Origin of the sequence: Streptomyces auratus, assembly GCF_050433025.1 — a bacterium.
Lineage (GTDB): Bacteria > Actinomycetota > Actinomycetes > Streptomycetales > Streptomycetaceae > Streptomyces > Streptomyces sioyaensis.
In genome coordinates this window covers 792,151-1,022,087 of sequence record NZ_JBNGCB010000003.1, presented here as the reverse complement: position 1 = coordinate 1,022,087, position 229,937 = coordinate 792,151, and the positions used below count along the sequence as shown (strand labels likewise).

Annotated in this window: 199 protein-coding genes, 2 tRNA genes and 3 pseudogenes (2 of these 204 only partly in view); 84 read left to right on the top strand and 120 right to left on the bottom strand. The window is 71.8% G+C overall.

Annotated elements, in window-relative coordinates; genetic code table 11:
- Positions 1-1,458, bottom strand: the 5' portion of a protein-coding gene (locus BKA18_RS24180) for a catalase (protein ID WP_366045590.1). The gene continues 6 nt to the left of window position 1, outside the view; only the first 1,458 of its 1,464 coding nucleotides appear in the window; it begins with the start codon at positions 1,456-1,458; its stop codon lies off the left edge, out of view.
- A gap of 161 nt (positions 1,459-1,619) precedes the next feature.
- Between BKA18_RS24180 and BKA18_RS24175 the strand changes: the two genes are divergently transcribed.
- Entirely contained in the window at positions 1,620-2,039 is a 420-nt protein-coding gene (locus BKA18_RS24175; RefSeq protein ID WP_093485087.1) for a Fur family transcriptional regulator, read from the top strand.
- A gap of 309 nt (positions 2,040-2,348) precedes the next feature.
- Here the strand turns inward: BKA18_RS24175 and BKA18_RS24170 are convergent.
- From BKA18_RS24170 to BKA18_RS24155, 4 genes are all read right to left on the bottom strand, one after another.
- Positions 2,349-2,422, bottom strand: a tRNA-Met gene (locus BKA18_RS24170).
- A 165-nt stretch (positions 2,423-2,587) separates the two neighbouring features.
- Positions 2,588-4,438, bottom strand: coding sequence for a tetratricopeptide repeat protein (locus BKA18_RS24165; RefSeq protein WP_366045591.1), 1,851 nt, complete (start codon positions 4,436-4,438; stop codon positions 2,588-2,590).
- A 208-nt stretch (positions 4,439-4,646) separates the two neighbouring features.
- Positions 4,647-4,720: transfer RNA gene (locus BKA18_RS24160), tRNA-Met, on the bottom strand.
- A gap of 108 nt (positions 4,721-4,828) precedes the next feature.
- Positions 4,829-7,636: a UPF0182 family membrane protein gene (locus tag BKA18_RS24155; protein ID WP_429638586.1), complete on the bottom strand. Its 2,808-nt coding sequence runs from the start codon at positions 7,634-7,636 to the stop codon at positions 4,829-4,831.
- Between the two features lie 214 nt (positions 7,637-7,850).
- Between BKA18_RS24155 and BKA18_RS24150 the strand changes: the two genes are divergently transcribed.
- Positions 7,851-8,405 carry a PPA1309 family protein gene (locus tag BKA18_RS24150; protein WP_366045592.1) on the top strand — a complete coding sequence of 185 codons (555 nt, stop codon included), beginning with the start codon at positions 7,851-7,853 and terminating at the stop codon, positions 8,403-8,405.
- A gap of 42 nt (positions 8,406-8,447) precedes the next feature.
- Here BKA18_RS24150 and BKA18_RS24145 read toward each other — a convergent pair whose 3' ends face one another.
- The 4 genes from BKA18_RS24145 to BKA18_RS24130 form a co-directional block, all read right to left on the bottom strand.
- Positions 8,448-9,548 carry a YlbL family protein gene (locus tag BKA18_RS24145; RefSeq protein ID WP_366045593.1) on the bottom strand — a complete coding sequence of 367 codons (1,101 nt, stop codon included), beginning with the start codon at positions 9,546-9,548 and terminating at the stop codon, positions 8,448-8,450.
- 121 nt (positions 9,549-9,669) lie between these two features.
- Positions 9,670-9,852 (bottom strand): hypothetical protein, encoded by a 183-nt coding sequence (locus tag BKA18_RS24140; protein ID WP_006603228.1) that lies wholly within the window; start codon positions 9,850-9,852, stop codon positions 9,670-9,672.
- A gap of 249 nt (positions 9,853-10,101) precedes the next feature.
- A complete protein-coding gene (locus BKA18_RS24135) occupies positions 10,102-10,581 on the bottom strand; it encodes a molybdenum cofactor biosynthesis protein MoaE (RefSeq protein ID WP_366045594.1) in 480 nt (159 codons plus the stop codon).
- A gap of 104 nt (positions 10,582-10,685) precedes the next feature.
- Complete coding sequence (locus BKA18_RS24130) at positions 10,686-11,837, bottom strand: SDR family oxidoreductase (protein ID WP_366045595.1); 1,152 nt, start codon at positions 11,835-11,837, stop codon at positions 10,686-10,688.
- Between the two features lie 192 nt (positions 11,838-12,029).
- Between BKA18_RS24130 and BKA18_RS24125 the strand changes: the two genes are divergently transcribed.
- Together BKA18_RS24125 and BKA18_RS24120 are read left to right on the top strand one after the other, a co-directional pair.
- A complete protein-coding gene (locus BKA18_RS24125) occupies positions 12,030-13,493 on the top strand; it encodes a zinc-dependent metalloprotease (RefSeq protein ID WP_366045596.1) in 1,464 nt (487 codons plus the stop codon).
- On the top strand, positions 13,490-14,020 hold the full coding sequence (locus BKA18_RS24120) for an NUDIX hydrolase (RefSeq protein WP_093485081.1): 531 nt from the start codon (positions 13,490-13,492) through the stop codon (positions 14,018-14,020). The genes BKA18_RS24125 and BKA18_RS24120 overlap by 4 nt, the downstream gene beginning before the upstream one ends.
- Positions 14,021-14,176: 156 nt before the next feature.
- On the opposite strand, the gene BKA18_RS24115 is transcribed toward BKA18_RS24120, so the two are convergent.
- From BKA18_RS24115 to BKA18_RS24100, 4 genes are all read right to left on the bottom strand, one after another.
- Positions 14,177-14,935, bottom strand: a complete 759-nt coding sequence (locus BKA18_RS24115) for an AIM24 family protein (protein WP_006603233.1) — start codon at positions 14,933-14,935, stop codon at positions 14,177-14,179.
- A 20-nt stretch (positions 14,936-14,955) separates the two neighbouring features.
- Complete coding sequence (locus tag BKA18_RS24110) at positions 14,956-15,639, bottom strand: AIM24 family protein (RefSeq protein WP_366045597.1); 684 nt, start codon at positions 15,637-15,639, stop codon at positions 14,956-14,958.
- A gap of 15 nt (positions 15,640-15,654) precedes the next feature.
- Complete coding sequence (locus BKA18_RS24105; protein ID WP_366045598.1) at positions 15,655-17,367, bottom strand: TerD family protein; 1,713 nt, start codon at positions 17,365-17,367, stop codon at positions 15,655-15,657.
- A 112-nt stretch (positions 17,368-17,479) separates the two neighbouring features.
- The gene (locus tag BKA18_RS24100) at positions 17,480-18,106 is read right to left on the bottom strand and encodes a M48 metallopeptidase family protein (RefSeq protein ID WP_429638583.1); all 627 of its coding nucleotides are present in this window, start codon (positions 18,104-18,106) and stop codon (positions 17,480-17,482) included.
- A 178-nt stretch (positions 18,107-18,284) separates the two neighbouring features.
- Here BKA18_RS24100 and BKA18_RS24095 point away from each other — a divergent pair, with 178 nt between their 5' ends.
- Positions 18,285-19,412 carry a ThiF family adenylyltransferase gene (locus BKA18_RS24095; RefSeq protein WP_366045599.1) on the top strand — a complete coding sequence of 376 codons (1,128 nt, stop codon included), beginning with the start codon at positions 18,285-18,287 and terminating at the stop codon, positions 19,410-19,412.
- Positions 19,413-19,468: 56 nt separating this feature from the next.
- Positions 19,469-20,929 carry an ABC1 kinase family protein gene (locus tag BKA18_RS24090; RefSeq protein ID WP_366045600.1) on the top strand — a complete coding sequence of 487 codons (1,461 nt, stop codon included), beginning with the start codon at positions 19,469-19,471 and terminating at the stop codon, positions 20,927-20,929.
- Positions 20,930-21,055: 126 nt separating this feature from the next.
- On the opposite strand, the gene BKA18_RS24085 is transcribed toward BKA18_RS24090, so the two are convergent.
- From BKA18_RS24085 to BKA18_RS24065, 5 genes are all read right to left on the bottom strand, one after another.
- Positions 21,056-21,253 (bottom strand): hypothetical protein, encoded by a 198-nt coding sequence (locus BKA18_RS24085; protein ID WP_006603239.1) that lies wholly within the window; start codon positions 21,251-21,253, stop codon positions 21,056-21,058.
- Positions 21,254-21,363: 110 nt separating this feature from the next.
- Entirely contained in the window at positions 21,364-21,681 is a 318-nt protein-coding gene (locus BKA18_RS24080; protein WP_358919343.1) for a hypothetical protein, read from the bottom strand.
- Positions 21,678-22,031, bottom strand: coding sequence for a WhiB family transcriptional regulator (locus BKA18_RS24075; protein WP_006603241.1), 354 nt, complete (start codon positions 22,029-22,031; stop codon positions 21,678-21,680). The genes BKA18_RS24080 and BKA18_RS24075 overlap by 4 nt, the downstream gene beginning before the upstream one ends.
- A 118-nt stretch (positions 22,032-22,149) precedes the next feature.
- Positions 22,150-22,473, bottom strand: a complete 324-nt coding sequence (locus BKA18_RS24070) for a hypothetical protein (RefSeq protein WP_366045601.1) — start codon at positions 22,471-22,473, stop codon at positions 22,150-22,152.
- A 144-nt stretch (positions 22,474-22,617) separates the two neighbouring features.
- On the bottom strand, positions 22,618-24,846 hold the full coding sequence (locus BKA18_RS24065; RefSeq protein WP_366045602.1) for an ATP-dependent DNA helicase UvrD2: 2,229 nt from the start codon (positions 24,844-24,846) through the stop codon (positions 22,618-22,620).
- A 456-nt stretch (positions 24,847-25,302) separates the two neighbouring features.
- Here BKA18_RS24065 and BKA18_RS24060 point away from each other — a divergent pair, with 456 nt between their 5' ends.
- Positions 25,303-25,545 carry a mycoredoxin gene (locus BKA18_RS24060; protein WP_093485073.1) on the top strand — a complete coding sequence of 81 codons (243 nt, stop codon included), beginning with the start codon at positions 25,303-25,305 and terminating at the stop codon, positions 25,543-25,545.
- Positions 25,546-25,728: 183 nt separating this feature from the next.
- Here BKA18_RS24060 and nudC read toward each other — a convergent pair whose 3' ends face one another.
- The 5 genes from nudC to BKA18_RS24035 form a co-directional block, all read right to left on the bottom strand.
- The gene (gene nudC, locus BKA18_RS24055; RefSeq protein ID WP_006603245.1) at positions 25,729-26,664 is read right to left on the bottom strand and encodes an NAD(+) diphosphatase; all 936 of its coding nucleotides are present in this window, start codon (positions 26,662-26,664) and stop codon (positions 25,729-25,731) included.
- A 76-nt stretch (positions 26,665-26,740) separates the two neighbouring features.
- Positions 26,741-28,141, bottom strand: a complete 1,401-nt coding sequence (locus BKA18_RS24050) for a dipeptidase (protein ID WP_366045603.1) — start codon at positions 28,139-28,141, stop codon at positions 26,741-26,743.
- A gap of 10 nt (positions 28,142-28,151) precedes the next feature.
- Positions 28,152-31,817, bottom strand: coding sequence for an ATP-dependent helicase (locus BKA18_RS24045; RefSeq protein ID WP_366045604.1), 3,666 nt, complete (start codon positions 31,815-31,817; stop codon positions 28,152-28,154).
- Positions 31,818-32,452: 635 nt separating this feature from the next.
- Positions 32,453-35,917, bottom strand: a complete 3,465-nt coding sequence (locus BKA18_RS24040) for an ATP-dependent helicase (RefSeq protein ID WP_366045605.1) — start codon at positions 35,915-35,917, stop codon at positions 32,453-32,455.
- Positions 35,918-36,123: 206 nt separating this feature from the next.
- A complete protein-coding gene (locus tag BKA18_RS24035) occupies positions 36,124-36,528 on the bottom strand; it encodes an MGMT family protein (RefSeq protein ID WP_366045606.1) in 405 nt (134 codons plus the stop codon).
- A gap of 188 nt (positions 36,529-36,716) precedes the next feature.
- Here BKA18_RS24035 and BKA18_RS24030 point away from each other — a divergent pair, with 188 nt between their 5' ends.
- Positions 36,717-39,746, top strand: coding sequence for a lysylphosphatidylglycerol synthase transmembrane domain-containing protein (locus tag BKA18_RS24030; protein WP_429638577.1), 3,030 nt, complete (start codon positions 36,717-36,719; stop codon positions 39,744-39,746).
- A 91-nt stretch (positions 39,747-39,837) separates the two neighbouring features.
- Here BKA18_RS24030 and moeZ read toward each other — a convergent pair whose 3' ends face one another.
- The 8 genes from moeZ to BKA18_RS23990 all read right to left on the bottom strand — a co-directional run bounded on the left by moeZ (position 39,838) and on the right by BKA18_RS23990 (position 49,156).
- Complete coding sequence (gene moeZ / locus BKA18_RS24025; RefSeq protein ID WP_006603252.1) at positions 39,838-41,016, bottom strand: adenylyltransferase/sulfurtransferase MoeZ; 1,179 nt, start codon at positions 41,014-41,016, stop codon at positions 39,838-39,840.
- 97 nt (positions 41,017-41,113) lie between these two features.
- Positions 41,114-41,935, bottom strand: coding sequence for a spherulation-specific family 4 protein (locus BKA18_RS24020; RefSeq protein WP_366045607.1), 822 nt, complete (start codon positions 41,933-41,935; stop codon positions 41,114-41,116).
- Positions 41,923-42,879, bottom strand: coding sequence for an NAD-dependent epimerase/dehydratase family protein (locus tag BKA18_RS24015; RefSeq protein ID WP_006603254.1), 957 nt, complete (start codon positions 42,877-42,879; stop codon positions 41,923-41,925). The genes BKA18_RS24020 and BKA18_RS24015 overlap by 13 nt, the downstream gene beginning before the upstream one ends.
- 253 nt (positions 42,880-43,132) lie before the next feature.
- Entirely contained in the window at positions 43,133-44,326 is a 1,194-nt protein-coding gene (locus tag BKA18_RS24010; RefSeq protein ID WP_366045608.1) for a hypothetical protein, read from the bottom strand.
- Positions 44,323-44,571, bottom strand: coding sequence for a hypothetical protein (locus BKA18_RS24005; protein ID WP_366045609.1), 249 nt, complete (start codon positions 44,569-44,571; stop codon positions 44,323-44,325). The genes BKA18_RS24010 and BKA18_RS24005 overlap by 4 nt, the downstream gene beginning before the upstream one ends.
- Positions 44,565-46,475 (bottom strand): DUF3492 domain-containing protein, encoded by a 1,911-nt coding sequence (locus BKA18_RS24000; RefSeq protein WP_366045610.1) that lies wholly within the window; start codon positions 46,473-46,475, stop codon positions 44,565-44,567. The genes BKA18_RS24005 and BKA18_RS24000 overlap by 7 nt, the downstream gene beginning before the upstream one ends.
- A 243-nt stretch (positions 46,476-46,718) precedes the next feature.
- A complete protein-coding gene (locus BKA18_RS23995) occupies positions 46,719-47,993 on the bottom strand; it encodes a DUF3152 domain-containing protein (RefSeq protein ID WP_366045611.1) in 1,275 nt (424 codons plus the stop codon).
- Positions 47,994-48,148: 155 nt separating this feature from the next.
- Positions 48,149-49,156, bottom strand: coding sequence for an alpha/beta fold hydrolase (locus BKA18_RS23990; protein WP_366045612.1), 1,008 nt, complete (start codon positions 49,154-49,156; stop codon positions 48,149-48,151).
- Positions 49,157-49,328: 172 nt separating this feature from the next.
- Here BKA18_RS23990 and BKA18_RS23985 point away from each other — a divergent pair, with 172 nt between their 5' ends.
- The 4 genes from BKA18_RS23985 to BKA18_RS23970 all read left to right on the top strand — a co-directional run bounded on the left by BKA18_RS23985 (position 49,329) and on the right by BKA18_RS23970 (position 51,263).
- Positions 49,329-49,547: a hypothetical protein gene (locus BKA18_RS23985; RefSeq protein ID WP_366045613.1), complete on the top strand. Its 219-nt coding sequence runs from the start codon at positions 49,329-49,331 to the stop codon at positions 49,545-49,547.
- Positions 49,548-49,695: 148 nt separating this feature from the next.
- Positions 49,696-50,337, top strand: coding sequence for a TetR/AcrR family transcriptional regulator (locus tag BKA18_RS23980; RefSeq protein WP_006603261.1), 642 nt, complete (start codon positions 49,696-49,698; stop codon positions 50,335-50,337).
- Positions 50,338-50,454: 117 nt separating this feature from the next.
- Positions 50,455-50,682 carry a DUF3107 domain-containing protein gene (locus BKA18_RS23975; RefSeq protein ID WP_006603262.1) on the top strand — a complete coding sequence of 76 codons (228 nt, stop codon included), beginning with the start codon at positions 50,455-50,457 and terminating at the stop codon, positions 50,680-50,682.
- A gap of 290 nt (positions 50,683-50,972) precedes the next feature.
- Entirely contained in the window at positions 50,973-51,263 is a 291-nt protein-coding gene (locus tag BKA18_RS23970; RefSeq protein WP_366044236.1) for a hypothetical protein, read from the top strand.
- 24 nt (positions 51,264-51,287) lie between these two features.
- Here BKA18_RS23970 and BKA18_RS23965 read toward each other — a convergent pair whose 3' ends face one another.
- Positions 51,288-52,025, bottom strand: coding sequence for a ferritin-like fold-containing protein (locus tag BKA18_RS23965; protein WP_366044237.1), 738 nt, complete (start codon positions 52,023-52,025; stop codon positions 51,288-51,290).
- Between the two features lie 315 nt (positions 52,026-52,340).
- Between BKA18_RS23965 and BKA18_RS23960 the strand changes: the two genes are divergently transcribed.
- The 3 genes from BKA18_RS23960 (at position 52,341) to BKA18_RS23950 (ending at position 56,349) form a co-directional block, all read left to right on the top strand.
- Positions 52,341-54,707 (top strand): DEAD/DEAH box helicase, encoded by a 2,367-nt coding sequence (locus BKA18_RS23960; RefSeq protein ID WP_429638771.1) that lies wholly within the window; start codon positions 52,341-52,343, stop codon positions 54,705-54,707.
- Between the two features lie 119 nt (positions 54,708-54,826).
- Positions 54,827-55,693 (top strand): alpha/beta fold hydrolase, encoded by an 867-nt coding sequence (locus tag BKA18_RS23955; protein WP_366044238.1) that lies wholly within the window; start codon positions 54,827-54,829, stop codon positions 55,691-55,693.
- Positions 55,694-55,866: 173 nt separating this feature from the next.
- Positions 55,867-56,349 carry an SRPBCC family protein gene (locus tag BKA18_RS23950; protein WP_366044239.1) on the top strand — a complete coding sequence of 161 codons (483 nt, stop codon included), beginning with the start codon at positions 55,867-55,869 and terminating at the stop codon, positions 56,347-56,349.
- Positions 56,350-56,379: 30 nt separating this feature from the next.
- On the opposite strand, the gene BKA18_RS23945 is transcribed toward BKA18_RS23950, so the two are convergent.
- Positions 56,380-57,306 carry an NYN domain-containing protein gene (locus tag BKA18_RS23945; RefSeq protein WP_366044240.1) on the bottom strand — a complete coding sequence of 309 codons (927 nt, stop codon included), beginning with the start codon at positions 57,304-57,306 and terminating at the stop codon, positions 56,380-56,382.
- Between the two features lie 205 nt (positions 57,307-57,511).
- Here BKA18_RS23945 and BKA18_RS23940 point away from each other — a divergent pair, with 205 nt between their 5' ends.
- Positions 57,512-57,664 carry a hypothetical protein gene (locus BKA18_RS23940; RefSeq protein WP_006603270.1) on the top strand — a complete coding sequence of 51 codons (153 nt, stop codon included), beginning with the start codon at positions 57,512-57,514 and terminating at the stop codon, positions 57,662-57,664.
- A gap of 135 nt (positions 57,665-57,799) precedes the next feature.
- Here the strand turns inward: BKA18_RS23940 and BKA18_RS23935 are convergent, their stop codons facing one another.
- The 4 genes from BKA18_RS23935 to BKA18_RS23920 all read right to left on the bottom strand — a co-directional run bounded on the left by BKA18_RS23935 (position 57,800) and on the right by BKA18_RS23920 (position 61,353).
- Positions 57,800-58,405, bottom strand: a complete 606-nt coding sequence (locus BKA18_RS23935) for a MarC family protein (RefSeq protein ID WP_040900059.1) — start codon at positions 58,403-58,405, stop codon at positions 57,800-57,802.
- Positions 58,406-58,595: 190 nt separating this feature from the next.
- A complete protein-coding gene (locus BKA18_RS23930; protein WP_366044241.1) occupies positions 58,596-59,450 on the bottom strand; it encodes a PHP domain-containing protein in 855 nt (284 codons plus the stop codon).
- Positions 59,451-59,601: 151 nt separating this feature from the next.
- Entirely contained in the window at positions 59,602-60,240 is a 639-nt protein-coding gene (locus tag BKA18_RS23925; RefSeq protein ID WP_006603273.1) for a DUF6758 family protein, read from the bottom strand.
- A gap of 528 nt (positions 60,241-60,768) precedes the next feature.
- Positions 60,769-61,353, bottom strand: coding sequence for a suppressor of fused domain protein (locus BKA18_RS23920; protein WP_006603274.1), 585 nt, complete (start codon positions 61,351-61,353; stop codon positions 60,769-60,771).
- A 502-nt stretch (positions 61,354-61,855) separates the two neighbouring features.
- Here BKA18_RS23920 and BKA18_RS23915 point away from each other — a divergent pair.
- Both BKA18_RS23915 and BKA18_RS23910 read left to right on the top strand, forming a co-directional pair.
- A complete protein-coding gene (locus tag BKA18_RS23915) occupies positions 61,856-62,968 on the top strand; it encodes a magnesium and cobalt transport protein CorA (protein ID WP_366044243.1) in 1,113 nt (370 codons plus the stop codon).
- Between the two features lie 81 nt (positions 62,969-63,049).
- A complete protein-coding gene (locus BKA18_RS23910; protein WP_366044244.1) occupies positions 63,050-63,589 on the top strand; it encodes a hypothetical protein in 540 nt (179 codons plus the stop codon).
- A gap of 18 nt (positions 63,590-63,607) precedes the next feature.
- Here the strand turns inward: BKA18_RS23910 and BKA18_RS23905 are convergent, their stop codons facing one another.
- A complete protein-coding gene (locus BKA18_RS23905) occupies positions 63,608-64,378 on the bottom strand; it encodes a hypothetical protein (RefSeq protein ID WP_429638572.1) in 771 nt (256 codons plus the stop codon).
- Positions 64,379-64,574: 196 nt separating this feature from the next.
- On the opposite strand from BKA18_RS23905, the gene BKA18_RS23900 reads away from it, so the two are divergent.
- The 3 genes from BKA18_RS23900 to BKA18_RS23890 are packed head-to-tail and all read left to right on the top strand — an operon-like array spanning position 64,575 to position 67,656.
- Positions 64,575-65,882, top strand: a complete 1,308-nt coding sequence (locus BKA18_RS23900; protein WP_366044245.1) for a magnesium transporter MgtE N-terminal domain-containing protein — start codon at positions 64,575-64,577, stop codon at positions 65,880-65,882.
- Entirely contained in the window at positions 65,872-66,453 is a 582-nt protein-coding gene (locus tag BKA18_RS23895; RefSeq protein WP_366044246.1) for a DUF1003 domain-containing protein, read from the top strand. The genes BKA18_RS23900 and BKA18_RS23895 overlap by 11 nt, the downstream gene beginning before the upstream one ends.
- Positions 66,454-66,495: 42 nt before the next feature.
- Positions 66,496-67,656: an Mrp/NBP35 family ATP-binding protein gene (locus tag BKA18_RS23890; RefSeq protein ID WP_366044247.1), complete on the top strand. Its 1,161-nt coding sequence runs from the start codon at positions 66,496-66,498 to the stop codon at positions 67,654-67,656.
- Between the two features lie 99 nt (positions 67,657-67,755).
- Here the strand turns inward: BKA18_RS23890 and BKA18_RS23885 are convergent, their stop codons facing one another.
- From BKA18_RS23885 to sigE, 5 genes are all read right to left on the bottom strand, one after another.
- A complete protein-coding gene (locus BKA18_RS23885) occupies positions 67,756-68,400 on the bottom strand; it encodes a hypothetical protein (protein WP_366044248.1) in 645 nt (214 codons plus the stop codon).
- Positions 68,401-68,517: 117 nt separating this feature from the next.
- Positions 68,518-69,003, bottom strand: a complete 486-nt coding sequence (locus BKA18_RS23880; protein ID WP_006603282.1) for a sec-independent translocase — start codon at positions 69,001-69,003, stop codon at positions 68,518-68,520.
- A 115-nt stretch (positions 69,004-69,118) separates the two neighbouring features.
- Complete coding sequence (locus BKA18_RS23875) at positions 69,119-71,341, bottom strand: S1C family serine protease (RefSeq protein ID WP_366044249.1); 2,223 nt, start codon at positions 71,339-71,341, stop codon at positions 69,119-69,121.
- 123 nt (positions 71,342-71,464) lie between these two features.
- Positions 71,465-72,406 (bottom strand): anti-sigma factor family protein, encoded by a 942-nt coding sequence (locus BKA18_RS23870; protein WP_366044250.1) that lies wholly within the window; start codon positions 72,404-72,406, stop codon positions 71,465-71,467.
- Positions 72,403-73,092: an RNA polymerase sigma factor SigE gene (gene sigE / locus BKA18_RS23865; RefSeq protein ID WP_006603286.1), complete on the bottom strand. Its 690-nt coding sequence runs from the start codon at positions 73,090-73,092 to the stop codon at positions 72,403-72,405. Before sigE ends, BKA18_RS23870 begins: the two co-directional genes overlap by 4 nt.
- A 286-nt stretch (positions 73,093-73,378) precedes the next feature.
- Here sigE and BKA18_RS23860 point away from each other — a divergent pair, with 286 nt between their 5' ends.
- Positions 73,379-74,062: an O-methyltransferase gene (locus BKA18_RS23860; RefSeq protein WP_366044251.1), complete on the top strand. Its 684-nt coding sequence runs from the start codon at positions 73,379-73,381 to the stop codon at positions 74,060-74,062.
- A gap of 136 nt (positions 74,063-74,198) precedes the next feature.
- Here BKA18_RS23860 and BKA18_RS23855 read toward each other — a convergent pair whose 3' ends face one another.
- Complete coding sequence (locus BKA18_RS23855) at positions 74,199-74,366, bottom strand: DUF3117 domain-containing protein (RefSeq protein ID WP_006603288.1); 168 nt, start codon at positions 74,364-74,366, stop codon at positions 74,199-74,201.
- A 323-nt stretch (positions 74,367-74,689) separates the two neighbouring features.
- On the opposite strand from BKA18_RS23855, the gene chcB reads away from it, so the two are divergent.
- Complete coding sequence (chcB, locus tag BKA18_RS23850; RefSeq protein WP_366044252.1) at positions 74,690-75,490, top strand: 2-cyclohexenylcarbonyl CoA isomerase; 801 nt, start codon at positions 74,690-74,692, stop codon at positions 75,488-75,490.
- 175 nt (positions 75,491-75,665) lie between these two features.
- Here chcB and BKA18_RS23845 read toward each other — a convergent pair whose 3' ends face one another.
- Both BKA18_RS23845 and BKA18_RS23840 read right to left on the bottom strand, forming a co-directional pair.
- A complete protein-coding gene (locus BKA18_RS23845; protein WP_366044253.1) occupies positions 75,666-76,271 on the bottom strand; it encodes a DNA-3-methyladenine glycosylase I in 606 nt (201 codons plus the stop codon).
- Positions 76,268-76,708, bottom strand: a complete 441-nt coding sequence (locus BKA18_RS23840; RefSeq protein WP_366044254.1) for a DivIVA domain-containing protein — start codon at positions 76,706-76,708, stop codon at positions 76,268-76,270. Before BKA18_RS23840 ends, BKA18_RS23845 begins: the two co-directional genes overlap by 4 nt.
- A gap of 92 nt (positions 76,709-76,800) precedes the next feature.
- On the opposite strand from BKA18_RS23840, the gene folP reads away from it, so the two are divergent.
- The gene (folP, locus tag BKA18_RS23835; protein WP_366044255.1) at positions 76,801-77,700 is read left to right on the top strand and encodes a dihydropteroate synthase; all 900 of its coding nucleotides are present in this window, start codon (positions 76,801-76,803) and stop codon (positions 77,698-77,700) included.
- 123 nt (positions 77,701-77,823) lie between these two features.
- Here folP and BKA18_RS23830 read toward each other — a convergent pair whose 3' ends face one another.
- On the bottom strand, positions 77,824-78,573 hold the full coding sequence (locus tag BKA18_RS23830; protein ID WP_006603293.1) for an LOG family protein: 750 nt from the start codon (positions 78,571-78,573) through the stop codon (positions 77,824-77,826).
- Positions 78,574-78,685: 112 nt separating this feature from the next.
- Complete coding sequence (gene dapE, locus BKA18_RS23825; protein WP_006603294.1) at positions 78,686-79,777, bottom strand: succinyl-diaminopimelate desuccinylase; 1,092 nt, start codon at positions 79,775-79,777, stop codon at positions 78,686-78,688.
- Between the two features lie 40 nt (positions 79,778-79,817).
- Here dapE and BKA18_RS23820 point away from each other — a divergent pair, with 40 nt between their 5' ends.
- Positions 79,818-80,744: a VldE C-terminal domain-containing protein gene (locus tag BKA18_RS23820; RefSeq protein WP_366044256.1), complete on the top strand. Its 927-nt coding sequence runs from the start codon at positions 79,818-79,820 to the stop codon at positions 80,742-80,744.
- Between the two features lie 303 nt (positions 80,745-81,047).
- Complete coding sequence (locus tag BKA18_RS23815; RefSeq protein ID WP_040898395.1) at positions 81,048-81,512, top strand: hypothetical protein; 465 nt, start codon at positions 81,048-81,050, stop codon at positions 81,510-81,512.
- An 85-nt stretch (positions 81,513-81,597) separates the two neighbouring features.
- Here the strand turns inward: BKA18_RS23815 and dapC are convergent, their stop codons facing one another.
- Positions 81,598-82,731, bottom strand: a complete 1,134-nt coding sequence (gene dapC, locus BKA18_RS23810; RefSeq protein ID WP_366044257.1) for a succinyldiaminopimelate transaminase — start codon at positions 82,729-82,731, stop codon at positions 81,598-81,600.
- Positions 82,732-82,878: 147 nt separating this feature from the next.
- Complete coding sequence (gene fdxA, locus BKA18_RS23805) at positions 82,879-83,199, bottom strand: ferredoxin (protein WP_006603298.1); 321 nt, start codon at positions 83,197-83,199, stop codon at positions 82,879-82,881.
- Positions 83,200-83,339: 140 nt separating this feature from the next.
- Between fdxA and BKA18_RS23800 the strand changes: the two genes are divergently transcribed.
- The gene (locus tag BKA18_RS23800; protein ID WP_366044258.1) at positions 83,340-84,368 is read left to right on the top strand and encodes a GNAT family N-acetyltransferase; all 1,029 of its coding nucleotides are present in this window, start codon (positions 83,340-83,342) and stop codon (positions 84,366-84,368) included.
- Positions 84,369-84,381: 13 nt separating this feature from the next.
- Positions 84,382-85,305, top strand: a complete 924-nt coding sequence (locus BKA18_RS23795; protein WP_366044259.1) for a transglutaminase-like domain-containing protein — start codon at positions 84,382-84,384, stop codon at positions 85,303-85,305.
- On the opposite strand, the gene BKA18_RS23790 is transcribed toward BKA18_RS23795, so the two are convergent.
- The 9 genes from BKA18_RS23790 to BKA18_RS23750 form a co-directional block, all read right to left on the bottom strand.
- Positions 85,272-86,402, bottom strand: coding sequence for a PP2C family protein-serine/threonine phosphatase (locus tag BKA18_RS23790; RefSeq protein WP_366044260.1), 1,131 nt, complete (start codon positions 86,400-86,402; stop codon positions 85,272-85,274). The genes BKA18_RS23795 and BKA18_RS23790 overlap by 34 nt on opposite strands.
- Before the next feature lie 279 nt (positions 86,403-86,681).
- The gene (locus tag BKA18_RS23785) at positions 86,682-87,287 is read right to left on the bottom strand and encodes a response regulator transcription factor (RefSeq protein WP_366044262.1); all 606 of its coding nucleotides are present in this window, start codon (positions 87,285-87,287) and stop codon (positions 86,682-86,684) included.
- Positions 87,288-87,297: 10 nt separating this feature from the next.
- Positions 87,298-88,620, bottom strand: a complete 1,323-nt coding sequence (locus BKA18_RS23780; RefSeq protein ID WP_366044263.1) for a sensor histidine kinase — start codon at positions 88,618-88,620, stop codon at positions 87,298-87,300.
- Positions 88,621-88,631: 11 nt separating this feature from the next.
- Positions 88,632-89,369 (bottom strand): ABC transporter permease, encoded by a 738-nt coding sequence (locus BKA18_RS23775; RefSeq protein WP_366044264.1) that lies wholly within the window; start codon positions 89,367-89,369, stop codon positions 88,632-88,634.
- Entirely contained in the window at positions 89,366-90,337 is a 972-nt protein-coding gene (locus BKA18_RS23770) for an ABC transporter ATP-binding protein (RefSeq protein WP_366044265.1), read from the bottom strand. The genes BKA18_RS23775 and BKA18_RS23770 overlap by 4 nt, the downstream gene beginning before the upstream one ends.
- Positions 90,338-90,498: 161 nt before the next feature.
- On the bottom strand, positions 90,499-92,646 hold the full coding sequence (locus BKA18_RS23765; protein WP_429638569.1) for a hypothetical protein: 2,148 nt from the start codon (positions 92,644-92,646) through the stop codon (positions 90,499-90,501).
- Positions 92,647-92,862: 216 nt separating this feature from the next.
- The gene (locus BKA18_RS23760) at positions 92,863-93,393 is read right to left on the bottom strand and encodes a DUF6113 family protein (RefSeq protein WP_366044267.1); all 531 of its coding nucleotides are present in this window, start codon (positions 93,391-93,393) and stop codon (positions 92,863-92,865) included.
- Positions 93,390-94,376: an N-acetyl-1-D-myo-inositol-2-amino-2-deoxy-alpha-D-glucopyranoside deacetylase gene (gene mshB, locus BKA18_RS23755; RefSeq protein ID WP_366044268.1), complete on the bottom strand. Its 987-nt coding sequence runs from the start codon at positions 94,374-94,376 to the stop codon at positions 93,390-93,392. The genes BKA18_RS23760 and mshB overlap by 4 nt, the downstream gene beginning before the upstream one ends.
- 110 nt (positions 94,377-94,486) lie before the next feature.
- Positions 94,487-94,681, bottom strand: a complete 195-nt coding sequence (locus tag BKA18_RS23750; protein ID WP_006603310.1) for a hypothetical protein — start codon at positions 94,679-94,681, stop codon at positions 94,487-94,489.
- A gap of 223 nt (positions 94,682-94,904) precedes the next feature.
- On the opposite strand from BKA18_RS23750, the gene BKA18_RS23745 reads away from it, so the two are divergent.
- The gene (locus tag BKA18_RS23745) at positions 94,905-97,094 is read left to right on the top strand and encodes a S9 family peptidase (protein ID WP_366044269.1); all 2,190 of its coding nucleotides are present in this window, start codon (positions 94,905-94,907) and stop codon (positions 97,092-97,094) included.
- A gap of 46 nt (positions 97,095-97,140) precedes the next feature.
- Here BKA18_RS23745 and BKA18_RS23740 read toward each other — a convergent pair whose 3' ends face one another.
- The gene (locus BKA18_RS23740; protein WP_366044270.1) at positions 97,141-98,268 is read right to left on the bottom strand and encodes a hypothetical protein; all 1,128 of its coding nucleotides are present in this window, start codon (positions 98,266-98,268) and stop codon (positions 97,141-97,143) included.
- A 485-nt stretch (positions 98,269-98,753) separates the two neighbouring features.
- Between BKA18_RS23740 and BKA18_RS23735 the strand changes: the two genes are divergently transcribed.
- The 5 genes from BKA18_RS23735 to BKA18_RS23715 all read left to right on the top strand — a co-directional run bounded on the left by BKA18_RS23735 (position 98,754) and on the right by BKA18_RS23715 (position 105,029).
- Positions 98,754-99,788: an ABC transporter permease gene (locus tag BKA18_RS23735; protein WP_366044271.1), complete on the top strand. Its 1,035-nt coding sequence runs from the start codon at positions 98,754-98,756 to the stop codon at positions 99,786-99,788.
- Between the two features lie 105 nt (positions 99,789-99,893).
- Positions 99,894-101,693 (top strand): ABC transporter substrate-binding protein, encoded by a 1,800-nt coding sequence (locus BKA18_RS23730; protein WP_366044272.1) that lies wholly within the window; start codon positions 99,894-99,896, stop codon positions 101,691-101,693.
- Positions 101,694-101,823: 130 nt separating this feature from the next.
- Positions 101,824-102,795, top strand: coding sequence for an ABC transporter permease (locus BKA18_RS23725; protein WP_366044273.1), 972 nt, complete (start codon positions 101,824-101,826; stop codon positions 102,793-102,795).
- An 11-nt stretch (positions 102,796-102,806) separates the two neighbouring features.
- The gene (locus BKA18_RS23720) at positions 102,807-103,868 is read left to right on the top strand and encodes an ABC transporter ATP-binding protein (RefSeq protein ID WP_096212741.1); all 1,062 of its coding nucleotides are present in this window, start codon (positions 102,807-102,809) and stop codon (positions 103,866-103,868) included.
- Between the two features lie 12 nt (positions 103,869-103,880).
- Positions 103,881-105,029, top strand: coding sequence for an ABC transporter ATP-binding protein (locus BKA18_RS23715; protein ID WP_366044274.1), 1,149 nt, complete (start codon positions 103,881-103,883; stop codon positions 105,027-105,029).
- A 133-nt stretch (positions 105,030-105,162) separates the two neighbouring features.
- Here BKA18_RS23715 and BKA18_RS23710 read toward each other — a convergent pair whose 3' ends face one another.
- Positions 105,163-105,912: a GntR family transcriptional regulator gene (locus tag BKA18_RS23710; protein ID WP_366044275.1), complete on the bottom strand. Its 750-nt coding sequence runs from the start codon at positions 105,910-105,912 to the stop codon at positions 105,163-105,165.
- Positions 105,913-106,164: 252 nt separating this feature from the next.
- On the opposite strand from BKA18_RS23710, the gene BKA18_RS23705 reads away from it, so the two are divergent.
- The gene (locus BKA18_RS23705) at positions 106,165-107,319 is read left to right on the top strand and encodes an ABC transporter substrate-binding protein (RefSeq protein WP_366044276.1); all 1,155 of its coding nucleotides are present in this window, start codon (positions 106,165-106,167) and stop codon (positions 107,317-107,319) included.
- A gap of 115 nt (positions 107,320-107,434) precedes the next feature.
- On the opposite strand, the gene BKA18_RS23700 is transcribed toward BKA18_RS23705, so the two are convergent.
- From BKA18_RS23700 to BKA18_RS23665, 8 genes are all read right to left on the bottom strand, one after another.
- On the bottom strand, positions 107,435-108,529 hold the full coding sequence (locus BKA18_RS23700) for an ABC transporter ATP-binding protein (protein WP_366044277.1): 1,095 nt from the start codon (positions 108,527-108,529) through the stop codon (positions 107,435-107,437).
- On the bottom strand, positions 108,516-109,556 hold the full coding sequence (locus tag BKA18_RS23695) for an ABC transporter ATP-binding protein (RefSeq protein ID WP_366044278.1): 1,041 nt from the start codon (positions 109,554-109,556) through the stop codon (positions 108,516-108,518). Before BKA18_RS23695 ends, BKA18_RS23700 begins: the two co-directional genes overlap by 14 nt.
- A gap of 11 nt (positions 109,557-109,567) precedes the next feature.
- Positions 109,568-110,560 (bottom strand): ABC transporter permease, encoded by a 993-nt coding sequence (locus tag BKA18_RS23690; RefSeq protein ID WP_006603322.1) that lies wholly within the window; start codon positions 110,558-110,560, stop codon positions 109,568-109,570.
- The gene (locus BKA18_RS23685) at positions 110,553-111,476 is read right to left on the bottom strand and encodes an ABC transporter permease (RefSeq protein WP_006603323.1); all 924 of its coding nucleotides are present in this window, start codon (positions 111,474-111,476) and stop codon (positions 110,553-110,555) included. Before BKA18_RS23685 ends, BKA18_RS23690 begins: the two co-directional genes overlap by 8 nt.
- Positions 111,477-111,503: 27 nt before the next feature.
- Positions 111,504-113,120 (bottom strand): peptide ABC transporter substrate-binding protein, encoded by a 1,617-nt coding sequence (locus BKA18_RS23680; protein WP_366044279.1) that lies wholly within the window; start codon positions 113,118-113,120, stop codon positions 111,504-111,506.
- Positions 113,121-113,288: 168 nt separating this feature from the next.
- Complete coding sequence (locus tag BKA18_RS23675; RefSeq protein ID WP_366044280.1) at positions 113,289-113,636, bottom strand: putative quinol monooxygenase; 348 nt, start codon at positions 113,634-113,636, stop codon at positions 113,289-113,291.
- Positions 113,637-113,846: 210 nt separating this feature from the next.
- A complete protein-coding gene (gene typA / locus BKA18_RS23670) occupies positions 113,847-115,751 on the bottom strand; it encodes a translational GTPase TypA (RefSeq protein ID WP_006603326.1) in 1,905 nt (634 codons plus the stop codon).
- 187 nt (positions 115,752-115,938) lie between these two features.
- Complete coding sequence (locus tag BKA18_RS23665) at positions 115,939-118,374, bottom strand: ABC transporter family substrate-binding protein (RefSeq protein ID WP_366044523.1); 2,436 nt, start codon at positions 118,372-118,374, stop codon at positions 115,939-115,941.
- Between the two features lie 407 nt (positions 118,375-118,781).
- On the opposite strand from BKA18_RS23665, the gene BKA18_RS23660 reads away from it, so the two are divergent.
- The 4 genes from BKA18_RS23660 (at position 118,782) to BKA18_RS23645 (ending at position 122,834) form a co-directional block, all read left to right on the top strand.
- The gene (locus BKA18_RS23660) at positions 118,782-119,081 is read left to right on the top strand and encodes a hypothetical protein (RefSeq protein WP_096212749.1); all 300 of its coding nucleotides are present in this window, start codon (positions 118,782-118,784) and stop codon (positions 119,079-119,081) included.
- A gap of 114 nt (positions 119,082-119,195) precedes the next feature.
- The gene (locus tag BKA18_RS23655) at positions 119,196-120,023 is read left to right on the top strand and encodes a hypothetical protein (protein ID WP_366044281.1); all 828 of its coding nucleotides are present in this window, start codon (positions 119,196-119,198) and stop codon (positions 120,021-120,023) included.
- A gap of 73 nt (positions 120,024-120,096) precedes the next feature.
- Complete coding sequence (locus BKA18_RS23650) at positions 120,097-122,040, top strand: fumarate reductase/succinate dehydrogenase flavoprotein subunit (RefSeq protein ID WP_366044282.1); 1,944 nt, start codon at positions 120,097-120,099, stop codon at positions 122,038-122,040.
- Entirely contained in the window at positions 122,037-122,834 is a 798-nt protein-coding gene (locus tag BKA18_RS23645) for a succinate dehydrogenase/fumarate reductase iron-sulfur subunit (RefSeq protein WP_366044283.1), read from the top strand. Before BKA18_RS23650 ends, BKA18_RS23645 begins: the two co-directional genes overlap by 4 nt.
- 47 nt (positions 122,835-122,881) lie before the next feature.
- On the opposite strand, the gene BKA18_RS23640 is transcribed toward BKA18_RS23645, so the two are convergent.
- The 6 genes from BKA18_RS23640 to BKA18_RS23615 all read right to left on the bottom strand — a co-directional run bounded on the left by BKA18_RS23640 (position 122,882) and on the right by BKA18_RS23615 (position 130,072).
- Positions 122,882-125,446, bottom strand: a complete 2,565-nt coding sequence (locus BKA18_RS23640) for a SpoIIE family protein phosphatase (protein ID WP_366044284.1) — start codon at positions 125,444-125,446, stop codon at positions 122,882-122,884.
- Positions 125,447-125,725: 279 nt separating this feature from the next.
- A complete protein-coding gene (locus tag BKA18_RS23635; protein ID WP_366044524.1) occupies positions 125,726-126,187 on the bottom strand; it encodes an ATP-binding protein in 462 nt (153 codons plus the stop codon).
- Between the two features lie 267 nt (positions 126,188-126,454).
- Positions 126,455-126,895, bottom strand: a complete 441-nt coding sequence (locus BKA18_RS23630) for a (deoxy)nucleoside triphosphate pyrophosphohydrolase (protein ID WP_063827986.1) — start codon at positions 126,893-126,895, stop codon at positions 126,455-126,457.
- Between the two features lie 51 nt (positions 126,896-126,946).
- Positions 126,947-127,126, bottom strand: coding sequence for an SPOR domain-containing protein (locus BKA18_RS23625; protein ID WP_086721904.1), 180 nt, complete (start codon positions 127,124-127,126; stop codon positions 126,947-126,949).
- Positions 127,127-127,361: 235 nt separating this feature from the next.
- On the bottom strand, positions 127,362-129,110 hold the full coding sequence (locus tag BKA18_RS23620) for an APC family permease (RefSeq protein ID WP_366044285.1): 1,749 nt from the start codon (positions 129,108-129,110) through the stop codon (positions 127,362-127,364).
- Positions 129,111-129,319: 209 nt separating this feature from the next.
- Entirely contained in the window at positions 129,320-130,072 is a 753-nt protein-coding gene (locus BKA18_RS23615) for a GntR family transcriptional regulator (protein WP_006603337.1), read from the bottom strand.
- Between the two features lie 333 nt (positions 130,073-130,405).
- On the opposite strand from BKA18_RS23615, the gene BKA18_RS23610 reads away from it, so the two are divergent.
- Entirely contained in the window at positions 130,406-131,152 is a 747-nt protein-coding gene (locus BKA18_RS23610; RefSeq protein ID WP_006603338.1) for a PIG-L deacetylase family protein, read from the top strand.
- A gap of 61 nt (positions 131,153-131,213) precedes the next feature.
- Here the strand turns inward: BKA18_RS23610 and BKA18_RS23605 are convergent, their stop codons facing one another.
- Positions 131,214-132,161 carry an alpha/beta fold hydrolase gene (locus BKA18_RS23605; protein WP_366044286.1) on the bottom strand — a complete coding sequence of 316 codons (948 nt, stop codon included), beginning with the start codon at positions 132,159-132,161 and terminating at the stop codon, positions 131,214-131,216.
- On the opposite strand from BKA18_RS23605, the gene BKA18_RS23600 reads away from it, so the two are divergent.
- The 3 genes from BKA18_RS23600 to BKA18_RS23590 all read left to right on the top strand — a co-directional run bounded on the left by BKA18_RS23600 (position 132,160) and on the right by BKA18_RS23590 (position 134,215).
- Positions 132,160-132,285, top strand: coding sequence for a hypothetical protein (locus BKA18_RS23600; protein WP_366044287.1), 126 nt, complete (start codon positions 132,160-132,162; stop codon positions 132,283-132,285). The genes BKA18_RS23605 and BKA18_RS23600 overlap by 2 nt on opposite strands.
- A gap of 447 nt (positions 132,286-132,732) precedes the next feature.
- Positions 132,733-133,467 carry a carbonic anhydrase gene (locus BKA18_RS23595; RefSeq protein ID WP_208859159.1) on the top strand — a complete coding sequence of 245 codons (735 nt, stop codon included), beginning with the start codon at positions 132,733-132,735 and terminating at the stop codon, positions 133,465-133,467.
- A gap of 166 nt (positions 133,468-133,633) precedes the next feature.
- Positions 133,634-134,215 (top strand): Uma2 family endonuclease, encoded by a 582-nt coding sequence (locus BKA18_RS23590; protein WP_006603341.1) that lies wholly within the window; start codon positions 133,634-133,636, stop codon positions 134,213-134,215.
- A 64-nt stretch (positions 134,216-134,279) separates the two neighbouring features.
- On the opposite strand, the gene BKA18_RS23585 is transcribed toward BKA18_RS23590, so the two are convergent.
- Positions 134,280-134,705 (bottom strand): ATP-binding protein, encoded by a 426-nt coding sequence (locus BKA18_RS23585; protein WP_366044288.1) that lies wholly within the window; start codon positions 134,703-134,705, stop codon positions 134,280-134,282.
- 178 nt (positions 134,706-134,883) lie between these two features.
- On the opposite strand from BKA18_RS23585, the gene BKA18_RS23580 reads away from it, so the two are divergent.
- Together BKA18_RS23580 and glpK are read left to right on the top strand one after the other, a co-directional pair.
- Positions 134,884-135,651, top strand: coding sequence for an IclR family transcriptional regulator (locus BKA18_RS23580; protein ID WP_366044289.1), 768 nt, complete (start codon positions 134,884-134,886; stop codon positions 135,649-135,651).
- 38 nt (positions 135,652-135,689) lie between these two features.
- Positions 135,690-137,204, top strand: a complete 1,515-nt coding sequence (gene glpK, locus BKA18_RS23575; protein WP_366044290.1) for a glycerol kinase GlpK — start codon at positions 135,690-135,692, stop codon at positions 137,202-137,204.
- Between the two features lie 285 nt (positions 137,205-137,489).
- Here glpK and ychF read toward each other — a convergent pair whose 3' ends face one another.
- Positions 137,490-138,578 (bottom strand): redox-regulated ATPase YchF, encoded by a 1,089-nt coding sequence (gene ychF / locus BKA18_RS23570; protein WP_366044291.1) that lies wholly within the window; start codon positions 138,576-138,578, stop codon positions 137,490-137,492.
- 362 nt (positions 138,579-138,940) lie between these two features.
- Between ychF and BKA18_RS23565 the strand changes: the two are divergent.
- Positions 138,941-139,441: pseudogene (locus BKA18_RS23565) on the top strand (DUF6542 domain-containing protein); the annotation flags it as partial.
- A 61-nt stretch (positions 139,442-139,502) separates the two neighbouring features.
- On the opposite strand, the gene ppgK reads toward BKA18_RS23565, so the two are convergent.
- Positions 139,503-140,396 carry a polyphosphate--glucose phosphotransferase gene (ppgK, locus tag BKA18_RS23560; RefSeq protein ID WP_366044292.1) on the bottom strand — a complete coding sequence of 298 codons (894 nt, stop codon included), beginning with the start codon at positions 140,394-140,396 and terminating at the stop codon, positions 139,503-139,505.
- 85 nt (positions 140,397-140,481) lie between these two features.
- Positions 140,482-141,513, bottom strand: coding sequence for a 4-hydroxy-3-methylbut-2-enyl diphosphate reductase (locus BKA18_RS23555; RefSeq protein ID WP_366044293.1), 1,032 nt, complete (start codon positions 141,511-141,513; stop codon positions 140,482-140,484).
- 82 nt (positions 141,514-141,595) lie between these two features.
- Here BKA18_RS23555 and BKA18_RS23550 point away from each other — a divergent pair, with 82 nt between their 5' ends.
- From BKA18_RS23550 to BKA18_RS23535, 4 genes are all read left to right on the top strand, one after another.
- A complete protein-coding gene (locus tag BKA18_RS23550) occupies positions 141,596-143,047 on the top strand; it encodes an APC family permease (RefSeq protein ID WP_366044294.1) in 1,452 nt (483 codons plus the stop codon).
- A 126-nt stretch (positions 143,048-143,173) separates the two neighbouring features.
- Complete coding sequence (gene xseA, locus BKA18_RS23545; protein WP_366044295.1) at positions 143,174-144,409, top strand: exodeoxyribonuclease VII large subunit; 1,236 nt, start codon at positions 143,174-143,176, stop codon at positions 144,407-144,409.
- Between the two features lie 39 nt (positions 144,410-144,448).
- Positions 144,449-144,745 (top strand): exodeoxyribonuclease VII small subunit, encoded by a 297-nt coding sequence (locus BKA18_RS23540; RefSeq protein ID WP_366044296.1) that lies wholly within the window; start codon positions 144,449-144,451, stop codon positions 144,743-144,745.
- Between the two features lie 323 nt (positions 144,746-145,068).
- Positions 145,069-145,662: a malonic semialdehyde reductase gene (locus BKA18_RS23535; RefSeq protein ID WP_366044297.1), complete on the top strand. Its 594-nt coding sequence runs from the start codon at positions 145,069-145,071 to the stop codon at positions 145,660-145,662.
- Positions 145,663-145,759: 97 nt separating this feature from the next.
- Here BKA18_RS23535 and BKA18_RS23530 read toward each other — a convergent pair whose 3' ends face one another.
- A complete protein-coding gene (locus BKA18_RS23530) occupies positions 145,760-146,296 on the bottom strand; it encodes a DUF4245 domain-containing protein (protein WP_096212788.1) in 537 nt (178 codons plus the stop codon).
- Positions 146,297-146,551: 255 nt separating this feature from the next.
- On the opposite strand from BKA18_RS23530, the gene glpX reads away from it, so the two are divergent.
- Positions 146,552-147,583 carry a class II fructose-bisphosphatase gene (gene glpX / locus BKA18_RS23525; RefSeq protein ID WP_006603378.1) on the top strand — a complete coding sequence of 344 codons (1,032 nt, stop codon included), beginning with the start codon at positions 146,552-146,554 and terminating at the stop codon, positions 147,581-147,583.
- Between the two features lie 126 nt (positions 147,584-147,709).
- Here the strand turns inward: glpX and BKA18_RS23520 are convergent, their stop codons facing one another.
- Both BKA18_RS23520 and BKA18_RS23515 read right to left on the bottom strand, forming a co-directional pair.
- On the bottom strand, positions 147,710-148,069 hold the full coding sequence (locus BKA18_RS23520; RefSeq protein ID WP_040898418.1) for a WhiB family transcriptional regulator: 360 nt from the start codon (positions 148,067-148,069) through the stop codon (positions 147,710-147,712).
- A gap of 239 nt (positions 148,070-148,308) precedes the next feature.
- On the bottom strand, positions 148,309-149,085 hold the full coding sequence (locus tag BKA18_RS23515; protein WP_366044298.1) for a DUF1707 SHOCT-like domain-containing protein: 777 nt from the start codon (positions 149,083-149,085) through the stop codon (positions 148,309-148,311).
- A 254-nt stretch (positions 149,086-149,339) separates the two neighbouring features.
- Here BKA18_RS23515 and BKA18_RS23510 point away from each other — a divergent pair, with 254 nt between their 5' ends.
- From BKA18_RS23510 to BKA18_RS23480, 7 genes are all read left to right on the top strand, one after another.
- On the top strand, positions 149,340-151,013 hold the full coding sequence (locus tag BKA18_RS23510; protein WP_366044299.1) for a fumarate hydratase: 1,674 nt from the start codon (positions 149,340-149,342) through the stop codon (positions 151,011-151,013).
- Positions 151,014-151,320: 307 nt separating this feature from the next.
- Positions 151,321-151,920: a YncE family protein gene (locus BKA18_RS23505; protein WP_366044300.1), complete on the top strand. Its 600-nt coding sequence runs from the start codon at positions 151,321-151,323 to the stop codon at positions 151,918-151,920.
- A gap of 86 nt (positions 151,921-152,006) precedes the next feature.
- Positions 152,007-153,428 (top strand): class II fumarate hydratase, encoded by a 1,422-nt coding sequence (locus tag BKA18_RS23500; RefSeq protein WP_366044301.1) that lies wholly within the window; start codon positions 152,007-152,009, stop codon positions 153,426-153,428.
- Positions 153,429-153,565: 137 nt separating this feature from the next.
- On the top strand, positions 153,566-154,309 hold the full coding sequence (gene fomD, locus BKA18_RS23495; RefSeq protein ID WP_366044302.1) for a cytidylyl-2-hydroxypropylphosphonate hydrolase: 744 nt from the start codon (positions 153,566-153,568) through the stop codon (positions 154,307-154,309).
- Between the two features lie 211 nt (positions 154,310-154,520).
- A complete protein-coding gene (locus BKA18_RS23490) occupies positions 154,521-155,204 on the top strand; it encodes a class I SAM-dependent DNA methyltransferase (RefSeq protein WP_006603384.1) in 684 nt (227 codons plus the stop codon).
- Positions 155,205-155,897: 693 nt separating this feature from the next.
- Positions 155,898-157,862 (top strand): SpoIIE family protein phosphatase, encoded by a 1,965-nt coding sequence (locus tag BKA18_RS23485; protein WP_429638770.1) that lies wholly within the window; start codon positions 155,898-155,900, stop codon positions 157,860-157,862.
- A 185-nt stretch (positions 157,863-158,047) separates the two neighbouring features.
- Complete coding sequence (locus tag BKA18_RS23480) at positions 158,048-159,508, top strand: catalase (protein WP_366044304.1); 1,461 nt, start codon at positions 158,048-158,050, stop codon at positions 159,506-159,508.
- 59 nt (positions 159,509-159,567) lie between these two features.
- On the opposite strand, the gene BKA18_RS23475 is transcribed toward BKA18_RS23480, so the two are convergent.
- Positions 159,568-160,551, bottom strand: coding sequence for a TetR/AcrR family transcriptional regulator C-terminal domain-containing protein (locus tag BKA18_RS23475; RefSeq protein WP_366044305.1), 984 nt, complete (start codon positions 160,549-160,551; stop codon positions 159,568-159,570).
- 187 nt (positions 160,552-160,738) lie between these two features.
- Here BKA18_RS23475 and BKA18_RS23470 point away from each other — a divergent pair, with 187 nt between their 5' ends.
- Positions 160,739-161,866: an FAD-dependent monooxygenase gene (locus BKA18_RS23470; protein ID WP_366044306.1), complete on the top strand. Its 1,128-nt coding sequence runs from the start codon at positions 160,739-160,741 to the stop codon at positions 161,864-161,866.
- A gap of 55 nt (positions 161,867-161,921) precedes the next feature.
- Here BKA18_RS23470 and BKA18_RS23465 read toward each other — a convergent pair whose 3' ends face one another.
- Positions 161,922-164,207: a transglycosylase domain-containing protein gene (locus BKA18_RS23465; RefSeq protein WP_366044307.1), complete on the bottom strand. Its 2,286-nt coding sequence runs from the start codon at positions 164,205-164,207 to the stop codon at positions 161,922-161,924.
- 309 nt (positions 164,208-164,516) lie between these two features.
- Between BKA18_RS23465 and BKA18_RS23460 the strand changes: the two genes are divergently transcribed.
- From BKA18_RS23460 to BKA18_RS23430, 7 genes are all read left to right on the top strand, one after another.
- On the top strand, positions 164,517-165,488 hold the full coding sequence (locus BKA18_RS23460) for an SPFH domain-containing protein (RefSeq protein ID WP_366044309.1): 972 nt from the start codon (positions 164,517-164,519) through the stop codon (positions 165,486-165,488).
- 100 nt (positions 165,489-165,588) lie between these two features.
- Positions 165,589-165,852: a type II toxin-antitoxin system antitoxin gene (locus BKA18_RS23455; protein WP_006603392.1), complete on the top strand. Its 264-nt coding sequence runs from the start codon at positions 165,589-165,591 to the stop codon at positions 165,850-165,852.
- Positions 165,853-165,987: 135 nt separating this feature from the next.
- On the top strand, positions 165,988-166,512 hold the full coding sequence (locus tag BKA18_RS23450; RefSeq protein ID WP_006603393.1) for a PadR family transcriptional regulator: 525 nt from the start codon (positions 165,988-165,990) through the stop codon (positions 166,510-166,512).
- On the top strand, positions 166,509-167,198 hold the full coding sequence (locus tag BKA18_RS23445; RefSeq protein WP_366044310.1) for an ABC transporter ATP-binding protein: 690 nt from the start codon (positions 166,509-166,511) through the stop codon (positions 167,196-167,198). Before BKA18_RS23450 ends, BKA18_RS23445 begins: the two co-directional genes overlap by 4 nt.
- Positions 167,195-169,594, top strand: coding sequence for an FtsX-like permease family protein (locus BKA18_RS23440; RefSeq protein ID WP_366044311.1), 2,400 nt, complete (start codon positions 167,195-167,197; stop codon positions 169,592-169,594). Before BKA18_RS23445 ends, BKA18_RS23440 begins: the two co-directional genes overlap by 4 nt.
- A gap of 8 nt (positions 169,595-169,602) precedes the next feature.
- On the top strand, positions 169,603-172,005 hold the full coding sequence (locus BKA18_RS23435) for an FtsX-like permease family protein (protein WP_366044312.1): 2,403 nt from the start codon (positions 169,603-169,605) through the stop codon (positions 172,003-172,005).
- Between the two features lie 57 nt (positions 172,006-172,062).
- On the top strand, positions 172,063-172,662 hold the full coding sequence (locus BKA18_RS23430; protein WP_366044313.1) for a dihydrofolate reductase family protein: 600 nt from the start codon (positions 172,063-172,065) through the stop codon (positions 172,660-172,662).
- 9 nt (positions 172,663-172,671) lie between these two features.
- Here BKA18_RS23430 and BKA18_RS23425 read toward each other — a convergent pair whose 3' ends face one another.
- The gene (locus tag BKA18_RS23425; protein WP_366044314.1) at positions 172,672-173,631 is read right to left on the bottom strand and encodes a hydrogen peroxide-inducible genes activator; all 960 of its coding nucleotides are present in this window, start codon (positions 173,629-173,631) and stop codon (positions 172,672-172,674) included.
- Positions 173,632-173,763: 132 nt separating this feature from the next.
- On the opposite strand from BKA18_RS23425, the gene BKA18_RS23420 reads away from it, so the two are divergent.
- Positions 173,764-174,318 (top strand): peroxiredoxin, encoded by a 555-nt coding sequence (locus tag BKA18_RS23420; protein WP_006603399.1) that lies wholly within the window; start codon positions 173,764-173,766, stop codon positions 174,316-174,318.
- A 32-nt stretch (positions 174,319-174,350) separates the two neighbouring features.
- A complete protein-coding gene (locus BKA18_RS23415; protein WP_366044315.1) occupies positions 174,351-174,884 on the top strand; it encodes an alkyl hydroperoxide reductase in 534 nt (177 codons plus the stop codon).
- Between the two features lie 82 nt (positions 174,885-174,966).
- Here BKA18_RS23415 and BKA18_RS23410 read toward each other — a convergent pair whose 3' ends face one another.
- The 4 genes from BKA18_RS23410 to BKA18_RS23395 form a co-directional block, all read right to left on the bottom strand.
- Positions 174,967-176,466 (bottom strand): AI-2E family transporter, encoded by a 1,500-nt coding sequence (locus tag BKA18_RS23410; protein WP_366044316.1) that lies wholly within the window; start codon positions 176,464-176,466, stop codon positions 174,967-174,969.
- A 127-nt stretch (positions 176,467-176,593) separates the two neighbouring features.
- The gene (locus BKA18_RS23405) at positions 176,594-177,298 is read right to left on the bottom strand and encodes an aggregation-promoting factor C-terminal-like domain-containing protein (RefSeq protein ID WP_366044317.1); all 705 of its coding nucleotides are present in this window, start codon (positions 177,296-177,298) and stop codon (positions 176,594-176,596) included.
- 404 nt (positions 177,299-177,702) lie between these two features.
- Positions 177,703-179,025 carry an RNA 5'-3' helicase PhoH2 gene (gene phoH2, locus BKA18_RS23400; RefSeq protein ID WP_366044318.1) on the bottom strand — a complete coding sequence of 441 codons (1,323 nt, stop codon included), beginning with the start codon at positions 179,023-179,025 and terminating at the stop codon, positions 177,703-177,705.
- A 544-nt stretch (positions 179,026-179,569) separates the two neighbouring features.
- Positions 179,570-180,349 carry an isoprenyl transferase gene (locus tag BKA18_RS23395; RefSeq protein WP_006603404.1) on the bottom strand — a complete coding sequence of 260 codons (780 nt, stop codon included), beginning with the start codon at positions 180,347-180,349 and terminating at the stop codon, positions 179,570-179,572.
- A gap of 140 nt (positions 180,350-180,489) precedes the next feature.
- Between BKA18_RS23395 and mgrA the strand changes: the two genes are divergently transcribed.
- On the top strand, positions 180,490-181,521 hold the full coding sequence (gene mgrA, locus BKA18_RS23390) for an L-glyceraldehyde 3-phosphate reductase (RefSeq protein WP_366044319.1): 1,032 nt from the start codon (positions 180,490-180,492) through the stop codon (positions 181,519-181,521).
- A gap of 264 nt (positions 181,522-181,785) precedes the next feature.
- Here the strand turns inward: mgrA and BKA18_RS23385 are convergent, their stop codons facing one another.
- Complete coding sequence (locus BKA18_RS23385; protein ID WP_040900101.1) at positions 181,786-182,514, bottom strand: prepilin peptidase; 729 nt, start codon at positions 182,512-182,514, stop codon at positions 181,786-181,788.
- A gap of 68 nt (positions 182,515-182,582) precedes the next feature.
- Between BKA18_RS23385 and BKA18_RS23380 the strand changes: the two genes are divergently transcribed.
- Positions 182,583-182,936, top strand: a complete 354-nt coding sequence (locus BKA18_RS23380; protein ID WP_366044320.1) for a DUF192 domain-containing protein — start codon at positions 182,583-182,585, stop codon at positions 182,934-182,936.
- 59 nt (positions 182,937-182,995) lie between these two features.
- On the opposite strand, the gene BKA18_RS23375 is transcribed toward BKA18_RS23380, so the two are convergent.
- The 13 genes from BKA18_RS23375 to BKA18_RS23315 form a co-directional block, all read right to left on the bottom strand.
- The gene (locus BKA18_RS23375) at positions 182,996-183,625 is read right to left on the bottom strand and encodes an OmpA family protein (RefSeq protein ID WP_006603408.1); all 630 of its coding nucleotides are present in this window, start codon (positions 183,623-183,625) and stop codon (positions 182,996-182,998) included.
- A 10-nt stretch (positions 183,626-183,635) separates the two neighbouring features.
- A complete protein-coding gene (locus BKA18_RS23370) occupies positions 183,636-184,226 on the bottom strand; it encodes a hypothetical protein (RefSeq protein ID WP_006603409.1) in 591 nt (196 codons plus the stop codon).
- A gap of 74 nt (positions 184,227-184,300) precedes the next feature.
- Entirely contained in the window at positions 184,301-185,002 is a 702-nt protein-coding gene (locus BKA18_RS23365; protein ID WP_366044321.1) for a pilus assembly protein TadG-related protein, read from the bottom strand.
- Positions 185,003-185,022: 20 nt separating this feature from the next.
- Entirely contained in the window at positions 185,023-185,187 is a 165-nt protein-coding gene (locus BKA18_RS23360; protein ID WP_006603411.1) for a hypothetical protein, read from the bottom strand.
- A 696-nt stretch (positions 185,188-185,883) separates the two neighbouring features.
- On the bottom strand, positions 185,884-186,777 hold the full coding sequence (locus tag BKA18_RS23355; RefSeq protein ID WP_366044322.1) for a DUF5936 domain-containing protein: 894 nt from the start codon (positions 186,775-186,777) through the stop codon (positions 185,884-185,886).
- 8 nt (positions 186,778-186,785) lie between these two features.
- Positions 186,786-187,724, bottom strand: coding sequence for a type II secretion system F family protein (locus BKA18_RS23350; protein ID WP_366044525.1), 939 nt, complete (start codon positions 187,722-187,724; stop codon positions 186,786-186,788).
- A gap of 47 nt (positions 187,725-187,771) precedes the next feature.
- A complete protein-coding gene (locus BKA18_RS23345; RefSeq protein WP_006603415.1) occupies positions 187,772-189,112 on the bottom strand; it encodes a TadA family conjugal transfer-associated ATPase in 1,341 nt (446 codons plus the stop codon).
- Positions 189,109-189,597, bottom strand: a complete 489-nt coding sequence (locus tag BKA18_RS23340) for a TadE/TadG family type IV pilus assembly protein (RefSeq protein WP_366044323.1) — start codon at positions 189,595-189,597, stop codon at positions 189,109-189,111. The genes BKA18_RS23345 and BKA18_RS23340 overlap by 4 nt, the downstream gene beginning before the upstream one ends.
- The gene (locus BKA18_RS23335) at positions 189,594-189,977 is read right to left on the bottom strand and encodes a TadE/TadG family type IV pilus assembly protein (RefSeq protein WP_366044324.1); all 384 of its coding nucleotides are present in this window, start codon (positions 189,975-189,977) and stop codon (positions 189,594-189,596) included. The genes BKA18_RS23340 and BKA18_RS23335 overlap by 4 nt, the downstream gene beginning before the upstream one ends.
- A gap of 3 nt (positions 189,978-189,980) precedes the next feature.
- A complete protein-coding gene (locus tag BKA18_RS23330; protein ID WP_366044325.1) occupies positions 189,981-191,420 on the bottom strand; it encodes a CpaE/TadZ family protein in 1,440 nt (479 codons plus the stop codon).
- Positions 191,421-191,433: 13 nt separating this feature from the next.
- Positions 191,434-192,150: a Flp pilus assembly protein CpaB gene (cpaB, locus tag BKA18_RS23325; protein ID WP_006603419.1), complete on the bottom strand. Its 717-nt coding sequence runs from the start codon at positions 192,148-192,150 to the stop codon at positions 191,434-191,436.
- 100 nt (positions 192,151-192,250) lie between these two features.
- Positions 192,251-193,756: a hypothetical protein gene (locus BKA18_RS23320; RefSeq protein WP_366044326.1), complete on the bottom strand. Its 1,506-nt coding sequence runs from the start codon at positions 193,754-193,756 to the stop codon at positions 192,251-192,253.
- A 507-nt stretch (positions 193,757-194,263) separates the two neighbouring features.
- Positions 194,264-195,136, bottom strand: coding sequence for a S1 family peptidase (locus BKA18_RS23315; RefSeq protein WP_366044327.1), 873 nt, complete (start codon positions 195,134-195,136; stop codon positions 194,264-194,266).
- A gap of 249 nt (positions 195,137-195,385) precedes the next feature.
- Between BKA18_RS23315 and BKA18_RS23310 the strand changes: the two genes are divergently transcribed.
- From BKA18_RS23310 to BKA18_RS23290, 5 genes are all read left to right on the top strand, one after another.
- On the top strand, positions 195,386-196,735 hold the full coding sequence (locus tag BKA18_RS23310; protein ID WP_366044329.1) for a M14 family metallopeptidase: 1,350 nt from the start codon (positions 195,386-195,388) through the stop codon (positions 196,733-196,735).
- Between the two features lie 493 nt (positions 196,736-197,228).
- Positions 197,229-199,037 carry an Ig-like domain repeat protein gene (locus tag BKA18_RS23305; protein WP_366044330.1) on the top strand — a complete coding sequence of 603 codons (1,809 nt, stop codon included), beginning with the start codon at positions 197,229-197,231 and terminating at the stop codon, positions 199,035-199,037.
- A 526-nt stretch (positions 199,038-199,563) separates the two neighbouring features.
- Positions 199,564-199,878, top strand: a complete 315-nt coding sequence (locus tag BKA18_RS23300) for a WXG100 family type VII secretion target (protein WP_366044331.1) — start codon at positions 199,564-199,566, stop codon at positions 199,876-199,878.
- A gap of 1 nt (position 199,879) precedes the next feature.
- The gene (locus tag BKA18_RS23295) at positions 199,880-200,986 is read left to right on the top strand and encodes a WXG100 family type VII secretion target (RefSeq protein WP_366044332.1); all 1,107 of its coding nucleotides are present in this window, start codon (positions 199,880-199,882) and stop codon (positions 200,984-200,986) included.
- A gap of 99 nt (positions 200,987-201,085) precedes the next feature.
- Complete coding sequence (locus BKA18_RS23290) at positions 201,086-201,655, top strand: hypothetical protein (RefSeq protein WP_366044333.1); 570 nt, start codon at positions 201,086-201,088, stop codon at positions 201,653-201,655.
- A gap of 59 nt (positions 201,656-201,714) precedes the next feature.
- Here the strand turns inward: BKA18_RS23290 and BKA18_RS23285 are convergent, their stop codons facing one another.
- The 6 genes from BKA18_RS23285 to BKA18_RS23260 all read right to left on the bottom strand — a co-directional run bounded on the left by BKA18_RS23285 (position 201,715) and on the right by BKA18_RS23260 (position 206,518).
- Complete coding sequence (locus BKA18_RS23285) at positions 201,715-201,906, bottom strand: hypothetical protein (RefSeq protein ID WP_096212828.1); 192 nt, start codon at positions 201,904-201,906, stop codon at positions 201,715-201,717.
- 10 nt (positions 201,907-201,916) lie between these two features.
- Entirely contained in the window at positions 201,917-202,294 is a 378-nt protein-coding gene (locus tag BKA18_RS23280) for a DUF5753 domain-containing protein (RefSeq protein ID WP_429638557.1), read from the bottom strand.
- A gap of 188 nt (positions 202,295-202,482) precedes the next feature.
- On the bottom strand, positions 202,483-203,958 hold the full coding sequence (locus BKA18_RS23275) for a GntP family permease (protein ID WP_366044334.1): 1,476 nt from the start codon (positions 203,956-203,958) through the stop codon (positions 202,483-202,485).
- Positions 203,959-204,120: 162 nt separating this feature from the next.
- A complete protein-coding gene (locus BKA18_RS23270; protein WP_366044335.1) occupies positions 204,121-204,531 on the bottom strand; it encodes a RidA family protein in 411 nt (136 codons plus the stop codon).
- A gap of 5 nt (positions 204,532-204,536) precedes the next feature.
- The gene (locus tag BKA18_RS23265) at positions 204,537-205,316 is read right to left on the bottom strand and encodes an IclR family transcriptional regulator (RefSeq protein ID WP_366044336.1); all 780 of its coding nucleotides are present in this window, start codon (positions 205,314-205,316) and stop codon (positions 204,537-204,539) included.
- Entirely contained in the window at positions 205,313-206,518 is a 1,206-nt protein-coding gene (locus BKA18_RS23260) for a sugar kinase (RefSeq protein ID WP_366044337.1), read from the bottom strand. Before BKA18_RS23260 ends, BKA18_RS23265 begins: the two co-directional genes overlap by 4 nt.
- A 181-nt stretch (positions 206,519-206,699) precedes the next feature.
- Here BKA18_RS23260 and BKA18_RS23255 point away from each other — a divergent pair, with 181 nt between their 5' ends.
- From BKA18_RS23255 to BKA18_RS23240, 4 genes are all read left to right on the top strand, one after another.
- Entirely contained in the window at positions 206,700-207,989 is a 1,290-nt protein-coding gene (locus tag BKA18_RS23255; RefSeq protein WP_366044338.1) for an amino acid deaminase, read from the top strand.
- A gap of 108 nt (positions 207,990-208,097) precedes the next feature.
- The gene (locus tag BKA18_RS23250) at positions 208,098-209,732 is read left to right on the top strand and encodes an N-acyl-D-amino-acid deacylase family protein (RefSeq protein ID WP_366044339.1); all 1,635 of its coding nucleotides are present in this window, start codon (positions 208,098-208,100) and stop codon (positions 209,730-209,732) included.
- Between the two features lie 531 nt (positions 209,733-210,263).
- Entirely contained in the window at positions 210,264-211,475 is a 1,212-nt protein-coding gene (locus BKA18_RS23245; RefSeq protein ID WP_366044340.1) for a pyridoxal phosphate-dependent aminotransferase, read from the top strand.
- 83 nt (positions 211,476-211,558) lie between these two features.
- Positions 211,559-212,008, top strand: coding sequence for an SCO4983 family protein (locus BKA18_RS23240; RefSeq protein ID WP_366044341.1), 450 nt, complete (start codon positions 211,559-211,561; stop codon positions 212,006-212,008).
- Between the two features lie 184 nt (positions 212,009-212,192).
- Here BKA18_RS23240 and BKA18_RS23235 read toward each other — a convergent pair whose 3' ends face one another.
- Positions 212,193-214,025, bottom strand: a complete 1,833-nt coding sequence (locus BKA18_RS23235; protein WP_366044342.1) for a phosphoenolpyruvate carboxykinase (GTP) — start codon at positions 214,023-214,025, stop codon at positions 212,193-212,195.
- A 239-nt stretch (positions 214,026-214,264) separates the two neighbouring features.
- Here BKA18_RS23235 and trhA point away from each other — a divergent pair, with 239 nt between their 5' ends.
- Positions 214,265-214,981, top strand: coding sequence for a PAQR family membrane homeostasis protein TrhA (gene trhA / locus BKA18_RS23230; RefSeq protein ID WP_366044343.1), 717 nt, complete (start codon positions 214,265-214,267; stop codon positions 214,979-214,981).
- A gap of 165 nt (positions 214,982-215,146) precedes the next feature.
- Positions 215,147-215,776 (top strand): TetR/AcrR family transcriptional regulator, encoded by a 630-nt coding sequence (locus BKA18_RS23225; RefSeq protein ID WP_429638552.1) that lies wholly within the window; start codon positions 215,147-215,149, stop codon positions 215,774-215,776.
- Here the strand turns inward: BKA18_RS23225 and BKA18_RS23220 are convergent.
- The 6 genes and pseudogenes from BKA18_RS23220 to BKA18_RS23195 all read right to left on the bottom strand — a co-directional run.
- Positions 215,766-217,154 carry an amidase gene (locus BKA18_RS23220; protein ID WP_366044345.1) on the bottom strand — a complete coding sequence of 463 codons (1,389 nt, stop codon included), beginning with the start codon at positions 217,152-217,154 and terminating at the stop codon, positions 215,766-215,768. The two genes, BKA18_RS23225 and BKA18_RS23220, sit on opposite strands and share 11 nt — an antisense overlap.
- Before the next feature lie 71 nt (positions 217,155-217,225).
- Positions 217,226-218,230, bottom strand: a complete 1,005-nt coding sequence (locus BKA18_RS23215; protein WP_006603444.1) for an MDR family NADP-dependent oxidoreductase — start codon at positions 218,228-218,230, stop codon at positions 217,226-217,228.
- A gap of 237 nt (positions 218,231-218,467) precedes the next feature.
- Positions 218,468-220,523, bottom strand: a pseudogene (locus tag BKA18_RS23210) (thioredoxin domain-containing protein).
- A gap of 459 nt (positions 220,524-220,982) precedes the next feature.
- Positions 220,983-222,617, bottom strand: coding sequence for an MFS transporter (locus BKA18_RS23205; RefSeq protein ID WP_366044346.1), 1,635 nt, complete (start codon positions 222,615-222,617; stop codon positions 220,983-220,985).
- 470 nt (positions 222,618-223,087) lie between these two features.
- Positions 223,088-223,345 carry a relaxase domain-containing protein gene (locus tag BKA18_RS23200; RefSeq protein ID WP_429638769.1) on the bottom strand — a complete coding sequence of 86 codons (258 nt, stop codon included), beginning with the start codon at positions 223,343-223,345 and terminating at the stop codon, positions 223,088-223,090.
- Between the two features lie 49 nt (positions 223,346-223,394).
- Positions 223,395-223,557: pseudogene (locus tag BKA18_RS23195) on the bottom strand (DUF255 domain-containing protein); the annotation flags it as partial.
- 146 nt (positions 223,558-223,703) lie between these two features.
- On the opposite strand from BKA18_RS23195, the gene BKA18_RS23190 reads away from it, so the two are divergent.
- Entirely contained in the window at positions 223,704-226,973 is a 3,270-nt protein-coding gene (locus tag BKA18_RS23190) for a tetratricopeptide repeat protein (RefSeq protein WP_366044347.1), read from the top strand.
- Positions 226,974-227,164: 191 nt separating this feature from the next.
- On the opposite strand, the gene BKA18_RS23185 is transcribed toward BKA18_RS23190, so the two are convergent.
- Both BKA18_RS23185 and mca read right to left on the bottom strand, forming a co-directional pair.
- Positions 227,165-227,413 (bottom strand): RAMP4 family protein, encoded by a 249-nt coding sequence (locus BKA18_RS23185; RefSeq protein WP_366044348.1) that lies wholly within the window; start codon positions 227,411-227,413, stop codon positions 227,165-227,167.
- Positions 227,414-227,417: 4 nt separating this feature from the next.
- Complete coding sequence (gene mca, locus BKA18_RS23180) at positions 227,418-228,290, bottom strand: mycothiol conjugate amidase Mca (RefSeq protein ID WP_366044350.1); 873 nt, start codon at positions 228,288-228,290, stop codon at positions 227,418-227,420.
- 129 nt (positions 228,291-228,419) lie between these two features.
- Between mca and BKA18_RS23175 the strand changes: the two genes are divergently transcribed.
- Both BKA18_RS23175 and greA read left to right on the top strand, forming a co-directional pair.
- Entirely contained in the window at positions 228,420-228,830 is a 411-nt protein-coding gene (locus tag BKA18_RS23175; RefSeq protein WP_366044351.1) for a DUF4307 domain-containing protein, read from the top strand.
- Positions 228,831-229,155: 325 nt separating this feature from the next.
- Positions 229,156-229,653 carry a transcription elongation factor GreA gene (gene greA / locus BKA18_RS23170; RefSeq protein WP_006603480.1) on the top strand — a complete coding sequence of 166 codons (498 nt, stop codon included), beginning with the start codon at positions 229,156-229,158 and terminating at the stop codon, positions 229,651-229,653.
- A 66-nt stretch (positions 229,654-229,719) separates the two neighbouring features.
- Here greA and BKA18_RS23165 read toward each other — a convergent pair whose 3' ends face one another.
- A protein-coding gene (locus BKA18_RS23165) for an ABC transporter permease (protein WP_366044352.1) crosses the window boundary here: on the bottom strand, positions 229,720-229,937 show its 3' portion. The gene runs 661 nt beyond the window's last position; the window shows 218 of its 879 coding nt (coding positions 662-879); its start codon lies off the right edge, out of view; it ends in the stop codon at positions 229,720-229,722.

Below are 229,937 nucleotides of genomic sequence, written 5' to 3'. Positions count from 1 at the left end.
GCGCAGGGCCTGGACCGCGGCTTCCAGCCGCTTGCCGTAGTCCGCGTCCGCCTTGCGGAAGTTCTCGATCGCCCGCTGTGCGATGTCGTCGCGGGAGACCTGCGAGATGAAGCCCGCCAGGTTGTCGATCAGGCGCCCCTTCTCGTCCTCCGACATCAGGCGGTAGAGGTCACCGGCCTGGACGAAGTCGTTGTCCTCGGCGTGCGAGGGCGCCGCCTGCTCGCCGGTGGGGCCGGTCACGGTGGCCGGCTGCCACAGCGGACGGCCGGTCTCGACCGGGCCGCCGAAGCTGTTGGGCTCGTAGTTCTTCCGGCCCGCGTGGCGGCCGTCGTAGAGCGCGCCGTCCCGGCCGTGGCTGCGCGCCTCGGTGGCGTGCGGGCGGTTCACCGGGAGGTGGTCGCCGTTGATGCCGACGCGGTAGCGGTGGGCGTCGCCGTACGCGAACAGGCGCCCCTGGAGCATCTTGTCGGGGGACGGGCCGATGCCCGGCACGAAGTGGTGCGGGGAGAAGATCGACTGCTCGACCTCGGCGAAGATGTTCTCCGGGTTGCGGTTGAGCTCCAGCTTGCCTATCTCGATCGGCGGGTAGTCCTCGTGCGGCCAGACCTTGGTCAGGTCGAACGGGTTGAAGCGGTAGGTGGCCGCCTCGTCCGCGGGCATGATCTGCACCTGCACGGTCCACGTCGGGAAGTCGCCCCGCTCGATGGACTCCCGCAGATCCCGCTGGTGGCTGTCGGGGTCGAGACCGGAGAGCTCGGCGGCCTCGGCCGTGGTGAGGTTCTTGATGCCCTGGTCGGTCTTGAAGTGGTACTTGACCCAGAAGACCTCGCCGGCCTCGTTGTTCCACTGGAAGGTGTGCGAGCCGTAGCCGTTCAGGTGGCGGTACGAGGCGGGGATGCCGCGGTCGCCGAACAGCCAGGTGACCTGGTGGGTGGACTCGGGCGACAGGCCCCAGAAGTCCCAGACGTTGTCCGCCTCCTGCGAGCCGGTGTACGGGTCGCGCTTCTGGGTGTGGATGAAGTCGGGGAACTTGATGGCGTCCTTGATGAAGAACACCGGGGTGTTGTTGCCGACGAGGTCGTAGTTGCCCTCTTCGGTGTAGAACTTCAGCGCGAAGCCGCGCGGGTCACGCACCGCGTCGGCCGAGCCGAGGTTGCCCGCGACCGTGGAGAAGCGCAGGAAGGTCTCGGTCTGCTTGCCGACCTCGGAGAGGAACTTGGCGCGGGTGTACTTGGTCACATCCGCGGTCACGGTGAACGTGCCGTAGGCGCCGGCGCCCCGCGCGTGCACGATGCGCTCCGGAATGCGCTCGCGGTTGAAGTGCGCGAGCTTCTCGATCAGGAGCTGGTCCTGGATCAGGCCGGGACCGCCGACGCCGGCCGTCTCACTGTTCTGGTTGTCCCCGACCGGAGCCCCGGACTCCGTGGTCAGCGGTCCAGTGGTGCTCTCTACCGACACGTGCGCCTCCTGAAAAGTCTTCTACACCTGCCCTTGGCTTGCGCCGATCCCGATCCTACATTGGACAATGTCTAAGTCAAGAAGAATGCGAAACCAGTACTCGATCCGGTCATGGACCTACCACTGCTACCCTGGCTGTATCTGACTGATGGGTGAATGGCATGAGTGACCTGCTGGAACGGCTCCGGGGACGCGGCTGGCGGCTGACCGCACAGCGACGCGTCGTCGCCGAGGTCCTCGACGGGGACCACGTCCACTACACCGCCGACGAGGTGCACGCACTGGCCTCCGACCGGCTCCCCGAGATCTCCCGCGCCACGGTCTACAACACCCTGGGTGAGCTGGTCTCGCTCGGCGAGGTGATCGAGGTGAGCACCGACGGCCGGGCCAAGCGCTACGACCCCAACGCGCACCACGACCACCAGCACCTCGTCTGCTCGCAGTGCGGCACGATCCGCGACGTCCACCTCCAGGGCGACCCGCTCTCCGCCCTGCCCGAGCCGGAGCGCTACGGCTTCCAGGTCTCCGAGGTCACCGTCACCTACCGGGGCATCTGCCCTCACTGCAGCGCACCGTCCTGATCACGCGGCGCCGGGCCCCCTCCGGACCGGCCCCGCAGCCATACGCCTTGTCGAGCCCGCGCCCACCAGGCCGCGGGCTCCTTCGCGTGCCGGGGCCGCCGGCCGGCCGCATCTGACGGGACGGCGCCTCGTCGGGGCGCCGCGCTTCCCGGCCATCGGGCGCGCCCGCCTCCGCACGGTCACCGCACATCCGGTCACCACGCACACCGCCGCACGTGGCTGCCATGCAGGAGACGGGCCGCCCACCCGCACCGAAAAGACGACACGACGAAGGCCCGGATTCCAAGGAATCCGGGCCTTCGTCTTCAGTAGCGGGGACAGGATTTGAACCTGCGACCTCTGGGTTATGAGCCCAGCGAGCTACCGAGCTGCTCCACCCCGCGTCGTTGTGCCCTTACTTTAACCCCGGCCCGACGACCAGCGCAAATTCCTTCCGCGCGGCCCAGGGCCCGGTCCCATGGACCGGGCCCTGGGCTCCGTCGGCCAGCGCGCCCGCCAGGCGTCTCCTGGCCGGATCGCCCCCGGGGCGATCCGGCACCCGGACCCCTCTAGGCACTGAGCTCCTCCTGGAGGGCCGTTCGCAGCCGGGCCGCGCGCTCGGCCACCTCGGGCGGCCCCAGCTCGACGGCGCGGGCGCACCAGTTCTGCGCCTCCGCGAGCGCCCCGCGCCTCGCGGCGAGCAGCGCCAGCCGGAGAGCCGCCCGGCCGTGCCCGCCCTCGGCGGCGCGCTGCCACCACAGGGCGGCCTCGGGCAGGCTGCCCTCGCGGGCCAGCAGCAGCCCGAGGTTGAAGGCACCGTTCCGGCTGCCCGCCTCGGCCGCCGCGCGGTACCAGTCCGCGGCCTCGACCACGTCCCCGCGCGCCGCGGCGAACATGCCCATACGGACCTGGGCACGGCGGTGGCCCTGCCCCGCGGCCCGCTCGTACCACTGCAGACTCTCGTCGTCCGCCGGGCGCTCGCCGTCCGTGAGCCCCTCGCCGGCGGCCGACGCCTGGCGGTCGAGGAGGTCCGCGAGCCGGAAGGCCGCCTCGGCGCTGCCCCCGCCGGCCGCACAGCGCAGATTCCGCTCCGCGTCCTGCAGTTCGCCGTCCCGCAGCTGCACGATGGCGACCTGCAGCGCCGCATCGGTGTGCCCGGCCGCGGCCGCCCGCTCGTACCAGGCGTGCGCCGTACGCTCGGCACCGCGGCCGGCATGGAGGATGCCGAGGTTGAAGGCGGCATCCACGCTGCCCGCCTCGGCCGCCTTGGAGAACCACGGCTCGGCGCCCGCGGCGTCGCCGCGCTGGAGCAGCAGGATGGCCAGCGCGTTGGCGGCCTCCCGGTGCCCGGCGTAGGCGGCGCGGCGGTACCACTGCTCACCGCGCCCGTCCCGGCCCTGCGCGGCGCACAGCAGCCCGATGTTGTAGGCGCCGTTGACGTCCCCGGCGTCCAGTGCGGCGCGGTACCAGCGCTCGGCGGTCTGCAGTTCGCCGCGGTCGGCGTGCAGGGCGCCCAGCGCATTGGCGGCGTTGCCGTCGCCCTCCTGGGCGGCACGCCGCCACCACTCCGCGGCGCTCTCCTCGTCCCCGGCATCGCGCAGCAGGAAGCCCAACGCACAGGCGGCGCGGGCCTCGCCGTCCTTGGCGGCGGACAGATACCAGCGGCCCGCCTCCTGGACGTCCCCACGCTCCTCCAGCAGTGCGCCCAGCTGCAGCGCGGCCCGCCGGTGGCCGCGCGCGGCGGCCTGGCGGTACCACTGCTCGGCCTCCTCCTGCCGGCTCAGCTCGCCGTACGCGGGGGTCGCGCGGTGATCCGCGTCGCCGTCGTCCTCGATGAGCCGGGCGAGGCGGTACGCGGCCTCGCGGTGGCCGCGCTCGGCGGCCGTACGGAACCAGCGCCCGGCGCCGATGTCGCCGCGGTGCTCCAGGAGATCGGCCAGCGCGTAGGCACCCAGGCAGTGGCCGGACTCGGCGGACTGGCGCAGCCAGTACTCGGCGGCCGGCTCGTCGCCGCGCTCGCGGTAGTGGCGCCCGAGCGCGTGCGCGGCAGCGGCGGAGCCGGCGACGGCGGCGATCCGCCACCAGCCGCCCGCGTCGTCCCCGTAGCCCCGCTGATGGAGCAGGACCCCCAGATTGTTGGCCGCGGCGCGGTCGCCGGCGGCGGCGGCGGAGCGCAGATGCGGCTCGGCGCCGTCGAGGTCACCGCGGCGCAGCAGCATCGCGCCCAGGGCGCTCATCGCGGCGGTGTCGCCCGCCTCGGCGGCCCGGCGGTGGCCGGACTCGGTCACGGCATCGGACGCCTCGGCGGCCTCCGCCGCCTCCATCGCGTCCATCTGCAGCTCGGATTCGCGCCCGTCGTCGGGCGCATGCACAAACCGGTCTGTCTCCAACAACCTTGCCTTGTCCCCCATAAGACCCATCGTCGCATCACCTGTTACCCGCGTACACCTGGTATACCGCAGCAAGTGAGGTCACTTCAGCGGTTTGTCGACTTCCCGACACGACGACTTGCCAAACTCAAGCACACACCTTCCCCACATCGGCCGCACGACCCGGCCTTGACCGATATCGGCCGGAACACATGACGAAGGCCCGGATCCCTGAGGGATCCGGGCCTTGGTCATTCAGTAGCGGGGACAGGATTTGAACCTGCGACCTCTGGGTTATGAGCCCAGCGAGCTACCGAGCTGCTCCACCCCGCGTCGTTGTGTCCACAAGGTATCACGGCACCGGCGGGCCCCTGGACCGACGCGGCCCTGCGCCGCCGGTTCGCACCGGCGGCGCAGGGCCCGAACGTCGTGCCGGCCGGCTCAGCCGCCCGGCTTGCCGCCCTTCTCGGACGCCGTCGCCGCCCGGTCCAGCGCGGCCTTGAGCTTCTTCTGGGCCTCGCCGTAACCGGCCCAGTCGCCCGCGGTGCGCGCCTTCTCGCCCTCTTCGTAGGCCTTCTGGGCATCGGACAGGGCCTGCTGCACCGTCTGGCCGGACGGCTGCTGGCCGGTGTCACCGCCGCCCGACGGCTTCTCGGTGCCCGTACTGGGCGCCTTCTTGCCGAAGACCACGTCCAGCGCGTCCTTGAGGGAGTCCTCCAGGACGGGCTTGTTGTCGCCGTAGCTGACCAACACCTTCTTCAGGAGCGGGTAGTTGGTGTTGGCGCCGCGCAGATAGACGGGTTCGACGTACAGCAGTCCGCCGTCCAGTGGCACGGTCAGCAGATTGCCGTACTCGATCTCCGAGTCGCCGAGCTTCTTGAGGATGTTGAGCTCATTGGCGATGTTCGGATCGGAGTTGAACTTCGACTGCACCAGCTGTGGTCCGGGCACCGGTGTCTGCGAGGGCAGTTTCAGCAGTCTGATCTTGCCGTAGTCCGGACTCGTCGCATTGGCGTCGACGGCCATGAACGCACCGAGGTTGTCGCGCTTGTTGGGCGTGAAGCTCGTCGTCAGTGAGAAGGCCCGGTTCTTCTGGTCCGGCATCTTCATGCTCAGGTAGTACGGCGGAACGGCGTTGCCCGACTTGGTCGTCGGGTCGTTCGGGATCTGCCAGCGCTCGGATCCGGTGTAGAAGGTGCCGGGATCCGTGACGTGGTAGGTGGTGAGCAGCTGGCGCTGCACCTTGAAGAGGTCCTGCGGGTAGCGCAGATGCTCCCGCAGCGACGGGCTGATGGCGCTCTTCTTCTCGACCGTGCCGGGGAAGGACTTCATCCACGTCTTGAGGACGGGGTCCTTCTCGTCCCACTGGTAGAGCTTGACCGAGCCGTCGTAGGCATCCACCGTCGCCTTGACGGAGTTGCGGATGTAGTTGACCTGGTTCTGCTGGGCCACCACCGCCCGCTGGCCGTCGGTGAGCGAATCGGCCGTGCTGTCCCCGAGCGTGGTGCGCGAGGCGTACGGATAGCCGTTGCTGGTGGTGTAGGCGTCCACGATCCACTTGATCCGGCCGTCGATGACCGCCGGATAGGCGTCGCCGTCGATGGTCAGCCAGGGTGCGACGGACTCGACGCGCTCCTTGGGCGTGCGGTTGTACAGGATCCGCGAGCCGTCGCCGATCGCGCCGGAGTAGAGGATCTGCGGCTCGCCGAACGCCACCGCATAGGCGGCGCGGTTGACCGGGTTGGCAAGGCTGACGCCGCTGTTGCCCTGGTAGCTGTAGCTCTTCTCGCCACTGTCGTCGGAGTAGTCCAGCTCCTTCTGCGGACCGCCGACGATGGAGTACTGCGAGGTCTTCTCGCCGTAGTAGACCCGCTGCTGGTACGAGCCGAGCTGGCCCTTGGCGGGCAGATCCGACTCGGTGTACTTCGGACCGCCGCCGTCGGCGGCCTCGGTCCCCTTGGCGGCGACCGCGCCGTAGCCGTGGGTGTACTTGAAGTGGTCGTTGATCCAGTTGCGCTCCGGGATACCGGCGATGTTCAGCTCACGCAGACCGATGACGGTGTCCTGCTCGGCACCGCCCTTGTCCTTGTAGCGGTCGACGTCGAGGGTGGAGGGGAACTGGTAGTACCCGCGCACCTGCTGCTGTTGCTGGAAGGCCGGCGAGACCACGTTCGGGTCGAGCAGCCGCAGGCTGGCGGTGGTGTCGGCGTCGTCGCGCAGCCGCTGGCTGTCCGCCTTGTCGGCGGGCTTGTAGTTGCCCTTGTACGGGGTGACCTCGGAGCCCTGGATGTCGTACGCGTCCCGGGTCGCCTTGATGTTCTGCTTGATGTACGGCGCTTCCTTGGCCTGCTCGTTCGGCTGGACCTGGAACTTCTGCACGATCGCCGGGTAGAGCCCGCCGATCAGGATCGCCGAGAGCACCATCAGCCCGAAGCCGATCACCGGCAGCTGCCAGGTGCGCCGCCACAGCGTCGCGAAGAACAGCACCGCGCAGATCGCCGCGATGAAGAACAGGATGGTCTTCGCCGGGAGGTAGGCGTTGGCGTCGACATAGCGCAGCCCGGTCCAGTTGTCGGCCGACTTCAGGCCGCTGGACTTGACCGCGAGGCCGTACCGGTCGAGCCAGTACGCGATCGCCTTGAGCGAGACGAAGATGCCCAGCAGCACCGACAGATGACCGGTCGCCGCTGCCGTCGCCCGCGAGCCGGGGCTGGTCAGCCGCAGTCCGCCGTAGAGGTAGTGCGTCAGCGCCGCGGCGACCAGGCACAGCACCGCACAGGCGAAGCCGAAGCTCAACAGGAAGCGGTACCAGGGCAGATCGAAGGTCCAGAAGGAGATGTCCTTGCCGAACTGCGGGTCCGTCTTGCCGAACGGCACGCCGTTGACCCACTGGAGCCACGTACGCCACTCGCCGGAGGCCGAGGCGCCGGCGATCAGACCGATCACCGCGGTGATCGCGATCAGCGCCCACTTCTTGAACGGCGCGATGCCCATCCGGTAGCGGTCCAGGCTCTGCTGCTCCATGGACATCGCACTCAGCGGCGGCCGCAGCCGGTGTGCCAGCCAGATGTTGACGCCGACGCTCGCGGCCATCACGACGCCGAAGGCGAAGAACAGTCCGATCTTGGTCCACAGGGTGGTGGTGAAGACCGAGGAGTACTTGACCGACCGATACCAGAGCCAATCCGTCCAAAACCCCGCAAACATCACGAAGAGCATGGCCAGTACGGCCAGCACACCCAATGTCATGAGCAGGGTCCGGATCCGCCGCGATGGTCGGCCGACTCTGATCCGTGGCCCTGTCGGGCCTCCGCCGCGGTCCGGCATCTGGAAAGCCAAGGTGCGCACCTCGAAGTTCGCTGTCGTGTGGAGCAGGCCCGGCGATAGTAGGACCCACTGATGCAACTTACGAAGGCTTTACCCGGTTCCCGATTTCGGGGGGATACAAGGCACGATGTGCAGCATGACCAACCTCCCCGTTGACGGCACCCCCCTCGCCGCCGACCCCCTGACCCGCGCGGTGCTCGAAATCGACGAGTACAGCGCCGGGCTCGGCTGGGATCAGCCGGCCCGACTGTTCGCCCTCGTCGACACCGCCAAGCTGCGTGCGCAGGAGCCCTCGCTCGCCGCGCAGCTCGGTATCGACGACTCCACCACCGCGTCCCTGACCCCCGTGGAGCAGGACGAGATCCCGGCGGGCGTCCCGCTGGACGAGTTCCTGGCCACCATTGCCTGGCCGGATGCCGTCAGCGGCTGCGCCCTGACCGTGGAGCGGCTGATGCTGCCGCCGTCCGCCGAGGACTCCGAGCCCGCGGGCATGGACGAGGCCCAGCTCGCCACCTGGGTCGCCGAGCACCCGGACCGCCAGGAGGTCCGGATGACGGTGGCCGTGCTGCGCGACGGCCGCCGCGAATCGGCACTGCGCCTGCGCGAGAAGGACTCCACGTCCGAGGTGCTCACCGGCTCGGCGCTGGTACCGGGCCTCGCGGAGGCGCTGGCCGCCACCTTCGAGGGCTGACCGCCCGGGCCGGGCGCCAGCGTCCGGCCCGCGGCCCGCCTTCTAGGACGCGCCCGCCGGGCTGCAGCTCGGCAGGCCGGCGACGTCGCCCTTGCGTATCTTCTCCAGCGCCTTGACGGCGTCGCCCATGGTGTCGACCTTCACCAGCCGGAGCCCGCGCGGGGTGTCCTTGGCGGCGGTGGCGCAGTTGTCCTTGGGCGTCAGGAAGAACTCCGCACCCTTGTCCCGCGCACCGACCGTCTTCATCGAAATGCCGCCGATCGGGCCGACCTTGCCCTTGTCGTCGATGGTGCCCGTGCCGGCCACGAACTTGCCGCCCGTCATGTCCCCGGGCGTGAGCTTGTCGACGATGCCGAGGGCGAACATCAGCCCGGCGCTCGGGCCGCCGACATCGGCCAACTTGACGTCGATGGGGAACGGGAAGATGTGATCCACCCCGGCCTGGATGCCCACGACGGCACGGCCGTTGTCCGCCTTCTCCGTGGTGATCGTGATCTGCTTCTGGCCCGCGGTGCCGGGCTTCTTGCCCTGCTTCTCCGCCGCGGCGGCCTGCTTGGCGGGGACGATCGTGAAGACCACCGGCTGGCCCGGCTTGTGCCGGGTGACGAGCTTGGCGACATCGCCGACCTGCTTGACCGCCGTGCCGTCCACCGCCTTGATCACATCGCCGGCGTGCAGCCGCCCGTCGGCCGGCTTGTCCTTGAGGACGGATCCGACGACGGTCTGTGAGGCGACCGGGATGTGCAGCTGGTCGAGCGCGGCGACCTTGGCGCTCTCCTGGGACTGGGTGAACTCCTCGGCGTTCTCCTGGTCGGCCTGCTCGGGCGTCTGTCCCTCGGGGTAGAGCGTCTTGTGCGGCACCACGGCGTTGTCGTGGTCGAGCCAGCCGTACACCGCCTCGAAGAGGTTCATGGTGTAGTCGGGGCCGGTGACCCGGACCGTGGTCATGTTGAGATGCCCGGTCGCCGGGTACGTCTTCCGCCCGGAAATCTGCAGCACCGGCTCGCCATCATGATCACCGAGGGTGTTGACCGTGGGCCCCGGCGACATCTCGGAGTACGGCACGGGGATCAGTACTCCCGCGCAGAGCAGCGCGATCAGCATCAGGGTCGAAGCGAGCAGCGTCGCGGTGCGGCGTGGCATGGAACGACAGTACGGGACGGGTATGACAACCGGCCCGCGGGGCCGTCCGTACGAGGCCGGGCAACTGCCCGCGCGGGGCCGTCAGCCCAGGGCGCCTTCCGGTGCGTGCGTACGGCGGATCTCAGGCCGGATCCGAGGCGGGATCGGGGACGGAGTGCTCTTTCTCCATGGCGTCACGGAACCGGGCATAGCCCGCGAGCTCGGCCACGTCACCGGTCTTGCGGTTCCGCAGGGCCCAGCTGCTCCACACCGCGGCAATCAGCCCGGCACCGACCGGAATCAGCAGCCACAGGAGTGCACCCATCAACGACCTCCCAACCCCTTGTTCGACGAGATCGACGAATAAGCAGATTAACCATCTGCAGGGTCAACGCTCGCGCCAGGGGGCGGGTTACGCAACCGGAACACAACGCACCGGTTCGCCCCGTGTGCGCAGGTCGACTGCCTCACGCCGGCACGATCACCGCCCGCCCGTCTGCGGTGACGTCTTCCCCGGGAACGCCTCGTTACGCACCGATTCGCCCAGGAATTCCGCTGCCCGGCCGGAGGCGTCTCAGGCCCCCACCCATTCCTCCGTGCCGTCCGCGAACGTCTGGTGCTTCCAGATCGGCACGTCGTGCTTGAGATCGTCGATCATCTTGCGGCAGGCATCGAAGGCCTCGCCCCGGTGCGGGCAGGACACGGCGACGACCACGGCCAAATCACCGATGCGCAGATCGCCCACCCGGTGGACGGCGGCCAGCGCCCGGACAGGGAAGTCCGCGATCACCTTCTCGGCGATCCGGCGCATCTCCGCCTCGGCGCTCGGGTGCGCGGAGTAGCCCAGGCCCTCGACGTCGGCGCCGCTGTCGTGCGAACGGACCGTGCCGACGAACAGGGCGGTGCCGCCGGCTGCCGCGTCACCCACGGCCGTGAACACCTCGTCCACGGACAGGGGGGTGTCGCGGATCGCCAGGAGCCGGATCGGGTCCGCGGCGGCCCGCTCACCGGGGTGGTCGCGGCCGGGGGACGAAGCAGAGAACGTGCCAGACATGCTCCCATCGTGCCGTACCCGGGGGGCTCGGCGGGAATGGCCGTTCCGCCCGTGGTCCGGGCCGCCGTATGGAGACTCCTCCAGCCCGGCGGCCCGGTCCGCGCTCAGATACGGCGGCGTGCCTTGCGGGCGCGCCGCACCAGCGCCGCGGTGCCCAGGAGGGCGACGGTGGCGCCGGCGGCCCCGGCGGCGGTGGCGTCCTTGCGGCCCAGACGGCGGCCGGCGACGGTGTGCCGTCCGGCGACCTCCTCCAGGAGCTCGGCGAGCACCTCCTCGTTCGTCCACCGGGGCCGCCAGCCGGCGTCGTGCAGCCGGCTGCCGCTGACCACCCACGGGTACATCGTGTACGCGAGGTCCCCCGCGGGTGACGGGGTCAGGCCGATGCGGTGCAGCCGGGCCGCGGCGCCCAGGGCCACCGAGGACGGCAGCTCCATGCGGCGGATGCCGGACAGTTCCTCGACCTCCTCCTGCTCCAGCCAGCCGTCGCAGCCGACCGCCAGCTCACCGTCGACCTTCTCCAGCGCCGCGTGCTCCAGGGCGCTGACCAGGTCCTCCACGTGGCAGAACTGCCAGGCGGGGCGGGATCCGGCCACGACCAGGAGGCGGGGGGATTCGAAGTAACGGGTCAGCGCGGTGTCGGTGCCGCCCACCAGGACGGCGGGGCGCAGGACGGTGACGTTCAGGCCCGGGTGTGCGCGGGGGGCGCGGTGCGCCAGGTGCTCGATCTCCAGCAGGTCGCCCACGCCGGTGGCGTCCGCGGTGGCGCGCAGTTCGGCGTCCTCGGCCAGGGGGACGTCGTTGTCGGGCAGCGCCCCGTAGACCATCGCGGAGGTGCACAGCACCACGCGGTGGACACCGGCGGCCGCGGCGGCGGTGAGCACGGTCTGGGTGCCGCGCACGTTGTAGGCGGTGCGGGCCGCGGCGTCGGTCTCCAGGTCGAGGTCGAGCGCCAGGTGGACGACGACGTCCGCGCCGCGCAGCTTGTCGGCGATGGCCGGGTCCCGGACGTCCAGGACGTGCCAGTGCGCCTCGGCGACATCACCGCGCCGCTCGTCGATGGCCACCACCTCCTTGACCTCGTCGGAGTCGACCAGGGCGCGGGTGAGCAGCGCACCGACTCCGGAGGCGGCTCCGGTGACGGCGATGACGGGCCGGCGCAGCGGCCGGCCTGCGCCCCCGCCTGCGAGGTCGGCTGCCTTCTCGGTCTGGGCCGCAGCGTTTCGCGCTGCGCGAACGGTCGGATCTGGGGAACTCACCGGGCGTCTCCAGCGGTTGTCTTCAGTGCGAACGCGTGGTGACGCGTGCGCACCAGGTGGCGTCCATCCTGCCGCAGCCACCGGGACAGCGAAGCACCGAGCCCCGAAGCGGTCCGGGTGTCTACGCTGGAGGTGATGTGGGCAGCCCGCCGTCGGCCACCTGGTCGGCGGCCCTATGAGCCGAGGAACCCCGTGAGTGACACCCCATTTGGATTCGGCCTTCCGCCGGAGGAGCCGGAGGACGGCGACAACGGCAAGAAGAAGGGCGGCCAGGGAGGTAGCCAGGGCCCCGCGGACCCCTTCGGGTTCGGCGGCGGGAGCGGCGGCGCGGACAATCCGTTCGCGGCGCTCTTCGGCGGCATGGGCGGCCCCGGCGGCGAAATGAACCCTGGCGACCTGGGAGCCGCCTTCCAGAAGCTCGGGCAGATGCTCTCCTACGAGGGCGGCCCGGTGAACTGGGACATGGCCAAGGACATCGCGCGGCAGACCGTCGCGCAGGGCGCCGAGGACGGCAGCAAGGATGCGAGCCTGTCGCCGGGTGAGCGCAGTGCGGTCGAGGAGGCCGTACGGCTGGCGGATCTGTGGCTGGACGGCGTGACGTCGCTGCCGTCGGGGTCCGCCTCCGTGGTGGCCTGGAGCCGCGCCGAGTGGGTCGAGGAGACCCTGCCGGTGTGGAAGGACCTGGTCAATCCGCTCGCCGAGCGCGTCGGGGCGGCGATGGGCGATGTGCTCCCCGGGGAGATGCAGGCCATGGCGGGCCCGCTGCTGGGGATGATGCGCTCCATGGGCGGCGCGATGTTCGGCACCCAGATCGGCCAGGCGCTGGGCGTGCTGGCCAGTGAGGTCGTCGGTTCGACGGACATCGGACTGCCTCTGGGCCCGGCCGGCAAGGCCGCCCTGCTGCCCGGCAACATCGCGTCGTTCGGCGCGGGCCTGGGCGTGCCCGAGGATGAGGTGCGGCTGTATCTGGCCCTGCGCGAGGCCGCCCACCAGCGGCTCTTCGCCCACGTGCCGTGGCTGCGCTCGCATCTGTTCGGTGCCGTCGAGGGCTATGCGCGCGGCATCAAGGTCGACACGACCAAGCTGGAGGACGTGGTCGGCCAGATCGATCCGCAGCATCCCGAGGAGCTGCAGAACGCCCTTCAGCAGGGCATGTTCCAGCCCGAGGACACCCCGGAGCAGAAGGCCGCGCTGGCCCGGCTGGAGACCGCGCTGGCGCTCGTCGAGGGCTGGGTGGACGCGGTGGTGCACGCGGCCGCCAAGCCGCATCTGCCGTCGTCGGACAAGCTCCGCGAGACGCTGCGCCGGCGCCGGGCGAGCGGTGGCCCCGCCGAGCAGACGTTCTCGACGCTGATCGGCCTCCAGCTGCGGCCGCGGCGGCTGCGGGACGCCTCGCGGCTGTGGGCGTCGCTGACGGACGCCCGGGGCCTGGAGGGCCGCGACGGCCTGTGGGAGCACCCGGACATGCTGCCGACGGCGGCCGATCTGGACGACCCGGACGGGTTTGTGCACCACGAGCAGCCGGACTTCTCCGAGCTCGACAAGATGCTCGGCGAGGCCGCGAGCGGCGGCAAGCCGGATGCGGGAAAGCAGTCCCCCGAGGGCGAGGGTCCGGACGAGGCCCCCGGCGAGGGCAAGGGCGACGGCGACAGGTGAGTCTGCATGCCGACGCGGCGCGGGTGCTCACCGGGTGGCCCGCGCCGTCCCCCGCTCAGGAAAAACTGCGCCTGACGTATCTGGATCATCTCGCCGCCCATGAGGACGGCATGTGGAAGCCCTGCAAGGAGGGGCATCTCACGGCCAGCGCGCTGGTGATCGACCCGGCCGGCGGCCGGGTGCTGCTCACCCTGCACCGCAAGCTGAAGATGTGGCTGCAGATGGGCGGCCACTGCGAGCCCGAGGACGCCTCGCTCGCCGAGGCGGCGCTGCGGGAGGCGCGGGAGGAGTCCGGGATCGCACAGGGGCTGACGCTGCTGCCCGGCGGTCCGGTGCGGCTGGACCGTCATCACACGCCCTGCGCGGTGCATTTGGACGTGCAGTACGCCGCGCTGGCGCCCGAGGGCGCGGTGGCGGCGATCAGCGACGAGTCGCTGGACCTGCGGTGGTTCGCGTACGACGAGGTGCCCGGCGTCGCCGATGCGTCGGTGGCGCAGCTGGTGGACGGCACCCGCGCACTGCTTTAGACAGCGGCTGTGCTTGCGGCGCCCGTCCCTTCCCGGGGCGGGCGCCGCAGCTGTGCCTTCAGGGCGTCGGCGGGGCTAGGGGGTGTCTCTCCGATCTCCGTGGGCCTGCGACGCCTGGCACCGCAGGCTGATCCACGGAGATCGAAGAGACACCCCCTAGTTGGTGAAGATGTTGCCCTGGTTGTGTCCCCGGGCGCCCTGCTGGCCCATGCCGAACTGGGCGGCCATCCCGGAGCCGATGACGGCGTTCTGCGGCGGCAGCAGTTCGCTGGGCTGGACCAGTGCGTAGCCCTGGCCGAGGAAGCTGAGTTCCCAGCCCTCACCGGTGTTGCCGCGCCGCCGCCACACTCCGGAGGAGTGCGTCTGCGCCTGCATCTGGACGCGCAGCGAGGCGGACCAGGCCACCACCGCGTCGGCGTCGGCGTTGACGTACTTGTCGGGCGTGACCTGCAGCATCAGCGGCTGGCCGGAGGTCATCAGGGCGACCTTGCCCCGTCCGGAGATGTTGAGCTGGTACTTGCCGGTCCCGGAGATGCCGTACTGGCTGTCGACGGAGACGACGTCCCAGTGGAGGCCGGAGTCCAGTGCCAGGACGTAGCTGCTGTCGACGGTGAGGCCGTCGTGATCGACGTCGACGACATGGACGTACTGGGCGAGGTTGGCCAGATAGACCGTGCCCTGCCCGGAGACGCGCATCAGGTCGAGGCCCTCGCCGGAGTAGGCGCGGGCCCGGTGCTGGCCGGGCGTCTGGTAGTTGCCGTCGAATTCGAGCAGCCCCTGATAGGCGACCATCGCGCCCTTACGGGCGAGGACGTCTTCGTGGCCCTGGAGGGCGACCCGCAGCAACTGGCTGTTCTGCAGGGCGTAGCGGTCCTGGGTCTGTGCCTCGGTGAAGGCGAAAAGCGGACTCTGCATGGCGTGTTCGGTCCTCCCCCTCAGCCCCGGGCCCGGAGCCGGTCGGTGCTGTCCTCGCTGGGCTGGACGACGACGAACCCCTGGCCGGAGAAGCCCAGTTGGTACGCCTCACCGCTGCCCCGTCCGATCATCGAGGACGCCTTGAAGCTGCGCTTGCCCTTCATCTTCAGATGGGTCGACCAGGCGACCAGGGCATCGGGGTCCACATAGGTCTCGTCCTCGCCGCGGCCGCAGTCGACGACGATCGGGGTGCCCCGGGAGGTCAGGGCGACCCAGCCGGTGCCGGAGATCCCGACGTTGAACAGCCCCTGGCCGGCGAACTTCGCCATGCCCTTGACGCGCTGCACGCCCCACTGGAGCTGTGCGTCGAAGGCGAGGAGGTTGGTGCCGTTGACGGAGAGCGCGTCGTCGTCGAGGTGGATGCAGACGACATCGGCGCCGTAGTCGGCGAGGTAGAGCACGCCGTCGCCGGTGCACTTCATCAGGGGCGCGCCTTCGCCGGTGAGCCACTGGGAGGCCATCTGGCGGACGGCGGGCGGGTTCGGCTCGTACTGGACGAAGCCTTCGTAGGCGACCATGGAGCCGGTGCGGGCGAAGACGTCCTGGCCGCTCTGCATGGCGATCTTCACCATGGCGCTGCCGTGGTTCTCCATGCGGGCGGCGGGCGGGGTCGGGACGTAGCCCGACAGCTGCTGCTGGTTCATGACGTACGGGCTCCCTCAGACCTCGTAGGGCTGGACGACGATGAAGTTGCCGGGTGCGCCCCGGAACTGGAGGTTCACGGTCTCGCCGGAGTGGCCCGGGAAGGCGTGCCGGCGCAGGCTGACCTGGCTGGAGATGATCACCTGCGAGCCGGCCGACCAGGCCACGATGGCGTTGGCGTCGGCGAAGGTGGTCGGGGTGACCGGCAGCACGACCGGGGTGCCCTGGGTCTTGACGACGAGGGTGCCGGTCCCGTGGAACTGCATGGTGAACAGGGCGCCACCGGGGATGCCGTGGCCCTCGATCCGGCGGACCTCGTGCTGCAGCGACTCGTCGAAGGCGAGGACGCTCTCGGCGGACACACAGATCGCGTCGCCCTGCAGCTCGATGGGGTGGACATGGGCGCTGTTCTCCGCGAAGAACACCTGGCCCTGGCCGGTGCAGCGCATCAGCTGCATTTCCTGGCCGGTGGCGTTGCCGACGATGCGGCCGCGGAAGCCGGCGCCCTTGTAGCCGAAGTCGACCTTGCCCTGGTAGAGCACCATGCTGCCCTGGCGGGCGAGCACCGGCTGGCCGTCGACGCCGAGGTCGACACGGATCAGCTTGCTGTTCTGCGGGGTCCAGCGCTGACCGGTAGGGGCTTCCTTGTACTTGTCCAGGACGGCGCCGAGGCCGGGGCCGCCGCCCTGGGGGACGGCCGGGGCCTGGGCGCCGGGATACGGGGCACCGGGAGGCGGAGCCGGCTGCCCGTACGGCGCGGGCTGGCCCTGCGGGGCGCCGTATCCGCCGGGCGGCGGAGCCGGCTGTCCGTAGGGCGGCGCCTGCGGGGCCTGCTGGCCGGGGAAGCCGCCGGGGGCGGTCTGCGGCTGGCCGTAGGGGGCCTGACCTGGCGCCGGCTGACCGTACGGGGCGGGCGGCTGCTGGCCGGGCGGTCCGGGCACACCGGGCGGCGGTACCGGGCCGGCGGGCGGGGCCAGGGGCGCGGCGAGGGTGGGCGCGCTGTGCACCTGCGGGGCGGTGGGCTGCGCGGGCGCCGGCTGCGGGGCGGCCGGGGGCACCGCGGCACCGGGCGCGGGCTGCTGCGGTACGGGCTCGGCGGCGGGGGCCCCGAAGGACGGCGCGGGGGCGGGCGGCCCGGACGGGGGCGCGAAGCCGGGCGCGCCCACTGCCGCCGCGGGCGGCTCGGGCGCCGCGCCCTCCTCCTCGGCGACCTCGCCGCCGAAGTTCTTCAGCAGCGCTTCCAGTCCGCCGTCGAAGCCCTGGCCGACGGCGGCGAACCGCCAGACGTCCTTGAGGTAGAAGTCGCCGAGCATGAGGGCGCGTTCGGTGCTGAACTCGCTGCCGGTGAAGGAGTAGCGGGCGACCTCTTCGCCGCCGGCCACGATCCGGAGGTAGCCGGGGCCGATCTGGGAGACCTGGCCCGCGCCGTCGAGTGCGGCGGTGAAGGAGAGCTTCTGGATGTGCGGCGGGATCTTGTCGAGGGTGACCCGGAAGGACTCGCTGTCGCCGGCCTGCGCGCCGAGCAGCTGGATCGACTCCTCGGGCGACTTCGGCTGGTTGAAGAAGATGAAGTACCGGTCGTCGGAGAGCCGCTCGTCGGCGTCCAGACCGAAGCAGCTGATGTCGAAGGTCAGGCCGGGCCCGGCGATCTGCACGCCGACGTACAGGTCCGTTCCCGCCGTGAGATCACCGATTTTGACCTTGTGGCCGCGCTGGAATTCCCTGGCCATACGTAACGCCCGTCCCCCGCTCCCGCTGTGAGTTCGTCTGCGCGGCCAGGCTATCCGCTGGCGCCGACAACGGGCGATGCCGGGGCGCGGCGGATGTGGTGGCGCCGCAGGCTCATTCGCCGCGGGCGGCGGGCAGATGGGGCAGCCGGTCGGCCGCGACCACCCCTTCGAGGTAGCCGCGGGCGCGTTCCGTTCGGGGGTAGGAGTCCAGCAGACTCCAGAACCGGGGCCCGTGACCGGGAACGAGCAGATGGGCGAGCTCGTGCAGCAGGACGTAGTCGATGACGTACTCCGGCATGCCCTGGAGGCGGTGCGAAAGACGGATGCTGCCCTCTGCCGGCGTGCACGAGCCCCAGCGGGTGTTCTGATTGGTCACCCAGCGCACCGACGCCGGGCGGGCCCGGCCGTCCAGATACTGGCCGGACAGCCGTCCGGCGCGCGCGGCCAGCTCGCCGTCGCCCAGCATCCGCTTGCTCTCCTGGGCGGCGAGCTTGTCCAGCATGACGGTGACCCAGCGCTGCTCCTCGGCCTCGGACATACGGGCCGGAATCAGGACGACCGTGCGGTCGCCCTCGCGGTATGCGGAGACCGTTCTGCGCCGTCGTGAGCTGCGGCGCACCTCGACGGCGCTGGTGCCCGCTGCATGGACCGTGGGACTCGGGGCAGTCCGGCGCGAGGTGTCGGCGGCGCGGCGCAGAGGTGTCTCCCCTGAGCCGTGAGCGGAAGGGTCGGCGGGCACGCGCCCGACGTTACCCGCTGCCGTTGCGGGAAGTCCCGCCCCGCGGTCGGTTCGCCGCCGAACCACTCCATGGCGTGCACAGCTTGTACGACTGCTGCCCACCGCCTGTGGATAACTTCCGCGCCGATCCGCCGCACGGCGCATGCTGGGGGCCGGACGACGAAGAACGGGGGCGGATATGACACATCCGATGCTCAAGCCCGCGCTGCGGCGCGGCTGGCGGGACAGGGAAACGGTGCGGTTCGGCGTGGCTCCGGCCCATGCGAAGGTGGTCGGCCCGGTCGACACCGCGACCGGCAGCTTCCTGTCACTGATCGACGGCACCCGCACCATGCAGCAACTGACCGAGGAGGCCGCCTTACTGGACCTCCCGCCCGCGCACGTACGGGGCGTGGTGGAACGCCTCGGTGCGGCAGGGCTGCTGGAGGCACCCACTGCGGGCGGCCCGGCGGCCGAGGCCGTACGCGCGGACCAGGCCGCCTTCGCACAGCTGCGGCCCGACCTGGCCGCCCTCTCGGTGCGGCATCCGGAGCCCGCGGGCGCCCTGGGCCGGATGGGTGCGCGCAGAGCCGTCCGGGCCAGGGTCAAGGGGGCGGGCCGGGTCGGTGCCGCGATCGCGGCGCTGCTGTCGGCCTCGGGGATCGGCCGGGTGGAGGTGCTCGACGGCGGCACGGTCCAGCCGGAGGACGTCCTGCCCGGCGGGCTGCCGGCCGAGCGGATCGGTGAGCGGCGGGCCGCCGCCGCGCAACGACTGGTCCGCCAGTCCTCCCCCTGGAGCCGTACGCCGCGCCCGCGGGTCCCGGTCAGCGAGTCCGGTGAGGCGGGTCTGTCCCTGGTGGTGCTCGCCCCGCGCGACGGCCTCGGCGCGTACGCCCCCGACCCCGTGCTGTCCGAGCCGCTGCTGACTGCCGGAATCCCGCATCTTTACGCGGGGGTGATCGAGGGCACGGGAGTGGTGGGTCCGCTGGTGCTGCCCGGTGGTTCGGCCTGTGCCCGCTGCGACGAGCTGCGCCGCACGGACGCGGAGCCGGCCTGGCCGCGGCTGCTCGCGCAGTGGCGGTCGGGACGCGGTTCACCCGCGGTGCCGGCCTGTGATGCCGGGTTGGCAACGACGGTCGCGGGCGTCGCCGCCGTCCAGGCGCTGACGTTCCTCGACGGCGAACTGCCGCCGTGCACAGGTGCGCGGTGGGAGCTGGCCGCACCGTGTGCCGAGGTGCGCACGGTGCCGATCGCGCCGCATCCGGAGTGCGCCTGCGGTGCTGCCGCTGCACTGTGTGCGGCAGGCGCCTCGGATCCTCGGCCGTGACACGCCACAATGACGGAGTAACCCCGGTTGGGGGACAGTGTGAGTTGGAGGGGCGCATGTCTGATCTTCCCCGCAAGGCGGTCACCCGTACCGCCAAGCTGGCCGCGCTGCCACTGGGGTTCGCCGGCCGTGCGACCTGGGGCCTGGGCAAGCGGATCGGCGGCAGATCCGCCGAAATCGTCGGCCGCGAGCTTCAACAGCGCACGGCCGAACAGCTCTTCAAGGTGCTCGGGGAGCTGAAGGGCGGGGCGATGAAATTCGGGCAGGCGCTGTCCGTCTTCGAATCGGCGCTGCCCGAGGAGATCGCCGGCCCCTACCGCGCCGCCCTGACCAAGCTTCAGGAGGCGGCGCCTCCGATGCCGACGAGCGCGGTGCATGCCGTGCTGGCCGAGCAGCTCGGCGAGGAGTGGCGGGAGCTGTTCGAGGAGTTCGAGGACAAGCCGGCGGCGGCAGCTTCCATCGGGCAGGTGCACCGGGCGGTGTGGCACGACGGCCGCGAGGTGGCCGTCAAGGTGCAGTATCCGGGCGCGGGCCAGGCACTGCTGTCGGATCTGACGCAGCTGAGCCGGTTCGCCCGGCTGCTGGGCCCGCTGATCCCGGGCATGGACGTCAAACCGCTGATCGCGGAGTTGCGCGACCGGGTCTCGGAGGAGCTGGACTACTCCCTGGAGGCTCAGGCCCAGCAGGCACACGCCGAGGAGTTCGCCGACGACCCGGACGTGGTGGTGCCGTCCGTGGTCCACCAGTGCGACCAGGTGCTGGTGACGGAGTGGATGGACGGGCTGCCGCTGTCCGAGGTGATCACGGACGGCACGGACGAGCAGCGGGACCGGGCCGGTCAGCTCCTGGCTCGCTTCCTCTTCTCCGGCCCCGCCCGTACGGGCCTGCTGCACGCCGATCCGCACCCGGGCAACTTCCGGCTGCTGGCCGACGGCCCGGACAGCCCGGTCGAGGAGTGGCGGCTGGGGGTGCTGGACTTCGGCACCGTGGACCGGCTGCCCGACGGGCTGCCGCCGACGATCGGCACCTCGCTGCGGATGACGCTCGACGGCGAGGCGGACGCCGTCTACCAGCTGCTGTGCGAGGAGGGCTTCGTCAGGGAGTCCATCGAGCTGGATCCGGACGCGGTGCTGGAGTATCTGCTGCCGATCATCGAACCGGCGCTGGCCGAAGAGTTCACCTTCACCCGGAGCTGGATGCGCCATCAGGCGGCCCGGGTCGGCGATCCGCGCTCCCCCGCCCATCAGTTGGGCAAGCAGCTCAACCTGCCGCCCGCCTACCTGCTGATCCACCGGGTCACCCTGAGCACGATCGGGGTGCTGTGCCAGCTGGGGGCGGCGGTACGGCTGCGCGACGAACTCGAGGCCTGGCTGCCCGGCTTCGTGCCCGAGGAAGAGCCGCCCGGCCCGGACATCAGCGAGGCCGGCACCGTCCTCGGCGCGGAGGCCGCCACCGAGGTCGGCACGGGCATCGGTGCGGACCTCGGCAAGGAGGCCGTCGAAGAGACCACGGCCTGAGCCCGCATGCCGGGGCGGTCGCCCGCTCCGGCATGCGGAGGGACGGCCCGCCCGGCTGCGGGAGCGGCCGGGCGGCCCCGGGGTCTGCCTACCCCGGCCCCACTGCCCCGGTGATCACGCCCGGCCTCACCACCAGCTCGAATCCAGGCGCCCCTCGATGGCGCGGAGATTCTTCCGCGCGCAGGTGTCGCAGTAGTAGCGGCGCTCGCCGTTCTCGACGGAGAGCGTCCAGGTCGGCGGGGTGCCCTCGGCGACCGCGCCACAGCCGGCACACACCGTGTTCCCGTCCGCCAACCCCGCCTGTTCATGCGTCCTCTGGTCCACCGTCCGACGATATCCCCGTCATCCACGGCACACGGGATCCCACGCACCACGGGGCCCGCCCTGTCGGACGGACCCCGTGGATGGCGGTATCAGTGCAGCGGCCTACTGCCTTACTGCATCACGGCCATGGCCAGCGCACGGCGGGCACGGAGCGACGCGCGCTCGGCGCGCCGCTGCATACGCCGCGCGGCGGCCAGCCGATGGGCCCTGCGTTCTGATTCGGCCTCCCGCAGGCGTTCGTGCATATGCGCACGCGCCAGGGCTTCTGGGATGAGTTGCATGGCGTGGTTCCTGTTCTGACGCGACTCGATCGCGTCGACGTTCACGGGGACGGGGGTGTCGGTGAGAGAGGGGTTCATCGTGAGGTCCTGCTTCTGGGGATCCCGGGTGACGGGATGGTCGATCGTTCCTGTACCGAGGGCGTTCATGCCGAAACCGGGTTCTTGCGCGGACGACCACGCGGCCGCTTCCGCGGCACGACGACGCCCTGGACGAAGAGCTCGCCACCCCAGACGCCCCACGGCTCACGCCGGTCCTTGGCGCCGGCGAGGCAGGCCTCACGGACGGGACAGGTCTGGCACAGGGTCTTGGCGTACTCGACGTCGGCCGGGGACTCCGCGAAGAAGACCTCCGGGTCGTAGGTACGGCACGGAACAGCGGCGCCGAGGCGGTCGATCTCGTCGTCGAGCTCGGTGAGGGGAAGCAAGGAGTTCTCCTGAGGGTCGGGCGGAGGGATCAGGTCGGTCGCTACGGACGGGGTGTGCGTCTGGAGTTGCACGGTGGTGTGTTCCTCGTCTGTTCGGCCCGGCTGGTGGCGGGCGCTTGGGCAAACAAAAGGGCCGCGGATCCCGGTGTGGGTTCCGCGGCCCTGGAAGGTGCCGACCTGATCGCGCCGATCAGGCTGGATCTCTCCAGGGTTCGAGCCCGCGGTGGGCCCACATTTCATGCGTCTGGTACTGCTGCCGGGATTCGGCACCGTTGGCCGCCGCGAAGGCAATGGCATTCGCCGGTGCCGCCGCTGCTGCTACCGCAGGTGCCTCGGTCGGTCGCGCGGTGCGCTCACTGCGCGTCAGCACAGCGAGGGACTCGGGGCGCGCGACCTCGGTACCGGACAGGCGGCCGAAGCCGGACAGACCGGTGCCAAGGAGCGAGGAGCCGAGCGGGCAGGCGGCGACGACCGAGAGATCGGTCATTTTGTTGGTCTCCATGAAGCTGATCACTGGGCTCGCCTCCTCTCGGCGTCTCGGTGGACCGGGAATCCCGTTCCAGGGCGTTCAAGTACAACACGGATTGAGCGGATCTCGGAAGAAACCGTTGTCTCCGTTGCTTCCGAAGGCTATGGGGCTGCGCTCCGCACGCGCAAACTATTTTTCCGACGAGTTTTCCGCGGGTCCTTCGGACGCCTCTTCCGAGGCTCCCACGAGCTCCTCGCCGGCACAGATTGCCAGCACGTCACTGCCGTAGCGGTCGAACTTGCGCCGCCCCACTCCTGAGATGGCCGCCAGCTCCGATTCGGTTCCCGGAACGGCCTCCGCGATCGCCATCAGCGTCTTGTCGGTGAAGATGCAGTAGGCGGGCTGCCGGAGACGCGCGGCCTGCTCGGTCCGCCACCCGCACAGCCGCTCGTAGAGCGCCTCGTCGAGCTCCGAGGGACAGTCCTCACACCGCATCAGCTTCATCTCGCCGGCGTCCGTCAGCGTCCGGTTGCAGACCCGGCAGCGCGCCGGGCTGCGGTGCCGGGGACGCCGGGCCACCGCCGCCACCCCGTCGCCGCGCTCGATGCCCCCGGAGACCGCGCCCGGCGTGCGACGGCCGGGTACCGCCCCCGAACCGGGCCGCAGGCCGTTGAGGAAACGGCTGGCGCGGCGGGAGGCACGCCCCCCGGGAGAGCGCGCCAGCGACCAGGACAGGCCCAGATGCAACCGGGCGCGGGTGACGCCGACATACAGCAGCCGGCGCTCCTCCTCTATCTGCTCGTCCGTCCTGGCGTAGGTGATCGGCATCATGCCCTCGGTCAGGCCGACCAGGAAGACGGCATCCCACTCCAGGCCCTTGGCCGCGTGCAGGGACGCCAGCGTCACCCCCTCGACCGTCGGGGCGTGCTGGGCGTTGGCCCGCTCGTCCAGCTCGGCGACGAGATCGGCGAGGGTGGCCGCGGGCCGCGCCCGGGCGAAGTCCTCGGCGAGCCGCACCAGAGCCGCCAGCGACTCCCAGCGGTCCCGCACCGCGCCCGAGCCGGCCGGCGGCCGACTGCTCCAGCCCATGTCGCTGAGCACCGCCCGCACCTCGGACGGCAGGTCCACAGCGTCGTCGAGCAGCGCGTCGTTGCCGCCGAAGCGGGCGGCACCGCGCAGCTTGACGCCCGCCTCGCGCACCTCCGGCCGCTCGAAGAACCGCTCCGCACCCCGCAGCTGGTACGGCACACCGACATCGGCCAGCGCCTGCTCATAGACCTCGGACTGGGCATTGACGCGGAAGAGCACGGCGATCTCGCTGGCCGGCACGCCGGAGGCGATCAGGTCGCGGATCCGGCGGGCGGTGCCCTCGGCCTCGGCCGGCTCGTCGGCGTACTCCGTGTACATCGGCTCGGGGCCCGCCTCGCGCTGCGAGATCAGCTCCAGGCGGTGCTCGGCGGCGCGGCCCTTGGCCTGGGAGAGCAGGCCATTGGCGAGGTGCACGACCTGGGGGCTGGAGCGGTAGTCGCGGACGAGCTTGACGACCGTCGCCTGCGGATGGCGGGTACGGAAGTTGAGGAGGTGGTCGGGGGTGGCGCCGGTGAAGCTGTAGATCGTCTGGCTGGCGTCGCCGACCACGCAGAGATTCTCGCGGTCCCCCAGCCACAGCTCCAGCAGCCGCTGCTGGAGCGGGCTGACGTCCTGGTACTCGTCCACGACGAAGTGCTGATACTGCGCACGGACCTGCTCGGCGATGTCGTGCCGGTCCTGCAGCACGCCCACCGTGAGCAGCAGCACATCCTCGAAGTCGATGCTGCCCCGGTCGCGCTTGAGCTGTTCGTACGTGCCGTAGATCTGCCCGATCTCCGCCGGGTCACGAGGGGCCTCACGGCCGGCCTTGACGACCGCGGCCGGATAGTCGGCCGGCACGGTCTGGGTGACCTTGGACCATTCGATCTCGGCGGTGACATCGCGCAGCTCATTGCGGTCCAGCCGGATGCGGCAGCGGGCGGCGGCCTCGGCGACCACCTGGATCTTGCGCTCCAGCAGCCGCGGGACCTCACCGCCGACGGCCTTCGGCCAGAAGAACTGCAACTGCCGCAGGGCCGCGGAGTGAAACGTCCTGGCCTGGACCCCGCCGGCACCGAGCTGCCGCAGCCGGCCGCGCATCTCACCCGCCGCCCGGGCCGTGAACGTGACAGCGAGCACACTCGCGGGCTGCAGGATCCCGGCGCGTACGCCGTACGCGATCCGGTGGGTGATCGCGCGGGTCTTGCCCGTGCCGGCACCGGCCAGCACACACACCGGACCGTGCAGAGCCGTCGCGACCTCGCGCTGCTCGGGGTCGAGCCCTTCGAGCACCGCGTCGGCCGAGTCCGGCACCTGCGGGAAAAGAGAGGAGTCCGTTGCTGCTGTCACCCCGCCATGCTGCCAGGTCCGCAGAGGCGCCCGGGAAACCTGTCCACAGCCGCCGGGCCCGGTCGTACCGGCCGCCTCCACTGTGGACGACCGCCGGCACGCGGCGTCGGCGGGTGCTTTGCTGAGGTCAGTGGAAGGGAACGGGGCGCGGGGTGGCTGGGGCCTCGCGAAGTTGTGGGGGCGAGCCAAGGGCTTGGAGGCTGCGGCCTTGGCGGGGAGGCGTGGCTCGGGGGGCCGGCTTTGGTCGGAGGGGGTGTGGGGTGGGGAGGGGGTGGGGGTGGCCCCCAAGGATGGCGCGCGAGGTTCGGGCGTAGCCGATCCTGGGAGGCGGAGCGGCCCGTTCAACCCTCCGGGAATGGTCCGCGCCCGATGTACGTTGTGGTGCTTGGCCGCGTCGAACACATCGGCGAGTGGTATGTGGATCAAGACTTATCGAAGCGAAGGAGCGCGGGGCACATGGCGGGCACTGTGACGATGTACAGCACGACCTGGTGCGGTTACTGCCGTCGGCTGAAGAGCCAGATGGACCGCGAGGGCATTGCGTACACCGAGATCAACATCGAGCACGACCCGGAGTCCGCGACGTTCGTGGAGAAGGCGAACGGCGGCAACCAGACGGTCCCGACCGTGCTGTTCCCCGATGGCTCGACGCTGACCAACCCGTCCCTGGCGCAGGTCAAGCAGAAGGTCGGCGTCTGAACGGTCAGCGCCTGAGAGGCCGACGACGCCGCACCGTCGTGTAGGACACCCTGACCGCTTCGCCTCGACTACGGGCAGTCTTCTAGGGCCGCCGGCCGGAATCCCTGTGGAATCCGGCCGGCGGCTCTGTGCATCTCCGCAGGCGTCAGGCCCACCGAGCCCGGTACCCGCCTCCCGGGCCCCTCACGGCTTGGGCAGTGGCTTGCCGTACCAGAGCTCGATGAGGCGGGCGGCGATGGAGATGCCGTACGGCGGGAGGACCTCGCCGGATTCGAAGGCGGCGCGCAGGTCCTCGCGGGAGAACCAGCGGGCCTCTTCGATCTCCTCGCCGTCGACCTGGATCTCGGACGAGGTGGCGCGCGCCATGAAGCCCAGCATCAGGCTGGAGGGGAAGGGCCAGGGCTGGCTGGCGATGTATTCGACGTCGCCGACGACCACGCCGGCCTCCTCGAAGACCTCGCGGGCCACCGAGTGCTCGATGGACTCGCCCGGCTCGACGAAGCCCGCGAGCGTGGAGAAGCGGCCCTCGGGCCAGTGCACCTGGCGGCCCAGGAGGGCGCGGTCGTCCTCGTCGGTGACGAGCATGATCACGGCCGGGTCGGTGCGCGGGTAGTGCTCGGCGCCGCAGGCCGGGCAGCGGCGGATGTGGCCCGCGGCGGCGATGACGGTGCGTTCGCCGCAGCGTGAGCAGAAGCGGTGCAGGCGCTGCCAGTTTTCGAGGGCCACGGCGTGGACGAGGAGGCCGGCGTCGCGGGGCGACAGCAGCAGGCCGGCCTCGCGCAGGCCCGCCGGGCGCGCGGACTGGTCCATGCGCCCGGGCAGCGAGTCCTTCTGGAGGGCGAAGTAGCTGACGCCGTCGTCGTCGGTGCCGAGGTAGTAGCGGTGCGCCTCGGTCAGGGGCGCCTCGAAGGACGGCGTCGTGATCAGTTCGGTGCGGCCGTCGGGGGTGTCGTCGATCAGCGCCTGGCCGCCGGACACCACGAAGACGCGCGTCGTCGGGTGGCTCCAGGCCGCCGCCAGCCAGGCCTCGTCGAGACGGTGATGGGCCGAGCGGTCGATCCCGCTCGGCGCGCTGAACGTGAGCGGCCGGTCGGCGGTGTGGTCGGTCCAGGTGGTCACTGCTGTTTCCAACTCCCCCTGTGGCGTGGGTGATTGCTGCATGTGGGCGCGGAACGGTACGGCGGCAGGCGTCCGGTCAAGCCGGGCGCCAGGTCTCCGCCAGGTCGCCCCACAGGTGGGCGGCGGTCTCGACGCCCTTCATCAGCAGGTCGAGCTCGACCTTTTCGTTCGGGGCATGCCAGCCGTCGGAGGGGACGGAGATGCCGAGGAAGAGGACCGGGACGCCGAGGACGTCCTGGAGGTCGGCCGCCGGCCCGGAACCGCCCTCGCGGGTGTAGCGGATCTGCCGGCCGAAGGCTCGTCCCATGGCGCGTACGACGGACTGGAGGGCGGGGTGGTCGAGCGGGGTGAGGCAGGGGCGGGTGGCGCCCCAGAAGGTGATCTCGTGGCGGATGCCGGCCGGGAGCTGCGCGGCGACCCAGTCGCGGACGGACTGCTGGACGGCGGCCGCGTCCTGGCCGGCGACCAGCCGGAAGGAGAGCTTCAGCTGGGCGGTGGCGGGGACGATGGTCTTGCCGCCGGGGCCCTGGTAGCCGCCGCCGATGCCGTTGACCTCGGCGGTGGGGCGGGCCCAGATGCGCTCCAGGGTCGTGCTGCCGGCCTCGCCGAGGGGGGCGTGGGAGTGCGCGGTGCGCAGCCACTCGTCCTCGTCGAAGGGGAGTTCGGCGAAGAGTTCCCGCTCGCGGTCGGTGAGCTCGATCACGCCGTCGTAGAAGCCGGGGACGGCGACGCGGCGGTCGGTGTCGTGCAGGGCGGCGGCCAGCCGGGCGGCCTCGGTGGCGGGGTTGGGGACCGCGCCGCCGAACGAGCCGGAGTGGATGTCCTGGTCGGGGCCGTAGAGATCGATCTGACAGTCCGTCAGTCCGCGCATGCCGGTGCACACAGTGGGGGTGTCCCTGGACCACATGCCGGTGTCGGAGACGATCACCGCGTCGCAGGCGAGGCGGTCGGCGTGCTTCTCGATCAGGGCCGGGAAGTTCGGTGAGCCGGACTCCTCCTCGCCCTCGATGAGCAGCTTGAGGTTGACGGCGGGGGCGGTGCGGCCGGTGGCGGCGAGGTGCGCGCGGACGCCCAGGGTGTGGAAGAACACCTGGCCCTTGTCGTCGGCGGCGCCGCGGGCGTAGAGCTTGCCGTCGATGGTCTGCGGCGCGAAGGGGTCGGTGTGCCAGCCGTCCTCGCGGGCGGCGGGCTGTACGTCGTGGTGGCCGTAGACGAGCACCGTGGGCGCGGACGGGTCCTGGGAGGGCCATTCGGCGAAGACCGCGGGCAGGCCGCCGGTCTCCCAGACCTCGCTGGTGGTGAAGCCGGTGTCGGTGAGCTTCGCGGCGAGCCAGTCGGCGCTGCGGCGGACGTCGCCGGCGCGCTCCGGGTCGGCGGACACGGAGGGGATGCGCAGCCATGCGGCGAGGTCGTCGAGGAAGGCTTCGCGGTGGGTGGCGAGGTACGCGCGGACGGCGCTGTCCGGGGTGGTGCTCATATGGCCGAGCCTATCGGCCTTCCGGGGGATGTCCGTCGGCGGTCTCGCCGAGCAGGATGCGTTCGAGTCCGACCCGGCCGGGCAGCCGGGCGGGTCTGACCACCTCGCCACTGCGGACGTAGAGGAAGGCGGCGTCGACGGCGGAGGGCTCCAGGCCGTACCGCTCGGCCCAGGCGAGGCGGTAGACGGCCAGCTGGAGGGGGTCGGCGGTGTGGGTGCGGCCGGTTTTCCAGTCGACGATCTCGAAGCGGTCGCCGTGCGGGCCGTGCTCCTTGTAGACGGCGTCGATCCGGCCGCGGATCACCCGTCCGGCGAGCGTCAGCTGGAAGGGCGCCTCGACGCGGAAGGGGGTGCGGTGGGCGTAGGGGGTGCGGGCGAAGGCCTCCTTGAGGGTTTCGAGGTCGTGTTCGTCGGCGATCAGGTCGTCCTCGCCGGGCTCGGCGCCCGGGAGCTCGTCGGGACCGAGGAGGGGCAGCATCAGCTCTTCGAAGCGGGATTCGACCCACGCGTGGAAGCGGGTGCCGCGGCGGGCGCCGGGCTGGGGCGGGCGCGGCATGGGGCGGGCCAGTTCGCGGGCGAAGCCGTCCGGGTCGGCGGCGAGGCGGAGCAGTTGGGTGGCGCTGAGCGCGGAGGGCAGCGGGACCTCGCGGACGGTGGCGCGGGAGCGGCGGAGCTCGGCGGCGAGCGCCTCCAGATCGCGGTCCCAGGATCCGACGGTGCGGCGCTCCTCGGGGAGGAGGGTGTGTGGCGCGCTGTCGCCGGGGTGGGGGGCGTCGCCGTCCGGGTCGGCGGTGAGGTCGGGTTCCGTGGAGCGCTGGGCGCCGATGGCGGGGCGGGACGGGGCGGGGGCGGCTTCGGGGAGGGCGTACGGCGGGGCGTCGTCGTACGGCCGGGCGGTATCGGGCGGCCCGGTGTCCGGCGTGACGTGCAGCGGGGCGTGATCGTCGAACGGGTCGGCTTCGGAGAGGTCGAACGGTCCGGCTTCGGGGACGTCGTAGATGTCACCTTCGGGCACGTCGAACGGGTCGGCTTCGGAGAGGTCGTCGTACGGGCCCGTGCCCCAGATGTCGCCGTCACCCGGGGGCGGCGGCCACTCGGGATCATGGGCGGACAGTACGGCCGGCGCGCCGGAGGGGGACGCCGCCTCACCCGTCATACGTGCCAGGTGATCGCGCACCGTGGCGGCGGCCGCGCGGCGGCGGGCGGTGGCCGTGGGGTCGAGGGGCAGTGGCCAGGCCTGTTCGGTGGCGGCTTCGGCGAGGGCGGGGTTCTCCGCGCCGTCCTCGGGTGCCGCGGCCCAGTGCTCGATCTCGCCGTGTCCGGCTTCGCAGTGCGCGCGCAGTGCCTCCAGGAAGGCGGACGGGCCGCGCGGCCGCTTCTGGTGGGGGCCCCACCAGTGGCCGGAGCCGAGCAGCAGGGAGCGGGGGCGGGTGAAGGTGACGTAGCCGAGGCGGAGTTCCTCGGTTTCCTGGTGGTGCTTCATCGCCTCCTTGAAGTCTTTCAGGCCGCGGGCGGTCCACTCCGTGACGTCGGGGAGGGTGGCGGCGTCGCCGCGCAGGGCGTGCGGGAGGACCTTGGCCCGGCTGGTCCAGGACTCGCGGGCCTGTTCGCTGGGGAACTGCTTGGTGACCAGGCCGGGTACGGCGACGACGTCCCATTCCAGGCCCTTGGACTTGTGGGCGGTCAGCACCTTGACGGTGTTGTCGCCGCCGGGCAGGGAGCTGTCCAGGCCCTTCTCGTACTGGACGGCGGTGCGCAGAAAGCCGAGGAAGGCGAGGAGGGTGGCGTCGCCGTCGAGGGATTCGCCGCCCTGTTTGGCGGCGAAGCCAGCCGCGATGTCGAGGAAGGTGCCGAGGGTTTCGCGACGGCGTGCGGCCAGCGCGTGCGGGGAGGCGGACAGCTCGACCTCCAGGCCGGTGGTGGCCAGGACCCGGTGGAGGACGTCCATGAGGGGGTCGCCGAGGGAGCGGCGCAGGTCGCGGAGTTCGGTGGCGAGGTGGGCGAAGCGGACCCGGGCCTCGGCGGAGAAGGGGAGGCCGTCGTCGGGGCCGTCGGCCTCCAGGAAGGTGTCGAGGGCGTCGGCGAGCGAGATGGTCTCGGCGGGGTCGACGCCTTCGACGGCCTCGGCGAGGCGGTGGGCGGGGTCGTCGGAGGGGGTCTGGTGGTGGACGAGGGTGCGGGCGCGGCGCCCCAGGAGCGCGAGGTCGCGGGGGCCGATCCGCCAGCGCGGGCCGATCAGCAGGCGGACCAGGGCGGCGTTGGCGGTGGGGTCCTGGAGCACCTCGCAGACGGCGACGAGGTCGGCGATCTCGGGCAGATGCAGGAGTCCGGAGAGGCCGACGACCTCGACGGGGACGTCCCGGGCGACGAGTTCGCCCTGGAGGTGGGCGAAGTCGGCGGCGGTGCGGCAGAGGACGGCGATCTCGCCGGGCGGTGTGCCGGTGCGGACGAGGTGGGCGAGGGAGTCGGCGAGCCAGGTGAGTTCTTCGGCGTGGGTGGGCAGCAGGGCGCAGCGGACGAGGCCGTCGCGCTCGGCGCCGGGGGCGGGGCGCAGGGCTTCGACGCCTTCGTGCCGCTCGCGGAGGGGGGCGGCGAGGCCGTTGGCGAGGTCGAGGAGGCGGCCGCCGCTGCGGCGGTTCTCGCTGAGGGCCGCGCGGCGGGCGGGGGTGCCGTCGGCGAAGGGGAAGTGGGCGGGGAAGTCGTCGAGGTTGGCCACGGAGGCGCCGCGCCAGCCGTAGATGGCCTGGCAGGGGTCGCCGACGGCGGTGACGGCATGCCCGGTGCCGCCGCCGAAGAGGCCGGAGAGCAGCAGGCGTTGGGCGACGGAGGTGTCCTGGTATTCGTCGAGGAGGACCACGCGGAATTCGTCGCGCAGGAGGCGGCCGACCTCGGGGCGGGTGGTGGCGAGGGTGGCGGAGCGGGCGATCTGGTCACCGAAGTCGAGGAGGTCGCGGCGGCGTTTTTCGTCGCGGTAGGCGGTGACGAGGTCGAGCAGTTCCAGGCGGCCGCGGGCGGTTTCGGGGGCTTTGCGCAGATCGGCGTTGCTGAGTTTCACACCGTCGAGGGCGGCGAGCAGCTCGGTGTCGTACGTGCGGAGCGCGGCGGGGTCGACGAGGTGCTCGGAGAGTTCGGCGTCGAGGGCGAGGAGGTCCTCCACGAGGGAGGGCAGGGAGGTGGTGAGGGACGGGTAGGGGCCGGGGGCGGCGCGCAGGGTGCGGGCGGCGAGCTGGAAGCGGGTGGCGTCGGCGAGGAGCCGGGCGCTGGGTTCCAGGCCGATGCGCAGGCCGTGGTCCTTGAGGAGTTGGCCGGCGAAGGCGTGGTAGGTGGAGATCCGCGGCTCTCCGGGAGGCTGGTCGCCGGCGGCGCCGCCGGCGTCGAGCGGGAGGGCGTCCGGGTCGGTGACGCCGGCGGCGAGGAGGGCGGCCCGGACGCGCTCGGCGAGCTCGCCGGCTGCCTTGTTGGTGAAGGTCAGCCCGAGGACCTGCTCGGGGGCGACCTGGCCGGTGCCGACCAGCCACACCACGCGTGCGGCCATGACCGTGGTCTTGCCGGAGCCGGCTCCGGCCACGATGACCTGCGGGGCGGGCGGGGCGGTGATGCACTCCGTCTGCTCCGGTGTGAACGGGATGCCGAGCAGCTCTTTGAGCTGCGCCGGGTCGGTGATACGCGGGGCCACGGTTGAGAACGGTAGCGGCCCGCGCTGACAATCCGCTGCGCGGTGCTTTCCCCCCACGTTGTCGGCTGGCTCGCCGCGGGGGTTTCTCGCCGTTGCGCTTGGCGGCGCCCGCCCACGTTGTCGGCTGGCCCGCCGTGGTGGCGTCTCGCCGTTGCGCTTTGCGGCGCCCCCCACGTTGTCGGCTGGCCCGCCGTGCTTCGTCTCGCCGTTGCGCCTGCGGCGGGCTGGTTGCCGCTGCGCTGGCTGTTCGACTGCGGGACCGGCCCTCCGGACTCCGTCCTGCGGTCCGCCCCCTCCCGTTGGGGGTGGATGAAGACCGGTGGGGGCGGACCTCATCCCTCGACTGCACGCAGACGACGGCGGGGGCCCGCCCCCACCGGCCTGTTCCCACCCACTACGGGAGGGGCCGAGCCGCAGGACGAAGTCCGGAGGAGCGGCACCGCACCCGACAAACCACGCCCGCCGCCAGGCGCAACGGCGAAACACCCCGACGGCGGGACAGCCGGCAACGTGGGGGGCGCCGCAAAGCGCAACGGCGAAACGCCACCGCGGCGGGACAGCCAACAACGTGCGGGTGCGCCGCAAAGCGCAACGGCGACAAACCACCACGGCGGGAAAGCCGAAAACGTGGGAAGTCACTCCACGACGTGGCGCCCCTCCGGCTGTGCGCTGCATGACGCCCGGAAGGTGCAGTGGGTGCAGTGGGTGCCGGTGGTGGGGGTGAACCGCTCCTCCAGGACGCGGCCCGCGGCGGTGGCGAGCAGTTCGCCGACCCACTCCCCCTCCAGCGGCTGCTGCGCCTGTACGGCGGGCAGTGCGTCGCCGCCTTCCTTCTGGGGGGCGCCCAGGCGCAGATGTACCAGTTCCGCGCCGCCCGGGTCCGGGGTGCGGCCGTCGAAGGCGTCGTCCAGGGCGCCCTCGCGCACCGCGAGCTGGTAGACGGCGAGCTGGGGGTGGCGGGCGACCTCGGGTCCGGTCGGTTTCTGTTTGCCGGTCTTGAAGTCGACGACGTACGCCCGCCCCTGGGCGTCGCGGGAGACGTGGTCCATGCTGCCGCGGATCCGGACCTCGTAGCTGCCGGCCCGGAGGGTGAGGTCGAAGCCGTGCTCGGTGGCGACGGTGTCCCGGCCGCGGGTCTCGCGTTCCATGACGTGCCAGCGCAGAAAGCGCTCCAGGGCGGCACGCGCGGTGTCCTTCTCCTGGCGCGACTTCCAGGGGGCGTCGAAGGCGAGGGCGTCCCATACGGAGTCCAGCCGCTCCATCAGGACGGCCAGATCGGCGGGGGTGCGGCCGGAGGCGACCTCGTCGGCGAGGACGTGCACCACGTTGCCGAAGCCCTGGGCGGCGGTGGCGGGGGTGTCCGCCTTGACCTCGCGGCCCAGGAACCACTGGAGGGAGCAGGTGTGCGCGAGCTGGTCGAGGGCGCTGCCGGAGAGGACCACGGGGCGGTCGCGGTCGCGCAGCGGGATGCTGCTGTGGGTGGGTTCGTGCAGGCCCCACCAGGTGTCGGGGTGGGCGGCCGGCACCAGGGGGTGGTGGTCGTCGTCGCGGAGGGCGGCCAGCCGCGCGAGCCGCTGGGCGGCGGCCTCGCGCAGCGCGGGGGTGGCGGCCGGGTCGACGGTGGTGGCGCGCAGTTCGGCGACGAGGGCGGCCACCGAGAGGGGGCGGCGCGGGCGGCCGGTGACGTCCTGGGGGGTGACTCCCAGCTCGGTCAGGAAACGGGACGGCTGGTCGCCGTCGTCGGCCGCGGCCTTCACGGCGGTGACGACCAGCCGTTCGCGGGCGCGGGTGGCGGCCACGTAGAACAGCCGGCGTTCCTCGGCGAGCAGCGCGCCCGCGGGGAGCGGCTCGGCCAGGCCGTCGCGCCCGATCCGGTCGGCTTCCAGGAGCGAACCGCGCCGGCGCAGGTCGGGCCAGAGGCCCTCCTGCACGCCGGCGACGACGACGAGCCGCCATTCCAGGCCCTTGGCGCGGTGGGCGGTCATCAGCCGTACGGCGTCGGGGCGCACGGTGCGGCGGGTGAGGGTGTCGGCGGCGATGTCCTGGGCGTCGAGTTCCTCCAGGAAGTTGAGGGCGCCGCGGCCGCCGGTGCGTTCCTCGGCGCGGGCGGCGGTCTCGAAGAGGGCCACTACGGCGTCCAGGTCGCGGTCGGCGTTGCGGCCGGCGGCGCCGCCGCGGTGGGCGGCCCGTTCCAGGCGCTGCGGCCAGGGGGTGCCGTCCCACAGCTCCCACAGGGCCTGTTCGGCGGTGCCGCCGCCGGCCAGGAGGGCACGGGCCTTGCGCAGCAGCAGGCCGAGCCGCTGGGCGCCGCGGGCGTAGCCGGGGTCGTGGGCGACCAGGCGCTCGGGTTCGGCCAGCGCCCGGGCGATCAGCTCGTCGGAGGGGCGGGGCAGCGGCTGCCCGGCGCTGCGTTCCTCCTCGCGCAGGGCGCGGCCCAGCCGGCGCAGGTCGGCGGAGTCCATGCCGCCCAGCGGGGAGGTCAGCAGGTCCGTGGCGGTTTCGGCGTCGAGCCACCCGGGGGCGCCGGCGGCGTCGTCCGGGGTGGCCTGCCCGGGCCCGGTGTCCTGGGGGGCGGCCTCGTCGGACGAGGCGTCAGGGGTGGCGGTGGGGTCGTGGCGCAGGGCGGCCCGTGCCGCCGCCCGCAGCGCCGTCAGCAGGGGGGCGACGGCGGGTTCGTGCCGCAGCGGCAGATCGTCGCCGTCTATGTCGAGGGGTACGCCGGCCGAGGTGAGCGCGCGGCGCACGGCGGGCAGCGAGCGCCCGCCGGCGCGGACGAGAACGGCCATCTCGCGCCAGGGCACCCCGTCCTCCAGGTGGGCGCGGCGCAGGATGTCGGCGATGTTGTCGAGTTCGGCGCCGGACGTCGGGTACGTGTACGCCTCGACGCGGCCGCCGTCCCGTACGGGCACCGGCTCACGGTGGGCACGTACCTTCGCGGCGGGCAGGCGGGTGAGCGGCATCCGGCGGGTGAGCAGCCGGGTGGCGGCGAGCAGAGCGGCGCCGGAGCGCCGGGAGGTGCCGAGGACGGCGACCGGGGCGGGGGTGCCGTCGCCGCGCCGGAACGTCTCGGGGAAGTCGAGGATGCCGTTGACGTCGGCGCCCCGGAAGGCGTAGATCGACTGGTCGGGGTCGCCGAAGGCGAGGAGCGTGCGTCCCGGGGAGCCCGGTGCGGCCGACGCCGTGTGGTTGCCGGCGAGTGCGCGCAGCAGCCGTACCTGGGCGGCGTCGGTGTCCTGGTACTCGTCGACGTAGACCGCGTCATAGGCGGCGGCCAGCTGCCCGGCGGTGTCGGTGTGTTCGGCGAGCAGCACCGCGCGGTGCACCAGCTCGGCGTAGTCCAGTACGCCCTGGGCGTCCAGGACGTCGAGGTATTCGGCGAGGAAGCCGGCCGCGGCGCTCCAGTCGGGGCGGCCGGTGCGGGCGGCGAAGGCGCCGAGGGCGTCGGGGCCCAGGCCCAGTTCGCGGCTGCGGGCGAGCACCGCGCGGACCTCGTCGGCGAAGCCGCGGGTGGTCAGGCAGGCCCGCAGCTCGTCCGGCCAGCGCACCCGGCCGCGGCCCGCACCGGCCAGTTCGGCCTGTCCTTCGAGGAGTTCACGGACCACGAGGTCCTGCTCGGGTCCGGACAGCAGCCGCAGTGGGTCGGCGAACAGCTCGGCGTCCTGGTGGGCGCGGACCAAGGCGTAGCAGAAGGAGTGGAAGGTCGTCGCCTGCGGGAGGCCCGGCCGGCGCGGGCCGCTGCCGGGGCCCGCGGGCCCGGCGGGCGGTGCGTCCGGTCCGGACAGCCGGGCCGCGAGCCGGTCGCGGAGCTCGACGGCTGCCTTGCGGCTGAAGGTGAGGACGAGGATCCGTTCGGGGTCGTCGCCGGCGCGCACCCGGCGGACCACCGACTCCACGAGCGTCGTGGTCTTGCCGGTGCCCGGCCCGGCCAGCACCAGCAGCGGCCCGTGCCGGTGGTCAACCACGGCGCGCTGGGCTGCGTCCAAGGCAGGAGGATCCACCCGTTCCGGTGCGGTGCGCACCAGGCGGTACGCGCCGGCGGCGTCCCGCCGCGCCGCCCGGTGGGGCTGCGTGGGCGGGGCGGCCGAGAAGGAGGAACTCACGTGGATCGCCGGTCCTGAGGAGGGTGCTGGTCGTGGAGCAGAGGGCGTGCGGGCCGCCGCGCGGTGCGCGGTGCGGGTCGGGCTGCCGGCCGGGCGGTGCGGCGCGCGGCGGGGCCGTCGGCGGGACGGCGCTGCCCGACGCTACGCCAGGTGTGCGGCGGGCCCGGCAGCGGCCTCCTGGTGCGCCGGGAGGCGGGGCGCCGGGGCTACGGTTCCCCGTCGCCCTCGCGGCGTCCGTCCCAGCGGGCGCGCCGCATGTCGAGCCGCGGTATGTGCCCGCGCGTCATCGGGGCGCCCCGTGTGCCCCCTGCGGGGGTGTCCCCCGTCGGGGTGGTGCGCAGGGGCGTGCCCTCGTCGCGGTAGTGGGCGAGCGCGCGCAGTTCGCTGCCGGGCAGCAGCCGGCCGTCCGCGCGCACCACCCGCCACCAGGGCACCGCGCCGCCGTAGAGCGCCATCACCCTGCCGACCTGCCGCGGTCCTCCCTCGTCGAGCCACTCGGCGACGTCCCCGTACGTCATCACCCGGCCCGCCGGGATCAGCTCGGCGACGGCGAGGACCCGTTCCGCGTATGCGGGGAGCTCACCCGCCGTCGAATCTCCGGTCCCACTCATTCGGTCCATCCTGCCGCACGGCACCGACAATGGGATCGGGCACACGGTGGTGCACCACCGTGCAGGTCTGCGGGGCGGCGCCGCCGGCCCCGCTCGGCGGCGGATGTTCCGCTTCCCGCTCCCCCGAAATGCACCCTGATGCCCTCCTCCACCGGTCGGTCGTGCCACCATCTTCCGGACGGTGACTGGTGATACGAGATCAAGAAGAGACGGCCGAGCAGCAGGGCGCGGCGCCTCCACGGGAGGCGGGCGCCCCTGAGGCGCGGTCCGTCGACGCCGCCGGCACCGCGCACGGACCGGCCGCAGCGACCAAGCTGCCGGAGCGGAAGCAGGCGGCACCACAGGGGAAGCACCAACGGAGGCCGACCACGGCTTCCGCTACCGAAAAGGCGAGCACGATCGAGAAGGCCGAACGACCAGGGGCGTCCGAGAGGCCACAAGGACCCGAGGAGCCCGAGCCAACCGAGCGGCACCAGGAGGAGCGGGACGACAAGCAGCCCGAGCAGGGCAAGGACGACCGGGCCGGGCAGGACGGCGGCGAGAAGCCGGCGCCCGGTGGGGCCCGGGGCCGGGCCCGTACGGGCGCGCACCGCAGCGACCTGACCGCGGACGAGCACGGCGAATTCCACGTCGACCGGGTCTCCGGCGACGAGCCGCTGCTGCCCGCCCGGGTGCACCGGCCCTCCGACCTGCTGCGGCTGCTGCTCGGCATGGCCGGGATCGCGCTCGTCCTCGCGCTCGCCACGTTCGCGCACGGCACCACCCAGGGCCTGGAGAACGACATCGGCACCGGCGCCAAGGCGGCGCCCCCGCTGCTGATCAACCTCGCGGGGCTGACGTCCAGCGTCGCGGTGCTGATCGTGCCGGTGGCGTTCGCCGTCGAGCGGCTGATCAAGCGGGACGGGCTGCGGATCGCGGACGGGGTGCTCGCCGCCGTCCTCGCCCACGGGGTATCGCTGGCCACCGACCTGTGGGTGGCCGAGTCCGCCCCCGACTCCATCCGGGACGCGCTGACCCAGCCCCTCGCCAACGGGTCCCTCTCCGCTCCGGTGCACAGCTACCTGGCGCCCGTGATCGCCTATATGACGGCGGTCGGCATGTACCGGCGGCCCCGCTGGCGGGTCGCGATGTGGTGCGTGCTGCTGCTGGACGCGTTCGCGGTGCTGGTCGGGCGGTACACCACACCGTTCGCGATCATCACGACCGTACTGATCGGCTGGACCGTCGCCTACGGCACCCTCTACGCCGTCGGCTCCCCCAATGTCCGCCCCACCGGCCAGAACCTCCTCGCGGGGCTGCGCCGGGTCGGCTTCCACCCGGTGTCCGCGCTGCGGGCGGAGGACGCCGGCGCGGACCAGCCCGAGCACACCGACCGCGGCCGCCGCTATCTGGTGACCCTGGAGGACGGCCCGCCGATCGATGTCACCGTCGTCGACCGCGAGCAGCAGGCACAGGGCTTCTTCTACCGGGTGTGGCGCCGGCTGTCGTTGCGCGGCATCAATCAGCGCCGCAGTCTGCAGTCGCTGCGCCAGGCGCTGGAGCAGGAGGCGCTGCTGGCGTACGCGGCCATCGCGGCCGGCGCCAACGCCCCGAAGCTGATCGCCACCTCGGAGCTCGGCCCGGACGCGGTGATGCTGGTCTACGAGCACATCGCCGGCCGCAGCTTCGATGCGCTGGCCGACGAGGAGATCACCGACACGCTGATGCACAGCGCCTGGCGGCAGGTCGAGGCGCTGCAGTCGCGGCGGATCGCGCACCGGCGGCTGGTCGGTGACGCGCTGCTGGTGGATCGTTCCGGCAATATCGTGCTGACCGAGCTGCGCGGCGGCGAGATCGCGGCCGGGGACCTCGTCCTGCGGATGGACATCGCCCAGCTGCTGGCCACCTGCGGGCTGCGGGTCGGTGCCGAGCGGGCGGTGGCCGCGGCCGTCGAGGTGCTCGGCCCGGACGCGGTCGCCGACAGCCTGCCGCTGCTCCAGCCGATCGCACTCAGCCGCACCACCCGTGCCACGCTGCGGCAGCTCGCCCGCGAGCGCTCCCAGCGGGAGCGCGATGCGGTGCTGGCGGCGTCGCAGGCCGCCAAGGAGGCCCGGGAGGCGCGCGAGGCGGCGGAGGGCACCAAGGACCGCAAGACGCTGCGGGCCGAGCGGCACGCGGAGAAGAACGCCGAGAAGCGCGCCCTGGACGAGGCCTCGGAGGAGGCCCGGGAGGAGGACCTGCTCGCGCAGATCCGACGGCAGGTGCTGCTGGTCCGTCCGACGGCGGTGATCCAGCCCGCCAAGCTGGAGCGGCTCAGCCCGCGCATCCTGATCAGCTGGATCGCCGGCGCCTTCGCGGTGTATCTGCTGCTGTCCCAGCTCACCCACTTCAACCTGGGCGATGTGGTCAGCAAGGCCGGGTGGGTATGGGTGCTGGTCGCGATGTTCTTCTCGGCGCTGACGTACATCGCGGCGGCGATGAGCCTGCTGGGCTTCGTCACGGAGCGGGTCTCGTTCGTCCGGACCGTCATCGCGCAGATCGCGGGCAACTTCGTGAAGCTGGTGGCGCCCGCGGCGATCGGCGGGGTGGCGCTCAACACCCGCTTCCTGCAGCGCGCCGGGGTCCGGCCCGGTCTGGCGGTGGCGAGCGTCGGCGCGTCCCAGCTGTTCGGCCTGGGCAGCCACATCCTGCTGCTGCTGATCTTCGGCTATCTGACCGGCACCCAGGAGCAGACCCCGTCGATCTCGCCGTCCCGTACGGTCATCGCCGGGCTGCTGACCGTGGCCGTGCTGGTCCTGGTCGTCACGGCGGTGCCGGCGCTGCGCAAGTTCGTCTCGCGGCGGGTGCGCTCGCTCTTCGCGGGCGTGGTGCCGCGGATGCTGGACATCCTGCAGCGGCCCCGGAAGCTGGTCACCGGCATCGGCGGGATGCTGCTGCTGACGGCGGCGAACGTGATGTGCCTGGACGCCTCGATCCGGGCCTTCGGCGGCGGCGACAAGCTCACCTACGCGAGTATCGCGGTCGCCTTCCTCGCCGGTAACGCGCTGGGCTCGGCCGCGCCGACCCCGGGCGGTGTGGGCGCCGTCGAGGGCGCGCTGATCGCCGGGCTGACCGTGGCCGGGCTCGACGCCGGTACGGCGTTCCCGGCGGTGCTGCTGTTCCGGCTGCTGGTCTTCTGGCTGCCGGCGCTGCCGGGCTGGCTGGCGTTCAACTATCTGACGCGCAAGGGCGAGATCTGAGCGTCGGCCGCCGGAGTCCCCTCCGCCGCGGCGCACGAAGGCGCCGGTCCGTACGGCACGGGCCGGCGCCTTTGCGTGGGGTGCGGAGCGGTCAGTAGACCGGCTTCTCCGGCTCGACCGTGTTGACCCAGCCGATGACCCCGCCGCCGACGTGCACGGCGTCGGCGAAGCCCGCGGACTTCAGCACGGCCAGGACCTCCGCCGAGCGGACGCCCGTCTTGCAGTGCAGGACGATCTTGCGGTCCTGCGGGAGGTCCTGGAGGGCGGTGCCCATCAGGAACTCGTTCTTCGGGACCAGCCGGGCGCCGGGGATCGAGACGATCTCGAACTCGTTCGGCTCGCGGACGTCGATGATCTCGATCTTCTCGTCGCCGTCGATCCACTCCTTGAGCTGCCGGGGAGTGATCGTCGAGCCGGCGGCGGCCTCCTGGGCCTCCTCGGAGACCACGCCGCAGAACGCCTCGTAGTCGATGAGCTCGGTGACGGTCGGGTTCTCGCCGCAGACGGCGCAGTCCGGGTCCTTGCGGACCTTGACCTGACGGTACGTCATCTCCAGCGCGTCGTAGATCATCAGCCGGCCGACGAGCGGGTCACCGATACCGGCGAGCAGCTTGATGGCCTCGTTGACCTGGATGGAGCCGATGGAGGCGCACAGCACACCCAGGACGCCGCCCTCGGCGCAGGAGGGCACCATGCCGGGCGGCGGGGGCTCCGGGTACAGGCAGCGGTAGCAGGGGCCGTGCTCGCTCCAGAACACCGACGCCTGACCGTCGAAGCGGTAGATCGAACCCCAGACGTACGGCTTGTTCAGCAGCACACAGGCGTCGTTGACCAGATAGCGGGTGGCGAAGTTGTCGGTGCCGTCCACGATCAGGTCGTACTGCGCGAACAGCTCCATGACGTTCGTGGAGTCCAGGCGCTCTTCGTGCAGGTTGACGGTGACGTACGGGTTGATGCCCAGCACCGTGTCCTTGGCGGAGGCCGCCTTGGAGCGGCCGATGTCCGCCTGGCTGTGGATGATCTGGCGCTGCAGGTTCGACTCGTCGACCTCGTCGAACTCCACGATGCCGAGCGTGCCGACGCCGGCCGCGGCCAGATACATCAGTGCGGGCGAGCCCAGGCCACCGGCGCCGACGCACAGCACCTTGGCGTTCTTCAGCCGCTTCTGCCCGTCCATCCCGACATCGGGGATGATCAGGTGGCGGGAGTACCTGCGGACCTCATCGACGGTGAGCTCGGAAGCGGGCTCGACCAGGGGTGGCAGCGACACGGGAACTCCGTTGGTCGGTCTTGATGGGGTTCCCCCCGCACGGGCGGAGCCGAGAGTGGGGGAGCTTGCTCTCCCCGTAACACTGCCACGCCCTTCTTCATTCCGAGACACCTGTTCCGATGCGCGAGACGAAATCGTCCCAGTAACCGGGCAGTGACGCCCAGGCGTCTCCGGCGGCACCTGCCGCCCCGGCGGCCCGGCGGTCGGTGAGGTACACGGTGCCCGCGCCCTGCCAGCGGGCGATCCGCAGCGCCTCGTCGAGATGGCTGCGGGGCACCCCGTGCACGAGGTGACAGAACCGCTCCGGAGGGTAGTCGGCGGTCCACTCGGCCACCTGGGACCAGCGGTAGTCGTCCCAGCAGCCGGTGAAGGTGACGAGCTGGTCGGCGGACTCGGCATAGCCGGGGTAGGGGTGGCTGCCGTGCCCGAAGACGAGGTGGCCGCCGCCGCACAGGGCGCGCAGGGTGGTGGCCAGGCGCCGGGTCGCGGGCAGCTGGGTCCGGTCGGTGGGGCAGCGGTCCAGCCAGAAGCCGTCGGCCCGGTACCACTCCAGATAGCGGCGGGCATCGGTGAGCAGCTCCCCGAAGGGGCGCGTCCCCAGCCCCAGGTCGAGGTGGCCCAATATCCGCACGCCCGTCTCGCGCACCCGGGCCGCGGCCGGCAGGCAGTGCGGGTCGGGGCGGGCGCCGGGCCCGTTGGACACATTGAGCACCGCCCACTGCACCGCGCCGGGCCCCACCGGCGCCCGGGAGCCGCTGCCCGGCGCGTGCCGCGGCAGGAAACCGCCGGCGCAGCGCAGCAGTTCGGCCCACTCGGTGGGGGCCAGCAGCGGATGGGCGAAGCCCGGTACGCCGATGCCGGCCCCGGTGGCGCCGGTCGGGGCGCGGGTACCGCCGGCGGAGGTGGTCAGATGCGACATGCGGCCTCCATCCAGATGTCCGCGAGGGACTCCTCCAGCCCGATCCGGGGGCGCCAGCCGAGCCGGTCGCGGGCGGTGCGCACATCGGCCTGCTGCCAGGTGCCGCAGCCGTCCGGATACGGGTAGGTGGCGGGCGGCGAGCCGACCGGGTGCTCGGGGGACGGGCCGGGGATGACGAGCCGGGCGGGCGGGGAGTCGATCTCGTGCAGCGCACCGCCGAAGCCGGCGACCCGGGCGAGCACGGACGCGGCCTCGCGCAGCCGGACGGCGCGGCCGGTCCCGATGTTGACGACGCCCTGCGCGGCGGACAGCGAGGCGGCGTGCACCGCCCGGGCGACATCGCGGACATCGACGAAGTCCCGCTGCACACCGAGCCCGCCGAGCTTGAGCTCGCTGTCGCCGGACTGCATGGCGCGGCGCATCGCCTCGGCGAGCCGGCCGAGCGGCGACCCCGCCGGGGTGCCCGGGCCGACCGGCGAGAAGATCCGCAGCACGACCGCGTCCAGCCCGGAGCCCAGGACGAGTTCGGTGGCGGCGAGTTTGCTGACGCCGTACGGGCCGCCGGGGCGGGGCACCGCGTCCTCGGCGGTGGAGGAGCCGGGCTGGGAGGGCCCGTACTCGGACCCGCAGCCCAGGTGGACGAGCCGGGCACCGCAGCTGCTGCGCCGCAGCGATTCGCAGATGGTGGCGACGGCGACGGTGTTGTGCCGGGTCAGCTCGCGGGCACCGCCGCGGGTGGCGCCCGCGCAGTTGACGACGACACCGGGGTGGACCGCGTCCAGGAAGCGGGTGAGCGCGCCGGGGCTGCCGGTGGCCAGGTCGAAGCGGACATCGGCGTCGTCGCCGCGCCCCAGGGCGGTGAGCTGGACGGCGGGATCGGCGAGCAGGCGGTCGGCGACATAGCGGCCCAGGTAGCCGTTGGCGCCGATGAGCAGCACCCTCATCGTGCACTCCCCCGGTCCGCGTGGCGTGTGGTCGGCTGGACGTTCATCTGTCGTGCTCCTAAGGCGGTTCGAGGGAAGTACGTCGTCGGCCGCGGAGCCGGGGCCCGCCGCGAGAACGGGGGCCACATGGGGGGTGAGGTCCGCGGCGAAGGGGCCGGGGCGGCCGTTTCGGGGTGCCGCTCCAGGGGTGACGCGTGGCGGGGGTGTCCGTCTGGGGGTGCGGGGAGCCGGGGGCCGATGGTGGTTCGGTGGGTCACGGCCGCTGCCCCTCCGCCGGTCCGAAGGGGGCGGGCGAGTGCGCACAGGCTCCGGTGAGCGCCCGCAGGCCGTAGCCGAGCAGTCCCAGGGCGGCCGCCGTGCAGGCCACCGCGGGCACCGCGGCCGGTCCCGCGGCCCCGGTCAGCGCCTCGACCGGGGCGTCGAGCGGATGCAGGCCGGGGAGCCGGGCGATCAGCACCAGGGTCAGCGCGAGGTACTCCAGGGCGGCGGCCGCGGCCAGGCCCGTGGCGGCCGCCTCGGGGAAGCCGTGCACGGTCAGCAGCCGGGCGAGGAAGAGCAGCACGCCCAGGGCGGCCGCCGCGGCCAGTGCCGTCCTCCCGTCGCCGCCGAAGGCCGCTTCCGCGCCGAGGAGCAGGCCCACCAGGGCGGCCAGGAAGAGCAGGGTGGCGGCCGGCAGCAACGGCCGTACCCGGGCGGCGAGTTCTTCGAGGCCGCGGCTGGCGGCCACCGCGCGACGGGCGCGCACCGCGAACCAGTGGGCGCAGCCGGCCGCGGGGGCGAGGGCGAAGGCCAGGGCCACGGCGGTGCCGACGGCGGCCCGGGGAGCGGCGTGCGGCAGATCGGGGCCGCCGGTCAGCAGCTGTGTCAGCAGCCAGTCGCCGTAGACCGCGTACCCGGCCGTCCAGCAGATCCACAGGCCGGTGGCGCGCGGTCCGCTGCCGCGGTGGCGGCGCCGCAGCGGTCCGGAGCGGACGGCGAGCCGGACGGCGAGCGCGAGGAGTACCGCGCCCGCGGCGCCGACGGCACTGCGGACGGCGGGAGGTGCGGTGCCGGCGGAGGCGAGGGCGGCGACGGTCGCGGTGCAGACGGCGCCGGGCAGCAGCTGGAGCGCCGCGCGGACGCCGCGGGAGCGCCGGGCGGGGGCGGGCGGGGGCCGGTCCTCGGGGGTGTCCCGGTCGGCGCGCGGTACCCGGGCGTAGAGCTCCTCGGCCAGGGAGAAGACGTCACGGTGCCGGAAGCGGGCGGCCGTGCGGTCGGTGACGCCGTGCGCCTCCAGGCCGGCGGCGATCTCCAGGGCGTCGACGGCGCGGGCGCACAGCTCCTGATGACGGTGCATCAGGGACCGGACGGGGTCGGCGGGGCCGCGGCGCGGCGGTGCGGCCCGGTCGGCGGGCTGGTCCCTGGCCGCCGCGACGGCGCCGGTGGCGGCGCCCTCGGGGGTGCTCATGCCCCGTCCCCCCGTTCCGGGAGCCGCGCGCAGCCGCCGTGGTCGGGGCGGTGGGGCGCGGGGCGCCGGCGGAGCGGGCGGCCGGGGCGGTCCGGGGAGGTGTGCTTGCTTGTTCGGACGGACGCCGGGCTGCCGGGACGGGCGCCGCGCCGGCTGCCGCCGTGCGCCACGTCCGCCATGCCGGTCACCAGGGCCACTCCCACCACGCCCATCGCGCAGATCACATCGAGCACACCCGTCACCATTGCCCTCTCCCTTGCGTCGGCCGGGGCTGTCCGGTCGCCGGGTCGTCCCGTCTCACCGGCTGTCTCGTTCCTCGGGCGCCGGCCGCTCCCCCGGCCCCGGCGCAGCCGGCGGCCGGCATCGCCGTGGCGGCGGGGCCCCGCTCCTCCTCGGGCACCGCCCAGCTCGGCGTGCGGCCGACCGGCGCGGCCGGGCGGGTGGCGGCGCCGGTGACCGCCCAGCGGCCCGGGACATGGGACTCGGCGGGGCGGGCGAAGGGCCGCGGAACGCCGTGTGCGTCCCGGGTGCGCCCGGCGGCCGGACGGGCCGGGGCGTGCGAGATGAGCTCCAGATAGATGCCACGAAATGCCGCGACGTTCTGCTCGACGGTGAACAGTTCCAGCGCCCGGGCCCGGGCCGCGGCGCCCAGCCGGGCCCGGCGGTCCGGGTCGCCGAGCAGCGCGGCACAGGCCTCGGCGAGGGCCCGGGGGTTGCGCGGCGGGACCACCAGACCGGTGCCGCCGATGACCTCGCACACCGCGCCCGCATCCGTCGACACCGTGGCGCGGCCGCAGAACATCGCCTCCACCAGGGAGCGCGGAAAGCCCTCGACGACGCTGGAGGCCACCACCACCGCACCGGAGGCATAGGCGTCCTGCAGGGTCGGCACCTCGGGGCTGCCGATCTCCTCGAAGCTGACCGGGTTCTCGCCGACGGTGCGGGCGTCGGCCGCCTCGTCGGGGAAGAGCTGTTCGGCCAGCGCCCGGCAGTGCGCGAGATATCCGGGTGCCTCGGGGTCGCGGCCGGCCCCGCCGATGATCCGCAGGGTGGCCCGCGGCTCGGTCCGGCGGATCCCGGCGAACGCGTGCAGCAGCCCGACGAGGTCCTTGGCGGGCTCCACGGCACCGACCCACACCAGCGTCTTGGAGTCGTCGGCCGCGGCGTCCGCGACCGCGCCGAACGGCCCGGCGTCCATGCCCGGATAGACCGTGCGCAGCCGGGCGCGGTCGGCGCCGCAGCGCTCCTGCCAGCGCCGGGCGTGGGTGTTGCCGGGGGTGATCAGTGCGGCGCGGGCGTAGGCCTCGGCGGCCAGGGCGCCCTGGAAGGCGGCGAGCAGCGCGCGCACCGGTGCGCTCAGCGGCGAGGCGGCGCCCGCGAGATAGTGCTCGCGCAGCCCTACGCCGTACTCCGTGACCAGCAGCGGAGTGCCGAAGAAGTGCCCGGCCAGCAGTCCGGGGAGGGCGGCCGCGCCGGCGGAGGTGGCATGGCACAGGTCCACCCCGCCGAGCCCGGGTGTCCGCCGGTCGCCGTACCAGTCCAGGGACAGCGGCCGCAGCGCGAGTTCGAGCCGGGCGGTGACCGCCAGGAGATCCTTGACCTGGGCGCCCTGCGCGGCGGGCAGGGCGCGGGCGCCGTGGCAGGCGGCCTCCAGGATGCGGACGGCGTCCTCGGAGCGCACCAGGGCGGGCAGCCCGCCGTGCTCCCCGGCGAGTTCGGCGAGTCCGTAGAGGCCGGTGGCGAAACGGTCCGCCTTGCTGGTCACGGGTGGGGCGGGGGCATCGTCCGCGCCGGCCGGTGCGGCCGCGGCCGGCTCGCCGCCCGGGGGCGTGGTGGCGAAGCCCGCCACCAGATCGCCGAAGTGCGCGGCGAAGCGCCGCCGTTCACGGCGTCCGGGCCCGCGGCCGCGGCGCCGCTCGGCGGCCCGGCGGTGCCCGGCGGGGAAGTCGCCCCACAGGGGTGCACTGCGCACCAGCCGTACGTGGCCGGGGAGTTCACCGGGGCGCTGCGTCTCCTGGCGGGCGTCGGGGTACAGGGCGTAGACCTCGAAGTCATGGCCGGTGAGCCCGCGCACGAGCCGCTCGCACCATGTGTGCGCCTCGCCGGGCGCATACGGATAACCACCCTCGGTGAGCAGTCCAATTCGCACGAGCGCACCCCCGTCCTCCCATATCGGCGTCCCGGTGTCCCAGCGGCACGGCCGCCACCTGCAGGAAGAAGCTATGCAGACGGCAGGTGGCGCGATGGACGGTTGTCCATCGCGCCACCGGAAGGGGTGAAAGCACGTAACTTTCCGCCCCTAAGGGCGTTTCGACGCGCTATGTGAGGCCCGGGGGCTCACCGGATCCTGCGGCCCCGCTCAGGCGGGCCGCCCCCCGGCGGCCGGGCGCGGTCACCGCTGGGCAGGGAACGGCCAGGGGTTGGGGCGGCAGGTCACCCCGTCCGTCGTCAGGAACTTGGTCTGCTGCATCATCACCGGGGCCGGTGCGCCCTGCCGGGGGCAGGCCTCGTGGTTGTGCCCGAGGCGGTGGCCGACCTCGTGGTTGATGAGCATCTGACGGTAGGCCAGCATCTTGTCGTGGCCGTAGGTCTGGGAGCCCTGCGCCCACCGGTAGGCATTGATCATGACCCGGTCGGTGGCCGCCGAGTCGCAGGAGACGTTCTCCTCGCGGGTGTCGAGACCGGACTTGGCGCACCATGCCGAGGTGGTCCCCGGGCTCGCCAGCGTGATCACGAAGTCCGCGGGGCCGGAGGAGACCCGTTCGAAGGTCATCTTCCCGCCGTGCGACCAGCTCCGGCCGTCGTTCAGGGTCGTGTGCACCGCTTCGGCGAAGAGCTTGCCGTCCAGCGGCAGCCCCTCCTCGATGTCCACGCGATAGCGCAGCAGCTTGCCGTGCCCGGGGGCCTTGGCGGCGCCGGGGACCGGAGTGAACCGGCCGTCGGCCGTCAGCCGCGCGTCCAGCGGGAAGACCTTCGCCATCTGCTCGTCGTAACCGGCGGCCTTGGCGTCCTGGGTGGCGCGGGCATGGGACCTGGAGGCCGCGTCGCCGGTGTCGTCGCCGCGGTCGGGCCCGCTGCGCGGCTGCGGGTCGGCGCCGTCCTCGCGCTGGTGGGCGACCTGGCCCGCGATGACCACGGCGAGCACGGTGGTCACCGCCGCGGCCGCCGCACCGGTGAACGTCCGGCCCTTGCCGCCCTTGCCGACGCCGCGCCGGGGCTCGTCCGGGTCGGCGGCGTCGCCCGGTTCACCGTCGTACGGGCCGGAGCCGTCCGCGCCGGGCGCGTCCTCCTCGTCCAGCTCGTCGGCCGTGCCCCGGTCGAAGACCACCGACCGTCCGGTGAAGCGGCCGCCGGCGGGCATCGCATCCGGGCCGGGCCCCTGCCCACCGGCCCCTGGGCCCGCCGGGCGGGGCGCACCGGCCCGGAACACGTCGTCGTCCGGGTCCACGGCAACCGCCGGGCCCGGGAACGGCCGGCGGTCGAAGGCCTCCACATAGTCGCGACGTGGCCCCGGGCCGCTGCCCGGTGCGGCGAGCGGCGGTCCGCCGGGCCGCTCCGTGCGCGGCCGGGGAATCCTCGGCGCGCCCTGCCCGGGAACCGCCGGGCCACCGGGGAGCGCGCCCCAGCCGCCGCCCGGCTCGTGCTGTTCGGGATGGCCGCCGCGCACCGGGTCGCCCTGGAGCGACTCACGTCTGCGGCGCCCGTTTCCGGGGCTGGAAGAACCGCCCCCTGAGGGGCTGTTGCCGGGCGGGCCGGACGTCGGTGAACTTTCCGCAGCGGTCTCGGGCCGGCTTCGGCGGCTATGGCGTCCCACGGGGCGAGTCAGCTCCTGCCGGCATCAGCGGTCACATCGGTCACTTCACTGTCGAGCAGTTCGCGGACGGCCCGCGCCACTGCCTCGGGGTACTCCATCATCGCCACATGCCCTGCCTCCGGGAGCGTCAGCAGTCGCGAACCGCGGAACGCCGCGGCCGCCCGCCGCGCCATCCGGAAGGAGACCAGGCGGTCGCGTCCACCGTAGACGAGAAGCGTCGGGGCGAGTACGCGCTCTGCCTGACGCCACAAATTATGCTGCCCGCCGAGTGTGTAGGCGTTCACCAGCCCGCGGGCCGAGCGCTCCATCACCTCCCAGAAATAAGGGAGTTCGAGGCGCCGCGCATATTCGTCGGCCGCGGAGTTGAACCCTTCCGGGCTGACCCGGCCGGGGTCGCCGTAACACAGCGCCAGCACCTCGCGGGTGCGGCGCTCGGGCGTCCAGTCATGAGTGAGCCGGCCGAAGAGCCGGGCGATGCCGGGGACGGCGAGCATGGCCGTGGGCACCGCCGTCAGCTGCGGCCGCAGCTCGGGCAGCGCCGGGGAGACCAGCGTCAGGGTGCGCACGAGATCGGGGCGCACCGCCGCCACCCGGGTCGTCGCGGCGCCGCCCATGGAGTTGCCGAGGAGATGGACGGGTCCGCGCCCGGCCGCGTCGAGGTAGCGGATGACCGCGCGGGCCTGCGCCGATACGGAGTAGTTGCCGTCATCCGGGGGCGGTGACTGCCCGAAGCCGGGGAGGTCGATCGCCTCGCCGTCCAGCCGGTCGGCGAGCAGCGGCATCAGGTCCGACCAGTTCTGCGAGGAACCGCCGAGGCCGTGGACGTAGAGGGCGGGCTCGCGCTCACCTGCGGCGCCGTCGGGCCCAGCGGGAGGTCCGGCCGGCGCCCGTACGGTCAGGGTCAGCCCCGGCAGGGTCGCGGTGCGCACCGTCTCCGCCCCTCCGCGCCGGCCGGGGCCGGCCGGCGGCACCGGTAGGGCGGCGGTCGCGGTGTCCGGCGACTCGGTCGAAGACATGGGTCGATGTTACGAGACGATCACACCCCCGATCGTGTGTCCGCCGTCACACACCGCATCGCGCTGCCGCGGCCACTCTCCTACGCTCGTAGGCGAGGGCAGCCGCCCCGGCCCCTGCTTTCATGCCAGGCACCAGCCGACGAAACGAGCAGCACGCGGAAAGGGAGCCACCATGCGCGTCGACCCGACAGATCCGGAGACCTTCGTGGACGAGAGCGACGCCACCGACATCGACGTCGAAGCTCCGGAAGCGGACGCCGTCGAACAGTACGCAGACCTCGCACCCCAGCGCGACGAACCGCTGACCGTCCTCGACCCCGACGAGGCGAACGAGGCGGATCTCGTCGAACAGGCCCGTGTCGTGGAGACCAACGAAGACGAATACCGATGACCTGGGGCGTTATGTCGGCTTCCAGTGAGGGGGTCGGAGAGAAAAAACCGACCTGGACCGCGCACAGCCGGGTTACCCAAAAGTACGATGGCGGGCGCGGTGCACCACCTTGTACGGACCGCGTACGAACCAATCTCTGGGAGGCAGCGTGAGCGCCATCGAGCAGACCGAGGCGGCGCGCCCGCGGGGCACACGCCTGCCACGTCGAGCCCGGCGCAACCAGCTTCTGGGCGCCGCCCAGGAAGTCTTTGTCGCGCAGGGCTACCACGCGGCCGCGATGGATGACATCGCCGAACGGGCGGGCGTCAGCAAGCCCGTCCTCTACCAGCACTTTCCCGGCAAGCTCGACCTCTACCTCGCCCTGCTCGACCAGCACTGCGAGGCGCTGCTGCACTCCGTGCGGGCCGCGCTGGCGTCGACGACCGAAAACAAGCAGCGGGTCGCGGCGACGATGGACGCCTACTTCGCGTACGTGGAGGACCCGGGCGGCGCCTTCCGGCTGGTCTTCGAATCGGACCTCACCAACGAGCCGGCGGTCCGCGAGCGGGTGGACAAGGTGTCCCTGGAGTGCGCCGAGGCCATAAGCGCGGTGATCGCCGAGGACACCGGCCTGTCGCAGGACGAGTCGATGCTGCTCGCCATCGGCATGGGCGGGGTCTCCCAGGTCGTGGCGCGCTACTGGCTGTCCTCGGAGAGCAAGGTGCCGCGGGACACCGCGGTGCAGTTGCTGACCTCGCTCGCCTGGAAGGGCATCGCCGGCTTCCCGCTGCAAGACAGCGAGGCGCACTGACCCTGTTCGCTGCGGGCGTGGTGCATGGCGCCCTGCGCTTCGCCGTACCGGGCTAATGTGTGCTGCGTACGGCGCGGATGGCCGCGCACCCAAGTGACCGTCGGAGGGACAAAAGCCGTGGAGGTCAAGATCGGCGTGCAGCACGCGCCCCGCGAGATCATTCTGGAGAGCGGGCAGACTGCCGAAGAGGTGGAGAGCGCGGTGTCCGAGGCGCTGAGCGGCACGTCTCAGCTGCTGACCCTGGTGGACGACCACGGTCGCAAGGTGCTGGTCCCGTCGGACCGGCTGGCCTACGTGGAGCTCGGCGAGCCGACCGCCCGCAAGGTCGGTTTCGGCACGCTCTGAGCAGCACGCGCCCGAGGCGGCAGCCAAAGGCACAGGGGCGGCGGCCCGGAGACTTCTCTCCGGGCCGCCGCCCCTCTTCTTCCGGTCCGGACCCCGGCCCGCCGCGTTCCCGGTCCGGTCCCCAGGCCCGACCCGCCGCATTCCCGCAGATCAGGCCGTTCGAGTCGGTGCCGCTGCGCTGATCGGGCAGGGGACCCGTGCGGGGAGGGTTGCTGCCGGTGCGCCTTGGGTACCACCGCAACGACCGAGGTGTTCAGCCGGTCGGAATCGTACGCGTGGGAGGGAACAGCATGATCTGGGAAGCGCTCGGCGCCGTGCTCATCGGCTTCGCCATCGCCCTGTCCGCCACCCACTGGCTGCCGGACCGCTTCCCCGCGCGCGCCCTCACGCTGGCCACCGGCCCGGTCGCGGCGCTGCTCGGCGCGCTGCTGACCCGCTCGATCCTCGGCCCCGGCCATCCCGTCCAGGTGATGATCGCCGCGTGCGCCGTCGGTGCGGCCCTGCTGTCGGTCGTGGCACGCCCGCCGCACCGTCGTCTTCGGCGACCGGCCGCGGCGTTGAAGGGGCACCGGACGGCCTGAAGCCGCCCGGCACCGCCTCGTACGTCAGGCCGCGAGCCCCAGCGCCGCCATCCGCTTGGTGTGCGCCTCGGTGATCCGCGAGAACATCCGGCCGACCTCGGCCAGGTCGAAGCCGTCGGCCACGCCGCCCACCAGCATCGTCGAGAGCGCATCGCGGTCCGCGACCACCCGCTGCGCCTGCGAGAGCGCCTCGCCCATCAGCCGGCGCGCCCACAGCGCCAGCCGCCCGCCGACCCGCGGCTCGGCCTCGATGGCCGCGCGCACCTTCTCCACGGCGAACGACGCATGCCCGGTGTCGTCCAGTACGGCCAGCACCAGACCGCGGGTGTCGGAGTCCAGCCGGGCCGCGACCTCGCGGTAGAAGTCACTGGCGATCGAGTCGCCGACATAGGCCTTGACCAGGCCTTCCAGCCAGTCGGCCGGTGCGGTCTGGCGGTGGAACTCATCCAGGGCGGCGGCGAACGGCTCCATCGCCTCGTTCGGCTCCGCCTCGATCTGCGCGAGCCGCTCCCGCAGCCGCTCGAAGTGGTGGAACTCTGCCGAGGCCATCTTGGCCAGTTCGGCCTTGTCGTCCATCGTCGGCGCGAGCTTCGCGTCCTCCGCCAGGCGCTCGAAGGCGGACAGCTCGCCGTAGGCGAGCGCGCCGAGCAGATCGATCACGGCGGCCCGGTACTGCGGCTCGACGGATGCCTGGGCCCAGTCCTGGGCGGCGATCCCGGTGTGTTCTTGCGCGTCAGCGGCGGCGTTGTCAGGCGTTCCCATGACCGGCACAATAGCCCGCTCGGCGGTTCGGGGAAGGGCCTGGTCAGCCACTGCCGTTCCCCCGTACGAACGACGGCCGGAACCGGCTCCCGGGGGCCGCACCCGGCCGTGATGTATTCCTCACTCATACAAGCCTTCGGATGGACGCGCCATATCCGGGGTACAGTGGTATGCGGACCTGCCGAGTATCGGTGGGTCGTTCCACGAAGCGGATGCCCGGTCGGTGGCCCGATCGGCTCCAAACCGACCGCCCTCTGCTGCAACGCGTACGAGACATACGCACCGCAGGGGGGACACCGCTCGCGGCAGGAGTGCCTGAGCGTTGGCAGTGGTCCCGCCCCACCGGCTGTATCAGGCCGGCCCCGTACGAACCCGTACGACGGTGCGGTACGACCCCCTTCGCCGCCTCACGCCGCGTCTCACAGAAGAGGCAAGATTCTGTCTACATTCCGAGACCTCGGGATTTTTCCCGAGACGGCCGAGGCCCTCGAAGCCGTCGGCATCATCTCCCCCTTTCCCATCCAGGAGCTGACGCTCCCCGTCGCCCTCTCCGGCAACGACGTCATCGGCCAGGCCAAGACCGGCACCGGTAAGACGCTGGGCTTCGGCCTGCCGCTGCTGGAGCGCGTCACGGTCCCCGTCGACGTCGAGGCGGGCCGGGCCCGGCCCGAGCAGCTGACCGAGGCGCCGCAGGCCCTGGTGGTCGTGCCCACCCGCGAGCTGTGCCAGCAGGTCACCAACGATCTGCTCACCGCCGGCAAGGTGCGCAATGTCCGGGTGCTGGCCATCTACGGCGGCCGTGCCTATGAGCCGCAGGTCGAGGCGCTGAAGAAGGGCGTCGACGTCATCGTCGGCACGCCCGGCCGGCTGCTCGACCTCGCGGGCCAGCGCAAGCTGAACCTCTCCCAGGTCAAGAGCCTGGTCCTGGACGAGGCAGACGAGATGCTCGACCTGGGCTTCCTGCCCGACGTCGAGAAGATCATCCAGCTGCTGCCGGCCAAGCGCCAGACGATGCTGTTCTCCGCGACCATGCCCGGCCAGGTCATCTCGCTGGCCCGCCGCTACATGTCGCAGCCCACGCACATCCGCGCCACCGCGCCGGACGACGAGGGCCAGACCGTCGCCAACACCACCCAGCACGTCTTCCGGGCCCACTCCATGGACAAGCCGGAGATGGTCGCCCGCATCCTGCAGGCCGAGGGCCGGGGCCTGGCGATGGTCTTCTGCCGTACGAAGCGGACCGCCGCCGACATCGCCGACCAGCTCTCGCGCCGCGGCTTCGCCTCCGGCGCGGTCCACGGCGACCTCGGCCAGGGCGCCCGCGAGCAGGCGCTGCGCGCCTTCCGCAACGGCAAGGTCGACGTCCTGGTCTGCACCGACGTCGCGGCCCGCGGCATCGACGTCGAGGGCGTGACGCACGTCATCAACTACCAGTCGCCCGAGGACGAGAAGACCTACCTGCACCGCATCGGCCGTACGGGCCGCGCGGGCGCCAAGGGCACCGCGGTCACCCTCGTCGACTGGGACGACATCCCGCGCTGGAAGCTGATCAACAAGGCGCTGGACCTGCAGTTCGACGAGCCGGAGGAGACCTACTCCACCTCGCCGCACCTCTACGAGCAGCTGCGCATCCCCGCGGGCACCAAGGGCGTGCTGCCGCGCGCCGAGCGCACCCGCGCGGGGCTGGCCGCCGAAGAGGTCGAGGACCTGGGCGAGACCGGCGGCCGCGGCCGCGGGCCCCGCCGGGGCGCCGTCGAGGAGGAGCGCCCCGAGCGCACCCGTACGCCGCGGCAGCGCCGCCGCACCCGTGGCGGCTCGGCGCCGGACGGCGCCGCCGCCGAGGCGCAGGCGACCGGCTCGCTGGATGCCGCGGAAGGCACCGGGAGCACGGAGGCCGCCGAGTCGCGGCAGCCGCGCCGGCGCCGCCGCACCCGTGGCGGCCAGTCCGCCGCGGTGCCCGCTCCGGCCGCCGCGGAGACGGTGGCCGAGGCCGCCGCGCCCGCACCGGCCGCCGAGGTGACCGAGGCCCCCGCCAAGCCGCGCCGCCGCCGTACCCGTGCCGCGCGTCCGGAGGCCGGCGAGGCCGCCGTGAGCGCGGTCGACACCGCCGAGGGCGCGTCGGTGGACGCTGCGGCCGCCGCGGTGACCGAGCCGACCGAGGCGCCGGCCGCGCCGCGCCGCCGGACCCGGGGCGCCACCAAGGCCGCCGCGGCGACCGCGCCGGCAGCGGTGACGGAGACCGTGACCGAGGCTGCACCGGCCGTGGTGGAGACGCCCGCCGCCGAGGACGCCCCGGCCAAGCCGAAGCGCACCCGCAAGACCGCCGCCGCCAAGGCCGCCGAGGCCGCGGTGGACACCGCCGAGGGCATCGTCGAGGCAGCGGCCAAGCCGAAGCGGACGCGGAAGAGCGCCGCCGCCAAGCCGGTCGCCGACGCCGCCGCCGAGGGCACCGAGGCCGCACCGGCCAAGCCCCGGCGTACGCGGAAGACCGCCGCCGCCAAGGCCGCCGAGGCCACGGTGGAGGCGCCCGCCACCGAGGACGCCCCGGCCAAGCCGAAGCGGACCCGCAAGACCGCCGCCGCCAAGGCCGCCGAGGCCGCGGTGGACACCGCCGAGGCCAAGCCGGTGCGCCGCCGCAGCCGGGCCAAGGCCGCCGTCGCCGAGGCGACGCCCGAGGGCTGACGCCCGGCCGGCCGCCGCCGGCACGCACGGTCCGAACGACCCGGCCCCGCCGCCCGCGGGTGCCGGGTCGTTCGGCGTCCCGGCCCGGATTTGCCGCCCGGCCCGGATAACCTCGGGTCATGAGCAGGCCGCCCACCCTCACGCTGCCCCCGTGCGCCCGTGCGTACCGACTCGACACCGCGCGCGGCTCCTTCGCCGTGCAGGACGCCCGGCCCGATGCCGCGCCGATCGGCACGGCCCTGCTGGTGCCCGGATTCACCGGGAGCAAGGAGGACTTCATCGCCCTGCTGGCGCCGCTGGCGGCGGCCGGGTTCCGGACGGTCGCGGTGGACGGCCGCGGCCAGCACGAATCCCCCGGCCCGCGTGAGGAACAGGCTTACGCGCAAAGGGAGTTGGCCCTCGACGTGCTGGCGCAGACGGAGGCGCTGCGGGAGCCGGACAGCGGGCCGGTGCATCTGCTGGGGCACTCGCTGGGCGGGTTGCTCACCCGGGCCGCGGTGCTGCTGGACGCGGCCCCGTTCCGTTCGCTGACCGTGCTCAGCTCCGGGCCCGCCGCCATCTCCGCGGGCCAGCAGGCCCGGGTGCGGATGCTGATCGACGCGCTCGGCAGGCTCGACATGGAGAGCGTCTGGCGGGCGATGCGCGCACTGGATCCCCCGGAGGCGGCGGACGCGGCGACGCCCCCGGAGATCGGCGCGTTTCTGCACCGCCGTTGGCTGAACACCGTCCCCGAGCAGCTGATCGCGACCGGCCGTCAGATGCTGGGCGAGCCCGACCGGGTGGCGGAGCTGGCGCGTACGGGGCTGGCCACCCATGTCGTCTCCGGGGCCGTCGACTACGCCTGGCCGGTGCCGTCGATGGACGAGATGGCCGCGCGGCTGTCCGCCCGGCGCACCGTCATCGAGGGCGCCGAGCACTCCCCCAACGCCGAACGGCCGGAGAAGACGGCCGAGGCGCTCGCCGGGTTCTGGAGCGGGGTGGGCTGAGCGCCGGGCGGGCCGGGTGGGCTGAGCTCCGGGCGGGCCGGTGGGCCGGGCGGACGGCGTCACCAGGACAGCGCCGGGCGGTTCGGCGAGCATCGAAGCAGGCGGGCCGGCACCGGCGCCCGGCCGCCACCGGCTGCACAGGCCGCCACCGGCTGCACAGGAAGGGCCCGACCATGACCGAGAACCCGGCGACTCCCCCGGCCGATGACGAGGGCGGTCCGCACGGCATCGCGCTCACCCGGACCTTCGACGCCCACCGCGAGCTGGTCTTCGAGGCGTGGACGAGGCCCGAGCACTTCGCGTACTGGTTCGGCGGGGAGCTGGAGGTGCCGGTCGACCGGATGACGATGGACGCCCGGCCGGGCGGCGTCTGGAGCCTGGTGATGCGCACCCCGGACGGCACCGAGCTGCCGTTCTCCGGCGTCTATCGCGAGGTCGCCACCCCGGAGCGGCTGGAGTTCACCGTCAACGACACGGCCGAGCCCCACGGCGCCGAGGGCGAGCTCGTCCGGGTCACCCTGACCGATCTCGGGGGCCGTACGGAGATGGCCTTCCGGCAGCTCGGCGGCCATCTCAGCGCCGAGCAGTACCGGCAGGCGGAGGCCGGCTGGGCGGGCTTCTTCGACCGCCTCCGGGAGCTCCTCGCGCGGGCCTGACCCGGGACGGCCCGGGTCAGGCGGGCCGGGTCAGTACTGCCCCTGGACGTGTTCCCAGAAGCCGTCGCGCAGCACCCGCCGCAGATCGGCATGGCTGCGCAGGGAGTGCCGCAGCAGGCCCTCGGCGGCGGTCAGCAGCTCCTGGTCGACCGCGCCGGGCAGATACGGATGGCCGGGCAGCAGCTCGGCGACCCACTCCCGGCCGCGCTCCGCCAGCCACTGGGCGGCGACCTGGGCGCCGACGAAGCGGACCTCCTCGCGCTGGGGCGCGGGCCCCTCGCCGGCCGTCGGTGCGCAGTACTCGGCGCCGACCCGGCGGGTGACGTACGGCTTGCAGAATTCCAGGTCGAAGGTGCGGGCGCTGTCGACCTCCCACAGCAGCGGTTCGGCCTGATTGCGGCCGCCGGAGGCCTCGATGCCCCACAGATGCACGCGTGCGCCGTAGCCCTGCGCCGCCTCCACCGCGGAGACCAGGTCCTCGTCGCCGCCGATGAGCACCGCATCGGTGATCGCGCGGTGCCGGGCCAGCGACTCCAGGTCGGAACGGATCAGGGAGTCGACGCCCTTCTGCTGGTTGTTGGCGTTGAGGTTGCCGAGCCTGACCTTCACATCGGGCAGCTCGGCGATCCGCTGCTGCTCCTGGGTGTGGATGCGGCGGCGGGCGCCGTCGTACCAGTAGACGCGCAGCAGCCGGCTGTCCGGGAAGATCATCCGGGCCTTGTCGATGAACGCCTCGATCATGCCCTCGGCGTCCAGGTCGAAGGCCTTGCGGTCCTCCGTGCCGGCGACCAGCCGCCCCGCCGCGGCGTAGACATAGCCCGCGTCCACGAAGGCGGCATGGGTGGACGGAGTCGTGGCGACCTCGGCGAGCACCCGGGTGAGCAGCTCGTTGGTGCGCTCGATCCCGGCGGCGAGCGTGGCGAGGTCGGTGGAGCCCGTGGGCTGGACGTCGTTCATACGGGTCCCATTCTCCGGGCGCTCACTCTCCGGGCACAACCGCATCCCCCTGGCCATATTTAGACGGTCGAAATTTTTCCTTAGCGTAGGGAATGATTGCACTGGGCAGGACGTTATACGTAGCGGGAGCACCCGGCAGCGACGCCGCACAGCCCCCGTACTCAGGAGTTCTCCACAGGAGGATCAGACGAAGGGAGAAGCCCCTATGCGCTTCGAGATCATGCGCCTGGACGATGTCGACGGCGCTGCCGTGGACAGCACCGTCGTGGACGCCGCCTCCGTCAACCGGATCGTGCAGCAGGCCGCCGCCACCGGCCAGCGCATCTACATCCGCCCGGCCGACACCGCCGCCCGCTGATACCCGCCCCGCCGCCCGATGCGGCAAATCCGCCGGCCGCGGCCCGACCGGCCGCGCGCGGACAGTGCAGCGCCCCCGTACGACCAGTGTGTACGGGGGCGCCGTGCTGTCCGGGGCAGCCGTGCGGCCGAGGCGTCAGGCCGACTGGATCACCTGCAGCACGCCGTTGATGATCTGCTGCACGGCGAGCGCGGAGAGCATCATCCCCGCCAGCCGCGTCACCAGGACCACACCGCCGTCCTTGATCACCCGGATGATCACCAGCGAGAACCGCATCACCAGGTAGAGCACCACATGGATGGCCGCGATCGCCGCCCAGACGGAGACCTGGGCGGCGGCGCCGTGCGCATGCTGCACGGCCAGGATCACCGACACGATCGCGCCGGGCCCGGCCAGCAGCGGCATGCCCAGCGGCACCAGGGCCACATTGACGTCCTTGGTCTGGGTCGGCTCCTCCGACTTCCCGGTCAGCAGATCCAGCGCGACCAACAGGAGCAGCAGCCCGCCCGCGATCATCAGCGCGGGCGTGGAGATGTGCAGCCGGCCCAGGATCTGCCGGCCGAAGAGGGCGAAGACGGCGATGACGCCGAAGGCGACGGAGGCCGCCTGCCAGGCCATGCGGCGCTGCACCTTGGCCGGGCGGCCGGAGGTCAGGGCCAGAAAGATCGGGGTGATCCCCGGCGGATCCATGATCACGAAGAGGGTGACGAACAGGGTACTGAAGACGGCGACGTCGAACACGGTGAAGGCCTTGCGAGAGGTGGTACGGAACGAGCACTCACGGGCAGGGCGCAGCACGCGGATCCGTGAGGAGGACAGGGAAAGCAGCGGGGGAGGAGGGGAGGCAGGGCGCCGGGCGCACCGTTCGGCCGCTGCCGGCCCGGTGCAGACGGGGGCTCGGGAATCAGGGCGCCGGTCGGCCGCGGTGGGCTCAGCCGCCGGTGCCGGGGACGGGGAAGGCTCCGGTCGCGCGGCGCACGATCTCGCCGTAGACCTCGGGGTCGGTGGTGTATTCGCCGAGGCGGCAGGTCTTACGGCTGCCGTGGTAGTCGCTGGAGCCGGTGGCCAGCAGGCCGAGGTCGGCGGCCATGCCGTGCAGCCGGGCGCGGGTCGGCGCGTCGTGGTCCATGTGGTCGGCCTCGATGCCGTCGAGCCCGGACGCGGCGAGTTCGGCTATCACGCTCTCCGGTACGCAGCTGCCACGCTTGACGGCCAGCGGGTGCGCGAAGACGGTGACCCCGCCCGCGGCCTTGACCAGCCGGATCGCGTCGAACGGGTCGAGTTCGTGCTTGTCCACGTACGCCCGGCCGTCGTTGGCGAGCCACTCGGAGGTGAAGGCGTCCGATACGGAGGGGACGACCCCCAGTTCGACGAGGGCGGTGGCGAGGTGCGGCCGCCCCACGGCGCCCTCGCCGGCGATCCGGGCGACCTGCTCCCAGGTGATCGGCACCCCGAGGTCGCGCAGCTTGGCGACCATGCCCTGGGCCCGCGGCACCCGGTCGTCGCGGACCAGCTCCCGCTCCCGGGCGAGCTCCGGCTCCTCGGGGTCGAAGAGGTAGGCGAGCAGATGGAGGCTCACCCCGTCGATCCGGCAGGAGAGTTCGGCGCCGGTGACCAGCGTCAGCCCCGCGGGCAGCGCGGCACGCGCCTCGGCATGCCCGCCGACGGTGTCGTGGTCGGTCAGCGCGACGACGTCCAGACCGGCGGCCGCGGCATGCCGCACCAGCTCGGCGGGGGTGTCCGTACCGTCGGACGCCGTGGAGTGGGTGTGCAGATCGATGCGCACGACGCGGACTCCAGACTGCTGCGGGACGGACACGGGACGCGACCCGGGGGACATCGGGTACAGGTACACCGTAAGGGGACCCCAGAAGGATACCGGGCGGCCGGGTGGCGCTCCGACGGCGCGGGCGGCGGCCCCGGGGGAGGGCCGCCCGTCAGCCCAGGATCCGCGGGGAGAGCGCCCCGCACGGCAGCAGATCCACCTCGGCACCGGCCTCGCGCAGATCCGTCAGCACCAGTTCGTCGTACAGCATCAGCCCCGCCTGCTCGGGCCAGGCGATCGCCCAGAGCCACAGCCCGCGCGCCTCGCCCGCGAAGACCGCGCGGTCCGGGGGTGCGTGATCGACGTGCCACAGCGGGGTCGGGCGGCCGGCGGCGAGCACCTTGCCGTGCGGGGAGGTGTCCACGCACATGTGGGGGCCGGGGTCGGGGCCGTCGATCCCGGCATAGCGCGCACCGAGCCCGACGCCCAGCTCCTCGGCGATCAACAGGAGTTCACCGGGGCCGCCGAGCGGTCCGGGGCCCGAGCAGGCCACCGCGGTGGCGCGGCCACCGCTGCGCTCGTCGCCGGCACAGGCCACACCGGTGAACAGCCAGCCGACCGGCAGCGGCCAGGGCATCCAGACGGGCACCTGGGCGCGGTGCACGACGACACCGAGCGCCTCGACGCTCGGCGGGACGACCGGCTGGAGCGGATGCACGGCGCCGTGCTTCGCGCACTGCCAGGTGTCGGAGAAGAGACCGGGCGCCCTTACCCGGCCTCCACACTTCGGGCAACTGGGTTCGCCCCTCATAGGGACCCACGGTCCTCCGGGTCCGCCGCCGCGTCAAGGACGATCACCCGGCCGGTGCGCCCCGAATCACTTACCGCGCCCCGCATTTGACCGCTGCCGCCGGCGCACCCCGGTCCCACCGGAAGAGTAGATGCCGAGGGCATTATTTAGCTCGCCTAACTTATCGCGTGTAAATGTCAACGATCCCGGGGGCGCGTCGTACGCGGATCACGAACCGCGACCGGCAACCGGCAACCGGCAACCGGAACAGGACAGGAAGGGGCACCGCAGCATGCGCGGCACGAAGAGCGGCGGCCACCGCGGCGCGGACGAGCCGTCCGGGCAGGACGGCAGCTCCGTCCTGCGCCAGCCGAAGGCCGTATGGGCCACGGCGGGCGCCTCGGTCGTGGCCTGCTGTCTTCGCCGGCCGACCCGGACCGGGCCGCCGCACTCCGCGCCCGAGCCGCCGGGCCGCCGCCGCCCGGCAAGGAAACTGACGCTCCGTCCGGCCCTCCCGAGGGCGGCCGGGGCACACCGCCGCGCGCGGGTTCAGTCGAGCGGCACCCCGGCCCGCAGCGGGTCCCGCAGATCCGTACCGTGCTCCAGCCAGCGCTTCTCCAGGGCCTCGGCGCCGTGCACCCGCTTCCAGGCGGCCTCGTTGGGCGTCATCGGCAGCAGCGGCAGAAAGCGGACCGGCTCCATCGGCTCGTCGAGCGCGAGATCCTCGACGAGACCGCCGGACGAGGCGACCAGCACCGAGCTGAAGGCCGCGCCCGGCCACAGCGGCTCCCCCACGTCGAGCGAGGCGCCGGGAGCCACGATCACCCCCTCCACCTGCGGCGACGCGGCAAGAACGGCGAGCGGCCGGAGCACCTTGTCGGTGTCCGCGCGGCCGCCGCGCACGGACAGCAGGAGTTCGGCGCGCGGTCCGCGCAGGGGATCGGCCAGGACGGCCGTGGGGTCGGCCATCGGCTGCGCGGACATCCCGAGCGTGGCGTAACGCACCACCCCGTTGTCCACGAAGCGAAGGACCTCGATACGGTCGGTCCCGAGAAACGTGACGGCGGCGCGCGCGTCCGGCTCGCCCAGAGTTGTCCGCAACCGGGCTTCGACCAGCTCAAGAACGTCAGACATGCCGTGAGCATAGGGCCGGTCGTTCGCCTGGCCGTCGCCCGTCCACGAGGTGCTCGGCGGCGCCCCGTTCTTCGTATGGAACAGGCAAAGCGGCGCGGCGGAGCGGCAGGCGGCTGATAGCCTTGCCGTCTGGTCAGGGAATGACGTCGTCCCCCAGCGGGGACCGGCCGGAGGAGGTGGGGCTGCGGTGGATCCGAGTCGACCGTGCAGTACCGATAGTTCTCCTGTCATCCCCCTCGCGCAGCGAATCTCCTGATCCGAGAGCTTCCGTACCCCGCCGTCCAGCGGCGAAACCAGGGAAGCACCTTTGCGCCGGAAGTAGATGACGGAAGAGCGCCTTCGACTCTTTGTTCCGTGTTTTCTGCGAACTGCCGTCAGTACCCCCGCACGGAGCGCCGCCCGCTTTGCGGACGTACGGCCGATGACGCCTCGTACGTCCACGTTCCGGGCAGCGCTGCGCCCCGCGCCCGCAGCTGACGGCCGGCCCGTGAAGGAGCCTGCCATGTCGATGATCCGTGACCTGCGTGCCGCCGTCCGCCCCGCCCGGCGGCGCGACGACTCCCCGTACGGCTACGCCGCGTCCCCGAAGACCTGCGCCAACAGCGCCATCGTGGACTGCGGTGTGTACCGCGAGGGCCGCCGGGTGAGTGAGCACGTCTCCCCTGCCGAGGCGATGGCGTCGGTGCGGTCCGAGGGCGGCTTCGCCTGGATCGGGCTGCACGAGCCGACCGAGGCCGAATTCGCCGGCATCGCCCAGGAGTTCGGGCTGCACCCGCTCGCCGTCGAGGACGCCGTGCACGCGCACCAGCGGCCCAAGCTGGAGCGCTACGACGAGACCCTGTTCACGGTCTTCAAGACGGTGCACTACGTCGAGCACGCCGAGCTGACCGCGACCAGCGAGGTCGTGGAGACCGGCGAGGTGATGTGCTTCACCGGGCGGGACTTCATCGTGACCGTGCGGCACGGCGGCCAGGGCTCGCTGCGCGCGCTGCGGCACCGGCTGCAGGACGACCCGGAGCTGCTGGCCAAGGGGCCGTCCGCGGTGCTGCACGCGATCGCCGACCAGGTCGTCGACGGCTACATGGCGGTGGCCGGCGCGGTCCAGGACGACATCGACGAGGTGGAGATCGACGTCTTCAGCTCGGGCACCAACGGCAAGGGCTCCCCCAAGGGCGGCGACGCCGGGCGGATCTACCAACTCAAGCGTGAGGTACTGGAGTTCAAGCGCGCGGTGTCGCCGCTGCTGCGGCCGATGCAGCTGCTGAGCGAGCGGCCGATGCGGCTGGTCGACTCCGACATCCAGAAGTACTTCCGGGACGTCGCCGACCACCTGGCGCGGGTCAACGAGCAGGTGCTGTCCTTCGACGATCTGCTCAACTCCATCCTGCAGGCCAATCTCGCGCAGGCGGCCGTCGCGCAGAACGAGGACATGCGCAAGATCACGGCGTGGGCGGCGATCTTCGCCGTCCCGACGATGATCGCCGGGATCTACGGCATGAACTTCGACTACATGCCGGAGCTGCACTGGAAGTTCGGCTACCCGGCCGTGCTGCTGGCGACGGTCGCCATCTGTTTCGGTATCCGCCGCGGGTTCAAGCGCAACGGGTGGCTGTGACCCGGTCCGCCGCCGGGTCCGCGGATCTCAGCGTCCGGGCGGCTCCGGGCCGCCCCGGACGGGGCCATTAGGCTGGCTCGTATGACGGAGACCGTGTCGCAGGCCCTGCAGGATCGGGCGCTCATCGAAGAGGCCACGAAGAAGTCCGGCCTCATCTGGGTGCGGGGAAGCGCGGGCCCGGCCCGGGCGCTGTGGCATCTGTGGCTCGACGGCGCCGCCTGCCTCGTCGGGGACGGGCCCGGCGAACAGCCGCTGGCCGGCCTCGGGCTCACCGACGGCGGTACGGCGACGGTGACCGTCCGCAGCAAGGACAAGGGCGGCCGGCTGATCGTCTGGCAGGCCCGGGTCGTCGAGCCGGCGCCGGAGAGCGAGGCCTGGCGGGCCGCGGTCGACGAGCTCAAGGGCAAGCGGCTCAACGCGCCGGACGCGGACACCCTCACCGAGCGCTGGGCCCGGGAGTGCCGGGTGCTGCGCCTGGAGCCGACCGGGGAGGCCGGGCAGCGCCCCGGCCTGATGCCCGAGGACTCGCACGCCGTGCCGCCGCGGGCCACGCCCGCGATCACCCGGCGGCCCGCCCCGGCCGCGCTGCCGAAGCTGCTGCGGCGGGGACGCAAGGGCTGACGCCCGGCGCCCGCCCCCTCAGCCCTTGCCGATCTTGCTGCCGTAGTCCACGACCTGGCCACCGGCCGGGGCGCGCAGGTCCACGTGCTTGCCCCAGTCGTCGAGCCGGAGCACGCCCGCCCCGCCGGCGCGCTGCAGCCGCAGCGGATAGGGCGTCCCGTCCAGCGAGACGTCCAGGGTGCCGCCCGCGCCGGCGGCGGCGGTCAGCCGGATGGTGCGGACCCCGCCGACGTCGCTGCGGTCACCGGCCGTCAGCTTGCCGTGCAGCCCGAGCAGACCGGCGAGCAGCGTGTCCTTGTCGGTGAAGCCGCTGAAGCGCTTGTAGACCGGGTCCGCGGCGGGCACCTTGACGTATTTGCCGTCGAGCTTGCTCGCCGCCCCGCCGGCGGCGCCGCCCTTCTCGCCGGCCCAGAAGGACGCATCGGCCTTCAGGTAGAGCGCATCGCCGACCCGCAGCACCTGGAAAGCCGCCTCCTTCGTGGTCAGCTCCCCCTTGGCACCGTCCTTGGCCAGGCTCATGTCGAGCTTGTAGGTGCGGCCCTGGCTGACCACGTTGCCGGAGAGGTGCACCGTCCCGGCGCGCTGGGCCGCGGCCCGCGCCTTGGATTCGATCTTCGTGGGGGGCAGCTTTCCCAGACCGTTGGTGCCCGCGTCGGGGTCCTCGCCGCCGCCGCAGCCCGTCAGCGCCGCGGCCAGTGCCGCGCAGACCGCCGCCACCAGCGCCGCCCGTCCCGTACGACGGGTTCCGGAGGGGGATCGGGGGCCGGCGCCCGGGGGGATTGCGCTCACGTCGGCTCTGCCTCCTGATGCGGGTGATCTCGACAGCAGTACGGCAGCGTACCTGGGACGGGCACGGTCGTCGGCGGGGTGCGGGGCGGTCACCCTACGGCCTCTTCCCCCGGGGCGGCACCGACCTGGGCGCGTTAGCCTGAACCCGGATTAATGCCGTATTCCGGATCTAACGGGAGAAAGGGCGGCGCTCGGCATGGCAGTCGTGACTCCCCGGGTCTTCGTCTCCCATCTCTCCGGCACCCCCGTCTTCGACCCCAACGGCGACCAGGTCGGCCGGCTGCGGGACCTCGTCGCGCTGCTCCGGGTCGGCCAGCGCCCGCCGCGGCTGCTCGGTGTGGTCGTCGAGGTGATCAGCAGACGCCGGATCTTCGTGCCCATGACCCGGGTGAGCGGTGTGGACTCCGGCCAGATCGTCATCACCGGCGTGGTCAACATGCGGCGCTTCGAGCAGCGGTCGTCCGAGACGCTGGTGCTGGGCGAGCTGCTCGACCGGCGGGTACGGCTGGTGGAGACCGGCGAGGAGGTCACCGTCCTGGACGTCGGCATCACCCAGCTGCCCGCACGGCGCGACTGGGAGATCGAGAAGGTCTTCGTGCGCAAGGGCAAGGGCGGGGCGCTGCGCCGCAAGGGGGAGGCGCTGACCGTGGAGTGGTCGGCGGTGACCGGCTTCTCGCTGGAGGAGCACGGCCAGGGTGCGGAGAGTCTGCTGGCCACCTTCGAACAGCTGCGCCCGGCCGATCTGGCGGGCGTACTGCACCACCTCTCCCCCAAGCGGCGGGCCGAGGTCGCCGCCGCGCTCGACGACGACCGGCTCGCCGACGTCCTGGAGGAGCTGCCGGAGGACGACCAGGTCGAGATCCTCGGCAAGCTGAAGGACGAGCGGGCCGCCGACGTCCTGGAGGCGATGGACCCCGACGACGCCGCCGACCTGCTCTCCGAGCTGCCGGAGGAGGAGAAGGAACGGCTGCTGGCGCTGATGCGGCCGGAGGAGGCCGCGGACGTGCGGCGGCTGATGGCGTACGAGGAGCGGACCGCGGGCGGGCTGATGACCACCGACCCGATCGTGCTGCGCCCGGACGCGACCGTCGCGGACGCGCTGGCCCGGGTGCGTGACCCGGACCTGTCCCCCGCGCTGGCCGCCCAGGTCTACGTCTGCCGGCCGCCCGACGAGACCCCCACCGGCAAGTACCTGGGTCTGGTGCACTTCCAACGGCTGCTGCGCGACCCGCCGTTCACCCTCGTCAGCTCGATCGCCGACACCGATCTGCCGGCCCTGCCGCCGGACACCCCGCTGCCGGAGGTGACCAGCTATCTGGCCGCGTACAACATGGTCGCCGCACCGGTCGTGGACGAGAGCGGGGCGCTGCTGGGCGCGGTCACCGTCGACGACGTGCTGGACCATCTGCTGCCGGACGACTGGCGCGAGGACGGGCTGCACGGCTCCACGACGGCCGGTCTGACCGGCGGCGGGAGCCTGGGGAAGGCCGCGGATGGGCGCTGAGGAGCGGGACGGCGGCAGGGAACGGTCGCGCGCGAACGGTGCCTCGGCGCTGCGCCGGGGCGCCACCGACCGCCCCCGGGTACGTCTCGACCAGCCGCGCGCCCCGCGCCGGACGTTCCTGCCGGAATACGACCCGGAGGCGTTCGGGCGGCTCTCGGAGAAGATCGCCCGCTTCCTGGGGACCGGCCGCTTCCTCGTCTGGATGACGTTCACCATCATCGTGTGGGTCGTCTGGAACACCACCGCACCCAACCCGCTGCGGTTCGACCGGTACCCGTTCATCTTCCTGACCCTGGTGCTGTCGCTGCAGGCCTCGTACGCGGCGCCGCTGATCCTGCTGGCCCAGAACCGCCAGGACGACCGCGACCGGGTCACCCACGAGCAGGACCGCAAGCAGAACGAGCGCTCCATCGCCGACACCGAGTACCTGACACGGGAGATCGCGGCGCTGCGGCTCGGCCTGGGCGAGGTCGCCACCCGCGACTGGCTCCGCTCCGAGCTCCAGGACCTGCAACGGGATCTGGAACAGCGGCAGCCGGCCGGCGCACAGAGTGATGAACGCGACCGCTGACGGTCTTACCGGAGGCCCCCTCATGAGCCGTACCATCGGGTCATGGCTACCGACACGCCCCCAGGCGCCACCCCGAGCGAGGACGCGATCCGCGAAGCGCTCGCGACGGTGAACGACCCCGAGATCCACCGCCCCATCACCGAGCTGGGGATGGTCAAATCGGTGGACATCGCGGCCGACGGTGCGGTGGCGGTCGTGGTCTACCTCACCGTCTCCGGCTGCCCGATGCGCGAGACGATCACCCGCACGGTGCGGGAGGCCGTCGAGCGGGTCGAGGGCGTCACCTCCGTCGCCGTCGAGCTGGACGTGATGAGCGACGAGCAGCGCAAGGAGCTGGCGTCGTCGCTGCGCGGCGGCACCGCCGAGCGCGAGGTGCCGTTCGCCCAGCCCGGTTCGCTGACCCGGGTGTACGCGGTCGCCTCCGGCAAGGGCGGCGTCGGCAAGTCGTCGGTGACGGTCAACCTGGCCGCGGCGATGGCGGCCGACGGGCTGAAGGTCGGTGTCGTGGACGCCGACATCTACGGCCACTCCGTGCCCCGGATGCTGGGCGCCGACGGCAAGCCCACCCAGGTCGAGAACATGATCATGCCGCCGTCGGCGAACGGCGTGAAGGTCATCTCGATCGGCATGTTCACCCCGGGCAACGCCCCCGTCGTCTGGCGCGGCCCGATGCTGCACCGCGCCCTCCAGCAGTTCCTCGCCGACGTCTACTGGGGCGACCTGGACGTCCTCCTCCTGGACCTGCCCCCGGGCACCGGCGACATCGCCATTTCGGTGGCGCAGCTGGTGCCGAACGCCGAGATCCTGGTGGTCACCACCCCGCAGCAGGCCGCCGCCGAGGTCGCCGAGCGGGCCGGTTCGATCGCCGTGCAGACCCACCAGAAGATCGTCGGCGTGGTGGAGAACATGTCCGGGCTGCCCTGCCCGCACTGCGACGAGATGGTCGATGTCTTCGGTACCGGCGGCGGCGAGCGGGTCGCCGAGGGCCTGACGAGGACGACCGGCGCGCAGGTGCCGGTGCTCGGCGCCATCCCGATCGACGTCCGGCTGCGCGAGGGCAGCGACGAGGGCAAGCCGGTCGTGCTGACCGACCCCGACTCCCCCGCCGGGTCGGCGATCCGGTCGATCGCCGGCAAGCTGGGCGGCCGGCAGCGGGGCCTGTCCGGCATGTCGCTGGGGATCACCCCGCGCAACAAGTTCTGACGGCCGCGGGCCGCTGCGGGACGGGCAACCGCCCCCGCCGGCTCCCGAGCACGACGAAGGGGCGGGCCCGTACGGGTCCGCCCCTTCGTGCCGTGCCGTTCAGTCCGCGTACGTGGTGAGGTCCTTGATCACCGAGAAGCCCAGCCCGTAGGCGCTCATCCCGCGCCCGTAGGCGCCGATGTGCACCCCCTCGGGGCCCTCGTTCGCCGAACCCGCCAGCACCCAGCCGTACTCGGACTCGCGATAGGCGAACGACGTGGGCACGCCGTCCACCGGCAGCATCAGCTCGCTCCAGCTCCCGCCGCCGAGGTCGTCGGCCAGCTCCCAGGCGAGCATCGTCTGCTGGTCCAGCCAGTCCTGGCGCAGCGTCCGGTCCATCTGGGTCGGCCAGGTCTGGGCGAGCAGCCCGGAGCCCGCGAGCCAGGCGGCCGTCGAGACCGAGGTCGCCTCCAGTACGCCGGTGCCGTCGCCGCTGCGCCGTACGGGGCGGCTGGCGACCGTCACCACCACCGCGAACCGCTCGTCCTGCGGCGGCTCCACCTTGATGGTCGGCTCCTCGCCGTGCCCCGTGGCGCCGTGCTCGACGGTCCCGTCGGCGGCCGCCCCGACCCGCATCAGCCAGCGCGGACCGGTGAACGCCTCGTCGAGGCCGTACCACGGGAATGCGGCCAGCAGATAGCCGTCGACCTTCCGGCCGGCTTCGGCGGCCGCCTCGTGTGTCGCTGACGGACTCGTCGTCTCCATCTGCGCGAAGCCTCCTAGTTGCCCTGCGTCGTGGGCGGCCCGCCCCCCTCAGGCGACCGAACCCCGGACAACGGGAGCATAGCCATAGGCGTCAACACAGCCGGTCATATCATGTGGTCAGGTGGCGTCCGCGTCGAACGGCGGACGCTCGCCGGACTCCGGCTCCTGAGGCTTCTTTCGCAGGTCAGGGGTGCCGGCGGAGGCTGCCGGGGACCCCTTGGACAGGCTCGGACCTGAGCCGTTCGAGGGCGTGGCGGACGACGCGCCGTCGTGGCCGTTGACGGCGTCGGTGACCTCTGCCATCTCCTTCTTCAGGTCGAAGCCGTTACGGATCTCCTGAAGGTCCTTGAGGCCGTACTCGTCCTTCTCCAGGACGTGCTTGCGTACGAAGTTCTTGGGCTTGAGGTCCTCGAACTCGAAGTCCTTGAACTCCGGCCCCAGCTCGCTGCGGATGTCCTCCTTGGCGCTGTCGGAGAACGCCCGCACTTTGCGGATGAAGGTCATGACGTCCTGGATGACCTTGGGGAGCTTGTCCGGACCGAAGATGAGCACGGCAAGGATCACGAGCGCGACCAGCTCGAGGGGTCCTATGTCGAAGAACACCGTGCAGCTCCTTGGGTATCCGCGGCCTTCGCAGGCCTTTGGGCCAGGCCGCCTCTCACCGTACCTGGCCCCGTACGTCAGACGGGAGTCACCCGTGCCAACACCATGCAAACGATCAGCCGGTGCTGGAAGAACCCAGACTGAGCCGAACGGACCGTTCCTTGCCGCCCCTTTGGAGGGTCAGCGCCAGGGTGTCGCCCGGCCGGTGGCTGCGGATCTTGACGATCAGCTCCTGGCCGCTGTGCACCGGGGCGCCGTCCACCTCGGTGATCACATCGCCGGCCTTGATCCCGGCCTTGGCACCGGGGCCGCCCGGGGCGACCGGCTGCTTGCCGTCCTTGCTGTGCTCGCTGACCCGCGCCCCGTCACCGGCGTACTCCATCTCCAGCGTCACGCCGATCACCGGGTGGGTCGCCTTGCCGGTGTTGATCAGCTCCTCGGCCACCCGCTTGGCCTGGTTGATCGGTATGGCGAAGCCCAGCCCTATGCTGCCGCCCTGGGCGCCGCCTTCCAGGCCGCTGCCGTTGTCGGCCGCGCGGATGGCGCTGTTGATGCCGATCACCCGCGCCCTGGTGTCGACCAGCGGGCCGCCGGAGTTGCCCGGGTTGATGGGGGCGTCGGTCTGCAGCGCGTCCACGTACGACACATCGCTGCCGTCGCCCTTCTGGCCGCCCGCGGTGATCGGGCGCTGCTTGGCGCTGATGATCCCGGAGGTGACGGTGTTGGCGAGGTCGAACGGTGCACCGATCGCCACCACGGGGTCGCCGACCCGCACCGCGTCGGAGTTGCCGAGGGGGAGCGGCCGCAGCCCCGTGACGCCCTCCACCTGGACGACCGCGAGGTCGTAGCCGCCGTCCCGGCCGACGACCCGGGCCTTGGCCGTCTGGCCGCCGCTGAAGGTCACCGAGATCTCGCCGCCGGTGGCGGCCGGTTCGACGACGTGGTTGTTGGTGAGGATGTGCCCCTGGTGGTCGAGGACGAAGCCGGTGCCGGTGCCCTGTTCGGCGCTGCCCCGGACACGGATCGTGACCACCCCGGGCAGCGCGGCCTGCGCGATCCCGGCGACGCTGTCGGGCCTGCGGCCGCCCTCGTCCCCGCCGGCCTGCGGCAGCCGGATGTCGTTGAACCCGCCGTAGCGCTCGACATAGGCGCCGACGCCGCCGCCGACGCCGCCCGCCAGCAGCGCGAGCACCACCGCGGCGGCGACCACCGGCCCCCGGCGGCGGGCGGGCGGCGCCGCGGCGGGTCCGCCCTGCAGCGGCGCGCTCCACGGGTCGTACTGGTGCCAGGCGCCGTGCGGTCCGCCGGGATGGCCGGCGGCCGGGGGCGCTCCGGGGTCGCCGGGCACGGCCGAGAGCGGCTGCGGTCCGGCGGGGTCCAGGGGGGCGGGGTGTGGGGCGGGGTCGTGCGGCCCGGCGGCGGCGCCGGAAGCGGGCCGAGGAGGGAGTCCCGGCTGCGGGGAGGTGGCGGGCTCGGTGGCCGGCCGGGGGTGTGCGGGGTCGGCCGGCGCGGCCGGGTGCCGCTGCTCGGCGCCGGGCGCGAGCGGCGGGTGGTCCTCGCCGGCGGTGCCCGCAGCGGCCGCGTGCCCGGCGGGCGGTGCGGCCGGCGCCGAGGACTGCGGGGGGCTCGGGTAGCCCGCGGCCGGCGCGGCGGGGGCTCCGTACGGGGGCAGTGGCCCGGTGGCCGGCGGGAGGACGGTGCCGTGGGCGGGCGTCGCCACCGGCCGCTGTACGGGCGGTGCCGGCGCCCACGGTCCGGGGCCACCGTAGGGAGGGGTTCCGTAGGGGTCCTCGTCGTGCAGCGGCCGCTGCCGCCGTGGCGCGGCGGCCGGGCCGCCGGCCGTCACCGACGCGAGGGGCGAGGCCTCGGCGGGGGCCGGAGCCGTCGCCGCGGTCGTCGTCGTGCCGTCCGGGTCCGTCGGCCGCGGACCGGCCGTCGCTCCGTCCCGCGCGCCCTCGGCCACCTTGCCGAGCGTCACGGTCGACGGCTCCGGGCGCGCACCGGGCGTCCCGTCCCCGCCGGCCCCGGCGGCGTCCTGAGCCGTGGCGTCCGCGCCCGTTCCGCCCGGAACCGTGGCCAACTCGGCGTTTTCCGTGGCCCTTTCGGCTGAAACCTCACCCTCGGACGGCTCCGGAACCGCACGCTCCGCCACGCCGTTGCGCGGCTCCGGCGGACGCATGAGCCAGTCCTCCGTGCCCTGTGCCTCGGACGTGCCGGACGCCTCGGCCGCTGCCCCCTCCGCCGCCGGACCGGCCTCGGCCGAGGGTTCCGTGCGCGCGGTGCCTCCCGGGCGGCTCCACCACTTCAGCTTCGGCCCGGCGGCCTTACCGTCGTCCATGCTCTCCCCAGAATTCGCCCGCACCCCTGCGCGGGCCACCACCACCTCGCGGCATACGCCCGCTCAGGGGTGCGCCGCCCAGAGGGATTCAACCAGTTCCGCGCGGGGCTGCGCAGGGGACGGTCAACGCTGGGCGGGGGTTGAGCCATGTACGCGCGGGCCGGCCGAGGTGGCGGGGCCGCTCAGCGGGCGCATGGGCTCCAGGGGGGAGAGCTGGGGCGGGTTCTTCCGCACGGGAGGTCCGCCGGTGGCCGGCGTCAGGGGCGGGAAGTCGTACGCCGTGACCGGACCGGTCGCGGCTATCAGCGGCGACAGCCCGAATCCGCCGGCCGGCGCGGAGTACGACGGGGTGGGGGGCGCCGCACCGGGGCCGTACAGGGTCATGGCGCTGGGGGCCGGGGCGAGGGTCGGACCGCCGGACGGCTGTCGGCCGTCCACCCGGGAAGGGCCGGCGGGGAAGGGGTCACCGCGGAACAGCACATCGCTGTCGGCCGCGGGGCTGACGCTGAGCGGGGTGACGGTGCTGCCGCTGCCGTCGGCGCGTCCGCCGGGCAGATCGGCGGCCGCCTCCAGCGGGAGGGCGCCGCCCAGCGCGATGGCCGCGAGGGAGACCGCACCGGCCGCCGCGAAGGCGAACCGGCGCCGCTGGCCGGGCCGGTCGGCCTCGTGGACGCGGATGCCGCGGGCGCGGGGCTGGGGGGCGACGCCGGCCAGGGCAGGGCCGTGGCCCGGGGAGGCGACATAGGAGAACGCGCCGCTGTCCCGGGCGAAGTCGCCCCGTCCGAAGCTGCCGTTGCCGAGCCGGCTGCCGGGACCGCTCGGGTCACCGCCGGGCAGCTGCTGCAGACGCGCCAGCAGACCCTCGGACGGGCCGGGGGGCGCGGTCTGGGCGAAGACGGTCTTCAGCCGACGCTGCGCGTCGGCCTCCGCCTTGCACTTGCCGCAGGTCGCAAGATGCGCGAGCACCCGCTCGCGCGCGTCATGCCCCAACTCGCCGTCGACCAGGGCCGCGAGGCGGTCGCCGAGGTGCGCCTCGGCGGGGGACGGACCGCCGCTGCCGCTCACGCGATTCCGACCTCCCCCGTGGGCACCACGGCCAGCGACCGCCGCTGCTCGCGCTCTTCGGCGCGGGTGGCCGGGGCGCGGTGCTTGAGGGACTTGCGCAGATGCGAGCGGCCACGGTGGATCCGGCTGCGGACCGTGCCGAGCTTGACGCCGAGCGTCGCGGCGATCTCCTCGTACGACAGGCCCTCGATGTCGCACAGCACCACGGCGGCCCGGAACTCGGGCGCGAGGGTGTCCAGCGCATGCTGCACATCGGCGTCGAAGTGCGTGTCGTTGAAGTGCTGCTGCGGGGAGGGCTCCCGGCTGGGGAGCCGCTCGGCGGCGTCGTCACCGAGCGCATCGAAGCGGATGCGCTGACGGCGCCGGACCATGTCCAGGAAGAGGTTGGTCGTGATGCGGTGCAGCCAGCCCTCGAACGTACCGGGGGTGTACGTCGACAGGGAGCGGAAGACGCGGACGAACACTTCCTGGGTGAGGTCCTCGGCGTCGTGCTGATTGCCGGTGAGGCGGTAGGCGAGGCGGTAGACCCGTGCGCTGTGGGTGCTGACGATCTCCTCCCAGCTGGGCGGAGTCCACGCCTGCGCATCCGCGTCTGCGGCAAAGGTCGCGGTCGTTGCGGAGTCGGCGGTCCCCCCACTCGAGCGAAGTCGAGAGTGGGGAAGGAAACGGTCAGCGGTGTTGGTCACGGATTTCGGCTCGGCGAACGACCTTTTCAAGCGCCTCAGCACTCGACGGTCACCCGTCGCAGCCGCACCTCCCCTGGTGGCTCTGGTGGTGTCCAGTAGAGCCCCTACCATATCCACCTCGCCCGTTAGCTCCGGATAAGCAGTTTTGACCTGCATTTGGTCCTGCTTCTGGTCTTGCTGCGTGTCTCGCGCGGTCTTCACCGGTGCGTCCCCCCGTCACCCTTCCACCCCTCCTCAACGCCCGGTCCCATCTGCGAGTTCCCGCGTCCAGCGGATACAGTCACGGTTGCGTCAACTACGGGGACAGGAGAGGGCCATTACCGGCAACCGGCAGACGAGCTTGGCATTCGCCGAGGCGTACGGCGCCGGGACCATCGACGACAGCGCCGAGGCCGCCCTGAGCTGGGCACGTGACCGTGCGCAGGAGGTCGGCATCCGTACGGTGACCAACGGCACCGGCGCGGCGCTGCGCCTGCTCGCCGCCGCCGCGGACGCCAAGGCCGTCGCCGAGATCGGCACCGGGACGGGCGTGTCGGGCATCCATCTCCTGCACGGCATGCGGCCCGACGGGGTGCTGACCACCGTGGACCTCGAACCCGAGCGGCAGGCGTTCGCCAAGCAGGCGTTCCGCGCCGCGGGCTTCGCCGGCAACCGCGCCCGCTTCATCCCCGGCCGCGCCCTGGACGTCCTGCCCCGCCTCGCGGACGGCGGATACGACCTCGTCTTCTGCGACGGCGACCTGATGGAGTGCTTGGAGTACCTCGCTGAATCGTTGCGTCTGCTGCGCCCCGGCGGCCTGGTCTGCTTCGAGGGCGTCTTCGCGGACGGCCGTACGGTCGACTCGGCGGTGCAGCCCGCGGAGGTGCTGCGGCTGCGGGAGCTGCTGCGGGCCGTACGGGAGAGCACGGCACTGGTACCGGCCCTGCTGCCGGTCGGCGACGGACTGCTCTGCGCGGTCAGACGCAGCTGACCCGCCCCGGCGCGCCGGGTGCGAAACGGCCCCGGCATGCGGCGCGCAGGATGTGCGCGCCGCATGCCGGGGCCGGGGTAATTCGGCTGGGGATACCGGGGTCAGCCCCGGGAAACCGCCGGTTGCGCCGCCCTTGTCAGACGGTGACCTTGTCCAGGGCCTCACCCAGGGCCTTGGCTTCGTCGGGGGTCAGCTCGACGACGAGCCGCCCGCCGCCTTCGAGCGGAACGCGCATGACGATGCCCCGCCCCTCCTTGGTCACCTCGAGCGGGCCGTCGCCCGTCCGCGGCTTCATGGCCGCCATGCTCGTTCCCCTTCCTGAAACCAGCTCATCTCAGCCGACGGCCCGAATAGGCACGTGTCACCGGCATCGAACACATTGCTTCCAGGCCATTATCCCGCATCGAACGACCCGATGACCAACATCGGGCAGCTTCCCTTCGGCAAGGTGCTCCCGCAAACCCCCTCAATTCGGGGAGGGGGCTGCAATACTCCGCCGACCGCCGTCCTCCGACGCGCCCGCAATCTTTGACGTACGTCACATGCCGGGGCCCGATGATCTCCGGCATCCTGAGCGCTGACTGCCGCTGCCGAGCAGTCCGAGCCGCGACGGAGGGGACTCCCACTATGGCCGACACCGTGCTCTACGACGTGACCGACGGGCTGGCGACGATCACGCTCAACCGCCCCGATGCGATGAACGCGCTGAACATCGAGGCGAAGGTCCTGCTGCGGGACACTCTGAAGGACGCCGCGGCCGACCCCGCCGTACGAGCCGTTCTGCTGACCGCCACCGGGCGCGCCTTCTGCGTCGGGCAGGACCTCAAGGAGCACATCGGCCTGCTGGCCGAGGACCGGGCCACCGGGTCCGGCGCCACCATGAACACCGTGCGTGAGCACTACAACCCGATCGTGACGGCGCTGGCCGGGATGCCCAAGCCCGTGGTCGCGGGCGTGAACGGGGTCGCCGCGGGCGCCGGTGCGGGCTTTGCGATGGCGGCCGACTACCGCGTGGTCGCCGACTCGGCGTCCTTCAACACCTCCTTCGCGGGCGTCGCGCTGACCGCCGACTCCGGGATGTCCTGGACGCTGCCCCGGCTGATCGGGCATGGCCGGGCCGCCGATCTGCTGCTCTTCCCCCGCAACATCAGCGCCCAGGAGGCGTACGACCTGGGCATCGCCAACAAGGTGGTGCCGGCCGGGGAGCTGGCCGACCAGGCCGCGGCCGTCGCCCGCCGGCTGGCCCAGGGCCCGACCGCCGCCTATGCGGCGATCAAGGAATCGCTGGCCTACGGGGCGGAGCACTCACTCGCCGAGACGCTCGGCAAGGAGGACGAGTTGCAGGGCCGCGCCGGGGCGTCGGAGGACCATCAGATCGCCGTCGAGGCCTTCGTGAAGAAGGAGAAGCCGGCCTTCCTGGGGCGCTGACCGCGGCGCCGCCGGCCGGCCCCGGGCTGCCGGGTGATGGCGCTACCGCCCGCCGGCCCCGGGCTGCCGGGTGACCGGCCACCGCCGGGCTGCCCGGTGAGCGGCCACCACCGACCGGCCACCCCCGGCCACCCCCGGCTCCCGCTGCCCGCCGGTGCCGCCCGTCCGGCCCGGGTCAGCCGGCCGCCGCGTCCACCGCCCGGCGGACATGGCAGTCCGCCAGATGGTCGTTGACCAGGCCGCACGCCTGCATCATCGCGTATGCGGTGGTCGGGCCGACGAAGCGGAAGCCGCGCTTCTTGAGGTCCTTGGCGAGCGCCGTCGACTCCGGGGTCACCGGCAGCACCTCGTCGACGGTGCGCGGCACCGGCCGGCCGGTGCGGTCGGGGGCGTAGGACCAGATCAGGTCGTCGAGTTCGCCGGGGGCCAGCCCGGCGGCGATCTTGGCGTTGCCTATCGTCGCGGCGATCTTGGCGCGGTTGCGGATGATGCCGGGGTCGGCGAGCAGCCGCTCGGCGTCCGCGTCCGTGAACCGCGCGACCTCCGGGATGCGGAAACCGGCGAACGCGGCGCGGAAGCCGGGGCGGCGCCGCAGGATCGTGATCCACGAGAGCCCGGACTGGAACGCCTCCAGGCTCATTCGCTCGAAGAGGGCATCGTCACCATGGACCGGCAGGCCCCATTCGGTGTCGTGATAGGCGCGGTAGTCGGCCATCTGCGGCGACTCCATGCCCCACGGGCAGCGCGGAATGCCGTCCGGTTCGCGCACCACCCCGCTCATGCCCGGTCCTCGCCTTCCGGGGACGCGGGGGCGTCGGGCCCGTCCGCGGACGTCCGGTCGCCGGAACCCTCTCCCGGCTCCTGCACCGGCCCCAGCACGGGCGGGCCGTCCTGTATGAGCCCGGGGCCGCCCATCGCGGAGGCGTGCGCTCCGGCGAGCGCCGCCTCCAGCTCGGCGATCCGGGCGTCGCGCTCGGCCAGCTCGGCGCCGAGGCGGTCCAGGACGTCGTCGACGTCGTTCATGCGGTAACCACGGACGGTCACCGGAAGCCGGACGGCCTCCACATCGGCGCGGCCCAGCGGGCGGTCCTCCGGCAGCGGGTCGTGCAGCCGGTCCGGCTCGGAATCCCGCAGCCCGCCGCCGTCACCACCGCCGACGACCACGAGCGTGACCGCGGCCACCACCACGACCATCGCGATCAGCAAGAACCAGAACACGACCAACTCCCCGGACTATGTGCCTGCACTGATCGTGCCATGCGGGTGTGACAGTTAGGGTCGCTCCCGGACCACGGAGAGGGAGTGCGGGAATGCTGCGGCTGGGGAATCGCGAGTTCGGGGCGCACGAGCCGGTGATCATGGCGATCGTCAACAGGACGCCGGACTCGTTCTACGACCAGGGCGCCACGTTCCGTGACGAGCCCGCGCTGGCCCGCGTGGAGCAGGCCGTGGCCGACGGCGCCGCGATCATCGACATCGGCGGCGTCAAGGCCGGTCCCGGCGAGGAGGTCACCGCCGAGGAGGAGGCCCGCCGCACGGTCGGGTTCGTGGCCGAGGTCCGCAAGCGCTTCCCCGATGTGGTGATCAGCGTCGACACCTGGCGGCACGAGGTCGGCGAGGCGGTCTGCGAGGCCGGCGCGGATCTGCTCAACGATGCCTGGGGCGGCGTCGACCCGCGGCTCGCCGAGGTCGCGGCGCGCTACGACGTCGGCCTGGTCTGCACCCACGCGGGCGGCGTCGAGCCGCGTACCCGGCCGCACCGGGTGACGTACGACGACGTGCTGGCCGACATCCTGCGGGTGACGCTCGGACTGGCCGACCGGGCCGTGGAGTTGGGGGTCCGGCGGGACGCGATCCTGATCGATCCGGGGCACGACTTCGGCAAGAACACCCGGCACAGCCTGGAGGCGACCCGGCGGCTGGGCGAGATGACCACGGCCGTTCCCCGAGCTCTCGGCTTCGCTCGCGCGGGGGACACCCCCTTGCCGGTGCTGGTTTCGCTGTCCAACAAGGACTTCGTCGGCGAGACGCTCGACCGGCCGGTCAAGGAGCGGGTGCTCGGCACCCTGGCGACCACCGCCGTCTCGGCCTGGCTGGGCGCTCAGGTCTACCGCGTCCACGAGGTCGCCGAGACCCGCCAGGTGCTCGACATGGTGGCCTCGATCGCCGGCCACCGGCCCCCGGCGGTCGCCCGCCGGGGCCTGGCCTGAGAAAGGCGCCCGTTGAGGCGCGCCCCTTAGGGCTCGTGCGAACAGATGCCGTAGGGGACGCCTGGGCCCCCTGCGGGGCCATAACAGGGCGGGGGGCGGGGGCATTCCCGGCGTCGCCAGTCCCTAGATCCCGACCTCCTTGGTCACCAGCGCGACCGCCTCGTCCACGTCGTCGCTGAGGTGGAAGAGCTCCAGATCGTGCATCGACGCCTTGCCCTCGGCGATGAGGGTGTCGCGCAGCCAGTCGACCAGCCCGCTCCAGTAGGCCGTGCCGAAGAGCACGATCGGGAAGCGGGTGACCTTACGGGTCTGGACCAGGGTGAGCGCCTCGAAGAGCTCGTCGAGGGTGCCGAGCCCTCCGGGGAGCACCACGAACCCGCGGGCGTACTTCACAAAACACGTTTTGCGCACGAAGAAGTACCGGAAGTCGACGCCGAGGTTCACATAGTCGTTCATGCCCTGCTCGAAGGGCAGCTCGATGCCCAGCCCGACGGAGGTGCCACCGGCCTCGTTGGCGCCCTTGTTGGCGGCCTCCATGGCGCCGGGGCCGCCCCCGGTGATCACCGCGAACCCGGCCTCCACCAGGGCCCGCCCGAGCCGTACCCCGGCGTCGTACTCCTTGGCGTCCCGCGGGGTGCGGGCCGAGCCGAAGACGCTGACGGCCGGGCCCAGCTCGGCCAGCGCGCCGAAGCCCTCGACGAACTCCGACTGGATGCGCATCACGCGCCAGGGGTCGGTGTGCACCCACTCGGAAGGGCCTTCGGAGTCCAGCAGCCGCTGGTCGGTGGTGCCGGCCTGCACCTGGTCCTGGCGGCGCAGTACGGGGCCCAGCCGCTGCTCCTCGGGGACCGGTGCTCCCTCGGGACTGGCCATGTCGTGCTCCCTCCGCTGGCAGTACGTGTGCCGTTTCAGCCTAGATCCGCCGACGTGAAGAGCAGGGGAATTCGGTGCGGAGGGGAACCGTCGGCGGCCGTACCGGGCGAGGTCAGGCGGTCAGCCAGGCGCGCAGCCGCTCCTCGCAGTGCAGGATGCGCTCGGTGGCGACCCGCTCGTCCTTCTTGTGCGCGAGCAGCGGGTTGCCGGGTCCGTAGTTGACGGCGGGGACGCCCAGCGCGCTGAAACGGGAGACGTCGGTCCAGCCGAACTTGGGCCGCGCGCTGCCGCCGACGGCCTCCATGAAGGCCTTGGCCGCCGGGTGGGACAAACCGGGCAGTGCACCCGGGGAGTGGTCGTCGATGACGAACTCGTCCACCGGGCAGTCCGCGAAGACCTCCCGCACATGGGCCACCGCCTCGTCGGGGGTGCGGTCCGGGGCGTAGCGGAAGTTGACGGTGACCGTGCAGGCGTCCGGGATGACGTTGTTGGCGACCCCGCCCTCGATGCGGACGGCGTTGAGGCCCTCGCGGAATTCGAGGCCGTCGATGACCGGGCGGCGCGGCTCGTACGCGGCGAGCTTCGCCAGGATCGGGGCGGCGGCGTGAATCGCGTTGGCGCCCATCCAGCCGCGGGCGGAGTGGGCCCGCTCACCGCTGGTGCGCAGCAGGACCCGCAGGGTGCCCTGGCAGCCGCCCTCCACCTCGCCGTCGGAGGACTCCAGGAGGACGGCGAAGTCACCGGCGAGCCAGTCGGGGTGGGCGTCGGCGACATGGCCGAGGCCGTTGAGGTGGGCGGCGACCTCTTCGTTGTCGTAGAAGACGAAGGTCAGGTCGCGGTTGGGCTCCGGGACCGTGGCGGCCGTCCGCAGCTGGACGGCGACGCCGGACTTCATGTCGCTGGTGCCGCAGCCCCACAGGACGCCGTGCTCGTCGAGCCGGGAGGGGACGTTGCCGGCGATCGGCACCGTGTCGAGGTGTCCGGCGAGCACCACCCGCTCGTCGCGGCCGAGGTGGGTACGGGCCACGATGTTGTTGCCGTACCGGTCGACGGTCAGGTGCGGCAGCGCGCGCAGGGCGTGCTCGACGGCGTCGGCCAGGTCCTTCTCGTTTCCGCTCTCGGAGGGGAAATCCACCAGCTGCGCGGTGAGCGCGGCGGCGTCGAGCGACAGGTCGAGGGCGGGGTGGTGTCCGGAGTGCTCCATGGATCCGACCCTATCCGGAGCACTCCAGTACGGTGGGCCCGTGTCCGCCCAGCCCTCATCCTCCGTCTCCCGTGCCCGCCTGTGGCGAACCGTCGCCGCCGTCGCCGTACTCCTCGGACTGGCCGGCTATCTCGTCGTGCAGTACGTCACCGGTGGCCCGGGGGCGCCGCATTGCACGGTGCGCGCCGAGGACGGCTCCAAGGAGTACGAGCTGTCCCCGGAGCAGGCCGCGAACGCCGCGACGATCTCGGCCGTGGCGTCCTCGCGCGGGCTGCCGGAGCGGGCGGTGACCATCGCGCTGGCGACCGCGATGCAGGAGTCGGGGCTGCGCAACATCGACTTCGGTGACCGCGACTCGGTCGGGCTCTTCCAGCAACGGCCCTCGCAGGACTGGGGCACCGTGCAGCAGATCATGGACCCCGTGTATTCGGCCGGGGAGTTCTACCGGCATCTGGCGAAGGTGCCCGGGTACTCCCGGCTGCCGCTGACCGTCGCCGCCCAGAAGGTGCAGCGCAGCGGCTTTCCGCAGGCGTACGCCAAGCACGAGGCGAATGCCGCGCGGCTGACCGGGGCCCTCACGGGCCGCTATCAGGACGCGATGACCTGCACCGAGAGCGGGCCGGTGAACGCGCAGGCGGGCGGCGCCGCAAAGGTGCGGGAGAAGCTGGTACGGGAGTTCGGCCCGCAGGTGCTCCCGGGTGCGGGCGCTTCCGCCGGGCATGCGACCGGCGGCGGGCGCGGGGTGACGATACCGGTGCGGCAGTCCGGTCCGGCGGCGGGCGAGGCCCCGCGGCGCGGCTGGGAGCTGGCGACGTGGGCCATGGCGCACTCCGCCGAGCTGCGCATCGAACAGATCTCTTACGCCGGCCGGACGTGGCGCGCGGCCGATTCCGGGAAGGGTTGGCAGCCGAAGCCGGCCGCTTCCCCGGCGACCGCACACGACGTGCGTATCGTCACCGCGCAATAGTTTGCCGGGTCCCCCGAAAGGGGCACCCAAAGCAATTCCCTTTCCTATGGCGGCAGTTGAGGACCGCACCTTTCCCGGGTTCCGTCAATTGTCTTGTGCGTAAAGGGCCGTGACGTTTCCGCGACACCCGCGGCTGTGCACATATTGCCCGCCTTTAGCCAGGGCCGATTATGTGACGCGTTACCAACTCTTTACCTGAGTTCACCGCAACCTTCGGGGTTCTGAAGCGGTAGTCAGTGCGTCCGCCCGGCGGACATGGCACATCTGTCAGAAGTCCGAGTCCTTCTCCGTAAAAGGAGCACCATGTCCCTCCCCGTTACGCGTCGGATCGCCCGAGCCGCCCTGCTCGTTGCAGCGGGTGCCGCTCCCGTGGTCGCTGCGGCCGGTTCCGCGAGCGCCGTGGAACTGCCCGCCAAGACACCCGACCTGGGCGGACTGACGGCGCCCCTGGACTCCAAGAACACCAGCGCCACCCTCGACCGCACCGCGCACCACGGCGTCGGCCTGCTCAACGAGGCCGGCAGCAAAGCGGCGACGAAGCTCGCCCCGGCACTCGTCGAGACCGCCGGTCCGGCCGTGAAGAAGGCCATGCCGCTCACCCAGGGCGCCGCCGACAAGGCCGAGTCCCTGGTCCGCCCGATCGCCAAGCACGGCATCTCCACCGACCGGCTGCCGCTCGACGCGGCCAAGACTCTGGTCGGCTCGTCCCAGGGCCTGCTCGGTCCCGCCAAGAGCCTGCTCGGCGGTCTGCCGCTCGGCGGCCGCTGACCCGGCCGCCCGCCCGCGCCACGCGCAGGGGCCCGGGGAGTCGACGCTCCCCGGGCCCCTGCGCGTGGTCATGCGCGGCGGCGGCTCACTTCGACAGGCGGCGCACCGCGGCGTCCACCCGCTCGTCGGTCGCGGTGAAGGCGATCCGTACGAACCGCTCCCCCGCGGTGCCGTAGAACTCGCCGGGGGCGACGAGGATGCCGTGTTCGGCGAGCGCGGCGACGGTGTCCCAGCAGGGCTCGCCGCGGGTCGCCCAGAGGTAGAGCGAGGCCTCGCTGTGCTCGATGCGGAAGCCCGCGACCTCGAAGGCGCCGCGCAGCGCGGCCCGGCGGCGGGCGTAGCGCTCGCGCTGCTCGGCGACATGGGCGGTGTCGCCGAGCGCGGCGACGGTGGCGGCCTGGACCGGGGCCGCGATCATCATGCCGCCGTGCTTGCGGATCTGCAGCAGGTCGCCGAGGACCGTGGGGTCGCCGACGAGGAAGGCGGAGCGGTAGCCGGCGAGGTTGGAGCGCTTGGACAGCGAGTGCACGGCGACCAGGCCGTCCGGGGAGCCGCCGCAGATGTCCGGGTGCAGCACAGAGACCGGGTCGGCCTCCCAGCCCAGTTCGAGGTAGCACTCGTCGCTGAAGACCAGGACACCGTGCTCGCGCGCCCAGGCGACGGTGCGGCGCAGCTCGTCGGCGCCGAGCACCCGGCCGGTGGGGTTGGACGGCGAGTTCAGCCAGAGCAGCTTGAGGCCGCTGGGGTCCAGGTCCCAGGGGTCGTCGTAGACGACCGGCTCGGCGCCGGCCAGGCGGGCGCCGACCTCGTACGTCGGGTAGGCCAGGCGCGGGTAGCCGACCTTGTCGCCCGGGCCCAGGCCCAGCTGGGTCGGCAGCCAGGCCACCAGCTCCTTGGAGCCGACGACCGGCAGCACATGGGTGTGGTCCAGGCCCCGGGCGCCGAGGCGGTCGGCGGCCCAGCCGGTGAGGGCGTCCCGCAGCGCGGCCGTGCCCCACACCGTCGGGTAGCCCGGGCTGTCGGCCGCGGCCGTCAGCGCCTGCTGCACCACCGCGGGGACCGGGTCGACCGGGGTGCCGACGGACAGGTCGACGATGCCGTCGGCGTGCGCGGCAGCGGTGGCCTTGTACGGCTCCAGCCGGTCCCAGGGGAACACGGGCAGGCGGTCGCGGAGCGACGCGCGGGGGGAGACGGGCTGGGAAGAGGAGGCTGCGCCCACGGTGCTCTCTTTCTGGATGGTGCCAGGACCGCGGCAGACATGCGTCGGTCCCGTACGGAACGGGCCGTACGGGACCGAGCGGCGCCGTGCGACCGCGAGACCCGGGAAGCAAGAGGGAGCGGCGGCTCCCCCTTGACCCTGGGGTCGTTACTGGTTCTGCGGCGGCAGCGCCGCGATGAAGGAGTGGTCACGCTCGATCAGGCCGAGCTTGCTGGCGCCACCGGGCGAGCCGAGCTCGTCGAAGAACTCCACATTCGCCTTGTAGTAGTCCTTCCACTCCTCGGGAGTGTCGTCCTCGTAGAAGATCGCCTCGACCGGGCACACCGGCTCACAGGCGCCACAGTCGACGCATTCGTCCGGGTGGATGTACAAGGACCGCTGGCCCTCGTAGATGCAGTCGACCGGGCACTCCTCGATGCACGCCTTGTCCTTGACGTCGACACAAGGCTGCGCGATGACGTAGGTCACGCTGTCGTTCCTCCTCGGTAGGGCCGGCGGACCGATTGGCAGTACCGCCGCTGGGCGCGCGGGAGCGCGGCGTCGTCGATGCCCGCCATCTAGTATCTCCGTTCCCGGGCGCGAGACGAACAAGAGGGGCGGTTTGAGCGATGGAATTCCTGGCCGGTGGCCGCGGGGAGGTTCGCATCACCCGCGCTGACGTGGGCAAAAGGGTATCCGTCCGGCGCCTGACCGGGGACGGGGAGGGGCCGGAGGCGTTCACGGACGCGGTCGGGATTCTCACATCCTGGGACGAAGGTGTGCTGAGCATCACACGGCGCACCGGCGAGTGCGTCCGGGTCGAGGAGTCCTCGCTGGTGGCGGCCAAGGTGGTGCCCGCCGCCCCGGCCCGCCGGAAGGTCCCGGCGGCCACCGCCCGGGAGCTCCAGGAGGTCGCAGCCCGCGGCTGGCCCGCCGTCGATACGGAGCGTCTCGGGCAGTGGACGCTGCGTGCTTCGGGGGGCTTCACCCGCCGCGCCAATTCCGTGCTGCCCCTCGGCGACCCCGGCCTCCCGCTGGACGCGGCGCTGGAGCACATCGGCCGGTGGTACGGCGCCCGCGGGCTGCCGCCGGTGATCGCGGTCGCCACCGGCCGCGAGGACACCGACGTAGAGCTGACCGCCCGGCTGGCGGAGCGCGGCTGGGCCGACGAGGCGCACACCCGGGTCCGGATCGCGGCGTTGGCGCCGCTCGCCGACACCGGGGCGGACACCTCCCGGGTCGCGCTGGCCCGGGAGCCGGACGCGGACTGGCTTGCCCTGTACAACCGGACCGGCGAGGGCGGCGGCGGCCAGGAGGTCACCGAGGACGCCCGGAAGGTGCTGACCGGCGGGCCCTCGGTGTGGTGCGCGACGGTGCACGACGCGGACGGCCGGACCGCGGCGATCGGACGGCTGGCCGTCGACGGGCGCTGGGCGGGGTTCGCGGCGGTCGAGGTGGCCCCGGACGCGCGGCGGCAGGGGCTGGCCGGCCTGGTGATGGCGGCGCTCGCCGAACGGGCCCTCGCGGAGGGCGCCTCGGCGGCGTATCTGCAGGTCGAGGCGGACAACACCGGTGCCCTCGGGTTCTACGACCGGCTCGGCTTCACCGACCACCACGGCTATCACTACCGGCGGCCCCGGCCGGACGCCCGGCGCTGAAGGGGGTGCCCCCATGCCTCAGGAACCCGGGCACGAACCCGGGCACGAAGCGGACGACGCCCGCGCGGCGCGACGGCAGCAGTTCGCCGAGGCCGCGCGCGCCGAGCGGCCCGATCTGGCGCTGCTGTGCCTGCTGATCTGCGCCGAGGCCGATCCCGCGCTGGACGAGGCGGGCCTCGACGCGGCGCAGATCGAACTGGACCGGCTGGCCGGGCTGCTCCCGTACGCGCCCGACCGTCGCCCGGCCACCGCCCCGCCCGACAGCGCCGCGCGCACCCCCTCCGACAGCGGTCCCGCCGCCTGGGCCCGTAACCTCGCCGACCTGCTCGGCACCCGGTACGGCTTCGGCGGCTCGCCCGCCGACTACCGGCGGCTGGAGTCCTCGCTGCTGCACGAGGTGCTGCGGCGGCGCCGCGGCCTGCCGATCCTGCTGTCGGTGGTGTGGATGGAGGTCGCCCGGCGGGCCGGCGCCCCCGTGTACGGGGTGGCGCTGCCCGGCCATTTCGTCGTCGGCTTCGGCGACCCCCTGGGCGCGCATGTGCTGGCCGATCCGTTCGGGGGCGGCCGGCTGCTGACCGAGGAGGACACCGAGCTGCTGGTCGCGGGCGCGACCGGCGAGCGGCTGAGCCGGCGGATGACGGCGCCCGCCGACCCCCTGGAGATCGTGCTGCGGGTGCTCAACAACATCCGGGCCTGGGCACGGGCGCGGCCCGAGCACAGCGCGGTGCAGCTGTGGGCGCTGGAGCTGTCGCTGCTGCTGCCGAGCCATCCGGCGCGGCTGCGCCTGGAGCGGGCCCAACTGCTCGTCGAGCGCGGTGCGTTCCTCGCGGGCGCGGCCGAGCTGGAGGAGTACGCGCGGGTGGTGGAGCCGGTCGAGCCCGCCGGGGCGAAGGCGATCCGGCGTCAGGCCGCGGCGGCGCGCGCCATGCTCAACTGAGCGGCGGCGGGGGTGCGGCGGACGACCAGCACCGTGGCGTCGTCCTTGAGGTCGCCGTCGGTGAAGGATTCCAGGTCGGCGCGGAGCGTTCGGGCCAGTTCGGCCGGCTCCAGATGCGTCCACCCGGCCAGCCGCTCGGCCATCGGGTAGAACTCGCCGTCCGTGCAGCGCGCCTCGGTCACGCCGTCCGTGCACAGCACGATCCAGTCGTCGGGCGCGGGGTGGATCCGCACGCTGTGCCGGGGCTCCGCGCTGAGCGCGCCCAGGCCGAGGGGCAGCGCGCCCTCGCCGTCGCTGCGCTCGTGGACCTGGCCGTCGCGCACCAGGTAGTACGGGATGTGGCCGCACGACAGCACCTGGCCCTGCGGCCGGCCGGGCATGCTGCGCACCTCCATCAGCAGCGCGGTGACGAAGCGCCCTTCGGTGCCCGGCTCGGCCGAGCGGGCGTTGTAGCGGGCCAGCGCCTGCTCCATCCGCCCGGCCACCGACTCCAGCGAGGCCTGGTACTGCGCGGCCTCGCGGAACGACGCCAGCACGTCGATGCCCGCGCCGATCGCCGGCATGCCCTTGCCCTGGACGTCGCCGATCATCAGCCGCACCCCGTGCGGGGTGTCGATGGCCTCGTAGATGTCGCCGCCGACCCGGGCTCCCTCCTGGGCGGAGACATAGAAGCCGTACACCTCGGCCGGGCCCGCCCGCAGCGGCAGCTCGCGCAGCACCGCCCGCTGCACCGTGTCGGCCACCAGGGACGTCCGGGCGTGCAGCGCCTCGCGCTGCAGCCGGAAGTGGCACAGCACCAGGGAGAACGCAGCCACCAGGAGGGAGCCGAAGATGCCCACCGCCCGGGTGGCCGGAATCCAGTCGGGCACGGTGAAGAGGTCGACATAGGTCAGGCACCCGACGAAGACGGCGGACACCACCAGCGTCCGGCGGAACGAGCAGCGCAGCGCGGCATACAGCGGGACGAAGCCCACGAAGGACGAGATGTGCAGCTCCGGGCCGGTCGTCGCATCCAGCACGGCGACGACGACGATCACAATGATCAGGAACACCGGAGTCCAGCGGCCGCTGTCCGTGCCTCGGTCGTCAGCCTTCACCCTTCAAGCCTGCGATATGCCGCCCGGCAGCGCACCGGGACACCGGCGCGGGCGGCGGGGGTTCCGGGACCGGTCGAGGGGGTGTCTCTTCGGTCTCCGTGGATCAGCCTGCGGCTCCCCCAGCTAACGCTGGGAGGTGCCCCCAGGTGCCGTGCATCGCAAGGCGGAGCGTCCCCCTCGGACTGGGTGTCCGTGGGTGATGCGACAACGCCGCGTGGGGGTACCCCCGGCGTTAGCTGGGGGAGCGCCGCAGGCCCACGGAGATCGGAGAGACACCCCCTAGAGCCAGCCCTTGTCGCGGGCCGTGCGGACCGCCTCGGCGCGGTTGCGGGCAGCGGTCTTCTGGATGGCGAGGGAGAGGTAGTTGCGGACCGTGCCCTGGGAGAGATGGAGGGCGTCGGCGATCTCGGCGTTGGTGGAGCCGTCGGCGGCGGCCCCCAGGACCTCCCGCTCCCGTTCGGTCAGCGGGCTGGCGCCGTCGGCGAGCGCGGCCGCCGCCAGCACCGGGTCGATGACCCGCTCACCGCGCAGGACGCGCCGCACCGCGTCGGCGAGCCGGGCCGCCGGGGCGTCCTTGACGAGGAAGGCGTCGGCGCCGGCCTCCATGGCGCGGCGCAGATAGCCGGGGCGGCCGAAGGTGGTCAGGATGACGATCTTGACGCCGGGCAGTGCGTCGCGCAGCGCGGCGGCGGCGTCCAGTCCGCTGAGGCCGGGCATCTCGATGTCCAGGAGCGCGACGTCCACGGCGTGGTCTCGTGCGGCGCCGACCACCTCGTCCCCGCGGGCCGCCTGGGCGACGACGTCGAGATCGTCCTCCAGCGACAACAGCGCGGCCAGCGCCTCGCGGACCATCGACTGGTCCTCCGCCAGCAGCACCCTGATCATGCGGGCCAGCCTAAGCCGTACGGGTGGGGTGCCGCGGCGCCGGATACGCGACGGGAAACGGGGGACCGTGCTCCACCGGCCCGTCCGGGGCCCGGCCGGTGACCGACTCGGGGGAGCTGTCCGGGGCGGGGGCCGGGGCGCCCGGCGGGGCGGCGGCACCCAACGGGACATAGGCACGCAGCGCGAAGCCGCGCCCGCGGGGGGCGGGGCCGGTCTCCAGCCGGCCGCCGACCGGCCCGAGGCGTTCGCGCAGACCGCCGAGGCCGTTGCCGTCGTGCTGGGCGCGGGGCGGGCCCGCGCCGTCGTCGAGCACCGTCAGACACAGAAAGCGGTGCTCATCGGCCTCCCACTCCTCGGAGAGCAGCAGCTCGCAGCGGTGCGCCCCGCTGTGCCGGAGAACGTTGGTGACGGCCTCGCGCAGCGCCCAGGCCAGCACGCCCTCCTCATCGGCGGCGAGCCCGCGGTATTCACCCTCCAGCGCCCGGTCGGCGGTGACCGTGATCCCCGCGGTGCGCAGCGCGGCTCGGGCGCCGGCCAGCTCGACGGCGAGCCGGGGCCTGCGGTAGCCGGTGACCGCCTCCCGCACGTCGACCAGCGCCTGTCTGCTGACCTGCTCTATGTCGGCGATCTGCCGGGCGGCGTCCTCGGGCCGGTCGGGCAGCATCCGGCCGGCCAGCTCGCTCTTGAGTGTTATCAGCGAGAGGGAGTGGCCGAGGAGGTCGTGCAGATCGCGGGCGAGCCGCAGCCGCTCGTCGTTGGCGGCCAGGCGGGCGACCTCCTGGCGGGCGGCGCGCAGCTCCGTGCTCGTCCGGATCAGATACTGCACCCCGACCATCATGAAGCCGCTGCCCAGCGCGGGCAGGCCGTAGGCGAAGAGGTAGTAGCCGTGGATCCCCGGATAGTTCGCGCCGATGGCGAGCACTACCGCGGTGATCAGCGGAATGGCCCACCGGGACTGCTGCCAGGGCAGCACCACCGCGGAGCCGACGCTGGTGAAGATGAACAGCACCAGCCAGGAGGCGTCCAGGACCCAGGACAGGGTGACGGACAGCGCCAGCATCACGGCCAGCAGGCCGTACATCGGCGGGCGGCTGGTCTTGCGCCACAGATGACGGAAGACCAGCAGGCAGTAGGCGAGAACGAAGAGCGTGAGCCCCAGGCCGCCCCAGATCCGCTCGGCCAGGGAGATGCCGGGCTCCAGCATCCGGCCCACCGGACCGGCGAGATACAGCAGCCAGACGGCGATCCAGGCCGTCTTGCCGAGCGCCTGGCGGCGGGTGCGGGCCGCCTGCCCCATCACCATGGGGTTCCCGACCCCGGGCTCACTCGTCATCTCCCCGCCTCTCACGCCTTCTTGGTGTCCTTGCGGTACAGCCAGGCCGCGCCGCCGGCGAAGACCAGCAGGTAACCGGCCAGGAGGGCGATGTCCTTCCCATGCGGTGCGCCGCCGGCCTCGACGGCGGTGCCGAGGGCCGCGTACGCATGCGTCGGGAGCCACTCGGCGACATTCTGCGCCCACTGCGGCAGGAACGTCAGCGGCATCCACAGGCCACCGAGGAACGCCAGGCCGAAGTAGCACAGCATCGCGATCGGGCGCACCGCGTCACCGGTGGCCAGATACCCGATGGCCACGCCCAGGGCGGCGAAGACGAAACTGCCGAGCCAGGTGCCGACCGCGATGGCCAGCCACTGCCAGGCCTCCAGCCGTACGCCCTTGACCACCGCGCCGACCAGCAGGACCAGCAGGATCGACGGCAGGCTGACGGTCGCGGTGGCGGCTATCTTCGCGGCGACATAGCCGCGTCCGGGCAGCGCGGTCAGCCGCAGTTGGCGCACCCAGCCGTTCTCGCGCTCCTTGGCGATGCGCTCGCTGCTGCCCAGCAGGACGGCGGTCATGGCACCGAGTGCTGCCATGGAGACCATGAAGTAGAGCCCCATGTTCAGCTGCATACCGGGGATCGGCTTGCTGTCCGCGCCGCCCGCGATGATCAGAAACAGCACCGGCGGATAGATCACCGAGAAGAACATGAACTTCTTGTTGCGCAGGGCGCGGACGATCTCCAGCTTGATCAGGGTGGTCATCGGGCCGCCTCCTCGGCGGTGGCAGAGCTCGCGTCGGACGCCGTGGTGAGGGCGAGGAAGGCCTGCTCCAGACCGAGGCCGGAGACTTCGAGGTGGTGCGGGTAGCAGCCGAGGCCGTAGAGGGCGTGGACGGTGGCGTCGGCGTCCTGGGACTGGATGCGGACCGTACGGCCCGAGATCTCCAGGGATGTCAGGGACGGCAGGCCCAGCAGCGCCTCGCGGTCGATCGGCCCGTCGAGATCGAAGGCGATCCGGCGGGCGCCGGCCCGGGCCTTGATCTCGGCGGCGGTGCCGTCGGCCAGCACCCGGCCGCGGTGCAGCACGATGACCCGGTCGGCGATCGCGTCGGCCTCTTCGAGGTAGTGGGTCGCGAAGAGGACCGTACGGCCCTGGTCGGCCTGCCGGCGCATCGCGCCCCAGAAGGTCTGCCGGGCGGAGACGTCCATACCGGTGGTCGGCTCGTCCAGCACGATCAGGTCGCCCGCGCCGGCGGTGGCCAGCGCGAGGCGGACCCGCTGCTCCTGGCCGCCGGAGAGCTTGTCGACCGTGCGGTCGGCGATGTCGGTGAGGCCGGCCGCGGCCAGGACCTCGTCGAGCGGATGGCCGCGCGGATGCAGATCGCAGGCGAGCTTGACCAACTCCCTGACCTTGACGCCCTCCATCAGGCCGCCGCTCTGCAGCATCGCCCCGACCCTGCCCTGCTCGATGGCGCGCTGCGGGGTCGTACCGAACAGCGTCACGCGGCCGGCGTCGGCGGTGCGCAGCCCGAGGAGCAGATCGAGGGTGGAGGACTTGCCCGCGCCGTTGGGGCCGAGGAGGGCGACGGTCTCGCCCGGGTACAGCTCCAGATCGAGGTCGGCCACCGCGCGCACCGCGCCGTAAGCCTTGCTGACCTGCCGGAAGCTGACCACGGGGGCCCGGTCCGCCCGCTGGGCGCTATCGGCTGGGGTGGTCGCTGTGGTCGTCATGCCCCTCAGCATCCGGGATGTGCACCGTGGGCGGCAGTGTCGGGTGTCCGCACTGTGCCATGACATCTGTCATGGGGAAGGCCCCCTAGGGGACGTCCCCGGTGGGAACCGGGAACGCGCCCTGGGGGCCTCCTGCCTGCGGATCCGCTGCCGTGCGGCGGTCAGTTGCCGTTGGTGGCGATGGTCTGGACCCGCTCGGACGGGGTGGTGCCGAGCAGTGCCCTGCCTACCGCGCTCGCCACTTCCTCGACGCTGACCGGGTGCTTGGAGCCGTCCCCCTTGGTCACCAGTACGCCGTTGAAGGTGTCGCCGTAGAGCGCCTTGAGCGCCGGACGGTCGTAGTACGGCACCAGCGCGCCATTGACAATCTTGAAGGACAGGAACTTCGGGATGGACTTCTGCGGGCTGAAGGAGACCGTGTGCGCCGCGTCCGTACGGACCGTCACCAGGCCGGACATCGCGGGCTCGGCGAACTGCTTCAACGCCTTGTCCACCGCGGCCTTGCTGACCTGCGGCTGCTGGGTGCTGGCGGCCAGCACCACCGGGGCGTCGGAGCCGGTCGTGGCGCGCCGGCGGTAGGCGTCGGCGACCTTCTTCTTGGACGCCTGCACATCGATGGCCTTGTGCGGTCGCCCGTAGTGCGGCACCGCCTTGCCGTTCTCGAAGGTGATCCCGCCGTCCGCGGTGGCGCCTCCGGGTCCGGCGGCGTTCTCCAGCGCGATCTGCAGCTTCTCGTCGTCGACGAGCACCGCCGGCTCGGCCGTGCGGCTCACGCCGAACAGCGAGCCGATGACGGAGATGGGGTTGTAGTCCCGGCCGGCCGCCTTGCGGACGGTGGCCTGCGGGTCGATGTCCAGGCCCGCCTTGGCGGGCTGGAGGGTCTCGGACTTGCCGTCGACGGTGAGCTTGAGGGGCTCGCTGCGGCGGCCCTTGAGCTCCGCCTCCAGCTTCTTGACGGCGTCTTCCTTGCTGGAGCCGCCGATGTCCACACCGAGCGCGGTGGTGCCGTTGGGCACGTCGGCATGGTCGAGCAGCAGCCCCGCGCCGTAGGCGACGCCGGCCAGGACCACGACGGCCACACCCAGCAGAACGAGCTTGTTACGGCCCTTCTTGGGCGGGTTGATCGGCTCGGGAATCTTGGGCCGCGGCTTGGGGGCGGCGCGCTCGCCCTCACCGGCCGGGCCGGCCGGGAACGGCGACGGGGACGACGGGCCGTCCGCGCCGGGGGTCTTCGGGATGCCGCTGACCAGCGTGTCGCCGGACACCCGGTCGTGGCCGCCGGCCGGTCCGCCCTGCGGGCCGCTCTTCCCGCGCCTGCCCTTCGGGCCGCCGGGCGCGGTGCCCTGGGGGCCGCCGGGCAGTCCGCCCGAGATCCCGCCGCCGGCGCCGAGGCCGCTGCCCGGCCCGGCGAGCGGCGCCGGCGGCTGCGGGGTGAGCTCGGCGGTGTCGTCGATCCGGGGCGTGGCGCCGGTGCCGGAGTCGCTGAAGCCGGGCGGGAGGTTCAGCGCGGAACTGCCGCTCGCCGGCCCGGTCGTCGGTCCGCTGGGGCCGGCCGCCGGGGAGTCGAACGGGCTGTGGTCGCGGGCGGGCCCCGCGGGGGCGTCGAACGGCGAGGGGCCGCCGGCCGCACCGTCGAACGGCGACGGGCCGCCGGCCGGGCCGCCGTCGAACGGCGAACCGCCGCCGGGCCGGGCACCGCTGTCGTACGGCGATACGCCCTCCTGCGGGGCCGGACCGTCCTGCGGGGCCGGGCTGTCCGAGAAGTACGGCAGGTCGGGACGCTGCTGCGGCGTGGCGCCCGAGGTGCCGCGCGGCGGGGTCGCACCGCTCGGGGCGGGCGGCGCCGGGTGCGAGCCGGTAGTGGAGGACGGGCCGCCGGCCTGCGGCTTGCGCGGCGCGAACCAGTCGCTGGTCTTCTCGGGGCGGCCGGCCGCGGGGGCCTCCTCCGCCGGAGCCTCGGGCCGCGGCGTGTTCGCCGTACGCTCCGCGTTCCGCTCGCCGCCTGGGCGGGGCGTTCCCCGGGAGCCGGCGGAACCGCCGGATCCAGCCGATGCGTTCATGCCGGACTCCTCACCGACGGGCTTGCGCACGACGACCGGCGGGATGGGGCGCGACCCCGGAATGTTGATCTTGATCCGCGTCGTCAGCGTGGTCTCGGTTTTGGGCTCCTCCGGTCGCGCCGCGGCACCGGGCGCCGGCGCCTCGTCGGCATCTCCCCTGGGCGAGCCGTACGGCGGCGTCCCTGACGGGTACGCGGCTCCGCCACGGCCCTGGGGGCCGGAGGACGAACTGTCAGATTCACGACTCAAAGCAGGTTCTCCCGGTTGGCTCCGCCGCTCGTCAGAGATGTTTCCCGGCCCACAGGCCGGGAGGCGCCCCCAGGGCGGCGCGACGGCGCGCACCACCATACTGTCCGCCGCGGGCGGGCACCCGGGGAGCGTACGAACACCGCCGCCCTGGGCGAACCCCCTGGGCCCGGTCCGTTCACCCCGACCCGCGTGGCATCCGTCCCGGTATCCACCACGTCATCCGCCAACTCGGCCGTACCGGACGCCCGCCACACGCATCTGGGCGGCGGTGGCACAGATCACAGCGACCAGGATCCCGCCCAGGAGGAAGATGTACGAGCCGAGCCCGGCACCGAAGAGAAAGTCACCTTCCGGCCGGACATCGCCGAGCAGGAGGAACACGGTCACCAGCCAGGCCGCGCCGGGTACCAGCACGCCCGCGGGGGTGCCGGTTGCCCTGCCGCCCCCGTAGAAGAGGCCGACGACACCGGCGAGCGCCAGCAGCAACCCGCCCGGGAACCAGGCCGCTTGCACCAGCGTCCCGGCGAACGCGACCAGTACGCCGGCGACCAGCAGCAGCACATAGGTGCCGGCCCGGCCCCCGGTGAGCGGAGGGACGCCGGCGTCCGCCACCGGCGGCCCGGCCGCGGACGCGCCCGAGCCCGCCCTGGCCCGCTGCCCCTTGCCGGCGCCCACTGCGCCGTTCTCCTTGCCGGCGGCTCCGCCCTTCCCACTGCCGGCGGCTCCGCCGCCCTTGGACGTGCTCATTCCGCCGCCTCCTCGATCCGGGTGCTCTCCTGCGTCCCCACCCTGTCACCGATACCCGCGAAGAGATCGTCCTCGCGTGCGCCGTCCGCCGCGCCCGGAACGCCGTGCACCAGCCGATAGTGCTCGGTGGCGAACAGCGGCTGGCCCAGGTCGTTGGAGAGCGCGAAGAACGGTCCGTCGACCGCGATCTGGGTGTAGTGCGCGCGCATCGCCGCCATCTTGGCATCCGCGGCGGCGCGGCCGCCGGTGACGGACGCCGTGACCTCGGCATCCGGCACCACTCCGGGCACGTCGTCGACGGAGGCGATGCCGGGGAAGGTGTGCCCGGCCGCGCGCAGCCGCGCGAAGCCCTCCTCGACCGCGGAGCGGGGGTTGCAGTTCCAGTAAATCTTCCCGATCGCATGGGAGCCGCCCAGCTCGGGCCGGAAATCCGCGGCCGCGGCGAGCTCGGCGCCGCGCATCGCGACCCGGTGCGCCTGGATGTGGTCGGGGTGGCCGTATCCGCCGTCCGGGTCGTAGGTGACCATGACCTGCGGACGGACCTCGCGGATCACGGCGACCAGCTCGGCGGCCGCCTCGTCGAGCGGGGCCTGCCAGAAACTGTCGGGCCGCTCGTTCTGCGGGGCGCCCATCATGCCGGAGTCGCGGTAGCGGCCCGGCCCGCCGAGGAAGCGGTGGTCCGTGACGCCCAGGGCCGCCATCGCGGCGGCCAGCTCGCCGACGCGGTACGGGCCGAGGGTGTCGTCGCGGTCCGGCGCGAGGTGGGCGAGTTCGGGCGGGATGACCTCGCCCTCCTCGCCGCGCGTACAGGTCACGAGGGTGACCTGGGCGCCCTCGGCCGCGTACCTGGCCATGGTCACGCCATTGTTGATCGACTCGTCGTCGGGGTGGGCATGCACGAGCAGCAGCCGGCGCGACGGGACGGGGCGCGGGGCGGATCCCGTGGCGGACGGTGGCGTGACGGAAGCGGGCCGGTCGGTCATGCCGACAGCCTACGAGCCGCCCGGTCCGCCGCCCGCAGGCGAGCCCGGCCGCCGCCCGTGCGCCCCGCCCGAGGGCGGACGCCGGACGGGCGGGCCGGGACCGGAACGCGTCAGAACTTGATGTTGCCGAGCATGCCGGCGACGTTCGTCGTCAGCTGCTTGATCGTCGGGGCGATGGACGAGCTGGCCAGATAGAAGCCCAGCAGCATGCAGACAAGGGCATGCGGGGCCTTCAGTCCAGACTTCTTGACAAGCAAGAAGACGATGATCGCCAGCAGCACCACCGCCGAAATCGAGAGTGCCACGGCGGCTCACCTCCAAGTACTCATGGTCCGGACAGAGTTGAGGGTGTCCGGACCGACGTACGACCCGCACACCCGGGTATGCCAAGGGCTCTTTACCCCGTACCCACTACGCGCAAGGGATCATAACTTTCCGCGCTAGCGCATAAGTCGGAGCACGGAAGCAGAGCGGGGGCGCACACGATCTTCACGAATGCGACCGCGGTGAGCCCGTAGGCTCGGCACCATGACCGGACAGCCTTCGTTCCCGCGGCAATACGCCCGTACGCAGCGCTTCACTCTGGGTGCACCGCGCAGCTATGCGCTCTCCCCCGACGGTGCCCGCGTCGCCTTCCTCCGCTCCCCCTCGGGCACCGATCGTCGGCAGCATCTGTGGGTGCTCGACCTGGCGCAGGGACGGGAGTTCACCGCCGCCGATCCCGAGGCCCTCCTGGCCGGCGCGGAAGAGCAGCTTCCGCCGCAGGAGCGGGCCCGCCGCGAGCGCAGCCGGGAGAGCTCGGCGGGCATCGTCGGCTACGCCACGGATTCCGCGGTGGAATTGGCCGCTTTCCCCCTTTCCGGCCGGCTGTTCGTCTCCGAGCTGCGGGCCGGCACCACCCGTGAACTCCCGGTCCAGGGGCCGGTGGTGGACCCCCGCCCGTCGCCGGACGGCCGCCAGGTGGCCTTCGTGGCGGAGGGCCGGCTGCGGGTGGTCGCGGTGGACGGCGCCACGACCTCGGACGCGGGCGACGCGGGTGCCGCGGCCGCCGGGCCGGCCGACCGGGTGCTGGCGGAGCCCGACGGGCCCGAGGTGACCTGGGGACTCGCGGAGTTCATCGCGGCCGAGGAGATGGGCCGCTACCGGGGCTTTTGGTGGTCGCCGGACAGCGACGCGGTGCTGGCCGCGCGGGTCGACGAGGCGCCGGTGCAGCGCTGGTGGATCTCCGACCCCGCCCATCCGGACCAGGAGCCCGTCCGGATCGCGTACCCGGCGGCGGGCACCCGCAACGCCGAGGTCACCCTGGCGCTCTTCGGGCTGGACGGCTCGCGCACGGACGTCGTCTGGGACACCGAGCGCTACCCCTATCTCGCGCGCGTCCACTGGTCCGCGGCCGGGCCGCCGCTGCTGCTCGTCCAGGCCCGCGACCAGCGCGACCAGCGCTATCTGACCGTCGACACCACGACCGGCGCGACCCGGACGGTGCACGACGACGAGGACGAGGCATGGGTCGAGCCGTTCCCCGGGGTGCCGGCCTGGACCCCGGACGGCCGGCTGGTGCGGATCGCGGACGAGGGCGGCGCACGCAAGCTGTTCGTCGGCGCCCGCCCGCTGACCGGGGCACCGCTGCACGTCCGGGCCGTCCTGGACATCGGCGAGGACGACGTCCTCTTCTCCGCGAGCAGCACCGACATGCACGACATCGGGGTCTATCGCGCCTGGTTCCGCGGCAGCGGTGACCAGGGCGGCTGGGAGCGGGTGGGCGAGCGGCCGTATCCGACGGTGTCCTCCGCGGTGCGCGGCGGTGCGCTGACCGTGCTGTCCCAGACGTCGCTGGAGTGGCCCGGTACCCGGGTGGAGGTGGTGCGGCTGGATCCGGACGGCGGGGAGAAGACCCTCGCCACGATCGGCTCGTGCGCCGAGGAGCCGGTGCTGACCGCCCGCCCCCGCCTGGTCCGTGCCGGGGAGCGGGAGATTCCGTGCGCGGTGCTGCTGCCCGCCGGATATACGGAAGGCGATGGTCCGCTGCCGGTGCTGATGGACCCGTACGGCGGTCCGCACGGCCAGCGGGTGGTCGCCTCGCACCATGCCCATCTGACCTCGCAGTGGTTCGCCGACCAGGGTTTCGCGGTGATCGTCGCGGACGGCCGGGGCACCCCGGGCCGCTCCCCCGCATGGGAGAAGGCGATGTTCCGCGACGTCGCCGGCGTCGCCCTGGACGACCAGATCCACGCCCTGCACGCGCTGGCCGAATCCTTTCCCCTCGACCTGGCGCGGGTGGCGATCCGCGGCTGGTCCTTCGGCGGCTACCTCGCGGGGCTGGCGGCGCTGCGCCGCCCCGATGTCTTCCATGCGGCGGTGGTGGGTGCGCCGGTGTCCGACCTGCGGCTGTACGACACCCACTACCAGGAGCGTTATCTGGGCCACCCGGACGAGGAGCCGGCGGTCTACGCCGCGAACTCGCTGGTCACGGACGAGGGACTGTCCGGAGCGGTGGAGCCGCACCGCCCGCTGCTGCTGGTGCACGGCCTCGCGGACGACAACGTGGTCGTGGCGCATGCGCTGCGGCTGTCCGCGGCGCTGCTGGCCGCGGGCCGGCCGCACGAGATGCTGCCGCTGACCGGGGTGACCCACATGGCCTCGCAGGAACAGGTGGCCGAAAACCTGCTGCTGCTCCAAGTCGACTTCCTCAAGCGGTCGTTGGGGATGTACGCCTGACGCGGTACGGCCCCCGCCGGGCTCCAGGGCCCGGCGGGACGCGGTCTCACCAGCCGGGCGGAAGCCTGGACGGCGGGGGCGGGGCGTGCGGCGGCCGCGCCTCGCCGGGGGCGGAGCCGTAGGCCCGCACGGCGTCGAGGTCCCGGGAGGTGTCCGGCAGGCCGGGCCGCGCCGCCGCGAGCAGCACGACGAGCGCGGCGGCCGCCACGAACACGGCGGTGCCCGCCTCCAGTTGGGAGCGGAGGGACAGCGCGGCCAGGCGGCCGAACGCCCCGGCCCGGGCGGTATGGACGAGCGCCACGGCCCCGTGCGCCAGCAGCAGCGCCGCGGCCGTCAGGGCGGCGGGCCTGCTCAGGGCCGCACGGCGCAGTGCGGCGGCCGCGGCCCCCAGGGCCAGTACGGCGAGCGCCGCCCCCTGCCAGTGCACCGGGGGCTGCAACAGGGCCCGGAAGACGGAGGCGTCGCCCAGCAGTCCCTTGCGGTAGAGGTACCAGCCGAGCTGCTGCCGCCAGTGGATCTCCCAGCCGGCGAGGAGGAGGCCGGCGGTGCCCAGGAGGACGGCGATCGTGCCGGCCGGCCCCCGGTACGGGCTGCCGGGGCGCCCGGGCCCCACGACGGAGGGCACCGCTCGGACCACGCCGTACACCGGAGCCACCGCCCCCGCCGGCCCGTGCGCAGCCCCCGCCGTGTGCCGGCCCGGCCTTCCGGGCGACCGCCGCCGGCCCGCCGCGACCATCACGAACAGTGCGGCCGCCAGGGCGAGTTGGGCAAGGACGGTCAGCCGTGCCCACCCGGTGAGACCGCCGTCCAGCCCCTGGAGCCAGTCCGCGCCCAGCACCCACACCAGCGGGATGCGCAGCAGCGCGACGGCGGCCGCCAGGGACAGCAGCGCACCCGCGGCCACGGACGAGGCGACGGCGGTGCGCACCTGGGCCACCGCGGCGGCGAGCGCGCCGAGCACCAAGAGCGGGTCGAGCGCCGAGGTGGCCCAGGCGGTGAACTCCCGTGGCCTGCGGGTCTCGCCCAGCCAGGCCCACCACACATCCGCACTGTGCTCGGCGACGGCCAGGTCCCGGATGATCCAGCCCGCGCTGAGCAGCGCGAGCAGCAGGCAGATCAGGGCACCGGCTCCGCGCGCACCGCGGGTGAGAACGCCGTCCCGCACTGTGGACACGGCCTGCCCCCTGTCCACGTCGTTGTCCTCGGTTCGTTCACCACGCCCCGTTCCGGCGGCGCCTACCGCAGGTCTACTGCAGTCTCGGCGCCGGGACAACTGACCCGAATGGAGCAACGGACGAAATCGTCATACGACGACCGGCCGGGGCGCCCACCTGGCGTCCCGGCCGGTCTACGGCACCCGCACGGCCGTACGTTGTTCATCATGGCGCGTCCGTATATCGGAGTTGCGACAGGGAAGTTGCCAGCTTGTTAAAGCGGTTTGGTGCGATATGTCCGCTCATGACGCATATCCCGCCCACCTGTCAAGCACGCCCGGGCGTCGATATGCGCAATCTTCGCTCAAGAAGCAGACGACCTGCGCATGAGCGCACCCGATCCCCTTGACTCCGCCGTAAATAACTTGCGAAAGTCCGCTCATCCAGCGGTGCGAATCGGCGCCGCTTCACGTTCCAAGAGAACTCGGCGCGGGGGCACTTCGCGATGACTAGTCCATCCCAGACCGCGGCTTCAGAGTCCGACACCCCAGGACTCGGGCCCCAGGGTCTGAAGAAGGAAAAGAAGAGCAAGGGCGGTGAGCTCGTCGGCCGATCCCCCGGCCAATTGATGTGGATGCGCTTCAAGCGCGACCGCACGGGCGTCGTCTGCGCGATCGTCGTGCTGGCCTTCTTCGTCATTGCGGCGCTGGCCCCGGTGATCGGTGCGCTGTACGGCAAGGACCCGTACACGCTCTACGGGAACCAAGACCCCAACCTCTTCGACGAGTTCGGGTATCCGGCCGGCGCCAACGGCGGGATCTCACCCACGCACTGGTTCGGCATCGAACCGCAGCTGGGCCGCGATGTGTTCATGCAGCTGATCTACGGCATGCGGATGTCGCTGGGCATCTCCGTCGCGGTGACCATCCTGACCGTGATCACCGGCATCCTGATCGGCGTGACGGCGGGGTACGTCGGCGGCAGGACCGATTACTTCCTGAGTCGCCTGATCGACTTCCTGCTGGCGTTCCCGAGCCAGCTCACCTTCGTGGCCTTCATGCCCATCGTGGTGGCCCTCTTCGTCCCCCCGGGCGACGAGACGCCCACCTATGTGCGCGTCTGCGCGCTGATCATCGTGCAGTGGTTCCTCGGCTGGATGGGCCTTGCGCGCCTGCTCCGAGGACAGGTGCTCTCCCTGCGCGAGCGCGAGTTCGTCGAAGCCGCAAAGATCACCGGCGCCTCTCCCTGGCGCATCATCCGCAAGGAACTCCTGCCGAACGTCGTCACTCCGGTGCTGGTGCAGAGCACCTACATGCTCCCTCTCTTCGTCACCGCCGAGGCGGGGCTGTCCTTCCTGGGCGTGGGCATCATCGAACCGACCCCCGACTGGGGCCGGCTCTTCCAGGCGGGCGCCCACTACTACGAGAACGACCCCACCTTCTTGCTCATCCCCGCCGCCGCCATGCTGATCTTCGTGCTCTGCTTCAACCTCCTCGGAGACTCGGTACGCGACGCCTTCGATCCCAAGTCCGGGCGCTGAATCGTCCACTTGAAGGGGGGCTTGCTGTCACCCCTGCCGGGTCTGCCCGGGATGCGTCAGACAGCACATCTCGTCACCAACTGACAGGCAGGTGCTTGGAATCCCATGAACGCACTTTCTACGCGCAGAGCACGCGCGGCGATAGTGGCCCTCGCGGCCGGATCGCTCGCGCTCACCGGTTGCAGCGGCGGCGGCGGCTCCGACAAGGACAAGTCGCAGACCGACAAGGACGCCGCGGCCCAGGCGAAGGCGATCCCGATGGGCACCGCCGCCGACTCCGTCGGCCCCGCGGTCGCCGTCAAGGGCGCCCACTCCGGTGGCACCATCCGCGTCTACCAGCGTGACAGCTACAACCACCTGGACCCGGGCCAGATGTACGTCAGCGACATGAAGGCGCTGTCGCAGCTGATCTTCCGCGGCCTGACCAGCTTCAAGCAGGACGACAAGGGCAACGCCAAGGTCGTGGGCGACCTCGCCACCGACGCCGGCCAGATGTCCGACGGCGGCAAGACCTGGAAGTACACGCTCAAGGACGGCATCAAGTTCGAGGACGGCACGCCGATCACCTCGAAGGACATCCGCCACAGCATCGAGCGGCTGTACTCCAAGTTCATCACCGACGGTCCGACCTACATCCAGACCTGGCTCTCCGGCGCCGGCACCGCGTACCGCAAGGCGCTGCCGGACGGTCCGTACAAGGGCGACCACCTGCCCAAGAACGTGCTGGACACCCCGGACGCGAAGACCATCATCTTCCACTTCAAGCAGCCGAACTCGCAGCTGCCGTACGCGCTGACGATGCCCGGCTACAGCGCGGTCCCGGACAGCGCGAAGGACACCAAGGACGCCTACGACGTCGCCCCGGTGTGCTCCGGTCCGTACAAGATCGCCTCGTTCAAGTCCGGCAAGTCCATGCAGCTGGTCCGGAACAAGAACTGGGACCCGAAGACGGACGCGATGCGCCACCAGTACCCCGACGGGTACAACATCACGTTCAACCACCAGGCCTCGGACTCCACCAAGCGCCTGATGGCCGACCAGGGTGAGGCCAAGAACGCGATCAGCTTCACCAACGCGGTCGAGCCCACGCTGACCAAGAACGTGCTGGACAACCCCAGCGCCAGCAAGCGCCTGGTCCAGGGCTACCAGCCCTACGTCTGGCAGATGAACTTCAACATGGACCGCATCAAGGACAAGAAGATCCGCGACGCGATCACCTACGCCATACCGAACCAGCAGATCGTCCGGGTGAACGGCGGCAGCTACGGCGGTGAGAACGCCGGCGGTCTGCTCGCCCCGACCGTCGCGGGCTACAAGAAGGGCTACGACCCCTACGGCAAGCTCTCGCACCCCAACGGCGAGCCGGAGAAGGCCAAGAAGCTCCTCAAGGAAGCCGGCAAGACGGGCATGAAGCTCGTCTACGCCTACTCCAACACCGAGGCACGCCAGAAGGAAGCCGTCGTCATCGAGGACGCGCTGACCAAGGCCGGCTTCAACGTGCAGAAGAAGGAGGTCGACGCCGCCTCCTGGTACGAGCAGATGGGCAAGGTCAAGAACGGCTTCGACATCTACATGACCGGCTGGGGCCAGGACTGGCCGGACGCCTCGACCGTCATCCCGCCGTCCTACGACGGCACCACCATCCAGGACGGCTCGTCGAACTACTCGCACATCAACGACAAGCACGTGAACTCCGAGATCGCCCGCATCACGAAGATCACGGACGTCGCCAAGGCCACCGCCGAGTGGCAGAAGCTGCACCAGTACATCGTGGAGAAGGTCAACCCGGCCGCGCCGGTCTTCTACACCAAGATGCTCCAGCTGTACGGCTCGAACGTCGGCGGCACCCGCTACAACCTGGACGTCAGCTACGTCGACCCGAACACGCTGTTCCTGAAGAAGTGACGAGAGCGCACCACCTCGTCTGACGAAGGCACTCCGGAGAGCGCGCACACGGCGGAACGCGCGCCCTCCGGGGCCTTCCCACCACCCCTCACACCCACTGCCGCCGCCGTCCTGAGAGCAGCGAACTGCCATGCTTCAATTCCTACTTCGCCGGACGTTCGGCGCTGTTGTCATCCTTGTTCTGCTCAGTGCCTTCACCTTCTTCGTCTTCTTCGGTGCCGGTGACCCCGCCGCGATGTCCTGCGGCAAGAACTGCACCGCGGACAACATCGCGCTGATCCACCAGAACCTCGGCCTCGACAAGCCCCTGCCGACCCAGTTCTGGGACTTCATCGTCGGCATCTTCGCCGGCCGCGACTACTCCATCGGCCACTGCAGCGCCCCGTGCTTCGGCTACTCCTTCGCGACCAAGCAGGACGTCTGGTCGACGCTGATGGACCGGCTGCCCACCACCGCCTCGCTGGCCATCGGCGGCGCCGCGGTGTTCCTGACCGTGGGCCTGGGCACCGGCCTGCTGGCCGCCTACAAGCGCGGCTCGTTCCTGGACAAGGCGCTCACCTCGATCTCGATGGTGCTCAGCTCGGCGCAGATCTACATCCTCGGTCCGATCGCGCTCGGTCTGTTCGTCTACAGCGGCATCATGGAGTCCCCCAAGTACGTGGACTTCACCTCCGACCCCGCGGGCTGGTTCATGGGGCTGCTGCTCCCCTGGCTCGTGATGGCGACGATCTTCACCGCGCAGTACACCCGTATGTCCCGCTCGACGATGATCGAGCAGCTGCAGGAGGAACACGTCCGGACGGCCAAGGCCAAGGGCATGCCCAGCTCGTACGTCTTCCTTCGCTACGCCTGGCGCGGGTCGCTGATCCCCATCGTGACCATCCTCGGCATGGACCTGAGCTCGCTGTTCGGCGGCGCGATGATCACCGAGTTCACCTTCCAGCTGGCGGGCATCGGCCGCCTGGCGATCGACTCCGTCCTCACCCTCGATCTGCCCATGGTCATGGGCGTGCTGATCTTCAGCGCCGCCCTGATCCTGGTGTTCAACATCATCGTGGATGCGACGTACGCCTTCATCGACCCGCGCGTGCGCCTGTCCTAGGAGAGCCTGAAGTGACCACACTCACCAAGACCGAAGGCACCGAGGTGCCGGCCGGGTCCGACCCCTTCCTGTCCGTCCGTGATCTGCATGTGCGGTTCTCCACCGAGGACGGCATCGTCAAGGCGGTCGACGGTCTCTCCTTCGATCTGGAACGCGGCGAAACGCTCGGCATCGTCGGTGAATCGGGCTCCGGCAAGTCGGTGACCAACCTCGCGATCCTGGGGCTGCACAACCCGAAGGCCACCGAGATCGGCGGTGAAATCGTCCTGGACGGGGACGAGCTGACCGGGGCCCGGGAGAAGAGCCTGGAAAAGCTCCGCGGCAACAAGATGGCGATGATCTTCCAGGACGCGCTGACCGCGCTGTCGCCGTACTACACGGTCGGCCGGCAGATCGCCGAGCCGTTCATGAAGCACACCGGCGCCAGCAAGCGCGAGGGCCGGCAGCGCGCCATCGAGATGCTGACCAAGGTCGGCATCCCGCAGCCCAGCCTGCGGGTGGACGACTATCCGCACCAGTTCTCCGGCGGTATGCGCCAGCGCGCGATGATCGCCATGGCGCTGGTCTGCAACCCCCAGCTGCTGATCGCCGACGAACCGACCACCGCTCTGGACGTCACCGTCCAGGCGCAGATCCTCGACCTGCTCAAGGACCTCCAGCAGGAGTTCGGCTCCGCGATCATCCTGATCACCCATGACCTCGGCGTGGTCGCCAACACGGCGGACAAGCTGCTGGTGATGTACGCGGGCCGGGCCGTGGAGCGGGGCTCCGTCAAGGAGATCCTCACCCAGCCCCGCCACCCGTACACCTGGGGCCTGCTCAGCTCGATGCCGCGGCTCTCCTCGGACGTCAGCGAGGCGCTGCACCCGATCCCGGGTTCCCCGCCGAGCCTGCTCAACCCGCCCTCGGGCTGCGCCTTCCACCCCCGCTGCGGCTTCACGGCCGAGGTCGGCGGGGCGCGTTGCACCGACGAGCGGCCGCTGCTGGAGGCGGGGCGCGCCGCCGCGTGCCATCTGAGCGCCGAGCAGAAGCAGACCCTCTTCACCGAGCAGATCAAGCCCCGGCTGGGCTAGGGAGCGACCACCATGACAGACCACGTCACCCTCCCGGCGCCGCGCGACGCCGCGCCCACGCCGGGCGAGCCGCTGCTCACCGCCGAGGGCCTGACCAAGCACTTCCCCATCCACGGCGGCTTTCCGTTCAAGCGGAAGGTCGGCGCGGTGCAGGCGGTCGACGGCGTCGACCTGACCGTGCACGCGGGCGAGAGCTTCGGCCTGGTCGGCGAGTCGGGCTGCGGCAAGTCCACCACCGGACGGCTGCTCACCCGGCTGATGGAGCCGACCTCCGGCAAGATCACATACGCGGGCCAGGACATCACGCGGGCCAACCGCAAGCAACTGGCGCCGGTCCGCTCCGAGATCCAGATGATCTTCCAGGACCCGTATGCCTCGCTGAACCCGCGGCAGACGGTGGGCACCATCATCGGCGGCCCGATGGAGATCAACGGGATCAATCCGCCCGGCGGCCGGGAGAAGCGGATCCGGGAGCTCCTGGAGACCGTGGGTCTCAACCCGGAGCACTACAACCGCTTCCCGCACGAGTTCTCCGGCGGTCAGCGCCAGCGCATCGGGGTGGCCCGTGCGCTCGCCCTGGAGCCGAAGCTGATCGTCGCCGACGAGCCGGTCTCCGCGCTCGACGTCTCCATCCAGGCGCAGGTCGTCAACCTGCTCCAGAAGCTCCAGCGCGAGCTGGGCATCGCGTTCCTGTTCATCGCCCACGACCTGGCGATCGTGCGGCACTTCAGCGAGCGGGTCGCGGTGATGTACCTCGGCAAGATCGTCGAGGTCGGCTCGCGCGACGACATCTACAACCGGCCGCGCCACCCGTACACCCACGCGCTGCTCTCGGCGGTGCCGGAGGCCAAGCTGGTGGAGAGCGAGGAGGAGGACCGCGAGCGCATCCGCCTCGCCGGTGACGTCCCCTCCCCCGTCAACCCGCCCTCCGGCTGCCGGTTCCGTACGCGCTGCTGGAAGGCGCAGGACAAGTGCGCGACCGAGGAGCCGCCGCTGGTCCAGATCACCGGCAACGCCGGCGGCCACCTGACGGCCTGCCACTTCCCCGAGGAGCCCACGACCGCGGCACGGGACGAGGACATCATCCTCGACCCGGCACTGGCGGCGATCGAGGACGCGGCCCCGGCCGGCTCCGCCGAGGAGTCCGGCACGACCGGCTGACCGGGCCGTCCCCCGCCGGAGCCCGCTTCCCCTACGGGAGGCGGGCTTTGGCACGTATGAGGTCTTGCCGGCGAACCCCCGGGCCAGGAAGGGCTTGTGGCCGACGGGCCCGGGGTGGCCCGAAAGACACGCCTCAGCTCAGCGCGGGGCCCGTTCTGCGAGCCAGCGCGTTGTTCCCTGTCGTGTGCTGGACGCGGAAGCTCACGGCGTCCGAGCGGTAACGGTCGTCCGACCACTCCACGGGGCGCCCTTCGCGTGTGGTGGTGACCCGCCGTACGCGCAGCAGCGGGCTGGTACGGCGCACGCCGAGGAGTTCGGCGTCCTGGGTGTCCGCCGCCACGGCGTCGATCAGATGCTCGCCGTACGCGAAGACCAGGCCCTCGTCCTCGTTCAGCCGCCGTGTCACGGACGGGCACTCGGGCTCGATGCGCTCGACGGCGGGGGCGATCCAGTCCGCGTACACGGTCCGCTCCAGCAGCACCCGCTCGCCGTCCAGACCGCGTACCCGCAGGATGTGCAACACCGCCGTGCCGGGCGGGAGCTGGAGTCGCGCGCAGTCCTCGCTCGTCGCGGGACGGTATGCGGACGACATCACGTGCCCGGACGCCTCGCGGCCCATCGCGTGCGCCCACTGCGCGAAACTGCACAGCTCGGTGAAGCTCTGGCCGCGGCAGCCGGCCAGGACCACACGGCGGGCGCCCTGGCGTGACCCGATGAGTCCCTCGGCGGTCAGGGCCGCGACGGCCTGGCGGACCGTGCCGCGCGAGACGCCGTAGTGGGCCGCGAGTTCGGTCTCCGCGGGGAGCAGACTGCCCACGGTGTAGTCCCCGCGATCGATCGCCCGCCGCAGGTCTTCGGCGATCTCCTCGTGTCGTGTCGCCATGCTTCCCCTCTCGCGCGGAGTTGTGCGCAAAGTGTGCAGCGCGGCCAGCCTAACGAGGTGCTGTGGTGACCCCTGCGAGCTGCGATTGTGAGGGAATCGGAGCCTCTAGTTTTACCAATGTTTACCCGGTGGACACCATAGTTGGGCCTACTGAGGCCCAACTTGTTCAGACAAGTACTCACCCCCCACGTGCTTCCCCTGTGTGGCCCCGCATGAATCCCCTCAACCCTCTTGCGTACCCCTGGAGAGACCGTGACCGTGTTCCCACCGAGAGCCGCCGTCCTCACCGGCGTCCTCACCACCGCCGCCGCACTCGCCCTCAGCGCCTGTGACGCGGCCTCCGACCCGTCGGGCACCGACGGCGGAAAGAGCGCGGCCACCGCGACCACGGCCGAAGCCTTCGGCGGCATCGGCGCCCTGGCCGACGCGGCCAAGAAGGAGGGCACGCTGCATGCGATCGCGCTCCCCCGCGACTGGGCCAACTACGGTGCCCTGATCGACGGCTTCGAGAAGAAGTACGGCATCAAGGTCGAGGTCGAGAATCCGAAGGGCGCCAGCCAGGACGAGATCAGCGCGGTCAAATCGCGCCAGGGCAAGGACAACGCACCCGACGTCCTCGACCTCGGCAGCTCCTTCGCGCAGAGCGCCGCCCAGGACGGGCTGCTCGCGGCGTACGATGCCACCGGTTTCGCCGACATCCCCGATGTCCAGCGGGACTCGATCGGCCGCTGGGCGAACGACTACGGCGGCTATATCTCCTTCGGCTGCAACGCCAAGCGTGTGCGGACCTGCCCGACGAGCTTCAAGGAGCTGCTCCAGCCGCAGTACAAGGGGAAGGTCGCACTCAACGGCGACCCCACCAAGTCGGGTTCGGCCTTCGCCGCCGTGTACGCGGCCGCCCTCGCCAACGGCGGCTCCTTCGACGACATCCAGCCCGGCATAGACTTCTTCGCCAAGCTGAAGAGGAGCGGCAACTTCACCCGCGTCCCCTCCACCCCGGCCACCGTCGCGAAGGGCGAGACGCCGATCAGCATCGACTGGGACTACCTCAACGCCGGGTACACCGACGAGTTCAAGTCCAAGGGCCTCGACTGGACGGTCGCGGTCCCCTCGGACGGCAAGTTCGCCCAGTACTACTCGCAGGCCATCAACAAGGACGCACCGCACCCCGCGGCCGCGCGCCTGTGGCAGGAGTACCTCTACAGCGCCGAGGGCCAGAACCTCAGGCTCAAGGGATACGCCCGCCCGGCTCTGATGACCGCCATGAAGAAGGCCGGCACGCTCGACAAGACCGCGGCGGCGAAGCTGCCGAAGGTCTCCGGCACGCCGAGCTTCCCGACCGAGACCCAGCAGAGCAATGCCAAGCTCACCCTCACCCAGAGCTGGGGCAAGGCCACTTCCGGGTGACCGCGACTCGCACCAGGGCCGACGTGCGCCACCCGGCTCCTCGCCGGGTCCGGCGCACGCGGCGGCCTGGAGGGCCGTAGGGCTGTCGGTGCGGGGAATCGACCGGCTCTCCCCCTCACTCGCTCGGCACCACCGTGCGCTCCTTTGCGAAGTGGCACGCCGACGCATGCCGCGCCGGGCCCGGCGTCTCCCGGAACTCCGCGGGGACCTCCAGCGGCGGGACGACCTCGGCACACAGGTCCTGCGCCTTCCAGCAGCGGGTGCGGAAGCGGCAGCCGGAGGGCGGGGCGGCGGGCGAGGGGACGTCGCCGGCCAGCAGGATGCGGTCCCGGTGGGTGCGGGCGTCCGGGTCGGGGACGGGCACGGCGGACAGCAGGGCCTGGGTGTACGGGTGGGTCGGGTGCTCGTAGATCTGCTCGTCGGTGCCGAGCTCGGCGAGCCGCCCCAGGTACATCACCGCGACGCGGTCGCAGATGTGCCGCACGACCGACAGATCGTGGGCGATGAAGACGTACGACAGGTCGAACTCGTCCTGCAACTGCTCCAGCAGATTGACCACTTGGGACTGGACGGAGACGTCCAGCGCGGAGACCGGCTCATCGGCGACGATGATCTCCGGGCGCAGCGCGAGCCCGCGGGCGATCCCGATGCGCTGGCGCTGGCCGCCGGAGAACTGGTGCGGGTAGCGGTTGACGTACTCCGGGTCGAGCCCGACCACCTCCAGGAGTTCCTGGACCTTTCGGCGGCGCGCTCCCCTGGGGGCCACCTCGGGGTGGATCTCGTACGGCTCCCCGATGATGTCGCCGACGGTCATCCGGGGGTTCAGGGAGGTGTAGGGGTCCTGGAAGACCATCTGGATGTTGCGCCGGACCGCCTTCAGCGCGCGGCCGGAGAGGGTGCTGATGTCCTCGCCCCGGTAACGGATCTGACCCGCCGTCGGACGTTCGAGGCCGACCAGCAGCCTGGCGACCGTGGACTTCCCGCAGCCCGATTCGCCGACGATGCCGAGGGTTTCGCCCCGGTGCAGGTCGAAGGAGACCCCGTCGACGGCCTGGACGGCGCCGACCTGCTTCTTGACCAGCACGCCCCGGGTGAGCGGGAAGTGCTTGACCAGATCGCGGACCTCCAGGACCGGTTCGAGGGTGCGGGCCGTCGGGGGGCCGGGAGCCGCGGCGCCGGCAGCCGGGGCACCACTGTCACCGTGCGCCATCGAGGGTCTCCTTCCAGAAGTGGCAGGCGCTGGCCCGGCCGGGCCCCGCCTCGTACAGCGGCGGTGGGTCGGTACGGCAGATGTCCTGGGCGAGCGGGCAGCGCGGGTGGAAGGGGCAACCGGGCGGAATGGCCGTCAGGTTGGGCGGCATGCCCTTGATCGCGTAGAGCCGCCGCCCCTTCTGGTCCAGCCGCGGGATGGAGTCCAGCAGCCCGCGGGTGTAGGGGTGCGCGGGCGCCTTGTAGAGCTGGTGGACGGGCGCGGTCTCGACAATCCGGCCCGCGTACATCACCGCGATGGTGTCGGCGACGTCCGCGACCACCCCCAGGTCATGGGTGATCAGAATCAGCCCCATGGTCAGCTCGCGCTGGAGCTCCGCGAGCAGGTCCATCACCTGCGCCTGGACGGTGACGTCCAGCGCCGTGGTCGGTTCGTCCGCGATGATCAGGTCCGGGCCCAGGGCCAGCGCCATCGCGATCATGATGCGCTGGCGCATCCCCCCGGAGAACTGGTGCGGATAGTCGCCCACCCGCTCCCTGGCCGCGGGGATCCCGACGCGCTCCATCAGCTCCACGGCCCGGCCGCGCGCCTCCTTACGGGACATCCCCTCGTGGACCTGGAACATCTCCCCGAGCTGGGCCCCGACGCTGAGGACCGGGTTCAGCGCGGACAGCGCGTCCTGGAAGATCATCGCCATCTTCGCGCCGCGGACCCGGCGCCGCTCCTCCGGGCGCAGGGTCAGCAGATCGCGCCCCTGGAAGACGATCTCGCCGCCGGTGACGAATCCCGGCGGGGAGTCGAGGATGCCCATCACGGCCTGTGCGGTGACGGACTTGCCCGAGCCGGACTCCCCGAGCACCGCCAGCGTCTGCCCCCGCGCCACGCGGAAGCTGACGCCGCCCACGGCCTTCGCCACCCCGTCGCGGGTACGGAACTCGACCCGCAGATCGCGGACGTCGAGCAGCGGTGGTGCGGCGACGGCCGCCACGGCGCCCGCGGGCCCGGGGGCGGCTTCCTGGTTCGTCATCGTCCCGCTCCTCAGCGCAACTTGGGGTCGAGGGCGTCGCGCACCGCGTCGCCGAGCATGATGAACGCCAGCACCGTGATGCTCAGCGCGCCGGCCGGCCACAGCAGCATGTGCGGCGCGCTGCGGATGTACGGGGAGGCGGTGGAGATGTCGATGCCCCAGGAGATGGTGGGCGGCTTCAGCCCCGCGCCCAGGTAGGAGAGCGTCGCCTCCAGCGCGATGAACGTGCCGAGCGCGATGGTGGCGACGACGATGACCGGCGCGACGGCGTTCGGTGCGATGTGCCGCAGCAGCATCCGCCCGTTGCCGGCGCCCAGCGCCCGTGCGGCCTGGACGTAGTCGTTGTGCTTGGCGGTGACCACCGAGCCGCGGGCGATCCGGGAGACCTGCGGCCAGCCGAGCAGCACGATGAAGCCGACCACCGGCCAGACGGTGGTGCTGGTGATCATGGAGAGGAAGACCAGACCGCCCAGGATCACCGGGATGCCGAAGAAGATGTCGGCGACCCGGGAGAGCAGGGTGTCCCACCAGCCGCCGAAGAAGCCGGCCAGCCCGCCCAGCAGGCTGCCGAGCAGCGCGGCGCCGGTCGTGGCACAGACCCCGACGGTGATGGAGGCGCGGGCCCCGTAGACCACCCGGGTGTAGACGTCCCGGCCCTGGGTGTCGAAGCCGAAGGGGTGGCCGGGCTGGGAGCCCTGCTGTGCCTTGGCGAGGTCCGCGCGGTAGGGATTGCCGGTGGCGATCAGCTGCGGCCAGATCGCGATGAGCACCAGGAAGAGGATGACCAGCGCGGAGAGCACGAAGACGGGGTTGCGGCACAGGTCGTGCCAGGCGTCGCTCCACAGGCTGCGGGGCTTGCCGGCGGGCACCCCGCCGGGGGGACCGGCGCCGGGCGGGGCCGCACCGGGCCGCCGCTCCAGCGACTCCGCCTCGCCGATGGCCAGCGCGGCGGAGCCGCCGTCGCCGTGGCCGATGGCTTCCTTGGGGACAGTGGGCTCAGGCATAGCGGATCCTCGGGTCGAGGACGGCGTACAGCAGGTCGACGAGGAGATTCGCGAGGAGGAAGACCAGCACCAGGATCGTCACGAAGCCCACCACGGTCGGCGAGTTCTGCCGCAGGATGCCCTGGTAGAGCTGGTATCCGACGCCGTGGATGTTGAAGATGCGCTCGGTGACGATCGCGCCGCCCATCAGGGCGCCGATGTCGGTGCCGATGAAGGTGACGACCGGGATCAGCGAATTGCGCAGCAGATGGCGGGTGATGACCCGGTGCCGGGGCAGGCCCTTGGCGAGGGCCGTACGGACGTAGTCGGCGCGGACGTTCTCCGCGATCGAGGTCCGGGTCAGCCGGGTCACATAGGCGAGCGAGACCAGCGCCAGCACCAGCCCGGGCAGCAGGAGTTCGTTCAGCGGTACGTCCGGGGAGACCGACGGCGCGGCCCAGCCCCACTGCACCCCGAACAGGAACTGGAGCAGATAACCGCTGACGAAGGTCGGGATGGACACCACGACGAGGGTGAGGACCAGCACCGAGGTGTCGATGCCCCGGCCGCGCCGCAGCCCGCTGAACACCCCCAGCACGATGCCCACCGCCATCTCGATCACGATGGCGACCACCGTGAGCCGCAGGGTGACGGGGAAGGCCGAGGCCATCAGTTCGGTGACGGACTGGCCGTTGAACGCGGTGCCGAAGTTCCCCTGGAAGATCTGCCCCATGTAGTGCAGATACTGCTTCCACAGCGGCGCATCGAGGTAGAGCTCGCGGCGGATCTGGGCGGCGGTGGCGGGGTCGGGCGCGCGCTCGCCGAACATCGCGGCCACCGGGTCGCCCAGTGCGTAGACCATGAAGAAGATCAGGAAGGTGCTGCCGATGAACACCGGGATCATCTGGAGCAGCCGCCGGATCACATACCGTCCCACGGAGCGTCAACCTCCCTCACACCACGGTCAGTTGACCTTGATCTCGTTGTAGACCGGCACACTGAACGGGTTCAGTGAGACATTGCTGATGCGTTCCGAATAGCCGCCGCTGCCGTTCTGGTACCACAGCGGAATGGACGGCATCTGCGCGGCGAGGACCTTCTCCGCGTCCTGGAATGTGGCGACGGCTCGGCCGGTGTCGGTCTCCGCGTTGGCCTTGTCGACCAGCGCGTCGAAGCCGTGGTTGCTGAACTTCCCGTCGTTCGCCGAGCCGCCTGTGTAGTAGAGCGGCTGGAGGAAGTTCTGGATCAGGGGATAGTCCATCTGCCAGCCGGCCCGGAAGGGGCCGCTCATCCGCTTGGCCGCGATCTTGTTCCGGAAGTCGCCGAAGGTCCCGACCGGCGCCCCGGTGCAGGCGTTGTCGCTGCCCAGCGAGGTGTTGATGCTGTTGCAGAGGGCGTCGATCCAGTCCTTGTGGGAGCCGGTGTCGGCGTTGTACGTGAGGGTCATCCGGCCGCCGGGCAGCCCGCCGCCTTCCTTGATCAGCTGGCGGGCCCGGGCCGGGTTGAACACACAGGCCTCGCCGCAGAGCCCCGCCTTGTAGCCGCCGTCCGCGCCCAGCACCGGCGAGGTCCAGTCCGTGGCGGGGGTCCGCGTCCGCCGGAAGATCTCCCGGGTGATCTGGTTCCGGTCGATCGCCATCGACAGACCGCGCCGCACCTTGTCCTTTCCCGGACCGCCCCACGCCTTGTCGTACATGGGGAAGGTGAGGGTCTGGATGATTCCGGCCGGCTGGTTGATGTACCGGTTGCCGAGGTCCGCTCGCACGCTCTTGAGCTGGGCGGCCGGCACATCGTCGACGAGATCGAGGTTGCCGGCCTGCAGATCGGTGTAGGCGGTGTTGTTGTCGGTGTACACCCGCAGATCGATGCCGGCGTTCTGCGCCGGGTCCGACCCCGGGTACTTCCCCCATTTCCGCATCCGCAGCACGGACCCCTTCTCATAGGAGTCCACGCGGTACGGCCCATTGCCGACCGGCTTTCGCAGCCATCCGGCATGGTCCTGATAGAAGGCCTGCGGCAGCGGCATGAAGGCCGTGTACCCCAGGGTGTCCGGCCAGCTGGAAAACTTCTGGTTCAGCGTGACGGTAAAGGTCCGCGGGTCCTTCACCACCAGCCCCGACAGCGTCTTGGCCGTGGGGCTCCCGGAATCGGGGTGCACCTTCGCGAAGCCGTCGATGTACTGGAAGAACGGCGCGTTCTTCTGCTTGTTGGTCAGCAGCGCCCCGTAATTCCAGGCATCCACGAAGGAATGCGCAGTGACCTTCTCGCCATTGCTGAAGGTCCAGCCGTCCTTCAGGGTGACGGTGAAATGCTGCGAATCCGTGGTCTCGATCCGGTCCGCGATCACATTCTCCGCGGCGCCCGTTTTCGGGTTGTAGCGCTTGAGGCCGCGGAAGAGCATCTCCAGGACCTTGCCGCCCTGGACCTCATTGGTGTTCGCCGGCTCCAGCGGATTCTGCGGATCCCCCCAGGAGGCACTGACCACCCCGGCGCTCGCCCCGCCGCCGCCCCCGCACGCCGTGGCCGTCAGACCGGTGGCGGCGGCGCAGAGGGCCCACTTCGCGAGGGTGGCTCCCCGCATGATGCCTCCTCAGGTCCGGACTCCTGCCCAGCCCACATGAGATCGCAAAGCGGGACGTATCGCACTTCGACGGCGACCGCCACTGCTCCGGAGACCTGAGAAAACCCCCGGATGCCCGATCGGCCCGGGGCGGGAGGGGCCGCCCCCGGGCAGGAGCAGGCCCGGGGATCAGGAAGGGGCACCCGTCGCCTGGTGGACGGACTCCACCGCATATATCCGCGGGTCGAAGGACTCCGCCAGCGCGGCGGCCTGCGCCATGTGCTCCTGCGCCGCCGGATCCGCCAGCATCGCCCGGAAGTGCGCCTCGCTCTCCCACTGGGCATAGTTGACGACCCGTTCGCCGTCCGCACTGGCGTGGAGGTTCGCCGAGAGGAACCCCGGCCGGCCCCGCATCGTCTCCTCGGTGGCCCGGCTCAGCAGCGCCACCAGCTCCGCCTGCCGCTCGGGCAGCACGGTGAACACATTGATCAGCGTCGCGATCCCGCGCCCGGCCTCGATCTTCGTAGTCCGCGTCATGTCCCCAGTCTGCCGCCGACCACTGACAACGCCGCCGCGGAACGGACGGACCACCGCGCCGGGACGACGAGGGCGCACCACCGGAACGGCGAGGAACGCACCACCGGAACGACGAAGGGGCGCCCCTCGCACAGAGGGGCGCCCCTTCACCACGTTCCGCGGCCGCGTCGTCAGTGGCCGGCGGCAGGCGTCACCGCTTGGCGCGGTCCTTTAGCGCTTCGCGCGGGAAGCCGTGCGTCCGCGCTCCTTCTGGTCGAGGACGACCTTGCGGATGCGCACGGACTCCGGGGTCACCTCGACGCACTCGTCGTCGCGGCAGAACTCCAGGGACTGCTCCAGCGACAGCTTGCGCGGCGGCACGATCGCCTCGAACGAGTCGGCCGAGGAGGAGCGCATGTTGGTGAGCTTCTTCTCCTTGGTGATGTTCACGTCCATGTCGTCGGCGCGGGAGTTCTCACCGACGATCATGCCCTCGTACACCTCGGTGCCGGGCTCGGTGAAGAGCACGCCGCGCTCCTGGAGGTTCGTCATCGCGAAGGCGGTGACGGCACCGGCGCGGTCGGCGACCAGCGAGCCGTTGTTACGGGTGGTGAGCGTGCCGAACCAGGGCTCGTGGCCCTCGTGGATCGAGTGCGCGATACCGGTGCCGCGGGTGTTGGTCAGGAACTCCGTACGGAAGCCGATCAGGCCGCGGGACGGGACGACGAACTCCATGCGGACCCAGCCGGAGCCGTGGTTGGACATGTTGTCCATCCGGCCCTTGCGGACGCCCATCAGCTGCGTGACGGCGCCCATGTGCTCCTCGGGCACGTCGATGGTCATGCGCTCGACGGGCTCGTACGTCTTGCCGTCGACCTGCTTGGTGACCACCTGCGGCTTGCCGATGGTCATCTCGAAGCCCTCACGGCGCATCTGCTCGACCAGGATGGCCAGCGCCAGCTCACCGCGGCCCTGCACCTCCCAGGCGTCGGGGCGCTCGGTCTCCAGGACGCGCAGCGAGACGTTACCGATCAGCTCGCGCTCCAGGCGGTCCTTGACCTGGCGGGCGGTGACCTTGCGGTCCTTGACCGCGGCCTTGGCGTCCGCGCCCTTGCCGGTGCCGCCGCGGCCGACCAGCGGGGAGGTGTTGGTACCGATGGTCATGGAGATCGCGGGCTCGTCGACCGTGATCAGCGGCAGCGCGATCGGGTTCTCCGGGTCGGCGAGGGTCTCGCCGATCATGATGTCGGGGATACCCGCGACCGCGCAGATGTCGCCCGGCCCGGCCTTCTCGGCGGGCTTGCGGGTGAGCGCCTCGGTCATCATCAGCTCGGTGATGCGGACGTTGGCGATGCTGCCGTCCCGCTTGATCCAGGCGACGGACTGGCCCTTGGCCAGCTCGCCCTGCTCGACGCGGAGCAGCGCGATACGGCCGAGGAAGTTGTCCGCGTCGAGGTTGGTGACGTGCGCCTGCAGCGGGCCGCCCTCGTCGTACTCGGGGGCCGGGACGTGCTCCAGCAGCGTGTTGAAGAACGGCTCCAGGTTGGTGGAGTCGGACGGGACGGTGCCGTCCTCCGGCTTGGTCAGCGAGGCGACGCCGTCACGGGCGCAGGCGTAGACGATCGGGAACTCGATCTGGTCCTCGTCCGCGTCCAGGTCCAGGAACAGGTCGTAGGTCTCGTTGACGACCTCGTCGATCCGGGAGTCGGGACGGTCGGTCTTGTTGATGCACAGGATGACCGGCATCCGGGCCGCGAGGGCCTTGCGGAGCACGAAGCGGGTCTGCGGCAGCGGACCCTCGGAGGCGTCGACCAACAGGACGACCGCGTCGACCATCGACAGGCCGCGCTCGACCTCGCCACCGAAGTCGGCGTGGCCGGGGGTGTCGATGATGTTGATCGTGATCGGGTCCCCGCCGTCCTTGGGGTGATACTTCACCGCCGTGTTCTTGGCGAGGATCGTGATGCCCTTCTCACGCTCCAGGTCGTTGGAGTCCATCATCCGGTCGTCGAGCTTCTCGGCGGCGTGCTCGGCGAAGGAACCGGCCTGCTTGAGCATGCCGTCGACGAGAGTGGTCTTTCCGTGGTCGACGTGGGCGACGATGGCTACGTTACGAATGTCGTGACGGGTGGGCATACTGGCGGCGCTTCTCCCGGAATCGTGGATGGCGACGCGTCCATCCGGTACGCGCGCCCGCCGGGCATCTCAGCACGCCACGGCCTCACCCCATGGTACGTGGCTGCGGCGGCAGTAGCCGCCGCAGCCCGTCCATATACCCTCTGACCTGCGATTTTCTTCCCTTTGAGGGGCGCTGGTGAGGCCCTTACTTCGTGTAGCCGATGTCCTGGAAACGGGGCGTGGCGAAGCCGAAGGCGCCGACGTTGGCGAGCGTCTTCTTCGTGGCCACCAGCTCGGGCCGCTGATAGAGCGGAATCGACCCGGCGGCGGCCCAGATCCGGGCGTCGGCCTGCTCCACCAGGGTGCGTGCGGCGCCCTCGTCCAGCTCGGAGGCGGCCTGGTCGAAGAGCTGGTCGATGTGGTCGGTGCCGACCCGGGTGTAGTTCTGCTCGACGGTCAGCGAGCCGTCGGGCGCGGGCTGCGGCTTGGCGTAGATCGGGCGGGCGTCGGTCGCCGGGTACGCGGTGCCGGGCCAGGAGTACAGCGCCAGGTCGTAGTCGCCGGAGGCGATGTGGTCCTGGAAGTAGCTGGCGTCGGAGACCCGCTGGACGGAGGTCTGGATGCCGATCTTGCCGAGCATCTCGGAGATCCGCCGCCCGACGGTGCGCAGCTGCACCGAGCCGGCACCGTCGGGGACCACGAAGCGCAGGGTCAGCGGCTTGCCGTTCTTCCTGACGACGGCGATGTGGCCCGCCCGGTCACCGGCCGGCTGCGGTGCGGCGGCCGCGGAACGCTCGGCGGCGACGTGCCGGGCGCCGGGGTGGCCGCCGGAGCCCGGGTGGCCGCCGGAGCCCGGCAGATGCGGGGCCTGGCCGGTCTCGATCCGCTCGGCGGCGCCCAGCGCCCGTGCCGCGCGCTTCTTGTACCGCTTGTACTTGGCGTACGCCGCGGAGGATGTGTCGCCGTGCGCCTCGTCCTTCTCGCCGGCGGCCGCCTGCTTGTAGAACGCGGCGCTCTGCCGCAGCAGGGCGGCCTGCTGGACCTCCGAGCCGACCGCGCCGGTGAAGGACAGCGGGGCCTCGGCGGCGGCCGGCCGGGCGCCCGCGCCGTGGCCGCCGGACGCGCCGGCGTGGCCGCGGCCGGAGCGTGCCGGGTTGCGGTCGTCGGCGCCCTCGTCGTACCCGCCCTGGTCACCGGAGCCGTCCTCCGCGGACTCGTCCCCGTACGGGCCGCCGTCGTAACGGTCGTCCGACGGGTCGTCCCCGTCGCTGTATCCGTAGGCGGCGCGGCCCGCGCCGGGCGCCGGTGCGCCCGCGTTCTGCCCGGCCTGCTGCCGGTCGCTGCCCTCGCTCTTCCAGCCGGCATCCGCGAGCAGCGCCTGGGCCGCCCCGGTGTCCTGGCCGCCGAGGGCGTCGCTGTGGTCCTCGTAGCCGCCCTGCCCGGCCATCAGCAGATGGTTGCCGAGCGGCCGGGAGGGCAGATCGAGCGGCTTGAGGACGGTGTCCGCGAGCGCCTGCCGGTCCAGGGCGCGGGCCACCGCCCGGCGCACCCGGTCGTCCGCCAGCGGCCCGCTCGCGCCGTTGAGGGCGAGCTGGGTGTAGGCGGGCTCCAGCGCCTTGCGGATCGTGTAGCCGCGCAGCACGGAGTTCTCCGCCGCGACGGCCTTGGCGTCGGCCTTGGCCCCGTCGCCCTGCGGGCCCGCGTTGCCGTCACCGGGCTTCCTGGACGCGACGGAGCCCGCCGGGCGCCGGGCGGAGGCGACCCGTTTCGCGGCGAGCTGGTCGACCGCGGCGACGTCGATGCTCCCGTCGGCCAGCGCCGCGGCCCGCTTGTCGCCGGGGAGCGACTCCAGCACGATCTGCTTGAGCTTGGCGCGGTCGCCCCACCACTTCGGGTTGCGGACGAGGACGACGCGCCCCTCCTCGGTGTCCCGCTTCTGGACGAGGAACGGGCCCGCACCGACCTTGAGTTGCTCGCGTGCGTCCTCGTTGAAGGCGTCGGGGCTGCCCATCACGCTCCTGGGGTAGAGCGGGGTGAACAGGGACCGCCAGTCGGCATAGGGCCGGGCGAAGGTGACCTTCACCTCGTGGGCGCCCGTGCCCTGTTCGACCTTGCCGATCCGGTCGTAGCCGGCGTTGCGGGCGGTCCAGAACGCGTTGTTCTTGCCGCGCAGCGCGTTCCACTGCGCGATGAAGTCGGCGGCGGTGAGCGCCGATCCGTCGCTCCACCGCGCCTTGGGGTTGATCTTGTACGTGACGATCTGCTTGGGGTCGCGGGCGGTGACGTCCGCGGCGTCGAGATAGTCGGCGTTGCGCTGCGGCCGGCCGTTCCCGTCGAGGGTGAACATGCTGGGCAGCACCGCACCGGTGATCCGCGCGGTGGTCGCGTCGGCGTCGGACTGGAAGGCGTTGAGGGTGCCGGGCATCGCATCGATGGCCCAGCGCAGGGTGCCGCCGTTCTTCAGCTCGCCGCGCGGCGCCGGGGCGATGTCCTGGGACGCCGAGACCGACGCCTCCCGTTCATCGCTGCTGCATCCGGACAGGGCCGGCAGCGGGAGCAGCGCCCCCGCCGCGATGAACGCGGCACAGCGGCGTCTGCGGCCCGCCGCGCGGCGGCCTGAGGGGTGGTCGTGGTCGGTCATGACGGTTACCTCCGGGCTCGCCCGCGCCGCGCCGAGCACCGCCTGGGCCTGACCGGCGCACCACGTTCGGCCGAGTTTGCGGCTCATCACATCTATGGCCCCCCTACTGAAAGCGACCGCACCCGGCCCGGCCGCCCGACACGTCGGCCACCGCCCCAAGGCCACCCGCCCGGCCCAACATCCCGGGCCCTGGCGAGGTCACGGGGCCACCGCGAGGCGGACCGCAGCAGCCCGCGGCGCGCCCGGTTTCGTGTCGGCGTTCGAGGGGTGCCGCGGCGCGCGGTTGCCGAAACGCACCGGTTCGAGTCGTAATCACGCTCACCCCCTTCCCAACGCCTACTGTGACGCGCGACACTCTCGGGCGCATGAGATCGCCCACCACACCTTCAGAAGTGAGGGCACGTCATATGTCCCTTAAGGATGATCTGACGGCGGTTGAACGCAGCCTGGACGACCTCGCCCGGACGGTGGGGAAGCTGGAGGCGCAACTCGGCAAGAGCCTGGACATCCGCCGGGTCCGCAGCGACACGGACCATCTGCGCGAGAGCCTCGGCCTGCTCAAGCAGAGCGCGGCGGCCGGCCGGCCCCCGCGTCCGGGTGCGGCCACCCAGGAGATGGTGTCGATCTCCGACGCCCCCTACAACTCCGCGCTGTGGACCGACGCCCAGGACGAGGGCCTCGGCTCCAGGAACGGCCACGCACCCTAGGGGAAATCCCCTGGTGGAGGCCCCCTAGGGGGTGGCTTCGCCCCACTCAGCCCCTACCCCGTTGCCGCCCCGGTGGAAGCCTTCCGGCCGGAGCGCCCGTCACGGAGACCGACGTTGGCCACTGGCATCGAACCCTCCTCGCACACCGGCGCAACCGGCGTGCACACCACCTCGCGCGCCGCCATCCCCGCCCGCCATCTGCGCACCGACCGCTGGTGGCTGGCCCCGGCCTGCACCGCCGCCGGGCTGCTCGCGTTCATCGTCTACTCGACCTGGCGGGCGTTCGCGAACGCCGACTACTACCACGCGCCCTACGTCTCGCCGTTCTACTCGCCGTGTCTGGCGGAGAACTGCCACACCATGCGCGGCGGCCCCAACTGGGAGATCTTCGGCAGCTGGTGGGGCCTGTCCCCCGCGCTGCTCATCCTGATCTTCCCGCTGGGCTTCCGGCTGACCTGCTACTACTACCGCAAGGCCTACTACCGCGGCTTCTGGGCCTCGCCGCCGGCCTGCGCGGTCGCCGAGCCGCACAAGAAGTACACCGGTGAGACCCGCTTCCCGCTGATCCTGCAGAACATCCACCGCTACTTCTTCTACTTCGCGGTGCTGGTCGCCGGCGTGCTGACCTACGACACGGCGCTGACCTTCCGCGACGAGCACTACGCCTGGGGCCACATGGGCCTGGGCACCCTGATCTTCCTCGCCAACATCGTGCTGATCTGGGCGTACACCGTCTCCTGCCACTCCTGCCGGCACATCGTCGGCGGCCGGCTGAAGCACTTCTCCAAGCACCCGGTGCGCTACCGGCTGTGGGGCTGGATCGGCAAGCTCAACGAGCGGCACATGCTGCTGGCGTGGTCCTCGCTGGTCAGCGTGGCCGTCGCGGACTTCTACGTCTTCCTGCTGGCCAGCGGCGCCTTCCCCGACCCGCGCTTCTTCTGACGACAGCCCCTCTCCCCCTCCCCTACGACAAGCAACTCCTACGACAGTTCTCTAAGGAAAGGTGTGCCTTCTGATGGCGCATGTGGACCGGCAGGCATGGGACGTGGTCGTGGTGGGCGCGGGCGGCGCCGGACTGCGCGCCGCCATCGAGGCCCGCGAGGCCGGTATGCGCACGGCCGTGATCTGCAAGTCCCTGTTCGGCAAGGCCCATACGGTGATGGCCGAGGGCGGTATCGCGGCCAGCATGGGAAACGCCAACGAGCACGACAACTGGCAGGTCCATTTCCGGGACACCATGCGCGGCGGCAAGTTCCTCAACCACTGGCGGATGGCCGAACTGCACGCCCGTGAGGCCCCGGACCGGGTGTGGGAACTGGAGACCTGGGGCGCGCTCTTCGACCGCACCGCGGACGGCCGGATCTCCCAGCGGAACTTCGGCGGCCACGAGTACCCGCGCCTGGCGCATGTCGGCGACCGTACGGGCCTGGAGCTGATCCGCACCCTCCAGCAGAAGATCGTCGCGCTCCAGCAGGAGGACGAGCGGGAGCTCGGCGCGTACGACGCCCGCCTGAAGGTCTTCCAGGAGTGCACGGTCACGCGCGTACTCAAGGACGGTGACCGGGTCTCCGGCGCGTTCTGTTACGAGCGGGAGTCCGGCCGCTTCTTCGTGCTGGAGGCCCCGGCGGTGGTGCTGGCCACCGGCGGCATCGGCAAGTCCTTCAAGGTGACCTCGAACTCCTGGGAGTACACCGGTGACGGCCATGCGCTGGCGCTGCTGGCCGGGGCGCCGCTGATCAACATGGAGTTCGTGCAGTTCCACCCCACCGGCATGGTCTGGCCGCCGTCCGTCAAGGGGATCCTCGTCACCGAGTCCGTCCGCGGCGACGGCGGGGTGCTGCGCAACAGCGACGGCAAGCGCTTCATGTTCGACTACATCCCGGACGTCTTCAAGGAGAAGTACGCGGAGACCGAGGAGGAGGGCGACGGCTGGTACGAGGATCCGGAACGCCACCGCCGCCCGCCCGAACTCCTCCCCCGCGACGAGGTCGCCCGCGCCATCAACGCCGAGGTCAAGGCGGGCCGCGGCTCCCCGCACGGCGGCGTGTATCTGGATGTCTCGACCCGGATGCCGGCCGAGGTGATCACCCGCCGGCTGCCCTCGATGCACCACCAGTTCAAGGAGCTGGCGGATGTGGACATCACCGCCGAGCCGATGGAGGTCGGCCCGACCTGCCACTACGTGATGGGCGGGGTGGAGGTCGACCCGGACACCGCGGCGGCGACCGGCGTCCCGGGGCTGTTCGCGGCCGGTGAGGTGGCCGGCGGCATGCACGGCTCCAACCGCCTCGGCGGCAACTCGCTGTCCGACCTGCTGGTCTTCGGCCGCCGGGCGGGGCTGCACGCGGCCGAGTACGCGGCATCGCTCGACCGGCGGCCGGCGGTCGACCCGGTGCAGATCGACGCGGCGGAGGCGGAGGCGCTGCGCCCCTTCAGCGCCGAGGACGCCGGGCAGGAGCCCGGCCACGAGGCGGGCCCGGCGGAGAACCCGTACACCCTGCACCAGGAGCTCCAGCAGGCGATGAACGACCTGGTCGGCATCATCCGCAAGGAGAGCGAGATGTTCGAGGCGCTCAAGCGGCTGGCCGAGCTGCGGGTGCGGGCCCGCCGGGCCGGCGTCGAGGGGCACCGGCAGTACAACCCGGGCTGGCATCTCTCCCTCGATCTGCGGAACATGCTGCTGGTCAGCGAGTGTGTGGCGCGGGCGGCACTGGAGCGCGAGGAGAGCCGCGGCGGACACACCCGCGACGACCATCCGGCGATGGACCGCGGCTGGCGCAACATCAATCTGGTCTGCGAGGTCGCCCATCCCCAGGGCGAGGCCCGGACGGCCGACCCGGCGCTGGGCCAGATCCGGCTCTCCCGCCGCGAGACCCCGCCGATCCGCCGCGATCTGCTGGAACTGTTCGAGAAGGACGAGCTGGCGAAGTATCTGACGGACGAGGAGCTGAGCCGGTGAGCGTGTCGCAGGAAGAGCAGCGGTCCGGCGTCTACCAGGCGCACTTCCGGGTGTGGCGGGGCGATGAGCACGCCGGTGACCTGGCGGACTACACGGTCGAGGTGCACGAGGGCGAGGTGGTGCTCGACATCGTCCACCGCCTCCAGGCGACCCAGGCTCCCGATCTCGCGGTGCGCTGGAACTGCAAGGCGGGCAAGTGCGGTTCGTGCAGCGCGGAGATCAACGGGCGGCCGCGGCTGCTGTGCATGACCCGGATGTCGGTCTTCGACCGTACGGAGACGATCACGATCACGCCGATGCGGGCCTTCCCGGTCGTCCGCGATCTGGTCACCGACGTGTCGTTCAACTACACCAAGGCCCGGGAGATCCCGGCGTTCGTCCCGCCCGCGGAGCTGGCCCCCGGCGAGTACCGCATGCAGCAGGAGGACGTGGGGCGGTCCCAGGAGTTCCGGAAGTGCATCGAGTGCTTCCTGTGCCAGGACACCTGCCATGTGGTGCGCGACCACGAGGAGAACAAGGCCGCCTTCGCCGGTCCGCGTTTCCTGATGCGGATCGCCGAGCTGGACATGCATCCGCTGGACGCGGCGCCGGACTCCGGTATCGACCGCAAGGCCACCGCGCAGGACGAGCACGGGCTGGGCTACTGCAACATCACCAAGTGCTGCACCGAGGTCTGCCCCGAGCACATCAAGATCACCGACAATGCGCTGATCCCGCTCAAGGAGCGCGCCGCGGACCGCAAGTACGACCCGCTGGTGTGGCTCGGGAACAAGATCCGGCGCCGCGGCGAATGAGGGGGCGGGGCGGGACCCCGGGCGCCGCCCCGGTCCCGCCCGTCTCCTCAGAACAGGCTCAGCAGCGCTTCGGTCGGGTCCACCGCCGGCGACTCCCCGTCCGGCAGGGCGAGTTCGAACCACACGGTCTTGCCGCGCGGGGTACGGCGGCTGCCCCAGCCCTCGCTGAGCAGACCGACCAGCTGCAGCCCGCGGCCGCCCTCGTCGGTGTCCCGGGCGCGGCGCCGGCGCGGCTGAGCGAGATCGGCGTCCCAGACCTCGCAGACCAGCGTGCGGTCCAGCAGCAGCCGCAGCCGGATCTCGCCGTGGCCGTGCCGCAGCGCATTGGTCACCAGCTCGCTGACCAGCAGCTCGGTGGTGTCGACCAGGCCCTGCAGGCCCCAGTCCGTGAGCTGGTCGCGGGCCAGCTCCCGGGCGCGGGACACCGAACGGGCCTCCGGCGCCAGGCTCCAGTCGCCCACCGCGTCCTTGGGCAGCCCCTGCACCCGCGCCATCAGCAGGGCGATGTCGTCCTCGCCGTGCGAGGTGTTCATGGCGCTCAGCACGTGGTCGCAGGCGTCCTCCAGCGGACGGTCGGCGTCCGAGAGGGCCCTGCGGAACGCCTGCAGCCCCTCGTCCAGCGGATGGTCGCGGGACTCCACCAGGCCGTCGGTGTAGAGCGCCAGCAGCGCACCGTCCGGCAGGTCGACCTCGATCTCCTCGAAGGGCTCGCCGCCGACGCCGAGCGGCATCCCCGGCGGTACGTCGAGCAGCAGCGCGTCCTCACCGTCCTCGACCAGCACCGGCGGCAGATGTCCGGCGTTGGCGAACGTACAGCGCCGGGTGATCGGGTCGTAGACGGCGTAGACGCAGGTGGCGAGGTAGACCTCGGAGAGGTCGGCGGTACGGGCCGAGCGCTTCTGCTCGGCGCCCTCCGGGGCCCCGGACCGGCCGCGGGCGGACCGCGCGGTGGGCCGGTCGTCGCCGCTGCCGCCGAGCCCGCGGGCGATCTCGTCCAGCGCGGAGAGCACCTCGGCGGGCTCCAGGTCCAGCAGCGCCAGGGTCCGCACGGCGGTGCGCAGTTCCCCCATGGCGACCGCGGCGCGCAGTCCTCTGCCCATCACGTCGCCGACCACCAACGCGGTCCGGTGGCCCGGGAGTTCGATGACGTCGAACCAGTCGCCGCCGACCTCGGTGGCGGTGGTGCCGGGCAGATAGCGGCAGGCGATGTCCAGGCCGGCCGCCTCGGGGTCACCGGGCGGCAGCAGGCTGCGCTGCAATATCAGCGCGCGCTCGTGCTCGCGGCGGTAGAGGCGGGCGTTGTCGATACAGACGGCGGCGCGCGCGGCCAGCTCCACGGCCAGCGCCGTGTCGCGCTCACCGAACGGCTCGCTGCCCTTCGTACGGGAGAACTGCACCAGTCCGACGACGGTGTCCCGGGCGACCATCGGGACGGCGAGGGTGGACTGCACCACCGCGCCGAACTCCGGCCCCCCGTCCTCGCTCTCCCGGCCGGGGATGATCTGCGCATGGCCGGTCCGCAGGGCGCCCGCGCAGGGGGAGTTGAAGGGGTAGCGGTGGACGGCGCCGACCGCGACCGGGTCCGGTGCGTCGCCGGGGACGGCGGGGGCGGTGGCGAGCCGGACGTCCGAGACGGCACTGGCGAAGGCGACCCGGCGCAGCTCCGCGCTGCCGTCGCTCATCCCGGGCGGGGCCTCGTCGCCGGCGAGCAGTCCCTGGTAGAGGTCCACCGAGGCCAGATCGCAGAACTGCGGTACGGCGACGTCCAGCAGGGTGCGGGCGGTGGTCTCCAGATCCAGGGAGTTGCCTATCCGGGCACCGGCTTCGTTGAGCAGGGCGAGGTTGCGGCGGGCGTTGGCGGCCTCGCGCTCGGCCCGGCGGCGGCCGGTCACGTCGGCGGCCAGCGCCGCGACGCCGATCGGCCGGCCGCTGGCGCCGTGCAGCCGGTAGAGCGAGACCGACCAGCGGCGCCGCTCGCCCTCGCCGGTCCCCAGGCCGACCAGTTGCATCTCGGCGACCGGCTCACCGGTGTCCAGTACGCGGCGCAGTGCGGCGGTCATCCGCTCGGCCTCGCTGTGCGGCAGGAAGTCGTGCGGCCCGCAGCCGCGGTACTTGCTCGCCGGCCCGCCGAAGACCGTGGCGAACCGTTCGTTGACCCGCAGCAGCTTCAGGTCCGTGCCGAACAGGGTGAATCCCATGGGAGATTGACCGAAAACGGCCTGCGAGGCGGCGAGATCGGTCTCGATGCCGCGCAGCGCCCGGACGTCGACGACGAGACAGACCGCGGCGCGCTCACCGTCCTCGTTGCGCGAGGGCATCACATAGATCTCGGCGAGCCCGTCCGTCGCGCCGCCCTCTTCCCTGCGGTAGGGCACCAGGCCGGTCCACTCCCGGCCGTCGAGTATCTCGGACACCTTGCGGCGGCCGGTGTCGCGCAACTCGCCGGGTACGAACGCCTCGACGGGGTCCTTGCCGAGGGCGTAGCGGGCGGGGATGCCGAGCATCTGCGCGGCGCGCTCGCTCCACTGCTCGATCCGGCCGTCGGGGCCGAGCGAGAAGGAGGCCACGCGGATGTAGTCATAGATCGATCCGGGCCGGCTGCTCTGCCACACGGGCGGGCCCACCAGCTCGCCCGCCCGGGGGCGGCAATCTGGGTCCCCGGGGCAGTCCGCACCACCCTGACCATCGCCCTGTGCGGGTTCTGCCCCGCCAGATGACATCTCGCTCACGAGCCCCGTCCCCTCCAGCTCATCGTGCCCGGACCGGACCAGCCTGAGTATCCAGCACCTCGGCAATCCGGAACACGGTCTTCACGATCACAGCACAGTCTCGATCGCAGGCCATCGACAGAATGTCGATGAAATGGCAACGATCAGGACTTCATCTGTCTCCTAACCAGCCACCGACAGCTCGAACCACACAGTCTTGCCACTCTTTCCACGCCGGGTCCCCCAGCGCCGCGAACTGCACGCGACCAGCTGCAGTCCACGCCCCCCCTCGTCGTCGGGCGCGGCGTCCCGCTCCCGCGGCGGGTCGGGCAGCGGATCGGAGACCTCGACGAGCAGCCCGCCGGTGCTCAGCAGCACCATGCGGACCCCGATCGGCCCGCTCGCGTGGCGCAGGGAGTTGGTGACGAGCTCGCTCACGAGTAGTACGGCCATGTCGGCGGCGCCGTTCAAACCCCAGTCGTCCAGCACCCGGCGGACCACGGTGCGGGCGGTGCGCACGGCACCGGGGTCGGCGGGGAAACTCCATTCGGCAGAGGGGAAACCGGTGGCCTTGGGGCGCCTGCGGGCGTTGCCGGAGACCGGCTCCGGGACTCCTGCCGCTGCGCTGTCGCTCACGCCGATCACATCCCAGCCCGATGACTCCCCCCTCACCTCACACACATTGAAGGGGTCATTCAGGACATACCCGGTATCCAACGCGAAGTACCGCATGCGGGGGTGCACTGTGGCACAAATGAAACATATCGGCGCGCGGTACGGCCGGACGGCCAGGCGGGGCGGCGACGTGCGCGGCAGCAGCCGGGGCGAGCGGGGCGCGAGGGGTGCGCGCGGCGCGGGCCGGGCGGCCGGAGCCGGGCGGCTGTGGCCCGGAGGCGGGCTGCGACCGGGCCGCTACGGCCGTACCGGCGAGGCGCCGGCCGCCGGCGGCACGCCGTTCTTCGCCGCCAGTCTGCGCATCACCTCGGCGACCGCCGGGCGGTCCTGGTCCAGCCAGTCGACCTGGCTCTCCTCACCGGGCCGCAGCCAGCGCAGCTCGTCATGGTCCTCCAGGGGCTGCGGCACGCCGGACACCAGCCGGGCCGTCCACACCTGCAGGACGTAGCCCGGCCGCAGCACCCATTCGCCCGGGATCCGGTCCAGGGCCGCCGCCTCGACCCCCAGCTCCTCGCGCAGCTCGCGCTCCAGCGCCCGCTCGGGGGTCTCGTCGTCCTCCACCTTGCCGCCGGGCAGCTCCCAGCGGCCGGCCAGCGCGGGCGGTGCGCTGCGCCGTGCAGCCAGCAGCCGCCCGCGCTCGCACACCGCTCCGCCCACCACTACGCGCACGGTCGTCATGCGCGGCAGCCTACGTCCCCCGCCCTCGTCCCGCTTGCCGCTCGCGGCCCCTCAGGTCACCGCCCGGTCGGCCTTCTCGACCACGTAAAGCTGCTGGTGACCGCGGCTTCCGAGCCGGTCGGCCACCCGCTCCGCCTCCGCTCGGGTGGCATATCGGCCCACGCGATAGCGGTTGCCGCCTTCGTCCTGGCGGATGACGAGCCAGGGGAGCACGGCTCCACCCTCGGTCATTGCGCCCCTCCATCCGCCGCGTGACGCGCCCTTACGCGCCCCTGGTCCGCTGATGCCGAAATCGCAATCCGCATATGCCCGAGCCTACGCCCGACCTTCACTCACCGGATATGGATTTACACAAAGAGATACCGAACCGGCCACCCGCGGGCCTCCGGCGTACCGGAGACGGCCTGCGAGTGGCCGGTGGGGCCCGATGCGCTCGGGCGGGCGGAATGCGACGGGGCGGGCGGGCTCAGACCCTGACGGAGTCCTTGGCGCCTTCGGTCTCGGCGGCCTCCGCCGCCGCGGCCTCCTCCTCGGCGCGGAGCTCGGCCTCGACCGAGACCAGCGACGGGTTGCGCCAGGAGCTGCGCACGCCCCAGTAGTAGAAGGCGAGACCGATCACGGCGACCAGGAGGATGTCCCAGCCCTCCGGCAGATAGCCCTTGCCGCCGAAGTCCTTGCCGCCCAGATACGACACCGCGGCCATGACCAGCAGATACGCCACCATCCAGGCACCGGCCTTGAGGTGCGGGCGCAGCTCGGCCCACGGCTTGCGGCCCTGGGTCAGCGGCTTGCCGATCTCGTACCAGGCCCAGACCGGCAGTCCGACGGCCATGATCAGGATGACCTTGCCGGTCAGCGGCCAGCGGCCCCAGTACAGCACCAGCGAGCCGAAGATCATGGCGATCGGCGCGACCAGCGGCATGGCCCGCAGCTTGACCGGGCGCTTGAGGTCCGGCGAGATGCGGCGCAGCGACATCACCGCGACCGGCCCGGTGATGTACGAGATGACCGTGGCGACCGAGACGATCTCGGCGAGCGAGCCCCAGCCACGGAAGACCGCGAGGAAGAGGAACGCGATCACGAGGTTGAGCAGCAGCGCCGGGCGCGGCACACCGGTCTTCTTGTCCACCTTGCCGAAGACGCCGGGCAGATGACCGTTCTCCTGCACACCGTGGATCATGCGCGAGGTGGTGGCCGCGTAGATCATGCCGGTACCGGACGGCGAGACGAAGGCGTCCGCGTACAGCAGCAGCGCCAGCCAGTTCAGGCCCCAGGCCACCGCGAGGTCGGCGAGCGGCGAGTTGAAGCCGAGCGAGGCCCAGCCGCCGCCGGCGGACAGCTTGTCCCCGGGCACCGCCATCAGGAACGCGATCTGCAGCGCGACATAGATGACCAGCGCGATCAGGATCGACCAGACGACGGCCTTCGGCAGCGACTTGCCGGGGTTACGGGCCTCACCGGCGAGGTTCAGCGGGGACTGGAAGCCGTTGTAGGCCCAGACGATGCCGGAGACGGCGACGGCGGTGAAGACCGAGCTCCAGCCGTTGGGCGTGAAGCCGCCGTGGTGGACGATGTTGCCGGTGTCGAAGTGCGCCAGCATCAGCGCGCTCGCGGTCAGCGCCGGGACGACGACCTTGAAGACCGTGATCGCGGTGTTGGTCTTCGCGAACAGCGAGATCGCGAACCAGTTGAGGAAGAAGTAGAAGACCAGCAGGATGCTGGCCAGCCCGACACCGGTGCCGGTCAGCTCCGTGCCGTCGTAGAGCGCATGCGTCCAGGCGAAGTCCCAGGAACTCATGTACTGAACCGAGGCGGTGGCCTCTCCCGGGATGACCGAGACGATCGCGATCCAGTTCGCCCAGGCCGCGAGGTAGCCGGCGAGCGAGCCGTGGGAGTACTGGCCGTAGCGGACCATGCCGCCGGCCTTCGGGAACATCGCGCCCAGCTCGCTGTAGGTGAGCGCGATGGTCAGCGCAACGAGCGCGCCGATGATCCAGGCGACGATCGCGGCCGGGCCGGCGATGGCGGCGGCCCGCTCGGCTCCGAAGAGCCAGCCGGAGCCGATGATGGACCCGAGACCAGTGGCGGTCAGGGCAATGGTCCCGAGGGACCGACGGTAATTCGAGTGCGAGCCCTGCTCCGCGCTCGGTGTCTTCGTCGTGCTCACGTGCTTGGTCTCCTGGTCTTCCCCCGTGCCGTGCACAAACTTCGCCATCGTAAGAGCGAATCGAGACACCGGATTCCCACAGCTGCCCAAAACAGCCGCTCAGTTGAGGCTCTGTGAGTTATCCAACACAAGGTTTCGGCCAAATTTTGCCCACGAACCACCACAAAGCGGACCCCTGTCCGAGAACCAGAACCGGGCAGAGGGCGTCTCGCGCACGCGCACAGGGCGAGCCAGGCCCGATCAGGAGGGCTCTGCGGCTACTTCACCGGCAGGTGGTAGGTGACCCGGTGCCGGTCGGCGAGGGTCACCACATCGGCCGTCTCGACCGGCCGGCCGCCCGCGAAGTACGTCCGCGACACGACCAGCACCGCATGCCCCGGCACCCCGCCGAGCGTCATGGCCTCCTCCGCCAGCGCGGGGCGGGCCCCGACCTCCTCGACGACGTTGTCCACCACCACGTCGATGGCCGCCATCCGCTCGACCACGCCGCGCCCCGCCAGCGGCCCCTCCTCCGGCAGCATCACCGGCGTCCGCCCGGTCACCTCCAGGGGCTCCCAGGAGGTCGAGAGCATCGCCGGCTCCCCCTCGGCCCGGAAGACATAGCGCGTCCGCATCACCTTGGCCCCCTGCGCGATCCGCAGCCGGCCCGCGACCGCCGGACCGGCCGCCTCCTGCTCACTGCTGGACTCCCAGGTGCCCCGCACCCGTTCGTCCGTCTGCTCCTGCCGGAACGGCGTGCAGCCGCCCGAGGAGTGGAAGCCGACGCGGGCGATACGGCGCGGCACGGGCTGCTCGCGCACATAGGTGCCCGACCCCGAGCGGCCCTCGACCAGCCCCTCCGCCATCAGGACCTTCCGGGCCTCCAGCGCGACGGTGTCCGAGACGCCGTACTCCTCGCGGATGCGCGCCTGGGAAGGGAGGCGGGTGTGCGGCGGCAGTAGGCCGTCGACGATTTTCTGGCGCAGGTCGCCGGCGACGCGGAGGTACGCGGGCTGCTCACCGAAAGGCACATGCCCCTCCCAACAGCTTGACAGTCAGCAACAGCGTGGCAACCGCGCGTTGCCGACCGCAAGCTTGGGCCAGATATTCGCCTGATGTGATGAATCCCAGCTCAGCCCGTGTAAAACCTGAGATCGGGGGCCACAGACCCCGGCACCCCCACCCCGCGCCACCCCTCCCCTTCTCCCCACCCACCCGGTGGCCTCCTCCCAGCCGTGTCACGATCGAAGCGGGGCCACCCGCACACCGGGACCGCGACCGAAGATCACCTGCGCCACGGCATACGGAGCACGGCACACCACCCGCGGGACGACGCGCCACGAGGACGGGAAGGAAGGGACCCGATGCCCGTCGAACACCTCTCCCCGATGCCCAAGGACTGGCAGCGTGCGCTCGCCGTCGTCGCCCACCCCGACGACCTCGAATACGGTGCCGCGGCCGCGATCGCCGAATGGACCGCCGCGGGGCGTGAGGTCAGCTACCTCCTGGTCACCCGTGGCGAGGCCGGTATCGACGGGCTCGCACCGGCCGAATGCGCCGCGGTCCGCGTGAAGGAGCAGCGGGCCGGCGCCGCGCTCGTCGGCGTCCACACCGTCGAATTCCTCGACCACCACCACGACGGCGTCATCGAGCCCGGCCGGACGCTGCGCCGCGACCTGTCCGCGGCCATCCGGCGCCACCGCCCCGAGCTCCTGATCACCCTCAATCACCACGACACCTGGGGCGGCGGCCACTGGAACTCCCCGGACCACCGGGTGGTCGGCCGGGCGGTCCTCGACGCGGCGAGCGACGCCGGCAACCGCTGGATCTTCCGCGACCTCACCGGCGCGAAGGGCCTGGCGCCCTGGAACGGCGTCCGCTGGGTGGCCGTGGCGGGCTCCCCGCACCCCACGCACGCCGCCGAGGTCGGCCCCGGCATCGACCGTGCGGTCGCCTCCCTGGCGGCCCACGCCACGTACATCAAGGGCCTGCGCGGCCCCGAACAGGATCCGCACACCTACGCCCGCACCTTCATCGAGCAGATGCTGCGCAACGGCGGGGAACGCTACCGGGGTCACCCCGCGACGCTCTTCCAGGTCTTTCCCCGCTAGGGAGCGCCTCCCGGGTCACTCCCGGGTCACCCCGGCGTCGTGACGCTCCTCCGGCTACCGGCTACCCCTGGGAGGTGCCCCCGGGCAGGGCTCCGGCCACGAACCCGGTCACCAGCCCCGCGATCTCCTCCGGCCGCTCCAGCACCATGGCATGCGTCCCGTCCACCTCCGCGACGGTCACGTGCGGCCGGGTCCGCGCCAGCGCGTCCAGGTCGCGTGCCAGGCCCCGGGCGTACGCCGCCATCAGCGCGTCGAACCACGGCGGCATGCCCGGCATCGACGGGTTGGGGCGCAGCGCCCGGGCGATCAGCAGCGGCCTCGTCACCCTCCGGTACAGCGCGAACAGATCGAGCCCCGCCAGCGCCTCCTGCACCTGCAGCGCCCGGTCCCGGGCCGGCCGCAGAAACAGCCGCCCGTCGGCCGTCTCCCCCAGCGACCGCCGCACCCCGGCCTCCATGAGTTCCGCCGGAATACCCAACGCGTCAGCCATGGCGGCCTGGAAGCCGAGCACCCCGTCCAACCCCGCGGCGTCGAAGGTCCGTCCGCCGGCGTCCCGGGCCAACTCGCGTATGTCCGCGAGCCGTTCCCGTACGTACTCGGTGTCCAGCCCCGGGTACTGCTCCGGGCGCCCGAACCAGTGCCCGTCGAGATTCACGGCGGCCGGCGCTCCCCCGTCCCGCTCGTCGCGCTCAAGACACCGCGCGGCCACCATCCCGCCCAGCGAATGCCCCACCACCACGGCCTCCGGCGCCCCGCAGGCCGCCAGCACCGCCCGCACATCCTCGACCGCCAGCTCGCACGACCACGGCGCGGCACCGTCCCCCGACCGCCCGTGCCCCCGCAGATCCATCGCCCACACCCGGTGCCGCTCGGTCAGCAGCGGCGCAACCCGCTCCCAGTCCAGCAGCGTGCGCCCCGCCGCGTGCAGCAACAACAGCGGGGGCCCGTCCCCGCCGTGGTCCCGCACGGCCAACTCGACGCCGTCGTCCGCCCGGTACACCGCATCCATGCCTGCGCTCCCCGTCACGTTCTTCGCTGTCCTGCCCTTCGCTGTCATGCCCTTCACGCTAGGCCCGGAAGAAGCCTTCAAGATCATCTCCGGGAAGGACGACAACGGCCCCGTTTCCGGGTGACAATGGATCAACCCCCTTTTCCCGCAGGGCGGTTCGGGACCATCCGAGACCAAAGGGAAGACCGCTTTGTCCGGCTCTGCCGAGTGCGTTTCGCACGCCGTCGAGCCATAGGGAGAACCGGGCGCGACGGGCGGGGCGCCGAGGGCGGCGGGACGCCGAGGGCGCGGCGCCATGCCTGGATGGGTTCGCCCGCCCTTCCTCACGTGAGCGCAGCCGGCCGCCGGCAAGGGGCCCACGATCGGCGCCACCGTCGCGACGACAGGCGCGTCGAGCCCGCCGGCCTCGTGCCTCAGTCGCTCGGGTGCCGTCCGTGCCGGTTTCTGTGGGCCGTCGGTGGCAAAGCGGCCGACGCCCGCTTGCGCCTGCCGTGGTGGTCCCGGACCGCGCTGAACAATCGCCCTGGTCACGTCATACGGACGTGTGCCAGCGGACTGAGGGGAACGGCAGATGGACAGAACGGGACAGCCGGATCGCAGATCTCTGCTCGCCGGTGGACTCGCGATCGCCACGGCCGCGCTCGCGGGGTGCTCCTCGACGAGCGCCGCCCCGGTGGCGGCCAGCGCCTCGCCCACAGCACGGCCGACCACGCCCGCCGCGGCCTTCACGAGGTTGATGGAGGGCAATGCGCGCTGGGTGAGCGGCAATCTTGAACACCCCGACCGGGATCCGAACCGGCGCCAGTTCGTGGCGGCGAAGCAGAAGCCTTTCGGGTCGGTCCTCTCGTGCATCGACTCCCGGGTGCCGCCGGAACTCCTCTTCGACACCGGGCTGGGCGACCTCTACGTGATGCGCACGGGCGGGGAGGCAGTCGGCCCGGTGGTCACGGGTTCCGTGGAGTACGGGCCCATGACCAGTGGCACTCCGCTCATCGTGGTCCTCGGGCATCAGCGTTGTGGCGCCGTCGAGGCGTCGTACAAGTCTCTCCGGGACGGCGAACCGCTGCCCGGCAATCTGGAGGCGATCGCCCGGGCGCTGCGGCCGGCGTACGAGAAGGCACGCCGGGAAGGCGGTGCCGACCCGGTCGACACCATGGCCCGCGCCCAGGTCACGCTGACCGCGGCGAACCTGCGCTCCAACCAGGACCTGGCACCCCTCGTGAAGAAGGGCTCCCTTGCCGTGGTCGGCGCCTACTACTCGCTCGACACCGGCAAGGTCGAGGTCCTGGCCGGGGCGCCTTCCTGACCGTCGGAGGAGACGGACGGAGGAGACGGACGGGAGGAGACGGACGCCCGGAGCGGCTGACGGCAGTACGGGAAGCTGGATGGGGCCGGGCTCAGGAGCCCGGCCCTTTCCACCGCATAAGGATCTGGAGGAGAAGGGGGGAGCTGCGAGCCGCTACCGTGAAGCCATGACCGCACTGCCCGACTGGATGCGCCCGCCACGCGCGGAAGGCTGGTTCGCGGAGGACCTGGACCGCCTCCCCGAGGCACCACGCCACACCGAGCTGATCGACGGAGCACTCGTCTTCATGATGTCCCCGCAGCGGTCGTGGCACGGCCGCCTCGTCACCGGCCTCACGGTGGCACTCATGGCTCAGGCCCCGGACGGCATCGAGGTCGAGCGAGAGATGACCATCCGCCTGGACGCCCGCAACCGTCCAGAGCCGGACCTGCTCCTGACCACTGCCCCATACGACGCAGACCGCACCTGGTTCGCTCCGGAGGACGTCCTGCTCGTCATCGAGGTCGTCTCGCCGGAGTCCGCCCATCGCGACCGGACCGTCAAGCTGCGCAAGTACGCCGAGGCCGGCATTCGCCACTACTGGTGCATTGAGGACGAGGGCACCGTCCCGGCCGTGCACGCTTATGAACTCGACGAGCCGACCGCCTCGTACGCACCGGCCGGAATTTTCCGCCACACGCTCCAGCGGTCCCTGCCGTTCGACATCAGCCTCGACCTGGACAAGCTCGCGCCGGGCCGGGCCGGCTGAGACCACAGCTTCAGGCCGGCGCCCCGTCATGCGTGCGCCGCCCGGGCCGTCCGGACCTACCGGCTCACACCGCGAGGAGCTCCGCCCACCGAGTAGTCCCGCCCGCGTGCACCTGCGTGCCGCACTCGGCCGACAGGGCGGTGACGATGCCGATCCCGCGGCCGTGCTCGCCCGCCTCGCAGGGCTCGACGGCCGGCCGCCCGTGCGCCGCCGGCCCCGCGTCGGTGACCTCGACGCGCAGGGTGTCGCGTCCGTCCGCCCCGGCCCGGGACAGTCGCAGCGCCGCCGGCGGCAGGGCGTGGACGACCGCGTTGGTGATCAGCTCCGAGATCACGAGGAGCGCGTCCTCGGCGAGGTCCGGGGCCAGGTTCCAGTCGGCCAGGACCGTACGCATCCGCCGGCGTACGACCGAGACGGCCTCGGGGATGTGGGGCAGCGGACAGACATGTTCGGCCGTATCCCGAACCACCGCGTCAAGCTGTGCCGTCATGTCTCCTCCTCGGAGGCAGGGCCCCAGCCGGCTGGAGGCCGGGCTTGAATAGGACGCTATGGGGGACATTGCGGGCGGTCAATGAACAGCGGTCGGCATTACCGAACGCCTGCTGGGGAGGGGCCATCTCTTCCCGCTGATGCCGACCGCGGGACTACGGCGGGACTAAAATTGCCTCATGGCCGGCCCGGTCCAGTCGATCGAACGGGCGGCGGCGATTCTGCGTCTGCTCGCCAGTGGGCCCCGTCGGCTCGGGCTGGGTGAGGTGGCCGGGTCGCTCGGACTGGCGAAGGGCACCACCCACGGCATTCTGCGCACTCTGCAGAACATCGACTTCGTCGAGCAGGACCCGGCGACCGGGAAGTACCAGCTCGGGGCCGCGCTGCTGCATCTGGGCACCAGCTACCTCGACGTGAACGAGCTGCGGTCGCGCTCCATCAACTGGGCCGACGCCCTGGCCGCCCGCAGTGGGGAGGCGGTCCGCCTGGGGGCTCCCCTGGAGGGCAAGGTGCTCATCGTCCACCACGTCTTCCGCCCCGACGACACCCTCCAGACCCTGGACGTGGGCGCGCTGCTGCCCCTGCACGCCTCCTCGCTCGGCAAGGTGCTGCTGGCCTTCGGCAGCGTGCCCCTGGAGCCGACCGTGGAGGCCGGGCTGGAGGCGTACACCCGGCACACCCTGAGCACTCCGGAGCGCCTGGCCAGGGCGCTCACCGAGGTCCGGGAGCTGGGGTGGGCCGCCGAAGTACAAGAGATGATCACGGGCGAGGCCGGCGTCGCCGCGCCGATCCGGGGCCATGGCGGCCTCGTGGTGGGCGCCATCGGCGCCTCCGGCACGGTCGAGCGGATCTGCGACGCCAAAGGGGTCCCGCAGCCGGCCCTGGTCACCCAGGTCCGCCACGCCGCCCGGGCGATCTCCCGGGACCTGGGGGCCGCCCGCTGGTGAGCCCCGCCGCCCTCGTGCACCGCAACGGAAGGCTGATCATGGTTGAGCGGTATGTGATGTCCATCGACCAGGGCACCACCTCCACCCGATGCATCCTGTTCGACCACCAGGGGCGGCTGGTGTCGGTCGCCCAGCGGGAGCACCAGCAGCACTTCCCCCGGCCCGGGTGGGTCGAGCACGACGCCGTCGAGATCTGGCACACCCTGCAGCGCGTGGTGCCGCACGCACTCTCCGACGCCGACATCCGCCCCGAGGAGGTCGCCGCCATCGGGATCGCCAACCAGCGCGAGACGACCGTGCTGTGGGACCGGCGTACGGGCACCCCGGTGGGCAGGGCGATCGTCTGGCAGGACACCCGTACGGCCCCGCTGGTCGAGGAGCTCAGCAGCCGGCCCGGGGACGAGTTCTTCGTCCGGCGCTGCGGCCTGTCCCCCTCCACGTACTTCTCCGCCCCCCGGATCCGCTGGCTGTTCGACCATGTCGACGGGCTGCGGCAGCGCGCCGAGGACGGCGAGGTGCTGTTCGGCACGATGGAGAGCTGGCTGATCTGGAACCTCACCGGCGGGCCGGCCGGCGGCCGGCACCTGACCGACGTCACCAACGCCAGCCGCACCATGCTCATGAACATCGGCACCCTCGACTGGGACGAGGAGCTGCTGGAGTTCTTCGGGGTCCCCCGCCCGATGCTTCCGGAGATCCACTCCTCGGCCGAGACCTACGGAACCGCCCGTTCCGTCCTCCCGGGCGTCCGTATCACCGCGGCACTCGGCGACCAGCAGGCGGCGCTGTTCGGACAGACCTGCTTCGCCCGCGGCGAGGCGAAGTGCACCTACGGAACCGGCAGCTTCCTGCTGCTCAACACCGGCACCGAGCTCGTACGGTCCCGGCACGGACTGCTCACCACCGTCGCCTACAAGATCGAGGACCAGCCCGCGGTCTACGCGCTCGAAGGCCCGATCGCCGTCACCGGCGCGCTGGTCCAGTGGTTCCGCGACCGGCTGGGGCTGATCAGCACCGCCCCCGAGATCGAGACGCTCGCGCGCAGCGTCGAGGACAACGGCGGCTGCTACATCGTCCCGGCGTTCTCCGGCCTGTACGCACCGCACTGGCGCAGCGACGCCCGCGGGGTCATCGTCGGCCTCACCTCGTACATCACCAAGGAGCACCTGGCCCGCGCCGTACTGGAGGCCACCGGCTGGCAGACCCGGGAGGTGGTCGACGCCATGAACGCCGACTCCTCGCTCGCCCTGAAGGTGCTCAAGGTGGACGGCGGCATGACGTCCGACAACCTGCTCATGCAGTTCCTGGCCGACGTGCTCGACGTGCCCGTGGTGCGCCCCATGGCCGTCGAGACGGTCTCCCTGGGCGCCGCCTACGCCGCCGGCCTAGCCGCCGGCTACTGGCCCGACCTGGAGATCCTGCGCCGCAACTGGCACCGGGCCGCCCAGTGGCTACCGGCCATGGACCCCGAGCGGCGCCGGTCGGAGTACGAGAACTGGCAGCGGGCGGTCGAGCGCTCGCTGGGCTGGATCCGGCCGCCGGAACCGCCCTGACGGCTCGTTTCCCGGCTCGGTGCGCGGCCGATCCGGTCACCGGGGTGCTTGTTGTGAGCCCCCCGGCACGCCCGTTGGTTCTCCGGCACGGAAAGGCAGGTGGCATCCAGCTTCGGCCCGAGCCTCAGTGCGCGGGCAGGAAAGAGCCCCGGTGATCCCGCGGACCCACCGCAGCCGTGTCGGCCTTGCAGGTGCAGATAAGCCGGCAGCGGGGCCGCCCCCGAAGGGAGTCGGCCCCGCTGCCCGCACGCTCGCCGGATCGCTATGCCGACGCCAGGGCAGCCACTACACGTTGAACCGGAACTCCACCACATCCCCGTCCTGCATCACATACTCCTTGCCCTCCATGCGGGCCTTGCCGGCCGCGCGGGCCTCGGTCACCGAGCCGGTCTCCACGAGGTCGGCGAAGGAGATGACCTCGGCCTTGATGAAGCCCTTCTGGAAGTCGGTGTGGATGACACCGGCGGCCTCGGGGGCGGTGGCGCCCTTCTTGATGGTCCAGGCGCGCGTTTCCTTGGGGCCGGCCGTCAGGTAGGTCTGCAGGCCGAGGGTGTTGAAGCCGACGTGGGCGAGGGTGGCGAGGCCGGGCTCGTCCTGGCCGACGGACTGCAGGAGTTCCAGGGCCTCGTCCTCGTCGAGCTCGGCGAGGTCGGCCTCCAGCTTGGCGTTGAGGAAGATCGCCTCGGCGGGGGCGACCAGGGCGCGCTGCTCGTTCTTGAATTCCTCGTCGGTCAGCTCGTCCTCGTCGACGTTGAAGACGTAGAGGAAGGGCTTGGTGGTGAGGAGGTGGAGGTCGTGGAGGAGCTCCTCCTTGCCGGAGCCCTGGGCGATGCCCGCGGAGAACAGGGTGTCGCCCTTCTCCAGGATCTCCTTGGCCGCCTCGACCGCCTTGACCTTCGCCGCCACGTCCTTCTTGATGCGCGACTCCTTCTGGAGGCGCGGCAGGACCTTCTCGATCGTCTGGAGGTCGGCGAGGATCAGCTCGGTGTTGATCGTCTCGATGTCGTCCTTGGGCGAGACCTTGCCGTCGACGTGCACGACGTTCTCGTCCTTGAAGGCGCGGATGACCTGGCAGATCGCGTCGGACTCGCGGATGTTCGCGAGGAACTTGTTGCCCAGGCCCTCGCCCTCGGAGGCGCCGCGGACGATGCCCGCGATATCGACGAAGTCGACCGTCGCCGGGAGGATCTTCTGGGAGGAGAAGATCTCGGCCAGCGTGGCCAGGCGCGGGTCGGGCACGCCGACGACACCGACGTTCGGCTCGATGGTGGCGAACGGGTAGTTGGCCGCCAGCACGTCGTTCTTGGTCAGGGCGTTGAACATGGTCGACTTGCCGACATTCGGCAGACCGACGATTCCGATCGTGAGCGACACGGTGGCGACTCGACTTCCGAAGGGGAGGTGGTGGGGTGGGCAGCCGCTCCGGGACGAAACCCTGTACGGCCGATCCACCAGTCTACGGGGCGGGCGACGGCGAGCCGCCGCCACCGGGACCGGCCTCGCCCCAGCTGTGCCCCCACGGGGAGCGAACTCGGCCCAAGCTCAGCCAAAGCGCGTGTCCCGTAACCGGTTAATCCCACTTAGCGGCCTACCGTGGCCGGGTGGAGCAACACGAAGCGCGCACGCACCAGGACAGTCCGCCGCGGTCCGCCTACCCGCCCGCGGGCCCCGACGCCCGGCTCCCGCGCCCCGCGGAGGCCGTGGCACCCGACCCCGACGACGCCTTTCTCTCCGCGATGCGGGCCTCCGGGTTCACGTCCGTGCCCGCCTCCGCGCCGGCGGCCGTCCATGCCGCGGCGCGTGGTCCCGCACCGGCGGGGGCCGCGCGGGCACCCACCCGGGGAGCGGTCGCCGCGGCCCCCGCCCCGTTACCGCCCGAATCCTCGACCGTCTACCGGGCGCGCCCGCAGCGGCTGCCCGCCCCGCCGCCGGGCCGGCCGCGCCGGGTGCCGGCGGCCCGGCTCACCGGCCTCGGCTGCTGGCTCCTGGCGACGCTGGCGCTGCTGGTGTTCGCCTTCCTGGACCAGCTGCTGCTGGGCGGCGCGCCGAGCGCGTACGGCGTCTGCTACCTGCTGGTGGCCGTCGCCGCGGCGGTGTGGGTCAGGCCGTACGACCTGGTCTGTGCGCCGGTCACGCTGCCGATCGCCTTCACGCTCGGCGCGCTGCCGATCCAGCGCGGCGGGGACGGGTTGGACGGCCTGCTGATGGGCCTGTTCACCGTCCTGGCGCTGAGCGCGGGCTGGCTCTATGCGGGCACGCTGATCTGCGCGCTGCTCGCGCTGGTCCGCCGGGTGCTGATCATCGCCCGTCGTCGGGCCAGCCGACCGGCGAATCGACCGCAGAGCGCATCGCCCGGGCAGCCGGGCCGGCCGACGGCGCGGCCTGCGGACCGGGGGCGCCCGCGGCCCGGGAACCGTCCGCGGCAGGTGGCTCGCCAGCCCGAACGGCGTGCGCAGCCATCGCGGCCCCCACAATCCCCGCGTTGTTCTGAAGCTGAGCCGGCACGATCTCGGCCCTGATGCCCTCGATCAGCGGCAGGAACTTCTCCGCCTTGCGGCTCACCCCGCCGCCGATCACAAACAGCTCGGGCGAAAAGAGCATCTCCACATGGGCGAGGTACTTCTGGACCCGGTGCGCCCAGTGCTGCCAGCTCAGCCCCTCGTCCTCCTTGACCTTGGTGGAGGCCCGCTTCTCGGCGTCGTGGCCGTGCAGCTCCAGATGGCCGAGCTCGGTGTTGGGGACGAGACGGCCGTCGGTGAAGAGGGCGCTGCCGATGCCGGTGCCGAGGGTGAGCACGATGACGGTGCCGGCCCGGCCGCGGCCCGCGCCGTAGCGCATCTCGGCCAGGCCGGCGGCGTCCGCGTCATTGAGCAGGGTGACCGGGCTGCCGCCGGCCTCGCCGCCGAGCCTGCTGGTGAGCAGCGTGCCGGCGTCGGTGCCGATCCAGGCCTTGTCGACATTTGCCGCGGTACGGGTCGTCCCGTCGGTGACCACGCCGGGGAAGGTCGCGCCGACCGGCCCCGACCACTCGAAGTGGTCCACGACCTGTTTGACGCCGTCCGCGACCGCATCCGGGGTGGCCGGATGCGGGGTCAGTACCTTGTAGCGCTCGTCCGCGAGATCGCCGCGCTCCAGATCCACCGGGGCACCTTTGATGCCCGATCCGCCGATGTCCACACCGAAGACCTTCATGGGAAAAGGCTAGGCGTCAGCGGGGCGGCGCGCCCCCGGGATGGGCGGATACCCGGTCCCGGAAGCACGGCGGGGACGGCCGCGGTCAGTCCTCGGTGGCTGCCTTCGCCTCGGCGCGCAGGTCGCGACGCAGCTCCTTGGGCAGCGAGAAGGCGATGGACTCCTCGGCGGCCGTGATGGTCGAGACGTCCTCGTAACCGCGCTGGGCGAGCCAGTCCAGGACGCCGTGGACGAGGATCTCGGGGACGGAGGCACCGGAGGTGACCCCGACCGTGCCGACGCCCTCCAGCCAGGCCTCGTCGATCTCCTCGGCGTAGTCGACCAGATGGGCGGCGCGGGCGCCCGCGCCCAGGGCCACCTCGACCAGGCGCACGGAGTTCGAGGAGTTCTTGGAGCCGACGACGATGACGAGATCGGCCTCGGCGCCCATCTGCTTCACCGCGGTCTGGCGGTTCTGGGTGGCGTAGCAGATGTCGTCGCTGGGCGGCGAGAGGAGGTTGGGGTAACGGCCCTTGAGGGCGTCCACGGTCTCCATGGTCTCGTCGACCGAGAGGGTGGTCTGGGAGAGCCAGACGACCCGGTCCGGGTCGCGGACCTCGACGTTGGCGACGTCGTCGGGGCCGTCGACGAGGGTGATGTGCTCGGGGGCCTCACCGCTCGTGCCGATGACCTCTTCGTGGCCTTCGTGGCCGATCAGGAGGATGTCGTAGTCCTCCTTGGCATAGCGGACGGCTTCCTTGTGGACCTTGGTGACGAGCGGGCAGGTGGCGTCGATGGAGGCGAGCTTGCCGCGCTTGGCCTCTTCGTGGACGACGGGTGCCACGCCGTGCGCGGAGAAGATGACGATGTTGCCCTCGGGTACCTCTTCGGTCTCCTCGACGAAGATCGCACCCTTCTTTTCGAGGGTCTTGACGACGTACTTGTTGTGCACGATCTCGTGGCGTACGTAAACGGGGGCGCCGTACTGCTCCAGGGCCTTCTCCACGGCGATCACGGCGCGGTCCACGCCCGCACAGTAGCCACGGGGGGCGGCGAGGAGGACCTTGCGGCCGTCGCTGCGGCGCGCTGCGTCTTCGCCCTGGGTGGTGGCGGGCGTCGGGCTGGGCGAGGAAGTCATGCGTCCCATCGTAAAGGCGTGCCACCGCCCCGGAAGATCGCGCCGTGGCAGCAGACTGAGGGGGACGCTGCGAGGAGGCGCGATGCCGGGCACGGACGGTGGCGGGGCGGGCGAGGCCGCGGGCCATACTGCGCGCGGAGCCGGCGGGTGCGACGGCGTGCCGGGGGTGCTGCGGCGGACGCTGACGTTCCGGGATCTGATCGTCTACGGGCTGCTGTTCATCGCCCCGATGGCCCCGGTCGGGATCTTCGGCACGCTGCAGGCCACCTCGCACGGCGCGATCACCACCGTCTATGCCGTCGCGACCGCCGCGATGGCGTGCACCGCGTACTCCTACGCCCAGATGGTGCGGGTCGTCCCGCAGGCCGGGTCGGTCTATGCGTACGCCCGGGCGGGGCTGAGCGAGGGCGCCGGGTTCCTCGCCGGGTGGCTGGCGCTGCTGGACTATCTGCTGGTCCCGGCGGTGGCGTACCTGTTCTCCGGGATCGCGCTGCATGCGCTGGTGCCGTCCGTGCACCCATGGGTGTGGACGGCGCTGGCGGTGGTCGTGACGACGCTGCTGAATCTGTGGGGCGTACGGACCGCGGCCCGGGTCGGCTTCGCGGTGCTGGCGATGGAGATCGTGGTGCTCGGGGTGTTCGTGGTGGCGGCCCTCGTCGAGCTGCTGGCGCATGGGGCGCGGCGGGGCTGGGCCGAGCCGCTGACCGGCGCGGGCGGCTTCGCGCCCGCTGCGGTGCTGTCCGCGGTGTCGGTGGCGGTGCTGTCGTATCTGGGCTTCGATGCGATCGCGTCGTTCGCGGAGGAGGCGGCGGGCCCGTCGGCGGGAAAGGAGGGCGGCCGGGGGCGCGACGGGCCACAACGGGTGGCGCGAGCGGTGCTCACGTGTCTGGTGGTGGCCGGGGTGCTGTTCGCGGTGCAGACGTATCTGGCGGCGCTGCTGATGCCGATGAGCGCGGCGGAGCTGGCGGCCCGGCCGGCGGAGCAGGGCAATGCGTTCTACGCGACGGTCGACGCGGCGCTGGGCACCGGGCTGCACAACCTGGTGGCGGTGAGCAAGGCGATCGGTGCGGCGTTCGCGGCGCTGGCGGGGCAGGCGGCGGCCGGCCGGCTGCTGTTCGCGATGTCCCGGGACCGGCGGCTGCCGGGGGCGATGGCGAAGGTGGCTGCGGGCAGCGGGGTGCCGCGCCGGGCGCTGCTGGGTGCGGCCGTGGTGACGCTGGTGGCGGCGGTGGGGGCGGCACGCCGGGACGACGGGCTCGCCGAGCTGTCGTCGATCGTGAGCGTGGGGGCGCTGACCGCGTTCGGGCTGCTGCACGCGTCGGTGATCGGCTGGTTCCGCTTCCGGGCCCGCGAACGCGCCGGGGTGCCGGGCGTGCTGCGGCATGTGGTGGTGCCGTCGCTGGGCCTGGCGGTGGTGATCGCGGTGCTCGCCAAGGCGTCCGCGACCGCGCAGGTCGTGGGCGGGTGCTGGCTGGTGGTGGGGCTGGTGGTGCTGGCGGTGCAGCGCCGTGGGCGGGCGGGGGGCGGGGGCTGAGCGTGGCCGGGCCGGTGTGCGCGGGGCTGCCGCCGGGCCGGATACCGCGGCCGCCGGCCGGCTCCGTGCCGGCCACGCCTCGCGCGGCCGCCGCCACTGTCAGTGGCCGCCGCTACTCTCGCTCGTATGGCTGTTTCTACGTCCCCGGAAACGCCGATCCCGGTCGGCGAGGTGTCCCGGCTCATCGGCGGTTGGATCGACCGGCTCGGCGCGGTGTGGGTCGAGGGGCAGATCACCCAGCTCTCCCGGCGGCCCGGCGCGGGCGTGGTCTTCCTGACGCTGCGCGACCCCTCGTACGACATCTCGGTGAGCGTGACGTGCTACCGCCAGGTCTTCGACAAGGTCGCCGATGTGGTGAGCGAGGGCGCCCGGGTGGTGGTGCACGCCAAACCGGAGTGGTACGCCCCGCGCGGCCAGCTCTCGCTGCGGGCCGCCGAGATCAAACCGGTCGGGGTCGGTGAACTCCTCGCCCGGCTGGAGCAGTTGAAGAAGTCGCTGGCGGCGGAGGGGCTGTTCGCGGCGGACCGCAAGAAGCCGCTGCCGTTCCTTCCGCAGCTGATCGGGCTGGTCTGCGGCCGGGCGAGCGCCGCGGAGCGGGACGTCCTGGAGAACGCCCGGCACCGCTGGCCGGCCGTCCGCTTCGCGGTGCGCAATGTGCCCGTGCAGGGGGTTCATGCGGTCCCCCAGGTGATCGGCGCGGTCCAGGAGCTGGACGCGCTGCCCGAGGTGGACGTGATCATCGTGGCGCGCGGCGGCGGCAGCGTGGAGGATCTGCTGCCGTTCTCCGACGAGCAGCTCATCCGCGCGGTGAGCGCGGCCGCGACCCCGGTCGTCTCGGCGATCGGCCATGAGCCGGACACCCCGCTGCTCGATCTGGTCGCCGATCTGCGCGCCTCGACACCGACGGACGCGGCGAAGAAGGTCGTGCCGGACGTGGGCGAGGAGCTGGCCCGGATCGGGCAGCTGCGGGAGCGGGCCCGGCGCGCGATCGACGGCTTCGTCCAGCGGGAGGAGCGGGGGCTGGCCGCCGCGCTGCAGCGGCCGTGCATACAGCGGCCGCAGCGGATGGTCGAGGACCGCGAGGAGCAGGTCACGGCGCTGCTGGAGCGCGGCCGGCGAACCCTGGGGCATCTGCTGGACCGCGCCGACTCGGAGCTGACGCACACCCTCGCGCGGGTGGTCGCGCTCTCCCCGAAGGCGACGCTGGAGCGCGGCTATGCGGTGCTGCAGAAGCCGGACGGGGCGGCCGTGCGCAGCCCCGCCGAGGTCGGCGCGGACGAGGAACTGCGGGCCAGGGTGGCCGAGGGCGAATTCCGGGTGCGGGTGGACGGCCCCCCGGGCGCCGTCGCACCCCCCGCATAGGGCAAAGACGGACTCTTACGGACTCTTAGGGTGGGACACATGGCGAAGGCGAAGACGGACGGCGCGGCGGACGCGGAGCAGGGCGCGGCGGCCGGAGCGGAGACCGGAGTGGAGCCGCTGGACTCCACGCTCGGCTACGAGCAGGCGCGGGACGAACTGATCGAGGTCGTCCGCAGCCTGGAGGCGGGCGGCACCACGCTGGAGGAGTCGCTCGCGCTGTGGGAGCGCGGCGAGGCGCTGGCGAAGGTCTGCCGCCGCTGGCTGGACGGCGCCCGGGCACGCCTGGACGCGGCGCTGGCGGAGTCGTCGGACGAGGCGGAGACGGAACGCGCCTAGCCGGGGCCCGGCGCTACCTGAGCAGCCTCCGCCGCACGGCCACGCGAACGCACGTGGAACGCACGCGAACGTACGTGATCACACCCGCGCACAGCCCTTGCTCAGCCACCCGGCCATGGCTGCACGGCACCCTGTACCGCCGGCCCGGCAGCCCACCACCCCACCCATGTGAACCGGCACACAACCCACCCACTTTTAGTTGAATCTTAATCTACCTGCCATATAGTGATCTCATTCCGGTAGAACCCTGAAGTGGCTGCAGCAACCACACGGTCTGCTGTGTGCCGCCGATCCTTGCCCCCAGCTGACCACGAGGTGCCCTTATGTCTCTCGCCCTTGACGCCGCCGCGCAGGACCTTCTCTTCCGGGAGGCCCAGACCGCCAACACGTTCACGGACGAGCCGGTGACGGACGAGCAGGTCCAGGCCATCTATGACCTGGTGAAGTTCGGCCCGACCGCCTTCAACCAGTCGCCGCTGCGGATAACCCTGGTCCGTTCGCAGGAGGCCCGTCAGCGCCTGGTCACGCACGCCATGGGCGCCAACGGCCCGAAGACCCTCAGCGCGCCGCTGACCGCGATCCTCTCCGTGGACCTGGACTTCCACGAGAAGCTGCCGCAGCTCTTCCCGCACGCCCCGGGCATCAAGGACGCGTTCTTCTCCGAGGCCGCGTCCCGCGAGACCGCCGGCACCCAGAACGCCACCCTCCAGGCCGGCTACTTCATCGTCGGCGTCCGCGCCGCCGGTCTGGCCGCCGGCCCGATGACCGGCTTCGACTTCACCGGCGTCGACAAGGAGTTCTTCGGCGACGGCAAGCAGAAGTCGTTCCTCGTGATCAACATCGGCAAGCCGGGCACCGACGCCTTCTCCCCGCGCGGTCCGCGGCTCACCTTCGACGAGGCCGTCACCGCCGTCTGAGCCCCCCCGCGACCGCACACGACGAGGCCGCCGCACCCAGCCAGGGTGCGGCGGCCTCGTCGTGGCACGGCTCGTCCGGCGTACCGGCGCGGGACCCTCAGGTCTTCTTCGCGACCAGCGCGGCGGCCAGATCGGCGAGCCGCCCGTACGGCGCGGTGCCCGTGACGACCGTGGTCACGCCGGGCTCCTGGCGGACCAGCGCCCGGTACTTGTCCCCCTGGTAGCGGTCCCACTTCTTGCTGCCGACGGCCTGCTTGCCCTCGACCTTGGTCGCGCCGAGCGTGACGTCCTTGATGAACTGGCGCGGCGCCGCGTCGCTCTGCTCGATGGAGGCGTACTGCCGCTCCGGATCGAGCATGCCCAGATGCCAGGCGCCGCCCTTGCCGTCCTCGCTCGCCCGGTAGGAAACGGAGGTGGCGCGCCAGGTCTTGGGCAGCCCCTGGGGTGCGGCGACCGGGTACGGCGCCGCCCGCCGGGCCGTGATCAGCTCCACGCGGTAGTCGACCGTCTTGACCGCCGCCTTCTCCGCGTCGGCGCTCTCGTCGTGCGGGATGAAGACGTAGATCACCCCGACGAGAATGCCGATCACCGCCAGTGACAGGACCATGTCCCGCACCGTCTGCCTGCCTCGCATACCTGCCACGCCCCTATCGTCCCCCATCCCCGCGACGGCTCCGACACACCCCCCGGCAAAGCCCGTCACCTGCGCAAACGCCCTGGATTCCGGCTCTCCGGGAGCCGCTCATGCGTAGGGCCCACTGCTCATTTTGGCGCCCGGAAGATACTGTGAGCCTCTGGGGAGACCCCACAGTGCCTCTGGGGACACCTCCGCACCACCGCACAGCCACCCTCGTCCTTCACGGCCGTCGCCGTACAGAAAGGTCGCTCGATGACCGAGCATCATCTCCCGTCCCAACTCGAGGTCAGCCCCGAGGCCCCGGACCGCAACCTCGCCCTGGAACTCGTCCGGGTCACCGAGGCCGGTGCCATGGCGTCGGGCCGCTGGGTGGGGCGAGGTGACAAGAACGGCGCGGACGGCGCGGCGGTGAAGGCCATGCGCGCCCTGATCCACACCGTGTCGATGAACGGCGTCGTGGTCATCGGGGAGGGCGAGAAGGACAACGCCCCGATGCTCTACAACGGCGAGCGGGTGGGAGACGGGACCGGCCCGGAGTGCGACGTGGCCGTGGACCCGGTGGACGGTACGACGCTGACCGCCAAGGGCATGGCGAGCGCCGTGTCCGTGATGGCGGTGGCCGAGCGCGGCTCGATGTTCGACCCGTCCGCGGTCTTCTACATGGACAAGCTCGCCACGGGCCCGGAGGCCGCCGACTTCGTCGACATCACGGCGCCGGTGGCGGTGAACATCAAGCGGATCGCCAAGGCGAAGAAGTCCGCGGTCGAGGACGTCACCGTGGTCATCCTGGACCGGCCCCGCCACGAGGGCCTGGTCAAGGAGGTCCGGGAGGCCGGGGCCCGGATCAAGTTCATCGCCGACGGCGATGTCGCCGGCGCGATCATGGCGGCCCGCGAGGGCACCGGCGTCGACCTGTTGCTGGGCATCGGCGGTACGCCCGAGGGGATCATCGCGGCCTGTGCGCTGAAGTGCCTGGGCGGCTCCTTCCAGGGCAAGCTGTGGCCCAAGGACGACGAGGAGCGCGAGCGCGCGCTGGCGGCCGGGCACGACCTGGACAAGGTGCTCCAGATCGAGGACCTGGTCCAGGGCGACAACGTCTTCTTCGTCGCCACCGGCATCACCGACGGAGAGTTGCTGCGCGGCGTGCGCTACCGCGCCGAGAACGCCTACACCCAGTCCCTGGTGATGCGGTCCAAGTCCGGCACGATCCGCCAGATCGACTCCCAGCACCGGCTGTCCAAGCTGCGTGCGTACAGCTCGGTGGACTTCGAGCGCCCCAGCTGACGGCGCCCCGGCGGCCCCTGCCCGCCGACGACCACGCACTTCGCCCCCGCCGGAGAGTCTCCGGCGGGGGCGAAGTGGCCCATACGCCCTGTGGTGTCTGACGAGCCGAAGCCGATGTCGCGGTGGTCAGCCTGCCGCGGGCAAATGGGCCGCACGCTGGAGTTCGGACTCCCGGCGCCGCCGCCGGGTCAGCACGACCCGGCGCTCGGCCGCGGTCAGCCCGCCCCAGACGCCGTACGGCTCGGGCTGGAGCAGCGCATGCTCCCGGCACTCGACCATCACCGGGCAGCGGGCACAGACCCGCTTCGCGGCCTCCTCCCTGGCCAGCCGCGCGGCGGTCGGCTCCTTCGACGGCGCGAAGAACAACCCGGCCTCATCCCGGCGGCACACCGCCTCCGAATGCCAGGGACCGGCCTCGTCACGATCAGGCACTTGCGGGGGCGGAACGACAGCGGCATCCTGCAGGGTCTGGTGCGGTAGCAGCACGGTCTACTCCTGACGACGGCTTCGGCGAGAGATCACCCTTGCCCGTCTCGCTGCGCACGGCTTTTTTTCGCACCCCGCAGCCGCACGAGAGACGATGCACCAGCCCTACCCGCTGTGCGCACGCTTATGCACACCGTGGCGATCGTGCGACAACAAGAAAACCGCCGCTGACGGCCGTTCCGCGGCGGCGAGTTGCCCCCGGGCCCGGGGAACGGTGTCCGCCCCCGGGCCACGCCGCGTCACTTGCGGAAGCGGTCCCGGCGTTCGCGGCGTTCGGCGCGCAGCCGGAGGTGTCCTTCCCACGCCTCCTGACGCAGTTGCTCATGCCGCTCTCGGTGCTCCTCGCGCAGCTGGTGCCGCAGCTCGCGGCGCCCGTCGCGCAGCCGGTCGCGCAGATCGCGTATCCAGGCGCCCCGCTTGGGCCGGGCCTCCACGCTGCCCAGTACGGCATAGCCGTTGACCAGGACCTGCGGGGCGTCGGCGTCCTCCGCGTCGTGGGACTCGACCTCGAAGCTGCCCAGCACGCCGGAGCCGTTGCTGCGCAGGGTGATGTTCTCCGGGACCCGGATCTCCACACTGCCGAAGATCGACGTGGCATTGATCTGGACCTGCTGCTGCGCGAAGACCGCCTCGGTCAGATCGATTTCGATGGCCCCGAAGAGCGCGAAGGCGTTGATCCGCGCGGGAGCCCGCCAACGGCCCTTGCGGACCGAGGCGCTGAAGATCGCGACGAGGTTCTGGTCCGGGACCGGGGCACCGGGCCCGTAGGCCGCACCGCCTGGGTCCGGCTGCGGACGGCTGCCGCGCGCCGCGGGCAGATCCCGCAGGACGGGCTCCAGTTCGCCCATGGTCTTGGCGCGGTAGACCGTGTCGATCCGCTCGGCGTGCTCCTCCGGGTCCAGCCGGCCCTCCGCGAGGGCCTCGCGGAGGATCTCGGCGACCCGGTCGCGGTCCGCGTCGGACGCGCGGATGTCGCCCTCGGCCACCGCGGCGGGTGCCGTCTTGGTCAGTTTCACCGGCTGTCCGTCCTGCCGCGGGTGCTGCTTCTGTAGCGGTCCGGGCGGGGTGTCAGGGCCCGGTCGTCCCCCGTTGTCTGCATCCACCCCGCCAGCGTACCGAAACGCGATAGATCGCGACTAGGGAAAAGCCGGAGTGAGGTTCGCGCCGATTGAGCCTTACCTCACAACCGTGCCGGGCCGCCGGGGTTCTACGCTGTTCAGGCGCTGCCGTAGATGCCAGCCGGACCTCTCCGAGTAAGGAATGACCTTCGATGCCGGAATTCGCCTACACCGACCTTCTCCCCGTAGGTGAGGACACCACCCCGTACCGCCTCGTCACCTCGGAGGGCGTCAGCACCTTCGAGGCCGACGGCCGGACGTTCCTCAAGGTCGAGCCGGAGGCGCTGCGCAAGCTGGCCGCCGAGGCGATGCACGACATTTCGCACTATCTGCGCCCGGCCCACCTCGCCCAGCTCCGCAAGATCCTGGACGACCCCGAGGCCAGCGCCAACGACCGCTTCGTCGCGCTCGACCTGCTCAAGAACGCCAACATCGCCGCCGCGGGCGTGCTGCCCATGTGCCAGGACACCGGCACCGCGATCGTCATGGGCAAGCGCGGCCAGCACGTGCTGACCGGGGGCGGCGACGAGGCAGCCCTCTCCCGCGGCATCTACGACGCCTACACGCAGCTGAACCTGCGGTACTCGCAGATGGCCCCGCTGACGATGTGGGACGAGAAGAACACCGGCTCCAACCTCCCGGCGCAGATCGAGCTGTACGCGACCGACGGCGGCGCCTACAAGTTCCTCTTCATGGCCAAGGGCGGCGGCAGCGCCAACAAGTCCTTCCTCTTCCAGGAGACCAAGGCGGTCCTCAACGAGGCCTCCATGATGAAGTTCCTGGAGCAGAAGATCCGTTCGCTGGGCACCGCGGCCTGCCCGCCGTACCACCTCGCCATCGTCGTGGGCGGCACCAGCGCCGAATACGCGCTCAAGACCGCCAAGTACGCCTCCGCGCACTACCTCGACGAGCTGCCCGCCGAGGGCTCGCCCACCGGCCACGGCTTCCGCGACAAGGAGCTGGAGGACAAGGTCTTCGAGCTGACGCAGAAGATCGGCATCGGGGCGCAGTTCGGCGGCAAGTACTTCTGCCACGACGTCCGCGTCGTCCGCCTCCCCCGCCACGGCGCGTCCTGCCCGGTCGCCATCGCCGTCTCGTGCTCCGCGGACCGCCAGGCCGTCGCGAAGATCACCGCCGAGGGCGTCTTCCTGGAGCAGCTGGAGACCGACCCGGCGCGCTTCCTCCCGGAGACGACGGACGAGGAGCTGACCGAGGGCGCGGGCCCCGACCTCGACGCGGTCGCCATCGACCTCAACCGCCCGATGGACGACGTCCTCGCCGAGCTGACCAAGCACCCGGTCAAGACCCGCCTCTCGCTCACCGGCACCCTGGTCGTCGCCCGCGACATCGCCCACGCGAAGATCAAGGAACGCCTGGACGCCGGCGAGGAGATGCCGGAGTACCTCAAGAACCACCCCGTCTACTACGCCGGCCCCGCCAAGACCCCCGAGGGCTACGCCTCCGGCTCCTTCGGCCCGACCACGGCCGGCCGGATGGACGCCTACGTCGAGCAGTTCCAGGCCGCCGGCGGCTCCAAGGTGATGCTGGCCAAGGGCAACCGCTCCCAGCAGGTCACCGACGCCTGCCACGCCCACGGCGGCTTCTACCTCGGCTCCATCGGCGGCCCGGCCGCCCGCCTCGCCCAGGACTGCATCAAGAAGGTCGAGGTCCTGGAGTACGAGGAGCTCGGCATGGAAGCCGTCTGGAAGATCGAGGTCGAGGACTTCCCCGCCTTCATCGTCGTCGACGACAAGGGCAACGACTTCTTCCAGGACCCGGCACCGGCACCGACGTTCACCAGCATTCCGGTGCGCTCGGGAAGCTGACGCACCCGCAGGACCGCACAGAGCCCCTGACGATTCGTCGGGGGCTCTGTTGCCGGGCTCTGTTGCTGCTTCCCGGCGCGTGGCTCCCGGCGAGACGTCCCGCGGGACGTTTTGTCGGTCCGTGCGGCGGGCCTCGCATGGGGTAATCGAAACCGGTGGGCTGCCCATCCTTTCCCGGGGGGCAGCCCCCGTGCGTGTGGTGACGTACGAGCCTTGCCGTGGCGCCCCGAAGGGGATCTGTGGCCGGTGCCGGCGCCCGTGTGGCGGCCCGGCAGGCCAGGGCGGCCCCCTTACCGAAGGGGTCTCCATGAGTACCAACGTTCAAGCCCGGCGGGAGGGCCCGCCGTGGGCCGCTCGCCTCGCCGGCGGGCCGCGCGCGACGGCCACCGGCGGAACCGTGGGCGCGGCACCGGCAATGGCGCTCCTGTCGGTGACGTCGATTCCCGTCCCCGGCGGCCCGGTCGGCGTGGCGGTCGCCCCCAACGGAAACGCCTACGTCACCCGCTTCACCGCCGCCGGCGTAGCGGTGATCAACACCACCACAGACACCGTCATCGTGCCCAGCATTCCGGTCGGCACCTCACCGAACAGCGTGTCGGTCGCGCCCAACGGCCTTGCGTACGTGGCCGACTCGGGGTCGAACAGCGTGACAGTGATCGACACTGCCACCAACAGCGTCGTGGGCGCCACCATCCCCGTCGGCCACAATCCGATCGGTGTGGCGGTGGCCCCCAACGGCAAGATCTACGTCGCCAACTTCGCGTCGGGTTCGGTCAGCGTCATCCAGAATCCCCCCACGCTGAGCAGCATCAGCCCGACCTCGGGGCCCACCACGGGCGGCACCGTGGTGACCCTCACGGGCACCCTGCTACCCTCGTCCGCCCACGCCGGAGTCATCGAGCCCTGACCGGCCTGAAGGACGCCCACCCCGCAGCCAGGTGACATCCGGCGGTGCCCGGGAACAGATCGCCGTTCCCGGGCACTGACATAGGTATGAGTGACAACAGCGCATTCGGCGACTCCGACGGCTTCCGGACCGAGCACGACTCCATGGGTGAGGTGCGGGTCCCGGCGCACGCCAAGTGGCGGGCGCAGACGCAGCGGGCGGTGGAGAACTTCCCCCTTTCCGGGCAGCGGCTGGAGCGGGCGCACATCGAGGCGCTGGCCCGGATCAAGGGCGCGGCCGCCATGGTCAACGGTGAGCTCGGCGTACTGGACAAGGACATCGCGGCGGCCGTCCAGGAGGCCGCGGCGGCCGTCGCCGAGGGGCAGTGGGACGACCACTTCCCCGTCGATGTGTTCCAGACCGGGTCCGGGACGTCGTCGAACATGAACGCCAACGAGGTCATCGCGACGCTGGCGAGCGAGCGGCTGGGGCGGGAGGTGCACCCGAACGACCACGTCAACGCCAGTCAGTCGTCGAATGATGTCTTTCCGTCCTCGATCCATATCGCGGCGGCGTCGGCGGTGCTCGACGAGCTGATTCCGGCGCTGGAGCATCTGGCGGAGGCGCTGGAGCGCAAGGCGGAGGAGTTCGCGGAGGTCGTGAAGTCGGGGCGGACGCATCTGATGGATGCCACGCCGGTGACGCTGGGGCAGGAGTTCGGCGGCTATGCCGCGCAGGTGCGGTACGGCGTCGAGCGGCTGCGGGCCTCGTTGCCGCGGCTGGCCGAACTGCCGCTGGGCGGTACGGCGGTGGGCACCGGGATCAACACCCCGCCCGGCTTCCCGGCGGCGGTGATCGCCGAGGTGGCGCGGGTGACCGGGCTGCCGCTCACCGAGGCGCGCAACCACTTCGAGGCGCAGGGGGCGCGCGACGGGATCGTGGAGACCAGCGGGCAGCTGCGGACCATCGGCGTCGGGCTGACGAAGATCGCGAATGATCTGCGGTGGATGGCTTCCGGGCCGCGTACCGGACTGGCGGAGATCGCGCTGCCGGATCTGCAGCCGGGCTCGTCGATCATGCCGGGAAAGGTCAACCCGGTGATCCCGGAGGCGGTGCTGATGGTCGCGGCGCAGGTCACGGGCAACGACGCGACGGTGGCGGCGGCGGGGGCGGCCGGCAATTTCGAGTTGAACGTGATGCTGCCGGTGATCGCGAAGAATGTGCTGGAGTCGGTGCGGCTGCTGGCCAATGTGTCGCGGCTGCTGGCGGACCGGACGATCGACGGCATCACCGCGCACGCCGAACGGGCCCGGGAATACGCCGAGTCGTCGCCGTCGGTCGTCACCCCGCTCAACAGGTACCTGGGCTACGAGGAGGCCGCCAAGGTCGCCAAGCGGTCCCTGGCCGAGCGGAAGACCATCCGTCAGGTCGTCCTGGAGGGCGGTTATGTGGAGCGGGGGCTGCTGAGCGAGGAGCAGCTGGACGAGGCGCTGGACGTGCTGCGGATGACCCGCCCGTCACAGCCGTAGGGTCTGTCGTTTGGATCAGGCCGGGCTCGCGGGTCCTGATCCAAACGACAGACCCTAGCGGCAGCCGTTACCCGTCCGTCACGCATGGTGCGGCTCATGTCACGGCGCGCGTCATGCGGCGCCTCTAAGATCTGCGCATGACAGCGGACACGGTGGACACGACGGAGGGCGGGACGGCCGGCGGATGCGGGACGCCCCGGGCGCGGCGGGCTACGGATGGCACCCCGGGCGGGCGGCGCTGGGCGCCCGGGGACCACATCCTGTGGCGCTATCGCGACAACGCCGACGCCGAACGGTTCCACATCTGCCGTCCGATGACCGTCGTTCAGGACACCGAGGATCTGCTGGCGGTGTGGATGGCGCCCGGTACCGCGTGCATCAAGCCGGTGCTCGCCGACGGCACTCCGGTGCACCGCGAGCCGCTGTCCACCCGCTACACCAAACCCCGCCGGACCGCCCGCGACCAGTGGTTCGGCACCGGAGTGCTGAAGCTGGCCCGGCCCGGCGACCCCTGGTCGGTATGGCTGTTCTGGGAGCGCGGCTGGCAGTTCAAGAACTGGTACGTCAATCTGGAGGAGCCGCGCCGCCGTTGGTCGGGCGGCATGGACTCCGAGGACCACTTCCTCGACATCTGTGTCTATCCGGACCGGCACTGGGAGTGGCGGGACGAGGACGAGTTCGCGCAGGCGCAGCGGGACGGGCTGATGACCGATGCCCGGGCCGCCGAGGTCAGATCGGCGGGCAGGGCCGCGATCGCGCAGATCACGGCCTGGCGCGGGCCGTTCGCCGACGGCTGGGAGGACTGGCGGCCCGATCCGTCCTGGCGGATTCCCCGGCTCCCGCAGGACTGGGACCGCGCGCCGGATCGTTTGCGGTCGTAAGGGAGCGAAGCGAATCGACGGGAGTGAAGGGGGCGAACCATGGAAAGGTGCGCCTATGGGCAAAGCTGTTCCTCGCGGGGCGCGGAGCGGGGCCGAGCCCCCTTGCTGCGCCCCCGGCCTTCAAACGTAGGATCGTCCTCCGCAAGACTGCACAGGCGCAACTCCAGAACTGGAAAACGAACTTGACCGCGGTCGCAGGAGGGGCGAGGTCGTGAGCGCGACTAGCTACGACGGATACGAAGGTCTGAACCGGTTAGCACTGGACCGGGCCGGCCAGGCCGAGGCGTTCGACGCGATCGGCGACCGGTACGACGACGCCTTCCCGCACAAGGAGGGCCAGCTCGCCTCGGGCGCCTGGCTGTCCGAAGCGCTGCCGGCCGGCTCGCGCATCCTGGACCTCGGGTGCGGTACGGGTCTGCCGACCGCCCGTCAGCTCTCGGCGGCCGGGCACCGCGTGGTGGGTATCGATCTCTCCCCCTCGATGGTCACCCTGGCCCGGGAGCATGTCCCGGGCGCCGAATTCCACCGGCTGGACATCGCCGATCTGCGCGGCGGCCGACTCGGCGGCCCCGGCTCTTTCGACGGTATCGCCGCTTATTTCTCGCTTCTGATGCTGCCCCGTGCGGAAATCCCTTACGCACTGGGCCTTCTGCATGATCTGCTACGTCCCGAGGGGCTGCTGGCCCTGTCGATGGTCGAGGCGGATGTGGACGACTTCACGATTCCGTTCCTGGGCAACTCGATCCGGGTATCGGGTTACCTGCGGGACGACCTGCGCCGGGTCGTGCACGACGCGGGTTTCGACGTCGTCGGGGAAGACGCCTACGCATACGCCCCGGCGAGTACGGACGTACCACCCGAGATCCAGCTCTTTCTGCACCTGCGACGTGCCTGAGACGCAGCGCGTCGGGCGCCGGCCGCACCAGCGGCACGCCCGCACCGCGGCGCGTTTGGCGCACAGCCCCGGACGGATGGAATCCCACGCGTGACGGAGCACCCCACCTCCCACGAATCACGGCAGTCGGCCCCGGCCGCCGCGCCCTCGCTGTCCCCTGCCCGCGGGCAGGCCCAGGCGGCGCCGCTCGGCGCGGTCCCCGACCCGCGCAGCGCCCTGCAGCAGCCGGCCGCGCCGGGGCTCGCCCCGCTGCCCGGCAGCGGGTTCGCGGTGCGCGGCGGTGACGACATAGGCCTCGCCGGTGCCGCCGTCACGGCGTCGGCAGGCGCGCCGGGCGGCCGCTTCGAGGACGAACCGGCCGCGGACCACGGCGCGGCACGGCGGGACCCGTCGGCGGACGCGGACGGCGCCGCCGGCCACACCGGCGGGCGTGCCGGCGAGCACACCACCGGACACCGCGACGGCCACGCCGTCGCACCGGACGCCTCGATCCGGTACGGGGAGGCGTATGGCGACGCGTACGGGGAGGGGCCCATGGCGGCGAGCGGACGGCCGGGCGGCGCGGCGGACGGGGGCCGGGAGGCGACCCGTGCCGGGCAGCGGGTGGCGCAGGGCGCGACGGGCCGCGCCGAGGCGCCCGGGCCGGGCGAGGAGCCGCGGCACGAGCCGCATCCGCGGCACGGCGGCGAGCGCATCGGGCGGCCGCGGGAGGGCGGCGGCGGGCGGTCGTGGCCGCGCGGCGGCGAGCCGGGCGGGACGGTGCCGGAGCAGTCGCCGCCGCACGAGGGGCGGTCCGCGGTCCCGGACGCCCCGCACGCCGAGGTGTCGCGGGCGGCGGCCGGGGAGACGGCCGGGGCCCAGGTGCCCGGACCGGCGGGACCGCCGCCGGCCCGCTCGGCCCATCCGGGCGAGAGCGGTGAGGTGGCAGCGGCCCGGCAGGCGGGCGGGGACCGGCTGCGGTTCATCGGGGCGGCGACCCGGCGGATCGCCCGCGGCATAGATCTCGACGAGATCGTGCTCGGCCTGTGCCGGGCGACGGTCCCGACGTTCGCCGACGCGATCCTCGTCTATCTGCGGGATCCGCTGCCGGTCGGCGACGAACGCCCGACCGGCCCGGTGGTGCTGCGGCTGCGCCGTACCGACCGGATTCCGGAGGAGCCGGACACCAACGGCGGCCGGCTGCCGATGCTGCCGGCCCAGCCCGATCTCGGTCCGGCGATGGGCGGCAGTGCGGCGGAGCTGGCCGAGGTGCAGCCCGGCGGTCCGCTGGCCGAGGTGCTGCGGGGCGTACGGCCGCTGTTCGGCGAGGCGCAGGCGGCGCGGACGGCGCTGCCGGAGCTGCTGGGCCCGGATCCGCGGCTGCCCGGCGGGCACCGGGTGATCCTGGCGCCGCTGCGCGGCCGCCGCCGGGTGATCGGTGCGGCGGTGTTCCTGCGCCGCCCGGACCGCCCGGCGTTCGAGCCGGACGATCTGCTGGTGGCGGCGCAGCTGGCGACGCACACCGCGCTGGGCGTGGACAAGGCGGTGCTCTACGGCCGGGAGGCCTACATCGCCGATGCGCTGCAGCGCACGATGCTGCCGGACTCGCTGCCGCAGCCGACCGGGGTCCGGCTGGCCAGCCGCTATCTGCCGGCCGCCGAGACGGCCCGGGTGGGCGGTGACTGGTACGACGCGATCCCGCTGCCGGGCAGCCGGGTGGCGCTGGTGGTCGGCGACGTCATGGGGCACTCGATGACCTCGGCCGCGATCATGGGCCAGCTGCGGACCACCGCGCAGACGCTGGCCGGTCTGGATCTGCCGCCGCAGGAGGTGCTGCACCACCTCGACGAGCAGGCCCAGCGGCTGGGCACGGACCGCATGGCGACCTGCATGTACGCGGTCTACGACCCGGTCGCGCACCGGATCACCATCGCCAACGCGGGCCATCCGCCGCCGGTGATGCTGCACCGCGGCGGGCGCGCCGAGGTGCTGCGGGTGCCGTCGGGTGCGCCGATCGGCGTCGGCGGGGTGGACTTCGAGGCGGTGGAGCTGGACGCCCCGGCGGGTGCCACGCTCGTCCTCTATACGGACGGTCTGGTCGAGTCGCGGATCCGGGACGTGTGGACCGGCATCGAGCAGCTGCGGGAGCGGCTGGCGGAGACGGCCCGGCTGACCGGTCCCAATCCGCCACCGCTGGAGCCGATGTGCGACGAGGTGCTGGACATCCTGGGCCCCGGCGACCGCGATGACGACATCGCGCTGCTGGCGGCCCGGTTCGACGGGATCGCGCCGAGCGATGTCGCGTACTGGTATCTCGACCCGAAGGCGCAGACGGCCGGGCAGGCGCGCCGGCTGGCCCGGCGGGCGCTGGCGCGCTGGGGCCTGGACGAGCTGACCGACCAGCTGGAGCTGCTGGTCAGCGAGGTGGTGACCAATGCGGTGCGGTATGCGGAGCGGCCGATCACGCTGCGGTTGCTGCGAACGGACGTACTGCGCTGCGAGGTCGGGGACGACGTCCCGCAGCTGCCGCGGCTGCGCCAGGCCCGGCCGTCGGACGAGGGCGGGCGGGGCCTCTACCTCGTCAACCGGATGGCGCGGCGCTGGGGTGCGACGCGTCTGAGCATGGGAAAGGTCGTCTGGTTCGAGCTGAGCATGCCGCCGGGGGTGCAGCGGCGCTGACGCCGCACGGGCGCCCGGCCCGTATCCCACATGTTGGACCCCGTCTGAGACCGGACGGGGTCCAACTCTTGCCGACATGCCGTCCGGGGAGTTGACTGCTTGGGTGGACGTAAGGGGCTGACTGACCCAATACGGGACTGACCGACCCTCTACTCCCCACTCGTCGAGCCAGGAGGCACTCCTCCATGACCAGCACGCACCACGTCCCGCACACGACGAACAACGCCGGCATTCCGGTCGAGAGCGACGAGCATTCGCTGACCGTGGGTCCGGACGGCCCCATCCTGCTGCAGGACCACTACCTGATCGAGAAGATGGCCCAGTTCAACCGCGAACGGGTCCCCGAGCGGGTGGTACACGCCAAGGGCAGCGGCGCGTACGGCTCCTTCCAGGTCACCAACGACGTCAGCCAGTTCACCAAGGCGGATCTCTTCCAGCCGGGCAAGACGACCGAGATGCTGGCCCGCTTCTCGACCGTCGCGGGCGAGCAGGGCTCCCCCGACACCTGGCGCGACCCCCGTGGCTTCGCCCTGAAGTTCTACACCGAGTACGGCAACTACGACCTGGTCGGCAACAACACCCCGATCTTCTTCGTCCGCGACACGATCAAGTTCCAGGACTTCATCCGCTCCCAGAAGCGCCAGCCCGGCAGCGGTCTGCGCGACCACGACATGCAGTGGGACTTCTGGACGCTGTCGCCGGAGTCGGCCCACATGGTCACCTGGCTGATGGGTGACCGCGGCATCCCCAAGACCTACCGCCACATGAACGGCTACGGCTCCCACACCTATATGTGGATCAATGCCGGCGGCGAGAAGTTCTGGATCAAGTACCACTTCAAGACGGACCAGGGCATCGACTTCCTCACCCAGGAGGACGCGGACCGGATCGCCGGCGAGGACGCCGACTTCCACCGCCGCGACCTCTACCGCGCCATCGACACCGGCGACGCACCGTCGTGGACGCTGTATGTCCAGGTGATGCCGTTCGACGACGCGCCGGACTACCGCTTCAACCCGTTCGACCTGACCAAGGTGTGGCCGCACGGCGACTACCCGCTGATCGAGGTCGGCCGGATGACGCTGAACAAGAACCCGGAAGATTACTTCATCCACATCGAGCAGGCGGCCTTCGAGCCGTCCAACATGGTGCCGGGCATCGGCCCGTCCCCCGACAAGATGCTGCTGGGCCGGCTGTTCTCCTACCCGGACACCCACCGGTACCGCATCGGCCCGAACTATCTGCAGCTGCCGCCCAACCGGCCGCACGTCCCCGTCCACTCGTACGCCAAGGACGGCCCGATGCGGTTCGACCCGGCCCGGGTGGCCCGGCCGTACGCGCCCAACTCCTACGGCGGGCCGGCGGCGGACACCGAGCGGTACGGGGACCCGGCGGGCTGGCGGACGGCCGGCGAGATGGTGCGCGAGGCCACCCGGCCGCGGCGCGACGACGACGACTTCATCCAGCCCGGGACGATGGTCCGCCAGGTCCTCGACGACGCGGCCCGCGACCGGCTGGTGAACAACATCGCCGGGCACCTCGCCGAGGACGTCACCAAGCCGGTGCTGGAGCGTGCGTTCCAGTACTGGCGCAACGTCGACAAGAACCTCGGCGACCGGATCGTCAAGAAGTTCAACGGCGGCTGAGGCACCGCACCCCCCTGGAGGGCGGGGCAGGCGCCCGGAGCGTGGGGGCTCCGGGCGCCTCATCGTGTCCGGCGCGGGGCGGGGGGCCCGGCCGCCTGCGCGCGGTGCGCATCGATGAGCACGGCCAGGCCGTCGAGCAGCGAGGTCAGGCCGATCTCGAACAGCTCGTCCAGGTGCAGGTCGTAGCCGCCCTCGCCGAGCGCCTCGATGACGCGGGTGAACGTCGGGTAGTCCCGGGACGCGGTGAGCGCCGCGAGCGTGGGTGCCTGGGCGTCCAGCCACTGGTCCGAGGAGAGGCCGGTGGCGCTCTCGGCCTGGGCCTCCCGTTCCAGCTGGGCGGCGAGGCCCTGCACATGGCTGTAGAGGAGTACGTTCTGGTGGAGCATGGCCGCCGGGGCGAGGCCATGGCCGTCGAGGGCGCTCAGCATCCATTCGGAGTAGGCCATCAGGTGGGGCAGCATCAGCGGCCGGGTGAGCGGGCCGAGCTGGGCCAGCCAGGGGTGTGCGCGGTGGACGGCCCAGAGCGCCCGGGCCCCTGCCTCCAGCCGGGCCCGCCAGTGGCCGGGCACGTCGGTCGGGAGGGCGGCCTCCGCGAACACGGCGTCGGCCATCAGCAGGACCAGGTCGTCCTTGCCGGTCACATAGCGGTAGGGCGACATCGTGGCGGCGCCCAGCCGTGCCGCCACCGCCCGCATGGACAGCGCGGACAGCCCTTCCGCGTCGGCGATGCCGATGGCGGTGCGCACGATGCGTTCCCGGGTCAGCTCGCGCTCCGCGGCGGGGGCCGGGCGGGGCTGCCGGGCCCCGGCGGCGCTGCGGTGCGGGGCCGCCACCACGGTCCCGACGCGGGCCCGCGGCTGCACCAACCCCTCCTGGCGCAGGGCGGTCAGCGCCTTCGTGGCGGTGGCCAGGGCGACGTGCCACTCCTTGGCGAGCTGACGCGTCGAGGGAATCCGGTCGCCGGGGGCGAGTTCGCCGTCGGTGATCTGGCGCCGCAGCTCGGCGACGATGCGCAGATACGGCGGGAGGGAGGGGTCAGGCACGGCGATCTCCTTTGACCTGTACTAGGACAGAGGCTACCAGCGAAGACCCTGCCGCGACACCCTCCTGTGCTAGTGCAGCCCGCTCTGAGCTGCGAAGAAATCCCACGGAAAGCGCTTGGCGATCCTGCGCGTACGGCGTACATTCAGAGCTCCACACCACGCGTGTACACCGTACGAAGGGGCTGTCGTGAAGACCGTACTCATCTCCGGCGCGAGCGTCGCCGGGCTCACCCTCGCCCACTGGCTGCGCCGCCGCGGCTTCGCACCGACCGTCGTCGAGCGGGCCCCCGGTGTGCGCCCCGGCGGCCAGGCGATCGACGTCCGCGGGGTGGCGCTCGACGTCCTCGACCGGATGGACCTGCTGGCCCCGGCCCGGGAGGCGCGCACCCGCCTGCGCGGGATGTCGATGCTCGACGGCGACGGCAACGAACTCTGGCGCAGCACCGAGATGACGCTCAGCGGCGGCCGGCTCGACAGCGGGGACATCGAGCTGTTGCGCGAGGACCTCGCCCAGCTGCTCTACGGGCGGGCCCGCGACGGCGTGGAGTACCTCTTCGACGACTCCGTCACCGCCCTGGTCCAGGAGCCGCACGGCGTCCACGTCGACTTCGAGCGCGGCCGGAGCCGGACGTTCGACCTGGTGGTGGGGGCGGACGGGCTGCGCTCGACGGTGCGGCGGCTGGCCTTCGGAGCCGAGGGCCCGTTCTTCCGTCCGCTGGGCGGGTACGTGGCCGTCTTCAGCACCGAGAACTTCCTGGACCTGGACGACTGGCAGGTCTGGCTGCAGGGCGGCGGCGCCAGCACTTGCGTCTACCCGGTGCGCCACAACACCGAGTTGCGGGTCACCCTCGGCTTCACCTCGGAGCCCTTCGCGCTCGACCACCGCGACACCGAGGCGCAGAAGACGGTGCTCGCCGAGCGGATGTCCGCGCTGGGCGGCGATACCCCGCAGCTGCTGAAGGCGATGTGGCAGGCGTCCGACTTCTACTTCGACGCCATGGCTCAGATACATCTGGACCGCTGGTCCAAGGGCCGGGTGGGGCTCGTCGGCGATGCGGGCTACTGCCCGTCCCCGCTGTCCGGGCAGGGCACCAGCCTGGCCCTGGTGGGCGCCTACGTCCTGGCCGACGAGCTCGGCAGGGCCGCGGGCGACCACCGCACCGCGCTGCGCCGCTACGAGGAGCGGCTGCGCCCGTTCGTCGCGCTCAACCAGGCGCTCGCCACGGAGAATCCGGGCCGAGGGGCCGCCGAGGAGTCGATCGAGCGGGCCAAGAACGCCGTCCGCCTCGACGGCCCCGAAAGGGGCGCCCGGTGATCCGGACGCCCCTTCGCTTCGTTCTGCTTGCCGGCAATGATCCGCCGGACAGCCCCTAGTTGAAGCCGGGCATGCTGTTGACCTTGTTGCCGCCCGGGCCGGCGGTGGTGCCGCCCGCGGTGTCGCCGCCGGTGTCACCGCCCTGCGTCCCGCCGTTCGGCGGGTCCGAACTGGTGCCGCCGGTCGGGGTGGACGGGTCCGAGGGGCGTCCGCTCGGCGGGGTGCTCGGCGGGGTGCTCGGCTTCGACGGGGTGGGCGAGGGCGACTTGCTCGGCTTCTCGCTCGGCGACGGGCTGGTCGACGGGGTGTCGCTCGGCGTCGGCGTGGGCGTCGGGGGCACCCCGGCGCCGAGGGTCGCTTCCAGGTCGAAGTCCGGGCCGGGATTGCCGTTCAGCGCGGCCTCGGTGTAGTCCGCCCACACCTTGGCCGGGTAGCCGCCGCCGTTGACCCGGCCGCCGCCTCCGGTGCCCTTGAGGGACACCTGGGCGCCGCCCTTGGGCGACTCGCCGAACATGCCGACCGCGGTGACCAGCTTGGGCGTGTAGCCCACGAACCAGGCCGACTTGTTGTCGTCGGAGGTACCGGTCTTGCCGGCCGCGCTGTAGGCGGTGTTCTTCACGGCCTGGGAGGCGGTGCCGTCGTTGACCACGCCCGTCAGCACGGAGGTGAGGGTGTCGGCGGTCTTCCGCGAGAGGACCTGGTCGCCGACCGGGTCCTTGAGCGGGAGCTTGACCTCGGCACCGTTGACGCTGTGCGTGGCCTCGGTGACCAGCGTCGGGGTGACCTTCTTGCCGTGGTTGTCGAGAGTGGCGTAGACACCGGCCATCTGGAGCGGGCTGGCGCCCATGGTGCCCAGCGTCATGGCCGGCTTGACGTCCATCCGGGAGCCGTCCATGCCCAGGCTGACCGCGGTCTGCTTGACCTTGTCCAGGCCGACGTCGGCGCCCATCTGCGCGAAGACGGCGTTGACGGAGTTGTTGGTCGCCGTCTGGACGGTGATGTCGCCGTACTGCGCCTCGTCCTCGTTGGGCGGGGCGAAGGGGATGTCGCCGCCGACGACCGGACGGCGGTTGTGGCCGTCGTAGACCGTGTTGGGGGTGATCGGCACGTGGTTCTGGGTGGTCGCGTTGTTCTCCATCGCGGAGGCGAGGATCAACGGCTTGAACGTCGACGCCGGCTGGTAGTCGGCGCGCGTGGCGTTGTTGGTGTAGTGCTTCGGGTAGCCCGCGCCGCCGTACATCGCCACGATGTGGCCGGACTTGGGGTCGACCGAGGTGGCGCCGAGCTGGGCGTCCGCGTCGACCTTGCGGGTCTTGGGGTCGAGGTCGTCGGTGAGCTTGCGCTGGACGGCCTTCTCCAGGTCCTTCTGCTTCTTGCGGTCGATGCCGAGGGTGACCGTCCAGCCGCCGGCCTCGAACTGCTTCTCGTCCACGCCCTGGGCGAAGAGTTCCTTCTTGGCCTCGGTCACGAGGTAGCTGGACTGACCCGTCAGACCCGGCAGCGGCTTGGGGTCCTTGGGTATCTCGAACTTCTGCTTGGCGCGTTCCTGCGGCGAGAGCCAGTGCATCTCGACCATGTTGTTGAGGGTGTACGCCCAGCGCTCCTGGACCCGCTTCTTGCCGGCCGGGCTCGCCAGGGTCCAGTCGTACTGGTTCGGCGCCTGGAGCAGCGAGGCGAGGTAGGCGCCCTCCGAGACGGTGAGCTTCTCGACGTCCTTGCGGAAGTACGCCTGGGCGGCGGCCTGGATGCCGTAGGCGCCGCGGCCGTAGTAGCTGGTGTTGATGTAGCCGGCGAGGATCTTGTCCTTGCCCAGCTTGTTGTCGACCTTGAGCGAGATGACGATCTCCTGGAGCTTGCGGCTGACCGTCTGCTCCTGGCTCAGGTAGTAGTTCTTGACGTACTGCTGGGTGATCGTCGAGCCACCCTGCTTGCCCTGCCCCCGCAGCGTGTTGAAGATGCCGCGCAGGGTGCCCTTCAGGTCGACGCCGGAGTCCTGGTAGAACGTCTTGTTCTCGGCGGCGACGAAGCTGCGCTGGACGTCCTTGGGTATCCGGTTGAGCGCGACGTTCTCACGGTTGAGGCGGCCGACGCGGGCCAGCACCTTGCCGTCGGAGTACTTGTAGACGTTGCTCTGGAGCTTGGCGTCCGCATTGCCGTCGGTCGGCACGTCCACGTACAGGTACAGCCCGACGAAGCCGAGGATGCCCAGCAGGCACACCCCGAGAAACGCTCCGAGGATCTTCTTCCAGGTGAAGAGGCGGCGTATGCCGGACTTCTTCTCCGTACGTTTGGCCCGGCGGGCGCTCCCCTGTCGCGCCCGTCTCGCTTCCGCTCGGCCCATCGCTTCAGCAACTCCAGTCGTTCCGCCCCCAGCTAATTCAGCTGTTGAAGCTAACACCGCATCTCTCAACAAATACTCATCGATCTAGGCTTTTCCAGACGTGACAAACAGCACCCGGAAGGACGGAACCTCGGGGTGGGTGTTCTGCGTCGTCGCTCTCTCACCTGGGGTCTTGCCCTCGGACCGGCCCCGTACGACCCCTGGACGCCGCGGCGCACTGCGCGCTAAAGTGCTATCACTTTGCTAGAACGGCGACATCGCCTATTGCGGCAGACATCACGTACCGCACCTGGAGAAACGGGGATCCTCATGTCCGATCACACCGCGGCCGGCCAGACCGCCGGCCCCGACGGCGAGCTCGCCGTCGACGCTCCCGAGATGCCCCGCCCGCAGGTCCGCGAGGTCGCGGCGCACAGCATCCCGGGCGGGGTCGCCCTGCTGCTGACCGTGCTCGGGGTCGCGCTGGGCATCGCCGTGATCTCCGTCGGCGGGATACTCGGCTCCGGCGGCAACGACAGCGCCGCCGCGCCGACGGTCATCGCCGGTGTCCTGCTGCTGCTCGGCTCGCTCTTCTGCATGACCGGCGTGAAGATGGTCGCCCCCGGCGAGGCCCGGGTCATCCAGCTCTTCGGGCGGTACGCCGGCACCATCCGCACCGACGGACTGCGCTGGGTCAACCCGCTGACCACCGCCCGGCGGATCTCCACCCGGGTGCGCAACCACGAGACCGCGGTCCTGAAGGTCAACGACGCCTACGGCAACCCGATCGAGCTGGCGTCGATCGTCGTCTGGCACGTCGAGGACACCGCCCAGGCGCTCTTCGAGGTCGACGACTTCCTGGAGTTCGTCGCCACCCAGGCCGAGGCGGCCGTGCGGCACATCGCGATCGAGTACCCCTATGACGCGCACGACGAGGACGCCCTGTCGCTGCGCGGCAACGCCGAGGAGATCACCGAGAAGCTCGCCCTCGAACTGACCGCCCGGGTCCAGGCCGCCGGCGTACGGATCATCGAGGCCCGCTTCAGCCACCTCGCCTACGCCCCCGAGATCGCCTCCGCGATGCTCCAGCGGCAGCAGGCCGGCGCGGTGGTCGCGGCCCGCCAGCAGATCGTCGAGGGTGCGGTGGGCATGGTCGAGCAGGCGCTGGACCGGATCAGCCAGCAGGGCATCGTCGAGCTGGACGAGGAGCGGAAGGCGGCCATGGTGAGCAATCTGATGGTGGTGCTGTGCGGTGACCGGGCCGCCCAGCCGGTCCTGAACACGGGCTCCCTGTACCAGTGAGCCGGCTCGGCATGGTGCTCCCCTCGGCCGAAGGCTGGGGGAGCACCATGGAGAGGTGCCCGCCGAGCGGATGCGAGGCCGAGCGAAACGAGGCTGGTGCATGACCACCCCCACCCCCGAGGAGTCCGGCGCCGGGAGCCGGCCGGCTCCCCCGCGACGGCCCCAGCAGCGCAAGCAGGTGCTGCTGCGGCTGGACCCGCTGATCCATGACGCGCTGACGCGGTGGGCCGGCGACGAACTGCGCAGCGCCAATGCGCAGATCGAGTTCCTGCTGCGCAAGGCGCTGTCGGACGCGGGGCGGCTGCCCCGGGGGGCGGGGGCGATCCCGCGGCGGGGGCGTCCGCCCAAGGAGCCGGGGGACTGAGCGCCGCCGGTCCGCCGGTGACGACGCCGGAGCGGCCGCGCGAGCCCGGCGGCCGCTGTCGGCGCCGCGGGCCCGGCCGACCCCTATACAACGCACGTATACACCAGCGATACACCGCCGAGTAAGGTGGTCCGCATGTCAATTGGTCATACGCTGCTGGGTCTCCTGGAGTCCGGCCCCCGCCATGGCTACGACCTCAAGCGGGCCTTCGACGCGCACTTCGGCCAGGACCGCCCGCTCCACTACGGGCAGGTCTACTCCACGATGTCGCGACTGCTGAAGAACGGCCTGGTCGAGGTGGACGCGGTGGAGGCCGGCGCGGGCCCGGAGCGCAAGCGGTATGCGATCACGGACGCCGGGATCACCGATGTCGCCCAGTGGCTGGCCCGCCCGGAGAAGCCCGAGCCCTACCTCCAGTCGACGCTCTACACCAAGGTCGTCCTGGCGCTGATGACCGGGCGCGACGCCGGCGAACTCCTGGACTCCCAGCGCGCCGAGCATCTGCGGCTGATGCGCGGACTGACCGAGCGCAAGCGCACCGGCGACCTCGCCGACCAGCTGATCTGCGACCATGCGCTGTTCCACCTCGAAGCCGATCTGCGCTGGCTGGAGCTGACCGCCGCCCGGCTGGACAAACTCGCCGAGGCGGTCCGCGCATGACGCCGGAGGGATCCCTGCTCGCGGCGGAAGGACTGTGCAAGACCTACGGGGCGACGCCGGCGCTGGACGGCGTGGAGTTCTCCGTCCACCCCGGTGAGGTCGTCGCCGTCATGGGCCCCTCCGGCTCCGGCAAATCGACCCTGCTGCACTGTCTCGCCGGGATCATCCGCCCGGACGCCGGCACCGTCCGCTACGGCCCGCACGAGCTGACCGCGCTCAGCGACGCCCGGCGCAGCGCCCTGCGCCGCAGCGACTTCGGCTTCGTCTTCCAATTCGGCCAGCTGGTACCGGAGTTGACCGGCCTGGAGAACGTCGCGCTGCCGCTGCGGCTGAACGGCACCCGGCGCAAGGAGGCCGAGCGGCAGGCCCGCGAGTGGCTGGAGCGGCTGGAGGTGGACGGGGCGGCGGGCCAGCGGCCCGGTGAGATATCCGGCGGCCAGGGCCAGCGGATCGCGGTCGCCCGCGCGCTCGTCACCGGCCCGCGGGTCATCTTCGCGGACGAGCCCACCGGCGCCCTGGACTCGCTCAACGGCGAACGCGTCCTCGGCCTGCTGACCGGCGCCGCCCGGGACACCAACGCCGCGGTCGTCCTGGTCACCCACGAGGCCCGGGTCGCCGCCTACTCCGACCGGGAGATCGTGGTCCGCGACGGCAAAGTGAAGGACATACTGGCGGGCTTGCGATGAGCCTGCTGCGCCCGCACGCCCCCGCAGCCGGCGGGCGCGCCGGCGCCCGTGGCGCCACCGCGCCCGCCGCCCCCGCCGCCTGGGCGCGCGACCTCGCGATGGGGATGCGGTTCGCAGCCGGCAGCGGCCGCGAGGGCTGGATCCGTACGGCGCTGACGGCCGCCGGTGTCGCCCTGGGCGTGGCCGTCCTGCTGCTCGGCGCGTCCGTGCCGGGCGTGCTGGACTCCCTGCACGGCCGGGAGAAGGCCCGCGAGAACCTGGGCCAGGCCCACCCGCCGCGCGCCGCCGACGACACCCTGCGCTACGCCTCGTCGGACACCGTCTTCCACGGCACCCCGATCCGCGGCCGGCTGGTGCGCCCGGACGGCGCGCATCCGCCCGTACCGCCCGGCATCGACCGGCTCCCCGGCCCCGGCCGGATGCTGGTCTCCCCGGCGCTCAAGAAGCTGCTGGACTCCCCCGAGGGCAGCCTGCTGCGCCGCCGGCTGGACTACCGGGTGGCCGGCACCATCGGCGACGCCGGCCTGCTCGGCCCCGCCGAACTCACCTACGTCGCCCGCCCCGTCACCCTCGCCGCGGCCGACGGCTACCGCATCGACCACTTCGGCAAGGAGTGGCACCCGGCGCCGCTGCGGGCGCCCGTCGTGCTCCTGGTGATCATGGTGTGTGTGGCGCTGCTGACGCCGGTGATGGTCTTCATCGGCACCTCCATACGGTTCGGCAACGAGCGCCGGGAGCGCCGGCTGGCCGCGCTCCGGCTGGTGGGCGCCGATGTCCGCACCACCCGCCGGATCGCCTCCGGTGAGGCGCTGTTCGGTGCGCTGCTGGGGCTGGTGGCAGGCGGGGCGCTGTTCCTCGCCGGGCGGCAGCTCGCCCAGGTGGTCATGCTGTGGGACGTCAATGTCTTCCCGTCGGAGGTGGCGCCCGGTCCGCTCGCCGCGGCGCTGATCGCCGTGCTGGTGCCGGCGGCGGCGGTCCTGGTCACGCTGCTCGCCCAGCGCGGCGTCACCGTCGAGCCGCTGGGCGTGGTCCGCCACCGCCCGCCGGTGCGCCGCCGGCTGTGGTGGCGGGTGGCGCTGCCCGCCGTGGGCACCCTGCTGCTGGTGCCGCTGGCCCGGGAACGGCCGTGGACCGACACCCCGCTCCACACCATCCGGCTCGCGACCGGGGCGATGCTGCTGCTGTTGGGGGTCACCGCGCTGCTTCCCTGGCTGGTGCAGGCGGTGGTCGGCCGGCTGCACCGCGGCCCGGTGTCCTGGCAACTCGCCGTTCGCCGCCTGCAGTTGAGCAGCGGCTCGGCCACCCGCGCGGTCAGCGGGATCACCGTCGCGGTGGCCGGCGCCATCGCGATCCACGTGCTGATGACCGGGATGCAGGCCGGCTACGCCCGGGCGTACGCGGAGTCCGGCAAGGAGCCGCGGATCAGTCTGTGGGGCAACGCCGCGGGCTGGCCGCAGACCCAGCGGGCGCTCACCGCGCTGCGCGCCACCCCCGGGGTGACCGCGGCCCGCGGCACGGTCGACGCCCTGGTCGGCCCGCTGCCCCACCCTCCCGGGCGCCCCGAGGACGCCGCCCGCACCACGGTCACCGTCGGCAGCTGCGCCGAACTGCGCACCCTGGCCCGGCTGGGCTCCTGCCACGACGGCTCCGTGTTCGTCACCACCACCGGCCGCGAGGGCGCCGTCGCCCCCGGTGCGACCCTCGACCTGAACCCGCCGCGGGACGCGTACGAGACGGTGCGGCCGCACCCCTGGACGGTCCCCCGCACCGCCCGTACGGTCCCGCTGCTCGCGCACCGGCCCCACCCCGACCGCGTCGTCTACGACCTGCTGGCCACCCCGTCCGCACTCGACATCGGCAAGCTCAACGGCCCCACCACGGAGCTCAAGGTCGACTTCGACCGGGGCACCCCGGACGCGGTGGAGCACGTCCGCAACACCGCCGCCCGCATCGACCCGACGATGAACGAGGTCTCCGCGGTCGACAATCCGCATGACGCGCAGTACGCCAGCATCCTCGACGGGCTGTTCGCGGGCGCCGTCGTGACGCTGCTGCTGATCGGCTCGGGCCTGATCATCTCCACCGTCGAGCAGCTCCACGAGCGCCGCCGGCTGCTGTCCACCCTCGATGCCCACGGCATCCGCCGGGCCACTCTGGGCTGGTCGGTGCTGTGGCAGACCGCCGTCCCGGTCGTGCTCGGGCTGGGCCTGGCGCTGGGCTGCGGGCTGGCGCTGGGTGCGCTGGTGCTGACGATGATCGACAGCGCGGTGACGGTGGACTGGCCGGTGGTGGCCCAGATCACCGGCATCGGCGGCGCGGTGATTCTCTTCGTGACGGTGCTGAGCCTGCCGGCGCTGTGGCGCCTGATGCGGCCCGACGGGCTGCGGACGGAGTGAGCCCCGCGATGTCCGGCCGTTCCCGTCCGGCGCCCGACCGGGGCCGGGCGGCCCGCCGTTGGTGTGCCGACCTCGCCATGGGTGCCCGGTTCGCCGTCACCGGCGGGCGCGAGGGCTGGATCCGTACGACCCTGACCGCGCTCGGCGTCGGCCTGGGGGTCGCCGTCCTGCTGCTGGCGGCCTCCGTCCCGCATCTGCTGAACGGCGCGCAGGAGCGGCACCGGGCGCGGGCCCCCGTCCCCGCCGCGCAAGGGGCCGGCCCCTCGGACCGGTCGCTGCTGACCGCCGCGGCCGACACCGCCTACCGCGACCTGCCGGTGCAGGGCCGGATCGTCACGGCCGAAGGGCCGCATGCGCCCGTCCCGCCGGGTCTGTCGCGGCTGCCGGGCCCCGGCGAACTGGCCGTCTCCCCCGCCCTCGGGGACCTGCTCCGTTCGCCCGCCGGCGCCCTGCTCAAGGACCGCTTCCCAAATCTGCGCATCACGGCCACGATCCGCGACGAGGGCCTCACCCACCCCGGCGAACTCGCCTTCTACCAGGGCAGCGACGCCCTGCGGCGGCCCGGCTTCGGGGTCGAGCGGATCACCGCGTTCGGCAACCACGGGGAGCCGTTCCGGGCCGGTGCGCCGACGGTGCTGCTCCTCGCGGTGAGCTGTGTCGCGCTGCTCGTCCCCGTCGCCGTGTTCCTCGCGACCGCGGTGCGGTTCGGCGGGGAGCGGCGCGACCGGCGGCTCGCCGCGCTGCGGCTGGTGGGCGCCGACCGGGCCACGACCCGGCGGATCGCCGCGGGCGAGGCGCTGGCCGGCGCGCTGTTCGGGCTGCTCACCGGCGCCGCCCTCTTCCTGGCCGGCCGGGTCCCGCTCGCCGGGATCTCCCTCTTCGGCCTCGGCGTCTTCCCCTCCGACGTGGTCCCCGACGCACGGGCGGCCGCCCTCGTGGCACCGGCCGTGCTGCTGTGCGCGGTCGGCACCACGCTGGTCACCATGCGGCGGGTCACGGTGGAGCCGCTGGGCGTCACCCGCACCGCCCGCCCGCCGCGCCGCCGACTGTGGTGGCGGCTGCTGCTGCCGGCCGCCGGGGTGGCGCTGCTGCTGCCGCAGGCGCTCAACGGGCCGGGCTCCGGCGATGCCGCGAGCGTCCAGTTGATCCTCGGCACCGCGCTGTTGCTGCTGGGCGTGGCGGCCGTGCTGCCCTGGCTGCTGGACGCCGTGGTGGCCCGGCTGGACGGCACGGGCGGCGGCAGCCAGTCGTGGCATCTTGCCCTGCGGCGGCTCCAGTCGAGCAGCACCGCGGCCGCCCGCTCGGTCAGCGGGATCACCGTGGCGGTGGCCGGTGCGATCGCCGTGCAGATGCTGCTGACCGGCTCCCTGAGCCTCCCCGAAGCGCAGCAGACCCGCACCGCCGCGTGGACCGAGGTGGACTCCTACGACGGCGCGGTGCCCACCGCCCGTGCCGGCCGGATGTCCTCCCTACTGCGCGCCGCCCCGGGCGTCCGTACGGCGCACGCGCTGGTCGCCAGCCATGCCGGCCCCGCCCGCCGCCAACCGGACCAGAACACCGCGGGCTCCGGCGACGACGCGGACCCCGAGCCGTATCCGGTGACCGTCGCCGACTGCGCCACCCTGCGCCAACTGGCCCCGGTCGGCGCCTGTTCCGCCGGCGACGTCTTTCTCGTCGCGGGCCCGGACGACGCCGTCCCCCGCCGCGGCGAACGGCTGGTGCTCGACCCGGTCGGCAGCCGCAGCGACCACCGGGTGCCCGCCCGCTGGACCGTCCCGCGCAGCGCCCACCGCACCACGGCCGGGCCCGAGCGCCCCGTGCCCGGCCGCACCGGCCGCGGTCTGCTCGCCACCCCCGAGGCGCTGCCCCCCGCGCTGCTGCCGCACGCCGACCTCACCTGCCTGCTGCGGCTCGATCCGCACACCCCCGACGCGATCGAGTACGTCCGCAACGCGGCCGCCCGGCTCTCCCCGCGGACCGTCGTGTACCGCTCCGGCCAGGCCGGCCCCGACGAAGCCGCCGCGCTGGTCAGCCGTGGCCTGACCGGCTGCGCCACCGCCGTGCTGCTGCTGATCGGCTGCGGGCTGCTGCTCACCGCCCTGGAGCAACTCCGCGAACGCGCCCGCCTGTTGTCCGCCCTGGACGCCCTCGGCACCCCGCGCGCCCTGCTGGGCCGTTCGGTGCTGTGGCAGACGGCCGTCCCGGTGGTCATGGGCCTGACCCTGGCGGTCGGCTGGGGGCTGGCGCTCGGCGCGCTGCTGGTCCGCCTGGCCAACCGCCCGCTGCGGCCCGACTGGTGGAGCATCCTCGCCCTCACCGGCACCGCGGCCGCCGTCATCCTGGGCGTCACCGCGCTCTGTCTGCCGTTGCTGTGGCGCCTGATGCGCCCGGATGGGCTGCGTACGGAGTGAAACTGCGAGATCATTTCGCCACCGCAGTGCCAACCAACTGCCCCAGGGGGACTCTTCATGCGCAGGCTCGTCTACTGCATCGCGTCCACGCTCGACGGCTTCATCGCCGGGCCCGACGGTGCGGACCCCACCGGCCCGGACGGCTTCTGGCAGGTCCCCGAGGACTACCTGGGACACCTGGCCGCCGAACTCCCGGAGATCCTGCCCGTCCACGCCCGGTCGGCGCTCGGCATCACCGCGGACAACATCCGCTTCGACACCGTCCTGGAGGGCCGGCGCACCTATGAGATCGGCCTCAAGGCCGGCCTCACCGACGCCTACCCCCATCTGCGGCACCTCGTCTTCTCCCGGACCATGACGCAGAGCCCCGACCCGGCGGTGGAGCTGGTGGCCGACGACCCGGTGGCGACGGTCCGCGCACTCAAGGCAGCGCCCGGCAAGGACATCTGGCTGCTGGGCGGCAGCGAACTCGCCGGTGCGCTCTACCCGGAGATCGACCAGCTGCTCCTCAAGCTGAGCCCGCTCACCCTGGGCCGCGGCATCCCGCTCTTCTCCCCCGGCACCGCCTTCGACCCGCGGACCTGGGAACTGACCGAGCACACCCTCCTGCAGAGCGGCGCGGCCTTCCTGACGTACACCCGTCCCGCGGCGGCGTGAGGAGCTAGCTCAGCCCGTGGCTATCCGCACCGGCAGGCCGCGCAGCGCGCCCCGCAGCGCCCGGGCGAACTCCTCGAACTCCTCCTGGCGTGCCGCGCCGGTCCGCATGGCCAGCGCGATGGTCCGCGACGGCGCCGGATCCGCGAAGTACCCGGTGGTGAGCTGGTCGTTGCGGCCGGTCTCGACCCGGAGCGCGGTGCGCGGCAGCAGCGTCACCCCGAGGCCGCCGGCCACCAGCTGCACCAGGGTGGACAGGCCCGCCGCACTGGTCGTCACGGGGGTGTTCTCGTCCCGTCCGGCCTCCCGGCAGATGTCCAGGGCCTGATCGCGCAGACAGTGGCCCTCGTCGAGCAGCAGCAGATCCAGCTCCTTCAGGGCCTGGCGCGGTATGTCGCCGCGGCCGCCGAGCCAGTGCTCCTTGGGGGCCACCAGGACGAAGTCCTCGTCGAACAGCGGGAGTTCGGTGACCTGGGGCACCCCGAGGGGCACGGCGAGCAGCAGCAGGTCGAGCCGGCCCTGGGCCAGGCCCTCCAGGAGGGAGGCGGTCTGCTCCTCGTGCACCTGGAGGTCCAGCGCGGGATAGGTGTCATGGACCAGCCGCAGCACGGCCGGCAGCAGATACGGTGCGACGGTCGGGATGACGCCGAGCCGCAGCACCCCCGTGAACGGCGCGCGGGCCGCCTCCGCCTCCTCCAGCAGATCCCCGACGGCCTCCAGGACCGTACGGGCCCGCGCGGCCACCCGCTCCCCCGCGGGCGACAACAGCACCTTGCGCGTCGTACGCTCCAGCAGCTGCACGCCGAGGGTCTCCTCCAGCGCGGAGACCGCCCCGGACAGCGCGGGCTGGCTCATCCCGATCTCGGCCGCCGCCTCGCGGAAATGCAGATGCTCGGCCACCGCCGCGAACGCCCGCAGCTGGGCCAGGCTGGGCTGGCGGGGCCGGCCGCCCTGACTCGCCGGTGACGCCACTGATAACCACCTCCGATCAACATCTACCAGTCTAGCTATTTCACTGATCAATGCCTCCTGTGGCACTGTGAGACCCGTCCAAGCCTCAAGGAAAGACCTCAAAAGGGACTTTCTGCGCAACAAGGAGAGTACGTGCTCACTGTCGGTGACAAGTTCCCCGAGTTCGACCTGACCGCCTGCGTCTCGCTGGAGAAGGGCCAGGAGTTCGAGCAGATCAACCACAAGACCTACGAGGGCAAGTGGAAGATCGTCTTCGCGTGGCCCAAGGACTTCACCTTCGTGTGCCCCACCGAGATCGCCGCCTTCGGCAAGCTGAACGACGAGTTCGCCGACCGTGACGCCCAGGTCCTCGGCTTCTCCGGCGACTCCGAGTTCGTGCACCACGCCTGGCGCAAGGACCACCCGGACCTGACCGACCTGCCCTTCCCGATGCTCGCCGACTCCAAGCACGAGCTCATGCGCGACCTGGGCATCGAGGGCGAGGACGGCTTCGCGCAGCGCGCCGTCTTCATCGTCGACCAGAACAACGAGATCCAGTTCACCATGGTGACCGCCGGCTCCGTCGGCCGTAACCCCAAGGAGGTCCTGCGGGTCCTCGACGCCCTGCAGACCGACGAGCTGTGCCCCTGCAACTGGAGCAAGGGCGAGGACACCCTCGACCCGGTCGCGCTGCTCTCGGGCGAGTGACTCTCCGCTAGCGAACTGGAGGCTGATCTGACATGGCTCTCGACGAACTGAAGTCCGCCGTACCGGACTTTGCCAAGGACCTCAAGCTGAACCTCGGTTCGGTCATCGGCAACAGCGACCTGCCGCAGCAGCAGCTGTGGGGCACCGTCCTGGCCTGCGCGATCGCCTCGCGCTCGCCGAAGGTGCTGCGCGAGCTGGAGCCGGAGGCCAAGGCCAACCTCTCCGCCGAGGCGTACTCCGCCGCCAAGTCGGCGGCCGCCGTCATGGCGATGAACAACGTCTTCTACCGGACCCGGCACCTGCTGTCGGACCCGGAGTACGGCAACCTGCGGGCCGGTCTGCGGATGAACGTCATCGGCAACCCGGGCGTGGACAAGGTCGACTTCGAGCTGTGGTCGCTGGCCGTCTCGGCCATCAACGGCTGCGGTATGTGCCTGGACTCGCACGAGCAGGTGCTGCGCAAGGCCGGTGTGGACCGCGAGACGATCCAGGAGGCCGTGAAGATCGCGTCCGTCCTGCAGGCCGTCGGCGCCACCCTGGACGCCGAGGCCGCGCTCGCCGAGTAATCCCGGTACGCGCGACACACGCAGCGCAGAACCCCGCAGACCTGAGGTCTGCGGGGTTCTGTGTTTCGGTGCGCGCGGCGGGCTACTCCCGCCCCTCCGGGGACGGTTGCGGCGCCGGGGGCGGGGTCGGTGCGACGGCGAGCGCGGTGGCACCGCGCGGGGCCACCGACATCCGCAGCGCCTGCTCCCTGGAGAAGGAACGGAGGTAGCCGACCACCGTGTTGGTGACCGCCACCAGCGGGACCGCGACGACCGCACCGCCGATGCCCGCGATCAGCCCGCCCGCGGCGACCGAGAGGATCACCGCGAGCGGATGCACCCGCACCGCCCGGCCCAGGATGAACGGCTGGAGGACATGGCCCTCGATCTGCTGCACGGCCAGCACGACCGCCAGCACCATCAGCGCCGTGAACACCCCGTTGGCCACCAGCGCGATCACACACGCCAGCGCCCCCGAGACCACCGCACCGACCAGCGGGATGAACGCGAACAGGAAGATGAAGACGGCGAGCGGAACGGCCAGCGGCACATTGAGGAAATAGAGCCCGATGCCGATGAAAATGGCGTCGATCAGGGCGACGACGACCGTGCCGCGCACATAGGCGGTCAGCGTCCGCCAGGCCCGCGGCCCGGCACCCGCCACGCCCTCCCGGGCCGCGCTGGGGACCAGCTTGAGCAGCCAGTTCCAGATCCGGCGGCCGTCGTAGAGCAGGAAGAGCGTGGTGAACATCGCCAACAGGATGCCGGTGAAGACCTCCAGGACGACGGTGACGCCCTCCAGACCGACCGAGGTGATCGCCTCGGTGTTGGCGCCGATCGCGTCCTGGAGGTTCTTGGCGATATGGGTGATCTGAGACTCGGTCACATGGAACGGGCTCTTCAGCAGCCAGCCCTTGAGCTCGGTGATGCCCTCCTGGATGCGGCTGGAGACCGAGTCGATGTTGTCCTGGACCTGCCAGACCACGAACCATCCGACCAGGCCCATGACGACGAACCCGCCGATGAAGGTCAGCGTGGTGGCCGGCCCGCGCGGCAGCCCGCGCTGGCGCAGCCACGCCACCGTGGGCTGCAGCAGTGCGGTGATCAGCGTCGCCGCGATGAAGGCCAGCACGACCAGTTCGATGGTGGTGATGACGCGGGCGAGCACCCAGAGCGTGGCGGCCAGCACCAGCAGCCGCCAGCCCGCCTCGGCGGCGACCCGTACGCCCCACGGCACCGCGTCGACCGGATCGGGGCGCGCCGCGACGGCCGGGGCGTAGGAGGGCGGCGGGGGAACGGTATCCGGTGGCGCCGGCTGGGCGGCGGACGGCGCGAGCTCGGCCGCGGGGTGCGGCACCCCGTCCGTCGCTTCCGGCAGCTGGGTACGGGGAACGGTGAGCGTGCCCAGCGCACCCTCGCACACCGGACCGCCGTCTGCCGGACCGCCGGCCGCGGGGGCGTCCGCGTGCCCGGCACGCCTCAGCTCTTCCGGGGCATCGGCTTCCGCCGCGGCTTCGGCCAGCCGGCGCTGCTGCTCCAGCCGCTCCGAGAGCCGCGTCAGACCGGCGCCGAGGCCACCGACCCACTGAGGCAATTTGGACATGTGCCTTCCTCTTCCCCTCCCGCACGCCACAACCTGACGGGCACGACGTTACCTGCGCCGGACGCACGAAACCCCCGACGCTGCCGCGTTCGGGGGTTTCGGAGGTGCGTGGTAGGGCCGGACGGGCCTAGTACCAGCTGTTGGCCTGCCAGAACGACCAGGCGCCACAGGGGCTGCCGTAGCGGTCGTTCATGTAGTTCAGGCCCCACTTGATCTGGGTGGCCGGGTTCGTCTGCCAGTCGGAACCGGCCGACGACATCTTGGAGCCGGGCAGCGCCTGGACCAGACCGTAGGCGCCCGAGCCGGCGTTGGTGGCCTTGTAGTTCCAGCCGGACTCGTGGTCCACGATGTTGCTGAAGCACTGGAACTGGTCGCCGGCCATCATCTGGCGCGCGATGGCCTGCGTCTCGGCAATGCTGTACGAGCTCTTGCCTACGAGGTCGCCCAGGTCGCCGCGTGCGGAGGAGCGGGACGCGGCCTGCTCCTTCTTCTTGCGCGCATCGGCTTCCTTCTTGGCCTTCGCCTCGTCCGCGGCGTCCTTCTTGCTCTTCGCGGTCTCAGCGGCCGCCTTGCGAGCCGACTCCTGTGCAGACTTCAGGGCTGCCGCATCCGCCTGGGTGGACTGGTCGTCCGCCTGCTGCGTCAGGGAAGCCGTCTGCACCTGTGCCTGTGCGCCTGCGGGGATGTCAGCGATCGTCGCGTCGGCAGCGGTCGCCTCGGTGTTGCCCACCGAGGGTGCCTCGTTGCCTGCAGCGACGCCGACCACGGCGCCGACGGTGGTGACCGCGGTGGCGGATGCCACGGCGAATCCCCGGACCGAGATCCGGCTCACACGTTTTCCTTCCAGCACCGCCCGCATAGGTGACCTCGCGGGCGCAATCGTGCCCCTGACGCTGGTCTCCCCTTGTTCCGGACCCGGTTGAGCGGGTGGGTCCGACTGGTCACGGGAGGCACTGGCCCGGTACGTCCCCCTCGGGGTCCGCGTGGTGCTCGGGCGGCATACGGCGACTCGCTATGAAGTTCGATCGTTCTACACCGCTGGGGGTGTTGGGTGCCGTATGCGGGGCCTGACAGGACCCAGACTCTGCCCGAACGACACACCGGGAATCAATTCCCCGCTGGGTGTGAAAGCTCACACCTCGTTTACCGTCAAGTATTTTCGGATAACCGCGCACAGCACGGCGCCGCCCGGCTAAGCTCCTTCGCTTCGCCGGGCGGCGCCCTGTTCACAACGGGTCAGATCCTGCCGTCCTCCAGCATTTCGGTCACCAGCGCCGCGATCGGCGAGCGTTCCGAGCGGTTCAGCGTGACGTGGGCGAACAGCGGATGCCCCTTCAGCTTCTCCACCACGGCCACCACGCCGTCGTACCGCCCGACCCTCAGGTTGTCGCGCTGGGCGACGTCATGGGTCAGCACCACCCGGGAGTTGGCGCCGATACGGGACAGAACCGTCAAAAGGACGTTCCGTTCCAGCGACTGGGCCTCGTCCACGATGACGAATGCATCGTGCAGCGACCGTCCCCGGATATGGGTCAGCGGCAGCACCTCCAACATGCCGCGCCCCACCACCTCTTCGATGACCTCCTTGGTGGTCACCGCGGACAGCGTGTCGAAGACGGCCTGGGCCCAGGGGCTCATCTTCTCCGCCTCGCTGCCCGGCAGATAGCCCAGCTCCTGCCCGCCGACGGCGTACAGCGGGCGGAACACCATCACCTTGCGGTGTTGCCGACGCTCCAATACGGCCTCCAGGCCCGCACACAGCGCCAGCGCCGACTTGCCCGTACCGGCCCGCCCGCCCATCGAGACGATGCCGACGTCCGGGTCGAGCAGCAGGTCCAGCGCGATCCGCTGCTCGGCACTGCGGCCGTGGATGCCGAAGGCCTCCCGGTCGCCGCGCACCAGCCGGATTCCGCCCTCGGAGGTGACCCGCCCGAGCGCCTTGCCGCGCTCGGACTGCAGCACAAGTCCGGTATGCACCGGAAGTTCGGACACTTCCGGCACCTGGGCGGTCTCGGCGGCGAACAGCTCGTCGACCTGTTCCGCGGAGAGGGTCAGTTCGGCCATCCCCGTCCAGCCGGAGTCGGTGATCGCCAGCTCGGCGCGGTACTCCTCGGCCAGCAGCCCGACCGAGGACGCCTTGATGCGCAGCGGCAGATCCTTGGAGACGACCGTGACGTCGTACCCCTCGGCCTGCAGATTGCGCGCCACCGCGAGGATCCGCGAGTCGTTGTCGCCGAGCCGGAAGCCCGCGGGCAGGATCCCGGGGTCGGAGTGGTTCAGCTCGACCCGGAGCGACCCGCCCAGATCCCCGATGGGGATGGGCGCGTCCAGCCTCCCGAACTGCACCCGGTACTCGTCCAGCAGACGCAGCGCCTGCCGCGCGAAGTAGCCGAGCTCCGGATGGTGTCTCTTGGCTTCCAGTTCCGTGACCACGACGACCGGCAGCACGACCTCATGCTCGTCGAAGCGGGACATGGCGCCTGGATCCGCCAGCAGGACACTGGTGTCGAGGACATAGGTGCGCCGGTCGTTGTCACGGCGCTGCTTGCTGTTCACCACGGTGGGACGAACCCCCTCGGATGAGGTCGGGGTGCGACGGCGTCGCGGGGCGGTGTGCTCCTGGGGCGACCACGCCCCCAGCGACCGCTGGGCGGCGTCCCCAGGACCCCCGGCCATCTCGTGACCGGACCGGGCTCGGACCACCTTGCGCGGGCCGAGCGCCGGCCCTCCGCGTCGACCGTGCGGTGCGCACGGACCTCCGTGATGTGCAAAGGGCCTCCCGGGCGGACGACTCCATGCCGTCCGCTGAGATGCGGCGCCCGATGGCTTGTTCCGGACGCCGACCTGGAAGGGATATTCCCTCGAACGCCCGCAGCCATGCCACGGCATATGACGCACGGTCGGTGAACCTTTGGTGACACCCGCCCGCCGGGGCGGCCGGGGCCGCCTCACGGGAATGCTGGGTCAGAAGGGGCCCCGCCGGGGGTTCGTGGGACCGGCGGGGCACAGAACGCCCTACGGAAATATCGGGACGTAAGGGTCATACGGGACGAAAGTGAGAGAGGACTCGAACGGCCTAACCTGCTGTCCCGTCACTCAGGTCCTAGAAGCCGTAGCGCCGGTGCCGGGCGGCGTAGTCGCGCAGCGCGCGCAGGAAGTCGACCTTCCGGAACGCCGGCCAGAAGACCTCGCAGAAGTAGTACTCCGAATGGGCGCTCTGCCACAGCATGAAGCCCGACAGTCGCTGCTCACCGCTGGTACGGATCACCAGGTCCGGGTCGGGCTGGCCGCGGGTGTAGAGGTGCTCGGAGATCAGGTCGATGTCGACGATCTCGGCGAGCTGCTCGAAGGAGGTGCCGCGCGCGGCGTGTTCCAGCAGCAGCGAGCGCACCGCGTCGGCGATCTCCTGCCGGCCGCCGTAGCCGACCGCGACGTTCACCAGCACGCCCTTGTTGTCGGCGGTGGCCTGCTCGGACTCCTTGAGCACCCGCTGGGTGGCGGTCGGCAGCAGATCGCGGTTGCCGACGTGATGCACCCGCCAGCGGCCGTCGGCGGCCAGCCCGCGGACGGTGTTCTCGATGATGCCCAGCAGGGGCTTCAGCTCGGCCTCGGGCCGGTCGAGATTGTCCGTCGACAGCAGCCAGAGCGTGACGACCTCGACATCGGTCTCCTCGCACCAGCCGAGCAGCTCACTGATCTTGTCCGCGCCCGCCTGGTGGCCCTGCTCTGTCGTCCGCCCGTCGGCCCGCGCCCAGCGCCGGTTGCCGTCCAGGATGACGCCGATGTGCTTGGGCACCTGGGTGTGATCCAGGCGACCCTCCACCCTGCGCGCATACAGCCGATAGACCAGATTGCGCAGTGCGGGCGGATAAGGGATGCGCATCCCGGAAGATCGCAGCATGTGTGGTCCAACCCCTCCGTACCAATGGCGGTCACCCCCGTCGCCTCAAGGGAGCAACTTTACTTCTCGGCTGTCTCGGCAGCCCAATCAGGTGGTCACAAGTACGTGATAGGGAGATGAGTATGACTGGCACCGACTACCACGCGGCGGAATCCCGCTACGACTCGATGAAGTACCGGCGAACGGGTCGCAGCGGACTCAAACTCCCCGCTATCTCCCTTGGACTCTGGCACAACTTCGGTGACGACCGCACCCTGAGCTCCCAGCGCGCCATCCTGCGCCGCGCCTTCGACCTGGGCATCACCCACTTCGATCTGGCCAACAACTACGGTCCGCCGCCCGGGTCCGCCGAGCTGAACTTCGGGAAGATCTTCGCGCAGGACTTCCGCCGCTACCGCGACGAGATGATTCTCTCGACGAAGGCCGGATATCTGATGCACCCCGGTCCCTACGGCGAATGGGGCTCGCGGAAATATCTCCTCTCGTCGCTGGATGCGTCGCTGAAGCGGATGGGCGTCGATTACGTCGATATCTTCTACTCGCACCGCTTCGATCCCGACACTCCGCTTGAGGAGACGATGGGTGCGCTGGCGTCCGCCGTCCAGCAGGGCAAGGCGCTCTATGCCGGTATCTCCTCCTATAACGCCGAGCAGACCCGTGACGCGGCCGGAATCCTGCGCTCCATGGGCATACCGGCGCTGATCCACCAGCCCTCGTACTCGATGATCAACCGCTGGACCGAGGACGACCTGCTGCTGGACACCCTCGAAGCCGAGGGCATGGGCTGCATCTCTTTTGCGCCACTGGCGCAGGGCCTGCTGACGGACACCTATCTGCACGGCGTCCCCGAGGGCTCGCGCGCCTCGCAGGGCAAGTCCCTGGACCCGGGCCTGCTGTCCGACGACGTCGTCCGCCGGCTCCGCGGTCTCAACGACATCGCCGCCCGCCGCGGCCAGTCCCTGGCCCAGCTCGCCCTGGGCTGGGTGCTGCGCGACGAGCGGATGACCTCCGCGCTGATCGGTGCCAGCAACGTCGCCCAGCTGGAGGCCAATATCGCGGCCCTGGACGCCCCCGCGATCACGGACGCCGAGCTGGCCGAGATCGACGAGTTCGCCAGGACGACGGACGGCGTGAACATCTGGGCCCGGCGGTAGCGGCCCCCTGGGGCCGTGCACCACAGGATGCATACGCCGCCTCCGTACGCCGCTCGTCTGCTGCGGCCTGCCCGGGCAACAAAAAGCGGGCCGGTCCGTGGGGGGGATACGGACCGGCCCGAGGGGGGGTTTCCACCATAACCCCGCGGACGGGGTGCTGTGTGCACCGGCGCGCGCCGCGGCGTGGCTCGCGGGTGTGCAGGCGTACGGACCCGGTCCTCCCGTGCGCGGGTGCCGGCGGCGCCCCGCGCGGGAACGGCGCGGTCAGGCGGCGGTCGCGGCGGCCCCCAGGAGCAGTCCGCAGAACGCCCCGAAGATCATGAAAGGCCCGAGCGGCATGGCCGTGTCCCGCGCGCCGCGCCGGAAGAGCAGCAGCCCGGCGCCGTAGAGCGCCCCGCTCAGCACCCCCGCCGCACCGCCGGTGACCAGGGTGCGCAGGCCGTACCACCCAAGCGCGACGCCCAGCCCGACCGCCAGCTTGACGTCCCCCAGCCCGATCCCCCGGGGATTGACGGCATAGAGCAGGAGGTAGCAGGCGCCGAGCAGCAGCCCGCCCAGCAGCGCCCGCCGCCAGGCCCCGGTCTCCCCGGTGAGCCGGGCAGCGAGCCCCAGCGCCCCGGCGCCGACCACGGCCAGCGGCAGCGTCAGCGCGTCCGGGAGGCGCCGCACCCGCCGGTCGACGACGGTCAGCAGCACCGCGAGCGGCGCCATCAGCAGCCAGGCGACGAGTTCCGGCCGGGGTCCGGTGGCTGCCGCCAGGGCCGCACACGCCAGCGCGGTGACCGTCGCCGTCGGCAGCCCGCCCGGCCCGTACGCCCCGCAGTCCCGGCAGTGCCCGCGCCCCAGCCAGCCCCGGGCCGGCCCGGTGATCGCATGCCCCCCGGGACAGGCCGCGCGCCACTCCTCCTCGGGCTCGACGGCCATCCGGTGGGCCGGCCGCGGTATCAGCAGCCCGGCCGCGGCCCCGTAGGCGGCGGCGAGAACGATCAACATCAGTGCCACGGGCCGACCTTAGGCCCGTCCGGTGCCCATGGGACGGGGGAACTGATAGAACGCTGTGCATGGCGCGCTGGAAGAACGGTCCGGGAATGCTGCTGGGCGCACAGGGGGGCATTCCGGTGGAGATCGCGGCCTCCTACCGCGCCCGTGCCCGCGGGCTGTTGGGCCGCGACGGCATCGAGGGGGCGCTGCTGCTGACCCCGGCGAGCGGGGTGCACACCTTCCGGATGCGGTTCGCGATCGATGTCGCCTATCTGAGCCGGGACTTCACCGTGCTGGCCATCCGCACCATGCGCCCGGGCCGGCTGGGCCGACCCCGGCTCCGCGCCCGGCACGTCCTGGAGGCGGAGGCCGGTGCGATGGCGCGCTGGGGCCTGCGGCCCGGACTCCGGCTCGGGGTCGAGGCCGCCGGCTGAGCGCGCCGGCGCGGGCACTGCCGCCGGCCGACGCTCCGCGCCGACCGCCCGGGGCCGGATCATGACGCGCGCGGGAAGCTGACCTCGACCCGGCGGTTCTTCTTGCGGCCTTCCTCGGTGGTGTTGTCGGCGATGGGGTACTGCTCGCCGTAGCCGCGGATCTGGAAGCCGACGGACGGGCCGAGGTCCTTGGCCAGCTCCTCCTGCACCGCCGTGGCGCGCCGCTTGGACAGGACCAGGCCGTGGCCGGCGGAGCCGAGATTGTCGGTGAAGCCGAACACCCGCAGGCTGGTGGCGTGCTGCTTCTTGATCTCGTCGGCGATGGCGCCGATCCGGGAGAGCGCGTCCGAGGACAGGTCGGCGCTGTCCTTGCCGAAGAGGACCTCGGCCTGGAGCGCGAAGGTCACGTTGTCGTTGGTGTCCTGGCGGCGCTCGGAGCCGTCGTCGCTCTCCACGATGGACTTGATGTTGAGGACCTTGGACGGGGCGAGCTTGGCGCCCTGGACCATCCGCAGATCGGGGTCGGTGGGGTCGATGTGCACGGGCGGGGCGGAGTCCTCGGTGACGCCCGGCGGGTCGGCGTGGGCGGCGGGCGCCGTCAGCGGCGTGACCAGCAGCAGCGCGACGGCGGCCGCGGTGACGGCGCTGCGCGGCGCTCGGCGGCGTCGGGGCATCTGGGTCGCGGTCATCGGTGCCCGCTCAGTCCGTGATCTGCACGCTGGCCGGCGGCATGGTCGGCAGCTGGAAGTCGACGTCGGTGACCTTGGCGGGGGGCGCCGGGAACTGCGCGAAGACGGGGCGGCTGGCGCCCGGCATCAGACCGCTGAGGCCGGTGGTGCACAGGCATTCGCCGTTGGTGTCGCGCAGCACCAGATACCGCTTCTTGCCCGCCTTGTCGACGAGGGTGGCCCCGGAGATCGAGGAGCGGGAGCGCAGCTCGGTCTCGTTGGAGCGCCAGTTGATGGCGTTGAAGGGGCGGTTGCCGTGATTGGCGACCGTGCCGTTGACGGTGACGAAGCCGCCGGAGTCCCGGACCACGGAGTGCAGCGTGACCACCACGCCGTCCGGGCCCTTCATCTCGCCGATCACCTTGTCGGAGTCGGCGGCCGGGCTGCCGGGGCCGCCGTCCTTGGGGGCGGTGCTGCGGGCCGGCGGCTTGTCGCCGTCCGACGCCTTCGCACCGCCGCCGTCGCCGCCACCACCGCAGCCGGCCACGACGAGAGCCAGGCCGACAGCGCCGGCCAAGACGACCGCTCCTCTGGCGGCCTTCGTGGTGCGCCGAATGCTCATGGATGCGATTCCTTTGATCGTCGTCTGGTCGTTTCGTGGCTCGGGGCGGTGATCGGGTGCGGGGTCGCGGCCGGTCAATGGGCGAGGCGTACGGAGAAGAGGTCGGCGGCTTCCGGGAGGTCCTGGAGGTGGTCGGGGTCGAGGGCCCAGCGCTTGCCGTCGCAGCGGAGCTCGACGGGGGCGTGCCCCGGGCCGTCCTTGCCCCCCTTGCCCTTGCCGTCCGTGCCCCCTTCGCCGTCCGTGCCGGCCGTCCCGCCGCCGTCGTCCGCGGGCGCGGCGAGGGTGCAGCGGGGGCCGACGACGGACGTCGCCTCGGACTGCGCATGGGTGCCGCGGGTCATCGGAATGACCGAATTCCCCACGGCCTTGCGGGTGGTGACGGTGACGGCGAAGGAGGTGGGCCAGGAGTCCGGGACACAGCCGCGGCCGGAGAGATCGGCGCCGTTGCGTCCGGCGAACCAGTCCGCGCTCTCGCACGCGGCGTCGGACAGGGGGCCGCGCCCGTTCAGCAGGTCCTTCCAGGCGGCCGGGTCGGTCGCGTAACTCCCGTCGCGGAGACCGTCGAGCAGGCTCTTGGTCAGCAGGTCACGGTACTTCTGACCGGCGGCGAGCGCGGCCGCGTCGGCGGCGGTCTGCGCACTGTTGCGGGTGGCCGCCGCCTGGCCGACGGCGAAGAAGGCGAGCGCGAGAAAGAGCAGGCCCCCGACCACGACGATGTAGACGGGAAAGGCCTGCCCGGCATCGCGCCGGCCGCGGCGGGTGAGGGGGGCCGTCACGGCGAGGGCGCCGGCGCGGCTTAAATGCCGACGACGTCGGAAATCTTGTTGGCGATGGCGTTCGCGATCTGGCTGCCGAAGTCCGTGGTCGACAGGACCAGGACGATCGCGACCACCACCGCGATGATGCCGAGGTACTCGATCGAGGTCTGTCCCCGGTCGTTCCCCAAAAACCGCTTCGCCATCGTGTTCCCCTCCATGGGCGGCCGGACCGCTCTGGTCCGGCTGGTCTGCCCCCGTGGTGCCGGCGCGTTCGGACCCGCGCGTGACACCAGAAAAGTACGCCGGAACAGCGTTCCCGGAACAGGGCTTGCCCACCCCGTCCTGATTCCGGAACGCGGACGACAGAGACAACGGCACATTTTGGCCACTCCATCGCACCCCGTCCACCCCCGCTCCCCCTCCGGGACCCTGCCCGCTGCCCTGCCCGTTGTGGACTGCCCGATGTGCACTGCCCGATGTGGACTGCCCATGTGGACCGTACGGCCCGACCGCACCATAGTGCGCGCGCAATCGTAAGCCCACCCACTGTGACACAACTCGTTGCTGGTGCGAAGGAGTTGAGGAGAAGCGAGGCGGGAACCACACTCATCCGGCCGGGCGCCACGCCCGGCCGCGCCGGAGTGCGCCCCGGCGCGGCCCCGTGTGCGGCACCGGCACGGCGAGTCCGGCGCCGGGGCCCGCCCGCCCGAAGATGTGCATCCGCAAGGACGGCCCGGCGTGGCGGCGGTCGTGGACGGTGTCGGCGGAGCAGGGGGCCGAGAGGGCGGAGAGGGCGGCGCCGAGGAGCGCCGGCGCCGGAACGCCGGGCCCGGTCCACCGGCGCCGGGCGGGCGGGCGCGGGGCCCCGCAGGGCGTCCGTTTCCCGGTCCGCAGGCCGGTCACTTCCCCACCAGCGAGCCGAAGTTGGTGCCCGACCCCAGGAAGAACCCCGCGATGAGCAGGACCATCGTGGCCGGGACCATGAAGGTGGTGACGACCATGGTGGCCTTGGGGACCGCACGGGCGGCCCGGCGCCGGGCGTTCTGGGCGTCGGTCCGGCGCATGTCGTTGGCGATCTGGATCAGGGTGTCGACGATCGGCGAGCCCAGCTCCTCGCCCTGCTGAAGGGCGGTGACGAACTGGGCGACCTGTTCGGAGTCGTTGCGTTTGCGCAGTTCCTCGAAGGCCGCACGGCGGCTGACGCCCATGTCCATCTGCCGCAGGGTGATGCGCAGTTCGTCGGCCCACGGGCCCTCGTACCGCTCGGCGACCCGGTCCAGGGCCTGACGGAAGCTCAGGCCGGCGCTGACCACGACGGCCAGCACGTCCAGAAAGTCCGGAAGAGTGCGTTCGATGGTGTCCCGGCGCTGCCGGATCGCGGACCAGATGCCGACCTCGGTCCAGAAGAGGCCGAAGAGCACCATCAGGATCCCGAGCAGCGGCTGACCGCGCAGGAACATCACCAGCGCGCCGAAGAAGCCGAGGGCCCCGTAGACGGCGCGGCGGGCCGCATAGCGGTCGACGGTCAGCCCGCCCGGATTGCCCGCCAGATCGATCCGGCGGCGGATCCGGGCGGTGCGCCGCTCGCCCATCAGCCGCAGTACCAGCGGAGCCCAGCGCATCCCGGCGCGGTCCACCGCCGACCCGACGACCGTGGTGCGGGTGGCGCCGACCTCCAGGGACAGCGCCAGGTCGGGCGGCAGCCGGGCCTCCCGGCGGTAGAGCGCGACACCGCAGCAGACACCCACGACCGAGAGGGCGGAGGCGAAGGCCAGCAGGATTCCGATTCCCATAGCGATACCTAGACGTCGATCTTGGAGAGCCGGCGGATGAAGAAGAACCCCAGGCCGTAGAGGGCGAAGGCCACCACGACCGCGAGCTGGCCGAGGAAGGAGGAGGTCATCCGGTCGATGGCACCGGGCGCGATCCGGTTCATCAGCAGCAGGGTGCCGATGCCGAGCAGCGGCACGACATAGGCGGTGACCACGACCTGGGAGAGCTGGGTGCGGACCTCACGGCGGGTCTCCTTGCGCTCCTCCAGGGTCGTGGTGAGGTTGCGCAGCGAGCCGACGACGGTGCCGCCGGCCCGGTTGGAGAGCACCAGGGTGGTGACCAGGACGACGAGTTCGCGGGAGGGGAGGCGTTCGGCCAGCTCGCCGAGCGCCTCGTCGATGGAGTGGCCGACGGCGAGCTTGTCGGAGACCTTGGCCAGCTCCTCGCCGGCCGGGGCCTCCAGCTCCTCGGCGGCCATGCCCAGCGCCGTACGCAGCGCCAGCCCGGCCTGGGTGGCGTTGGCCAGGATCCGGGAGAGTTCGGGCAGCTGGTTGATGAACCTCTCGATGCGCTTCTGCCGCTGCCAGTTGAGGAAGGCGAAGGCCGCCCAGATGGCGACCAGGGCGGCGATCGGGCCGAAGAAGGGGGCGAGGGTGGCCTGCGCGACCAGCCAGAGGACCGCGACCGCGGCGAGCATGGCGACGAAGAACTCGCCGGGGGTGACGTCCAGGCCGGTGGCGGCCAGCCGCAGTTCGAGGCGGCGGCCGAAGCGGGTGGCGCGCAAGGTCCGGTCGACGGACGGGAAGCGGCGGCGGCGTCCGCCGGTCGGCAGCGCCCGCTCGTCGGCGAGCCGGTCGACGACGGCCTGCCGCTGGGCGCGCCCGGCCGCGTACGTCCGGACGCCGGCAATCGCCAGCAGCCCGCACAGCAGCGTGGCCCCGATGGCGAGCAGGGCGAGGGGGTTCATGGAGGCCGTGGTCGGCCCCCCGGCGGCAGTGGTCGGGGCCCAGCCGGTCATGAGGTCGCCTTCCGGGTGGCGAGTTGGTCGTCGGTGGCCGCCACGCCGAAGGCGGGCGGGGTGGGTTCGCTCGCCATGAAGAGGCGCTCGGCGACCCGGCGCGGCAGCGGGAAGTAGCGGAACCGGCCGTGCACGATGCGGTCCGCGCCCATCGGTTCGGCGTCGAAGCGGCAGACCGTGGCGATCCGGTAGTCCTCGTGGCCGCGGGAGTCCAGGATGGCGATCTCGCTGATCCGGCGGGAGCCGTCGGCGTGCCGGGAGAGCTGGACGATGCAGTCGACGGCGCTGTTGATCTGGTCCCGCAGCGCCTCGAAGGGGATCTTGACATCCGACATGGAGGCCAGGGTCTGCAGCCGCATCAGGGCGTCCTCGGCGCTGTTGGCGTGGACGGTGGCGAGCGAGCCGTCGTGTCCGGTGGACATCGCCTGGAGCATGTCGAGGGTCTCGCCGCCGCGCACCTCGCCGACGATGATGCGGTCGGGGCGCATCCGCAGGGAGTTGCGGACCAGGTCGCGGATGGTGATCCGGCCCTTGCCCTCCACGTTGGGCGGCCGGGACTCCAGCCGGATCACATGGGACTGCTGGAGCTGGAGTTCGGCGGCGTCCTCGACGGTGATGATCCGCTCGCCGTCGGGGATCAGGCCGGAGAGGGCGTTGAGGAGCGTGGTCTTGCCCGCGCCCGTGGCCCCGGAGACCACCACGTTGAACTTGGCCCGCACCAGCCCCGCCAGCAGCATCAGCATCTGCTCGTCGAGGGTGCCCATGCCGATGAGTTCGGCGAGGGTGTAGGCGCGGGGGAAGCGGCGGATGGTGAGGGTGGCGCCGTTCAGGGCGAGCGGCGGGATGATGACGTTGACGCGTTCGCCGGACGGCAGCCGGGCGTCGACCATCGGATTCGATTCGTCGACCCGGCGGTTGACGGTGGAGACGATCCGCTCGATGGTCTGCATCAGCTGCTCGTGCGAGGCGAAGCGGACGGGCAGCAGCTCGACCCGGCCGGAGCGCTCGACGTAGACCTGGTCCGGGCCGTTGACCATGATCTCGGTGATCGAGGCGTCTTCGAGGAGCGGCTCCAGCACCCCGAGGCCGAGCGCCTCGTCGACCACCCGGCGGATGAGCTGGGCGCGTTCGGCGGTGGAGAGCACCGGGCCCTCGCGGCTGATGATGTGGCCCAGGACGCGCTCCAGCCGCGAGCGGCGCTCGGCCGCGGCCAGCGAGGACATCTCGGCGAGGTCGATCTCCTCCAGCAGCTTGGCGCGGTAGAGGGCCACCATATGGCTGTCCTCCCGCGCCTCACCGGCCGGTTCGGGTGCGACGATCCGGGCTTTCAGGCTCATCGCGGGGCTGCTCCTTCGTACGTGTCCGGGGCGGCTCGAAGGCCGAGGGCGCCGGGTTCCTGCGGGCGGGGCATGGTGGCGCTGCGGCGGGCGGTGCCGAAGTCGTCGACGCCGGGGATGATCGAGGGGATGGTGACCCGCACCGTCGCGCGGACCGCACCGTCGCCGTCGCCGCCCACGGTGATCCCCGCCTTGACCCAGTCGCTCATCGCGGCCCGGCCGGCGGCCTGCGGGTCGGCCGGGTGGTCGGCCCGGTCCATCGAGGCGGTACGGGCCGCGGCGCGGGCCCCCGTACCGGCCTGCTGGACGACGAACGCCGCCAGCCCGAGCTGGACCACGGCCAGCCCGACGACCAGCAGGATCGGCAGAAAGCCGAGGAATTCCAGGGAGACCTGGCCCCGGTCGCGGCCGGGGCCGCGGAGCCGGGCGGGGCCACGGAGCCGGGCTGAGCCGCGGCGCCGGGCGGGCAGACGGACGGCGCTCACCGGGGGGCCTCCTGCGCGGCGCCGGCCGAGCCCTCGGCCCGCCACGGGAAGGTGCCCGCGCCGGGGAAGAGCACCGGGACCTCGATGTGGACCGTCGCCTTCCACACACCTGCCGCGGGGACGCAGGAGACGGAGGCACCGCCCCGCCAGGAGCTGGGCAGTTCGTGCTCGGCGGCGGCAATGCAGGCGCCGGCGCCGCCGCCCTCGGTCGCGGTGCCGGCCCGCGCGCCCCGGTCCGCGGAGTGGGCGGCGAGCGTATACGCGTAGCCGACCAGCACCAGCTGCCACAGCAGCGCGAGGACCAGCAGGATCAGCGGGAGCATGCCGAGGAACTCCACGGAGACCTGCCCCCGGTCGTCGCCGCCCAGCGGGCGCCGCACCGCTCAGCCCTCCTCGTAGGGACCGGCCGGGTCGAACGGCCCCGCACCGCCCCTCGCCGCGGGACCGCGGCGGACGGCGAACCGGCCGCCGGACCCCGAGCCGGACCCGGAGGCCGGCCCTGATGCCTGACCCGGAATCGTCCCGGGACCGGGAGCCGCCCCCGCCGCTATGGCCTTGCGCTTGCGCCCGGTCAGCGTCGGACGCGCCCGGTGGCTGCCGCGGCCCTGCCGGGCGGCCGGCGACTCGACCAGGGCGAGTTCGCCCGCCAGGGCGACGAGCGCCTGCTTGACCGTCGACCGGTTGTCGAGGTCCTGCATCCGGCCCGCGTCCACACAGGGCTGCAGCTCCTTGAAGGCGGCCGGGACATGGGTCCTGGCGACCTGGGTGCCGGTGGCCTTGGCGACCAGCGGCGGCTGGATCTCGGTGTTGCGGGTGAGGCGGTTGACCACGGTCGTGGTGTCCTCCGCCTTGCGGATCTGCAGCCGGTCCCACAGCCGCACCTGACGCTTGGCGGCCCGTACGGCCACCACGTCCGGGGTGGTCACCAGCAGCGCCGTCTCGGCGAGTTCGACGGCCGCGGCGTTCGCGGACTGCATCTGGGAGCCGCAGTCGACCAGCACGACCTCGTAGCGGGAGCGCAGGGCGCCGAGGATCTGCCGGGCCGCCCGGTCGTCGACCTCCTCGCCGCGCTCGCCCTCCTCGGGCGCCAGCAGCAGGCCCAGACCGGTGTGGTGGTCGTGCACCGCGTCCTGGAGGACCCGTACGGAGATGTCCTGGATGCCGGCCAGGTCGACGACCGAGCGGCGGAACTGCACATCCAGATAGGAGGCCACATCGCCGGACTGCAGGTCCAGGTCCACCAGCGCGACGCTGCGGCCCGCGGCCCGGGCGGCCAGGGCGAGTTGTACGGCGGTGACGGTGGTGCCGACCCCGCCCTTGGCGCCGGTCACGGTCACCAGCGTGCCGGCCGGTCCGGGCGCCGCCTCCGGGCCGGCCCCCAGGTGCACCCGTACGCCGGCCGCCCACTGGGCGGCGGCCTGCACCCGGGCGGCCAGCTCCTCGTAGCCGAGCGGCAGTCCGACGACGCCGCGGGCGCCGGCGTCCATCGCCGCGGAGAACAGCGCGGGCCCGGCGTCCGCGGTGATCAGCACCACGCCGACGGCGGGAAAGCGCAGCGCCACCTCCCGGATCAGCTCCAGCGCCGGCGCCGGGCCGATCCGCTCGTGGACGACCACGACCTCGGGGAGCGCCTCGACGGCGGACGGCCCGCCGGCGGACGGTGTCCCGTCCCCCTGGGCGGCGGCCCGGGCGAGCGCGTCGAGCAGCGCCGCGGAGTCGGCGACCGCGGGCGCGGGCTCGGCGTCCGGCAGCTGGTGGAGCAGCGAGGAGACCACGCGTGCGGCGTCCGGGTCGCCGATGGCCGAAAGGATGCGGATGGTCACCAGGGGCTCCGGGTCACTTGTCGCCGTCGAGGGTGTAGGTGCGCTGGCCGGGCGGGATGGCGGTCTCGCTGCCGGGGGCGAGCAGGGCGAGCCGTACATGGGTGGCGAAGGACTCGGCATAGGCGACCCGTTGGGCGTCCCGGGTGTCGAGCGCGAAGGTGATCGGAACGGCCTCGCCGGCCTGCCGGCCCGCGGTGGTGTCGCCCGGGTCCTTGGTCTCCAGAGGCGTCAGCTTGCCCACGTCGATGACCTGCGCACCGGCCACGATGACCTTGGAGACCGGCTTGTCCTCGGGGCGCTTGCCCTCGAAGGTGGCGTAGATGTTCACCCGCGCCCCCGGGTTGATCTTGCCGGCCACTCCGGTCGCGGCGTCGATCATGATGGCGATCTCCTGCTGCCCGGCCTGCAGCGCGGGCCGCTCGACGATCATGTCGTCCTGGAGCAGCGACCCCTTCTTCAGCGGGGTCACGGCGATCTTGCCGCTGACCTTGTCCAGGTCGGTCACGGCGGTGGGCGGCAGCCATCGCTGCGGCATCGTCACCTTTTCGAACTGCCCAGGATCCAGCGCTTTATAGGCGGCGACATCCGTCTTCAGCCGGTACGCCGTCTTCTCGGGACCGACCTTGGACTCGACGTTCTTGATCACCGACAGCACGCCGATGAACGCGCCGATCGCACAGAGAACCGACAGGAGCAGCAGGATCGCTCCGCGGCGCTGGCGTGAGTTCATGGGGGAGGAACCTCGATCGGGGACGGGGAGCAGGGGCGGGCGGCCGGCGACTGCCGGGCCGGCCGGGGCGGGGCGGGGGCCGCGGTCGGCCCGGTCGGGCTCAGCGCACGCGGGCCACCGTCCGCGGGGTGCCGGGGGCGCCCGCCCGGCCGGACAGGTCCGGATGGCCGGCGAAGGAGGCCTGGCCGGGCAAGGAGGTCTGGCCGGGCAGCTCCCAGCGGCCGGGAGCGCACGGGCCGTCGGTCGCGTAGGGGCCGTCGGTCGCATAGGGGTTGCCGGGCACCGGGGGGCCGGACCCGTACGGGTTGCCGGGGACGGCCGGGCCGCCACCCGGCGTACGTTCCGGGCCGCGGACGGCGGGGTGTTCGGGTGTGCCGGGACCGGCCGGGTGTTCCGGTGCGCCGGGGCCTGCCTGGTGTTCGGGGCCGCGGACAGGCGGGATTTGCGGGGCGCCGGGGCCGACCGGGTGTTCCGGTACGCCGGAGGCGGCCGCCGGGCCGGCCCCCCGGGCAGCGGCCACGTCCGGGAGGGCGTGCACCTCCGGGGCATCAGGGACGGCCGACGGCGCGCCCGGGACGGCCGACGGACCCTCAGGGGTGGCCGACGGTGTGTCAGGGGTGGCCGACGGCCCCTCCGGCGCGGCCTGCGGCCCGGGGCGGGACCCTGGCCCTATGGCGGCGGCCGCGGGCGCGGCTATGGCCGCCGGCCCCTGCGCCGGGCCGCCACCCCCTGCCGCCCGTGCCCGCGACAGCGGCGCCGCGCAGAACGCACAGCGGTCGCCGAGGAGTTCCCGGCCGCACCAGCCGCACTGCTCGCGCCGTACGGAGCTCACCAGCTGATGGAGGACCGACGGGTCCGGTATGGCCGCGGCGAATTCGATCAGCTTCCGGGTCCCCCACCAGCGGGTGGACTCATCGGGCAGCCGTGCCTCGCACACCCCCTGCACCTGCCAGGCGGGGGCGAGCGTCGTGGTCACCCAGTCGCCGGTGAACTGGCCGCGGGCGAGCGCGAGCTCGGTGGTGAAGCCGGGCGCCGGCAGCCCGGCCCCGCTGGCGTGCCGGTCGAGTTGCAGCAGCCGCGGCTCGGGGTGGGCGAGCACCGCGAAGTGCACGCCGGGCAGCCAGGACTTCACATGGGAGCGCAGGTCGACCTCGATGTGGTCCAGGCCGCTGACGCTGCCCAGCAGGGCGCCGGCGTGGATGTAGTGCGTCAGCAGCCGCGCCGCGCTGGCGAGGACGCCGGGGCTGAAGTCGCCCAGCGACAACTGCCGCAGCTGACGGGCCAGTACGGCCACCCCGAGCGGCGGGAGGGACAGCGGCACGATGGCGATCCGGTCGCTCTCCAGAACGGCCCGCAGGGTGTGCAACCGACGGACGTGGGCGGACGGGCAGGCGGAGGAGTACAGCGCGATGAGATGGCCGTGGTGCTCCAGTACGGCGCTGGTCTCGGCCAATGCCTCGTCCAGCGGCAGGAGATGCGGGGCCTGGAGGACGACGGCGGCGGGGGTCTGCCGGTTGGTGGGGGCACCTCCCTGCTCGAACGAAGTGGAGAGCAGGGGGGAAGGCAGCGCGAGGTCAGGGCTGGTGACTGCAATCGCGGTCGGCACGTCGCTCCCCCACTCCCTCCGGCCGCCGGGGGTCCCGGGACCGCGGATCGGCACAGCTCTGCGCCATCGGCGCCATACGCTGAGCACCTTATCCACAGAGATACGTCCCAGAGAACACGTTCTGGGCTACTCGTCATGACCGCCGCCATGACCGTCGCTCCGCGAGGAATCGGCGCGTACCGGCTCAGCGGCAATCACCGTAACCTCCGCCCCCGACCAGCGCCTTGACAGCCATAATGGTCTGGACCATGCGGCATCGGGCGCATGTGCCACTGCCCGCACTTCTGTCCCGTCCGCCCCAGCTTCCCGGCGCCGGTCGGCAGTCGGCAGTCGGCAGTCGGCAGTCGGCAGTCGGCAGTCGGGAGGACGTACGCCCGCACCGCCCGCAACCGGCGCTCCCACGACGAGGCTCCGTACGCACATCGAGATCCCGCGCACACGGCGAGGTCCCGGGCACCATGGCGCCCGGGACCTCGCGTACTACTGACGTCGGCTCCTGCGGCTATCTCACCGACGCGTGGCGGCCGGCTTCGGCAGGGTGCAGCCGGCCGCGTTCAGGTCGAGCTTGTTGCCGGCGGCGAAGCACTTCGGTATCCCGTAGGTCTCCTCCGCGTAGTTGGTGCCCTTGTGCACCGTGACGTTGCCGTTCTCGTCCACCTCGCACGGGTTGTTCTCGGTGCACCTCTCGCCGTCCTCGTTGCCCGTGTTGTTGATGGCCGTGACCTTGCCCGTGGCGGTGTCGACCACCGGCGATCCGGAGGTGCCGCCGATGGTCTGGCACTGCGGGGTGTAGCGGACCGAGTCCTTCCAGGTCCAGTCGCCCTCCTTGAGGGTGGGCACGAACCCGTCGATGTTGCAGGTGTAGATCTTTTTCCAGTATCCGGAGACGACACTGATCCCGGCGCCCTTGGTCGGGTGGTCGGTGGCCAGCTCCAGCGGCTTGATCCCGTACTTCTGCTCGATCTGGGCGTAGGTCGAGCCGGTCCGGTAGAGCGTGACATCGGTGTCGGTCATCGTGGCGTAGACGACGCGGTTGGCCCGGATCGTGCCCGCCCGGCCGCCCGACTTGTTCAGCAGGGTGAAGCCGCGGCTGGACGCCTGGTCGACGATGACCTCGCCCGCGCCCGGCATACCGCTTTCCAGACAGTGTCCGTTGGACATCACCAGCGCCGGGTCGTCCGGCTGCGAGCCGGGCATCCGTACGACCGAGCCGGAGCAGTTGCTCAGTGCGACGGTGCCGGCGAAGTCCACCGCCTTGGTCTTGTGTGACGAGGGAAGGGGCCGGTGCTGCGGCGCCGCCTGGGCCGTTCCGACGGTGCCCACCAGGGCTGCGGCGCCCAGCACGGCCGTGGCCAGGGTGCCGACGAGAGGTCGATTCATGTGGGGGTCCTCTCACGCTTTTGTCACCGAAGCCTGGTCAGGGGCTTCGGATTTGTCGTGCGCATTGTTGGCGCCACCGCCCCAGGTGGCAATCAATTTCCCCGGATCGATGGGAAGTTGCCGGGTTGGCCCGGGGTGGGCGAGGGGGCCCGGCCGTCCCGCGCATCTGGCCGCCGCATGTATTGACCAGCCCATGCCAACGCCCGAACACTGACGTCGTCGCTTCGCTCACACCCCACAGGAGACCGCATGCGACCACGTATCCGCGGCGGACGAAGCACCGTCCTCGCCGCACTCCTCTCCCTCGCGCTCGCCGCCCCCGTCGCCGCCGCCCAGGCAACCGGCGCCCCACCCGGCGCACCCGCCACCGCCACCCCGGCCCGTACCGAACTCCCGCACCAGTACGAGGTGTCCGGCCCCGCCACGCCCGCCCAGCGCACCGCGCTCACCACGACCGGCGCCACCGTCGACGAGGTCCACGCCCGCGCCGTCGTCATCACCGCCGACCGCGCCCAGGCCGCGGCCGTCCGCCAACTGGGCTACGCCCTCCGCCGGTTGCCCGACCCCCCGGCCACCCAGCCGGTCTCCCCCGGTACCCGGGTCAGGGACTTCCCCGCCGGGTACACGAAGTACCACACCTACGACGAGGCCACGAAGGAGATCGACGCGCTCGTCGCCAAGTACCCGAAGCTCGTCAGCAAGAAGGTCATCGGCACCTCCCAGGAGGGCCGCAACATCCTCGCCCTCAAGGTCAGCCGGAACGTCACCAAGGACGAGGCGGAGCCCGAGGTCCTCTTCACCGCGCACCAGCACGCCAGGGAACACCTCACCGTCGAGATGGCCCTGTACCTCCTGAACGAGTTCACCTCGAAGTACGGGAGTGACCCCCGCATCACCAAGATGCTGGACTCCCGCGAGATCTGGATCATCCCGGACCTGAACCCGGACGGCGGCGCCTACGACATCGCCTCCGGCTCGTTCCGCAGCTGGCGCAAGAACCGCCAGCCCAACGCCGGTTCCTCCAACGTCGGCACCGACCTCAACCGCAACTGGGACTACAAGTGGGGCTGCTGCGGCGGCTCGTCGTCCAGCACCTCCTCCGAGACGTACCGTGGCCCGTCGGCCGCCTCCGCCCCCGAGGTGAAGGTCGTCTCCTCCTTCGTCCGCAGCCGCATCATCGGCGGCAAGCAGCAGATCAAGGCCGCCATCGACTTCCACACCTACAGCGAACTCGTCCTGTGGCCCCTCGGCTACACCGACGACGACACCGGCCCCGGGATGACGCAGGACGACCACGACACCTTCGCCGCCATCGGCAAGAGCATGGCCGCGAGCAACGGCTACACCCCCGAGCAGTCCAGCGACCTGTACATCACCGACGGCTCGATCGACGACTGGCTGTGGGGCGACCAGAAGATCTTCGCCTACACCTTCGAGATGTATCCGTCGTCGTTCGGCTCCGGCGGCTTCTACCCGAAGGACACGGTGATCCCCAAGGAGACCTCCCGCAACCGCGAGGCGGTCCTCAAGCTGCTGGAGACCGCCGACTGTCCCTACCGGGCGATCGGCAAGGAAGGGCAGTACTGCAAGGGCAGTTGACGCACGCCGGGTACGACGGGCACGAGCCCGGTGTCAGCCGGAACGCGAGCCGCCGCCTCCCGGTCAGGGGAGGCGGCGGCTCCCGACTGCGTATTGCTCTCTCCGGGTGAAGTCGAGTCAACGGCGTGGCGCCGTATTGGTTATTTCGGGTTAATGGTGGTGACCATTTTCCGGTGGGTTGCCCATCTCTCCGGGGAGAGAGGCAACCCCTGTGGTGCGCGGATGCCTGGAAAGTGCCGGCGTGTCCTCTCTCTGTCCCGGTGTGCAGGCGGTGATCCGGTTCGCGTATACCTCCGCCGTGCGATGCGGGCCCCGGTGGGAGTTCTTGGGTGGCTCTCTCAACTGAGAGAGGTTTGTCATGGAACCGACTACGGGTTGGTTGGGCGCTCCGGCGGTGGCCGGCGGGTTTCGGCCGGTTGTACCGGCCGGTGGAGCTGAGGTAGCCGCTGTACGGGGGCTTGCGCCCACGCCGTTCAGTGCGGCGTTCTCCACGGTGACGATCCCGGCGGGCACGACCCCGCTGGCGGTGGCGGTGGCGCCGAACGGCAACGTCTACGTCGGCAACGCCAATTCGGCCAACGTGACGGTGATCAGCAGCACCACGAACACCGTCCTGGCCACCGTCCCCGCCGGCTCGGACCCGGCCATGATTGCGGTGGCGGCGAACGGCAACGTCTATGTCACCAACCAGAGCTCGAACAACGTGACGGTGATCAGCAGCGCCACGAACACCGTCCTGGCCACCGTCCCCGTCGGCGGGGGCCCGTTCGCGCTGGCGGTGGCGCCGAACGGCAACGTCTACGTCGCCAACAGCATTTCCAACAACGTGACGGTGATCAGCAGCGCCACGAACACGGTCCTGGCCACCGTCCCCGTCGGCGCGGTCCCGGACGCGGTGGCGGTGGCGGCGAACGGCAACGTCTACGTCGCGAACCGGAACGCGGGCACCGCGACGGTGATCAGCAGCGCCACGAACACCGTCCTGACCACCCTCCCCACCGGTGGTTTCCCGGGCTATGCGGCGGTGGCGCAGAACGGCAACGTCTACATCGCCAACCAGACCTCGAACAACGTGACGGTGATCGACAGCGCCACCAACACGGTCGTGGCCACCGTCCCCGCCGGCTCGGTCCCGGGGGTGATCGCGGTGGCGCAGAACGGCAACGTCTACGTCACCAACACCGTTTCGAACAACGTGACGGTGATCAACAGCGCCACGAACGCGGTCCTGGCCACCGTCCCCACCGGCGTGGGCCCGTTCGGGGTGGCGGTGGCGCCGACCGGCAACGTCTACGTCGGCAACAGCAATTCCAACAACGTGACGGTGATCAGCAGCACCACGAACACCGTCCTGGCCACCGTCCCCGTCGGCGCGTTCCCGTTCTCGGTGGCGGCGGCGCAGAACAGCAACGTCTACGTCACCAACGCCAATTCGGCCAACGTCACGGAGATTTCGCCGCTGACGGTGACGACCTCGCCGGCATCGCCGGTGTGCGGGCAACCGGTGACGTTCAACATTTCCGGGGGGACTCCGAACGGGACAGCGGTGGTGAACTTCGGGGACGCCAGCCCCACGGTCACCGTCCCCCTGGACGCCACCGGGAGCGGGCAGACCACCCACACCTACACCGCCGGTTCGTTCACCGCGACCGTGAACGGCAACCCCACCCCCGTCATGGTGAGCACCAACCCGACAACGACGACGCTGTCGGTGACGCCGACCCCCTCCACCTGCGGGCAGAGCGTGACCGTGTGCGCCACCATCACTCCGGCACCAGGCACCACCTCAGTGCCGACCGGCACGGTCACCTTCACCCTCCCGAACAGCCAGACCCAGATGGTCCCCGTCAACGCATCGGGGCAGGCCTGCTTCACCACCACCGCCCTGACCACCGGCACCCTCACCGCCGCCTACAGCGGTGACAGCTGCTTCACCAGCTCCAGCACCAGCACCCCCGTCACCGTGAACCCCAACCCCACCACACTGACCGCGCAGCCAGGCACGATCCGGCTCCGGCTGACCCCGCTGCCCGAGTTCTACATCCCCACCCTCAGCGCCACCCTGACGACCACCGGGGGGATGCCGGTGGCCGGTCAGCCGGTGACCTTCACCGCCACCACGCTCTTCGGCCCGGTCAACCTCGGCACCGCCGTCACCGACGCCACCGGCACCGCCACCATCCACAACGCCGTCGTCCCCCCCTACGCCATCGCCACCCCCTTCTACACCGCCACCTTCCCCGGCAATGCCTGCTACAACGCCGCCACCGCCCACGGCATCCTGCTGTTCATCCCCCTCTAGGGCTGATCTCCTCGGCTTCGAGAACCGCAGGTCACCTGGCCTGCTGCGCCTGGAGGAACGCGTCGTGACCCAACTGCACGAGCCCCCCGACCAGTTGAGAGGTTCGGCGACACATGTGGATTCCAGGGGCGGGGCGCCCGCAGTCGGGGCGGCTCCAGCACCGGCACGACGCTCCAGCAGACCACGGCGCAGGAGGGGCGGCACCCAACCCGGCTCCGCCCCTCACGAGATGCGCTTTGCTCTACTGGAGCAGGTGGTCCGCCTTCCCCGCCTTTATCTCGCGGATGCAGAACGTGGTCAGACAGGGGTCGCGCACCCGTCCCGGCTGGCCGAGGCATCGCAGTCGACTCACGCGTCGAGTCGCAGCTGCAGACCGCGCCATCCGGGCGGTTTACCGCCCCATTGCCCGTTGCATTCCAAGAATTTCCCCCTGCTGTCACGGCTTTAACGCGAGCGCCTGGCCGCACCACCTCGGAGCCCGTTAGCGTACTTCGGGGGAAGATCATGTTTGTAACAGGGGGCTGCTATGACGCATGAACACTTCAGTGTCCACCCGGACAAACTCAGGGCACTGTCCACGGATTTCAAGCACGTGAGTGACCGCCTCGAAGGGCAAGTCAAGCAATTTGCCGATAAGGCTGAGAATGTTGATGATGCGTTTGGGGTGCTCAGTGAATCCACCGAAGCTCTGGCCAAGTATGTCGATATGACGCGGGCCACTGTCACCAGCCTGCAACAACTGCGCAAGCAACTTGCCGGGTATGCCGCCGGATTGCATCACTCAGCGGCAAGCTACGAGCACACCGATGCCGAGCAGGCGCACAAATTCGGTGGTGCGTGACATGGCCGAGCAGCAGCAGATCGAGAAGAGCTTCAACATCCTCAAGCCCGGTGGCAACCCCGAGGTGTTGCGCAAGTGTGCCGAGGCGTGGCGGGAGATGGCCCATGACCTGAAATCGGCGGGTGCGGACCTTGGTCGGCAGGTCGATGAGTTGAGCGATTCGGAGTGGGGCGGCCAGGCCGCCACTGGGTTCCGCGAGCACTGGACGCACACCAAGGATCAGATCGACCATGCGCTGCCCAACTTCGATGCGGTAGCTGCGGAGTTAGAGCAGGCAGCCGACCACATCGAGGACACCAATACGCAAGTGGAGCATGTTCTTGAGGAGCTCGCGGTCACTGCGGCCGTGGGCGTCGGACTGACCGTGATCACCGCGGGCTTCTCCGACTTGGTTGCCGCCGGGAGCGCGGCGGCCGAAGTTGCCGAGGCCGGAGCCGTCGTTGCGAGACTCGCCAAGGTCCTCAAGACGATCGAGTCGGCTCTTGAGTCCATACGCGGCCTCATGGCGGGCAGCAAATTCTTGAAGTTCGGCGTGGAGTTCGCCACGAACGTGGGGGGAAATTTCACCGGGAACGTGCTGGGCCAGGCAATCACCGGTCAGCAGGTCACCTGGGGCCAGGACTTGCAGGACGCGGCGGTGGCCGGGGGCGTTGGCACCGCTTTGGGAGCGGGAGGCGCGGCATTGGGCAAGAAGATGCCCAACGCGCTCGGTGAGGTGATCTCGGGTAACGGACTCGTCGGGAAGATGGCCACCGGCGCCACTACCAGCGCGGGCGGCCAGATGGCTGCCGACGGGGTCGACATCGCCCAGGGCAGCAAGACGAGTGCCAACATCATCCCGGACCTGATCACCAGCGCCGGCGGCGGCGCGGCGGGCGGCGCGGCTGTGCACGGAGGCGAGGCCCGGTATGAGCACGGCGGAGGGGGACGGCACCGAGACCCCGAAACCGGTCCGACCTTCGGCCCGGGGCGACAGGCTGCTGCCAATGGCGTGGTGTACGGGGATGCCAACGCCAACGAGACCGACCGCACCGCCGACCACCCCCAGAGCCCCTTCGACAAGCCCCGCTCTGCGCTGACCGACCCGGACGGCGCGTATGAGGACTGAGGGGAGAGCGTAGCGATGTGGCAGGTCAGGAAGAGCATCCGCACATATCGCGAAGATCCTGAGTGGCATCACTATCGGAAGAGGGAATCCCGTCGGTGGGTGGACATGTTCGGCCGCCCCGGTTACCCCTTCGGCGTACTCGGAAATCACGCCACACATGTGCTGGAAGGACAGGTCCGCGGTTACCCGGCGACGCTCTTCCACCTGGCCGCGGTGCACAGAGGCGGACGCTACGTCACCGACGTCAATTATTACTCGGTGGCAGTCCTTTCCTTGCCGAAAGCCCTTCCCGACACCGCGGTCTCCGTCCATGCGTTGGTCCACTCGCTTCACACGGACCCTTTTCCGCCGCGCGCGGGAAGCCCCGTTCACCTCCCCTCTGGCCGCAACCCCCGCATGGTCAAATGCTCGGTTGACCCTGCATTCGCCGAGTTGGTCATCACGGAGCAGGTTGGCAGGATGACTGCGGACGCGAAGATGGGGTGGCGGCTGCACCGGAACCAAATGATCGGCTGGATCAAGGAACGGAAGCCCTACGAGAAGGTCGTCGGCCTCGCGGAGGTCATGGCCGATATTGTCGCCGAGTTCCCCGAGTCGGCATGGACCGCCCGACTGCATCACGGTTCGTCGGCAGTGTGGCCGGAGGAGCAGCGAACGGACCGTCCCTGACATCGAGTGCCTCAAGCATCAGACTCCGACCGCTCTGACACCCAAACGCTGTTGAGGTACTAGAGCAGATGGTCCGCCTTACCCGCCTTTATCTCGCGGATGAGCGTGCGGAGGGCTTCGCGGCTGTCGGTGACGTAGGCGTCCTCGGCGCCGGCCACGGCGATGTAAGCGTTGCCGTCTTCGTCGGTGCCGAGGCGGAAGCAGGCCGAGCCCTCGGCGCAGAACGGCTCTTCCCAGCGGATGTCGGCCATGGAGTGCCCCTCACAGTTGGCGCGCGATGACCTGGATGAAGTCGCGCGAGCGTTCGGGTGAGAGGCTGACTCGTTCCATTCCCTCCATCTGGGACCGGTACCGAGCCAACTGCGCGTCCAGGTGCAGGAACTCCGGCCCGTGCGTGCTGTCGACCTGCACGGCATCAAGTTGCGGCACCACGCCTTCCGCGTAGACCACGGTCTGCCCGGCGCCCGGAAACTCTCCGGCTTCGAAGGGGAGGACGCGCAGAGTCACATTGTCGCGCTCGGACATGGCAATGAGGTGCTTCAACTGGGCGAGGGCGATCGACCGGCCCCCGAACTGCATCCGCAGGGCGGCCTCATGGATGATGCCGACGTATCCGCACGGGGCATCGCCGTCCAGCACTTGCTGGCGTTCCTGTGTGATGCATGCCTGCGACGGCGACTGGGGGTTCGGGGAGTCGCCGGAGCCCGGTGGCGAGACGCGGTTGTGGGCCGTACTGCCGCATGCGGGAGCTCGGGCGTACGGGCGGGCGGCGTGAGCCGAGGGGGCGCCCGGCGCGGTGTCGGGCGACCCGTCCAGCAACAGCAGCGCTACACGAAGATCCCGACCACCGCCGCCACCGCGAAACCGGCGACCGAGAGCACGGATTCCAGCACCGTCCAGGACTTGAGCGTGTCCCGTTCCGTGATCCCGAAGTACTTGCTCACCATCCAGAAGCCCCCGTCATTCACATGCGAAGCGAAGATCGAGCCCGCCGAGATCGCCGTGATGATCAGCGCCAGGTGGGCCTGTGACATGCCCTGGCCCTCGACGAGGGGGACGACGATGCCGGCCGTGGTGACGATGGCGACCGTGGCCGAGCCCTGGGCGACGCGCAGGGCGAGGGAGAGGAGGTAGGCGAGGACGAGGACGGGGAGGCCGAGGTGGTGGAAGGTGTCGGAGAGGGCGGTGGCCACGCCGCTGGCCTTGAGGACGGCGCCGAAGACACCGCCGGCGCCGACGACCAGGATGATGTTGCCGACCGGTTTGAGGGAGGCGGTGGAGACCCTCTCCAGGGACGTGCGGGACCAGCCGCGGCGGATGCCCAGCAGGTAGTACGACATCAGCAGGGCGATCGTCAGGGCGACGAAGGGGTGGCCGAAGAACTCGATCACGGACCGGGCGGTCGAGGGGGCCAGGGCGATGGAGGAGAAGGTCGCCAGGAGGATGAGGAGCAGCGGGGTGCCGATGAGGGTGAGGACGGTGGCCAGGGAGACCGGCGCCTCGGGCGGCCGTACGCCCGTCGCGGCCTGCTCCGCGGTGACCGCGGCCTTCGCCTCCTCGGCCGCCTCGACCATGTCCTGTGGGACGGGGACGAAGAGGCGCTTGCCGACCCAGGCCGCGTAGCCCCAGGCGGCGAGGACGGCGGGGAGGCCGCAGACCAGGCCCATGAGGAGGAGCCAGCCCAGGTCGACCTTGAACAGGCCGGCGGCGGCGACCGGGCCGGGGTGCGGCGGCAGGAAGGCGTGGGTCATGGACAGGCCCGCGAGGAGCGGCATGCAGAAGAGCAGGATGGACTTGCCACTGCGTTTCGCTGCCGCGTAGACGAGGGGGGCCAGGACGAAGATGCCGACGTCGAAGAAGACGGGGATGCCGAAGATCAGGCCGGTCAGGCCCATGGCGAGGGGTGCGCGCCGCTCACCGAAGAGGCGGAGCAGGCGAGCGCTCAAGACCTCGGCGCCGCCGGAGACTTCGAGGACCGCACCGAGCATGGTGCCCAGGCCGATGATGATGGCGACGTGCCCGAGGATGCCGCCCATCCCGGACTCGATCAGCGAGACGGCGTCGGACTTCTGCACCGTGCCGAAGAGTTCGGTGACGGAGAGCCCGGCGGCCAGGCCCACCGCGAGGGAGACCGTCAGCAGAGCCACGAACGGCTGCAGCCGGACCTTGATGATCAGGACGAGGAGCAGGGTGATGCCCAGGGCGGCGACCGTCAGCAGCCCCGCGGTGCCGGGTATCAGGGCGAGCAGTCCGCCGGTGTGCGGGGGCGGTGGCGCGGGGGCGGTCGTGGCGGCGAGGAACATCGGGCGACTCCGTTGTCAGGCAGGGGCCCACGGGTCCCTGGCGGCAGCTCCGGGCAGGGTGGTCCGCGGCATGGCGACCCGTCGCTACGGGACGCCGTGCCGTGCGGCGAACGAGGTGCGCCGAGCGGCGCTAACGGCAGGCGGGGCAAGGGAGTCGGCCCCTCAGCCCAGCACCGCGAGGGCGTCGATCTCGATGAGCAGGCCGGGCGGCAGACCGACGTAGACGGTGGTGCGGGCGGCGGGGGCCTCCTGGAGGCCCTGCTGCTCGAAGTAGGCGTCGTAGATCTCGTTCAGTTCGGCGAAGTGCGCCACGTCGGTGAGGTAGACGCGGATCATCATCGCGTCGTCCCAACTGGCGCCGCCTTCTTCGAGGATGGCTTTGACGTTGGCGAGTGTCTGGAGGGTCTGCTCGCGCAGGGTGGGGCCGGCCGGGGTGGGGGCCCGGCCCTCGACGGCGGGCAGGAAGCCGACCTGGCCGGCGACCTGGAGGAGGTTGCCCTTCCTGACGCCGTGGGAGAACTTCGCGGGCGGGGTGGTGTGGGTGGCCGGGGTGAGAGCGGTCTTCTCGGTCATGGTGGTCAGGCTTCCTGTACGGGGCCGGCGGAGGGCGGGGGAACGGTGGTTCCGGAGTACTCCCGGCTGATGGCGTCGGCGGTGCGGCGTACCAGGGGGAGCAGGGTGAGGAGTTCCTCGGCGGTGACGACGACGTTCGGCGCGGAGACCGACATGGCGGCGACCACGCGCCCGTCCGTGCCGCGGACGGGCGCAGCGACGCAGTTGATGGACTCCTCGTGGCCACCGAGGTCGGTGGCCCAGCCCTGTGCGCGGACGGTGGCCAGTTCGGCGAGGAAGGCCGTGGCGTCGGGGGTCGAACGGGGCGTGTAGCGGGGGTAGTCGAGCTTCTCCGCGAGGGCGCGGCGCTCGGGTCCGGGCAGGTCGGCGAGGAGCAGCTTGGCGACCGCGGCGACGGTGATCGCGACGGGCTTGCCGATCCGGGAGTACATCCGGACCGGGTAGCGGCTCTCGACCTTGTCGATGTAGAGGACCTCGTTCTCCTCCAGGACCGCGAGGTGGACGGTGTGTCCGCAGGTCTCGTTGAGCGCGACGAGGTGGGGGTGGGCGATCTCCCGTACGTCGAGGTTCTCGGCGGCCTGCTGGGCGAGCGCGAAGAGCCGGGCGCCGAGGCGGTAGCGCTGGTCGGCCTGGCGGTAGACCATGCCGTGCTCGTGCAGGGTGCGCAGCAGGCGCAGGGCGGTGGATTTGTGCACGCCGAGCCTGTCCGCGACCTGTTCGAGGTTGGCCGGGCCCTCCGCGAGCAGCGGGAGGATGCTCAGTGCGCGGTCGACGGTCTGGCTCATGTGCGTACCTCACTGTCCCGGGAGCGGCGGGGGACGTGCCGTTCGGCGGTGCTCGCGCGGCCGGTGGCCGGCGGGTTCGGCGTTCTCGGGTCGTGTACTGGGCCCGTGCCGCCACCCGTGCGGTGCGCCCCGTCGGCCGTCCAGCCGGGGCCGAGTCGCAGGGTGCCCCAGTCGGCGGGGCCGAGGGCGGCGAGGCGGTCGGCGAGGGCCCGGCCGGGCGGGGTGCCGAGATCGCCGGGGACGGTGAGGGCGGCGGCGGCCGTCAGATGGCCGAGCCGGAGGCGGGTGAAGAGGGGCAGCGCGCGCAGGGTGCCGGAGAGGAAGCCGGCGGCGAAGGCGTCACCGGCGCCGACCGGTGCGACGACCTTGACCCGGAGCGCGGGGGCGAAGGTGACGGTGTCGGTGCCGTCGGCCTGCCGGTCGAAGGCGGTGGCGCCGGCCGCGCCGTGCTTGACGACGAGGGTGGCGGGCTCGGGCAGGGCGGCGCGCACGGCGCGGGGGCCGTGCAGGTCCCAGGCGGCCGCGGCCTCGTCCTCGCCGACGAAGACCAGGTCGCAGCCGCGGGCGAGGCCGAGGAGGAGCCCGGGGCCCTGGGCGGGGTCGCGCCACAGGTCGGCGCGGTAGTTGACGTCGAAGGAGACCAGCGGGCGGCCCGGGGTGCGGCGGGTGAGGGTGCGCAGGACGCCGAGGCAGCCGTCGGACAGGGCGGCGGTGATGCCGGTGAGGTGGAGGATGCGGGCGCGGTGCAGCGCCGCGGGGTCGAGCAGGCCGGGGGTCATGGCGGAGGCGGCGGAGCCGGCGCGGTAGTAGAGGACTTCGCCGCGGTCGGTGGCCTCGCCGTCGAGGCCGGTGGCGCGCTCGCCGGCGGTACGGAAGTAGAGGCCGGTGGGGCGCAGCGGGTCGCGCTGCACATGGGTGGTGTCGACGCCGCAGCCGGCGACGGCGGCCAGGAGGTGGTCGCCGAAACCGTCGGTGCCGACCCGGGAGACCCAGCGGGCGGCGTGGCCGGTACGGGCAAGGGTGCAGGCGACATTGGATTCGGCGCCGCCGATCGCGCGGTCGAAGGCGGGGACCTCGGCGAGCCGGCCGGGGGTGCGGGGCAGGAAGGTGACCATCGACTCGCCGAGGCAGACGACCTCGGCGTCCCGGGCGGGGGCGCCGGCCGCGGCGGGGGCGCCGTCGGCGTTCGGAGGCCTGGTCACGATGGCTCGCGCTCCTTCGCTGGGGTGCGTGCCCGGACGGTGTGCCGCGCGGTGTTCCACGGCCGTTCCGCACCGCGTTTTGTCACCATTGACCGGGCGCTGGCCCGGATGTTAGACAGCTGCCAGCGATATGCGCAATGAGCGTTGCAGAGGGTGCAACACAATTTTTCGAGGAGGCCGCATGTCGGGCGAACGGCTCGCGCAGGGACTGAAGGAACTCGCCCAGGAGCGGGTCGACCACCGCTTCAAGGCGCTTCCGCCGGACGCCCAAGGGCTGACCGTGAGCGAGCTGGCCGCCGAGCGCCGCAACCTCTTCGACGGCGGCTTCACCACCCCGGTACTCGCCCTCTCCGCCGAGGCGGTCGAGCACAACCTCGCCCTGATGGAGACCTACGCCGAGCGGCACGGCCTCGCCTTCGCCCCGCACGGCAAGACCTGCATGGCCCCGCAGCTCTTCGCCCGCCAACTGGAGTACGGCGCCTGGGGCATCACCGCAGCCGTCCCCCACCAGGTCCGCGTCTACCGCGCCTACGGCATCCAGAAGATCTTCCTCGCCAACCAGGTCGTGGACCCGGTCGCACTGCGCTGGCTCGCCGCCGAACTCGCCGCCGACCCCGGCTTCCAGCTGATCTGTTACGTCGACTCGCTGCGCGGTATCGAGCTGATGGACCGCGCACTGCGGGAGGCCGGCGCCACCCGCCCGGTGGACGTGGTCATCGAACTGGGCGCCGGAGAGGGCGCGCGCACCGGCGTCCGTACCGACACCGAGTGCCTGGAGCTCGCCGACGCCCTCGCGGGGGCGGACACCCTGCGCCTGGTCGGCGTGGCCGGCTACGAGGCCGAGGTGCCCGACGCCACCGGGGAGCTGGTGACCGCCTGGCTGCGCCGGCTGGTGGCGCTGGCCGTGGAGTTCGACCGGGCGGGCCGGTTCGCCGACCTCGACCAGATCGTGGTCAGCGCCGGCGGCAGCGCCTGGTTCGACGCGGTCGCCGAGGTGTTCGCGGAGATCCCCGAGCTGTCGGCGCCGGTCCTCAAGCTGCTGCGCTCGGGCGCGTACGTCTCGCACGACGACGCCCACTACCGCCGCATCACCCCCTTCAACCGCATCCCGGAGGAGGGCGCCCTGCACCCCGCCTTCCGGCTGTGGGCGCAGGTGGTCTCCCGCCCGACGCCCGAGCAGGCCTTCCTCAACGCGGGCAAGCGCGATGCGGCGTACGACCTCGGTCTGCCGGAGCCCCACGTCGTACGGTCCGGCCGGGACGGCACCGAGCGCCCGGCGGACGGCCTCACCCTCACCAAGCTGTCCGACCAGCACGCCTGGGTGAGCACCGAGCGCGCCGGCGATCTGGAGGTCGGCGACTGGGTGGCGCTCGGGCTGTCGCACCCCTGCACCATCTTCGAGAAGTGGCAGCTGATCCCCCTCGTTGAGCAGGACGGCACGGTCACGGACTTCGTCCGCACCTTCTTCTAGGACCGGACCGACGGGTCAGGGTCGGTCCCGGCCCTGACCCATGGGACCGGCCCTGGTCGCCCCCTCCCCACCACCCCGCGGCCCCGGACCCGGAAAGGCGGCCCGCCCATGGACACCGTGTTCCGCGACGTCCGCGTCGTCGACGGGTCCGGCGGCCCGTCCTACCGCGCCGATGTCGCCCTGGCCGGCGGGCGGATCGCCGAGATCCACCGCGAGACGGACGGCGGACGGCGCCCGGGCGGCACCCGCCTGGTGGACGGCCAGGGCCTCGCGCTGGCCCCCGGCTTCATCGACATGCACGCCCACAGCGACCTCGCGCTGCTGCGGGACCCGGCGCACGAGGCGAAGGCCGCCCAGGGCGTCACCCTCGAAGTCCTCGGCCAGGACGGCCTGTCGTACGCACCGGTCGACGATCGCACCCTCGCCGAGGTCCGCGTCCAGATCACCGGCTGGAACGGCGGAGCGCCCGGCGACACCTCCGTCGACTTCGACTGGCGCACGGTCGGCGCGTACCTCGACCGCCTCGACCACGGCTTCGGCGGCGAGGGCATCGCGCTCAACGCCGCGTACCTCGTCCCGCAGGGCACCGTGCGGATGCTCGCGGTCGGCTGGGACGACCGGGAGGCCACCGCCGGTGAACTGGCGCGGATGAAGCAGCTGGTCGCCGAGGGCCTCGAACAAGGCGCGGCCGGGATGTCCTCTGGGCTGACCTACACCCCCGGCATGTACGCGCGTGATGCCGAACTGACCGAGCTGTGCCGGGTGGTGGCCCGCTACGGCGGCTACTACTGCCCGCACCACCGCTCGTACGGCGCCGGCGCCCTGGCCGCGTACGCGGAGATGATCGCCCTGACCCGCGAGGCCGGCTGTGCGCTGCATCTCGCCCACGCCACCATGAACTTCGGCGTCAACGAGGGCCGGGCACCCGAGCTGCTCGCCCTGCTGGACGACGCGCTGGACGCCGGCGCGGACCTCTCCCTCGACAGCTACCCCTACACCCCCGGCTGCACGACGCTGGCCGCGTTGCTGCCGAGCTGGGCGGGCGAGGGCGGCCCCGAGGCGGTCCTGGCCCGTCTGCGGGACGAGGCGACGGCCGCTCGCATCCGCCATGCCATGGAGGTGGCGGGCGCGGACGGCTGTCATGGCGTACCGATCTCCTGGGACACCATCGAGATCTCCGGGGTGTGCGACCCGGCGCTGGCCGGCTTCATCGGCAAGACCGTCGCCCGCAGCGCGGCGGAGCGCGGCGAGGAGCCCTGGGCCACCGCCCGGCGGCTGCTGCTCGACGACCGGCTGGGCCCGACGATCCTTCAGCACGTCGGCCACGAGGACAACGTCCGCCGCATCATGCGCCACCGGGTGCACACCGGCGGCAGCGACGGCATCCTCCAGGGCCGCAAGCCGCATCCGCGCGCGTACGGCACCTTCCCCCGCTACCTCGGCACCTACGTCCGGGAGCTGGGGGTGCTGTCGCTGGAGGAGTGTGTCGCCCATCTGACGGGCCGCCCGGCCGCCCGGCTGCGGCTCCCCGATCGCGGCCTGATCCGCGAGGGTCACCGCGCCGACCTGGTCCTCTTCGACCCCGAAACGGTCGCCGCCGGCGCCACCTTCGACGCCCCGCGCACCCTGCCGCGGGGCATTCCGCACGTCCTGATCGACGGCCGGTTCGTGATCGAGGACGGCCGGCGGACGCAGGTGCTGGCGGGGCGGTCGGTACGGCGGACGGCGCCGGGCCGGGGCTGAGGGTCAGCCGAACCACGGATCCGGCCCGGCATGCCGCAGGACCAGCCGCTCGACCTCGGCGGCGCTCGCACGTCGTTGCTCGGGCAGTCGTCCACCCACAGGATGTTCCCCCCCCCCCCCCGCAACAGCAGACCGGGCGCCTCGGTCCGCGCTGTCGGCGGCGCGCCGTACCCCGGCGGCGGCACGTGGACGCGGCCGTGGCGACGTACGGGGGCGGGCTCCGGCTGGACGTCGGCCGGGAGCTCCGCCCTCTCGCGTAATCGCCGCATCAGCTCCGCGGCACGGTGCGCAGTGCGCGGTGACCGGCGCGGGCGCACCGGCCGTGCAACGGCCCGGAGCGTACCGCCGGGCGGCCCCCGCTCGTGGCCCCCTGTGGAAAACACCGGCGCCCGCCGCATCGGCACCCCACGGAAACCGCGGAGCCGGGCCGCCCGCCGACGTCACTGAGCGTGCGGGAAGCCACCCGCCCCGTGAGCCAACGTGGGGAAAAACACCGAGCGGCCGCGGATACGCGCCCGTAAGGTGGCGGACATGCAGGTGATCCAGTCAACGAAGCTCGCCAACGTCTGCTACGAGATCCGTGGCCCGGTGCTCGAGGAGGCCATGCGGCTGGAGGCGGCGGGTCACCGCATCCTCAAGCTCAACACCGGCAACCCCGCGGCGTTCGGCTTCGAGTGCCCGCCGGAGATCCTGGAGGACATCCTCCGCACGGTCGGCAGCGCCCACGGCTACGGCGACGCGAAGGGCCTGCTGTCCGCCCGCCGCGCGGTGATGCAGCACTACCAGACCAAGGGCATCGAGCTCTCCGTCGACGACATCTACCTCGGCAACGGCGTCTCCGAGCTGATCCAGATGTCGATGCAGGCGCTGCTGGACGACGGCGACGAGGTGCTGGTCCCGGCGCCGGACTACCCGCTGTGGACGGCCTCGGTCTCGCTCTCCGGCGGCACGGCCGTGCACTACCGCTGTGACGAGCAGGCGGACTGGATGCCGGACCTCGCCGACATCGAGCGCAAGATCACCGACCGCACCAAGGCGCTCGTCGTCATCAACCCCAACAACCCCACGGGCGCCGTCTACGACGACGAGCTGCTCCTGGGCATCGCGGAGATCGCCCGCCGGCACAACCTGATCGTCTGCGCCGACGAGATCTACGACAAGATCCTCTACGACGGCGTCACCCACACCCCGTTCGCCGCCCTGGCCCCCGATCTGCTGACCCTGACCTTCAACGGGCTGTCGAAGTCCTACCGGGTGGCCGGCTACCGCAGCGGCTGGATGGCGGTCTGCGGCCCGAAGGCCCATGCCGCCTCGTACATCGAGGGGCTGACGATCCTGGCCAATATGCGGCTGTGCGCCAACATGCCGGCCCAGCATGCGGTGGCCACCGCGCTCGGCGGCCGCCAGTCGATCAACGAGCTGGTGCTGCCCGGCGGCCGGCTGCTGGAGCAGCGCGACACGGCGTACGAGCTGCTCACCCAGATCCCCGGCGTCAGCTGCGTCAAGCCGAAGGGCGCGCTGTACGCCTTCCCGCGCCTGGACCCGAAGGTCTACAAGGTCAAGGACGACCGGCAGATGGTGCTCGATCTGCTCCGCGCCGAGAAGATCATGATCGTGCACGGCACCGGCTTCAACTGGCCCGAGCCGGATCACTTCCGCCTGGTCACCCTGCCCGGCAAGGACGAGCTGACGGATGCCGTCACCCGGATCGGCTCCTTCCTCGACGGTTACGGACAGTACTGACGCACCCCGATTTCTATACGGACCTCAACTTTAGACAGAGTCCAAGCTAGGATGGTCTCCTGACGCTTTCAGGAGGCCGTCCCATGTACGAACCGATCCGCACCAAGTCGGTCCACACCATGGCCGCCGCCCCGGAGATCCCGCACCGCTCCCGCGAGGAGGAGCTGGACATCCGGCTCGCCGGCCAGCTGACCGCGCTGCTCACCGTCACCGATGAGCTCCATGCGCTGGCGACGCGTGCGGACGGCGGCGCGGCGGACGCTCCCGCGCCGGACGGCGCCGCGCTGGCCGCCGCCGCCGAGCGCATCGCCGAGCAGGTCGCGCGGCTGAGCGACGGCCACTATCCGCTGCGCGCCGAGCCCACCGACGGCGCCGCCGCGGCCCGGACCGGAGCCCTCCACCAGCGCGCCCACACCCTGGCCGGGAACGCCCTCGCGGTCGCCACGACCCGGAACGACACCGCGGTGATGGCCCTGGCGGCGGAGCGGGTGGCGGCCCACGCCGCACCCTTCCGGAATCTCGCCACGGCCTGAGCGCGCGCCGTACGAACTGACCGCGCGCCGTACCAACCGGTCACGGCCCCGGGTCACTCCCCCGGCCCAACCGGGGCGGCCGGCCCGAAGTCGCCCGAGCCGACGCGTCACACGAGCACAAACGGGGCCCCACACCCACAGGTGCGGGGCCCCGGCCGTGCAGTGCGCGGTGCGGGTGCAGTGCCTAGCCGAGCCGCTGCACCAGCGCCCGGTACTCGTCCCACAGCTCCTTCGGCGTGTGGTCACCGAAGGTGTTGAGGTGCTCGGGGATCAGCGCCGCCTCCTCGCGCCACACGTCCTTGTCGACGGTCAGCAGGAAGTCGAGGTCGGCATCGTCGAGGCCGAGGCCCTCGGTGTCCAGCGCCTCCTTGGTGGGCAGCACGCCGATGGGCGTCTCGACACCCTCGGCCGTGCCCTCCAGCCGCTCGACGATCCACTTGAGCACCCGGCCGTTCTCGCCGAAGCCCGGCCACACGAAGCGGCCCTGGTCGTCCTTGCGGAACCAGTTGACGTAGTAGATCTTCGGCAGCTTGGACTGGCGCCCTTCCCGCGCGGCGTCGCTGCCGACCTTGACCCAATGCCCCATGTAGTCGCCCATGTTGTAGCCGCAGAACGGCAGCATGGCGAACGGGTCGCGGCGCAGCTCGCCGACCTTGCCCTCGGCCGCGGCGGTCTTCTCGCTGGCGACGTTGGCGCCGAGGAAGACGCCGTGCTGCCAGGTCAGCGACTCGGTCACCAGCGGCACGGCACTGGCGCGGCGGCCGCCGAAGAGGATGGCCGAGATCGGCACGCCCTTGGGGTCCTCCCACTCGGGCGCGATGATCGGGCACTGGCCGGCCGGGACGGTGAAGCGGGCGTTGGGGTGGGCGGCGGGGGTCTCGGACTCCGGCGTCCAGTCGTTGCCCTTCCAGTCGGTCAGATGGGCGGGCTTCTCCTCCGTCATGCCCTCCCACCACACATCGCCGTCATCGGTCAGCGCGACATTGGTGAAGACGGAGTTGCCCCACATCGTCTTCATGGCGTTGGCGTTGGTGTGCTCGCCGGTGCCGGGCGCGACGCCGAAGAAACCGGCCTCGGGGTTGATCGCGTAGAGGCGGCCGTCCTCGCCGAAGCGCATCCAGGCGATGTCGTCGCCGATGGTCTCGACCGTCCAGCCGGAGATCGTGGGCTCCAGCATGGCGAGGTTGGTCTTGCCGCAAGCGGACGGGAAGGCGGCGGCGACGTACTTCGCCTCACCCTGCGGCGGGGTCAGCTTGAGGATCAGCATGTGCTCGGCCAGCCAGCCCTCGTCACGCGCCATCACCGAGGCGATACGCAGCGCGTAACACTTCTTGCCGAGCAGGGCGTTGCCGCCGTAGCCCGAGCCGTAGGACCAGATCTCGCGGGCCTCGGGGAAGTGCGAGATGTACTTGGTGGAGTTGCACGGCCACGGAACGTCGGCCTCGCCCTCGGCCAGCGGGGCGCCGAGGGTGTGCACCGCCTTGACGAAGAAACCGTCCTCGCCGAGCTCGTCGAGCACCGGCCGGCCCATGCGCGTCATGGTGCGCATGGAGACCGCGACGTAGGCGGAGTCGGTGATCTCCACGCCGAGCGCGGAGAGCGGGGAGCCGAGCGGGCCCATGCAGAACGGGACGACGTACATCGTCCGGCCCTTCATCGAACCGCGGAAGATGCCCTTGTCACCCGTGAAGATCTCCCGCATCTCGGCGGGGGCCTTCCAGTGGTTGGTCGGGCCGGCGTCCTCTTCCTTCTCGGAGCAGATGAAGGTGCGGTCCTCGACGCGCGCCACGTCCGACGGGTCGGAGGCGGCGTAGTACGAGTTGGGGCGCTTGATCCGGTCGAGCTTGGTGAACGTTCCCTTGTCGACGAGCTCCTCGCACAGCCGCTCGTACTCCGCCTCCGAGCCGTCACACCAGACGACCCGGTCGGGCTGGGTGATCGCTGCGATCTCGTCGACCCAGGCGATGAGTCCCTGGTGACGGGTCGGAATGGTGGGAGCCGCGTTGTCGCGCGCCACGATCGCTCCTAGATGAGGGTCTGGACGGATGTCTACCCGATTTGCCGGGAAAATCCGCTTCTTTTGGTTGTTTGCCCCTTGGGGGCTGCGACCCGGATGCTTCGTGACCGCTCATCCGGTGCCGACCGCACTCATTTGATCATCCGACCCCGATAGAGTTCTGTCCAGAGGGCGCTGTGGTGACCGTCACCACTCCGGTACGAATCCGTAACTTACGGTCGCGTAGGTAGCATTACGCCATGACTTCCGCGCCCGACGCCGCCGAGAGCCGTCCCCCCTCCGCGCCGCCCGCGAGCGCGGCCGTCACCGCCGAGACCACCCCCCTCAAACCCAGACTGCGCGGCTGGCTGCACGCCGGAATGTTCCCCGCCGTCCTGCTCTCCGGCATCGTCCTCACCGCCCTCGCCGACAGCCCCCGCGGCCGCCTGGCCTGCGGCATCTACACGATGTCCGCCTGTCTACTGTTCGGCGTCAGCGCCCTTTACCACCGCGGCAATTGGGGCCCGCGCGCCGACGGCATACTCCGCCGCCTCGATCACGCCAATATCTTCCTGATCATCGCGGGCACCTATACGCCGCTGACGATGCTGCTCGTACCGGGCTCCCGCGGCGAGACACTGCTCTGGGCGGTCTGGGCGGCCGCCCTGGCCGGCATCCTCTTCCGGGTCTTCTGGGTCGGCGCCCCCCGCTGGCTGTACACCCCCTGCTACATCGCCATGGGCTGGGCCGCCGTCTTCTTCCTGCCCGACTTCCTGCGCACCGGCGGCATCGCCGTCCTCGTACTCGTCATCGTCGGCGGACTGCTCTACAGCGCCGGCGGCGTCATCTACGGCATCAAGCGCCCCAACCCCTCCCCCCAGTGGTTCGGCTTCCACGAGGTCTTCCACTCCCTCACCCTGGCCGCCTTCGTCGTGCACTACGTCGGCATCTCACTGGTGGCTTATACACACGCCTGACAACCCCCCGGCTGCTGTCACTGAAAGTAGTCGACTGCATTCCGCAGCGTGACACGCCTCACTGACAATCGACAGCGCGCCCCCGGCCAACCGCGGCGCGGGCGCAGCCCATGTACCGCCACGGCCGTCGTTCCGGGGCACGGGATATGCCTGACAATGCTGCCCATGGTCTCCGCACGCACCTCTGCCGCCGCCACACCCTCCGGGACGCCGAAGCTCGGGCTGCGGGAGCGGAAGAAGCTCCAGACCCGGCAGGCGATCCGGCGGGCCGCCTACCGGCTGTTCGCGGAGCAGGGCTACGACGCGACGCCGGTCGACCGGATCGCCGAGGCCGCCGATGTCTCACCGAGCACGGTCTTCCGCTACTTCCCCACCAAGGAAGACATCGTGCTCACGGACGAGTACGACGCCGTGCTGGAGGCCGGACTGCGGGCCCGTCCCGCGGACGAGCCGATGGTCGAGTCGATGCGTCAGGTCACCGTCGAGGCGCTGCGCGGGCTCACCGCGGACGAGCGCAGCGAACTCTTCCAGCGGGTCCGGCTGATCCGTGAGGTGCCCGCGATCCGGGGCCGTACGGCGGAGAACACCGCGCGGGACGCCGCGATGCTCGCCGCTGTACTGGCGGAACGCTCCGGCCGCCCGGACGGCGACCTGGAGTTGCGGGTGATCGGTGCCGCGATCCTGGCCGCGCTCCAGGAGGCGATGCTGGCCTGGGTCGAGGGCGGCCCGGAGGCCGATCTGGAGGCGCTGGTCCACGGGACGATGGACGTACTGGCGCGGGGGCTCACGCTGTAGGGCCGGGGGTGCGGGGCGAGGCGGTCGACGTGGCGTTCAGGACGTCCTCGATCCCGGGCGGGCGTTCGGCGCGGGCGTTCAGGACGTCCTCGATCCCGGCCGCCGCGGTCAGCAGCTCCTCGTCCGCGCCGAAATCGCCGATGAGTTGGAGGCCGAGCGGCAGGCCGTTCGCCGCGTGCCCCGCGGGCAGACTGATGGCCGGCAGGCCGGCGTTGCTCCAGGGCAGGCACATGATCGAGCTGCCGGTGGTGGTGAGGTCGGCGGGGGCGGGGCCGGTGGCGGACGGGGCGATCCACAGGTCGATGCCGGCCGCGGCGCGGTCCGTCGCGAGGCGTGCGCGGAAGGCCTTGCGCCGTTGGCGGGCCGCTGCGTAGTCGGTGTCAGCGATCGTGTGACCCTGCCGGATGGCCGCCGTGGTCTCCGGACGGTAGACGTCCCCGAAGCGTGCGAACCAGTCGGCGTGGGCCCGGGCGACCTCGTAGCGGTTCATCGTGAACAGCTGCGCCACGATCTGCTCGAAGTCGTCCATCACCGGCACCTCGTGGACGGCGTACCCGGCGGCCCGCAACAACCCCCGCTGCGCGGTGAAGGCACCCAGCGCCTCGTCACCGGCGCGCTCCAGATAGGGGCCGACCGGAACGCCCAGTACGGGGCGCAGGCTTGGCCCCGCCGGCCGCTGCGTCCGCCACCCGTCGACCAGCACCGATGACGCCAGGGCGATACCGGCGACGTCCGTGGCGTACCAGCCGAGAGTGTCGAAACTCGCGGCGTTGGGGATCACCCCGGCCACGGGTATCCGCCCGTAGGTCGGCTTGAAGCCGACCACTCCGCAGTACGCCGCGGGCCGGATCATCGAGCCGACGGTCTGCGTCCCAATGGCCAGCGACACCATCCCCGCGGCGACGGCGGCCGCCGACCCGCTGCTCGAACCGCCGGGCGTATGCGCGAGATGGTGCGGATTGCGGGTGGGGCCCGGCGCGGTGACCGCGAACTCCGCGGTCACGGTCTTGCCCGCGATCAGCGCACCGGCGGCGCACAGCCGGTCGACGACGGTGGCCTGTCGACCGCCGAGCACTTCTGGCGGCAGTGCCGAGCCCGCACGGGTGGGCAGCCCGTCGGCGTGCACGATGTCCTTGACGCCCACGGGGACGCCGTACAGGGCGGGCCGGCCGGCGGCCTCGCGCGCACCGGCGGCCGCCCTCGCCGCCTCCAGGAGCCGCGTACGCCGCCCGGCTTCGGGCACGAAGGCCCGCACCCGCGGGTCGACGGCGTCGATACGGTCACACGAGCGGTGCACCGCGGCGACCGGATCGTCCGCGCCGGCCCGCAGCGCCGCGGCTTCCTGGACGAGGGAGCGATACCCGAGCAAGGTCGTCACTCCGGCAGGCTACAACCGGCCGCCGACAGCGGCGGGGGAATCGCCCCGCCCGGCGGCGCGCTGCCGTCAGCTCACAACTTCACGACCACGGCGCCCAGATGGCGCCCCTCGGTCAGCTCGCGCAGTGCCCGTGGCGCCTGCTCGATGCCCTGCAGCCGGGCGTGCGGGAAGGTGAGGGAGCCGTCGCGCAGCCCCTCGCCGAACCGCTGGTTCCACTCCGGGATCAGGTCCAGGTGCTCGTACAGGGCGACGCCGCGCAGGGTGATGCTGCGGGCGAGCAGCGAGAGGGTGTCGAGTTCGATGGTGCTCGTGCCCCCAGGGGAGAGCTGGGCGGACAGGGCTCCTACGAGGGCGACCCGGGCGCGCCGGTTGGCGACGGCGAGGGCGGCGCGAAGCTGTTCGCCGCCGACGTTGTCGAAGACCGCATCGAGACCCTCCGGGGCGGCCTTGCGCAGTTGCTCCTCAAGGGGACCCGCGCCGCGGATCACCACCGCGTCATAGCCGAATTCCTTGATCAGCCGGTCCGCCTTCTCCGGTGATCCCGTACTGCCGATGATCCGGGCCGCACCGCGCAGCCGGGCGATCTGGCCCGCCAAGGAGCCCACGCCGCCCGCCGCTCCGGTGATGAACACCGTGTCCCCGGGGCGCACTTCGGCGCCGCGCACCACGCCCATCCAGGCGGTGGGGCCCTGCGAGAGGTAGGCGGCCGGGTCGGGCAGCAGACCGGGGTCGAGCCGGTGCGCCCGGTCGGCGTCCAGCAGGGCGTACTCGCGCCAGCCGACGTGGTGTTCCACCAGGTCGCCGGGGGTGAAGTCGGTCCCCGGGGCGGCCACCACCTCGCCGACGGCGGCCCCGTACAGCGGCTCGCCGATCTGGTAGGAGGGCATCGGCACCACGCTGGTCTCCTCCATCAGCGTGCGCATCACGGCGGCGACACCCATCACGGTGTTGCGTACCAGCACCTGGCCGGGCCCGGGTTCCGGGACCGGCACCTCCACGATCTCGAAGAGGTCCTCGGTGAGCGGCCCCCGGGGCCGGCCGGCCAGGTGAACTTCACGGTGTGTGCGCTGTGTCATGACCTGAGGCTAGATCGTTGACGCGCGCGGCAGGGTCATACCACCCCGCGCTTGGTGGCGGCACGTACGAAGCGGCCCCCGGCCCCGGCCCCCGGCCCGCGAACTGCCGCAGGGCGGAGGGGCGGAGGCCGGAACCGCGGGACGGCGGTCGTGCCGGCCGCCCCCGGGGGCCTCCCACCCAGCGGCCTGTCCGGTGGCCGCTGATCCACTGGTCCACACCGGACAGGTCCTGGGCGCCTACCCCTGGAGCCCTGCCGTCAGCTCCACCGGGTCCGTGGTCGGCCGTTCGCAGGTGAAGTGGCGGCAGACGTACGCGGCGGGTTTGCCGTCGACCAGGGGGCGGTCCTGGAGGAGCGGCACCTCGTCCGCCCCGGGGGCCCCCATGGCGACGACCGCCCCCGGGGCGGTGCCGAGCAGCGCGGCGTGGTGCAGTGCGGCGGTGGCCGGATCGCCCGGTGGGCCGACGACCGCGACCTCGCGCGGACCGTCCAGCGCGGCCTCGGCGACCGCGAGGCCCCATCCGATGAAGCGCGGAGCCCGGCCGGCGAGCGCGGTGACGATGCCCAAGGCCCGCTCCGCGGCGTCCCGGTGCAGGCCGCTGCCGGTCAGCGCCGCGTACGACAGCAGGGCGCCGGCTGCCGCGGTCCACCCGGAGGGCGTCGCGTTGTCGGTCGGGTCCTGGGGGCGGCGGATCAGCGCCTCGGCGTCGGCCGCGGTGTCGTAGAGCGCGCCGTCCTCGGTGGTGAACTGGAGCAGCACGGTGTCCAGGAGGAAGCCCGCGAACTTCACCCAGACGCCCTCCCCGGTGACCGAGGCGAGGGTGAGGAAACCCTCCGCGACGTCGGCGTAGTCCTCCAGGACACCGGAGTTGGCGCCGGGTGTGCCGTCGCGGGAGGTGCGGTGCAGCCGGGCCTGCCCGTCCATGTGGACGCGGACGAGCAGATCGGCCGCGTCGGTGGCGGCCTGGATCAGGTCCGGGCGGTCGAAATAGGCGCCGGTCTCGGCGAGCGCGGCGATGGCCAGCCCGTTCCAGCAGGCGACGACCTTGTCGTCCCGGCCGGGGCGCGGCCGCTCCTCGCGCGCCGTGAGCAGCCGCTGCCGGACGGAGGCCACCCGTTCGGCGTCCACCAGGCCCTCGGTGTCCGGGAGTTGCAGGACCGAGGCGCCCTCCTCGAAGGTGCCTTCCTCGGTGACGCCGAAGTGGGCGGCGGCGAACTCCGCGTCCTCCTCGCCCAGTACGGCCCGCAGCTGCCCGGGTGTCCACACGTAGTAGGCGCCCTCGACGTGCCGGCCGGTGCCGTCGTCGCTGTCCGCGTCCAGTGCGGAGGCGAAACCGCCCTGGCCGGTGCGGAGTTCACGGACGATGAAGTCGGCGGTCTCGACGGCAATACGGCGGGCCTCCTCCGAACCGGTGGACCGCCACAGGTGGGCGTAGGTCCGGCACAGCAGGGCGTTGTCGTAGAGCATCTTCTCGAAGTGCGGCACGGTCCATGTGGCGTCCACCGCGTAGCGCGCGAAGCCCCCGCCGAGCTGGTCGTAGATCCCGCCGCGGGCCATCGCCTCGCACGTCGCCTGCACCATCTCCAGGGCCCCGGCGGAAGCGGTGCGCGCATGGTGGCGGAGCAGGAACTCCAGCACCATGGGCGGCGGGAACTTGGGCGCGCCGCCGAATCCGCCGTGCGCCGCGTCGAATTCGCGGGTCAGGCCCATCAGGGCGGTGTGCAGCTCCTCGGCGCGCGGCGGGCGCCGGTCGGCGGGCAGCGAAGCGCTCAGCGACCGGCCGGCCAGGTCGGCGACGATCCGGCCGGCGACCTCGCCGACCTCGTCGCGCCGGTCGGCCCAGGCGCTGCGCACCCCCTCCAGGATCTGTCCGAAGGACGGCATGCCGTGGCGGGGCTCCGGCGGGAAGTACGTCCCGAAGTAGAACGGCTCGGCGTCGGGGGTGAGGAAGACGGTCATGGGCCAGCCACCCTGGCCGGTGGCGGCCTGCACGGCCTCCATATAGACGGCGTCGACGTCCGGGCGCTCCTCCCGGTCGACCTTGACGGCCACGAAGTGGTCGTTGAGCAGCGCGGCGGTGGCCGGGTCCTCGAAGCTTTCGTGCGCCATCACGTGGCACCAGTGAATTATTCAGAAGCTATAAGTGGCAGGACGCATAGCCCACACTCAAGAGGATGGGTACGTCCCGCCGCTTAGCTTCCGTCATCGCCTCCTCTCCCCATGGCCACCAGTCCACTGGATTGGAGGCGTGCTGGAGTAGGTAGGGCGACTGCTCGTTGGCCAGTCGATTCATAGCGACATCGTCGCACGATCCGGAGCGTGAGGCCCTGACATCCAGGGGCCGAGCCAGGAGTATCAAGGTGTACACAGAAGGCAATCAAGCCAGCGTCGACCCCGCTCCGGCGGCTGAGACGGGCCCCAGCCAGCGATCTTGACCTGCGGGGCAGGTCCGCCGGCCACCACCAATCCGCGCCCGCCAACATCGACCGACCGACCGGGCGAGTCGAGGAGCGCGCCGGCGGGCTTGTCCGGCTCGATCAGCGCGCAGTCGACGTCGGACACCTCGAACCCGCCAGGTTCCGATGTCGGGACAACCGAGGCAACGCTCTGGGTATCACCATGCGGTGGGACATCCCCCACTGCACGATGATGCCCGGACCAGGCCCACAGCGCGCACATATGACGGTCGAGCAGGTACGTGGCTTAACCATCAAGCAGGACACCTGGAAGCTTTTGCCCGATTCCCCTTGCGTCAGGAACTGTCAATGTCAGCGCCTGCATTCGTGGATTTGTTATCGGTCCCGGCACGGGGGGCGGCCCCAGCACCGGAGCGGCTACTTTCTCGACCGTCGTCAGGCTTCTGTGCCGACCCCTTGAGCCTTCCGACCGGACGCAAGGCAAACACCAGCACGGCTGCTGCGACGAGTGCGATGAGCGTGATCCAGACCGCGCCGACGTGCATAGCGTGGATGAACGCATGATCGGCAGCCTGCGCAAGAGTGGGCCGGTCGAGGGTGGCGGCGACATGCCGAGCCTGTTCTGCGGAAACCCGGGCGCTTTCCTGTAGCGCCTCCGGGACATCGCTCAGCGAGGGTTCGATCGCGCCTCGATATGCGATCGACATGATCGTGCCGCCCACCGCAATCCCGATCACACTGCCGGCCTGCCGCGCCGTGTTGGTGACGGCCGACCCGGCACCGGACCGTTCCAGCGACAGGCTGCTGAGCAGTGCTCCGGTCACCGGGGCCATCACCATGCCGACGGAAAGGCCCTGCGCCAACAACAGGATCTCGATCCAGACGAGTGGGGTGTGCAGATCGAGAAATCCGACCGCGCCAAAGCTGAAAGCCGCCACAGTGAGCGCCGGCACGGCGACAGGGCGCAGCGACCATCGGCTCACCAGACGTGCGCCCAGGGGCGCCCCTACGACAGCGCCGACCGCGGTCGGAACATTGGCCAGGCCGGCCTTCATCGGCGAGTAGCCCAATGCACCCTGCATATAGAATGCGTTGTAGAAAGTGACGGCAGCCACCGAAAAGAGCAGCAACGCCATGGACACGTTGCCACCACCGAACACCCGCTGCGCAAGCATCCGGGGATCGAAACTTGGTTCCTTGATTCGCAATTCGACGAGCACGAAAGCAGCCAGCAGGACAAGCCCGACCGCGATCGGCGCCCAGACGTCCGAACGACTCCAGGCGTCCACCTGCCCCGCGCGAATCAGGCCGTAGGTCAATGCCGCGAGTCCGCTGATCGACAGCAACATCCCAGCCGGGTCCAGCGGCCGCACGGCAGGGCTGCGAAAATTGGGAACCAACAGGACGATCCCAGCCAATGCCAGCACGACAATGGGGACGTTGACGAGAAAGACCGAACCCCACCAGAAATGACTGAGCAGGAGTCCCGCCAACACCGGACCCGCTGCCATTCCGACACCGGTGGATGTGGAAGAAATGGCGATTGCGGTTGCCCGCACGGGGCCGGTGAAGGTCCACAACAGGATGGCAAAGTTGGCAGGCATGATCAGTGCGGCGCCGACTCCCATCGCGGCCCGGGCGGCAATCAGCTGGCCCGCATCGCCTGCGTACGCCGCCCAGATCGAGGCCCCGGCAAAGATCACCAAGCCAACTGCGAGCACATTCCGGTGGCCGAAGCTATCGCCCAGTGCGCCAGCGGTGAACATCAAGGTTGCGAAGACCAGGGTGTATGCGCCTGTGGCCCATTGCAGCTCGGCCGGGCTGGCACCCAGTCCACGGACCGGGTCGGCAAGGGTCTCCAGGAGAATACTGAGGACGGTGTTGTCCAGCCAAATCAGCAGCGAACACACCATAAGAACGGCAAGAATTAACTGCTGCCTGAACTTCGGCAGCGTTGGAAGCGTAGCCATGAACACCTTTGGATATTGATCGGCAGGAACTTGACCGACTGGAATATAAGCAAACCCCACAACACTGTCAAGCTTGGAATTTCTCGCCAAAACCATTGCGACCGAACGCGCTATATGCCTCTGCCAGATTTGCGGACTGAACAATTTTGTGCCCTCCGGCGAATTAAGGATTCGGCCGCCTGGCCGAAGCCCGCGCAGGAAGCGTCCGGAGTGTCTGTCCCGCGGCCAGCCGAAGAAGAATCTGGCGCCGGGTGGAATCGGCGCAGCCACGCTCCGTCGTGCCTGGTGTTACCTGTCATGGTTCCTGGACGTCCCCTCCGTCTTGCGGTCTTGCCGTCTCTGTCCTGCGGTTCTGTGGTCTTGCCGGGTCACATCGGCGGGTTGCCGTGTGTGCGAGGGAAGCCGGGCGTCCTTCGTACGCAGTGCCTCAAGTGCCCGGACCAGTACGGGCCTTGTCTCGGCGGGGGCGATCACGCCGTCCACGAGCCCGCGTTCGGCGGCGTCACTCCCACTGCCTCGCCGTTCTTCGCGGCCTTGGACGCGGTGGAGGCGGCGGTGCGCTCACGGGTCGGGGCGCTGTCGTAGTCGATGCCCAGCTTCGTCAGCAGGTCGCGGACCTGGCTGTCGCGCTCGCTGAACAAGCGGATCGTCGCTTCGGGAAGGGCTGCGATCTCCCACGCCCCGGTCCGCTCCTCGCGGCGGAAGGAGATGCCGAACGTGTCGGTCAGCTCCCTGCGGATGCAGGCCTTCGGATTGGCGCCAGGTGGTCTAAGTGCAGTGGCACCAGTGGCAGGAGCTGCAGCCGACGCTGAGCAGCACGGGCACCCCGCGCCGGCGGGCTTCCACGAACGCGTCGGGTGGACCACGGCCACCAGTCGACGGGGTTGTCGGCGTGCTGGAGCAGATACGGGGAAGTCTCATGGGCCAGGCGGTTCGGCATGGGGCCATGCGCTCCCAACGAGGCACGGTGAGCGGGGAGCGGAGGGAGTTGTCCACAGCCCTGCCGGAAATCGCGCGGACGCGGAACACTGTGCGTACGGCGACGATCACCGCTGGACACTGCAGGAACGCTGGAGGGGGAAGAGCATGCCGGGGTCACTGGCCGCGCTGCGCGAGGACCATCGCGCGGAAGCGGAAGCGCTGTTGACCAGGGCCGTCGAGGAGGAGGTGCGGCGCTCGGGCGGTCGGCTCGACGGCGGCGCGCTGCTCGGCAGGGCACGGTCGGCGCTGGAGGATCTGGCCGGCAGCGCCGCCGAGGAGTACACCGCCTACGTCCGGGCGCTGGACGAGGCGGCCGCCGGCCGGCCGTCACTGCCCCGCAAGGAGCTGGGCACCCCGGCGGTGGCGACGGCCGTGGCGGCGGTGGCGGCGTTCGGCACGGACCTCGCGTACGGCACGGGCACGGGCCCGGCGCTGGCCGTGGGGGCCTCCGTGGTGCTGGCGGGCGCGACGGCCACGGTCGTGAAGCTGACCGCGGCCCACCTGCCGGCGGCCAACCGGGAGGCCGGGAAGCGCGGCCAGCCCGGCGGCGCCCAGCAGCTGCGGCTGCAGTGGCTGACGGCGCTGGAGGTGCGCGGCGTCCGGCCGTTCCTGGACCAGCAGCGGATGCTGACGGCGGCGGCCCGCGGCAGCGGCACGTCGGCCAAGACCGGGGGCGGGCAGAGCGGCCGGGGGCCGCAGTTGCGCGGTGCGGACCGCAGCGCGGCGGCTCGGCAGCGGTCCGTACTGGAGCATTCCTTCTCCCAACTCCCCAGCCCCGAGGGCCCGTTCGCCGGGCGGCGGGCGGAGCTGACGCAGATCGCGCAGTGGGTGCAGGCGGCCCGGGCGAGCACGGAGACCAAGCCGACGGTGGTGGTGCTGCACGGCGAGCCGGGCTCGGGGCGTACGGCCCTCGCGGTGCGGGCCACCCATCAGCTGCGCGATCAGTTCCGTGGCGCATGTGTGGTGGATCTGCGCAGTGACACCCCCGGCGAGGCGCCGCTGCCGACCCGCGACGCGCTGCTGCATCTGCTCAACCGGCTGGGCGCGCCGCGCGAGCAGCTGCTGTTCCGCGAGCGGCCGTCCCAGGAGCAGCACGTCAAGCGGCTCACCGAGCTGTACCACCAGCATCTGACGGGCCTTCCGGTGACGGTCCTGCTGGACGACGCCGCGGATCCGGAGCAGGTGCGCACGCTGGTGCCGGAGCGGTCCGACAGCCTGGTGCTGGTCACCTCCCGTGCTCCGCTGGAGCTGCCCGAGGACCTCCAGGCGTGGGTGCATCAGCTGCCGGTGGGGCCGCTCGACGCGGCGGGCACCGAGGAGTTGCTGCGCGCCACCGCCGCGGCCGGCAGCGAGACCCCGGACGAAACGGGTCCCTACGACGCACGGGCCCTCGACGAGATCCTTCAGCTGTGCGCCGGCCTCCCGCTGGCGCTGCGAGTGGCGGGCTCCTCGCTCGGCCCGCGCACCCCCGCCACGCTGGCCGCGGACCTGGCGGCGTACGGGCCGCTGCCGCCGGTCGAGCGCGCGCTGTCGCTGCGCTACTTCGACCAGCCAGAGGCGGCCCGGCGGCTGCTGCGCCGGCTGGCGCTGGTGGGCCGGGCGAGCCTGGGGACGGCGGCCGCGGCCGCCCTGCTGGGGGTGGCGAACGCGGAGGCGGAGCGTCAGCTGACGGCGCTGGTCCGGGCGGGGCTGATCGAGCATGTGCGCGGTGAGCGCTACCGCCTGCACGCCCTGGTGCACAGCTTTGCGCACTCCCGGCTGGAGGACGAGGAGGACGCACAGGAGCGCGGCGCGGCCCAGGAGCGGCTGATCCGCGGCTATGCGGAGCTGGCCGACTCGGTCATCCGGCTGGTCGACGGCCGCACGTCCACCCGCGCCGACCGCTTCGGCTCCCACGGCTTCACGTCCCTGGACGCGGCCCTGCAGTGGCTGGACGACGAGACCAGCTTCATCACGGCCGCGCTGCGCCATGCCGACCAGGGCGTGGACCAGGCGGCGGTCTCGCATCTGCTGGGCGCCCTGGCCGACTACTGCCTGCTGCGCGGGGACCTCTACCGCCTGGGCGAGCTGAGCGAACTGACCCGGGCGGTCGGCCAGGGGCTGCTGTCCCGCTCGGTGCAGTGGCGTACGGGTATCGCGGCCCGGCAGCTCGGCGAGCTGGACAAGGCGCGCACGACCCTGGCGTCGGTGGTCGACCTCTACTTCGAGGCCCAGCATCCGGTGGGCGCGGCCCGTGCGCTGCGCGATCTGGGCATCACGCTCCAGCAGCAGGGCAGTCTCGCCGAGGCCTCGGCGAAGCTCCGTGAGGCGCTGGAGCTGCAGTCCGGCCCGGACATGCACGGCGACCGCGCCTGGACGCTGCACGCCCTGGCGGCGGTGGAGCGGGACCGGTCGCAGCTCGCCGAGGCCCTCGCCATGCTGCACGAGGCGCTGGAGCTCCATGAGGAGAGCGAGAGCGTGCACGGCCAGGCGTGGGCGCACTTCCAGCTCGGCCAGGTGCATCTGCGCCTGGGCGAGGTGCCGGCGGCGGAGCGCGCGCTGCAGGCGGCGATGGAGCTCTACGGCCGGACGCACGACGAGCGCGGTGAGGCCTGGGCGCTGACCCAGCTGGCCCGGGCCCGGCTGGTGGACGGGGATGCGGGGCCGGCGGTGGACCAGCTGCGGCAGGCGCTTCCGCTCCACCGCCAGCACGAGGACGCCCGCGGTGAGGCCTGGACGATGTACTACCTGGGCCAGGCCCTGGAGGAGCGCGGCGAGCCCGATGCGGCGCTGCGCCAGCTGGAGCGGTCGCGGACGATGTTCAGCCGGATGCAGGACGCCTACGGTCTGGCCTGTACCCGGCACGATTCGGGGCGGGTCACCCGTGATCTGCGGGCGGAGCAGACCGGCTCGCTGCGCAACAGCGGCTTCGCCCGGCAGCTGCTGCAGGACGCCCGTAAGGACTTCCAGCGGATAGGAGTGCCGCACGGGGAGGCCTGGTCCTGCCTGGAGCTGCTGATCATCGACGCCGGCAACGGCCGGGCGGCGCAGGCGCTGGAGCTGGCCGACGAGGCGGCCCGGCTGTTCGCCGGCTACGGCGACCGGCGCGGCGAGGACTGGGCCCGGTTCCTGCGCTGCACCCTGCTGCCGCTCGCCTCGCCGGGCGGTTCGGTGGTGGGCGCGGCCGTGGCACAGGAGGAGCTGGCGCAGCTGGTGCGGGAGAAGCACCCGGCCCGCGACGCCAAGCTGGAGGACTGCGCGGAGACGTTCGCGCTGCTGCTGGACCGCGGCGTGGAGCCGGAGACGGGGTGGCAGGCATGGCGGCTCGGTATGGTGCCCGGCCGCCATGCGCGCGAGGTCATGGGGGTGAGCGTCACATCGCCCGGTGGCGAGTGACAGCGGCGGCTCCGGCGGGCGCGCCAAGCTCGGGCCCGGCCCGCCGACCGCTCGGGCCGGCGAGCCGCCGGGCCGGTCAGCCGGCCGTGTCCATCGGCCGGCCGTCGACCGCCACCCGGTCTTCACGGACCGCCCGGACCCGTGGGCCCGGCGGTCCGGCGGTCCGGCGTGCGGGGCGGGCGGCCCCGCCGTCAGCCGGTCTTCGGCTCGGGTGCCTGCGCGGCGGAGGCCGTGCCGCCGGCCTCGCCGCCCTTGGGCTGCTCCTCGAAGTCCACCTTCTTCATGTGCTTGTTCATGGACTTCATCAGCAGCCACACGGCGCCGCCGATGACCGCGAAGACGATGAAGCCGAGGACGCCGGGGGTCACCTTGTCCTTGTCGAAGCTGTCGGCAAGGCTGACGAAGTGCGTCAGGGCGAGGGTGCTGGTCGCGCTCATCATGGACTCAATTGTTGCGGATGCCCGCGAAGAGGTCGTCCTCGGGGAGGGAAGTGTCCACGAGCGACTTCGCGAGCTCGTACTCCTCCGTCGGCCAAACCTCGCGCTGGATGTCCATCGGCACCCGGAACCACCCGCCGTCGGGGTCGATCTGGGTGGCGTGCGCGATCAACGCCTTGTCGCGGATCTCGAAGAAGTCATCGCACGGGATGTACGTGGTCAGCGTGCGCTCGCGCTGCTCGAACTGCTTCCAGCGCTCCAGCCACTCGCCGTACGGCGAGTCCATGCCGCGCTCCAGCAGCGCCTCGTGCAGCGCGATGGTGCGCGGCTTGTTGAAGCCCTGGTTGTAGTAGAGCTTCTGGGGCTGCCAGGGCTCGCCGGCGCCCGGATACTTCTCCGGGTCACCGGCCGCCTCGAAGGCCACCATCGTGATCTTGTGCGTCATGATGTGGTCCGGGTGCGGATAGCCGCCGTTCTCGTCGTACGTCGTGATGACCTGCGGCTTGAACGACCGGATCAGCCGGACCAGGGGCTCCGCGGCCGTTTCGACGGGCTGCAGCGCGAAGCAGCCCTCGGGCAGCGCCGGCAGCGGGTCGCCCTCGGGCAGCCCGGAGTCGACGAAGCCGAGCCACTCCTGCTTGACGCCCAGGATCTCCCGGGCCTCGTCCATCTCCTTCTTCCGTACCTCGTGGATGTTCTCCTCGATGTACGGATCGCCCTGGAGTTTGGGGTTGAGGATGGAGCCTCGCTCACCGCCCGTGCAGGTGGCGACCAGCACGTCCACCCCCTCGGACACGTACTTGGCCATGGTGGCCGCACCCTTGCTCGACTCGTCGTCGGGGTGGGCGTGGACCGCCATCAATCGCAACTGCTCAGTCAAGACTCGATCCTCAGTGAAGAGCTGGAGAAGATGCCTCCTATAGTGACCGAAGCGGGGGGCGCTGTATTCCCTGGGGCGGGGACCCCCCGGGGGTTGTTGGTTCCGGTCCCCCGAGCAGGAGAATCGATCATGACCGCGGTGCGTGAAGGGCTCCCCGAAGGACGCTACGGCCGCTCCGCGGACGCGCGCGCGGACCGCAAGCTCAAGATCATCGGTATCGTGCTAGGCGTCGCACTGCTGGGCGTGATCGCCTGGTGCGGCATCTCGTACATCTCCGGTCAGGACCTCAGCGGCCGGGTGATCACCTGGGACGCGGTCTCCGATCACGCGGTCAAGGTCCATCTGGAAGTCGTCAAGGACACGGACGCCAGGGGCGTGTGCACGCTGCGCTCACAGGCCGAGGACGGCAGCGAAGTCGGCCGCAAGGACGTCACCGTCGACCAGCGCGCGGGCCAGGTGGACACCGAGGTCACGCTGCGTACGACGAAGCGCGCGACCAACGCCGTACTCGTCGGCTGCACGGCCGCCGGCAAGGGCTGACCTCGCCCCCGGCTGTCGGCACCCGGCTCACCCGCCACGCCCCGGGCTCCGGCACCCGACCCCACCCGCACCCCCCGTCTCACAGTCCTCGGCCCGCCGCAACCGCACCCCGCGTCCCACCCCCGTCGACCGCCCTCCCGCTCACCGGCGAGGCGTGTCGGAACCGCCCCTGATCAGGCATGATGCGTTCCTGTGCGGCCACTGTGAAATTCCTCTTCCCCGTTTTGTGCCGTAATTGTTAGGCTCGTGGTTTCGCCCACCTGTGAAGGCGCAAACCTTCCTGGTAGGGCGTTTGATTTATCCCCAGTACCGACGAGGAGCACCTGTGACCCAGACCAGCGAGAACGTCACCTGGCTTACCCAGGAGGCGTATGACCAGCTCAAGGCCGAGCTGGAGCACCTGTCTGGTCCCGCACGCGCCGAGATCACCGAGAAGATCGCGGCGGCCCGCGAGGAAGGTGACCTGAAGGAGAACGCCGGGTACCACGCGGCCAAGGAAGAGCAGGGCAAGCAGGAGCTTCGCGTCCGCCAGCTCACCCAGCTGCTGCAGACCGCGAAGGTCGGCGAGGCCCCCGCCGCGACCGGCGTCGTCGCTCCCGGCATGGTCGTCACCATCGCGTTCGACGGCGACCCGGACGACACGCTGTCGTTCCTTCTGGCCTCCCGGGAATACGCGAGCTCGGACATCGAGACCTACTCCCCCCAGTCCCCGCTGGGCACCGGCGTGAACGGCAAGAAGGTCGGCGCCCAGGCGGAGTACGAGCTCCCCAACGGCAAGAAGGCGGCCGTGAAGATCCTCGACGCCAAGCCGTACTCCGGCTGAGTCCCGAGGCGCCCCACAGACGTCGAAGCGGCCCGGAGCCTGACGCTCCGGGCCGCTTCGCCGTGCTCAGGCCGTGGCCGACCGGTACTTGCGGACGGCCAGGGTCCGGAAGACCACGATGATCAGTACGGACCAGATCACCGAGGCCAGCACCGGGTGGTCCATCGGCCAGGCACCGGTCACCGACTTGGGCACCGCGTCGCTGGTGTTGCCGAACAGCAGCCGGGCCGCGGCCACCGTCGCACTGAACGGGTTCCACTCGGCGACATGCTGCAGGAACGCCG

Excerpts from the sequence above, each read along its gene's own strand:
- BKA18_RS24175 (WP_093485087.1), top strand. The coding sequence starts at position 1,620 with ATGAGTGACCTGCTGGAACGGCTCCGGGGACGCGGCTGGCGGCTGACC.
- BKA18_RS24165 (WP_366045591.1), bottom strand. The coding sequence starts at position 4,438 with ATGGGTCTTATGGGGGACAAGGCAAGGTTGTTGGAGACAGACCGGTTT.
- BKA18_RS24155 (WP_429638586.1), bottom strand. The coding sequence starts at position 7,636 with ATGACATTGGGTGTGCTGGCCGTACTGGCCATGCTCTTCGTGATGTTT.
- BKA18_RS24150 (WP_366045592.1), top strand. The coding sequence starts at position 7,851 with ATGACCAACCTCCCCGTTGACGGCACCCCCCTCGCCGCCGACCCCCTG.
- BKA18_RS24145 (WP_366045593.1), bottom strand. The coding sequence starts at position 9,548 with ATGCCACGCCGCACCGCGACGCTGCTCGCTTCGACCCTGATGCTGATC.
- BKA18_RS24140 (WP_006603228.1), bottom strand. The coding sequence starts at position 9,852 with ATGGGTGCACTCCTGTGGCTGCTGATTCCGGTCGGTGCCGGGCTGATT.
- BKA18_RS24135 (WP_366045594.1), bottom strand. The coding sequence starts at position 10,581 with ATGTCTGGCACGTTCTCTGCTTCGTCCCCCGGCCGCGACCACCCCGGT.
- BKA18_RS24115 (WP_006603233.1), bottom strand. The coding sequence starts at position 14,935 with ATGCAGAGTCCGCTTTTCGCCTTCACCGAGGCACAGACCCAGGACCGC.
- BKA18_RS24110 (WP_366045597.1), bottom strand. The coding sequence starts at position 15,639 with ATGAACCAGCAGCAGCTGTCGGGCTACGTCCCGACCCCGCCCGCCGCC.
- BKA18_RS24105 (WP_366045598.1), bottom strand. The coding sequence starts at position 17,367 with ATGGCCAGGGAATTCCAGCGCGGCCACAAGGTCAAAATCGGTGATCTC.
- BKA18_RS24095 (WP_366045599.1), top strand. The coding sequence starts at position 18,285 with ATGACACATCCGATGCTCAAGCCCGCGCTGCGGCGCGGCTGGCGGGAC.
- BKA18_RS24090 (WP_366045600.1), top strand. The coding sequence starts at position 19,469 with ATGTCTGATCTTCCCCGCAAGGCGGTCACCCGTACCGCCAAGCTGGCC.
- BKA18_RS24080 (WP_358919343.1), bottom strand. The coding sequence starts at position 21,681 with ATGAACGCCCTCGGTACAGGAACGATCGACCATCCCGTCACCCGGGAT.
- BKA18_RS24060 (WP_093485073.1), top strand. The coding sequence starts at position 25,303 with ATGGCGGGCACTGTGACGATGTACAGCACGACCTGGTGCGGTTACTGC.
- BKA18_RS24050 (WP_366045603.1), bottom strand. The coding sequence starts at position 28,141 with ATGAGCACCACCCCGGACAGCGCCGTCCGCGCGTACCTCGCCACCCAC.
- BKA18_RS24035 (WP_366045606.1), bottom strand. The coding sequence starts at position 36,528 with ATGAGTGGGACCGGAGATTCGACGGCGGGTGAGCTCCCCGCATACGCG.
- BKA18_RS24020 (WP_366045607.1), bottom strand. The coding sequence starts at position 41,935 with ATGTCGCATCTGACCACCTCCGCCGGCGGTACCCGCGCCCCGACCGGC.
- BKA18_RS24015 (WP_006603254.1), bottom strand. The coding sequence starts at position 42,879 with ATGAGGGTGCTGCTCATCGGCGCCAACGGCTACCTGGGCCGCTATGTC.
- BKA18_RS24010 (WP_366045608.1), bottom strand. The coding sequence starts at position 44,326 with ATGAGCACCCCCGAGGGCGCCGCCACCGGCGCCGTCGCGGCGGCCAGG.
- BKA18_RS24005 (WP_366045609.1), bottom strand. The coding sequence starts at position 44,571 with ATGGTGACGGGTGTGCTCGATGTGATCTGCGCGATGGGCGTGGTGGGA.
- BKA18_RS23990 (WP_366045612.1), bottom strand. The coding sequence starts at position 49,156 with ATGTCTTCGACCGAGTCGCCGGACACCGCGACCGCCGCCCTACCGGTG.
- BKA18_RS23985 (WP_366045613.1), top strand. The coding sequence starts at position 49,329 with ATGCGCGTCGACCCGACAGATCCGGAGACCTTCGTGGACGAGAGCGAC.
- BKA18_RS23970 (WP_366044236.1), top strand. The coding sequence starts at position 50,973 with ATGATCTGGGAAGCGCTCGGCGCCGTGCTCATCGGCTTCGCCATCGCC.
- BKA18_RS23965 (WP_366044237.1), bottom strand. The coding sequence starts at position 52,025 with ATGGGAACGCCTGACAACGCCGCCGCTGACGCGCAAGAACACACCGGG.
- BKA18_RS23955 (WP_366044238.1), top strand. The coding sequence starts at position 54,827 with ATGAGCAGGCCGCCCACCCTCACGCTGCCCCCGTGCGCCCGTGCGTAC.
- BKA18_RS23950 (WP_366044239.1), top strand. The coding sequence starts at position 55,867 with ATGACCGAGAACCCGGCGACTCCCCCGGCCGATGACGAGGGCGGTCCG.
- BKA18_RS23945 (WP_366044240.1), bottom strand. The coding sequence starts at position 57,306 with ATGAACGACGTCCAGCCCACGGGCTCCACCGACCTCGCCACGCTCGCC.
- BKA18_RS23940 (WP_006603270.1), top strand. The coding sequence starts at position 57,512 with ATGCGCTTCGAGATCATGCGCCTGGACGATGTCGACGGCGCTGCCGTG.
- BKA18_RS23925 (WP_006603273.1), bottom strand. The coding sequence starts at position 60,240 with ATGAGGGGCGAACCCAGTTGCCCGAAGTGTGGAGGCCGGGTAAGGGCG.
- BKA18_RS23920 (WP_006603274.1), bottom strand. The coding sequence starts at position 61,353 with ATGTCTGACGTTCTTGAGCTGGTCGAAGCCCGGTTGCGGACAACTCTG.
- BKA18_RS23915 (WP_366044243.1), top strand. The coding sequence starts at position 61,856 with ATGTCGATGATCCGTGACCTGCGTGCCGCCGTCCGCCCCGCCCGGCGG.
- BKA18_RS23910 (WP_366044244.1), top strand. The coding sequence starts at position 63,050 with ATGACGGAGACCGTGTCGCAGGCCCTGCAGGATCGGGCGCTCATCGAA.
- BKA18_RS23900 (WP_366044245.1), top strand. The coding sequence starts at position 64,575 with ATGGCAGTCGTGACTCCCCGGGTCTTCGTCTCCCATCTCTCCGGCACC.
- BKA18_RS23895 (WP_366044246.1), top strand. The coding sequence starts at position 65,872 with ATGGGCGCTGAGGAGCGGGACGGCGGCAGGGAACGGTCGCGCGCGAAC.
- BKA18_RS23890 (WP_366044247.1), top strand. The coding sequence starts at position 66,496 with ATGGCTACCGACACGCCCCCAGGCGCCACCCCGAGCGAGGACGCGATC.
- BKA18_RS23885 (WP_366044248.1), bottom strand. The coding sequence starts at position 68,400 with ATGGAGACGACGAGTCCGTCAGCGACACACGAGGCGGCCGCCGAAGCC.
- BKA18_RS23875 (WP_366044249.1), bottom strand. The coding sequence starts at position 71,341 with ATGGACGACGGTAAGGCCGCCGGGCCGAAGCTGAAGTGGTGGAGCCGC.
- BKA18_RS23855 (WP_006603288.1), bottom strand. The coding sequence starts at position 74,366 with ATGGCGGCCATGAAGCCGCGGACGGGCGACGGCCCGCTCGAGGTGACC.
- chcB (WP_366044252.1), top strand. The coding sequence starts at position 74,690 with ATGGCCGACACCGTGCTCTACGACGTGACCGACGGGCTGGCGACGATC.
- BKA18_RS23845 (WP_366044253.1), bottom strand. The coding sequence starts at position 76,271 with ATGAGCGGGGTGGTGCGCGAACCGGACGGCATTCCGCGCTGCCCGTGG.
- folP (WP_366044255.1), top strand. The coding sequence starts at position 76,801 with ATGCTGCGGCTGGGGAATCGCGAGTTCGGGGCGCACGAGCCGGTGATC.
- BKA18_RS23830 (WP_006603293.1), bottom strand. The coding sequence starts at position 78,573 with ATGGCCAGTCCCGAGGGAGCACCGGTCCCCGAGGAGCAGCGGCTGGGC.
- dapE (WP_006603294.1), bottom strand. The coding sequence starts at position 79,777 with ATGGAGCACTCCGGACACCACCCCGCCCTCGACCTGTCGCTCGACGCC.
- BKA18_RS23815 (WP_040898395.1), top strand. The coding sequence starts at position 81,048 with ATGTCCCTCCCCGTTACGCGTCGGATCGCCCGAGCCGCCCTGCTCGTT.
- BKA18_RS23800 (WP_366044258.1), top strand. The coding sequence starts at position 83,340 with ATGGAATTCCTGGCCGGTGGCCGCGGGGAGGTTCGCATCACCCGCGCT.
- BKA18_RS23795 (WP_366044259.1), top strand. The coding sequence starts at position 84,382 with ATGCCTCAGGAACCCGGGCACGAACCCGGGCACGAAGCGGACGACGCC.
- BKA18_RS23785 (WP_366044262.1), bottom strand. The coding sequence starts at position 87,287 with ATGATCAGGGTGCTGCTGGCGGAGGACCAGTCGATGGTCCGCGAGGCG.
- BKA18_RS23780 (WP_366044263.1), bottom strand. The coding sequence starts at position 88,620 with ATGACGAGTGAGCCCGGGGTCGGGAACCCCATGGTGATGGGGCAGGCG.
- BKA18_RS23775 (WP_366044264.1), bottom strand. The coding sequence starts at position 89,369 with ATGACCACCCTGATCAAGCTGGAGATCGTCCGCGCCCTGCGCAACAAG.
- BKA18_RS23770 (WP_366044265.1), bottom strand. The coding sequence starts at position 90,337 with ATGACGACCACAGCGACCACCCCAGCCGATAGCGCCCAGCGGGCGGAC.
- BKA18_RS23760 (WP_366044267.1), bottom strand. The coding sequence starts at position 93,393 with ATGAGCACGTCCAAGGGCGGCGGAGCCGCCGGCAGTGGGAAGGGCGGA.
- mshB (WP_366044268.1), bottom strand. The coding sequence starts at position 94,376 with ATGACCGACCGGCCCGCTTCCGTCACGCCACCGTCCGCCACGGGATCC.
- BKA18_RS23745 (WP_366044269.1), top strand. The coding sequence starts at position 94,905 with ATGACCGGACAGCCTTCGTTCCCGCGGCAATACGCCCGTACGCAGCGC.
- BKA18_RS23735 (WP_366044271.1), top strand. The coding sequence starts at position 98,754 with ATGACTAGTCCATCCCAGACCGCGGCTTCAGAGTCCGACACCCCAGGA.
- BKA18_RS23730 (WP_366044272.1), top strand. The coding sequence starts at position 99,894 with ATGAACGCACTTTCTACGCGCAGAGCACGCGCGGCGATAGTGGCCCTC.
- BKA18_RS23725 (WP_366044273.1), top strand. The coding sequence starts at position 101,824 with ATGCTTCAATTCCTACTTCGCCGGACGTTCGGCGCTGTTGTCATCCTT.
- BKA18_RS23715 (WP_366044274.1), top strand. The coding sequence starts at position 103,881 with ATGACAGACCACGTCACCCTCCCGGCGCCGCGCGACGCCGCGCCCACG.
- BKA18_RS23710 (WP_366044275.1), bottom strand. The coding sequence starts at position 105,912 with ATGGCGACACGACACGAGGAGATCGCCGAAGACCTGCGGCGGGCGATC.
- BKA18_RS23700 (WP_366044277.1), bottom strand. The coding sequence starts at position 108,529 with ATGGCGCACGGTGACAGTGGTGCCCCGGCTGCCGGCGCCGCGGCTCCC.
- BKA18_RS23695 (WP_366044278.1), bottom strand. The coding sequence starts at position 109,556 with ATGACGAACCAGGAAGCCGCCCCCGGGCCCGCGGGCGCCGTGGCGGCC.
- BKA18_RS23690 (WP_006603322.1), bottom strand. The coding sequence starts at position 110,560 with ATGCCTGAGCCCACTGTCCCCAAGGAAGCCATCGGCCACGGCGACGGC.
- BKA18_RS23680 (WP_366044279.1), bottom strand. The coding sequence starts at position 113,120 with ATGCGGGGAGCCACCCTCGCGAAGTGGGCCCTCTGCGCCGCCGCCACC.
- BKA18_RS23675 (WP_366044280.1), bottom strand. The coding sequence starts at position 113,636 with ATGACGCGGACTACGAAGATCGAGGCCGGGCGCGGGATCGCGACGCTG.
- typA (WP_006603326.1), bottom strand. The coding sequence starts at position 115,751 with ATGCCCACCCGTCACGACATTCGTAACGTAGCCATCGTCGCCCACGTC.
- BKA18_RS23665 (WP_366044523.1), bottom strand. The coding sequence starts at position 118,374 with ATGACCGACCACGACCACCCCTCAGGCCGCCGCGCGGCGGGCCGCAGA.
- BKA18_RS23660 (WP_096212749.1), top strand. The coding sequence starts at position 118,782 with ATGTCCCTTAAGGATGATCTGACGGCGGTTGAACGCAGCCTGGACGAC.
- BKA18_RS23650 (WP_366044282.1), top strand. The coding sequence starts at position 120,097 with ATGGCGCATGTGGACCGGCAGGCATGGGACGTGGTCGTGGTGGGCGCG.
- BKA18_RS23630 (WP_063827986.1), bottom strand. The coding sequence starts at position 126,895 with ATGACGACCGTGCGCGTAGTGGTGGGCGGAGCGGTGTGCGAGCGCGGG.
- BKA18_RS23625 (WP_086721904.1), bottom strand. The coding sequence starts at position 127,126 with ATGACCGAGGGTGGAGCCGTGCTCCCCTGGCTCGTCATCCGCCAGGAC.
- BKA18_RS23620 (WP_366044285.1), bottom strand. The coding sequence starts at position 129,110 with ATGGCGAAGTTTGTGCACGGCACGGGGGAAGACCAGGAGACCAAGCAC.
- BKA18_RS23610 (WP_006603338.1), top strand. The coding sequence starts at position 130,406 with ATGCCCGTCGAACACCTCTCCCCGATGCCCAAGGACTGGCAGCGTGCG.
- BKA18_RS23600 (WP_366044287.1), top strand. The coding sequence starts at position 132,160 with ATGCCTGCGCTCCCCGTCACGTTCTTCGCTGTCCTGCCCTTCGCTGTC.
- BKA18_RS23605 (WP_366044286.1), bottom strand. The coding sequence starts at position 132,161 with ATGGATGCGGTGTACCGGGCGGACGACGGCGTCGAGTTGGCCGTGCGG.
- BKA18_RS23595 (WP_208859159.1), top strand. The coding sequence starts at position 132,733 with ATGGACAGAACGGGACAGCCGGATCGCAGATCTCTGCTCGCCGGTGGA.
- BKA18_RS23590 (WP_006603341.1), top strand. The coding sequence starts at position 133,634 with ATGACCGCACTGCCCGACTGGATGCGCCCGCCACGCGCGGAAGGCTGG.
- BKA18_RS23585 (WP_366044288.1), bottom strand. The coding sequence starts at position 134,705 with ATGACGGCACAGCTTGACGCGGTGGTTCGGGATACGGCCGAACATGTC.
- BKA18_RS23580 (WP_366044289.1), top strand. The coding sequence starts at position 134,884 with ATGGCCGGCCCGGTCCAGTCGATCGAACGGGCGGCGGCGATTCTGCGT.
- glpK (WP_366044290.1), top strand. The coding sequence starts at position 135,690 with ATGGTTGAGCGGTATGTGATGTCCATCGACCAGGGCACCACCTCCACC.
- ppgK (WP_366044292.1), bottom strand. The coding sequence starts at position 140,396 with ATGAAGGTCTTCGGTGTGGACATCGGCGGATCGGGCATCAAAGGTGCC.
- BKA18_RS23555 (WP_366044293.1), bottom strand. The coding sequence starts at position 141,513 with ATGACTTCCTCGCCCAGCCCGACGCCCGCCACCACCCAGGGCGAAGAC.
- BKA18_RS23550 (WP_366044294.1), top strand. The coding sequence starts at position 141,596 with ATGCCGGGCACGGACGGTGGCGGGGCGGGCGAGGCCGCGGGCCATACT.
- xseA (WP_366044295.1), top strand. The coding sequence starts at position 143,174 with ATGGCTGTTTCTACGTCCCCGGAAACGCCGATCCCGGTCGGCGAGGTG.
- BKA18_RS23540 (WP_366044296.1), top strand. The coding sequence starts at position 144,449 with ATGGCGAAGGCGAAGACGGACGGCGCGGCGGACGCGGAGCAGGGCGCG.
- BKA18_RS23535 (WP_366044297.1), top strand. The coding sequence starts at position 145,069 with ATGTCTCTCGCCCTTGACGCCGCCGCGCAGGACCTTCTCTTCCGGGAG.
- BKA18_RS23530 (WP_096212788.1), bottom strand. The coding sequence starts at position 146,296 with ATGCGAGGCAGGCAGACGGTGCGGGACATGGTCCTGTCACTGGCGGTG.
- glpX (WP_006603378.1), top strand. The coding sequence starts at position 146,552 with ATGACCGAGCATCATCTCCCGTCCCAACTCGAGGTCAGCCCCGAGGCC.
- BKA18_RS23510 (WP_366044299.1), top strand. The coding sequence starts at position 149,340 with ATGCCGGAATTCGCCTACACCGACCTTCTCCCCGTAGGTGAGGACACC.
- BKA18_RS23505 (WP_366044300.1), top strand. The coding sequence starts at position 151,321 with ATGAGTACCAACGTTCAAGCCCGGCGGGAGGGCCCGCCGTGGGCCGCT.
- BKA18_RS23500 (WP_366044301.1), top strand. The coding sequence starts at position 152,007 with ATGAGTGACAACAGCGCATTCGGCGACTCCGACGGCTTCCGGACCGAG.
- fomD (WP_366044302.1), top strand. The coding sequence starts at position 153,566 with ATGACAGCGGACACGGTGGACACGACGGAGGGCGGGACGGCCGGCGGA.
- BKA18_RS23480 (WP_366044304.1), top strand. The coding sequence starts at position 158,048 with ATGACCAGCACGCACCACGTCCCGCACACGACGAACAACGCCGGCATT.
- BKA18_RS23465 (WP_366044307.1), bottom strand. The coding sequence starts at position 164,207 with ATGGGCCGAGCGGAAGCGAGACGGGCGCGACAGGGGAGCGCCCGCCGG.
- BKA18_RS23460 (WP_366044309.1), top strand. The coding sequence starts at position 164,517 with ATGTCCGATCACACCGCGGCCGGCCAGACCGCCGGCCCCGACGGCGAG.
- BKA18_RS23455 (WP_006603392.1), top strand. The coding sequence starts at position 165,589 with ATGACCACCCCCACCCCCGAGGAGTCCGGCGCCGGGAGCCGGCCGGCT.
- BKA18_RS23450 (WP_006603393.1), top strand. The coding sequence starts at position 165,988 with ATGTCAATTGGTCATACGCTGCTGGGTCTCCTGGAGTCCGGCCCCCGC.
- BKA18_RS23445 (WP_366044310.1), top strand. The coding sequence starts at position 166,509 with ATGACGCCGGAGGGATCCCTGCTCGCGGCGGAAGGACTGTGCAAGACC.
- BKA18_RS23440 (WP_366044311.1), top strand. The coding sequence starts at position 167,195 with ATGAGCCTGCTGCGCCCGCACGCCCCCGCAGCCGGCGGGCGCGCCGGC.
- BKA18_RS23435 (WP_366044312.1), top strand. The coding sequence starts at position 169,603 with ATGTCCGGCCGTTCCCGTCCGGCGCCCGACCGGGGCCGGGCGGCCCGC.
- BKA18_RS23430 (WP_366044313.1), top strand. The coding sequence starts at position 172,063 with ATGCGCAGGCTCGTCTACTGCATCGCGTCCACGCTCGACGGCTTCATC.
- BKA18_RS23415 (WP_366044315.1), top strand. The coding sequence starts at position 174,351 with ATGGCTCTCGACGAACTGAAGTCCGCCGTACCGGACTTTGCCAAGGAC.
- BKA18_RS23410 (WP_366044316.1), bottom strand. The coding sequence starts at position 176,466 with ATGTCCAAATTGCCTCAGTGGGTCGGTGGCCTCGGCGCCGGTCTGACG.
- BKA18_RS23395 (WP_006603404.1), bottom strand. The coding sequence starts at position 180,349 with ATGCGCATCCCTTATCCGCCCGCACTGCGCAATCTGGTCTATCGGCTG.
- mgrA (WP_366044319.1), top strand. The coding sequence starts at position 180,490 with ATGACTGGCACCGACTACCACGCGGCGGAATCCCGCTACGACTCGATG.
- BKA18_RS23385 (WP_040900101.1), bottom strand. The coding sequence starts at position 182,514 with ATGTTGATCGTTCTCGCCGCCGCCTACGGGGCCGCGGCCGGGCTGCTG.
- BKA18_RS23380 (WP_366044320.1), top strand. The coding sequence starts at position 182,583 with ATGGCGCGCTGGAAGAACGGTCCGGGAATGCTGCTGGGCGCACAGGGG.
- BKA18_RS23375 (WP_006603408.1), bottom strand. The coding sequence starts at position 183,625 with ATGACCGCGACCCAGATGCCCCGACGCCGCCGAGCGCCGCGCAGCGCC.
- BKA18_RS23370 (WP_006603409.1), bottom strand. The coding sequence starts at position 184,226 with ATGAGCATTCGGCGCACCACGAAGGCCGCCAGAGGAGCGGTCGTCTTG.
- BKA18_RS23360 (WP_006603411.1), bottom strand. The coding sequence starts at position 185,187 with ATGGCGAAGCGGTTTTTGGGGAACGACCGGGGACAGACCTCGATCGAG.
- BKA18_RS23355 (WP_366044322.1), bottom strand. The coding sequence starts at position 186,777 with ATGGGAATCGGAATCCTGCTGGCCTTCGCCTCCGCCCTCTCGGTCGTG.
- BKA18_RS23350 (WP_366044525.1), bottom strand. The coding sequence starts at position 187,724 with ATGAACCCCCTCGCCCTGCTCGCCATCGGGGCCACGCTGCTGTGCGGG.
- BKA18_RS23345 (WP_006603415.1), bottom strand. The coding sequence starts at position 189,112 with ATGAGCCTGAAAGCCCGGATCGTCGCACCCGAACCGGCCGGTGAGGCG.
- cpaB (WP_006603419.1), bottom strand. The coding sequence starts at position 192,150 with ATGAACTCACGCCAGCGCCGCGGAGCGATCCTGCTGCTCCTGTCGGTT.
- BKA18_RS23315 (WP_366044327.1), bottom strand. The coding sequence starts at position 195,136 with ATGAATCGACCTCTCGTCGGCACCCTGGCCACGGCCGTGCTGGGCGCC.
- BKA18_RS23310 (WP_366044329.1), top strand. The coding sequence starts at position 195,386 with ATGCGACCACGTATCCGCGGCGGACGAAGCACCGTCCTCGCCGCACTC.
- BKA18_RS23300 (WP_366044331.1), top strand. The coding sequence starts at position 199,564 with ATGACGCATGAACACTTCAGTGTCCACCCGGACAAACTCAGGGCACTG.
- BKA18_RS23295 (WP_366044332.1), top strand. The coding sequence starts at position 199,880 with ATGGCCGAGCAGCAGCAGATCGAGAAGAGCTTCAACATCCTCAAGCCC.
- BKA18_RS23285 (WP_096212828.1), bottom strand. The coding sequence starts at position 201,906 with ATGGCCGACATCCGCTGGGAAGAGCCGTTCTGCGCCGAGGGCTCGGCC.
- BKA18_RS23275 (WP_366044334.1), bottom strand. The coding sequence starts at position 203,958 with ATGTTCCTCGCCGCCACGACCGCCCCCGCGCCACCGCCCCCGCACACC.
- BKA18_RS23270 (WP_366044335.1), bottom strand. The coding sequence starts at position 204,531 with ATGACCGAGAAGACCGCTCTCACCCCGGCCACCCACACCACCCCGCCC.
- BKA18_RS23265 (WP_366044336.1), bottom strand. The coding sequence starts at position 205,316 with ATGAGCCAGACCGTCGACCGCGCACTGAGCATCCTCCCGCTGCTCGCG.
- BKA18_RS23255 (WP_366044338.1), top strand. The coding sequence starts at position 206,700 with ATGTCGGGCGAACGGCTCGCGCAGGGACTGAAGGAACTCGCCCAGGAG.
- BKA18_RS23250 (WP_366044339.1), top strand. The coding sequence starts at position 208,098 with ATGGACACCGTGTTCCGCGACGTCCGCGTCGTCGACGGGTCCGGCGGC.
- BKA18_RS23245 (WP_366044340.1), top strand. The coding sequence starts at position 210,264 with ATGCAGGTGATCCAGTCAACGAAGCTCGCCAACGTCTGCTACGAGATC.
- BKA18_RS23240 (WP_366044341.1), top strand. The coding sequence starts at position 211,559 with ATGTACGAACCGATCCGCACCAAGTCGGTCCACACCATGGCCGCCGCC.
- trhA (WP_366044343.1), top strand. The coding sequence starts at position 214,265 with ATGACTTCCGCGCCCGACGCCGCCGAGAGCCGTCCCCCCTCCGCGCCG.
- BKA18_RS23225 (WP_429638552.1), top strand. The coding sequence starts at position 215,147 with ATGGTCTCCGCACGCACCTCTGCCGCCGCCACACCCTCCGGGACGCCG.
- BKA18_RS23215 (WP_006603444.1), bottom strand. The coding sequence starts at position 218,230 with ATGACACAGCGCACACACCGTGAAGTTCACCTGGCCGGCCGGCCCCGG.
- BKA18_RS23205 (WP_366044346.1), bottom strand. The coding sequence starts at position 222,617 with ATGGCTACGCTTCCAACGCTGCCGAAGTTCAGGCAGCAGTTAATTCTT.
- BKA18_RS23190 (WP_366044347.1), top strand. The coding sequence starts at position 223,704 with ATGCCGGGGTCACTGGCCGCGCTGCGCGAGGACCATCGCGCGGAAGCG.
- BKA18_RS23185 (WP_366044348.1), bottom strand. The coding sequence starts at position 227,413 with ATGATGAGCGCGACCAGCACCCTCGCCCTGACGCACTTCGTCAGCCTT.
- BKA18_RS23175 (WP_366044351.1), top strand. The coding sequence starts at position 228,420 with ATGACCGCGGTGCGTGAAGGGCTCCCCGAAGGACGCTACGGCCGCTCC.